The 186,389-nt window shown below is 70.4% G+C and carries 149 protein-coding genes, 4 tRNA genes and 7 pseudogenes (1 of these 160 cut by a window edge); 76 read left to right on the plus strand and 84 right to left on the minus strand.

Annotated features, from left to right (window positions below; genetic code table 11):
• The 9 genes and pseudogenes from IPN03_02075 to IPN03_02115 all read left to right on the plus strand — a co-directional run.
• Nucleotides 1-503: the 3' portion of a hypothetical protein gene (locus tag IPN03_02075; GenBank protein ID MBK9372543.1), read on the plus strand. 127 nt of this gene lie to the left of the window's left edge; the window shows 503 of its 630 coding nt (coding positions 128-630); its start codon lies off the left edge, out of view; its stop codon occupies nt 501-503.
• A gap of 64 nt (nt 504-567) precedes the next feature.
• Nucleotides 568-1,886, plus strand: a pseudogene (gene nosD, locus IPN03_02080) (nitrous oxide reductase family maturation protein NosD).
• A 13-nt stretch (nt 1,887-1,899) separates the two neighbouring features.
• Nucleotides 1,900-2,793, plus strand: a complete 894-nt coding sequence (locus tag IPN03_02085) for an ABC transporter ATP-binding protein (protein MBK9372544.1) — start codon at nt 1,900-1,902, stop codon at nt 2,791-2,793.
• Nucleotides 2,790-3,242, plus strand: coding sequence for a nitrous oxide reductase accessory protein NosL (locus IPN03_02090; protein MBK9372545.1), 453 nt, complete (start codon nt 2,790-2,792; stop codon nt 3,240-3,242). Before IPN03_02085 ends, IPN03_02090 begins: the two co-directional genes overlap by 4 nt.
• A complete protein-coding gene (locus IPN03_02095) occupies nt 3,239-4,075 on the plus strand; it encodes an ABC transporter permease subunit (GenBank protein MBK9372546.1) in 837 nt (278 codons plus the stop codon). The genes IPN03_02090 and IPN03_02095 overlap by 4 nt, the downstream gene beginning before the upstream one ends.
• Before the next feature lies 1 nt (nt 4,076).
• Nucleotides 4,077-5,264, plus strand: a complete 1,188-nt coding sequence (locus IPN03_02100) for an SUMF1/EgtB/PvdO family nonheme iron enzyme (protein ID MBK9372547.1) — start codon at nt 4,077-4,079, stop codon at nt 5,262-5,264.
• 173 nt (nt 5,265-5,437) lie between these two features.
• The gene (locus IPN03_02105) at nt 5,438-5,917 is read left to right on the plus strand and encodes a fasciclin domain-containing protein (GenBank protein MBK9372548.1); all 480 of its coding nucleotides are present in this window, start codon (nt 5,438-5,440) and stop codon (nt 5,915-5,917) included.
• Between the two features lie 92 nt (nt 5,918-6,009).
• Nucleotides 6,010-6,261: a hypothetical protein gene (locus IPN03_02110; GenBank protein ID MBK9372549.1), complete on the plus strand. Its 252-nt coding sequence runs from the start codon at nt 6,010-6,012 to the stop codon at nt 6,259-6,261.
• A gap of 86 nt (nt 6,262-6,347) precedes the next feature.
• Nucleotides 6,348-7,745 carry a transglutaminase domain-containing protein gene (locus tag IPN03_02115; GenBank protein MBK9372550.1) on the plus strand — a complete coding sequence of 466 codons (1,398 nt, stop codon included), beginning with the start codon at nt 6,348-6,350 and terminating at the stop codon, nt 7,743-7,745.
• Nucleotides 7,746-7,787: 42 nt separating this feature from the next.
• Here the strand turns inward: IPN03_02115 and IPN03_02120 are convergent, their stop codons facing one another.
• On the minus strand, nt 7,788-8,459 hold the full coding sequence (locus IPN03_02120; GenBank protein ID MBK9372551.1) for a Crp/Fnr family transcriptional regulator: 672 nt from the start codon (nt 8,457-8,459) through the stop codon (nt 7,788-7,790).
• A gap of 81 nt (nt 8,460-8,540) precedes the next feature.
• Here IPN03_02120 and IPN03_02125 point away from each other — a divergent pair, with 81 nt between their 5' ends.
• From IPN03_02125 to IPN03_02160, 8 genes and pseudogenes are all read left to right on the plus strand, one after another.
• On the plus strand, nt 8,541-10,271 hold the full coding sequence (locus IPN03_02125; GenBank protein ID MBK9372552.1) for an ABC transporter ATP-binding protein: 1,731 nt from the start codon (nt 8,541-8,543) through the stop codon (nt 10,269-10,271).
• Between the two features lie 2 nt (nt 10,272-10,273).
• Nucleotides 10,274-12,131: pseudogene (locus tag IPN03_02130) on the plus strand (ABC transporter ATP-binding protein).
• 76 nt (nt 12,132-12,207) lie between these two features.
• Nucleotides 12,208-13,497 (plus strand): hypothetical protein, encoded by a 1,290-nt coding sequence (locus tag IPN03_02135; GenBank protein ID MBK9372553.1) that lies wholly within the window; start codon nt 12,208-12,210, stop codon nt 13,495-13,497.
• 49 nt (nt 13,498-13,546) lie between these two features.
• Nucleotides 13,547-14,026 carry a YaiI/YqxD family protein gene (locus IPN03_02140; GenBank protein MBK9372554.1) on the plus strand — a complete coding sequence of 160 codons (480 nt, stop codon included), beginning with the start codon at nt 13,547-13,549 and terminating at the stop codon, nt 14,024-14,026.
• A 93-nt stretch (nt 14,027-14,119) separates the two neighbouring features.
• Complete coding sequence (locus IPN03_02145) at nt 14,120-15,541, plus strand: TolC family protein (protein ID MBK9372555.1); 1,422 nt, start codon at nt 14,120-14,122, stop codon at nt 15,539-15,541.
• The gene (locus IPN03_02150) at nt 15,538-16,521 is read left to right on the plus strand and encodes an efflux RND transporter periplasmic adaptor subunit (GenBank protein ID MBK9372556.1); all 984 of its coding nucleotides are present in this window, start codon (nt 15,538-15,540) and stop codon (nt 16,519-16,521) included. Before IPN03_02145 ends, IPN03_02150 begins: the two co-directional genes overlap by 4 nt.
• Entirely contained in the window at nt 16,512-17,693 is a 1,182-nt protein-coding gene (locus IPN03_02155) for an ABC transporter permease (GenBank protein ID MBK9372557.1), read from the plus strand. The genes IPN03_02150 and IPN03_02155 overlap by 10 nt, the downstream gene beginning before the upstream one ends.
• Nucleotides 17,690-18,832, plus strand: a complete 1,143-nt coding sequence (locus IPN03_02160; GenBank protein MBK9372558.1) for an ABC transporter permease — start codon at nt 17,690-17,692, stop codon at nt 18,830-18,832. The genes IPN03_02155 and IPN03_02160 overlap by 4 nt, the downstream gene beginning before the upstream one ends.
• A 16-nt stretch (nt 18,833-18,848) precedes the next feature.
• Here IPN03_02160 and IPN03_02165 read toward each other — a convergent pair whose 3' ends face one another.
• The 3 genes from IPN03_02165 to IPN03_02175 form a co-directional block, all read right to left on the minus strand.
• The gene (locus tag IPN03_02165) at nt 18,849-19,802 is read right to left on the minus strand and encodes a hypothetical protein (protein MBK9372559.1); all 954 of its coding nucleotides are present in this window, start codon (nt 19,800-19,802) and stop codon (nt 18,849-18,851) included.
• Nucleotides 19,802-20,641 carry a hypothetical protein gene (locus tag IPN03_02170; GenBank protein MBK9372560.1) on the minus strand — a complete coding sequence of 280 codons (840 nt, stop codon included), beginning with the start codon at nt 20,639-20,641 and terminating at the stop codon, nt 19,802-19,804. Before IPN03_02170 ends, IPN03_02165 begins: the two co-directional genes overlap by 1 nt.
• Nucleotides 20,642-20,717: 76 nt before the next feature.
• Nucleotides 20,718-21,905, minus strand: a complete 1,188-nt coding sequence (locus tag IPN03_02175; GenBank protein MBK9372561.1) for a hypothetical protein — start codon at nt 21,903-21,905, stop codon at nt 20,718-20,720.
• 142 nt (nt 21,906-22,047) lie between these two features.
• On the opposite strand from IPN03_02175, the gene IPN03_02180 reads away from it, so the two are divergent.
• The 3 genes and pseudogenes from IPN03_02180 to IPN03_02190 all read left to right on the plus strand — a co-directional run bounded on the left by IPN03_02180 (nt 22,048) and on the right by IPN03_02190 (nt 25,504).
• Nucleotides 22,048-23,586, plus strand: coding sequence for a sigma 54-interacting transcriptional regulator (locus IPN03_02180; protein MBK9372562.1), 1,539 nt, complete (start codon nt 22,048-22,050; stop codon nt 23,584-23,586).
• A gap of 241 nt (nt 23,587-23,827) precedes the next feature.
• Nucleotides 23,828-25,121 (plus strand): annotated as a pseudogene (locus IPN03_02185) (ammonium transporter).
• Nucleotides 25,118-25,504: a P-II family nitrogen regulator gene (locus IPN03_02190; protein ID MBK9372563.1), complete on the plus strand. Its 387-nt coding sequence runs from the start codon at nt 25,118-25,120 to the stop codon at nt 25,502-25,504. The pseudogene IPN03_02185 and the gene IPN03_02190 overlap by 4 nt, the downstream one beginning before the upstream one ends.
• Before the next feature lie 49 nt (nt 25,505-25,553).
• Here IPN03_02190 and IPN03_02195 read toward each other — a convergent pair whose 3' ends face one another.
• Nucleotides 25,554-26,147 (minus strand): isochorismatase family protein, encoded by a 594-nt coding sequence (locus tag IPN03_02195; protein MBK9372564.1) that lies wholly within the window; start codon nt 26,145-26,147, stop codon nt 25,554-25,556.
• A gap of 66 nt (nt 26,148-26,213) precedes the next feature.
• On the minus strand, nt 26,214-27,356 hold the full coding sequence (locus IPN03_02200) for a hypothetical protein (GenBank protein ID MBK9372565.1): 1,143 nt from the start codon (nt 27,354-27,356) through the stop codon (nt 26,214-26,216).
• Nucleotides 27,357-27,479: 123 nt separating this feature from the next.
• Between IPN03_02200 and IPN03_02205 the strand changes: the two genes are divergently transcribed.
• From IPN03_02205 to IPN03_02255, 11 genes are all read left to right on the plus strand, one after another.
• Nucleotides 27,480-28,961, plus strand: a complete 1,482-nt coding sequence (locus tag IPN03_02205; GenBank protein ID MBK9372566.1) for a hypothetical protein — start codon at nt 27,480-27,482, stop codon at nt 28,959-28,961.
• The gene (locus IPN03_02210) at nt 28,958-30,907 is read left to right on the plus strand and encodes a response regulator (protein MBK9372567.1); all 1,950 of its coding nucleotides are present in this window, start codon (nt 28,958-28,960) and stop codon (nt 30,905-30,907) included. The genes IPN03_02205 and IPN03_02210 overlap by 4 nt, the downstream gene beginning before the upstream one ends.
• A gap of 74 nt (nt 30,908-30,981) precedes the next feature.
• Entirely contained in the window at nt 30,982-31,365 is a 384-nt protein-coding gene (locus IPN03_02215) for a response regulator (GenBank protein MBK9372568.1), read from the plus strand.
• Nucleotides 31,362-32,687 carry an EAL domain-containing protein gene (locus IPN03_02220; GenBank protein ID MBK9372569.1) on the plus strand — a complete coding sequence of 442 codons (1,326 nt, stop codon included), beginning with the start codon at nt 31,362-31,364 and terminating at the stop codon, nt 32,685-32,687. Before IPN03_02215 ends, IPN03_02220 begins: the two co-directional genes overlap by 4 nt.
• Before the next feature lie 332 nt (nt 32,688-33,019).
• Entirely contained in the window at nt 33,020-34,363 is a 1,344-nt protein-coding gene (locus IPN03_02225; GenBank protein MBK9372570.1) for a sigma 54-interacting transcriptional regulator, read from the plus strand.
• Between the two features lie 173 nt (nt 34,364-34,536).
• Nucleotides 34,537-34,788 (plus strand): hypothetical protein, encoded by a 252-nt coding sequence (locus tag IPN03_02230; protein MBK9372571.1) that lies wholly within the window; start codon nt 34,537-34,539, stop codon nt 34,786-34,788.
• On the plus strand, nt 34,785-36,392 hold the full coding sequence (locus tag IPN03_02235; GenBank protein MBK9372572.1) for a TolC family protein: 1,608 nt from the start codon (nt 34,785-34,787) through the stop codon (nt 36,390-36,392). The genes IPN03_02230 and IPN03_02235 overlap by 4 nt, the downstream gene beginning before the upstream one ends.
• Nucleotides 36,389-37,429, plus strand: coding sequence for an efflux RND transporter periplasmic adaptor subunit (locus IPN03_02240; GenBank protein MBK9372573.1), 1,041 nt, complete (start codon nt 36,389-36,391; stop codon nt 37,427-37,429). The genes IPN03_02235 and IPN03_02240 overlap by 4 nt, the downstream gene beginning before the upstream one ends.
• A complete protein-coding gene (locus IPN03_02245) occupies nt 37,429-38,334 on the plus strand; it encodes an ABC transporter ATP-binding protein (GenBank protein MBK9372574.1) in 906 nt (301 codons plus the stop codon). Before IPN03_02240 ends, IPN03_02245 begins: the two co-directional genes overlap by 1 nt.
• The gene (locus tag IPN03_02250; protein MBK9372575.1) at nt 38,331-39,305 is read left to right on the plus strand and encodes an ABC transporter ATP-binding protein; all 975 of its coding nucleotides are present in this window, start codon (nt 38,331-38,333) and stop codon (nt 39,303-39,305) included. The genes IPN03_02245 and IPN03_02250 overlap by 4 nt, the downstream gene beginning before the upstream one ends.
• Nucleotides 39,302-40,417 (plus strand): ABC transporter permease, encoded by a 1,116-nt coding sequence (locus IPN03_02255; protein MBK9372576.1) that lies wholly within the window; start codon nt 39,302-39,304, stop codon nt 40,415-40,417. Before IPN03_02250 ends, IPN03_02255 begins: the two co-directional genes overlap by 4 nt.
• A gap of 111 nt (nt 40,418-40,528) precedes the next feature.
• Here the strand turns inward: IPN03_02255 and IPN03_02260 are convergent, their stop codons facing one another.
• The 7 genes from IPN03_02260 to IPN03_02290 all read right to left on the minus strand — a co-directional run bounded on the left by IPN03_02260 (nt 40,529) and on the right by IPN03_02290 (nt 45,928).
• Nucleotides 40,529-41,779 (minus strand): cysteine desulfurase-like protein, encoded by a 1,251-nt coding sequence (locus tag IPN03_02260; GenBank protein MBK9372577.1) that lies wholly within the window; start codon nt 41,777-41,779, stop codon nt 40,529-40,531.
• A gap of 23 nt (nt 41,780-41,802) precedes the next feature.
• Complete coding sequence (locus tag IPN03_02265) at nt 41,803-43,050, minus strand: replication-associated recombination protein A (GenBank protein MBK9372578.1); 1,248 nt, start codon at nt 43,048-43,050, stop codon at nt 41,803-41,805.
• A 104-nt stretch (nt 43,051-43,154) separates the two neighbouring features.
• Nucleotides 43,155-43,559 carry a tetratricopeptide repeat protein gene (locus IPN03_02270; protein ID MBK9372579.1) on the minus strand — a complete coding sequence of 135 codons (405 nt, stop codon included), beginning with the start codon at nt 43,557-43,559 and terminating at the stop codon, nt 43,155-43,157.
• Between the two features lie 314 nt (nt 43,560-43,873).
• Nucleotides 43,874-44,632 (minus strand): hypothetical protein, encoded by a 759-nt coding sequence (locus IPN03_02275; GenBank protein MBK9372580.1) that lies wholly within the window; start codon nt 44,630-44,632, stop codon nt 43,874-43,876.
• Nucleotides 44,633-44,681: 49 nt separating this feature from the next.
• Complete coding sequence (locus tag IPN03_02280) at nt 44,682-45,203, minus strand: CarD family transcriptional regulator (protein ID MBK9372581.1); 522 nt, start codon at nt 45,201-45,203, stop codon at nt 44,682-44,684.
• A gap of 147 nt (nt 45,204-45,350) precedes the next feature.
• Nucleotides 45,351-45,436, minus strand: a tRNA-Leu gene (locus IPN03_02285).
• Nucleotides 45,437-45,463: 27 nt separating this feature from the next.
• Nucleotides 45,464-45,928: a VanZ family protein gene (locus tag IPN03_02290; protein MBK9372582.1), complete on the minus strand. Its 465-nt coding sequence runs from the start codon at nt 45,926-45,928 to the stop codon at nt 45,464-45,466.
• A gap of 358 nt (nt 45,929-46,286) precedes the next feature.
• On the opposite strand from IPN03_02290, the gene IPN03_02295 reads away from it, so the two are divergent.
• Nucleotides 46,287-46,949 (plus strand): outer membrane beta-barrel protein, encoded by a 663-nt coding sequence (locus IPN03_02295; protein MBK9372583.1) that lies wholly within the window; start codon nt 46,287-46,289, stop codon nt 46,947-46,949.
• 24 nt (nt 46,950-46,973) lie between these two features.
• On the opposite strand, the gene IPN03_02300 is transcribed toward IPN03_02295, so the two are convergent.
• Both IPN03_02300 and IPN03_02305 read right to left on the minus strand, forming a co-directional pair.
• A complete protein-coding gene (locus IPN03_02300; GenBank protein MBK9372584.1) occupies nt 46,974-48,926 on the minus strand; it encodes an NAD(P)H-hydrate epimerase in 1,953 nt (650 codons plus the stop codon).
• Nucleotides 48,927-48,969: 43 nt separating this feature from the next.
• The gene (locus IPN03_02305; protein MBK9372585.1) at nt 48,970-50,736 is read right to left on the minus strand and encodes a VWA domain-containing protein; all 1,767 of its coding nucleotides are present in this window, start codon (nt 50,734-50,736) and stop codon (nt 48,970-48,972) included.
• A 522-nt stretch (nt 50,737-51,258) separates the two neighbouring features.
• Between IPN03_02305 and IPN03_02310 the strand changes: the two genes are divergently transcribed.
• From IPN03_02310 to IPN03_02330, 5 genes are read left to right on the plus strand one after another with little or no spacing between them, the layout of a single operon-like run.
• Nucleotides 51,259-52,170 (plus strand): tetratricopeptide repeat protein, encoded by a 912-nt coding sequence (locus IPN03_02310; GenBank protein MBK9372586.1) that lies wholly within the window; start codon nt 51,259-51,261, stop codon nt 52,168-52,170.
• A gap of 26 nt (nt 52,171-52,196) precedes the next feature.
• Complete coding sequence (locus tag IPN03_02315) at nt 52,197-52,931, plus strand: energy transducer TonB (protein MBK9372587.1); 735 nt, start codon at nt 52,197-52,199, stop codon at nt 52,929-52,931.
• Between the two features lie 57 nt (nt 52,932-52,988).
• Complete coding sequence (locus tag IPN03_02320; protein MBK9372588.1) at nt 52,989-53,669, plus strand: MotA/TolQ/ExbB proton channel family protein; 681 nt, start codon at nt 52,989-52,991, stop codon at nt 53,667-53,669.
• A gap of 60 nt (nt 53,670-53,729) precedes the next feature.
• Nucleotides 53,730-54,149 (plus strand): ExbD/TolR family protein, encoded by a 420-nt coding sequence (locus IPN03_02325; protein MBK9372589.1) that lies wholly within the window; start codon nt 53,730-53,732, stop codon nt 54,147-54,149.
• Nucleotides 54,150-54,166: 17 nt separating this feature from the next.
• Nucleotides 54,167-54,604 carry a biopolymer transporter ExbD gene (locus IPN03_02330; GenBank protein ID MBK9372590.1) on the plus strand — a complete coding sequence of 146 codons (438 nt, stop codon included), beginning with the start codon at nt 54,167-54,169 and terminating at the stop codon, nt 54,602-54,604.
• Nucleotides 54,605-54,853: 249 nt separating this feature from the next.
• On the opposite strand, the gene IPN03_02335 is transcribed toward IPN03_02330, so the two are convergent.
• The 14 genes from IPN03_02335 to IPN03_02400 form a co-directional block, all read right to left on the minus strand.
• The gene (locus tag IPN03_02335; GenBank protein MBK9372591.1) at nt 54,854-57,073 is read right to left on the minus strand and encodes a sodium-translocating pyrophosphatase; all 2,220 of its coding nucleotides are present in this window, start codon (nt 57,071-57,073) and stop codon (nt 54,854-54,856) included.
• 160 nt (nt 57,074-57,233) lie between these two features.
• Nucleotides 57,234-58,358 carry a radical SAM family heme chaperone HemW gene (hemW, locus tag IPN03_02340; protein ID MBK9372592.1) on the minus strand — a complete coding sequence of 375 codons (1,125 nt, stop codon included), beginning with the start codon at nt 58,356-58,358 and terminating at the stop codon, nt 57,234-57,236.
• Nucleotides 58,355-58,993, minus strand: a complete 639-nt coding sequence (locus IPN03_02345; GenBank protein MBK9372593.1) for a riboflavin synthase — start codon at nt 58,991-58,993, stop codon at nt 58,355-58,357. Before IPN03_02345 ends, hemW begins: the two co-directional genes overlap by 4 nt.
• A gap of 9 nt (nt 58,994-59,002) precedes the next feature.
• On the minus strand, nt 59,003-60,124 hold the full coding sequence (gene ribD, locus IPN03_02350; protein ID MBK9372594.1) for a bifunctional diaminohydroxyphosphoribosylaminopyrimidine deaminase/5-amino-6-(5-phosphoribosylamino)uracil reductase RibD: 1,122 nt from the start codon (nt 60,122-60,124) through the stop codon (nt 59,003-59,005).
• Nucleotides 60,117-61,025 (minus strand): signal recognition particle-docking protein FtsY, encoded by a 909-nt coding sequence (gene ftsY, locus IPN03_02355; protein MBK9372595.1) that lies wholly within the window; start codon nt 61,023-61,025, stop codon nt 60,117-60,119. The genes ribD and ftsY overlap by 8 nt, the downstream gene beginning before the upstream one ends.
• Before the next feature lie 41 nt (nt 61,026-61,066).
• Complete coding sequence (locus tag IPN03_02360) at nt 61,067-61,417, minus strand: hypothetical protein (protein ID MBK9372596.1); 351 nt, start codon at nt 61,415-61,417, stop codon at nt 61,067-61,069.
• Nucleotides 61,414-62,208, minus strand: coding sequence for a tetratricopeptide repeat protein (locus IPN03_02365; GenBank protein ID MBK9372597.1), 795 nt, complete (start codon nt 62,206-62,208; stop codon nt 61,414-61,416). Before IPN03_02365 ends, IPN03_02360 begins: the two co-directional genes overlap by 4 nt.
• Nucleotides 62,205-63,953 carry an HD domain-containing protein gene (locus tag IPN03_02370; GenBank protein ID MBK9372598.1) on the minus strand — a complete coding sequence of 583 codons (1,749 nt, stop codon included), beginning with the start codon at nt 63,951-63,953 and terminating at the stop codon, nt 62,205-62,207. The genes IPN03_02365 and IPN03_02370 overlap by 4 nt, the downstream gene beginning before the upstream one ends.
• A 9-nt stretch (nt 63,954-63,962) precedes the next feature.
• Nucleotides 63,963-65,078, minus strand: coding sequence for a 3-dehydroquinate synthase (locus IPN03_02375; protein ID MBK9372599.1), 1,116 nt, complete (start codon nt 65,076-65,078; stop codon nt 63,963-63,965).
• Nucleotides 65,056-66,837 carry an aspartate--tRNA ligase gene (aspS, locus tag IPN03_02380; GenBank protein MBK9372600.1) on the minus strand — a complete coding sequence of 594 codons (1,782 nt, stop codon included), beginning with the start codon at nt 66,835-66,837 and terminating at the stop codon, nt 65,056-65,058. The genes IPN03_02375 and aspS overlap by 23 nt, the downstream gene beginning before the upstream one ends.
• Nucleotides 66,834-68,093: a histidine--tRNA ligase gene (locus IPN03_02385; protein MBK9372601.1), complete on the minus strand. Its 1,260-nt coding sequence runs from the start codon at nt 68,091-68,093 to the stop codon at nt 66,834-66,836. The genes aspS and IPN03_02385 overlap by 4 nt, the downstream gene beginning before the upstream one ends.
• Before the next feature lie 16 nt (nt 68,094-68,109).
• Complete coding sequence (locus IPN03_02390; GenBank protein ID MBK9372602.1) at nt 68,110-68,664, minus strand: gamma carbonic anhydrase family protein; 555 nt, start codon at nt 68,662-68,664, stop codon at nt 68,110-68,112.
• Between the two features lie 306 nt (nt 68,665-68,970).
• Nucleotides 68,971-70,743: a DNA repair protein RecN gene (gene recN / locus IPN03_02395; protein ID MBK9372603.1), complete on the minus strand. Its 1,773-nt coding sequence runs from the start codon at nt 70,741-70,743 to the stop codon at nt 68,971-68,973.
• Nucleotides 70,744-70,747: 4 nt separating this feature from the next.
• A complete protein-coding gene (locus IPN03_02400) occupies nt 70,748-72,265 on the minus strand; it encodes a leucyl aminopeptidase (GenBank protein MBK9372604.1) in 1,518 nt (505 codons plus the stop codon).
• A gap of 61 nt (nt 72,266-72,326) precedes the next feature.
• On the opposite strand from IPN03_02400, the gene IPN03_02405 reads away from it, so the two are divergent.
• Nucleotides 72,327-73,232, plus strand: a complete 906-nt coding sequence (locus IPN03_02405) for a phosphoribosylaminoimidazolesuccinocarboxamide synthase (protein MBK9372605.1) — start codon at nt 72,327-72,329, stop codon at nt 73,230-73,232.
• On the opposite strand, the gene radA is transcribed toward IPN03_02405, so the two are convergent.
• The 6 genes from radA to IPN03_02435 form a co-directional block, all read right to left on the minus strand.
• Nucleotides 73,201-74,604: a DNA repair protein RadA gene (gene radA, locus IPN03_02410; GenBank protein MBK9372606.1), complete on the minus strand. Its 1,404-nt coding sequence runs from the start codon at nt 74,602-74,604 to the stop codon at nt 73,201-73,203. The genes IPN03_02405 and radA overlap by 32 nt on opposite strands.
• The gene (locus tag IPN03_02415) at nt 74,604-76,043 is read right to left on the minus strand and encodes an MCE family protein (protein MBK9372607.1); all 1,440 of its coding nucleotides are present in this window, start codon (nt 76,041-76,043) and stop codon (nt 74,604-74,606) included. The genes radA and IPN03_02415 overlap by 1 nt, the downstream gene beginning before the upstream one ends.
• Entirely contained in the window at nt 76,040-76,804 is a 765-nt protein-coding gene (locus tag IPN03_02420; protein MBK9372608.1) for an ATP-binding cassette domain-containing protein, read from the minus strand. Before IPN03_02420 ends, IPN03_02415 begins: the two co-directional genes overlap by 4 nt.
• A 41-nt stretch (nt 76,805-76,845) precedes the next feature.
• Nucleotides 76,846-77,613 (minus strand): ABC transporter permease, encoded by a 768-nt coding sequence (locus tag IPN03_02425; protein MBK9372609.1) that lies wholly within the window; start codon nt 77,611-77,613, stop codon nt 76,846-76,848.
• Nucleotides 77,614-77,700: 87 nt separating this feature from the next.
• A complete protein-coding gene (gene dnaB / locus IPN03_02430) occupies nt 77,701-79,059 on the minus strand; it encodes a replicative DNA helicase (protein MBK9372610.1) in 1,359 nt (452 codons plus the stop codon).
• Between the two features lie 37 nt (nt 79,060-79,096).
• A complete protein-coding gene (locus IPN03_02435; protein MBK9372611.1) occupies nt 79,097-79,966 on the minus strand; it encodes a PHP domain-containing protein in 870 nt (289 codons plus the stop codon).
• Between the two features lie 78 nt (nt 79,967-80,044).
• Between IPN03_02435 and IPN03_02440 the strand changes: the two genes are divergently transcribed.
• Nucleotides 80,045-81,712, plus strand: coding sequence for an alkaline phosphatase family protein (locus IPN03_02440; protein MBK9372612.1), 1,668 nt, complete (start codon nt 80,045-80,047; stop codon nt 81,710-81,712).
• On the opposite strand, the gene pyk is transcribed toward IPN03_02440, so the two are convergent.
• Nucleotides 81,699-83,141 (minus strand): pyruvate kinase, encoded by a 1,443-nt coding sequence (gene pyk / locus IPN03_02445; GenBank protein ID MBK9372613.1) that lies wholly within the window; start codon nt 83,139-83,141, stop codon nt 81,699-81,701. The genes IPN03_02440 and pyk overlap by 14 nt on opposite strands.
• 32 nt (nt 83,142-83,173) lie before the next feature.
• Here pyk and folE point away from each other — a divergent pair, with 32 nt between their 5' ends.
• Nucleotides 83,174-83,806: a GTP cyclohydrolase I FolE gene (folE, locus tag IPN03_02450; GenBank protein MBK9372614.1), complete on the plus strand. Its 633-nt coding sequence runs from the start codon at nt 83,174-83,176 to the stop codon at nt 83,804-83,806.
• Nucleotides 83,807-83,815: 9 nt separating this feature from the next.
• Here folE and IPN03_02455 read toward each other — a convergent pair whose 3' ends face one another.
• From IPN03_02455 to IPN03_02465, 3 genes and pseudogenes are all read right to left on the minus strand, one after another.
• Nucleotides 83,816-84,586 carry a hypothetical protein gene (locus IPN03_02455; GenBank protein ID MBK9372615.1) on the minus strand — a complete coding sequence of 257 codons (771 nt, stop codon included), beginning with the start codon at nt 84,584-84,586 and terminating at the stop codon, nt 83,816-83,818.
• A complete protein-coding gene (locus IPN03_02460; GenBank protein MBK9372616.1) occupies nt 84,583-85,314 on the minus strand; it encodes an ABC transporter substrate-binding protein in 732 nt (243 codons plus the stop codon). Before IPN03_02460 ends, IPN03_02455 begins: the two co-directional genes overlap by 4 nt.
• Nucleotides 85,314-86,737, minus strand: a pseudogene (locus IPN03_02465) (fumarate hydratase). Before IPN03_02465 ends, IPN03_02460 begins: the two are co-directional and overlap by 1 nt.
• A gap of 531 nt (nt 86,738-87,268) precedes the next feature.
• Here IPN03_02465 and IPN03_02470 point away from each other — a divergent pair.
• From IPN03_02470 to IPN03_02480, 3 genes are all read left to right on the plus strand, one after another.
• Nucleotides 87,269-89,122: a 2-oxoacid:acceptor oxidoreductase subunit alpha gene (locus tag IPN03_02470; protein ID MBK9372617.1), complete on the plus strand. Its 1,854-nt coding sequence runs from the start codon at nt 87,269-87,271 to the stop codon at nt 89,120-89,122.
• Complete coding sequence (locus tag IPN03_02475; protein ID MBK9372618.1) at nt 89,119-90,159, plus strand: 2-oxoacid:ferredoxin oxidoreductase subunit beta; 1,041 nt, start codon at nt 89,119-89,121, stop codon at nt 90,157-90,159. Before IPN03_02470 ends, IPN03_02475 begins: the two co-directional genes overlap by 4 nt.
• A 72-nt stretch (nt 90,160-90,231) precedes the next feature.
• A complete protein-coding gene (locus IPN03_02480; protein ID MBK9372619.1) occupies nt 90,232-90,900 on the plus strand; it encodes a hypothetical protein in 669 nt (222 codons plus the stop codon).
• A 60-nt stretch (nt 90,901-90,960) separates the two neighbouring features.
• On the opposite strand, the gene IPN03_02485 is transcribed toward IPN03_02480, so the two are convergent.
• A complete protein-coding gene (locus IPN03_02485; protein MBK9372620.1) occupies nt 90,961-94,674 on the minus strand; it encodes a multifunctional oxoglutarate decarboxylase/oxoglutarate dehydrogenase thiamine pyrophosphate-binding subunit/dihydrolipoyllysine-residue succinyltransferase subunit in 3,714 nt (1,237 codons plus the stop codon).
• A 158-nt stretch (nt 94,675-94,832) separates the two neighbouring features.
• Between IPN03_02485 and IPN03_02490 the strand changes: the two genes are divergently transcribed.
• From IPN03_02490 to IPN03_02500, 3 genes are all read left to right on the plus strand, one after another.
• Nucleotides 94,833-95,693 carry a hypothetical protein gene (locus IPN03_02490; protein MBK9372621.1) on the plus strand — a complete coding sequence of 287 codons (861 nt, stop codon included), beginning with the start codon at nt 94,833-94,835 and terminating at the stop codon, nt 95,691-95,693.
• A 31-nt stretch (nt 95,694-95,724) separates the two neighbouring features.
• Complete coding sequence (locus IPN03_02495; GenBank protein MBK9372622.1) at nt 95,725-96,519, plus strand: SDR family oxidoreductase; 795 nt, start codon at nt 95,725-95,727, stop codon at nt 96,517-96,519.
• Between the two features lie 95 nt (nt 96,520-96,614).
• Nucleotides 96,615-97,034 (plus strand): hypothetical protein, encoded by a 420-nt coding sequence (locus IPN03_02500; protein ID MBK9372623.1) that lies wholly within the window; start codon nt 96,615-96,617, stop codon nt 97,032-97,034.
• A gap of 66 nt (nt 97,035-97,100) precedes the next feature.
• On the opposite strand, the gene IPN03_02505 is transcribed toward IPN03_02500, so the two are convergent.
• From IPN03_02505 to IPN03_02530, 6 genes are all read right to left on the minus strand, one after another.
• Entirely contained in the window at nt 97,101-97,775 is a 675-nt protein-coding gene (locus tag IPN03_02505) for an NADH-quinone oxidoreductase subunit I (GenBank protein MBK9372624.1), read from the minus strand.
• A gap of 14 nt (nt 97,776-97,789) precedes the next feature.
• Nucleotides 97,790-99,124, minus strand: a complete 1,335-nt coding sequence (locus tag IPN03_02510; GenBank protein ID MBK9372625.1) for an NADH-quinone oxidoreductase subunit D — start codon at nt 99,122-99,124, stop codon at nt 97,790-97,792.
• Nucleotides 99,125-99,525: 401 nt separating this feature from the next.
• A complete protein-coding gene (gene nuoB, locus IPN03_02515; GenBank protein ID MBK9372626.1) occupies nt 99,526-100,227 on the minus strand; it encodes an NADH-quinone oxidoreductase subunit NuoB in 702 nt (233 codons plus the stop codon).
• A gap of 52 nt (nt 100,228-100,279) precedes the next feature.
• Nucleotides 100,280-100,501, minus strand: coding sequence for a (2Fe-2S)-binding protein (locus IPN03_02520; protein MBK9372627.1), 222 nt, complete (start codon nt 100,499-100,501; stop codon nt 100,280-100,282).
• Between the two features lie 4 nt (nt 100,502-100,505).
• A complete protein-coding gene (locus tag IPN03_02525) occupies nt 100,506-101,018 on the minus strand; it encodes a peptide deformylase (protein MBK9372628.1) in 513 nt (170 codons plus the stop codon).
• Between the two features lie 155 nt (nt 101,019-101,173).
• A tRNA-Phe gene (locus tag IPN03_02530) sits at nt 101,174-101,249 on the minus strand.
• 125 nt (nt 101,250-101,374) lie between these two features.
• Between IPN03_02530 and IPN03_02535 the strand changes: the two genes are divergently transcribed.
• Nucleotides 101,375-102,256, plus strand: coding sequence for a hypothetical protein (locus tag IPN03_02535; protein ID MBK9372629.1), 882 nt, complete (start codon nt 101,375-101,377; stop codon nt 102,254-102,256).
• 460 nt (nt 102,257-102,716) lie between these two features.
• Nucleotides 102,717-104,066 (plus strand): thioredoxin family protein, encoded by a 1,350-nt coding sequence (locus tag IPN03_02540; protein ID MBK9372630.1) that lies wholly within the window; start codon nt 102,717-102,719, stop codon nt 104,064-104,066.
• A gap of 43 nt (nt 104,067-104,109) precedes the next feature.
• Here the strand turns inward: IPN03_02540 and rnc are convergent, their stop codons facing one another.
• Nucleotides 104,110-104,829, minus strand: a complete 720-nt coding sequence (gene rnc / locus IPN03_02545) for a ribonuclease III (protein ID MBK9372631.1) — start codon at nt 104,827-104,829, stop codon at nt 104,110-104,112.
• On the opposite strand from rnc, the gene glpK reads away from it, so the two are divergent.
• The gene (glpK, locus tag IPN03_02550) at nt 104,740-106,497 is read left to right on the plus strand and encodes a glycerol kinase GlpK (protein ID MBK9372632.1); all 1,758 of its coding nucleotides are present in this window, start codon (nt 104,740-104,742) and stop codon (nt 106,495-106,497) included. The genes rnc and glpK overlap by 90 nt on opposite strands.
• Before the next feature lie 139 nt (nt 106,498-106,636).
• Here glpK and IPN03_02555 read toward each other — a convergent pair whose 3' ends face one another.
• The 9 genes from IPN03_02555 to hrcA all read right to left on the minus strand — a co-directional run bounded on the left by IPN03_02555 (nt 106,637) and on the right by hrcA (nt 114,353).
• Complete coding sequence (locus IPN03_02555; GenBank protein MBK9372633.1) at nt 106,637-106,819, minus strand: hypothetical protein; 183 nt, start codon at nt 106,817-106,819, stop codon at nt 106,637-106,639.
• Nucleotides 106,820-106,955: 136 nt separating this feature from the next.
• A tRNA-Leu gene (locus tag IPN03_02560) sits at nt 106,956-107,040 on the minus strand.
• A gap of 23 nt (nt 107,041-107,063) precedes the next feature.
• A complete protein-coding gene (locus tag IPN03_02565) occupies nt 107,064-108,002 on the minus strand; it encodes a branched-chain amino acid transaminase (GenBank protein ID MBK9372634.1) in 939 nt (312 codons plus the stop codon).
• Between the two features lie 49 nt (nt 108,003-108,051).
• On the minus strand, nt 108,052-108,762 hold the full coding sequence (locus IPN03_02570; protein MBK9372635.1) for a 16S rRNA (uracil(1498)-N(3))-methyltransferase: 711 nt from the start codon (nt 108,760-108,762) through the stop codon (nt 108,052-108,054).
• On the minus strand, nt 108,759-109,568 hold the full coding sequence (locus tag IPN03_02575; protein ID MBK9372636.1) for a 50S ribosomal protein L11 methyltransferase: 810 nt from the start codon (nt 109,566-109,568) through the stop codon (nt 108,759-108,761). Before IPN03_02575 ends, IPN03_02570 begins: the two co-directional genes overlap by 4 nt.
• A 7-nt stretch (nt 109,569-109,575) precedes the next feature.
• Nucleotides 109,576-110,691: a molecular chaperone DnaJ gene (dnaJ, locus tag IPN03_02580; GenBank protein ID MBK9372637.1), complete on the minus strand. Its 1,116-nt coding sequence runs from the start codon at nt 110,689-110,691 to the stop codon at nt 109,576-109,578.
• A 16-nt stretch (nt 110,692-110,707) separates the two neighbouring features.
• Nucleotides 110,708-112,537 (minus strand): molecular chaperone DnaK, encoded by a 1,830-nt coding sequence (gene dnaK, locus IPN03_02585; GenBank protein MBK9372638.1) that lies wholly within the window; start codon nt 112,535-112,537, stop codon nt 110,708-110,710.
• Nucleotides 112,538-112,557: 20 nt separating this feature from the next.
• The gene (gene grpE, locus IPN03_02590) at nt 112,558-113,274 is read right to left on the minus strand and encodes a nucleotide exchange factor GrpE (GenBank protein ID MBK9372639.1); all 717 of its coding nucleotides are present in this window, start codon (nt 113,272-113,274) and stop codon (nt 112,558-112,560) included.
• A complete protein-coding gene (gene hrcA, locus IPN03_02595; protein ID MBK9372640.1) occupies nt 113,274-114,353 on the minus strand; it encodes a heat-inducible transcription repressor HrcA in 1,080 nt (359 codons plus the stop codon). Before hrcA ends, grpE begins: the two co-directional genes overlap by 1 nt.
• Nucleotides 114,354-114,498: 145 nt before the next feature.
• Here hrcA and IPN03_02600 point away from each other — a divergent pair, with 145 nt between their 5' ends.
• The 7 genes from IPN03_02600 (at nt 114,499) to guaB (ending at nt 125,623) form a co-directional block, all read left to right on the plus strand.
• Nucleotides 114,499-115,266 carry a DUF2520 domain-containing protein gene (locus IPN03_02600; GenBank protein MBK9372641.1) on the plus strand — a complete coding sequence of 256 codons (768 nt, stop codon included), beginning with the start codon at nt 114,499-114,501 and terminating at the stop codon, nt 115,264-115,266.
• A 49-nt stretch (nt 115,267-115,315) separates the two neighbouring features.
• Complete coding sequence (locus tag IPN03_02605; GenBank protein MBK9372642.1) at nt 115,316-116,683, plus strand: hypothetical protein; 1,368 nt, start codon at nt 115,316-115,318, stop codon at nt 116,681-116,683.
• Between the two features lie 8 nt (nt 116,684-116,691).
• Nucleotides 116,692-118,578: a LysM peptidoglycan-binding domain-containing protein gene (locus tag IPN03_02610; protein ID MBK9372643.1), complete on the plus strand. Its 1,887-nt coding sequence runs from the start codon at nt 116,692-116,694 to the stop codon at nt 118,576-118,578.
• Between the two features lie 10 nt (nt 118,579-118,588).
• Nucleotides 118,589-120,115, plus strand: coding sequence for a YifB family Mg chelatase-like AAA ATPase (locus tag IPN03_02615; protein MBK9372644.1), 1,527 nt, complete (start codon nt 118,589-118,591; stop codon nt 120,113-120,115).
• Nucleotides 120,116-120,252: 137 nt separating this feature from the next.
• The gene (locus IPN03_02620) at nt 120,253-121,131 is read left to right on the plus strand and encodes a peptidoglycan DD-metalloendopeptidase family protein (protein ID MBK9372645.1); all 879 of its coding nucleotides are present in this window, start codon (nt 120,253-120,255) and stop codon (nt 121,129-121,131) included.
• Nucleotides 121,132-121,220: 89 nt separating this feature from the next.
• A complete protein-coding gene (gene secA / locus IPN03_02625; protein ID MBK9372646.1) occupies nt 121,221-124,070 on the plus strand; it encodes a preprotein translocase subunit SecA in 2,850 nt (949 codons plus the stop codon).
• A gap of 77 nt (nt 124,071-124,147) precedes the next feature.
• A complete protein-coding gene (gene guaB, locus IPN03_02630) occupies nt 124,148-125,623 on the plus strand; it encodes an IMP dehydrogenase (protein MBK9372647.1) in 1,476 nt (491 codons plus the stop codon).
• Between the two features lie 41 nt (nt 125,624-125,664).
• Here the strand turns inward: guaB and IPN03_02635 are convergent, their stop codons facing one another.
• The 8 genes and pseudogenes from IPN03_02635 to IPN03_02670 form a co-directional block, all read right to left on the minus strand.
• A complete protein-coding gene (locus IPN03_02635; GenBank protein ID MBK9372648.1) occupies nt 125,665-126,897 on the minus strand; it encodes a TlpA family protein disulfide reductase in 1,233 nt (410 codons plus the stop codon).
• A gap of 139 nt (nt 126,898-127,036) precedes the next feature.
• Nucleotides 127,037-128,338, minus strand: coding sequence for an NADP-dependent isocitrate dehydrogenase (gene icd, locus IPN03_02640; GenBank protein ID MBK9372649.1), 1,302 nt, complete (start codon nt 128,336-128,338; stop codon nt 127,037-127,039).
• A gap of 78 nt (nt 128,339-128,416) precedes the next feature.
• Nucleotides 128,417-130,147, minus strand: coding sequence for a bifunctional isocitrate dehydrogenase kinase/phosphatase (gene aceK, locus IPN03_02645; GenBank protein MBK9372650.1), 1,731 nt, complete (start codon nt 130,145-130,147; stop codon nt 128,417-128,419).
• A gap of 43 nt (nt 130,148-130,190) precedes the next feature.
• Nucleotides 130,191-130,685: a DoxX family membrane protein gene (locus IPN03_02650; GenBank protein ID MBK9372651.1), complete on the minus strand. Its 495-nt coding sequence runs from the start codon at nt 130,683-130,685 to the stop codon at nt 130,191-130,193.
• Nucleotides 130,686-130,734: 49 nt separating this feature from the next.
• Nucleotides 130,735-132,295 (minus strand): annotated as a pseudogene (locus tag IPN03_02655) (FGGY-family carbohydrate kinase).
• A complete protein-coding gene (locus IPN03_02660) occupies nt 132,292-133,890 on the minus strand; it encodes a glycerol-3-phosphate dehydrogenase/oxidase (GenBank protein ID MBK9372652.1) in 1,599 nt (532 codons plus the stop codon). Before IPN03_02660 ends, IPN03_02655 begins: the two are co-directional and overlap by 4 nt.
• The gene (locus tag IPN03_02665; GenBank protein MBK9372653.1) at nt 133,887-135,479 is read right to left on the minus strand and encodes an FAD-binding oxidoreductase; all 1,593 of its coding nucleotides are present in this window, start codon (nt 135,477-135,479) and stop codon (nt 133,887-133,889) included. The genes IPN03_02660 and IPN03_02665 overlap by 4 nt, the downstream gene beginning before the upstream one ends.
• The gene (locus IPN03_02670; protein ID MBK9372654.1) at nt 135,476-136,225 is read right to left on the minus strand and encodes a GntR family transcriptional regulator; all 750 of its coding nucleotides are present in this window, start codon (nt 136,223-136,225) and stop codon (nt 135,476-135,478) included. Before IPN03_02670 ends, IPN03_02665 begins: the two co-directional genes overlap by 4 nt.
• Before the next feature lie 153 nt (nt 136,226-136,378).
• On the opposite strand from IPN03_02670, the gene IPN03_02675 reads away from it, so the two are divergent.
• Entirely contained in the window at nt 136,379-136,870 is a 492-nt protein-coding gene (locus IPN03_02675) for an RsbRD N-terminal domain-containing protein (protein ID MBK9372655.1), read from the plus strand.
• 11 nt (nt 136,871-136,881) lie between these two features.
• On the opposite strand, the pseudogene IPN03_02680 reads toward IPN03_02675, so the two are convergent.
• Nucleotides 136,882-137,614, minus strand: a pseudogene (locus IPN03_02680) (arylesterase).
• Nucleotides 137,615-137,706: 92 nt separating this feature from the next.
• Here IPN03_02680 and IPN03_02685 point away from each other — a divergent pair.
• Genes IPN03_02685 through IPN03_02695 form a run of 3 tightly spaced genes read left to right on the plus strand, consistent with a single transcriptional unit; the run spans nt 137,707 to nt 140,935 of the window.
• A complete protein-coding gene (locus IPN03_02685) occupies nt 137,707-138,390 on the plus strand; it encodes an ABC transporter ATP-binding protein (protein MBK9372656.1) in 684 nt (227 codons plus the stop codon).
• Nucleotides 138,387-139,094 carry an ABC transporter permease gene (locus IPN03_02690; protein MBK9372657.1) on the plus strand — a complete coding sequence of 236 codons (708 nt, stop codon included), beginning with the start codon at nt 138,387-138,389 and terminating at the stop codon, nt 139,092-139,094. Before IPN03_02685 ends, IPN03_02690 begins: the two co-directional genes overlap by 4 nt.
• A gap of 32 nt (nt 139,095-139,126) precedes the next feature.
• Nucleotides 139,127-140,935, plus strand: coding sequence for an FtsX-like permease family protein (locus IPN03_02695; protein MBK9372658.1), 1,809 nt, complete (start codon nt 139,127-139,129; stop codon nt 140,933-140,935).
• A 6-nt stretch (nt 140,936-140,941) separates the two neighbouring features.
• On the opposite strand, the gene IPN03_02700 is transcribed toward IPN03_02695, so the two are convergent.
• The 8 genes from IPN03_02700 to hoxE form a co-directional block, all read right to left on the minus strand.
• Nucleotides 140,942-142,282, minus strand: coding sequence for a hypothetical protein (locus IPN03_02700; GenBank protein ID MBK9372659.1), 1,341 nt, complete (start codon nt 142,280-142,282; stop codon nt 140,942-140,944).
• Between the two features lie 3 nt (nt 142,283-142,285).
• The gene (locus IPN03_02705) at nt 142,286-144,340 is read right to left on the minus strand and encodes an oligopeptide transporter, OPT family (protein MBK9372660.1); all 2,055 of its coding nucleotides are present in this window, start codon (nt 144,338-144,340) and stop codon (nt 142,286-142,288) included.
• Nucleotides 144,341-144,444: 104 nt separating this feature from the next.
• Entirely contained in the window at nt 144,445-145,371 is a 927-nt protein-coding gene (locus tag IPN03_02710) for a hypothetical protein (GenBank protein ID MBK9372661.1), read from the minus strand.
• A gap of 150 nt (nt 145,372-145,521) precedes the next feature.
• Nucleotides 145,522-146,943: a Ni/Fe hydrogenase subunit alpha gene (locus tag IPN03_02715; GenBank protein MBK9372662.1), complete on the minus strand. Its 1,422-nt coding sequence runs from the start codon at nt 146,941-146,943 to the stop codon at nt 145,522-145,524.
• A gap of 8 nt (nt 146,944-146,951) precedes the next feature.
• Complete coding sequence (locus IPN03_02720; GenBank protein MBK9372663.1) at nt 146,952-147,428, minus strand: NADP oxidoreductase; 477 nt, start codon at nt 147,426-147,428, stop codon at nt 146,952-146,954.
• Nucleotides 147,429-147,474: 46 nt separating this feature from the next.
• Nucleotides 147,475-148,230, minus strand: coding sequence for a bidirectional hydrogenase complex protein HoxU (gene hoxU / locus IPN03_02725; GenBank protein MBK9372664.1), 756 nt, complete (start codon nt 148,228-148,230; stop codon nt 147,475-147,477).
• Nucleotides 148,227-149,870 carry an NAD(P)H-dependent oxidoreductase subunit E gene (locus IPN03_02730; protein ID MBK9372665.1) on the minus strand — a complete coding sequence of 548 codons (1,644 nt, stop codon included), beginning with the start codon at nt 149,868-149,870 and terminating at the stop codon, nt 148,227-148,229. The genes hoxU and IPN03_02730 overlap by 4 nt, the downstream gene beginning before the upstream one ends.
• The gene (gene hoxE / locus IPN03_02735; protein MBK9372666.1) at nt 149,860-150,369 is read right to left on the minus strand and encodes a bidirectional hydrogenase complex protein HoxE; all 510 of its coding nucleotides are present in this window, start codon (nt 150,367-150,369) and stop codon (nt 149,860-149,862) included. Before hoxE ends, IPN03_02730 begins: the two co-directional genes overlap by 11 nt.
• A 298-nt stretch (nt 150,370-150,667) precedes the next feature.
• Here hoxE and IPN03_02740 point away from each other — a divergent pair, with 298 nt between their 5' ends.
• From IPN03_02740 to IPN03_02755, 4 genes are all read left to right on the plus strand, one after another.
• Nucleotides 150,668-151,921, plus strand: coding sequence for an MgtC/SapB family protein (locus IPN03_02740; GenBank protein ID MBK9372667.1), 1,254 nt, complete (start codon nt 150,668-150,670; stop codon nt 151,919-151,921).
• 37 nt (nt 151,922-151,958) lie between these two features.
• Nucleotides 151,959-153,107 (plus strand): N(4)-(beta-N-acetylglucosaminyl)-L-asparaginase, encoded by a 1,149-nt coding sequence (locus IPN03_02745; GenBank protein MBK9372668.1) that lies wholly within the window; start codon nt 151,959-151,961, stop codon nt 153,105-153,107.
• A 67-nt stretch (nt 153,108-153,174) separates the two neighbouring features.
• Nucleotides 153,175-156,030 carry an insulinase family protein gene (locus IPN03_02750; protein MBK9372669.1) on the plus strand — a complete coding sequence of 952 codons (2,856 nt, stop codon included), beginning with the start codon at nt 153,175-153,177 and terminating at the stop codon, nt 156,028-156,030.
• Nucleotides 156,031-156,041: 11 nt separating this feature from the next.
• Nucleotides 156,042-156,671, plus strand: coding sequence for a DUF4282 domain-containing protein (locus tag IPN03_02755; protein ID MBK9372670.1), 630 nt, complete (start codon nt 156,042-156,044; stop codon nt 156,669-156,671).
• 88 nt (nt 156,672-156,759) lie between these two features.
• On the opposite strand, the gene IPN03_02760 is transcribed toward IPN03_02755, so the two are convergent.
• Nucleotides 156,760-157,884 carry an RDD family protein gene (locus tag IPN03_02760; GenBank protein MBK9372671.1) on the minus strand — a complete coding sequence of 375 codons (1,125 nt, stop codon included), beginning with the start codon at nt 157,882-157,884 and terminating at the stop codon, nt 156,760-156,762.
• A gap of 101 nt (nt 157,885-157,985) precedes the next feature.
• Here IPN03_02760 and IPN03_02765 point away from each other — a divergent pair, with 101 nt between their 5' ends.
• The 6 genes from IPN03_02765 to IPN03_02790 all read left to right on the plus strand — a co-directional run bounded on the left by IPN03_02765 (nt 157,986) and on the right by IPN03_02790 (nt 167,503).
• Nucleotides 157,986-161,315, plus strand: coding sequence for a PD40 domain-containing protein (locus IPN03_02765; GenBank protein MBK9372672.1), 3,330 nt, complete (start codon nt 157,986-157,988; stop codon nt 161,313-161,315).
• Nucleotides 161,316-161,649: 334 nt separating this feature from the next.
• Nucleotides 161,650-162,426: a 4Fe-4S dicluster domain-containing protein gene (locus IPN03_02770; GenBank protein ID MBK9372673.1), complete on the plus strand. Its 777-nt coding sequence runs from the start codon at nt 161,650-161,652 to the stop codon at nt 162,424-162,426.
• An 11-nt stretch (nt 162,427-162,437) separates the two neighbouring features.
• On the plus strand, nt 162,438-164,024 hold the full coding sequence (hybB, locus tag IPN03_02775) for a Ni/Fe-hydrogenase cytochrome b subunit (protein ID MBK9372674.1): 1,587 nt from the start codon (nt 162,438-162,440) through the stop codon (nt 164,022-164,024).
• 25 nt (nt 164,025-164,049) lie between these two features.
• On the plus strand, nt 164,050-165,657 hold the full coding sequence (locus IPN03_02780) for a HAMP domain-containing protein (protein ID MBK9372675.1): 1,608 nt from the start codon (nt 164,050-164,052) through the stop codon (nt 165,655-165,657).
• The gene (locus IPN03_02785; GenBank protein MBK9372676.1) at nt 165,657-166,991 is read left to right on the plus strand and encodes a sigma-54-dependent Fis family transcriptional regulator; all 1,335 of its coding nucleotides are present in this window, start codon (nt 165,657-165,659) and stop codon (nt 166,989-166,991) included. The genes IPN03_02780 and IPN03_02785 overlap by 1 nt, the downstream gene beginning before the upstream one ends.
• Nucleotides 166,988-167,503: a peptidase M54 gene (locus tag IPN03_02790; protein MBK9372677.1), complete on the plus strand. Its 516-nt coding sequence runs from the start codon at nt 166,988-166,990 to the stop codon at nt 167,501-167,503. The genes IPN03_02785 and IPN03_02790 overlap by 4 nt, the downstream gene beginning before the upstream one ends.
• Here IPN03_02790 and IPN03_02795 read toward each other — a convergent pair.
• From IPN03_02795 to IPN03_02820, 6 genes are all read right to left on the minus strand, one after another.
• A complete protein-coding gene (locus IPN03_02795; protein MBK9372678.1) occupies nt 167,448-168,464 on the minus strand; it encodes an SDR family NAD(P)-dependent oxidoreductase in 1,017 nt (338 codons plus the stop codon). The two genes, IPN03_02790 and IPN03_02795, sit on opposite strands and share 56 nt — an antisense overlap.
• Nucleotides 168,461-169,444, minus strand: coding sequence for a zinc-dependent alcohol dehydrogenase family protein (locus IPN03_02800; protein ID MBK9372679.1), 984 nt, complete (start codon nt 169,442-169,444; stop codon nt 168,461-168,463). The genes IPN03_02795 and IPN03_02800 overlap by 4 nt, the downstream gene beginning before the upstream one ends.
• Before the next feature lie 144 nt (nt 169,445-169,588).
• Nucleotides 169,589-169,663, minus strand: a tRNA-Gly gene (locus IPN03_02805).
• Between the two features lie 40 nt (nt 169,664-169,703).
• Nucleotides 169,704-171,821 carry a serine/threonine protein kinase gene (locus tag IPN03_02810; protein ID MBK9372680.1) on the minus strand — a complete coding sequence of 706 codons (2,118 nt, stop codon included), beginning with the start codon at nt 171,819-171,821 and terminating at the stop codon, nt 169,704-169,706.
• A 79-nt stretch (nt 171,822-171,900) separates the two neighbouring features.
• Nucleotides 171,901-175,248: a hypothetical protein gene (locus tag IPN03_02815; GenBank protein ID MBK9372681.1), complete on the minus strand. Its 3,348-nt coding sequence runs from the start codon at nt 175,246-175,248 to the stop codon at nt 171,901-171,903.
• On the minus strand, nt 175,238-175,621 hold the full coding sequence (locus IPN03_02820; GenBank protein MBK9372682.1) for a YraN family protein: 384 nt from the start codon (nt 175,619-175,621) through the stop codon (nt 175,238-175,240). The genes IPN03_02815 and IPN03_02820 overlap by 11 nt, the downstream gene beginning before the upstream one ends.
• Nucleotides 175,622-175,701: 80 nt before the next feature.
• Between IPN03_02820 and IPN03_02825 the strand changes: the two genes are divergently transcribed.
• Complete coding sequence (locus tag IPN03_02825; GenBank protein MBK9372683.1) at nt 175,702-175,998, plus strand: hypothetical protein; 297 nt, start codon at nt 175,702-175,704, stop codon at nt 175,996-175,998.
• A 47-nt stretch (nt 175,999-176,045) separates the two neighbouring features.
• Here IPN03_02825 and IPN03_02830 read toward each other — a convergent pair whose 3' ends face one another.
• Both IPN03_02830 and IPN03_02835 read right to left on the minus strand, forming a co-directional pair.
• The gene (locus tag IPN03_02830) at nt 176,046-176,477 is read right to left on the minus strand and encodes a hypothetical protein (GenBank protein MBK9372684.1); all 432 of its coding nucleotides are present in this window, start codon (nt 176,475-176,477) and stop codon (nt 176,046-176,048) included.
• A gap of 22 nt (nt 176,478-176,499) precedes the next feature.
• Nucleotides 176,500-178,569: a (Fe-S)-binding protein gene (locus IPN03_02835; protein MBK9372685.1), complete on the minus strand. Its 2,070-nt coding sequence runs from the start codon at nt 178,567-178,569 to the stop codon at nt 176,500-176,502.
• A 136-nt stretch (nt 178,570-178,705) separates the two neighbouring features.
• Here IPN03_02835 and IPN03_02840 point away from each other — a divergent pair, with 136 nt between their 5' ends.
• The gene (locus IPN03_02840; protein ID MBK9372686.1) at nt 178,706-180,529 is read left to right on the plus strand and encodes a hypothetical protein; all 1,824 of its coding nucleotides are present in this window, start codon (nt 178,706-178,708) and stop codon (nt 180,527-180,529) included.
• 148 nt (nt 180,530-180,677) lie between these two features.
• Here the strand turns inward: IPN03_02840 and IPN03_02845 are convergent, their stop codons facing one another.
• Together IPN03_02845 and IPN03_02850 are read right to left on the minus strand one after the other, a co-directional pair.
• Nucleotides 180,678-181,652 (minus strand): electron transfer flavoprotein subunit alpha/FixB family protein, encoded by a 975-nt coding sequence (locus tag IPN03_02845; protein MBK9372687.1) that lies wholly within the window; start codon nt 181,650-181,652, stop codon nt 180,678-180,680.
• A gap of 27 nt (nt 181,653-181,679) precedes the next feature.
• On the minus strand, nt 181,680-182,468 hold the full coding sequence (locus IPN03_02850; GenBank protein ID MBK9372688.1) for an electron transfer flavoprotein subunit beta/FixA family protein: 789 nt from the start codon (nt 182,466-182,468) through the stop codon (nt 181,680-181,682).
• Nucleotides 182,469-182,641: 173 nt separating this feature from the next.
• Between IPN03_02850 and IPN03_02855 the strand changes: the two genes are divergently transcribed.
• From IPN03_02855 to IPN03_02870, 4 genes and pseudogenes are all read left to right on the plus strand, one after another.
• The gene (locus tag IPN03_02855; GenBank protein MBK9372689.1) at nt 182,642-183,472 is read left to right on the plus strand and encodes a hypothetical protein; all 831 of its coding nucleotides are present in this window, start codon (nt 182,642-182,644) and stop codon (nt 183,470-183,472) included.
• Between the two features lie 7 nt (nt 183,473-183,479).
• Nucleotides 183,480-183,965 (plus strand): annotated as a pseudogene (locus IPN03_02860) (hypothetical protein).
• 817 nt (nt 183,966-184,782) lie between these two features.
• Nucleotides 184,783-185,007 carry a hypothetical protein gene (locus tag IPN03_02865; GenBank protein MBK9372690.1) on the plus strand — a complete coding sequence of 75 codons (225 nt, stop codon included), beginning with the start codon at nt 184,783-184,785 and terminating at the stop codon, nt 185,005-185,007.
• 166 nt (nt 185,008-185,173) lie between these two features.
• Nucleotides 185,174-186,115 (plus strand): integron integrase, encoded by a 942-nt coding sequence (locus IPN03_02870; GenBank protein MBK9372691.1) that lies wholly within the window; start codon nt 185,174-185,176, stop codon nt 186,113-186,115.
• The last annotated feature ends 274 nt before the right edge of the window (nt 186,116-186,389 follow it).

A 186,389-nucleotide genomic window follows, 5' to 3' on the forward strand; every position in this document is an offset into this window, starting at 1 on the left:
CGATGTTCGCGCCGCAGTACCAGGACGGCCTCCGCCTCGACATCTACAGCTACAAGTTCGAGGCCGGAAACGACGGGCAGGACATCAAGGAGATCAACGTCCTGAACCACTACATCGGGATGAGGGACCTCGAGCCCGAGGACTTCACCGAGTTCAAGTGGATCCCCTTCGTCGTGGGGATCATGGGCCTCCTCTTCCTCCGCGCCGCGGTCTTCGGGCACATGGCCCACGTCCTCGACGTCCTCATGCTCTACATCTGGTTCGGGCTCTTCTCGCTCTGGTCCTTCGGCTACAAGATGTACCGCTACGGGCACGACCTGGACCCGAAGGCGGCCATGAACGTCGAGCCTTTCATGCCCCCGCTCTTCGGCGGCAAGCAGCTCGCGAACTTCGAGGTCTTCTCCTATCCCCAGGGGGGCTCCTACGCCCTCGGCCTCGCGGCTGTCTTTCTCGCCCTGGCGTTCTTCCTCGGATGGCGTGCGACGCGGAAGACCGCGGCCTGACGTGCGACGACCGGCGGCTGCCGCGCTCCTCCTCGCGCTCGCTGCTCCGGTGTGGGCCGACGAGATGGCCCCCGTCCTCCCCGGCGCCCTCGAGGGGCGTCCCGCCCCGCGCGACACGTCGCCGATTCAGCGGCTCATCGACGCCGCGGCGCCGGGGTCCACGGTCGAGGTGCCGCCCGGGCGATACGAGGGAGACCTCGTCCTCGACCGCCCCGTCCGTCTCGTCGGGCGCGGACGCCCTCTCCTCCTCGGCTCCCGCTCCGGGAGCGTCGTCCGCGTGAGGGCGCCGAACGTCACGGTCGAAGGCTTCGACATCGACGGGCGGGAAGGAGGGGACCTCGGGAAGGACTCCGCCGGCGTCCACACGTCGGCACCGGACACCGTCGTCCGCTCCTGCCGGATCCGGGGATCGCTCTTCGGCGTCTACGTCCGCGAGGCGAACGACGTCGCCGTCGAGGACTGCGAGATCCGGGGCATCCCCGGGAAGGACCCGGGCGAGAAGGGCTCCGGCATCCACATCTGGAACACGGTCGGCTTCCGGTTCTCGAGGAACGTCATCGTCGACGTCCGCGACGGCTTCTACATCCAGTCCTCCAGCCGCGGGCTCGTCGACGGGAACCGCGCGTCGGACCTCCGTTACGGGATCCACTACATGTTCTCGGACGACAACGTCTTCGAGGACAACGTCTTCGAGAACGGGGCCGCCGGGAGCGCCCTCATGTACTCGAAGCGGATCACGTTCCGGCGGAACCAGTTCCTGAGAAACCGGGGCTTCGCGTCCGTCGGGCTCCTCTTCAAGACGTGCGACGACGTCGTCGCCGAGGGGAACCTGCTCGCCGACAACGCCCGCGGCGTCTTCTTCGAGGACTCCTACCGCAACGTCTTCCGCGGGAACGTCGTGGCGTCGTCCGACACGGCGATCTTCCTCTTCGCGGGCTGCGGACAGAACCGGATCACGGGCAACTCCTTCGTCGGGAACCTCACCCCCTGACCCTCGTCGGCCGGCAGACGGACACCGTCTTCGACGGGAACTACTGGTCCGAGAACCGCGAGCCCGACCTCGACGGCGACGGCCGCACGGACCGCCCCTACCGCCTCGGAAACGTCTTCGACCACTTCCGGGGCAACCTCCTCGCCGCGGACCTCTTCGCCCAGAGCTTCGCGGCGGGGGCGATCGGCGTCGCGGAAGAGACCTTCCCGGTCCTCAGGCAGCAGATGTCGATGGACAACGCCCCCCTCGCCCGCCCGCCGCACCTCCCGGACGTCCCCAGGGCGAAGCCCCCGGCGCGCACCGCACACCTCCCGGCCGTTGCGGCCTCTTCCGTCACGTTCCTCCTCGGCACGGCGCTCCTCGTACTGGGGCGCCGGCTGCCGGCGGCATGAGAGAGTCCCCCGAATGATCCGCTTCGAAGGTTTCGGCAAGAGCTACGGCCGGCAGGTCGCCGTGCACGACGTCTCGCTCGAGGTCGCCTCCGGCGAGGTCGTCGCCCTCCTCGGCCCGAACGGCTCGGGAAAGACGACCTGCCTCAAGGCCGTCGCCGGCCTCATCCACGCCACCTCGGGGCGCGTCCTGATCGACGGCCGCCCCGCTTCGGAGCCTCCCGCGCGCCGGAGCCTTTCGTTCCTTCCCCAGAAGGTCGCCTTCCCGGACGCCCTGACAGGGCGCGAGGTCGTCGAGTTCTACCGCCGCCTCCGCGGCGTTCCCCCGCCCCGCACGGCCGAGGTCCTCCGGTTTGCGTGCCTGAACGGAGCCGCCGCGCGCGCCGTCTCGACCTACTCGGGCGGGATGGTCCAGCGCCTCGGCCTCGCCGTCGCCGCGCTCCCCGACACGCCGCTTCTCCTCCTCGACGAGCCGACGGCCGCCCTCGACCCCGAGGGCCTCTCCGCCTTCTACGCCCTCGTCGAGGGCCGCCGCCGCGAGGGAAGGACGATCCTCTTCACGTCGCACCACCTCGGCGACGTGGAACGTCTCGCCGACCGCTTCGCCGTCCTCGTCGAAGGGCGACTCGCCGCGCTCCTGTCGGCCGCCGAGCTGGCGGGAAGACTCGCCGACCGGGGCGTCCTCCGCCTGCGCCTCGACCGCGCTCCCGAGGGCGTCCTCGAGGCGATCCGGCCCGCCTGCCCCGGCGCCTCCACCTCGAGCGGGGAGCTCCTCCTTCCCGGGCCCGCGTCCGCCCGCCCGGCCTATCTCGAGGCCGTCCGCGCCGCGGGCGCGACGGTCCTCGCCCTCTCGTCCGACGAGGGGCGCCTCGACGCCCTCTACACCGAGCTCGTGGGAGGTCCGCGATGAGATCCGCGCTCCGGTTCGCCGCCATCCTGCCGTTCGTCCTCCTCGCCGCCTGCGGGGGCGGCGCCGACGGCCCCGCCCCGGTCGACACGAAGAACGACGCCTGCGCCTGGTGCCGCATGTCGGTCTCCGACCTCCGCTTCGCCGCCCAGCTGACGGCTCCGGGCCACGAACCGAAGCTCTTCGACGATGCCGGCTGCCTGCGCGACTGGCTGAAGGAACCGCGGGAGGCGGCCCCCTGGACCGCCTGGGTGAGCGACCACCGGACGAAGGAGTGGGTCAAGGCGAAGGACGCCGTCCTCGTGCGCGACCCGGCCGTCCAGACGCCGATGAACTCCGGTCTCGTCGCCTGGGCGAACGCCGCCTCGCGCGACCAGGACCCGGCCGGAAAAGCCGGGACTGAGGTTCCCGCCACCGAGGTCATCGGTCCCTTCCCGGCGGGGACGAAGTGACCGACTCCCCCTTCGTCCTCTGCGCCCGTCAGGAGCTCCTCCTCGCGATCCGCTCCCGCTGGACCCAGATCTTCGCCGTCGTCTTCGCGGGTCTGTCGCTCTCCGTGGCCGTCGCCGGCTACGCCCTCTCCGGTGGGCACGGCGTGCAGGACTTCTCGCGGACCTCGGCTTCGCTCGTCCAGCTCGTCCTCCTCCTCGTGCCGCTCTCTTCGCTCCTCATCGGGGTCCTCTCCCTGGCGCCGGAAAGGGGTGCGGCCGAGCTCCTCTTTTCGCAGCCCGTCTCGCGGACGTCGATTCTCCTCGGCCAGTCGACCGGACTCTGGGCCGCGCTGACGGCGGCGCAGGCCATCGGGTTCGGCGCCGCCGGGACCGTCGTCTTCTCGCACCGCGGCAGCGACGGCCTGGCCGGGTTCGCCCTCCTTTTCGCCGGCTCCTCGCTCCTGACGGCCGTCTTCCTCGGGATCGCCGCGCTCCTCTCGGCAGCGGCCATCGGCCGCCGCCGCACGCGCGCCCTCGCGCTCGCCCTCGTCGTCTGGTTCGTCGCGGTCGTCCTCCTCGACGTCGCGGCCCTCGGCGTCGCCTCGGTCCTCAAGTCGGGGACCGCCTCCCGCGTCCTCATCGTCAGCGTCCTCGTGAACCCCGTCGGGGCCCTTCGGACCGGCGCGCTCCTCGCCCTGCAGGGGACGACGGCCTTCGGCGCAGCGTCCCTCGCCTTCCTCCGGTTCACGAAAGGGACGACGGGAGCCTTCCTTCTGTTGTCGGGGTCGCTCATCCTCTGGACCGTGATCCCGTTCGCCCTCGCTGCGAGGCGGCTCTCGAGAACGGACGTCTGACGTGAGGGCGGGGGTCTGGGCCGCGGCATCGGTCGCCGGAATCCTGGCCCTCGGCGCTGCGGGAATCGCGATCGCCCGGACTGTCCTGCGGTCGCGCGCGGAAAGCGCCCGGATCGCACGAGGCGAGACTCGTCTCGAGATCCTCAACCGGACCGGGGCGTCCCTCTCCCTGCATCGGGCCGGGAAGACACTGGACGAGGCCCTCCCGATACCCCTCGGACCCGAGGCTCCGTGGCTCCCCGGAGGGAACTACTTCGTCGAGGCGCGAGCCGGCGTCCGAAGCTGGATGTACCCGGTCTCGCTGGCGGGGCTCGGATCAGGTCGCGGCATCAGCGGAGGATTCACCGTCACCGTCCGTTCGCCCGGATCGACCAACCCGCCTCTCCCGCCGGGCGGCTCGACCGGGTTCGCATTCATCCCCGCCGGCGACTTCCAGCTCGGAGAGCGCCGGAACCCGGCAGAAGCCCACTTCGCCTGGACGACCTCGTTCCACTTCGGGAGATTCGAGGTGACGAACGGGGAGTTCCGCCGCTTTCTGGACACCCCGGACGGCTATGGCGACAGGCGGAACTGGACGGATGCCGGCTGGGCCGCGCGATACCCGTCGACCCGCTCCACGGCGAGCCTGACGCCCGCGGACGCCGACTACCTTCGTTTCGGCAGGGACGATCTCCCCGTCGTCCTGGTGTCGTGGTTCGAGGCCAACGCCTACGGACGCTGGCTGACCCGAACGCTCGGCAGGCGGAGGTGGCTCTACCGGATGCCGACCGAAGCCGAGTGGGAAAAGGCGGCGCGAGGGCCGGACGGGTTCGACTACGGCCTCGGGACGGAGCTGAGCGAGCCCCAGATGCACCTCTACAACTGGAAGAAGAACCCCGGGGCGGAGGTCACTCTCGTCGGCGCCGGGGAGACCCCGGCCCGATACCGGGCGAACCGCTACGGCGTCTTTCACGCTTCCGGAAACGCCGGGGAGTGGACGCAGGGCGTCTCGCGTCGCTACTCGCGGAGGTCTCCCTACCGCGACGACGACCGGAATCGCGACGACGCTCCCGGCATGCGCGCCACGCGCGGAGGCTCGTGGTACAGCGCCACGACCTCACGGCTGGCTCTCGCCTACCGGGAGGAGTTCCAGCCGGAGCTCACCAGCAACGACCTCGGATTCCGGCTCGCGGCGTTCGCGCTGCCCTGAGCGCGAACGGACGCGCTCGCTTCCGCGGGCCGGGCTGGGGCGCCAGGCCACCGCGCCCAGCCGGCTCCGGAATCTGCGTCCCGTATGACGTCCGTCATGCCGGCCGGAGCCACGGAACCTCAATCTCCCTTCACGCTGCACCGGGGCCCCGAGCCCGGTCCGAGGAGGAGTCCATGAGGAAGCCCGTCGTCTTCCTGGCGGTCGCCGTATTTGCCGCCGTCACCGCTGCGCCAGCTCGTGCGCAGAACAAGGACATCGTCGACACCGCGGTCGCTGCAGGAAGCTTCAAGGTCCTCGTGAAGCTCGTGCAGGACGCCGGCCTCGTCGCCGTCCTGAAGAGCCCTGGCCCGTTCACGGTCTTCGCGCCGACGGACGAGGCGTTCGGCAAGGTGCCGAAGGAGACGCTGGACGCCCTCGCGAAGGACAAGAAGGCTCTCGCCGCCGTCCTCCAGTACCACGTCCTGACGTCGGCCTGGTCGGCCGACGACTTCAAGCTCGTGAAGTCGACGGGGACCGCCATGGGCAAGCGCGTCGCCTTCAAGGTGGAGGGCGGGGCGACGTACGTGAACGACGCGAAGATCGTCACCTCGGGTGTCGCCGCTTCGAACGGCGTCATCCACGTCGTCGACAAGGTCCTGATCCCACCGAAGTGAGACCGGGGAAGGCCCTTGATCAAGTCCGGGTCCCCGGCGCGAAGAGGCCTGTCAGAATCCGCACACGCTCACGGAAAGGGAAAGGGACACCGATGAAGAACCTGCTCGCCGCGTTCGCCGTCCTCCTCCTCCTCTCGTCCGCCACCGCATTCGCGGACCATCCGAAGGCCACTGAGCCCGCCAAGGTCGCCTGCTGCTCGCCCAAGTGCGAGCTGAAGGACGGCAAGTGCGCCACGCACGAGGCGAAGAAGTGCGCCAAGGACTGCGCCGCCACCTGCTGCAAGCCGCCGGCGACGCCCGAGCACCCCAAGGGCGAGCACCCGAAGAGCGAACACCCGAAGTAAGGCCCACCGCGGATAACGATCGTGACGTGCCGGGCCGGGGCCTCGCGGGCTCCGGCCCGGTTTTCGTCCCTCTCGTGGAGGCGCGCATGAACCGTTCCGTGTGTCTGTCGCTGGGATTTCTCGTCGCTCTCTCCGGCTGCGCCCCGGCAGCCCGCGAAACGCCCGTCGCCGAAGCGACGCCGCGACCGGCGGCCACGACGACCCCGCCGTCTCCGGCGGCGAACGTCGTGACGGCCGAGATCCAGGCGGGAATCGAGAAGCACGTCGAGGCGGAGGTCGCGCGCGGGGACGGGTACTTCTCCCTGCCCTTCGAGAAGAAGACCCTTCGCCTCAAGCTCGTCCGCGTTCACACCGAGTACCTCTCCAGCCTCGGGCCGACGCGGCAGTTCGCGTGCGTCGACCTGGCCGACGTGAGCGGAGACGTCTACGACGTCGACTTCTTCCTGGACGGCGGGGCGGGCGACATGAAGGTGTCCGAGACGACCGTCCACAAGCTGAACGGCCAGCCCTACTACGCCTGGGAGCAGAAGGAAGACAAGACGTGGCACCGCGTCGAGGTCACGGGCGCGGCGGACGAGCACCTCGGGGTCCTGAAGGGCACCGACGCGTTCGAGTTCGTCTACAAGGCCACGCTTCCACAGATCCCGGCCCAGGCCCGAATGTGGCTGCCGATGCCCACGTCGGATGCCTATCAGACGGTCGAGGTCGTGTCGGTTCGAGCGCCCGGCCAGAGCCGTACGCTGAAGGATCGCGCACACGGAAACGAGGTCCTCTTCCTCGAGCTCGGACCGGGCGATTCCGGCAAGACGGTGGAGATGCGGTTCTCGGTGAAACGCAGGGAGAAGAGCGCCTACGCCGACGGCCGCCCTCGCCCGGGCGAGTTCCTCGAGCCCGAGCGTCTCGTTCCGACGAGCGAGAACTTCTCGAAGATCGCAGCGGAGACTCTCGCCGGCAAGAAGGGCGAGCTCGTCCGGGCGCGCGCCCTCTACGACCACGTCATCGACCGGATGCGCTACATGAAGTACGGCGAAGGCTGGGGCCAGGGAGACGCCGTCCGCGCCTGCAGCGCGGCCTCCGGCAACTGCACCGACTTCCACTCCTATTTCATCGCCCTCGCCCGCGCCGCCGGGATCCCGGCCCGCTTCGCCATCGGCGCCTCCATCCCGTCCGAGCGCAACGAGGGCGGAATCGACGGCTACCACTGCTGGGCGGAGTTCTGGGCCGAGGGGAAATGGTGGCCGGTGGACATCAGCGAGGCCGACAAGTACACGGCCCTCTCGACCTACTACTTCGGCCACCACCCGGCGAACCGCATCGAGCTGAGCCGTGGCCGTGACCTCGTCGTCGACCCCGCGCCCGCGTCGGGGCCGATCAACTTCCTCGCCTATCCCGTCCTCGAGGTCGCGGGCCAGCCGAAGAAGGCGAAAGTGGAGTTCAGCTTCGAGAGAGCCCACCCCCGTCCGTCGGGGGCCCGCAGCTCCTGATCCTCCCGCCGGCACCGGTCCTCGCCCACCGACGTCCCGGCTTCACCCGAGGTGGGCGCGCAGGCGCTCGACGTCGGGGATGACGAACCCGTCACCCTCGGTCAGGACGAGCCCCTCCTTGCCCCAGCGGCTCATGATCCGGATCGCCGTCTCGACCGTCGTCCCGGCGAGGTCGGCGATCTCCTGCCGGGTGAGCGCGAGAGAGATCGATGCTCCCTGCGCCTCCGCCTTTCCGGAGGAGACGACGAGGTCGAGAAGCGCCTGGGCCACCCGCGTCTCGACCGAGCCGGTCATCTCGGAGACCCTCTGCCCCAGCTGCACCTGCCGGTCCATCATCAGCTTCAGGAGCTGGCGGAGGATCTCCGGGTGCCTGTCGGTCAGGGAGAAGAACTCCCGCTCGGGGACGTGGACGATCGTCGACGGCTCGACGGCGATGGCGGTCCCCGGGTACGGCCGGCCCTCCCAGGCCGCGACGATGCCGACGGGGCTTCCCGCTCCGACGATCCGAAGGATGACGTTTCGCGCCGGCGTCGCTTTGACGATCTTCACGGTCCCGAGGGCCACGAACGACATCTCCTTGGCCCGGGTCCCCTCGACGAAGACCGTGTCGCCTCTCTCGCAAACCTGGAGGCGGCACACCTCGGCCAGCGCCCTCGCTTCGGCCGGGTTGAGGCAGCGGAACAGGACGATCCGTTCGAGAAGGGCGTGGGTCACGGCTCGCGGAGCGTGAGGATATCAGCCGGTCCTCCCCCCGACCCGCGCCCGGGCGGGACGGGCGGGTAACATCCCGGACGTTTGAAGGACTTCTCCCGCTTCCTCGCCTACTTCTCGCGCCGTCCGAAAGAGTACGTCCTCGGGTTCGGGACGATGGCCCTCTCGGCCGCGCTCTTCCTGGCGATGCCGCGACTCGTGAGGCACATTCTCGAATCGCTCGAGAAGGACCCCTCGCCCCGGCTCATCGCCCTCTCCTGCGCCGTGATCCTGGGCCTCGCCGCGGCGGACTCGATCCTCTTCTTCTTCACCCGGCGGATCCTGATCGGCGCCTCGCGCGACGTGGAGTTCGAGATGCGCGAGGACCTCTTCGCGCACCTCCTGAGGCTCCCTCCCCGCTGGCACCGCAAGAGCCGCGTGGGCGACGTCATGAGCCGCGCCGTCAACGACCTCTCGGCCGTGAGGATGATGATCGGGCCGGGGATCATGCAGGCCGCGAACACGCTCGTCGTCGGGACGATCGCCGTGACGCTCATGGCGTTCGCGTCTCCGACACTCACCCTCGTGGCCCTCGCGATCCTCCCGTTCGTCGCCGTCGCGACGCAGGTCATGGGAAAGGTCACCCACCGGCGCTTCACGGCGATCCAGGAGTTCTTCAGCGAGATCTCGGCGAGCGCGCAGGAGAACATCAGCGGGGTGCGGCTCGTCCGCGCCTTCGCGCGCGAGGCGACCGAGGAGCGGCGCTTCGACGCGAAGAACCGCGAGTTCCGGAAGCGCAACCTGGGCCTCGCACGCCTGAACGCGCTCTACTTCCCGATGCTCCAGGCGCTCGTCGGCGCCGGCTTCGCCGCCGTCCTCTGGGTCGGCGGCCGGAAGATCCTCGCGGGCGAGCTGACCGTTCCCCGGTACGTCGAGTTCAACCTCTACCTCATGGAGCTCGTCTGGCCCGCGATCGCGCTCGGCTGGGTCGTGAACCTCTGGCAGCGCGGGTCGGCCTCCTGGAACCGGATGGCCGAGCTCTGGGCCGCCGAGCCGCTCGCCGCCGAGAGCGCCGACGGGCCGCTCCCCGGCGGGACGCTCGAGGTGAAGGGCCTGACCTTCTCCTACGACGACGGCCCGCCCGTCCTCCGGAACGTCTCCCTCACGGTGGAGCCGGGGACGACGGTCGCCCTCGTCGGGCGGACCGGCTCGGGCAAGTCGACGCTCCTGAACCTCCTGCTGCGGCTGGAGGAGCCCCCGTTCGGCGCGATCCGGCTCGGGGGGCGCGACCTGCGCGAGACGCCCCTGCCGCTCCTGCGGCGCGCCCTCGTCGCCGTGCCGCAGGAGACGTTCCTCTTCTCCGACACGCTCGCGAACAACATCGCGATCGGCCGGCCCGGGGCGTCGCGCGCCGAGATCGAGCGCGCGGCCCTCGAAGCCGGCCTCGGCCCCGACCTCGCGACCTTCCCGAAGGGGCTCGAGACGCTCGTCGGCGAGCGCGGCATCACCCTCTCGGGCGGGCAGAAGCAGCGGACCGCCCTCGCCCGGGCGCTCCTCGCGGACGCTGGGTTCCTCGTCCTGGACGACGCGTTCTCCTCCGTCGACACCGAGACCGAAGAGAAGATCCTCGAGGCCGTGAAGGCCCGGTCGGGCACGCGGACCGTCTTCCTCGTCTCGCACCGCCTCTCCACGATCCAGCACGCCGACGTCGTCATCGTTCTCGAGAAGGGGCGCGTCGCCGAGACGGGGACGCACGAGGAGCTCCTCCGGGCCGGGGGCCTCTACGCGGAGCTGGCCGAGCGCCAGCGCCTCTCGGACGAAGTGGAGGCGGCGTAGCCGTGGCCGAGCACGTTGCCGAGGACGAGGCCCAGGGACGCGGTTTCGACAGGGGCCTCCTCCGCCGTCTCTTCTCGCTCGCACTCCCCTACAAGGGCTACGCGGGCGGCGCCCTCGTCGTCCTCTTCCTCGAATCGGTCGCGCAGCTCGCGGGTCCCCTCCTGACGGGCGCCGCCATCGACCTCGTCTTCTCCGAGAAGGCGGGCCCTCCGGAAGGCGGGGCGGCCTTCGTCGGCCGGTTTCTCGAGACGCTCGGCCTCGAATCCCGCGGCGCGGCGGCCCTCGACGCGATCGCCGGCCTCTACCTCCTCTCCGTCCTCGCGACGTTCGGCTTCATGTTCCTGATGGTCGAGTGGACCTCCCGGATGGGCCAGGGGGTGATGTTCGACCTGAGGACGCGGATCTTCGGGAACCTGCAGCGGGCCGACGTCGCCCTCTACGACCGAACACCCGTCGGGCGGCTGATGACGCGCCTGACGACCGACGTCGACGCCCTGAACGAGCTGTTCACGTCGGGGTTCGTCTCCCTCCTCGGGGACCTCGCCGTCCTCGGCGGCATCGTGGCGATCCTCTATGCCCTCGACCCGACGCTCGCGACGATCACGCTCGGCGTCCTGATCCCGATGGCCCTCGTGACGAACTGGTTCCGGAAGGGGGCGCGGGACACCTACCGCCGGGTGCGCGTGAGGATCGCCCGCGTGAACTCCTTCCTGCAGGAGCACCTCTCGGGGATCGCCGTCGTCCAGCTCTTCCGGCGCGAGGAGGCGGCCCGGGGTTCATTCCGCACGGTGAACGACGACCATCGCGTCGCGAACCTCGATTCGATCTTCTATTACTCGGTCTTCTACCCCGCGCTGGACTTCCTCTCTGCAGTGGGGATGGCGGCCATCCTCTGGTGGGGCGGCGGCGAGGTCATCCAGGGGACGATGACGATCGGCGCCGTCGTCACCTTCCTGCAGTACTCCAAGAGGTTCTACCGGCCGCTCATGGACCTCTCGGAGAAGTACAACATCCTCCAGGCGGCGATGGCTTCCTCCGAGAGGATCTTTCAGCTTCTCGACGAGGCCCCGAAGATCGCGGCACCGCCCTCCCCCGGCTCCGGTCCCGCGGCCCCTCCGGGGCGAGATCGAGTTCGATCACGTACGGTTCGGTTACAAGCCCGACGAGGAGGTCCTGAAGGGGGTCTCGTTCCGCGCCGAGCCGGGCGAGACGATCGCCCTCGTCGGTGCGACGGGCTCGGGGAAGTCGACGATCGTCAGCCTCCTCCTGCGCTTCTACGACGTCACGAACGGCGCGGTCCGCGTGGACGGCGGCGACGTGAGGAGCTTCGACCCGTCGGCCTTCCGGGACGGCTTCGGCATCGTCCTGCAGGACACGTTCCTCTTCACCGGGACGATCGCCGAGAACGTGGCGTTCTTCGACCCTGCGATGCCGCGCGAGACGGTCGAGCGCGCGTGCCTCGACGTCGGCCTCGGTCCGCTGCTCGAGCGCCTCCCCGACGGTCTCGACACGAAGCTGACGGAACGCGGCGGCGGGCTCTCCGTGGGCGAGAAGCAGCTCGTCTCGTTCGCCCGTGCCCTCGCCCGCGACCCGCGCATCCTCATCCTCGACGAGGCGACCTCGAGCGTCGACCCCGAGACCGAGGCCGTCATCGAGAAGGCCGTAGACCGGCTCCTCTCGGGACGCACCTCCGTCGTCGTCGCCCACCGCCTCTCGACGATCGTGCGCGCCGACCGGATCCTCGTCCTGGCGCACGGCGAGGTCCGCGAGTCGGGGACGCACGCCGAGCTCCTCGTGAAGGGCGGCCTCTACGCCCGCCTCTACGCCCTTCAGCTCAAGGACAGGGAAGCGGCGGCGTAAGCCACCGATCGCATCGTCTCAGCGCGAGGACACCGGTCCGTGCACGATTCCTGCATACCGCTCGACGGAGAAGTGAATGATCGCCTTCGTAACCCTCTTTCTCGGCATCGCTCTGGGCGTGCACCCCGTCGAGCTTTCGGCCGGGGCGGAGGTCGCCCGGATCGAGCTCTACATCGATGGAGCGAGAGCGGTCGAGCTCGGGCCCCCCTGGACGGCGACGATCGACCTCGGCGGCGAGATCGCACCTCACGAGCTCGTGGCCGTAGCCTTCGACGGAGCCGGCCGGCGGCTCGGCGAGGCGCGACAGTGGCTCAACCGGGCGACGTCGGCCGCGGAGGCGGCCTTCGTTCTCGAGCGCGACCGCGCCGGCCAGGCGACGACGGCCCGCCTCGTCTGGCGCTGCCTCGAGAGCCCCGATCCGACGGCGATCTCCGTTTCGTTCGACGGCCAGCCCCTCGAGGTCGTGACTCCCGAGCGGTTCCCGCTTCCTGCCCATGCGCCGGGGGCCGCGCACGTCCTCCTCGCAGACCTGACCTTTCCCGGCGGAATCACCGCGACGGCCGTCGCGAGCTTCGGCGGGACGAAAAAGGACGACGCCCTTCAGGAGCTCACCGCCGTCCCCGTTCGCATCTCTCAGGGGGCCCGGCCACCGAAGGTCGAGCAGATGGACGGCTGGTTCGAAGCCGGTGGGCAGATCCTGCGCGTCGCAGGCGTCGAGGAGGGCCCGGCCGAGGTCGTCTTCGTCCTTGCGGGTTCGGTCCGCGAAGAGCTCCGGCGTCTCGCCTCCGAGGACTTCTTTCCGTTCCCGTGGCCGCGGCCAAAGCCCCTGGAGCTCGCCACGCGGAGTCGCTTCCACTTCATGTCCACGGTGCCGCAGGAGATCCGCAGGTCGGGGAACTCCACGCGCCTCTATCCCTCGTCCGACGAGTACACGCCCGCGAAAGAGTCGTTCCTGCGACTTGGCAAGGAGGTCTTCCTGGGCGAAGCCGAGGCCCCCCCCAGGATCGCCGAGGCGGTCGCCGCGTCCGGCCTCGCCGCCACCCGGCGCGAACGCCGCCGGGCCGTCGTCCTCCTCCTCGGTCCCGACGCCCGCGACGAGAGCGCCTTCGACGCCGCCCGCGCCCGGAGGTACCTCGCGAGGATCCGGGTCCCCTTCCACGTGTGGCGCGTCTCGGCGGAGCGCAGCGCCGCGCACGACGCCTGGCCCGGCGCTCTCGACGCCTCGACCATCGAAGGCCTGGGCAGGGCCTTCGGGGTTCTCCGGGCGGACCTGGCGTCGCAGCGCGTCGTCTGGGTGGAGGGCCGTCTCCTCCCGTCGACCGTCGGCGTGACCCCAGGGGCACGGGGCATCGTGGCCGTGCGGTGAGGCCGTCGATCCTGGCCTCTCGGGAAGGCGGCAGCGTAGGCTCTGCCGGGTGACGACAGCCGCCCCCTCGATCCGGATCTACGTGGACGCCGACGCCTGCCCCGTGAAGGACGAGGTCTTTCGGGTCGCGAAGCGCTACGGCCTCGGGGTCTTCGTCGTCTCGAACGGGAGGATCCGCGTACCCGACGACCCGTCGGTCGAGATGGTCGTCGTGAGCGGGCACTTCGACGCGGCGGACGCCTGGATCGCCGAGCGGGTCACCGAGGCCGACGTCGCCGTGACGTCGGACATTCCGCTGGCCTCGCTCTGCCTCGCGAAGGGTGCCCGGGTGCTGGATCCGAAGGGAAAGGTCTTCACGCCGGAGTCGATCGGCGACGCCCTGGCGAACCGCGAGCTGATGGCCTACCTCCGCGACACCGGGGACATCACCGGCGGCCCGGCCCCGTTCGAGGCCCGGGATCGGTCCCGCTTCCTGCAGAAGCTGGACGAGATCGTCCAGTCCCTGCTCAAGGCGACCCGCCAGAGGTGAAGGAGCCGCCCCCGCGGCGTATGATCGCCAGTCGGGCGGGGTGCGGCGGTGTGCCTCGCGGCGCCCGGGCACCTCGCGCAAGGAGAACCACCTTTGACGAGGCGCTCCCGGCTCCCCCGCTTCACCTCATCGCTCGCCTGCACCGCGGCCTGTGTGGCGCTGTCCTTCGTCCTCGCGGCTGCGGCGGAGGCGGCCGACATCTCGCTCCCCGAGGCACGTTCGCGGATGCGCACGAGCCACGAGGCTCTCAAGGCCGCCGGGTACGAGGTCCGCGAGCGCGCGGCGGAGGTGGGCGCCGCGAACGCGCTCCTCTGGCCGAAGCTCGAGGCAAACGCACGCATCACCCGGATGGACGGGCCGATCGTCATCGACCTCGAGCCCGTCCGGCAGGTGATCCTCGCCCTACACCCCGCCGTCCCGGGTGCTGCGGTCCCGCCCTTCCTCCTCGACGTTCAGGACGAGCTGTTCGGGCGGGCCGACGTGAGGCTCACGTGGCCCCTCTTCACGGGCGGAAAGATCGACGCGGCCCGATCGGCCGCGGACGCGCGAAAGGCCGACGCCGAGGCCTCGCTCAGGACAGTGGACGAGAGCCTCTCGACAGAGCTCGTCCGGCGCTACTTCGGCACTCGTCTCGCGCGGAAGGCTCGGGACGTGCGGGCCGGGGTCCTCTCGGCCCTGGACGAGCACGTCCGGGACGCGCGGCGGCTCGAGGAGGAGGGATTCCTCTCGCGCGCCGAGCGGCTGCACGCCGACGTCGCGAGAAGCGACGCCGATCGCGAGCTCAAGGGGGCCGAGCACGACCTCGCCCTCGCCCGGGAGGCCCTCGCGAACATCCTGACCCTGCCCGGCGAGGAAGGCCCCGCCCTCGACGCCACGACCCCTCTCTTCGTCGTGAAGGACCTTCCCCCGCTCGAGGAGCTGAAGAGGGACGCCCTCGTCGCGAATCCCTCCCTCGCACGCCTCGCCGCCGCCGGCTCCCTTGCCGGTGCGGGGCTGGCGGCCGAGAGCGCCCGCTGGTACCCCGACATCGCCGCCTTCGGCTTCCGCGAGCTTCACGAGCGCGGCCTGACGCTCCTCGACCCGACCTGGGCGGCAGGCCTCACGGCCCGCTGGACCCTCTTCGACGGGTTCGGCCGGGAGAAGAGCATCGTGGCCGCACGCGAGCGCAGTGCCCGCGTCGAGGCCCTCTCGAGCCGCGCCCGGCGCGACGTCGAGACGCTCGTGGAGAAGCGCTACCGCGAGTCGCGGAAGGCGCTCGAGCAGGTGGAGGCCTTCGGGGCGGCGCTCGAGCTCGGCCGCGAGAACGTGCGCGTGAGGACGCGCGCCTTCGAGGAGGGCGTGGCGACGTCCCTCGACGTCGTCGACGCCCGGCTCTCCCTGGCCCGCGTCGAGCTCGGGCGCCTCGCGGCGGCCCGCGACTTCGACGTCGCCCTCGCCGAGCTGCTGGAAGCGGCCGGACAGTCCGAACGGTACGAGGCGCTCCGCGCGAGCGCCTCGGGAGACGTGGAGAAATGAACCAGAGAACGAAGGGCATCCTGGCGCTCGCGGCGGGCGTCGCCGTCCTCGGCCTCCTCGGCCTCGCGGCGCTGCTGCTGGCCCGTCCCGCCCCGGAGACTCTCCAGGGGGAGGCGGACGCGACGAAGGTCGACGTGGCCGCCAAGGTCGCCGGCCGCATCGCGACGATCGAGGTCAAGGAGGGCGACTGGGTGAAGAAGGGCGACCCCGTCGCCACGATCGAGAGCCCCGAGATCCGGGCCCGCCTCGACCAGGCCGAGGCGGCGAAGGCGGGCGCCGAGGCGCAGAGCCGGAAGGCCGACAGCGGCGCCCGCGAGGAGGAGATTCGGGCGGCAAGGAGCCAGTGGGACCGGGCGCGGCACGCCGCGGACCTCGCCGAGGTGACGTTCGGACGGCTCGAGCGGCTCGCGCGCGACGGCGTCGTCCCGAACCAGCGGCGCGACGAGGCGGAGGCGCAGTGGAAGACGTCGCGCGACGCGGCCGACGCCGCGAAGGCGATGTACGACATGGCGCTCGCCGGCGCCCGCCGCGAGGACCGCGACACGGCGACCTCCCTCGTCTCCCGCGCGGCGGGCGCCGTCGACGAGGTGAAGGCCTTCCTCGACGAGACGAAGGTCGCCGCCCCGGCCGCGGGTGAGGTCTATCGACGCAACGTCGAGCCCGGCGAGATCGTCCCGGCCGGCTTCCCCATCGTGACGCTCGTCGACCTCTCCGACGTCTGGGTGACGTTCCAGGTCCGCGAGGACCGCCTCGAGAGGCTGAAGATGGGCGCCACCGTGCCGGCCCGCTTCCCGGCGCTCGGGGCCGGAGAGATCCCGCTGACGGTCTTCTTCGTCGCCCCGCAGGGCGACTTCGCAACGTGGCGGTCGACGAGCGCCCAGGGGGGCTTCGACCTGAAGACGTTCGAGGTGCGGGCGAGGCCCTCGCGGACGGTGACCGGCCTGCGTCCCGGGATGAGCGCCGTCCTCACGTGGCGCTAGGCGGCGCGCCGGGCGTCCTTCGCGCGGGCCGGAGAGAGGCGGAGCGGCTCGTCTCGAGCCGGTACGCCCTCGTCCTTCTCGTCCTCCTTCCGCTGGCCGGATTCGCCCTCGTGGCGGCGATCTTCTGGAACCGCCTCCCCGAAGGCCTGCCGGTCGCCGTCGTCGACGCCGACCGCTCCCTCCTCTCGCGCCGGCTCGTCCGGATGATCGACGCGACGAAGTCGATGCGCGTGACGGGCCCGTTCGCCAGCCCGTCCGAGGCGTTCGACGAGGTCCTCGCGGCGCGGGCCTACGCCGTAGTGACGATCCCCGCCCACCTCGAGCGCGACGTGAAGCGCGGCGCCGCGCCGAAGGTCGTCCTCGCCTACGACGCCCTGCGGCTGATACCGGGCAGCATCGTGAAGAGGGACGTGCGGGCCGTCGTCGGCACCCTTTCGGCCGGCGTCGAGATCCAGGCCAGGAAAGCCCTCGGCGAGACGCCCGACGTCGCCGCCGCCCGCTTCGAGCCGGTCCGGTCGATGCGCGGCGCCCTCTTCAACCCCGGCCTCGACTACCTCGCCTTCCTCGTCCCGGCCCTCGGGCCCACGCTTCTCTCGATCTTCGTCCTCGTCGGCGCCGTCCACGCCCTCGGCGCCGAGCTGCGCGACGGCACGGCGGGCGAGTGGCTCGCGGCGGGCGGGAGCGCGACGCGCGCCGTGGCGGGGACTCTCCTTCCGCAGACGCTCCACTTCACGGCCCTCGGGCTCGTGGCGACGGCGTTGCAGTTCCGGCTCCTCGGCATCCCCCTGCGCGGCAGCCCGCTCCTCGTGGCCTTCGCGACGCTCCTTCTCGTCCTCGCCTACCAGGCGGTGGGTCTCCTCATCGTCGCGCTCTCGGCCAACCTCCGGCTCGCCTCGAGCGCGGCGGCCTTCTACGGCGGACCCGCCTTCGCCTTCACCGGCGTCACCTTCCCCACGTTCGGGATGCCCCTCGCCGCGAAGGCCTGGGGAGCGCTCCTCCCGCTGACGCACTACCTCGAGCTCCTCCTCGGCCAGGCGATGCGCGGCGCGCCTCCGTCCGCGTCCCTGGCGCCCCTCGCCGCCCTCGCGGCATTCGTCTTCCTCGTCCCGCCCCTCGCGCTCTGGCGGATGGGCCGGGTGATGCGCGACCCGTCGTACTGGGGGCGGACGTGAGGACCGTCTTGCGGGCGTTCCGCGACGAGGTCCGCGGGGCCCTCCACGACCCGGGCGCGCTCCTCGTCCTCGTCGGCGCCATCTCTCTCTACGCCTTCTTCTATCCGACACCCTACCGGCGCGAGGTCCTGAAGGAGGTCCCCGTCGCCGTCGTCGACCTCGACCGGACGCCGCTCTCCCGCAAGCTCGTGCGGATGGCCGACGCGCACGAGCTCGTCCGGGTCACGGCGCGCCCCGCGAGCCTCGCCGAGGCCGAGGGGCTCGTCCTGCGGGGCGCGGCCGGAGGCATCCTCGCGATCCCTTCGGGATTCGAGCGGGACGTGAAGCGGGGTGCGCCCGCCACGGTCGGGGTCTTCGCCGACGCGACGTACTTCCTCGTCTACCGCCAGGCGCTGACGGGCCTCGCCGAGACGACCGCTACGCTCTCGGCCGGCATCGAGGTGAAACGCCTCCAGGCGCTGGGGATGCCGGAGGCGAAGGCCCTGGCGTTTCGCGACCCTCTCCCGCTCGTCTCCCGCCCGCTCTTCAACCCGGCCGAGGGGTACGCCAGCTACGTCGTTCCCGGAGTCCTGATCCTGATCCTCCAGCAGACGCTCCTCATCGGCATCGGCCTGAGGGGCGCGGCCGACCTCGACGCGCTCGGCGAGGGCCCGCTCCTCGCCCGCGCCGCCGCGTCGGTCACCGGCAGGTCCCTGGCGTTCTGCCTTCTCTACGCGGTCCACGCCCTCTTCTACTTCGGCATCGTCGCGCGCGTCTTCGGCTTCCCGGTCCGGGGCGGAGGCCTCGCCGCGGCGGCGCTCGTCGTGCCGTTCCTCCTGTCGACGAGCTTCCTCGGGCTGGCGCTCTCGGTCCTCTTCCGGAGGCGCGAGGCGGCGATCCAGACTCTCCTCTTCACGTCGCTCCCCGCGGTCTTCCTCGCGAGCTACGCCTGGCCGCCGGAGGCGCTCCCCGCGTGGCTCCGATTCGCCTCGCAGGCGATCCCCTCGACGTGCGCGATCCCGGCGCTGCTGCGCGTGAACCAGATGGGCGCCTCCCTCGCACACGTCAGGCACGAGCTGGCGGTCCTCTGGGGGCTCGCGGTCGTCTTCTTCGTCGCCGCCGTGCTCGCTCAGGCCGCCCGGATGCGGCGGACGGCCTGAGTCCCGCGCGGACGCGTCAGAACTTGGCCGCCACGAACCCGTAATAGTTGTCGAGGAAGTCGTCGAGCGTGAGGACCCCGGCCTGCGGGACGGGCCGGCGCCCTTCGCCCCAGGTGTAGATGGCCAGGGCGATGGTCTTCTTCGTCTCGCCGCCGAGGAACGTCAGCCCGAAGCTCGCCGCCTGGGTCTGGACCACCCAGTGGTCCGCCGTCGCCGAACCGGAGGACTCGGTCGACTTGCTCAGCATGTTCGAGTGAATGAACAGGCAGACGCGGAAGCCCCTCTGGAAGTAGGCATTCGCCCGGCGGATGTTCTCTTCCTCCTGGTCGACGATGACGCGCGCGTCGTTGACGACCTCGGCGTAGCCCACTTTCTGGAACCAGTCCTCGAGCTCTCCCGGTAGCGTGATTCCGGCAAACTCGTTGCCGGCGTCCTGATAGTCGAAGAAGTAGTTCTCGGAGTCCCGGAGGCTCGCAAGGCCGATCCAGTCCGAGGCCTCGACCTTGTCGCCGGGGTCGTACTCCTTGAGGTCGCTCCCCGGAACGACCTCGATGTTCTTGATGTGGCCGACGCCCTTCTCGTACAGCGACATCACGTACTCGACGTAGGCGATCGGATCCCGGCTCGCGAGATCGAACAGCAGGGTCGCGGGGCCACAGAGGCTCGAGACCTTCTGGTGGATCGCGCTCGGGTCGTAGATGCGGACCAGAAGACCCATGGCGACCGCCTGCCGCGCGATTCTCGTGAACGCTCCTCCGCCCGGCCTCGCCGCGAACTGCCGGACCAGCTCTTCCGCGCGTTCCTGGTCGGTCGGCGGCTCCTTGTTCACGAGCGTGACCCCGGCCGCCCGATTCCATCCGTCGCTTCCGAGCGGACCGGGGAATGCGAAGCTCCGGCCCTTGATCCCCGGAGGGATCCTCCCGTCGTGGTGATCCGACCCCAGCGATCCGAACTTCTGTGATCCAGCCATCAGTTCCTCGGCATCAGGTTCTCGTCGCCAATGAAGCAGGTGATCCGGTCGGGGATGGACGGGCCCAGCTCGGCCTCGTACCAGAGCTGCCCGTCTCTCTGTTCGAGCCGGCCCGCGGGTACGGGCGCGGTCGTGTCGCTCGTGAGGCACGTCACCGATCGCGGGTTCCCGAGCGTCCGCTCCCACCAGCCGGGGGCGGGGCGTTCGATGGCCACGGCGAGCTTCACCCGAAACCCGGGGCTCCTCGTCCACTCCCGCAGGGGCCACAGCTCGTAGCGGAACCGCTGCACCATCCGCCCCTTCTTCTTTGCGTAGCCGTGGCCGACCTCCTCCGCTCCCAGCGGCTGGGAGTACCGGACGGTCACCGTGTTCCGTCCCGCGCGAAGGGCGCTTGGGAAATCGGCCCGGAAGAGTCCCGGGGCCCCCCGCTCGGCAGCTTCCAGCGACCGGAGCTCCTCGGGCCGCAGCGGCGTGGCCGGCATCACCTGCACGGTCTCCCGGTCGGCGTTCGTCGTCGCCGTCACCGAGCCTTCGGTGGGCAGGATGAACTCCAGCCGGACGATGGCGGGGCCGGCCGCCGTCACCTCGTATCGAGCGGACACCTGGCACGAGTCCGATCCGCAGACGAAGCTGAGCGCCTCGGATTCGACGATCAGGGGAACCGACGGAGCGGCCAGCGCGGCGGAGGGTGAAACCGGAATCACGACCGGAGCACGCAGGTTCGCGAGCGCGGGCGGCGCGACCCCGAGCGCGACCGCGAGCCCGGCCAACGCTGCCAATCCCCCGGACAGGACCCTGTGTCCTGCCGGGCACGTCATCCTCTCGATGACCTCGGCCACGACAGTCAGAATACCGTCTCCCACCTTTGGGCTCAACACGTCGTCGCCCGGGCGGGGGCCGCGCATCAGCCGAGGCTCAGGGACCGAGCCGTTCCCGCAGCAACGCGAGCGCCTCGCCCCGCTTCGCCAGGCGGCCTTTCCCCTGGAAGAGCTTCCCCGAACCTCCGCCGCGGCCCTCGAGTGAAGCGGCGACGGCCTGCCCCAGCACGCTGACGTCCGCGCCGCAGGTGCCCCCCGCCGCGAGAACGAACGCTTCGGCCCCCTCCCCCGCGGCCGTCAGGAAGACGACGCCGGGAACGGAGAGCTCGGAGAAGCGCCTGCCGATCCGGAGAAGGAAGACCATGCCGCGCCCTTCGAAGTGGCCTTCTGCGACGGGGATTCCCGTTGCCGCGAAGGACTCGGCCCGGGCGTCGGCGAGCTCCTCGTCCGCCGCACGGAGAGCCTTCTGCGCATCGGAGAGCTGGGTGAGCTTCGCCTCGAGAGTCTCCGCGAGCCTGTCGTCGGAAGCTCCCAGCAGGACCCTCAGCCTCGCGTTCCGGTCTTCGTGGGCACCGAGCCGGCCGCGGACCCGCCCGCCGGCGACGAAGAAGAGCCGCGTCCCACCCCGGAGCTTCTCGGTGCCGAGGAGCTTCAGCGCCTCGATCTCGCTCGTCGCGCGCAGGTGCGTCCCGCCACAGGTGTTGAGGTCGAGACCCTCGATCTCGACGAGACGCACGTCGCCCCGGTGTCCCTCCGGCAGGCCGCGGGTCCGCACCGGAAGGGACGCCATCTCTTCGGGAAGGACCCGGCGATGCGTGACCGGGCGGACCGCCCGGATCTCGGTCGCGACGGCTTCTTCGAGGCGGAGCCTCTCGGCCGGCGAGACCGAGGGGACCGCCAGCTCGATGTCGCACGTCTCGGGCCCGAGGTGAAACGCCGTCGTCTCCCAGCCGAACCGGTCCGCCGCGACGGCCGTGAGGAGGTGCTGCCCCGTGTGCTGTTGCATGTGGTCGAAGCGGCGCCCCCAGTCGAGCCGCGCGACCGTCGGCCCTTCGGGCGGCGGCGCGGCGAGGACGTGCCGGATCTCGCCGTCGACGGATCTCACGTCGAGGACGTCCACGTCTCCGAGCCGGCCCCGGTCGGACGGCTGGCCGCCCCCCTCCGGGTAGAAGACCGTGTCGTCGAGGACGGCCCAGGGCCGGCCGTCCTCGACCCCGGTCCCGACGACGCGAACGGACAGCTCGGTGAGGTAGGGCTCTCGCTCGAAGGCTCGGGGCGCGCTCATGGGTCCGAGGTTACCCGGTCCGCATCCCCGGCGACGGCTTTCCAGCCGGCAGGCGGACCCGTGTCGGCCCGATCGTCCCCAGCCTCCTCCATTTCTGTCGTCCCGTCTCCAAAGCCATACATTATTGTCGTATCTTCAGGCCATGCCCGCAGCGCCCCCGTCGAGCCTTCACGCCCTCCGCGAGATCGCGCGAGCGCTCTCGCGGACACTCGACCGGACCTCGTCCATCGCCCGGGTCGTCGAGCTGCTCGAGGACGAGCTCGGCACGCTGGCCGCGACCGTGACGCTCGTCGACCCGGATTCGCGAGACCTGCGGATCGAGGCCGCGTCCGGCCTCGCGCGCGACGCCGCGCGGCGCGCGCGCTTTCGTCCCGGCGAGGGGATCACCGGCCGCGTCTTCGAGAGCGGGAGGCCGGTGGTACTCCCCGACGCGGCGAAGGAGCCGCTCTTCCTCGACCGCTCGGGTCTCCTCTCCGCGGCCCGCAGGCGCCGCCGCGAGGTGACGTTCGTCTGCGTCCCGATTCCGGGGGAGAGGAAGCGCGCGGGAGTCCTGGGCGCGGCGTTCCCGCGCGACGCCCGTCGCGACTGGGAAGAGGTCGCGGCGGTCCTCGAGGTGGCCGCCGCGATGCTCGGCCAGACGCTGCGCGCCCACGGGCGGGTGGAGGCCGAGCGCCAGAAGCTCCTGACCGAGAACCGCCAGCTGAAGGAGGAGCTGCGCGAGCGCTACGAGCTGCGCAATCTCGTCGGCAACAGCGCACCCATGCGGCGGGTCTACGAGCTCGTCGCCCAGGCCGCCCCGTCCAGCGCGACGGTTCTCCTCCGGGGGGAATCCGGCACGGGGAAGGAGCTCGTCGCCCACGCGATCCACTACGGCTCGCCGCGGGCGTCCCGCCCGTTCGTGAGGGTCAGCTGCGCGGCGCTCCCGGAGAGCCTCGTCGAGTCCGAGCTGTTCGGCCACGAGGCGGGCGCCTTCACCGGCGCGCGCGGTCGCCGTCCCGGGCGGTTCGAGCTCGCCCACGGCGGATCGCTCTTCCTCGACGAGGTGGGAGAGATCTCGCCCGCCGTGCAGGTGAAGCTCCTCCGCGTCCTGCAGGAGCGGGAGTTCGAGAGGGTCGGCGGGACGGAGCCCGTCCGCGTCGACGTCCGGCTCATCGCGGCGACGAACAAGGACCTCGAGGCGGCGATGCGCGCCGGGACGTTTCGCGAGGACCTGTACTACCGGCTCGACGTCTTCTCGATCTTCGTCCCACCCCTGCGCGAGCGGCGCACCGACATCCCGCTCCTGGCCGACCACTTCGTCGAGAAGCTGGCTCGCGAGCACCGAAAGGACGTGCGGAGGATCGCCACGACCGCGATCGACGTCCTCATGAGCTACCACTGGCCGGGAAACGTCCGGGAGCTCGCGAACTGCATCGAGCGCGCCGTCCTCGTCTGCGAGGGGGGCGTCCTGCACGCCCACCACCTCCCTCCGACGCTCCAGACGGCCGAGGTCTCCGGGACCCTTCCGCAGACGTCCCTCGAAGCGGCCCTCGGCACGTTCGAGAAGGACCTTCTCCTCGACGCGGTCAAGATCGCCCGAGGGAACCGCGCCCGTGCGGCCAGGCTTCTCCAGACAACCGAGCGGATCCTGTCGTACCGCTTGAAGCGCCACGCGATCGACCCCGATCGCTTCCGGCCGTGACGATCCGACAGTTTCGTCGGATTTATAGCAGGCCGTGACAGGTTTGTAGGACGAGCGCGAAGCGCGGGAGGCTCCGGGGGGCGCAACCCGGAGCGGCTGACGGAAAGTTTCCGCGACTTTCGGCCTCGCCCGACGGTCTTGCACGCCGTTTGCGAACGGTTCGTCACGCCCTTCCGGGCGCATCGAATGGAGGCCCCATGACCCGACGTCCTGGAACCGGTCCTGCCGGCGGAGATCGCCGATGAACGGCGCCGACACCGCCTGGATGCTCCTGTCGACGGCTCTCGTCCTCCTGATGACGCCGGCGCTCGCCTTCTTCTACGGCGGGCTCGTGCGGTCGAAGAACGCCCTGAACACCATGATGATGAGCGTCGCGTCGCTCGGCTTCGTCGGTGTGGCGTGGGCGCTCTTCGGCTACTCGCTCTCGTTCGCTCCCGGGTCGCCGGCTCTCGGCGGCCTCGGATGGGCGCTTCTTTCCGGCGTCGGCCTCGATCCGGGACCCGCCGCCGCGACGATTCCGCACCTCCTGTTCCTGGCCTACCAGGGGACGTTCGCCATCGTCACGGCGGCGCTCATCTCGGGCGCGATCGTGGAACGGATGAGGTTCGGGCCGTATCTCGCGTTCATCACGCTCTGGTCGCTCCTACGCGCCGGTCGCGCACTGGGTCTGGGGCGGCGGCATCCTGGCGACCCTCGGCGCCCTCGACTTCGCCGGCGGCACGGTCGTCCACGTCAACGCGGGCGCCGCTGCGCTCGTCGCGGCGATCGTCCTCGGCCCGCGGAAGGACTACGCCCGCCAGGCGATGCTCCCCCACAACGTTCCCTTCACGATCCTCGGGGCCGGGCTGCTCTGGTTCGGCTGGTTCGGATTCAACGGCGGCAGCGCGCTCGCGGCGAACGAGGCGGCGGCGCTGGCCTTCGTCAACAGCTTCCTCGCTCCCTGCGCCACCCTCGTCGTCTGGACGCTCCTCGACCTCGCCCGGAACAGGAAGGCGACGGCGGTCGGCGCGGCGACCGGCATCGTCGTCGGGCTCGTCGCCATCACCCCGGCGGCCGGCCTCGTCTCCCCCGTCTCCGCCCTCGCGCTCGGCGCGATCGCGGCCTTCCCGTCGTACTTCGCGATCGTCTGGCGCGCCCGGACCCGCCTCGACGACTCCCTCGACGTCGTCGCGGCGCACGGCCTGGGAGGGTTCGTCGGAGCGCTGCTGACCGGTGTCCTCGCCCAGGCCTCGTGGGGCTCCCCTGCCGACGGCCTCCTCTTCGGAAACCCGCGCCAGCTCCTCGTCCAGCTCGTGGCCTCGCTCGCCGCCATGGCGTGGAGCGGTGGCGTCACCTTCGTCCTCCTGAAGACCATCGGCGCCCTGAGCCCGCTTCGGGCGAACGCGGGCGAGGAAGGGCTCGGCCTCGACGTCAGCCAGCACGGCGAGGAGGCCTACACCTCGGGCGAGGGCGCCCTGCTCCTGCTGCGAGACTCCGTGCCCGTGCCGCTCCGAGACCTGTCTGCGCCGGTACTCCCTTCGGAGGTGAATCCGTGAAGCTCGTCGTGGCCGTCGTCCGGCCCGAGAAAGTGAACGACGTCCTGGAGGCCCTCTTTCGGGCCGACGTCCAGGGACTGACGATCTCGCGCGTGAAGGGGCACGGCGGAGAGACCGAGCGCGTGGAGACTTACCGCGGCACGACCGTGAAGATGGAGCTCTCGGAGAAGGTGCGGCTCGAGATCGGCGTGTCGAACCACTTCGTCGAGACGACGGTCTCGGCCATCGCCACGGCGGCCCGTACCGGCGAGGTGGGAGACGGGAAGATCTTCGTCCTGCCGGTCGAGCGGATCGTGAGGATCCGCACGGGCGAGGTCGACCAGGCGGCGGTCACGCCGGTCGGGGTCGAACCGCATCCGGAGCGGGCGACGGTCGCCGGCTGAATCGCGGGAGAGCCCCGGGGGGCGGGCAGGAGCGCACCCCCCGGGCACGTCATCCGGCTGGCTGGCCGTCCTTCAGGAGGCCCGAGAGCTCCTTGAATCGCGGGTGGTTCTTGTCCCGCGCCCATTCGAAGCCGACCGACTCGTGGTTCGTGATCGACGCGCCCGCCGCCGCCATCCGCTCGAGCGCGTGACGACGGTACTCCTCGCCGCGACCGCTGACCGCGTCCCACGCGACGTGCACCTGGTTGCCCCAGTGAATCAGCTCGAGGACCGTCTGCATCACGCAGACGTGCGCCTCGATTCCGGCGACGACGATCTGTCGCGGTCCCGAGCGCAGCCGCGGGCGCAGCTCGTCGAGGGCCCGCAGGAACGCCGGCTCACCGCAGCATCCAAAGGAGGTCTTGGCGAGCGAGCGCTTCGGCGTGGTGAGAGCCTCGAACCCCGCCATCACGTCCGGGTGGGTCGGGCCCAGCCCTTTCGGGTACTGCTCCGTCAGGATCACCGGCACACCGAACATCTCCGACAGCTTCATCAGCCGAAGCGTCGACGCGACGACCAGGCGGGGTCGATGGATCACGTCCATCAGCTTCCCCTGCAGGTCGATCACGACGAGGGCGCTTCGTCCCGCGTCCAGCAGCTCCATCTCCCACCTCCACGGCGCCAGGGCGCCGGCTCATGATGCCAGCGCCGTGCGAAGGCGGCGCCGTCGTCACCAACGGAACATCGCGACGGCCGCGGCCTCTTCCGGCATCCGCGCCGGATCGAGGACGACGACCTCCCCCCCGCGGGACAGGACGATCTCGGCGAGGTCGTCCAGGACGTCGTCGTCCTGCGGCCCCGTCTGCCCGGCGTGCAGCGTCACCTCGCCGGTCGTCCGGTCCACCCGGCCGAAGAGCGGACGCCGGTCGGAGACCAGGAGGCGACGGACCCGTCCGAGAACGGCGGCCTCGGCGATATGCGTGAGGATGTCCGACGCGAGCCCCCGGTCGTGCTGCTCCCGAAACTCCCCGACGAGGGCCTCGTCCCGCGCATCCAGCGCCTTCCGGGCCTCGGGGAGCGTTCGCGCGTACAGCTCGTCCGTCCCGGCGTCGTCGACGGCACCCTCCACGAACTCGGCATTGAGCCCGGATGGCCCGCAGGCCTCGCGGAAGGCGGGCAGGAGAGGGCCGGCCCCCGCCACGACGACCGGCGCGCGATCGTCGAGCACCCGGCCCAGTGCCGCGCCGACGGCGCGGAAGAAACGCAGCAGCTCCTCCCGGCGGCTTCCGTCGCTCTCGGCGGGCGCCTTTCCGGGGCCCGATCCTGCGGACCGGGACCCGCCCCGGGACGACCCGCCCCGTCCGCCCGCCGCGCCGACCGGAACGTTCTCGACGCGCTCCGGCAGGCCGGGGACGTGCCGCGGGACGAGACCGCGCTCCGAGCTCTCGAAGAGGGCGACCTTTCGGGAGGACAGAGAGAGGACGAAGTAGCGATGGCGATCCTGGAGACACTTGAGAATCGGCTTCACGTGGAAGCTGTCGGCGACGACGGCTCTCTCGGGGGGAGCGGGCCAGAGCCGGTAGACCTCGAAGAGGCCTTCGGCGCGGAACACCGCGAGACCGTCGGGACCGGGCCCGAAAACGTCGGCCGCCCCTGCGATCCCGGTGAGCGGCGCGAGAAGCTCCTTCACGAGGCGGACGTCGTAGCGCTCGCCGAGCAGCGCCTCGACCTGTCGGACCAGCGCGCGGAACCGGACCGGGGCCATCGCGAGATCGGGACCGTGCCGGGGAAGGGGGAGGAACAGCGAGATGCACGGTTCGGTACGGGGCGAGAGAAGGTTCTGGAGGTCTTCAGAGGTCGGCTTCTTCGGCATGGGCGAGTCCCTCCGGTGCCCTCGCTAGAACGATAAGGGGGGGGCACCGCATTCCCGCCACTCTCCCGCCGCTCGACGCCTCTCACGGGGTAGCATCGAGGGGTGTGGAGGCGTCGCCCGGCAATGATCGGGCTCGTTGTCGTGGTGCTGCTGGCGGCAGGGGCATGCCGGGAACGGGACCGTGGCCGCGAGCTCCACGTCATCTGGCCGACCGACGTCGAGACGCTCGACCCGAACCAGAAGTTCGAGTTCGTGACCGACACCTTCGCGATGAACGTCTTCGACCCGCTCGTTCGGTACGACCGGCAGATGGCGTTCACCGGCGGCCTCGCGACGTCCTGGGAGATCCAGGACGGCTCCGTCTGGAGATTCCGCCTTCGCGAAGGCGTGAGGTTCCACGACGGATCGACGTTGACCGCGGACGATGTCGCGTACTCGATCGACCGCCTCAAGGCCCTGCCCGACCGGGACATCCACCGGTACGTCTCGGCGATCACCGAGGTCCGCGTCGTGGATCCGCTGACGATCGACGTGCGCTCCGAGCGCCCGGCCGGTCTCCTCTCGGTCCTCTCCTTCGTCTACGTCCTGCCGAAGCGGACCGTCGAACGCCTCGGAACCGAGGAGTTCTTCCGCGCCCCATCCGGGACAGGCCCCTACCGGGTTGCAGGGTGGAAGAAGGGTGACTTCCTGAGACTGGAGGCCCACCCCGACTACTGGGGCGATCGCCCCTCGGTGCGGGCCGCTCTCTTCCGGGTCGTCACGGAAGACGATGCCATGTGGACCGAGGCGCGCCGCCTCTCCCCGGCGATCGTCTTCTCCCCCACGCGCACGACATGGGCCGCGCACCGCGACGACGCCTGGTTCCGTCTCGTCGAACGCCCGGGGCTCGGCGTTCACTTCCTGGCGCTGCGCGTTTCCGGGGGCCCCGCCAATCCCCTCTCCGACGTCCGGGTCCGGCGGGCCCTGCGGGCCGCCATCGACACCCGCAAGGTCGCCTCTGCGCTCCCCGGCGAAGGGGCCTTCCCCGCCAGCCAGCTCGTTCCGCCCGCCATCATCGGGTTCAATCCCGACCTCTCCGTTCCCGCTTTCGTTCCCGGAGCTGCCCGGAGCATGCTCGAAGAGGCTGGATTCCGGCAGTCCGAGCCGCTGCGGTTCCTCACCCTGAAGGGAGGCGGGCCGCTCGGCCGGGAGATCATCTCGGCACTGGGCGCCGCGGGAGTCGAGGTGCGCGAGGAGCAGGTCAGCATCGAGGAGTTCGAGCGCCGCTCCACCGCCTGCGACGCCGACCTCTTCTTCTCGGGGTGGATCTGCGCCACCGGGGACGCGGGGGAGCTCTTCGAGGGGAACTTCTACTCGAAGGGGTCCAGGGGAAATGCGTGCGGTTACGGTTCCGGCGAGCTGGACGCGGCGGTGGAGATGATCGGAAGGACCCTCGACCCCGCCGCCCGGCGCGACTTGCTGCAGCAGGCGATGAAGCGGCTCGTCGACGACCTCCCCTGGATCCCGCTCATCGTCACCTACGACCGCCACGCCCTGACCCCGGGCGTCGTCTGGGAGACCCGGGCCGACGGCCAGCTCGATCTGCGCGACGTGAGGCTGAAGTGACGGCCGGCCGCACGTCCCTGCGCCGCCGTTTCGCCCTCATCTTCTCCGCGCTGATGGGCGCTCTCCTCCTCATCGTCTCGGGAACGCTCATCTTCGTGCGGGTGAGGGATCAGAAGGCCCTCCTCGAAAGGTACGCCCTCGGCTTCGCGAAGACGACGAACAACCAGCTCTGCAGCGCGTGGGGGCTCTACTACCGGGCGTACAAGTTCCGCGACATCGTCCGCGACACGATGCAGCTGAACGAGGACCTGCACCGCCTCTTCATCCTGTCGGTGTCGGGCGACGTCCTCTTCGACTCGATGGAGAGCCCCGACCTGATGCTCCTGCCGAAGCTCCCCAGGCGCCGCCTCGCGGACCCGGACCTCGTCTCGGTGGCGAGCCTCCAGGACGCCTGGTCCGAGCGGCGGGAGCTCGCCGGGGTCGGGCCCGTCCTGCTCGTGAGCACGCCCTACTTCGAGGAGTGGGGCCGGCACCCCTACTCGGTCCTCTACATCTTCAAGTACGACAAGGTCTGGGAACGGGTCGCCTCGGACCTCCAGTCGACTCTCTTTCTCGTCCTCCTCGCACTCGCGACGGTCGCCGGCTTCGCGTCCTGGATGGCGGGGCGGGTCGCCCGGCCGCTCCTCGGGCTGACCGAGAGCGTCCGCTCGTTCTCCGAAGGGAAGCTGAAGTCCCTTCCGCACGTTCGGACGGGCGACGAGATCGAGTCCCTCGCCGAGGCGTTCAACAGGATGTCCGAGCGGATCCAGCAGCAGGTCGAGCGGCTCGAGACGGCCAACCGCGAGCTCGCCACGCTCGACCGCATGAAGACCGACCTCCTCGCGAACGTCTCCCACGAGCTGAGGACCCCGCTGGCCGCGATCCGGGGCTACGTCGAGTTCATCCAGGAGGGGCAGCTCGGTCCGACGACCGACGCCCAGAGGAAGGGGCTCGAGGTCTGCCTCCGAAACTCCGAGCGGCTCACGAAGACCATCAACATGCTCCTGGACTTCTCGAGGATGGAGCTCGGCCGGGTTCCGATTCGCCCGGCCCCGTTCCAGATCGGGCGACTCCTCGCCCAGATCGTCGCGGGCATCGAGGCCGATGCCCGCAAGCGCCGCATCCGGCTGAAGACGGTCGTCGAGCGGGACCTGAAGCCCGTCGACGGCGACCGCGACCGGCTCACGCAGGTGCTCGAGAACCTGATCACGAATGCCCTGAAGTTCACGCCCGACGGCGGCGAGGTCGAGGTCGGGGCCCGTCCCTCGCCGGACGAACGTCACGTCGAGGTCTGGGTCGCCGACACCGGCATCGGCATCCCGCCCGAGGAGCGCAGCCGGGTCTTCGACAAGTTCTACCAGACCGACGGCTCGGCGACGCGGCGGTTCGGCGGCATCGGCCTCGGGCTCGCCATCGTCAAGTCGATCCTCGACGCCCACGGAGCGGAGATCGTCGTCGACGGTCGCGTCGGCTCGGGCTCCGTCTTCCGCTTCTCCCTCCCGGTCGCAGCGGCCCAGACGGAGTCGGGCGTCTTCCACGGCCTCGTCACACCCGACGGCTCGACGACCGAGATCCTCGCGATCGACGACGACTCCGACTTCCTCGCGATCCTCGGGGAGACCCTGGGAAAGCACGGTTTCGCCGTGAGGACCGCGTCGACCGCCGCGGAGGGACTCGCCGCCGCCCGGGAGAGGCCTCCCCTCCTGATCGTCCTCGACATCCGCCTCCCCGACCGCGACGGTCTCGACCTCCTGCAGGAGCTTCGCGAGGACGACGCGACCCGCAGGACCCCGATCCTCGTCGCGTCGGTCGTCGACGAGCGGCTCGAGGGCCTGCGCCTCGGAGCCGTCGAGTACCTCGTCAAGCCCATCGACCGGGGCCGCCTCGTCGAAGCGGCGGTTCGCGCGCTGCACGCCCGGGGCGGTCGCCTCCCGTCCGGCGAGATCGCAGCCGCTCCAGAAGCCTGAAGCCCCTCTGCGACGTCCTTTTGCTCTAAGATCGCTTCGTCATCCGGGTCTGGGTAGGGCGCGAGGAGGGACAGATGTCCCAGAGGCAACGGACAATCCTGATCGTCGACGACGAGGAGGACGTCCTCGACCTGCTCCAGCTCGTCTTCGAGACGAGCGGATTCGAGGTGAGACGCGCCTCGACCGGGAAGTCCGCGGTCTCGAGCGCCTACGAGCAGCCGCCCGACGTCGTCCTCCTCGACGTGATGATGCCCGAGATGGACGGCTGGCAGGTCCTTCGAACCCTCAAGGGAGACGAGCGGACCCGGCACATCCCGGTCGTGATGCTCTCCGCCCGCGCCGAGCGGCGCGACAAGATGATCGGGCTGCAGGAAGGTGCGGAGGGCTACATCGCCAAGCCGTTCTCCCCCGCCGAGGTCGTCCGCGAAGTCCAGAGCTTTCTCGAGCGGGGCCCGTGAGCGTCCGGGGCCCGGCCTCGGGCGAGCTGTTCGACTCTGCGTCGATGCGGGCGGAGTGGCTCCAGAACCGGGCTCGGCTGCACGACCTCGCCACGGGCCTTCCCACGCTCCCCGCGGTCGTCGACGAGGTCCGCCGCCAGCTCGAAGACCACGGCTCCATCGCCCTTCTCGCGTTCGCCCTCGCGACCGAGAGGCAGGTCGAGGAGATCTGGGGCTGGCAGTTCTACGACGACCTGATCCGCGACTTCGTCGCCGGCCTGCGCCGTGAAGCGGAGCGTGGCATCCTCCCGGCAGGCATCTTCTGCGTCCCGGCCGTCCGGAGCGACGAGGTCCTCTGTTTCGTACCGACGCAGATCCGAAACGGCTCGAACGTCCTGCCGAACGAGTGGCTCTCCGGTCTCGCGGCGCAGATGGACGGCTTCGTCGCGGCCTTCCTCGCCGAACGCCTCACGTCGATCGACAAGTACTCTTCCCACGTCGGACAGGCGCTGATCCTCTTCGACCCGAAGGTGCGCGTCGAGCGGGCCGTCTATCGCGGCCTGACCGAGGCCCGCGGCGAGGTCTACCGACGGACGGCGAACGCGGAGGAGCGCGGGACCGAGATCCTCAGGGGGATCCTCGCCGAGCGCCGGATCGTGTCGCTCTTCCAGCCGATCCACGACCTCGTCGAGGAACGCGTGACGGGCATCGAGGCGCTCTCGCGCGGCCCGGCCGGGAGCGGCCTCGAGGACGCGGAAAGGCTCTTCTCCCTCGCCGAGAAGGCGGGTCTCGTCATCCCCCTCGAGCGCCTCTGCCGCCGGCGTTCGCTGGAAGAGGCGGCCCGGGCGCAATGGGGTCAGCTCATCTTCCTCAACATGTCACCCGCGGCAGCCCAGGACGCCGACTTCCTCGGCGGGCTTCTCGTGAGGGAGGTCCTCGACCTCTACCTCGACCCCCGGCAGGTCGTCATCGAGGTGACCGAGCGGACCTACGCGGAGAACCAGGTCCTCTTTTCGAGCGTCCTCGGCGAGCTCCGGAAGGAAGGATTCCGCATCGCGGTCGACGACCTCGGCTCCGGGTATTCGAACCTCTCCGCCCTCGCCGACATCCGGCCGGAGTTCCTGAAGTTCGACCACCTCTTCACGAAGGACATCCACCGCAACAGGATCAAGCAGGACCTCCTCGGCGCCATCCTTTCGTTCGCGATGAAGATGGAGACCCAGGTCATCGCCGAGGGCATCGAGTCGCTGGACGAGCTCGAGGCCCTGCGCCGCCTCGGCGTCCCGCTGGGCCAGGGGTTCTACCTCGGCCGTCCCGGCCCCATCGAGTCCATCGCCGCCTGACGTTCGTGACCGGAGCACCAGGCATGCCTTCCTCCGCCGGCGAGGACGAAACCGCCGACCTGCGCACCGAAGTGCAGGAGCTGAGGAAGCTGAAGGCCCTCGACGGCCTGCTCGCGACACTGTCGGACGTCCTCGACGTCCGGGAGGTCTTCGACCGGGTCTCCGAGATCGCCCGGCCCGTCCTTCCCCACGATGCCCTCATCCTCGGCCGGGTCACGCCGGACCGGCAAGGCATCCGCATCTGGGCCCACACCGCCGCTGCGGTGGGAATCCCGATTCCGACCGTCGTTCCCCTTCCCGATCCCGAGCTCCTGAGCCGCGACTGGGACTTCATGCTCCTCGACGACATCACCGCGAGCGAGACGCTGCGCCGCCTGAACCACCCTCTCCTGAGGTTCGGCTTCCGATCCGTCCTGCGCGTCCCGCTGAAGGAGGATGGCCTGATCGTCGGAGGGCTGAACGTCGTCTCCTTCCAGCCCGGCGCTTACTCGGAGAAGGACGTCCTCATCGCCCGACGGATCGCCGACTTCGTCCATCTCGCCCTGTCGCACCACCGTCTCGCCGAAGAGGCCCGGAATGCCGCCGAGGCGCAGGAGCGTGCGCGACAGCTCGAGAGCCGCGTCGAGGGGCTCGCCGCGGAGCTCACGGCACGAGGGCGCCCGGCGCGCATCGTCGGCGTGTCCGTGCCGTGGAAAGAGGTCCTGACGCAGGCGACGAAGGTCGCCGCCACCGAGACGACCGTCCTGCTCGGGGGCGAATCCGGAACCGGCAAGGAGGTGCTCGCCCGATACCTCCACGCCTCGTCGCGCCGCGCCCGGGGCCCGTTCGTCGCGCTGAACTGCGCCGCCCTGCCCGACGCGCTGCTGGAGTCCGAGCTCTTCGGCTACGAGAAGGGGGCGTTCACCGGGGCCCAGTCGTCCAAGCCGGGACGCATCGACCTCGCACAGGGAGGCGTCCTCTTCCTCGACGAGATCGGCGAGACGAGCCCGTCCGTCCAGGCCAAGCTCCTGCGCGTCCTCCAGGAACGCGAGTTCCAGAGGCTGGGTGGGACGAAGACCCTGAAGGCCGACATCCGCGTCGTCGCCGCCACGAACCGCGACCTGCGTTCGGCGATGGCGCGCGGCACGTTCCGCGAGGATCTGTACTACAGGCTCGCCGTCTTCGAGATCCGGATCCCGGCGCTCCGCGAACGCCCGGAAGACATCCTCCCTCTCGCCGGCGTCTTCCTCGAGGAGATCGGCGCCGAGCTGGGGCGTCCCGCAGCCGGGATCTCGCGCGACGCGAAGGAAGCGCTGCTTCGGTACCCATGGCCCGGAAACATCCGCGAGCTCCGAAACGTCCTCGAGCGGGCGTCGATCCTCTGCGACGGCGGTCTCGTGACTCACGAGCACCTCGCGACGCCGACCGGGACGGTCGCGACGAGCACGCCGGCGGACGGGGCGATCGACTCTCCTCGCCGCAAGGCGAGCACTTCATGGGCGCCTTCTCCTCCGAACCCCGAGCGGTCTCGGCCGGGGGACCTGGCCACCTCACTTGCAGACGTGGAACGCACCGCAATCGAGAGAGCACTCGAGGAGGCCCGGTTCAACAAGAGCCGGGCGGCCAGGGCACTCGGAATCACCAGGGGTGAGCTCTACGGAAAACTCCGACGTCTCGGAATAGACACGACAACCTGACTCCCCGGGAACAATCTGCTCATTTCCGAGCAGACTAACCGCGCTTCCCTCGATCGCCCGGTCGGTGGAAAATCCTTCTATCTATATGTACAGCAACTGATTAAGCACTGTCTCTGGCGGGGTATGGCGTCCGGCAGCCGAATTGCTTTGTCACCGTCCGGAAGGATGCCCCAATGTCTCAGAAGACCGTGGAACGGATCCTTGGAAAGCTCGCCACCGACGAAGAGGTCCGGCAGCACTTCAGGAAAGCACCGGAAGCGACGCTCGCCGACCTGGCCGGAGAGAACTTCCCCCTCACGCCGGTTGAGAGCGAGGCCCTTCGCGCCCTCGACGCCGACCTGCTCGACCGTTTCGCCGACGGCCTGGATCCCCGAATCCAACGCGTCCGGATTCCCTCCGGCGCCACTGAAGGGGGCCCCTCGTGACGGCCCGCACCCCTGCCCTTCTGATCGTCCTTCTCCTCTTGCCCTCCCTCGTTCTCGCCGCGGCTCCGCCGGTCGACGTCCCGCTCACCCTCGCCGAGGCGCGCGCCCGCGCCCTCGAGAAGAACGTCGACCTCCGCGTCGAGCGCGAGAACGCGGCGATCAGCGCCTCGGGCGAGTTGCGGTCCGAAGGGGCGTATGACCCGACCCTGCGCGCCGACGCCCGCTGGCGCGACCGGACCGACCCGGTCAATTCCATCCTGTCGGGGGCCCCGGCGGGAGAGCTCGCGCCGAACACCTCCGGCTACGTCGCCAACCTCGGGATCTCGCAGCTCCTCCCGACCGGCGGCACCGTCGCCCTGACGACCTCGGCCTCGCGCGACGAGACGACGAACGTCTTCTCGATCCTCTCCCCCTCCTGGTCGACCTCCATCGGGCTCGAGCTCCGCCAGCCGCTCCTGCGCAACCTCTCCGTCGACCCCGCCCGGCAGAGCCTGCGGGTCGCGCGCGTCGACAGGACCCGCTCGGCCGCCTCGCTCGCGCGGGTGACCGCGGAGATCGTCGCCGCCGTCGAGCGCGCCTACTGGTCGCTCCTCGCCGCGAGGCGCGACGTCGATGCGCGCGCGTCGGCCGTCGACCTCGCCGAACGGCAGAAGACCGACGTCGAGGCGCGGGTCGAAGCGGGGACGCTCTCGGAGGCGGACCTCTCCTCGCCCGTCGCAGAGCTGGAGCGACGCCGGGGCGACCTCTTCGCCTCGCGCGAGGCGGCCTCCCGCGCCGAGAACGCCCTGAAATCGCTCCTCCTCGCCGACCCTTCCGACCCGCTCTGGTCGTCGCGCCTCGTTCCCTCCGACGAGCCGGCCCCCCTCGCGCCAGCGGCTCCCGACGTCGAATCCGCTCTCGGTTCGGCGACTTCGCTTCGCCCCGAGCTCGCGGAGGCCGCCGCCCGCCTCGCCCGTCTCGAGATCGAGGACGAGGCGGCCCGCGACCGGACGCGTCCGCAGCTCGACCTCGTCGCCGCCTACGCACGCCGCGGGCTCGCCGGGGAGCAGAACCCCGGGCTCAACCCGCCCTTCCCCGTCGGAGCCGACTCCGTTCCGGACGCCGTGGACGGCGGCCTCGGCCGCTCGTACGGGACGATCCGCGAGGGCCGCTTCCCCGACGCGTCCGTCGGACTGGCACTCACCGTGCCGCTCGGCAACCGCTCGGCCCGCGCCGACGCCGCAGTCGCCCGCTCCAGCCGGACCCAGGCCGAGCTCGCGCTCCTGAGAACACGGCAGGCTGTCGAGGTCGAGGTGAGGAACGCCGCGGTCGCCCTCGAGACGGCAGGCCAGCGGCTCGTCGCGGCGCGTGCCGGAAGGGCCGCTGCCGAAACGCAGCTGCAGGCCGAGGAGGAGCGCTTCGCCGCCGGCCTCACGACGAGCTACTTCGTCCTGACCCGGCAGAACGACCTGACGCAGGCCCACCTCGCCGAGACCGCCGCGCTCGCCGACTTTCGAAAGGCCCGTATCGAGTGGTCCCGCGCCACCGGCACGCTCCTGGCGGAGCGCCGGATTGAAACCGAGAAGGAAACACCGGCGGCCGCGCCGCAGGAAGGAACCCGATGAACCGCCCGTCCCACCGCCTCGCCGCGGCCCTCGTCGTCGCCCTGCCGCTCCTCTTCGCCGGCTGCCGGAGGGCCGACGACGGCACGATCCGGCTCAACGGCCGCATCGAGGCCCCCACGGTCGATCTCGCGCCGAAGGTCGCGGGGCGCGTCGTCGAGGTGAAGGTTCGCGAGGGAGACCGCGTGAGCCAGGGAGATCTCCTCGTCCTGCTCGACCTCGGCGAGACCTCTTTCTCCGTCGAGAGAGACCGCGACGCCCTCGGCTCGGCCGAGGCGCGCCTCGAGGATCTGAAGGCGGGCAGCCGCAGCCAGGAAGTCGCATCCGCCGAGGCGGACCTCGCCGACAAGCGGGCCGTTCTCGACCTGGCCCGCAGGGAGGTCTCGCGCCAGGAGGCCCTGATGGCGAAGAAGGTCGGCATCCCCCGCGACCTCGACCGCGCCAGGACCGAGCTCGCACGCGCACAGGCCATGCAGAAATCAAGCGAGCAGCGGCTCGCGCTCGCCCGGGAGGGTTCCCGCCGCTTCCAGACGGAGCAGGCCCGCTCCGACGTGAAGCGCGCGCAGACGGTCGTGAAGCAGTCCGAGACCGTGGCGCGCGAGGCCGAGATCCGCGCCCCGGCCGACGGCGTCGTCCTCCACCGGATGGCCGAGCCGGGTCTCCTCCTCGGGGCCGGACAGCCCGCCCTGACGATGGCGTTCGCCGGCAGGCTCTACGTCCGCGCGTTCATCCCCGAGACGAAGCTCGGCCGCGTGAAGCAGGGAATGCCCGCCCAGGTCTCCGTCGACGCGTTCCCCGGAAGGCTCTTCCCCGCTCACGTCACTGAGATTTCTCCCGACGCCGAGTTCACGCCGAAGCCGGTCGAGACGCGCGAGGAGCGCGTGAACCTCGTCTACGCCGCGAAGATCGACCTCGACGCGGGCTGGGCCGAGCCCCTCGTCCCCGGGCAGCCCGCGGAGGTGACGATCACGGGAACCGCAAGCGACGCCGTACCGGAGTCGACGAAACCGCGCGCCGTCCCATCGGCGTCGCTGCGCTGATGGCTGCCGTGATCGAAGCCCGCGGCCTCGTGAAGAGCTTCGGGGCGCACCCCGCGCTCCGCGGCGTCGACCTCGACGTCGCGAGGGGGGAGCTCTTCGCCCTCATCGGCCCCGACGGTGCCGGCAAGACGACGTTCTTCCGCCTCGTCGCCGGACTGATCACCCCGACGAAGGGGACGGTCCGCCGCGACCCGGCGGCGACGTTCGGCCTCGTCCCGCAGCGGTTCTCCCTCTACGAGGACCTCACCGTCGACGAGAACCTCGACCTGAGGGCCCGGCTCTACTCGGTGCCCACCCCCGAGGCCCGCCTCCGCTCCGCCCAGCTCCTCGAGCGCGTCGGCATGAGCCCGTACGGACGCCGCCTCGCGGGGGCGCTCTCCGGCGGAATGAAGCAGAAGCTCGCGCTCGTCTCCGCCCTCCTCACCCGGCCCGATCTCCTCCTCCTCGACGAGCCGACGACCGGGGTCGACCCGGTGTCGCGCCGGGAGTTCTGGCAGGTCCTCAACGAGCTGCACCACGGCGGGCTCACGATCCTCGTCTCCACGCCGTACATGGACGAGGCCGAGTACGCGACCCGCCTCGCGTTCCTCGACGACGGGCGCCTCCTCGCCCCCGGAACGCGCGACGAGATCCTCGCCAGATACCCCAGGCCGCTCCTCGAGATCCTCTCCTCCGACCGGGTCGCCGTGAGGACGCGCCTCTCGACGGTCCCGTCCGCCGACGACATCTCTCTCTTCGGAACCCGGCTCCACGTGCGCGGCGCAGAGGGCTCCGGGCCCGACCTCATCGACGCCGTCCGCTCGGCCCTGGCCGGACTCGTTCCGCCCGACAGCGTGAGGCCGGTCGATCCCACCCTCGAGGACGCCTTCGTCCTCGCGGCCGAACGCGACGAGCTGGTCGCGTGAAGACGGCGCCGGCTCTCCGCCCCGCTCTCCCCCCGGACGTCTTCCTCCGGGCCGAAGGGCTCGTGAGGAAGTTCGGGTCGTTCGTCGCCGTCGACGGCGTCAGCTTCGACATCCCCCGCGGGAAGGTCTTCGGCTTCCTCGGCCCGAACGGTTCGGGCAAGTCGACCACCATCCGGATGCTCACCGGCCTCCTCGCTCCCACCGATGGGACCGCGACGGCGTTCGGCGGCCTCGACGTACGCCGGGACACCGAGAAGTGGAAGAGCCGCCTCGGCTACATGAGCCAGAAGTTCTCCCTTTACCTCGACCTCTCCGTGCGGGAGAACCTGGAGTTCTTCGGGACGGTCTACGGCCTCGGGAACTCGCAGCTGGGGGACCGGGTCGACAGCCTCGCGGCGCGCCTGCGCTTCACGAAGGTCCTCCCCGAGATCACCGACTCGCTCTCGACGGGAATGCGCCAGCGCGTCGCTCTCGCCGCGGCCCTCCTCCACGAGCCGGAGCTCCTCTTCCTGGACGAGCCGACGGGCGGCGTCGACCCGAAGGGCCGGCGCCTCTTCTGGGACCTGATCTACGAGCTCGCCGCCGAGCGCGGCATGACCGTCCTCGTGACGACCCACTACATGGACGAGGCCGAGCAGTGCGACACGCTCGCCTTCATCCTCGAAGGGAACCTGATCGCCTCGGGTGCGCCCCACGACCTCAAGGCGTCGCTGGACGACCGCCTCCTCGAGGTCCCGGCCGGCGCCGACCCGTTCGGCGCCCTCGCGCGGCTCCGGCGCGAGGACGCTCTCGAGGACGCCTACCTCATGGGGGTGCGCCTGCGCGCCGTCGGCCGGCCCGGGCGGACGGCCGAGGCCCGGACGCTCCTCGCTCCGTTCGGCACCCCGCGCGAAGCCGAGCCCTCGCTCGAGGACGTCTTCGTGTCGCTCGCCCGGAGCCGCGCCGAGAAGAAAGAGAAGGTGGCCGCGTGAAGAGGCTCCTCGCCCTGGCCCGCAAAGAGTTCCTCCAGCTGCGCCGGGACACGATCTCCGTCCGGATGATGGTGATGGTCCCGATCATGCAGACGATGATCTTCGGCTACGCCATCAACTACGACGTCAAGCACCTGAAGACGGTCGTCTACGACGAGTGCCTCTCCTTCGACAGCCGCGAGCTCGTGGCGAAGATGACCGCGAGCGAGTACTTCGAGGTCGTCGGCAACGTCCGCTCGCTCGCCGAGGTCCGGCAAACGCTCGACGCGGGCCACGCCTCGGTCGCCCTCGTCATCGACCGCGACTACGGCGAGGCCCGTCACCGCGGCACCCCGGCCCGCGCGCTCCTCATCGTCAACGCGTCCGACACGACGACCGCCTCGCAGGCGATGTCGATCGCGGGCGGCATCTCGAACCAGCTCTCCGTCCGGACTCTCGCGAAGCGGGCCGGCTGGAAGGAGAAGGCCCTTCCCGTCGATCTCCGCGTCCGCCCCTGGTACAACCCCGACATGAGGACGGCGACGTTCATCATCCCGGGCCTCATCGCGATCATCCTCACGTTCACGCTCATCCAGTACACGGCGATGGCGATCGTGAGGGAGCGCGAGCGGGGAACGCTGGAGCAGCTCCAGGTCACGCCCGTCACCCGTTTCGAGATCATCCTCGGGAAGATCTTCCCGTTCGTCCTCATCGGGATCTTCCAGCTGACGCTGATCGTCGTCCTGATGAGGTTCCTCTTCCGCGTCCCGATCGCCGGGAGCGTCGTCCAGCTCTACCTCGCCGGCCTCATCTTCATCGCCGCCGTCCTGGGGCTCGGGATGCTCCTCTCGACGATCGCGAAGACGCAGATGCAGGCGATGCAGCTCTCCTTCCTCTTCCTCCTCCCCTTCGTCTTCCTCTCCGGCTACGTCTTTCCCATCGACGGCATGCCGCGCTTCTTCCAGGTGATCACCTACGCGATTCCCGCGCGCTACTTCATCGCGATCATCCGCGGCATCGTCCTGCGCGGCGCGAGCCTCGCGCAGCTCTGGGAGCCGCTCGCCGCCCTGACGGGCTTCACCGTCGTCATCGTCGGGCTCGCCGTGATGCGCTTCAAGAAGACGAACGACTGAAACGCCGGGTGTCGCAGGGACGGGGGGTCTGGTCTACGTTCTACACTCTGCGCCGCAGCGCAGAGTGTAGAACGTAGACCAGACCCCTTCTGTCTTAAGACCCCTTTTGTCTCACGCGATCGCGCGGAGGGCCTCTCCGAGACGATGGATTTCTTCGGGCGTGTTGTAGTGGACGGCACCGACGCGGACCATTCCGCCCTTCCCCTCGAGGCCGAGGCGCTCCGTGACACCGACGGCGTAGTAGTTGCCGTCCCAGACGCGGAAGCCGCGCCGCCCGAGCTCCTCTGCGATCGCCCGAGGGTGGTGACCCTCGAGCGTGAACGAGAACGTCGGCACGCGCTCGTCGAAGCGGAGCGGGTCGGTGAGGCCGCGGATCGTGAGGCCCGGGACGGCCGCGAGCGCCTCGCCCAGGGCCCGTGACAGCGTCGATTCCCAGGTGTGGATCGCCGTCATCGCGGACTTGAGCTTGAGGCGCCGGCCCTGGTAGCGGCCCGCGAGGGACGGGATCGCATCGTCGCCGAATGTCTCTCCCAGCCACGCGAGGTACTCGAGCGCGCCGAGGGTCCCGGCGATCGCCTCGAAGCTCTGCGTCCCGGTCTCCCAGCGATCGGGAGAAGCGGCGCCCGCGGGGCGCACCTTGTAGGCGAACGTCCGCTCGAGGAGCGCGTGCCGCCCCCAGAGGATGCCGAGGTGCGGACCGAAGAACTTGTAGGCCGAACAGGCGAGGAAGTCGACACCAACAGCCGCTACGTCGATCGGGCCGTGCGGGGCGAAGTGGACGGCGTCGACGTAGAGGAGCGCTCCCGCCGCGTGCGCCGCCTCGGCCGCGCCCGCGACGTCGTTCACCGTTCCGACGGAGTTCGATGCCCATCCCACGGCCACGAGCCTGGTCTTCTCGCAGACGAGGGACCTGAGGTGCTCGACGTTCCACGTGCAGTCGGCCGGGTCGAAGTCGAGCCAGCGCACAGTGACGCCGCGGTCCGCCGCAGCGAGAAGCCAGGGCGAGACGTTCGCGTCGTGGTCGAGGCGCGTCAGGACGATCTCGTCCCCCGGCTTCCAGTCGCGCGAGAGGCTCCGCGCCATCTGGAACGTCAGTGTCGTCATGTTCGGACCAAACGCGATCTCCTCCGGCCGCGCCGCACCGAGGAAGTCGGCCACCGCCGATCTGGCCTCTGCGACGACCTCGTCGGAGGCGCGGCTCGTCGGGAAGGCCCCGCCGTGGTTCGCGTTCGTCTCGTGGAGGTATCGGACGATCCGGTCGGTCACCGCGCGCGGGACCTGCGTGCCGCCCGGGTTGTCGAGGATCACGTCGCCGGAGGCGAGGGCGGGAAAACGGGAGCGGATCGCTTCGAGATCGAGCATCCCGAAAGGTTAACGCGGACCGGTCAGGAGCGCCTCTTCTCCTTCGCGATCCTCTGGCGCAGTCCGCGGAGCTCCTCGAGGCGCTTTTTCATGTCCGCCTCCCGCCCTGCCCCCTTCGGCTCGTAGTACCGGCGGCCCGCGACGGCGTCGGGGAGGCACGTCAGGCCCGCCGTCCCCTCCGCCGTGTCGTGCGCGTAGACATAGCCCGTCCCGTACCCTTCGGCTTTCATCAGCGTGGTCGGGGCGTTCAGGATCGCCTTCGGCGGCGGCTCGTTCGGCCGGTCGGCCACGTCCTTCGCCGCGGCACCGTAGGCCGTGTAGAGGGCGTTCGACTTCGGCGCGAGCGCGAGGTAGACCGCCGCCTCGGCCAGGGCGAGGGCCCCCTCGGGCATCCCGAGGAAGTGGACCGCGTCGCGCGCCGCCATCGCGAGACGCAGGGCGTTTGGGTCGGCGAGCCCGACGTCCTCGGTCGAGGCCCGCACGAGCCGGCGGGCCACGAAGAGAGGGTCCTCCCCTGCTTCGAGCATGCGCGCGAGCCAGTAGACCGACGCGTCGGCGTCGGAATCGCGGATCGACTTGTGGAGCGCAGAAATGAGGTTGTAGTGCTCTTCCCCCGACTTGTCGAAGAGGAGCGACTTGCGCGAGTAGATCTCCCCGAGGAGCGGCGCCGTCAGGACGGCACCGTCCCCCGCATGGTCCGCGGCGGTCTCGAGGGCGTTCAGGGCTCGCCTGGCGTCGCCGTCGGAGAAGCCGACGAGCCAGTCGACGGCCCCCTCCCCGAGCGTCACCCGCCCGCCCAGGCCGCGATCGGGCTCCTCGGCGGCCCGGCGGAGGATCTCCGCGAGGTCGTCCCTCGAGAGAGGCGGAAGGACGACGACGCGCATCCGCGAAAGGAGGGCTCCGTTCAGCTCGAACGAAGGGTTCTCGGTCGTCGCGCCGACGAGCGTCGCCGCGCCCGACTCGACGTACGGCAGGAAGACGTCCTGCTGGGCCCGGTTGAAGCGGTGGATCTCGTCGACGAAGAGGAGCGTCCGCTCCCCGCGTGTGGCGAGGCGCTTCGACTCCTCGAGGACCTCGCGGATCTCCTTGACCCCTGCGATCACGGCGGAGAAGGCGAGAAACCGGGACTTCGTCCGGGCGGCGATGATCCGGGCGAGCGTCGTCTTGCCGGTCCCGGGCGGCCCCCAGAGGACGAGGGACGGAACGCGATCGGCGGCGATGGCCCGCCCGAGCAGCGAGGCGGGGCCGGCGACCGAGTCCGGCAGGCGCATCTCGGAGAGGTCGCGCGGCCGGACCCGTTCGGCCAGCGGCGCCACCGAGGGCGCTGCCGGCCGGTCTGGCAGGAACTCCTCGAAAAGGTCGCCGCTGGGCGACTTCACTTCTCTGGGTGGGCGGCGCCGATCTGCTGCTCGAGACCCGCGAGCGCCGGGAGCCCGGGATGCTCCCTCTTGAGGCGCGCGAGGGCCGCGTCCGCCTCGGCGTGCGCGTGCTTGTCCAGGGCCAGGACGACGACCTCGTTGTAGAGCGACTGCCAGTGCTTCGGGTCGATGGCGCGTGCCTTCCGGAAGAGATCCAGCGCCCTGTCGACATCCCCCACGTTCCGGCAGGCCGTGCCGAGGTCGGTCATGACGTTCGGGTCGTCCGAACGGATCTTCAGGGCCTTCTCGTAGGCGTCGATCGCCTGGGCATACTCGCGGGCATCGTAGGCCGCGTTTCCGAGGTGGACGAGGGCGTCGTAATCGCCCGGCTTCGCGGCGACGACGGCCAGGGCATCCTGCACGCGCTGCCGAACCTCCGGGTTTATCGCGGGCGCCGCCGGCATCGCCGCCGAGCTGCCGTCCAGGGGCGGAGCCCCGGGAACACCGGCGTGCGGGTCGGCCCCCATCGCGGGAAGGGGCGTCGCTGCCGTGTGCCGGCCCTCGAGGGAGACCCAGGCGCCGGCGAAGCCGACGAGGGCCCCGAGGGCGGCGAAGAGGATCCGGTCGCCCCAGCGGGGCGCCGTGGATACCGTCGCCGCGGCCTCGCGCTTCTGGCGACCCTCTCCCCGAGAAGCGGCACGGGCCTCGGGAGGAGGGGGAAGGTGATCGTCGTGGCTCAGGGGGAACCTCCGTCGTCTTCTTCGTCGGGAAGCAGCGTGGCCGACCAGGTCCCGGCCACCGGGCCGATCGCCGGCGCTATGGCCGTCGCTTCCCACGTTCCTGTAATCCGCTTCGCCAGGGGCTGGACGCGCCCGTAGAACGTCGCGTCGAATCCGCGCTCGGAGTCGACCCTCTGGATCGACACTTTGTCCCCGATGAACGTCCCGCGGAGCGAGCCGCGGAAGTCCCCGTCGAGGACGTAGTCCCCTGAGAGCAGGGTTCCGTCGAGGACGAGCCGGTAGATTCCCCGCCGTCCGCCAGGGTCGATGACGGTCTGCCAGCGTCCCGTCACGGGGTCGGCCGGCCGGCGGGACACGGAGCGTCTCCGGGCGATCTCTTCCTGGAGCATGCCGACGCGCTGGGCCCGGTCGAGCAGGCGCGACACGGCCGTTCGGCGGTTCTCCTGGGCGGCGCGCGCACGCGCCTCGGCCTCCACCACCCGCTCCTCGTCGTCCCGCAGCTCTCCGACCTCGGTCTCCCCTCCGCGAAGGGCGTCGAGCAGCCGCTGCCGGGCCGACGCGGCCGCCGCGTCGCTGCGCGAGGCCGCGGCCGTGAGCCGGTCCACTTCCATCAGGTCGAAGACCCGGGCCTTGCGCTCGAGGTCCAGCGCCACGAGGAGGCTCTCCAGAGACGGGTCCGGCCTCGCCGCGTGTGCCGCGACGGGAAGGCTCAGGAAGAGGGCCAGAATGAAGCCGGCCGACGCTCGCTGCGACATCGTAACGACTATACGGGAGCGGCCGGGCCCCTGTCGCTTTCCCTGGAGATCAGCGCGGCGAAGGGCCGAGACTGCGGCGCCGGGCGACCGACCGGTCGAGGGCGCGCTCGACATCGAGGTCGACCTCCGTCTCGGCAGCCCCGCTGACCTGGGCGATCTCGGAGACGATGAGATACCGGGCCCGCTCGTACATCTTCTTCTCGCGGAACGAGAGCGTCTTCTGCTTCTGGACCCAGTTGAGGTTCTTGAGGACGTCCGCGATGTCCGAAAGTGCGCCAGAGCGCATCTTGTCGAGGTTCTGCTTGAAGCGGCCCTTCCAGTCGCCGTTGGACTGGAAGCTGCCGTCCTCGAGGACCTTGAAGACGACGCTGACGTCCTGCCTCCGGGTCAGGGGCCTGAGGCCCACCCGGTCGGAATTCCCGACCGGCACCACGACCCTCGAGTTGTTGGCCAGCAGCCGGACCTGATAGCAGGGATGAGCCCGGCCGTCGAAGAGCGAGTCTTCGACGGTCTCAACGACTCCCACACCGTGGTTCGGGTAGACGAGCTTATCGCCGATGTTGAAAACCACCGGATCCGCCTCCTGCGCTATCGGACCTGCTAGGTTACGCGGCCCAGGGGCGGGGGTCAATGGGAGTTCGTAAGCGGGGAGAGGGCGGACCGGAAGGATCCGCGCGAACGTCCCGGAGCGAGGTACCAGGTGGATCGGGCTTTTCGATGGTGCCGGAGGCGGGAGTCGAACCCGCACGACCTTGCGATCGGGGGATTTTGAGTCCCCTGCGTCTGCCATTCCGCCACTCCGGCTCGGGCGGGGAGTCTAGCAGCGTCGGGTCAGGCCCAGTCGAGGCGGACCGAGGCGTGGAGGTGCGCCAGGAGCGCTCCGAGCCCGGCTCCGAGAGCGTTCCAGAAGACGTCGTTCACGTCGGCCGCACGGGTCGGGAGAAAGAACTGGACCGTCTCGATGCCCACGCTGAAGACCAGACCGAAAAAGACGACCTCTGCGTGATTCCTCCATCGCTCCCGTCCCCGCCCGTCGACGAACTTCCAGGCGAGGAAGCCCCAGACGGCAAACATCACGAGGTTGCCGACGAGCCCGAGGAGGCCGAGGACGAACCGGTTCGAGAAGACCCCGGCCTTTCCCGCGCTCGCCCGGAGACGGGCGAGATCGTCGAAGGGGACGAGGTTCGTCACGACCCCGGGCCGTCCCTCGACGAGGAGGGTCCCCGCCAGGACGAGCGCCGTGTAGGCGAGAAGGAGAAACCCCTGAACGCCCTTCCCGACGACGAGACGCTTCACGGCCTTTCCGCCTTTCCGCATTCGGGCCACGGGCGCATCTCCCTCGCCACCGAACGTCGCACCTGGCGGCACGTCGCGTCGACGCTTCCGGTGGCCGGACCGAGGCGACCGCCTGCGGCGGCGACGACGGCAGCGTCAGCCGGAAACCGGGAGGCTCGACCGAGGTTCACTGCCACGAGCTTACCGGATCGACGGCGCGCCGATCGGCGGGAGGTCGAATCCACAGAGAACGTGACCTGCAACACCGTCCCGGAACTCTTCGGGTCACGGTACGTAGGTTGCTTGGGTACAGAATGGACGTCCCGCGCCGGGCCCGGAGGCCAAAAAGGAGGACGCGGGACACCTGGAGGATGAAGAAATGAGATTGACCCCCCGTTTCGCCCTGCTCGGCCTCACGGCAGCGCTGGCACTCGCCACGCCGGCTTTCGCCCAGGATCGTACCGGCAGCGTCGAGATCACGCCCGTCATCGGGGCCACGTTCGGGGGAACGTTCGAGTCCGGAACGCTCGCCTTCTACAACGGCGAGGCGGAGACGTCCACCGAGGTCGCCTACGGACTGCGGCTCGGCTTCAACGTCGCGAACAATTTCACCATCGAGGCCAGCTACCTGCAGTCGGACCCCGAGCTGACGATCGAAGGGAGCGGGGCCATCGGAAGCCCGTCCAGAGAGATCGGGAAGATGGAAATGCGGCTCTACGAGCTCAACTTCCTCGTCCCGTGGGGCACCGGCAAGGTCCGTCCCTACTTCACGATCGGCGGCGGCGTGCATACGTTCCGGCCGGTCATCGACGGCTACTCCGCCTCCACAGACTCCCGGGCCACGGGTACTCTCGGCTTCGGCCTGAAGGCGTTCGCCACCCCGAACATCGGATTCCGGTTCGAAGGGAAGCTGCGGACGACCTACATCAACAGCGGAGACGACTACTGGGAGTGCGACGAGTGGTGCGACGGCTACTACTACGGCGACAGCCAGTGGTACGTGAGCGGCGAGGCGACCGCGGGAGTCGTGTTCGCCTTCTGACCCCCCCGGTCTCCGAAACGGCCTTCAGCGAGCCCGGCGGACGAGGATCCGCCGGGTTTCGTCGTTCTCCAGGGAAATCTCGATCTCGACGGCATCCCGTTCCTTCTCCAGCCCCTCCGGCCACTCCACGACGACGACAGCGCCCCTCTCGCGGGCTTCGGCGAGGCCGAGGTCGTCGGTCGCGACGCCCCGGGAGGACGTCCCGAGGAGCCTGTAGAGGTCGGCGTGGACGAGGATCGGAGGCTCCCCCGCCATCCCGTACTCGTGAACCAGCGCGAAGGTAGGCGAGGCGACCTCGCTCGCGTCGGCCCCCATCCCCTCGGCCAGCCCTCGAACCAGCTCGGTCTTCCCTGCGCCGAGGGGTCCCGAGAGGAGGACGAGGTCTCCGGGCGACAGGAGCGGCGCGAGGCGGCGTCCGACTTCCCGTGTCTCACCGGCCGAGTGAGAGAAGGCCTCCATCGATGGGTCGGTCACGACCGGGTCGACTCGCCGACGACCCTGATGGCTTCGCGTAGGGCCTCGACGACGTCGGAAGCGACGAGAGCCTCCTCCCCTTCTCGTTCGCGGGCCAGGTCGCCGGCGAGCCCGTGGAGGAAGGCGCCCGCCCGGGCCGCGTCCAGGGCCGAAAGGCCGCGCGCCAGGAGCGCCCCGACGACGCCCGTCAGGACGTCGCCGCTGCCACCCGAGGCCATCCCGGGGTTCCCGGAGAGGATCCTGACGGCGGACCCCCCCCGGATCGGCGACGACCGATCGAAAGCCCTTGAGGACGACCGCAGCCCCCGACCGCTCCGCGAGCCTCCTGGCGGCGCCTTCGGCGTCGGCGACGATGGCGGCCGTCGAGACCCCCAGGAGGCGTGCCGCCTCTCCGGGGTGAGGGGTCACGACGCTGGGACCGCTCCGGCCTCTCAGGACCTCGGGCCGTCCCTCGAGGAGGTTCAGCGCGTCGGCATCGAAGACGGCCGGGAGAACGCAGGCGAGCGCCTCGTCGAGAAGCACGCGGGAGGTGGCCGACCTCCCGAGCCCCGGCCCGACGGCGAGAGCCGTCAGTCCGGAGGGAGCGAGGACGGCCGACGTCGTCGCCTCTGCCACCAGGGTGTGGATCGCCGCACGGCTCGCCTCTTCCGCGACGACGACGACCTTCCCGGCGCCGCAGCGGAACGCCGCGCGCGCTGCCAGGGCCGCGGCCCCCGCCATCCCCCAGGCACCGCCGACGACGCCGAGGGTCCCGAACGTCCCCTTGTGCGCGGCCGCCGGCCGCCGCGGGAAGGCTGGGGCGACGTCGCGAGCGGTGACCGCCTCCGGGGCACCGGGGGCTCCTTCCCAGGGGAGCAGGCCGATGTCGGCCACGACGACCCGTCCGCAGGAGCCGGCGGCCGGAGCCAGGAAGTGGGCGAGCTTCGGGAACCCGAACGTGACCGTCAGGTCGGCGCGAACGTGCGGGACGTCCGAGCGGCCCGATCCGGAATCGAGACCAGACGGCACGTCGACCGCAACGACGAACGCCCGGCGGGAGGAGGCGAGCCGGACAGCGAGTGCGTGAAGGGACGCCTCCTCGAGCGGCCGTGACAGGCCCGTGCCGAACAGGGCGTCGACGACGAGCGTGGCCCCACCGAGCGCCTCGAGTCCCGAAGGATCGTCGACCTCGACGACGACCGCCCCCTCGTCCTCCACCCGATGCAGCATCGTGGCGGCGTCGCCCGACACCCTCCCCCGGTTCCCGACGAGGAGAAGCGTGACGTCTCCGACGGCGGGGCTCCGTCGCAGCAGCCGGGCGGCGCCGGAGCCATCCCCTCCGTTGTTCCCCGTTCCGCAGAGGACGACGACCCTTTCGCCCCGGAGCGGCGCGACCTCGATCGCACGGACGCACTCGCGCGCGACGGCCTCCGAGGCGCGTTCCATGAGGACGATGCCGGGCGTCCCCGCCGCGATCGTCCTTGCATCCGCCTCGCGGGCCGCGGCCGCCCCGAGCACCTTCACGCGGCCCCCGGCGACTCGAGGAGGGCGGGGCTTCGCGGGGGGGTCACTTTCCCTTCGGCCCCGCCTCCGGCGGCAGGACGGACACGAAGACGGACTGCTGGACGTAGCTGACGGTGTTCGTCGGTTCGTCACGGACGGCCAGGGACAGCCTCTGGCCGCCCGGGATCATCAGGAGGCGAACGTCGTAGACGAAGTCCCGTCGGGAGAGGTTTCCGAGCTCCTTCGCGTCGACCTCGACCGGGACGACCTGGTTCGCGAGCTCGGACTGCTTGCCTTCCGAGTCGACGACGATGAAGTAGAGGATCACGCGGCCCCGTGCCGTCGGGCCCTCCGGAAGGAGGGTGATCCGGCTGAACGGCACGCGGATCCGGATCGGGACGAGATAGTTCCGCTCGTCGGCCGGGGCGGGCTGGCCGACCTCGACGCCGACGGCGAGAGGGTTGTCGTCGCGCGCGAAGTAGAGGGCCGAGGTGACCCCCTCGGTGATGCGCGTCTCGATCCCCTTCTCGACGTAGCTCCGCCGGGAGCGCGCCACCAGCCCCTTCTTCTTCATCTTCACCTGCACCTTGCGCGGGCGTTCGCCGCCCGACTTCAGGCTCCGGTACCCGACGGAGTAGTAGGAGGAGTAGTCGCCCTGCATGTCCTTCAGCGGGCCCATGACGTCGTTCCGGTTCAGGATCGCCTTGCCGCCCGTTTCCTCGGCCATCAGCTGGATCATCGACTGCAGGTTCGTCCTCTCGATGAAAGGGTCGATCTTGGCCTCGGTCGTGCGGTTCTCGGCGCTGATGCCGGAGTCGATCGAGAGACCGGATGCGTCGACCATGTACATCGAGACCCCGGCCGCGTTGGCGGCCCGGATGATTCCGAGGTACGCAGACGTCTTGTCGAACTCGAACTGCGAAAGCCCGCCGGTCTGGGTCCGGAACTTGTCCTGGACGTACTTCCACAGCTCGGCTCCGGGGGACTGCGGCAGCCCCTCGGACAGGTGCAGGAGGATCTTCCGCCCCTCGACCCCGGCGAGCTGGTCGATCGTCTTCTTCAGGGCGTCCACGGTGAAGTCGATGTCGTTCTTGTAGGCGAGCGCGTACTGCCGCGCCTCCGTGAACGCCTCGGTCTCGGAGGTGGAGTCGTCGATCCGCCGGAGGATGTCCCTGCGCTCGCTGAGGCGGGTCTGGCCGAGGGTCGAGAGGTCCTCCTGCTGCTTGAGGACGTCGGAGATCTCCCGGCCGTCGTTCGTGAACTTGCGGCGCACCTTCAGCGTGCGGTCCCAGGTGACGACCATCGCCTCGACGTTGCCCGACACGTTTTCGCGGACCCACGTCTGGACGCCCCTGAGGACCCGGTTCCGGTTGAACGGCTGCAGGCTGAGGTTGTCGATGAAGATGACGATCCGGGTCCTCGGCACGGGAAGCGGCGCGACCGCAGGATCGGCGGGCTCCGGAGCGGGTTGCGGGACGACGGCCGGAGCGGCCGCCGGCGGCGTTGCGGCTGTCGGCGCCTCTCCTGGAACCGGCTCGTCGCCGAAGTAGACGACCCGGCCCCCGTCGACCGCGTAGAAGTTCGTCAGCGGCTGGAGCTGCCCGTCCTCGAAGACGTCGAAGTCCCCCTTCGTCAGACCCCGGATCCTGTTTCCCTTCGAATCGGTCACGACGACGTCGATGTTCGTGACCGTGACGTCGACGTTCCGGACGAGGGGACCGGGCCTCGGCGTGGGAGCCGGACCCTGCGGCGCAGCCGACAGGACGAGGGCGGGAAGGACCGCGAGAAGCGCGGTCGCGACGGCGGGAGGAGACGGCCTGGAGAACACCATGTCGACATTCTACGGATCCCGGAATGCCCGGCCGAAGGGACCCGTTCCGAGAGGACTGCTCCAGTCCCCGATCCGCCCGTTTTCAGAGGAGTTTTCCGCTTGCACTTCCTCCCGCGCTCCCTGAGAATGACCGCCTCGAATAACGGCCGCCCCGGGCCCGGTGGGCGCGCGGACGTTCCGAGAGGTCGAGGGAAGATCCGGAGGTCGGGGCTGAACAAGCCGCAGCTGGAAACGGACGCGGAGACAGAGAACGGCGAGGCGCGCGCGGACGCGGTAATCGCCGAAATTTTCTTCTCCGTCGTCGAAAGTGCTCGTCGGGTTCGGCTCTCCTGCGGGAGGAACCTGCGGTGACGGGTCAGCTCGCTCCTCCCTTCGACACCTTTTCGGGACGCCAACCGAACGCACACCGAGGAAAGCGGGCGACGGGGAGCAGCGAAAGATATGTCTGACCGGGAACGGGACGGTGGTCTCCCGGGTCTCATGACCTCGGGCACCGTGGGTGCGCGAAAGGAGAGAGGGCCGATGACCGGAACCAGGACGGGGAGAGACTCCCGGACGAGCCTCCGGAGCCGGCTTCGCCGCGTGATGGCAGTCGGCGGGCTCATCCTGCTGGGAACGACGGCGACCGGGTGCCAGAAAGTCGTCGATCAGTTCAAGGCGAAGCAGGTCATCCGGAAGGGGAACGCCTACTTCAAGCAGCAGCTGTACGAGGACGCCCTGAAGCTGTACCAGGAGGCGATGGCGCTCGATCCGGAAGAGATCCGGATCAAGAAGTTCGTCGCGATGGCCAACATGGCCGTCTACAACCCGGGATCCGAGCACCCCAAGGACATCCAGGCCCTCGAGACGGCGATCAAGTACTTCAAGGAATACCTTGCCGCCAAGCCCGAGGACGAGAACGCCGCCAAGTTCCTCGTGACGACGTACATGAACTCCCGCCGGTACGACGACGCCATCCAGTACTTCAAGGACTGGATCAAGGTGCACCCCGAGGACCGGCAGGCCGTTCAGACCATCGCCATGCTCTACGCCAAGAAGGGTGACTTCGACCAGTCGATGGAGTGGCAGGACAACCTCGCCAAGGTCGATCCGACGAATGCCGAGGTCTTCTACACGATCGGCGTCACCTGCTGGGACAAGTCGTACAACACCCCGATGGACCAGATGGACGGCGAGGCCCGCAAGGCGCTGATCGACCGCGGGATGGTGGCCCTCGAGAAGGCCAACTCCCTGCGGGAAGACTACTTCGAATCGATGCTCTACGTGAACCTCCTCTACCGGGAGTACGCCAAGCTCGAGAACGACCCGACGAAGAAGGAGGAGCTCCTCGCCAAAGCCACCGAGTGGCAGAAGAAGGCCCTCGCCGCTCGCGACCGTGTCAAGCAGAAAGAACGCGAGGAAGCGGCAAGGAAGAACCCGCTCGAGGCGATCTGACGGGCCCGAGCGAGAGGACCGCTAACATGTTCGAAACTTCCCTCATCGAATCCAAGAAGCAGGCGGCGACCGGCAATCGCTGGCTTTCGGTCCCGATGTCGATCTTCCTGCACTTCGTCATTGGCGGGTCCATCCTGGCCGCGTCGATGTGGTTCATCGAGGAGATCCCGGAGCCGCCGATTCCGATCTCCTTCTACTCCGAGGCCGCTCCCCCGCCGCCTCCCCCGCCGCCTCCCCCGAAGGCCGCTCCCAAAGCCGCGCCCAAGGTCGAGCCGGTGAAACAATCGTCGAACATGGCCCCGATGATCGTCCCCGACGTCCTGCCGGTCGCTCCGACGGAGCCCGACAACTCGAGCGGCGCCGAGGGCGGCGTCGAGGGCGGTGTCGAGGGCGGTGTCGAGGGCGGTGTCATGGGCGGCGTCCTCGGTGGCGTCAAGGGTGGCGTCCTCGGCGGCGCAGCCCAGGTCGAAGAGCCTCTTCGGGTCGGCGGCGACGTCAAGGAGCCCGTCGAGATCTCCCGCGTGCAGCCGGTCTACCCCGAAGCCGCCCGGAAGGCCCGTCTTCAGGGCATCGTCATCCTCGAGGCGATCATCACGAAGGACGGGAACGTCGAGTCCGTCCGCGTTCTTCGGGGAATCAACCCGCTGCTCGACAACGCCGCGATGCGCGCGGTCCAGCAGTGGAAGTACAAGCCCGCGACCTTCAACAACCGGCCGGTTCCGGTCTACCTGACCGTGACCGTGACCTTCAGACTACAGTAACCAATCGCGAACGCGATCCCTAGCGACGCTGTAATTCAACAAGGAGGATCTCGCACCATGGAAATGGATTTTGCACACATCTGGGCCCAGATGTCCATCGCCGTCAAGGCCATCATGATGATTCTCGTGTTCATGTCGGTCTACTCGCTCGGAGTTTCACTCGAGCGCTGGTGGGCCTTCAGGGTCGCGAAGAAGCAGTCGGTGAAGTTCGCCATCGAGATCGGCCCTCTCCTCAAGCAGGAGAAGCTGAAAGAGGCGATCGACCTCGCCAAGAAGTACAAGGGCAGCCACATTGCCAAGGTGGTCTCGCCCGGTCTCCTCGAGTTCGCCTACGAAGCGCACGGCGGCAGCGTTGCCGGCCACGACGTCGTTGCGGCGGCCGAGCGCGCCATCGCCCGGGCTGCGATGATGACCGGTGCGGACATGCGGCGCGGCCTGGGCGGGCTCGCCACGATCGCCACGACCTCCGTGTTCGTCGGCCTTCTCGCCACGGTCATCGGGATCATCCGAGCCTTCCAGGGTATGGCGACCTCCGGCACGGGCGGCCTCGGCGCGGTGTCCGCGGGTATCGCCGAAGCTCTCATCGGAACGGCGCTCGGCCTCTTCGTCGCCATCCCGGCCGTCTGGCTCTACAACTACTTCCTCAACAAGATCGAGCGTTTCAACATCGAGATGTCCAACTCCTCCTCGGAGCTCGTCGACTACTTCATCAAGAGGATGGGCTCCCGGGCGGCCTGAGGAAGGTTGGCCGGGCTCGCTCCCGGCGGCCTTCCTCGGAACTGAACGGAGGACACAACGATGGCAATGCAAAACTTCGGAAACCGGCACGAGACGAAGAGTGAGATCAACGTCACTCCGCTCGTCGACGTCATGCTGGTCCTCCTGATCATCTTCATGGTCATCACGCCCATGCTGCAGAAGGGGAAACCCGTGCTGCTGCCGATGACCGAGCGCCCCGACAAGAAGCCCGAGACGGACAAAGAGCTCCTCATCAGCGTTCAGGCCGACAAGATGATCTTCATCGACGCCAAGTGGTACCCCGAGCCGGAATTCGCTGCGAAGATGCGGGAATACGGTGAGCGCTCGGCCAGCAAGGACGTGCTCATCAAGGCCGACAAGCAGCTCACCTACGGGGACGTCAAGAAAGTCATGAAGATGATCAAGGACGGGGGCTTCGAGAAGATCGCCCTGATCACCGAGCGGAAGACGGAAGAGTAGGAGGGTACGCCATGGGAATGGATGTCGGACCAAGCCAGGGCGGCCCGAAATCGGAGATCAACGTCACGCCCCTGGTCGACGTCATGCTGGTCCTGCTGATCATCTTCATGATCCTGCAGCCGATGCTCCAGATGGGATACGAAGTCAACGTGCCGCCCAACGCGCCGGCGGGTCTCCCGCCGCCGCCGTCCGGCGACCAGATCATCGTCTCGCTGACGACGAGCAACGAGATCTACCTCAACAAGGAGCGGGTCGACCGCTCCAACCTGCCGATCCGGCTCCAGGAAGTTCTCCGCAACCGCGGCAACAGGCCGGTCTTCTTCTCCTGTGAGGACGCCGTGAAGTACGACAAGGCCATGGAGATCATGGACGTCGTCCGGAACAACGGTGCCAAGAACATCGGAATCGTCATGGACTGGGTCAACCCCCTGGAAGCGGCCGCGCCGACTTCCTGAGACGGACCGGCTTCCCGCGCGGGCGGATCGGCCGTCCCGAGCCTATGTACCGTGCGTCCCCGGCCTCCCGCCGGGGACGTTTCCTTTAGGCGACGCCGTGCGAACGGCGACGGGCGGCCACGGCCTCCCCGCCACTCACCGCCCTCCCCTGCCGCTCCCCGGGAATCGAGCCTGGACGGGAAAAGGGCCCCGGTGGTGCGCACCGGGGCCCTCGGGGATCGCCTGGCGGCGCCGCAGGGGCGCGCCCGCTCAGATGAGGGTCGCGATGACGAGCGCGATCACCGACATCAGCTTGAGCAGGATGTTCAGGGACGGGCCGGACGTGTCCTTGAACGGGTCGCCTACGGTGTCGCCGACGACGGCCGCCTTGTGCGGGTCGGAGCCCTTGTAGTACTTCCGCCCGTCGACCTCGACGCCTTCCTCGAACATCTTCTTGGCGTTGTCCCAGGCGCCGCCCGAGTTCGACTGGAAGATCGCGAGGAGGACGCCGGTCGCCGTCACTCCCGCGAGAAGGCCCCCGAGCATCTCGGCTCCTGACCCCAGGCCGAGAAGCCTGGGGCCGAACCCGATGGCGACGGGCACGATGACCGCGAGGAGGCCGGGAGCGACCATCTCCCGGATCGCCGCAGTCGTCGAGATCTCGACGCACTTGCCGTACTCGGCCTTGCCGAGCGCATCCTCGAAGATCTTCTGGTCCTCGACGGGCCAGTCCTTGAAGTCCTTCCCGGAGTGGGCGTCCATCGCGAAGATCGCCGCCTTGAGCGCCGGGATCTCCGAGAACTGGCGGCGGACCTCCTGGATCATCGCCATCGCAGCCCGGCCGACGGCCGCCATCGCCATCGACGAGAACAGGAACGGCATCATGGCCCCGATGAAGAGGCCCGCCATGACCTCCGCCTTGGAGACGTCGATCGTCTTCAGGTGGGCGGCCGTCATGAACGCGCCGAAGAGGGCGAGCGCCGTCAGCGCCGCGGAGGCGATCGCGAAGCCCTTCCCGATGGCGGCGGTGGTGTTGCCGACGGCGTCGAGCTTGTCGGTCCGGCGGCGCACGTCCTTCGGCAGCTCGGCCATCTCCGCGATGCCGCCCGCGTTGTCGGAGATCGGACCGTAGGCGTCGACGGCGAGCTGGATGCCCGTGTTCGAGAGCATGCCGACGGCGGCGATCGCGATGCCGTAGAGCCCGCCGAAGTGGAACGCGCCGATGATCGAGGCAGCCAGGATCAGGATCGGCCAGGCCGTCGAGCGCATGCCGACGCCGAGCCCCGCGATGATGTTCGTGGCGGCACCGGTCACCGACTGCCGGACGATGGACATCACCGGCGCGGTGCCCGTCCCGGTGTAGTGCTCGGTGAGCATACCGATCGCGAGGCCGGCGAAGAGGCCGATGACCGTCGAGAAGAAGATCCCGAGTGAGGTGACGGTCCTCTCGGTCCCGTAGAGAAGGTCCTGGTAGACGAAGCTCGAGGGGAGCATTCCCCGGATGATGAAGAACGAGAGGACGACCATCACGATCGACGATCCGAACTCGCCGGTATTGAGCGCCCGCTGGGGCGACCCGCCCTCCTTGACCCGGACGAAGAAGGTCCCGCCGATCGAGGTCAGCACCCCGACGCCCGCCAGCGCGAGCGGGAGCAGGACCGCCGAGAGGCCGTCGAACCCGTCGGCCGTGAAGGCTTCCCCCGAGGGGAGCCGCGCGGCCATGAACGCGGCTCCCAGGACCATCGAGCCGACGATGGAGCCGACGTACGACTCGAAGAGGTCGGCGCCCATGCCGGCGACGTCGCCGACGTTGTCACCGACGTTGTCGGCGATCGTGGCGGGATTCAGCGGGTGATCCTCCGGGATACCGGCCTCGACCTTGCCGACGAGGTCGGCACCGACGTCGGCCGCCTTCGTGTAGATGCCCCCGCCGACCCGGGCGAAGAGGGCGATCGAGCTGGCGCCGAAGGAGAAGCCGGTGATGACCGTGATCGTCCGGTTCACGTCTCCGTCGAAGAACCTCGAAAAGAGCAGGAAGCAGGTCCCGAGGCCGAGGACGCCGAGACCGACGACGCCCATCCCCATCACCGAGCCGCCCGCGAAGGCGATCTCGAGCGCCGGGCCGAGCCCTCGCCGGGCCGCCTGGGTCGTCCGGACGTTCGCCTTCGTCGCGACTTTCATCCCGATGAGCCCCGCGAGGGCCGAGCAGAGGGCCCCCGCGATGAACGCGACCGCGACGAGGGGGTGCGACTCCTTCTGCAGGGCGCCGGAGATCCCGAGGAGGATCGCCACGACGACGACGAAGACCGCGAGGACCCGATACTCGGCTCGCAGGAACGCCATGGCGCCCTGCTGGATGGCCGCGGCGATCTTCACCATCCGCTCGTTGCCGGGGTCCTGCCGCGAAACCCAGGACGACTTCAGCCACGTGTACAGGAGACCGGCGAGTCCGAGCACCGGGATGATGTAGAGCAGCGTCTCTGCGTTCATGCGCCTCCGCTCCGAAATGGGGTCTTCGGGAGCCGGAAGGCTCCGAGCCGGCGGATGGTCTCACGCTCGGACCGCGGGGCCAAGGTACCCCCGGCCGGCACTCCCGGCCCGCCGACGCCGAATCCGACGGCCCGTCCACCCCTCGTCGGGGCATCACCCGTCAGAGCAGGAGCGAGAAGACCTCGTTCGAGAGGAGGACTCCGGTGCGGGTCAGGCGGACCCGGCCCGGCTCCCGCACGAGAAGGCCCGCCTCGAAGGCGTCGTCGATGCGGGCCCGATCGGAGGCCGGGAGGGTCGCGACGGCCGCGTCCCACTCCGGCTCGTCGACGCCAGTGGCCCTCCGGAGGCCGAGGAGGACCCCTTCCCGGCGGGCTGCGTCGGCAGGAAGCTCCTCTTCCGACACGAAGGCGGTGCCGTTCTCCTCTACGGCCCGAAGATAGGCAGGGATCGATCCGCTGTTCGTCCGCCGGGCCCTTCCGTCGAAGGAGGCGGCGGAGGCCCCCAGGGCGATGACGGGCTCGCGATTCCAGTACTTCAGGTTGTGGCGGCTTTCGTCGCCCTCCCTCGCCCAGTTGGACGTCTCGTAACGCGCCAGCCCCGCGGCCGCGCAGACGTCGTCGACCTCCTCCCACCGGGCGGCCATCTCGTCGTCGCCGGCGAAGAGCGCGGGCATCGCCTCTCTCATCGCGACGAGGCGGGGAGCCTTTTCGATCTCGAGGAGGTAGACCGAGACGTGACCGACTCCCGCCTCGAGGATCGTCCCGAGGCTCTGGCGGAGGCTTTCCTTCGACTGCCCGGGGATACCGATCATCAGGTCGGCCGAGACCCTCAGGCCTCGCGAGACGGCCCGGCGTAGGGCCCCGAGCGCCCCGGCGGCGTCGTGGCGCCGCTCCAGCGGCGCGAGCTCGCCGTCGCTGAGCGACTGGATACCGATCGAGAGCCGGTTCACACCGAGGTCGACGAGGGCCGAGAGGCGCCGGTCGTCGAGGTCGTCGGGGTTCGCCTCGGCCGATATCTCGGCGTCCGCTGCGACCCCGAGCACTTCCCGCAGCGTGGAGAGGACCCGGGCCAGGCTCGAGGGCTCGACGAACGACGGCGTCCCTCCTCCGAAGTAGACCGTGTCCAGCGGCCCCTCGACCTCCCCTGCACGCGCTCGCGCCTCGCGGGTGATCGCGTCGAAGTACGCGCTCTCCGTCTCCCTGCCTGTGACGGCGACGAACGAGCAGTACGTGCAGCGGTGCGCGCAGTAGGGAACGTGGACGTACGCGCCGGGTCGGCCCGTCACGAGCCGAGGAGCGCGCGAAGCCGGTCGTCGCGGGACGGGGCGCCTGCGGCTCCGAGGAGGCGCTCCACGTACTTCGCCAGGATGTCGACCTCGACGTTTACGAGGTCTCCCGGCCGGCGCCCGGAGAGGGTCGTGGCGCGGAACGTCTCGGGGATGACGGCCACGCGAACCTCCTCGGCGTCGAGCGCGGCGACCGTGAGGGAGATTCCGTCGAGGGCGATCGACCCCTTCTCCACGACGTACCGCGACCACGCCTCGCCGATCCGGATGCCGAGGGTCCAGAAGCCGCCGGTTCTCTCGAGGCGGGTCACGGGGGCCGTGGCGTCGACGTGCCCCTGGACCACGTGCCCGCCCATCCGGGCTCCCACGGCCAGCGCACGCTCGAGGTTCACCGGATCGCCCGGCCGAAGGGCCCCGAGCGTCGAGCGTTCGAGGCTCTCGGCGGAGACGTCGAACCGCAGGACACCCTCGCCTCCGCCGGGGACCAGCGTGAGGCAGACGCCGGAGACGCAGAGGCTCTCACCGCGAGCGACGTCGCCCCAGGCGTCCGGAGCGTCCAGGTCCAGGAGCGCGCCTCCGGCTTGCCGCCTGAGGGTCCGCACCGCGGTGCACGACTCGACGAGCCCCGTGAACACGTCGCGATCCTACGCCTCACCCGGCCACGAGAGCCGGCCTGTGACGCGGAAACCGTCCCCGAGAGGTGCCAGCTCGAGGCCCGCGAGGCGAGGCGCCTCGGCCAGGGTTGCGTAGCCGGAGCCGGAAAAGGCGGTTGGCGCGCCTCGCCCGCCGAGGAGGAGCGGGGCGTGGTAGGCCGTCACCCTGTCCGCGAGACGGGCCTCGACGAAGCCCCACGCCGTCTCGCCGCCCCCTTCCACGAGGAGTGACCGGACCTCGTGCGCGGCCAGCACGGCCAGGAGCGCAGCAAGGTCGACCCGGCCGGCTCCGCCGGACGGGAGCGACAGGACCCGAACGCCGCGCTCCCGGAACGGGTCGAGCCGCGGGCCGTCCGCATCCACGGCGGTCGCGAGCCACGCCTCGCCCGGGGCCTCCGGCGAGAAGACCCGTGCCTGTGCACCGACCCGCAGGCGCCCGTCCACGACGACGCGGCGATGCGGGACGATGGAGCGGTTCAAGCCGTCACGGCGTGTCAGGAGAGGGTCGTCCGCCAGGACGGTCCCGGCTCCGACGAGGATCGCGTCGCACTCCTCCCGAAGGCGCATCCCGTCTGCCCGGGCCTCGTCTCCGGTGATCCAGCGGCTCTCCCCCGTCGCGGTTGCGATCCTCCCGTCGAGGGACGCGGCCCACTTCAGGTGGACGAACGGACGCCCGGTCCGGACCGAAACGAGGAAAGGCTCGTTCAGCCTCTCGGCCCGCGCGGCGAAGAAGCCGGCTTCCGAGTCGACCCCGGCGGAACGGAGCCATTCGCGGCCCTTCCCCGCCGTCCGCGGGTCGGGGTCGAGCGTGGAGAAGACGACCCGCGCGACTCCGGCATCCACGAGTGCGCCCGCGCAGGGCGGGGTTCTCCCCTCGTGCGCGCACGGCTCCAGGTTCAGGACGACGGTGGCACCACGGGCCCGGCTTCCGGCCTGGGCGAGGGCGACGACCTCGGCATGAGGGCCTCCTGCCCGGTCGTGCCAGCCCTCTCCGACGATCTCGCCCCCCGACGACACGACCACGGCTCCGACGCGCGGGTTCGGCGAGGTGGAATACCGTCCCCTCTCGGCGAGCTCGAAGACCCGCTCGAAGGCTGCGGCCAGTTCAGTCATCGATGAGCGCCGAGGCGAAGCCGGCCGGGTCGAAGTCGAGGAGGTCGTCGACGGTCTCGCCCACGCCGACGTACCGCACCGGGATCGCCAGCTCGCGGACGATCGCGAGGATGACACCACCTTTGGCCGTCCCGTCCATCTTCGTCAGCACGAGACCCGTGACACCCGCGGCTCTCAGGAACTCGCGCGCCTGCGCGAGCCCGTTCATTCCGGTCACCGCGTCGAGGACCAGGAGGACCTCGTGAGGCGCCCCTTCGATCTCCCGCGCGGCGATCCGCCGGATCTTCGAGAGCTCTTCCATGAGGTTGTGCTTGGTGTGGAGGCGCCCCGCCGTGTCGATGAGGAGAAGGTCCGCCCCCCGGGCCTTCGCGATGGCACACGCGTCGAAGACGACGGCGGCCGGGTCGGCGCCCGGCCGGTGCTTGACGAGAGGGATGCCGATACGCTCCGCCCAGACCTCGAGCTGGTCGATCGCGGCGGCGCGGAACGTGTCGGCGGCGGCGAGGACGGGCTTTCCGCCGGACGCGGACGCGCGTGCGGCGAGCTTGGCGGCGGTCGTCGTCTTTCCCGTCCCGTTCACGCCGACCATCAGGACGACGCGGGGCTGGCCCGGTCCCGGCGCTCCGACGGGAGGACCCGGCACCGAGAGCCGCTTCTCGATCTCGGCCTTGAGGACCCGTCGGACGACGTCGGACTCCCCCGCGTCCCTCCGGCCCGCCTCGACCCGCACCGCCTCCACCAGCTCGGCAGCCGTCGCCGGTCCGACGTCGGCCGCGAGAAGCGCTTCCTCGAGCGCGTCGAGGGCCTTCGGGTCGGGCGAGAATCGGGCCTTGATCGCGTCGCCGACGCGCGCGACCAGCTCCGTGTGGGTCATGAAGAGCCCGCGCTTCAGGCGGGCCATCAGCGACGGCTTCGGTACCTCGGCCACGGCGTCCGTCCCTCTCAGCCGATCTCGGCGACGAGCTTCTCGCGCGCGGCGGCGAGCAGGGGCCTCGCGACCGACGGGATCCCGCCCCGACCGAACAGGGCGAGGATGAAGTAGCCGTCCTTGATGGAGGTGGCGAGGACGCGCCCGGCTTCGAAATCGAAATCGACCTCGGTCACGTCGCCGAGACCGCCGGCGGCCGCGGCTCGCCCGAGTTCCGTCGTCCACACCGAGTGGTAGGCGCCGAAGATCTCCAGGAGCTCCTGGTCGCCGAGGCTCGCGATCTCCTGCCCCTGCGGGTCGAGGAACGCGACGGCCCGCGCCTCGGGCGCGTCGAGGACCGGGCGGAGGACGTCGTCGAAGCTCATCGATCCCTTCCTGTTTGGCCCGGCTCCCCGCCGAGGAAGCGCCGCGCCTTCTTCGCCTCGTCGCTCTCCGGCGCGGACTGCACCGTCCGCTCCATGTAGCGGACGGCGAGGTCGCGCCGGTCGGTCGTCAGGAGGCAGAGTGCCGCGTTGTAGTTCGAGATGGCGTCCTTCGGGTCGTCCCGCAGGAAGAGGAGGAAGTCCTCGAGGGCACCCCGGAAATCCTCCAGCTTCATGCGGGCGAGGCCCCGCTCCCGGACCGCCTTCGCGTAGCCGGGGTCGTCCGCCAGGACCGTCGTCAGCTCGCGCTCCGCGTCCGCCCAGCGAAGCTGCTTTCCCCGGAGGAGCGCGAGATTGAAGCGGGCGTTGACGTGCTCGGCGGACGGCGGACGCGCGAGGACGGCCTCGAAGTCCGCCTCGGCGTCCGCGAGGTTGCCCGCCTCCATCGCCGCGACACCGCGATTGTTGAGAGGCTCGATGAGGTTCGGGTCCAGCCCGATCGCCTCGGTGAAGAGCTTCGTCGAATTGCGGTAGTCCTTCTTGTAGAGCAGCGCGAGGCCGAGCGCGTTGGCGACCTCCGCATTTCTCGGGTACGCCGCCCGGGCCTGGTTGAGCATGTGGATCGCTTCGTCGACGCGACCCTCCCGCAGCATGGCGAGCCCGTTGCGGAAGTCGACGAGGTCGGCGGTGAGCGCGCTCGGCTCGCGGGCGGCCTGGTCCCTTTCCAGCGCGGTCTTGCAGCCGGAGGACAGGAGGACCGCGGCGAGCGCCGCGGCGAGCGGCCACTGCCTCACGCGACCGCCTGCCGGGCCGCTTCGCCCACGACCTCGAGCTCGTGGCTGGCGAACGCCTGCTCGAGCGCGTCGGTGACCCGGGTGTCGTAGCGGGTCCCGGCGAACGTCTTGATGCGCGAGACGACGTAGTCGCTCTTCATCGCCTTCTGGTAAGGGCGCGACGTCGTCATGGCGTCGAACGTGTCGGCCACGGAGATGATTCTTGCGAGCATCGGGATCTCCTCGGCCGCGAGCCCTTCCGGGTACCCGGTCCCGTCCCATTTCTCGTGGTGGTACTTCATTCCCGGGATGATCCACTTCAGCTGCGGGATCTGCCCCATGATCAGGGCCCCCTTCACGGGGTGGAGCTTCATGACCTCGAACTCGTCGTCGGTCAGCGCCGTCGGCTTGCGCAAGATCCGGTCGTCGATGCCGATCTTGCCGACGTCGTGCAGGAGCGCGGCGATCCGCACTTTCCGCACCTCGTCCGCCGGAAGACCGAGGTTCCGGGCGATGGAGACGGAGTACCGTGCCACGCGCTCCGAGTGGCCGCGCGTATAGGGGTCCTTCGCGTCCACGGCAGCGGCGAGGGCGCGGATGGAATTCAGGAAGAGCTCCTGGTTCTCGCGGGCCGCGAGCTTCAGCTTCTCGACCGATTTCTCCAGCTCGCCCCCCATGTGGTTGAAGCCCTCCGCCAGCTCGGCCAGCTCGAAGGTTCCGGGGACCTCGACCCGCTGCGTCAGGTCCCCTTCCGACATCTTGCGGACCGAATCGGCCAGTGCGCGCACGGGCCGCGAAAGCGCGTTGGCCGCCAGGAACGCCGCGATGACGGCGAGGGCGACGGCCAGGGCCGCCACGAGCCACGAGGTCCGCGTCATCTGCGTCGCCGCGGCGAAGGCGCGTGCGACGTCCTTCTCGACGAGGACGCCCCAGTCGGGCAGGTTCGGCGCGGGCCCGACGGGCGATACCGTGCCCAGGACGCGCCGGGCCGAAGGCCCCTCGCCGCGTGAGTACGTTCGCGTGAGGCGGACCGGGTGCTGGACGAACTCCGAGACGAGCTCGACCTTCAGGAGAGGCTCGCTGCCGCCGATGGCCCCGACGTCGCTCGCCAGGACGAGGTTCCCTCTCCGGTCGACGATGTAGGCGACGAGGTCGCGCTTCTTCTCGAGCTCGAGGAGCGCACGGATCGGGGCGAGGGAGACGAACGCCTCGACGACCCCGACGACGCCCCCCTCCGGGGCGGACACGGGCACGGCGATGACGATTCCCGGATCGAGGAGCGAGGGAACGCGGAGGGCCTCGCCGACGTAGGTCGAGCCGCGCATCGCGGCCGCGAAGGCCCTGTTCAGCTCCTCTTCCAGCGCGCCGTCGATCTGCGCGGGCTGGATGACTCCGCCGAGGCGGTCGGCGTCGAGAGCGCGAAGAACGAGGAAGCTCGGCTCGGCATCCCGGTAGCGCGCGATGAGCGCCGTTCGGCCGACGAACGCGAAGGGGTCCTGGTCGGGCGCCACGGCGCGGGCCAGCTCGAGGCCGTCCCCGATCTTCGTGACCTGGACGAGCATCCGCCTCAGGAAGCCTTCGATCCCGTCCGAGAGCGTCACGGCGCTCCGGGTCAGGTACTGCTTCTCGGCCGTCTCGAGCGCTTCGCGGTTGATCGACACGAGCCGCATCGCAGAGAAGGCGAGGGGCACGATCGACACGACGACGAGAACCGCGATCAGGGCCGTCACGATCCGGAGCCGCGGCCTTCTGGGAATGGGGATCACCCCCGGATTCTAGCTGCCGGCATCGTCCGGCAGGCTCGCGACGATCTCCACCGCCGTCACCCGTTCGAGGCGAGGGCGCCCCGGCCCCGCGAGAAGGACGTCCCTCAGCCCCGCGCGGTCCCGCTTCTTGTCGGCACCGAGGAGTGCCGGCCAGCCCCTGCGGACCGCTGCCGGCAGCGGAGGAGGCCTCAGGATGCCCGCCACGAGCCTCTCGATCCGGGTCGCCGTCCGTCCCGGAAGGAGCCCGCGCGTCGCGGAGAGGCGCAGCGCGGCCAGGAGACCCCACGCGACGGCCTCGCCGTGCCGCAGGCGGTATTCCGACGCGCCCTCGAGGGCGTGCGCCACTGTGTGCCCCAGGTTCAGCACGTGCCTCAGGCCGAGCCCCTCGTCGGGGTCGCGCGAAACGACGTCCGCCTTCACCCGGAGCGATCGCTCGACCGCCTCGGCCAGGGCGGACTCGTCCCGCGCCGCGAGCCCTTCCAGGAGCTCGGGCAGACGTCTCCAGAAGGAGGCCGAGAGGAGCGCGGTCTTCACGACCTCCGCCAGCCCCGACCGGTGGTCCCGATCGGACAGGGTCGAGAGGAGGCGGGGATCGACGCAGACGAGGCGAGGGTGGTGGAAAGCCCCCGCGAGGTTCTTCCCTGCCGGGAGGTTCACCGCCGTCTTCCCCCCGAGCGCGCTGTCGGCGGCGGCAAGGAGCGTCGTCGGCACCTGGACGACCGGAACCCCCCGGAGAGCGAGCGACGCCGCGAGACCCGCCACGTCGCCGACGGTCCCGCCGCCGAAGGCGATGACGCCTCCGTCCCGCGACAGTCCCCGCGCGGCCATCTCCGAGAGGAGTCTCCCGAGCGAGGTCCACGTCTTGGCGGCCTCGCCGTCCGCAACGAGAATGGGCTCCGGGTCGAGAGACGTCGCTCCCCCGAGCGCCTCCCCGAGGAGCCGACCCTGCGCCCCGAGCACCGGCGCCGACGAAACGACGAGCCAGCGCCCGGGGGCGATCCGCCCGAGCGCCACGGGAAGGCGCGCGAGAGCTCCCGACCCCACGGAGACCTCGCAGGGCACGCCGGCGGCGGCGAAGCGGAACGTCCGGATTCCGCGCGCGTCAGGACGGCTTCGGGACGACATCCGTGGCGCGCCGGATTCCCAGCTCGACGAGCTGCGCGTCCGAGACCGGGCCGGGCGAATCCGTCATGAGGCAGCTCCCCGAAGCGGTCTTCGGGAACGCGATCACGTCGCGGATCGACGAGGAGCGCGTCAGGATCATCAGCATCCGGTCGAGGCCGAGAGCGAGACCGCCGTGGGGCGGCGCCCCGAAGCGGAACGCGTCGAGCAGGAAGCCGAACTTCGCCCTGGCCTCTTCCCCACCGATGCCGAGCGTCGTGAAGACCTTCGACTGGACCTCGGGCTGGTGGATCCGGATCGACCCCCCGCCCAGCTCCATACCGTTCAGGACGACGTCGTAGGCGCGGGCGTGGACCTTTCCGGGATCGGAATCCAGGAGCGGCACGTCCTCGGGCCGGGGCGACGTGAACGGGTGGTGCATCGCGTACCAGCGGGCGTCCTCCGCGTGCCACTCGAGGAGCGGGAAGTCCGTCACCCAGAGGAACTCGTAGCGCCCCTCGGGAATCAGCTTCTCCTCGCGCGCGAGCTTCACGCGGAGGCTCCCGAGGACGTCGTTGACCGTCGACGCCTTCCCGGCCACGACGAGGAGGAGGTCGCCGTCGCCGGCCCCGAGCGCCCCGCGCGCGGCCGCGACCGTCGCGTCGTCGAGGAGCTTCTTGGCGTTCGAGTTCCAGCCTCCCGGGAGGTCCGCCTGGAGCTTGATCCAGACGAGGCCCGACGCGCCGAGCTGCTTCGCCGCGACCTCGAGGTCGTCGAGGCGCTTCCTGGCGAAGGCGGCACCGCCGGGGATGGCGATTCCCTTGACCCTCTCCGCCGCACGGAGAATGTCCGAAGGAGAGGAGGAGAAGTCGAGCGTCTTCAGCTCGAGCCCGTACCGGGTGTCGGGCCGGTCGATGCCGAATCGCTCCATCGCCTCCGCGTGCGTCATTCGCGGGAAGCGCTCCGGGCAGGGAATCCCGTAGGCCGGGAAGACCGCCGCGAAGATCTTCTCGATCAGGGCGTAGATCGTCTCCTCGTCGGGGAAGGAGAGCTCCAGGTCGACCTGGGTGAACTCGGGCTGCCGGTCGGCGCGCAGGTCCTCGTCGCGGAAGCACCGGGCCATCTGGTAGTAGCGTTCGACGCCCGCGACCATCAGGAGCTGCTTGAAGAGCTGCGGCGACTGGGGAAGGGCGTAGAACTCGCCCGGGTGGACGCGCGACGGCACGAGGAAGTCGCGGGCCCCCTCGGGCGTCGACTTCGTGAGGATCGGCGTCTCCACCTCGAGGAAACCCTCCTCGTGGAGGACCTGGCGTATACGGAACGTGACGTCGCTGCGCTTCACGAGGTTCGCCGTCATCTCGGGCCGGCGAAGGTCGAGGTACCGGTACTTGAGCCGGATGTCCTCCGAGGCCTTCACGCCGTCCTCGATCGGGAACGGCGGCGTCTCGGACCGGTTGAGGACCTCGAGCGCGGTGGCGCGCAGCTCGATCTCTCCCGTCGCCATCTCGGCGTTCTTCGCCGCGCCCTCGCGCAGGACGACCTGGCCCGTCACGGCGAGGACGAACTCGCCGCGCAGCTCCTTGGCGCGCGCCAGGAGGTCCGGCGCCGGAAGGAACTCCGCGTCGAAGACGACCTGGACGAGACCCGACCGGTCCCGAAGGTCGATGAAGACGAGCTCCCCGTGGTCGCGGCGGCGGTGGACCCAGCCCTTGACGAGGACGGTCTGTCCGGCGTGCTCGCTCCGGAGCGAGCCGGCGGGGACGCGGGATGCGGAAGCGGTCACGGGGTCTCTCCCTTCAGGACGCGCGGAAGGTCCGCGAACGGAACCTCCGTCTGCGACCTCTCGACGAGGTTCTTGACGACGGCGACGCCCGACTCGCGTTCCCGGCCTCCGACGAGGACCGCCGTGCGGCACCCCTTGCTCGAAGCGGCCTTGAGCCCGGCGCCGGGGCCCTTGCCGGCCGGGTCGAGGTCGACCGCCACCCCGGCACGCCGCAGCGCGCCCGCGATTGCGAGCGCGGCGGCCCGGTCGATCGGGTCGATCGCGACGAGGGCCACCGGGGCGAAACCCTCGATCGCCGCCCGGCGGAACGCCTCGGGGAGGACGTCGACGAGACGGTCCTCGCCGATGGCAAAGCCGATGCCGGGCGTCTTCGGCCCGCCGAGGTCGGAGACGAGGCGGTCGTACCGGCCCCCTCCGAGGAGCGCGTTCTGCGCTCCGAGGCCCTGGGCGGTCACCTCGAAGACGGTGCGCGTGTAGTAGTCGAGGCCGCGGACGAGCCGGGGCTCGACGCGATACGGGATGCGCTCGGCGTCGAGGAGCGCGAGGAGCTCCTCGTGGTGCGCGCGCGAGGCGGCATCGAGGTGGTCGAGGACGAGGGGCGCCCCGGAGAGGACCTCGGCGAGCGACCTGTCCTTCGTATCGAGGACCCGGAGCGGGTTGTCGCGAAGCCGCCGGCGGTCGTCCTCGCCCATCTTCTCCTCGTGATCGAGGAGGTAGGCGCGCAGCGCCTCCACGTAGGCCGGTCGTGACTCCTCGCTCCCCACGCTGTTGAGCGACACGGAGAGCCCGGTGAAGCCGAGCCTGCCGAGCAGGTCGAAGAGCATGACGAGGAGCTCGGCGTCCGTCGCCGGGTCCGCCGCGCCGAGAACCTCGGCGCCGATCTGCCGGAACTCGCGGTAGCGCCCCTTCTGCGGCCGCTCGTAGCGGTACTGCGGCCCGACGTAGTAGAGCTTCTTCGCTCCACCGGCCTGCGGCATCCCGTGCTCGACGTACGCGCGCGCCACGCTCGCGGTGTTCTCGGGCCGCAGCGAGACCTCGCGGCCGCCCCGGTCGGTGAAGGAGTACATCTCCTTGTGGACGATGTCCGAGGCCTCCCCGACGCTCCTCACGAAGAGCTCCGTCGGTTCGAGGACGGGCGTGCGGATCTCGTCGTAGCCGTACAGCGAGAATACGGCCCGCGTCGTCTCCTCGAGGCGGTTCCAGACACGCGTTTCGGGCGGGAGCAGGTCCCGCATCCCCTTGACGCTCGTGATCATCGGGGGTGACCGTCCGTCAGAGGACCGGCACCGCGACGGGCAGAGCCCGTCCGCGCCGCGCGTCCTCTCGGAGGTACTCCTCCTTGTATTCGAGGTAGTTCTTCCAGTAGACGTCGAGATCCGCGACCTCGGCCGCCGTCAGGTCCCGCCTGTAGCGCGCGGGGCTGCCCGCCCAGAGCGTCCGGGGCGCGACGGTCGTGCCACCGAGAACGACGGAGCCCGCCGCGACCAGGGCCCTCTCGCCGATCTCGGCCCCGTCGAGGACCGTCGCGTTCATCCCCACGAGAGCGCCGCGACGAATCGTGCACGCGTGGACGACACAGTTGTGGCCCAGCGTCACCTCCTCCTCGAGGAGGAGCGGCCCGACGCCGTTCGTGACGTGGAGCGTCGCGTTGTCCTGGACGTTCGTGCGGGCGCCGATCCGGATCGAGCAACAGTCGCCGCGAACGACCGATCCGTACCAGATCGAGACGTCGTCCGCAAGGACGACGTCGCCGATCACGGCGGCGGTCTCGGCGAGGAAGACCCTCTCGCCGATGACGGGAACCGCTCCTCGGTACGGCCGGATGATCATCGATTCCTCACGGGCCGGAGACGATACCAGATGGGGGGACGGTGCACCGAAACCTGTGCACGGCGGCCGGAAGGCCGGAGGGGTACGGAGTTAGGGTCCCCCCGAGGGAGGAACGCACAGGGTTTTCCTCAGCTTCACTGGAATCCTTCACGATGTCTTCATCTCGATGAACAGTTGGTGCACACGCTGCGCTGCCGCAGCGAGTCCTTCCGACCGAACGACTTCGCGGCCGCTCTTCACGGTGTTCCGGCACGCCGTGCGCCGGGATCCCCCGGGAAACGGCCGACTTGCGACGCAGCTGCGTCAGGTGCGCGAGCGCGTCGTCCCGGCGGCCGCGGCGAGAAGCTGCTTCGCCTGACGTCGGGCGGCGTCCGTGAGGGAGGCACCCGCGAGGAGCGACGCGATCGCCTCGACACGCCCCTTCTCGTCGAGCTCCGTCACCACCGTCCTCGTGCGCCCGCCGGAGACTTCCTTGCGTACCGCCAGGTGGCGATCTCCCGCCGCCGCGACCTGCGCGAGGTGCGTCACGACGAGGATCTGCTCGCGCGCGGCGAGGGCTCTCAGCTTCAGCCCGACGGCCTCGGCCGTCGCGCCGGACACTCCCGCGTCGACCTCGTCGAAGACGAAGGTCCGCACGGGCCCTCCGCGCCGGCTGCCCCGCCGGCCGTCGCGCGAGGCCTCCGCCTCTGCCAGCGCGGCCGCGACGGCGAGCTGGACGCGGGAGAGCTCGCCACCCGACGCGATCTTCGCGAGAGAGCGATGCGGCTCCCCAGGGTTCGGAGCGAACGAGAGCGTGACGACGTCGACCCCGTGCGGGCCGAAGCCGACGCGCTCATCTCCCGCCAGCAACAGGCTGTCGGGCGCGGCCTTCCGCGAGACGTCGACGCGGAACGCCGACGAGAGGAACGCAAGGTCGGCGAGCTGCTTCTCGACGGCCTTGCCGAGCCGAGGTGCCGCCGCCGTCCGGGCGGCGGACAGCTCGAGGGCCGCCGTCCTGTAGGCGGCGAACGCCCCGTCGGCCGCCTTCTCGGCCTTTCGGAGCGCTCCCTCCAGGTCGGCCAGCTCGTCCCGCTCCCGCCCGACGGCCTCGCGGTACGCGAGGACCTCTTCGAGCGTCGCGCCGTACTTCCGCTTCAGCTTCGCGAGGACGTCGAGCCGCTCGACGACGGCCGAAAGCCGCGCCGGGTCGGCCTCGAGCTTCTCGAGGTCGCGCGAGGTCGACGCCGCGACCTCCGAAACCCGATCGATCAGCTCGTCGACGACCGCGAGGCGTCCCGAGACGTCCGGGTCGACTTCGGTGAGCGCCGCGAAGGTCCGCCTCAGGGCGGTCAGGGCCGGCAGGACGCCCCCCTCGTCAGATTCGAGGGCCGCTACGGCGTCCGTCAGGAGCCTCCCGCGCTTCTCGACGCTCGAGAGTCCCGCCTTCTCGCCCTGCAGGAGATCCTCTTCGCCGGCCACCGGCGCGGCGCGGTCGATCTCCGCGATCCGGAACTCGAGGACCTCGAGCCGGGCCGGGCCGTCCTTGCCGAGCGCGGCGATCCGCTCACGGTCCGCGTCCTTCTCCCTCCACACTGCATGAAGCCGTTCGACCTCCGCCGACCGCTCCGAGAGAGCGGCGAACCGGTCGAGGAGCTCGCGCGGCGACGCGGGATCGAGGAGCTCCCTCGCCTCGGCCTGCCCGTACAGGACGAGGAGGCGCGGGGCCAGGTCGGCGAGCGTGCGCAGCGCCGCGGGCGAGCCGTCGATGAAGAGGCGCCCCTTCCCGCCCGAGGAGACCTCGCGCCTCACGACGACCTCGGCCGGGCCGCGGGCGCCCGGCTCGCGCAGGCCGGCGGCGGCGAGACAGGCCGCGACGGCCGGGTCGTCCGTCTCGAACGAGCCCTCGACGACGAGGCGCTCCGCCCCGCCGCGGACGAGCGTCGCGTCGGACCTCTCTCCCGAGAGGAGCGAGAGGGCGTCGACGACGAGCGACTTCCCCGCACCGGTCTCGCCCGTGAGGACGGTCAGGCCGGTGTCGAGCGCGACGTCGACGTCCTCGAGGACGGCGAGGTCCCGGACGCGGAGGGTGCAGAGCACGGCCTTACCGGGAGGCGCGGTCCTTCAGCCAGCGGAGCGTCATCGCGAGGCCGATGGCCGTCGCCCCCGTCGCGTAGCCGGCGTGCTCGCGCTCGAAGTAGGCCGTCGGGGCGATGTCCACGTGGGCCCACGGAGTCTTCGGGTCGACGAACTCCTTCAGGAAGATCGCGCCGTTGATGGAGCCGCCGTAGCGCCCGCCCGTGTTCTTGAAGTCGGCCCAGTCGGACCGGATGTTCTCCCTGTAGTCGTCCCAGAGCGGAAGGCGCCAGAGCCGCTCGTCCGTCCGCTCACCCGCGGAGATCAGCGCGTCGGCGAGGTCCTCGTGGTCGGTGAAGAGGACGGACGCCTCCAGGCCCAGGGCGACGACGGCCGCGCCCGTGAGGGTGGCGTAGTCGACGATGACGGCGGGCGAGAATTCCTTTGCGTAGTCGAGCGCGTCGGCGAGGACGACGCGCCCCTCGGCGTCGGTGTTGTCGATCTCGGCCGTCTTGCCGTTGCGGAACGTCACCACGTCGCCCGGCTTGTAGGCGGAGCCCGACGGCATGTTCTCGGTGAGCGGTGCAAGCGCCACGACGTTCAGGGGCAGGTCGAGGTCCGCGGCCGCGAGGACGGCGCCGCACACGGTGGCCGCGCCCATCATGTCCCACTTCATGTCGCCCATCTTGTCGGAGGGCTTGATCGAGATGCCGCCCGAGTCGAACGTGACGCCCTTCCCGACGAGGACCACGGGCTTCTCGCCCTTCCTGCCGCCCCGGTGCTCGAGAATGACGAACCGGGGCTCCTCGGCGGCGCCGCGGTTGACGGCGAGAAGGCCCCCCATCCGCTCTTCCTCGATCTGCTTCTTCCCCAGGACGGTGGCCTTCACGCCCCGCTTCTTCGCAGCCGCCTTCACGGCGTCGGCGAACATCCGAGGGACCATGTCGTTCGACGGGGTGTTCCCGAGGTCGCGCACGAACGCCGCCATCCCGGCGACCTTCGAGGCCTCGACGCCCGCGTTGCGGAGCTCCTTCGGCGGCGCACCGGCGAAGACCCCGCGCCCGGCCTGGAGGGCCATCTCCTCGAGCTTTCCAGGACCGTTTCCGGCGCTCTTGTAGCGAGGGAACGCGTACCCGGCCACGAGGAGGTTGCGCGCCACGAAGTCGCGCGCCTCGTCCGCGTTCATCCTCAGGAGCGTGAAGGGAAAGTCGACGAGGGCGGACGTCTCACCGTTCTTCTCGAGCGCGCGCACGGCCGCTCGAAGGAACCCGCGAGCCTTCCGCGGGGCCATCTCCTCTCCCGTGCCGGTGCCGAGGACGTAGAGGCGTTTCGCAGGGCCGTCCGCGTCGAGAGGGACCGTCCAGGCCGAGCCGTCGTTGCCGGCGTCGGGAGGCGCGCTGGCGCGCGCCGCCTCCCGGAGATCCTCGGGGACGGTGTCGAAGAGGGCGGGCCCCTTCCTCTCGGGCCGGGCGACGAAGGCGACGACGGCGTCGCGACGGGCGCCCTTCTTCTTCCTCTCGGCGGGGGAAACGATCTCGAGCTTCAAGCGTGACTCCTCCGTGGCGTGCAGTCCGGGGAGTCTAGCCGAGCCCGAATAGAATCCAGGAATGCCTCCCGCCGCGCTCGACGCAACGTCCCTGCCCGGCCTTCCGCCCCCCCGCCGTGGAAAGGTCCGCGACGTCTACGACCTCGGAGACCGCCTCCTCGTCGTGGCCACCGACCGGATCTCCGCGTTCGACGTCGTCCTGTCTCCGGGCATACCCGGCAAGGGCGCGGTCCTCACTCAGCTCTCGACCTTCTGGTTCCGGAAGTTCGGCGGGCTCGTGAAGAACCACCTCGTCGAGACCGACGCCGCCGCCTTTCCCGCCGATCTCGCCTCCCACGCGGGGCTCCTCGCCGGGCGCTCCGTCCTCGTGGAGAAGTGCCGCGTCGTGCCGTTCGAGTGCGTCGCCCGAGGCTACCTCGCCGGCTCCGGCTGGAAGGACTACCGGAAGACCGGGGCCGTCTGCGGCGTTCCCCTTCCTTCCGGCCTCCTGGAAGCGTCGCGGCTCCCCGAGCCGATCTTCACTCCGGCCACGAAGGCCGAATCGGGGCACGACGAGAACGTCTCGTTCGAGACGATGGTCAGCGCGGTCGGGCGCGACCTCGCGTCGCGCCTGCGCGACCTGACCCTCGCGATCTACTCCGAGGCGGCCGTGTACGCCGCCTCGCGCGGCGTGATCGTCGCCGACACGAAGTTCGAGTTCGGCCTCGACGAGGACGGAGCGGTCGTCTGGATCGACGAAGCGCTCACGCCCGATTCTTCGCGCTTCTGGCCCGCTTCCTCGTGGTGCGAGGGCGGCTCGCCGCCGTCCTACGACAAGCAGTTCGTCAGGGACTGGCTCGAGTCGACCGGCTGGGACAAGGCCCCCCCCGCGCCGGTCCTCCCCGCCGACGTCGTCGCCGGGACGCTCGGCCGCTACGTGGAGGCGTTCCGCGTCCTCACGGGCGTCGACCCGGACCTGCCGGGCTGACGGGCGACGCGGTCCGAACGAGAAGCTCTTCGACGCTCGAGACGGGAGTGACCGCGAGGTCCGGGAATTCCGCTGCCTCCGCGGCGTTTCCTGCCGGAACGAACGCCTCGGTGAACCCGAGGCTGACGGCCTCCTTGAGCCGGAGCGTCGCGTCCGTCACGGCACGGACCTCGCCGAGGAGGCCCACCTCGCCGAAGGCGACGGCCCCCTTCGGCAACGCCACCTCACGGACGCTGCCCGCCACGGCCGCCAGGACGGCGAGGTCCGCCGCGGGCTCCTCGCTCTCGGCGCCCCCGGCGATGTTCAGGAAGACGTCGTGGCCCGAGAGCGCGAGGCCCCCGTGCCGCTCGAGCACCGCGAGCAGGAGCGCGAGGCGCGTCCCGTCGAAGCCGATGGCGGTGCGTCGCGGCGTGCCGTACTTGACCGGCACCGTCAGCGCCTGCACCTCCAGGAGGAGCGGACGCGTCCCCTCGACCGCCGCGAGGATCGCCGAGCCGGGGCGACCGCCGGTGCGTCCGCCGAGGTAGAGAGCCGAGGGGTTCGTCACCTCGACGAGACCGGTGCCGGTCATCTCGAAGACACCCAGCTCGTGGACCGGCCCGAAGCGGTTCTTCAGCGCCCGAAGCACGCGGTGCGCCTGGAATCGCTCTCCCTCGAACGACAGGACGGCGTCCACGAGGTGCTCGAGGGTCTTCGGCCCGGCGAGCGTCCCGTCCTTCGTCACGTGCCCGACGAGGATCACCGGCGTCCCGCCCGTCTTGGCCTGCACGGAAAGGCGCGCCGCCGCGTCGCGCACCTGGGACACCGAGCCCGGCGTCGAGGGAAGATCCGGAGAGGCCACGGTCTGGATCGAGTCGACGACGAGGGTCGTCCAGGGCCTCTCCGCGGCGGCTTCCAGGATCCTGTCCACCGAGGTCTCGGCGAGGAGGTGGAGACCGTCGACGACCGCACCGAGCCTGTCGGCCCGGAGCCTCACCTGCCGGGCCGACTCCTCCGCCGAGACGTAGAGGACCGGACCCGCCCGCAGTGCGAGCCGCGCCGCCACCTGGAGGAGCAGCGTCGACTTTCCGATCCCCGGTTCGCCGCCGAGGAGGACGACGGAGCCCGGGACGAGGCCTCCGCCGAGGACCCGATCGACGTCGGCGAGGCCGGTCAGGAGGCGGGGCGCGTCCGTTGCGTCCACGTCCCGCATCCTGAGGACGGGCGCCCTCCCGGCCGCGGTCGCGGCCCGCTCTCCCGGCCTCGCGGGGCGCTCCGGCTCGCCCTCGACGAAGGTGTTCCATCCGCCGCACTCCGGGCAACGGCCCAGCCAGCGCGGGCTCTGCGCGTCGCAGGCCGAACAGGTGAAGACGCGACCCGGCCGCCTGGCCATCAGAAGGCGCTGAGGGCGGCCGGCAGGAGCGTCTTGATGTCCTCGTCCTTCCAGCGGATCCCGGCACCGAAGAAGAACGAACGGCCCGCGGGGTTGATGATGTCGGTGACGCCGCCGCGAACGAAGACCGCGCCCCGTGTCTGCCACTGGCCGAAGAGCTTCACCTGGGCATTGCCTTCCGGCCGGCCGAAGTCCCACGCTTCGCCCGTGAGCAGGAGCTGGTTCTTCAGGAGGTGCTGGTCGATCGCGACGCCGCCGCGCGACTCGATGAGTCCGGCCCTCAGCGTCGTGTCCTTGAAGCGGTATCCGAGCTGGGCCGAGAAGCCGAATTTGTCCTCGGTCCGCGTGACCTTCGTCGTCACGACGGTCGGCGGACCGCCGTCGACGCTCGTCTCGTAGCGGTACGTCTCGTCGACCCGCCTCCCATCCTCGAGGCCGATCATCTCGATGCGGTAGAACTTGTTCTCGCGCGGCGTCACGTCGACGCGGAACGCGCCCTTCCACGCCTCGGTCCGGGTCGCGTACTCGCCGTAGAAGCCGAGGTCGAGCTCGATCCGGTTGATCCGCGTGAGCGTCGTGTTCAACGACTCGACGCCCGTCTTGATCGACGTGAGCGCCTCGTTCAGGTTGTCGTGCGCCGTCTCGTCGTTCAGGAGCTTGCCCATCGTCCCCTGCCCGCTGTCGAGCTTGCCGGTGATCGAGCTCAGGTTGTCGGCGGAGATCTTCAGCTTCCCCGACAGGTCCTCGATGTTCGCGACGGACCCCTTCACCCCCGACCTGTTCTCGTCGAGGATCCTGTCGAGGCGCGCGAGCGTCTCCCGGATCGACGAAGAGAACTCGCGCAGGTTCGCCATCGTCACGTCGACGTTCTGCCGGTTCGACTCCACGAGGTTCTTCAGCTGTTCGGCGAGCGCCCCGACGTTGTCGACGATCCGGTTGATCTTCGCCTCACCCGTCTCGCCTCCCATGGATCCGGCCAGAGCGCCCGTCAGCTCCTTGACGTCCTTGCCGATGTCGCTCGCCAGCTTCGTCAGCTCGTCGAACTCCACCGGGACGCGCCCGGGAATCCGGGCCCCCTCGGGGAGGCGCGGCTTCGCGGGGTCCCCCGCGAAGAGGTCGACGTACTTGTCTCCGAGCATTCCGAGGTTCTTCACCTGGCCCCACGCCCCGTCGCGCAGCTCGACGTCTCCGTCGAAGACGAGCCGTGCCACGGCCGTGCCGTCCGGCAGGAGGCGGATGCCATCGACCTTCCCGACCCTCACTCCCGCGATCCGCACCGCCGACTTGTCGTCGAGCCCGGCCACGTCGGTGAAGGTGACCTCCGCCGAGGCGGAGCGCTCCTTGCCGGGGAAAGGCAGGTCCTCGATCTTCAGGACGAGAACGGCCAGCGCCAGCAGGACGGCCAGCGCGAAAAGGCCGATCTTGGCGGTCGCGTTCATGCAGTTGCCTCCTCGGGGAACGAGGACTCGCCGTCCTCGCTCCCGTCGCCCCGGACGAACGCCCTGACGCGCGGGTCGTCCGACGCCTCGAACTCCCGCGGGGGGAGGTCGACCAGGATCTTTCCGCGATCGAGGAGCGCGACTCTCTCGGCGACCTCGAACGCGACCTTCAGGTCGTGGGTGATCGTCACCATCGTCGGGTTCATCCGGTCCCTCAGGTCGATCATCACGCGGGCGAGAACGTCCGTCGTGATGGGGTCGAGGCCGGTCGTCGGCTCGTCGAACAGGAGCACTTCCGGCTGCAGCGCGATCGCCCGCGCGAAGCCGACGCGCCGTCGCATGCCCCCGGAGAGCTCGGACGGGCGCTTGCTCTCGATCCCGTGGAGCCTCACGAGCGCGAGGCACTCCGCCACGCGCGCCCGCACCTCGTCGGGACTCATCTTCGTGTGCCGTTTGAGGGGAAAGGCGATGTTCTCCCCGACGGTCATCGAGTCGAAGAGCGCCCCCTCCTGGAAGGACATCCCGAATCGGCGGCGGATCTCGTCGCGCCGGGAGCGCGAGGTGGCCCAGAAATCCTCGCCCTCGATCTCGACCGTCCCGGCGTCGGGAGCCAGGAGCCCGATCATGTGCTTGAGGAGGACGCTCTTGCCGGTGCCCGACTTGCCGAGGATGACGATCGAATCCCCCTTCGCGACCGACAGGTCGAGCCCGTCGAGGACGACCTTCGTCCCGAAGCTCTTCCCGACTCCCGAGAGGCGGATCTCGGGAGGGGCCTGTGAGACGGGGACCGCGTCCGGCGCGCTCAGAACAGCACCTTCGTCAGGAAGAAGTCGGACACGAGGATCGCGAGCGACCCGAGGACGACCGCCGCCGTCGTCGCCCGCCCGACGCCTTCCGCCCCGCCCTTCGTGTCGAATCCCTGCTGGCAGCCGATGAGGGTCAGGAGGAACCCGAAGACCGCCGCCTTGACCAGGCCCGACCAGAGGTCGTTCAGGTCGAGGAACTGGAAGGTGTTCTGGACGTAGACGACCGGGTTGGCGCCGAGCAGCCGCACCGCGACGAGGTAGCCGCCCGCGATTCCGAGAGCGTTCGCCAGGACGACGAGCATCGGGACGACGATGATGCCCGCGAGGATCCTCGGCACGAAGAGGTACTGGACCGGGTCGGTCGCGAGGGAGACGAGGGCGTCGATCTGCTCCGTCACCCGCATCGATCCGATCTCGGCGGCCATCGCGCTTCCCGATCTCCCGGTCACCATCAGGCCCGTGAGGACCGGCGCCAGCTCGCGGAGCATCGAGAGCGCCACGACGGAACCGACCCAGGCCTCGGCGTGGAACCGCTTGAACCCGACGTAGGTCTGGAGCGCGAGGACCGCCCCGGTGAAGACGGCCGTGAGGAGAACGACCGGGAGCCCTTCGAAACCGACCCGAACGACCTGCGTGGCGAGGCCCCGGCCGTCGAAGGGCCTGCGGAAGAGTCCCCGGACCGTCAGACCCAGCAGGGTGACACACCGGCCGTGGAACTCGAGGGCCTCGAGGGCGAACCGGCCGACGGTTTCAAGCACGCCCATCGGGCCTCGCGTCGGACGGCGCGTCTCGGAAATCGTGGATCAAAGGAGGATCTCCGCCGTCGATGATACGCGGCGCGACCCCCCGGTTCACATCCCCGCGCCTTCGGGCACCTGGGCGAGATCCGAGAAGCGGGTCGTCTCCCCCGACCAGCCCAGGGAGAACCGTCCCGTGGGGCCGTTCCTCTGCTTGGCGATGATGACCTCGCAGACGTTCTTGTCGGGCGTGTCCTTGTCGTAGTACTCGGGCCTCGAGAGGAAGATGACGAGGTCGGCGTCCTGCTCGATGGCGCCCGACTCGCGCAGGTCCGAGAGCTGCGGCTCCTTCTCCGACCCGCGCTGCTCCGTGCGGCGGGAGAGCTGGGCGAGTGCGATGACGGGGACGTCGACCTCCTTGGCGAGGGCCTTCAGCCCGCGCGAGTAGGCGCCGACCTCCTGAGTGCGGTTCTCGTACTTCTGGCGCGAGCCCATGATCTGGAGGTAGTCGACGAAGATCGCGTCGAGCCCCTTCTGCGACTGCTTCAGCTGGAGCGCGCGGGCGCGCATCTCGAGGAGAGAGTTCGACGGCTGGTCGTCGATGTAGAAGCGCGCGTCGCGCATCTGCTGCGTCGTGTAGAAGAGGAACTTCTTCTCTTCCTTCGACAGGCGTCCTTCCCTCAGGCGCTGCAGGTTCACGCGCGCCTCGGCGCACTGGATGCGGAACCCGAGCTGGGGCGCGCTCATCTCGAGGGAGAAGAAGGCGACGCAGTACCCGCTGTGGATCGTCAGGTACGAGGCGATGTTCAGCGCGAACGCCGTTTTCCCCATGCCCGGTCGCGCGGCGAGGATGATGAGGTCGGTCTTCTGGAAGCCCTGCGTCAGGGCGTTCAGCCGCGAGAAGCCCGTCGGCAGGCCCGTCAGCATCGAGCCGCGCGCCTGGATCTTCTGGATCTCTTCCTCGTTCTTCTCGGCGATCTCGGAGAGGCGGACGAAGCCGCCCCTCAGGCTCCCCTTGGCGATGTCGACGAGCTCCTGCTGGGCCGCCTCGAGGACGGCCTGCGCGTCGGGGGCGTCGACCGCGGCCCGCGCCGCGCGGCGCGACTGCAGGATCAGCTGCCGGCGGAGCGCCGCCTCGCGGACGAGCTTGGCGTAGCTCTCGACGCTCTCGACGTCCGGGACGTTGTCGAGGAGGCCCGAGAGATAGGCCGTGCCGCCGGCGCGCGCGAGCCGGCCGTGCCTCTCCAGCTCGGACTCGACCATGACGAGGTCGATCGATTCCTTCCGGTCGGAAAGGGCGAGGCACGCCTCGTAGACGAGCCGGTGCGGCTCGGAGGCGAAATCCTCGGGAACGACGTGCTCCATGACCCGCGTGAGGAGCGCGCCGTCGATCAGGAGAGCGCCGAGGAGGCTCCGTTCCACCTCCGGGCGGGAGGGCAGGGTCTCGAGCTCGGCGGGGACGACGGAAGCCATGGGCCGCCTGTTCTACACCATTCGCACGCCGGAGGGATCAGCGGGGAGAGAGATCGACCTGGGGCCGCCCGGCCTGCCGCCTGCGGGCCGCCGCCGCCCGTGCGACGCTCTCCCAGAGCGGCTCGGCGAGCCGCCGGGCGCCGAGGCTCTTCCCGGCGTCGGCGGGAGTGTGGAAATCGGACCCCGCCGTCTGGAGCAGGCCGAGCGCTTCGGCCTCCGAGGCGAACTCCTCCTCGCGCCCGTCGTTGTCCGGGTGGTAGACCTCGACGCCGTCGAGGCCGAGACCGGCCCCTCTCCGCAGGAGCCCGGCCGGGTCGCGATACCACACGGGGTGAGCGAGAACCGCGAGGCCCCCGGCGCGGTGCACCGTCTCGATTGCCTCTCCGAGGCCCCACTTCGCCTTCGGAACGAACGCCGGGGCACCGTCGCCCAGGAACCGGTCGAACGCCTCTCCGAAGCTCTTCACGACCCCCTTCGCGACGAGTGCGCGCGCCACGTGCGGCCGCCCGAAGGCCCCGGCGCCGACCTCGGCCCTCAGAGCCGGGAGGTCGAGGATCACCCCGAGCTGGGCGAGCCTCGCGACCATCGCCTCGCCGCGCCGGTCCCGCACCTCCCGGAACGAAGCGAGGCGCGCGACGAGGGCCGGCTCGTCCGGATCGAGGAAGAGCCCGAGGAGGTGAACGTCCTCTCCCCCGTCGTCGACGGAGAGCTCGGCGCCGCCCGCGGCCACGAGACCCGTGCCGCTGGCCGCACCCACGAACTCCGGGACACCGTGGACCGCGTCGTGGTCCGTCAGGACGGCGACGGAAAGGCCCGCCCCAACCGCGCGCTGGACGAGCCGGGAGGGCGACTCGACGCCGTCCGAGAAGGTCGAGTGGAAGTGGAGGTCCGCGCCGCCGAACGCCACCCCGGTATCCTACAGGCCGTGAGGAGGAGCCGGGAGCCGGGGGGCGGAAGATCGTTGCCTTTCTGGGCGGGGCCTGTCGTGGCCCTGGCCGCGGTGGCCACTCTCTGGGCCTGCACGGTCCACCACAAGGCGCGGACGGCCGCCATGGCGGCCGACACGACGCGGGGCCTCTCCGTCTGCGTCCTCTTCTTCGACGGCCTTTCGAAGGAGGCCCTCGACCGCGCCGCATCGTCCGGTGACGTCCCGACGCTGAAGGCCGAGATCCTCGATCGCGGGCTGTCGGTCGATACGGCCGTCTCCTCCATCCCGAGCGAGACCTACCCGAACCTCGCGGCTCTCCAGACGGGGCTTTTCCCGGGGCACCACGGGATCCCCGCGAACATCTGGCTCGACCGGCGGCTCCAGATTCGCGAGGCGCACACGAACATCTTCCGCGCCTACTCGTCCGCCGAGTTCCTGACGCCCGACTCCAGGACGATCTTCGAGATGCTCCCGGCCGACTCCGTCGCGGTGACGACTCCGATGGCGCGCGGCGTCTCCGTCCACTCCACCAACCTCGCCACCGTCGTCGCCTCCTACCTGAGGAACGACTGGGCCTTCCTCGACCGCAAGACGATCGACGACCTCGGCGACGCGTACCACGGCGCGCTCTCCGCCGGCGCGCTCCCTTCGATCACCTGGGGACACCTCCTCGGCCCCGACGAAGTTGCCCACTACGAAGGCCCCGACAGCGAAGCGTCCCGCGCGATCCTCCGGGCGATCGACCGGAGCTTCGCCCGCCTCGTGAGACGGCTGAAGCGATGGGGGGTCTACGACCGGGTCCTGTTCGTCCTCGTCGGAGACCACGGGCACGCGGGCTACACCCGATTCGTCGCCGCCGACGAGCTGGTCCACCGGGTCCTCTACCGCTACCCGACCGGCGCCGATTGCACCACCGAGGACTGCGTCCTCGTCACCCTGCCCGAGAAGCGCCCTGGCTCGTACGACGTCGGCGACGCGCAGGTCGTCGTCGGAGCCTACCGGGGCGCCATGATCTGGCTCCCGACGACGCGACCGACGGAAGAGGTGCCACGGGCCGTCCTCAGGGCGCAGAAGCGGAAGGCGAAGAAGCGCCGGGCGGACGGCGTCGCGCCGCCGGTCCCGCCTCGCTCGGACTTCGCCGCCGGGCTCGCGGACCTCCCCGAGATACGCCTCGTCCTCACGCGCGGGCCCGAAGCGGGCTGGGTGGACGTCTACGGCCCGAAGGGACGCGCCGAAACGCACCGCGAAGAGCGGGAGGACGGTGAGAACGTCTACACCTACCGGCTCCTCGAGGGCGAGGACCCCCTCGCGTTTCCCGCTTCGCTCCTGGGCCGGCCTCTCTCTGCCGCCGAGTGGCTCGCCGCGACGGCCGGCACCGAGTACCCGGACCTGCCGGTCCAGGCCGTCGCGTTCTTCGACTCGCCGAGGGCTCCGGACGTCCTCGTCTCGCCGATCGACGGCGTGGGTTTCCGCGCCGGGCGCCTCGGCGGACACGGAGCCCTCTCGCGCGTCGAGGCGGTCGTGCCGCTCGTCTTCGCCGGACCCGGCGTCAGGGCGGGGCGGCTCTTCGCGGCGCGCACGCTCGACCTGACGCCGACACTTCTCTCCTACCTCGGCGTCCCCTACGACGCCTCGGGAATGGACGGGCGCTCGCTCGAGATCCTCACCGAGCCCCTCGGGCCGCCCGCTCCGCTCCCGGCTCCCGAAAGCCTCACTTTCGAGTAGGTTTCAGCGTACGGATCCTGACGGTGTTCGTCGCTCCCTCCAGGGCCGCGGCGCCCGAGACCTCGACGACGGTCGCCTGGGCAAGGCCGTGCGCCCGCAGGACGGCGTCTCCGTTCGCGATCATCCCCTCCACCGACGAGGACGCCGGGATGCAGTACGAGACGACGTTCCTGAGGAGCGTGAGGCGGCGCCGCACCTCCTCGGAGTTCGTGATCGCCACGATCGGGATCCGGGAGTCCTCCTTCGAGAGCAGGCGCGCCGTCCGGCCCGACGCCGTGTAGACGACCATCGCCTGCGCCCCCGCGCGCCGCGCCGCGACGACCGCCATGTCGCAGACGACCGGGGTGTGATCCTCCCCGTCGGAGATCCGGTGAGGAGGCTCGCCGGGCATCGGCCGCTGCGCCTCGGCCACCCGCGCGATCTCGTCCATCGTGCAGACCGCCGCGACGGGATAGGCGCCGACGGCCGTCTCGCCCGAGAGCATCACGGCGTCCGCCCCGTCGTTCACCGCCCCGGCGACGTCCGACACCTCGGCCCGCGTCGGGACCGGGTGCTCGACCATCGACTCGAGCATCTGCGTGGCCACGATGACGGGAACCGACTTCTCGTGTCCCACCCTCAGGATCGCCCTCTGCGCCCCGGGAACCGCCGCAAGGCCGATCTCGACACCGAGGTCCCCGCGCGCCACCATCAGCACGTCGGAAGCGGCGGCGATCTCCCTGAGCGCGCGCACCGCCTCGATCCTCTCGATCTTCGAGACGATCCACGGACGGCGTTGCGGCGGCGCTTGGGCGATCAGGCGGCGGAGAGTCTTCACGTGCTCCACGGTCCGGACGAACGAGAGGCCGACGAACTGGATTCCCGCCTCGAGCCCCTCGCGCAGGTCGCGGCGGTCTTTCGCCGTGACGGCCGGGGCCGAGAGGACGGAGCTCGGGAGATTGACGCCGGCCCCCTTCCTGACCGTCCCGCCGGACAGGACCCGGGCCTTCAGCGCGCCGCTGCCGCGGCTTTCGACCCTGAGCCGGATCAGTCCGTCGGCGATCCGGATCTCGGCCCCCGGCTCGACCTCGGACAGAAGCGCCGGGTAGGTGACGGAGATCTGCTTTCCGGCACCGCGGCGCTGCCCCGGGACGATCTCGACGAGGTCCCCGTCCTTCCAGACGGTCGTGTCTCCCTCGATGGGACCCACCCGGATCTTCGGCCCTCCGAGGTCGAGAAGGATGCCGACGGGGCGTCCCACCACGATCTCGGCGGCGCGGACGAGGGCCACGCGCCGCGCTATGTCTCCGGGCGCACAGTGCGCGCCGTTGAGGCGCACGACATCAACGCCTGCTGCGAGGAGACGGACGAGCTCGCCCTCCCTCTCTGCCCGGGGTCCGATCGTCGCGACGATCTTCGTGGCGCGAGGCTCCCGCGTCGGCTTGGCCATCCGCATCCTCCTGTGAACCGTATGATCTCCCCATGACTTCGAAACCGGAATCCCTGCTCGCCGCGGACCTCGAGGTGCACGCCCCTCGCCCGCCGAGCGATCCCCGGATCGACAGCATCGCTCCCCACGTCCGGGAGATCATCCGGATCCTCGGCCTCTCCCCGGAGACGGATCCCAACCTCGTCGACACCGACCGCCGGGTGGCGAAGATGTACCTCGAGATCTTCTCGGGCCTCGACGAGGGAACCCGCCCGAAACTGACGACCTTCCCGAACGACGAGCACTACACGTCGATGGTCATGGAGAAGGAGATTCCCTTCTACTCCATGTGCGCCCACCACTTCGTGCCGTTCTACGGGCACGGGCACGTCGCCTACATCCCGAACGAGAGGATCGTCGGCCTCTCGAAGCTCCCCCGCCTCCTCGATTTCTTCGCCAGGAGGCCCCAGCTGCAGGAGCGGCTCACCGAGCAGGTCGCCAGGGTCCTCGAAGAGGAGCTGAAGCCGCTGGGAGTCATGGTCGTCATCGAGGCCCGCCATCTCTGCGTCGAGATGCGCGGCGTACGCAAGCCCGGCTCGGTGACGGTGACCTCGGCGATCCGCGGCGTCTTCAGGCAGAAGGCGGTGCGGGAGGAGTTCCTGGATCTGCTGAGGCGACCCGGATAGGCGCCGGGCTCACCTGAGCCAGCCCGGGAAGGCGCCCGCCTTGCGCGCCTCCTCCTGTAGCGCCTCCCATCGACCAGAGGCGCTGCGGTGCTGGGCCCGGGCCTTCTCCGCCACGTCGCGCGCTTCGATGACGCGGATGACGTAGCTGTTCCGCTCGGCCTCGCCCACGCCGAGATACGACCTTTCGGCCGCCGCCAGCTGCGCCTCGGCCGCTGCGAGGTCGCGCTCCGCATCGTCGAAGACCCCGCGCGCAGCCCCCGCTCGTTCCCTCCAGTAGTCCTCTCCGCGGCCGAGGTTGTCGGTCGGGGGCTTCTCTGCCGGAACCGGGGCGGCGGTCGGCGTCGTGCCCGGCGGAGGAGGTGGCTCAGGCGTTCCCATCCTCGCGTTCTCGAGAATCCGCCGGGCCTCATCCCCGCTCGTCTTCATCCGGACCCTGTCGCCGAGGGGAGGCGTCGCGAACGGGCCAGGCGTCGGCCGAACCTTCGGAGCGGCAGCGGCGGCCGCGGCCGCGGCCGCACCCGGCGCATTGGCCCGTCCGGTGGCCTCCGTGTCCACGCGCACGGCCGGGATGGAGACGAGGGTTCCGGAGCCTTTGAGGCGCCCGACGAACCGCCCGTCGCGGTTCTCGGGCGGCCCTTCGAACGTGACCCGGGTACCGTCCGCCTGGACGAGGACCCAGGAGCGGCCGGGCGGCGTCGTCGCGGTCCCGGCGGTCGTGGGCGGCGGGGACCCCGGGGCGGAGGCCACCAGACCCAGGACGAGAGCGAGCTCAGCAATCACGCGACCTCCGCCAGGAGGGCGCCGGCCGCAGCCAGGCCCCGAAGGGTGCGCACCCCGTGCCAGCAGAAATCCTCTCCCGGCACGCGCACGACGCGCGCGGACGGGAGGGCCCGCGCCCAGTGCGCTCGATCGGCGTCGCCGAACGGGAAGGGTTCGTCAGGCAGGACGACGAGCTCCGGCTCGAGCGCCGCGAGCTCCTCTTCGTCCGTCTTCGGCCACGGCGCGCCCGCGGCCGGGAAGGCGTTCACTCCACCGAACGTTTCCAGGAGGTCGGAGATGTACGTCCCGGCCGCAGCGGCCATCCAGGGCCCCTTCCAGATCAGGTAGGCGAACCTGACCGCCCGGCCCGCCCGGGCTGCCGAGAGTTTTTCCTCGACGGCCCGCGCCCACCCTTCCGCGACGTCACCGGTTTCCGTCAGCTCACCCAGTCGCCGAAGCAGCGGCGGGACGTCCGCGACGCGTGTCGGGTGGCTCACGTCGACCCGGTGCCGCTTCGAGAGCGCGGCGACGTCCGCGCCGCGGTTCTCCTCGGCGTTGCAGAGGACGAGGTCCGGCGCCAGCGCCGCGATCGCGTCGAAGTCGGGGTTCTTCGTACCACCGACACGCGGGATGCCCTCGAGCGCCTCGCGGGGGTGAACGCAGTACCGCGTGATCCCCGCGAGGCTCCCGCCGAGCCCGAGCGCGACGAGGCTCTCCGTGATCGACGGGCAGAGGGAGACGATCCGCATCAGGCGGCCGGCTTCTTCCTCCCGAGCAGCTCGTCCAGGACCTCCTTCGAGCCCTTCTTCACGTCCTCGTGGAGCGAATCGCCGTGAGCGTCCATCGTGACGATCAGCGGGAAGTCCTTCACCTCGTAGATCCACATCGCCTCGGGCACGCCGAGCTCTTCGAGGTGCTTCACGCCGAGGACCCGGACGACCCGCCGCGCGAGGACCTGCGCCGCGCCGCCGATGGCGTGAAGGTAGACCGCGCCGTGCTCCTTCAGCCCGGCGAGCGTCTTCAGGCCCATGCCGCCCTTGCCGACCACGCCGCCGAATCCGTACTTGCCGATGACGGCCGCCTGGTAGGGCTCCTCGCGGATCGACGTCGTCGGACCGGCGGCGAGAACGCTCCAGGAGCCGTCCTTCTCCTTCCGCATGACGGGACCGCAGTGATAGAGGATCGAGCCGCGCAGGTCGAGGTCGGGGTACTCCGGCCAGGTCTTGACCCAGAGCTTGTGGAGGGCGTCCCGGCCGGTGACCATGAGGCCGGAGACCTCCACCGCGTCGCCTCGCTTCAGCGACCGGACGACCTCGGGGGAGAGGGGCGTCGTCAGCTTCCTCGCCTCGCTCATTGCGCGTACACCGCCTTTCCGGAAGGAGCGATCTCGACGGACGCCCGCCGCGTCGCCCAGCACATGTAGCTGACGGAAACGAAGAAGGACGCGGGAAGGCGCGCGAGGTGCGTCATCTTCACGCCGAGAAGCGTCGTCCTGCCGCCGAACCCCATCGGTCCGACGCCGAGGAGGTTCCCCTTCTCGAGGAGCTCTTCCTCCGCAGCCGCCAGGGCGGGCTCCGGGCTCCTGTCGCCCAGCTTTCGGAAGAGCTGCCGCTTCGCCTCGGCCATTCCGCTCGCGCGGTCGCCGCCCATGCAGACGCCGAGAATCCCGGGCGAACAGCCCTTCCCCTGGGCCTGGAAGACGGCGTCGAGAACGGTCCGCTTCACGCCTTCGAGGTCCCTGTCGGCGCCCAGCTCCGAGTTCGGGAGAGAGTACTGCGACCCCACGTTCTCGCAGCCGCCTCCCTTCAGGATCAGGTCGGCCTTCAGACCCGCCCGCGCGTGCTCGTGGACGTGAACGATGGGCATCCCGCGGCCCGGCGCGTTCCCGGTGTTCCTTCCGCTGAGCGAATCGACCGAGTTGGGGCGGAGGTAGCCGCTCGCCGTCGCGACCTCGGTCGCCTTCGCGGCGGCCTTCTCGATCGCGCGGATCGAGACGCCCCGCGGCGCCGCGACCTCGAAGAGGGGCATCCCCGTGTCCTGGCAGACGGGCCGGGACGTCGCCGCCGCGAGGCGCGAGTTCTCGAGGAGAACCCCGAGCGTCTCGCGGGCCACCGAACCCTCGTCCTCGCGATCCCGGGCCGCCTCGATGGCGGCCAGCACGTCCGGAGGCATGGAGGTGGCGGCGCGGCGTATCAGCTCGGTGAAGGTCGCGACGAGGGACTTCTCGGCAAACGGATCGACCGGGACAGGCTTCGTCGAAAGGCTCGCGGCGAGCTTCCTGGCGGGCGCGGCCTTCTTCGCGGGGGCCGCCTTCTTCGCAGGTGCGGCCTTCCTCGCGACGGCGTGAGCCTGCCGGGCGACGGAACGTGCAACCCCGGGCTTCGCAGCGGCGGCCTTCGGGGCGGAACCCCGCTTCGCAGGCGCCGGACGAGCCGGTTTCCTGGGTTTCTTCTGCGCCATCTTCGCGTGACCTCCGGTCTTCAAGGATAACCCCGGGACGAGGACCGTTCGCGACTCCCGGGCGCCTCCCGACGAGCTGGCGGGAGGGTCGCCGAGCCGATCGGGAACCGCCGTCGCTCATCGCCTCCCCCGCGGCGGTTCGCACGGGAGGATCCGGAACGCGGGGTTTGCGGCTAACATCGTCGGTTTACCCGTTTCCGCCCGCGGCAGAGCCATGGGGCGCACGGGAGGAGGTGTACCCGGATGTCGACAGTCCCTTCACCCGCCGCGGGTTCGCCGGCCGCCGCCGTCGTCAACGACTTCTCCCTGCAGGTCGCCACGGCGAACGGCTCGGGGTCCCAGACGGCGAACAACGTCCTGCTTCGGTCGATCTTCCGGATGGGGGTCCCCGTCTCCGGGAAGAACCTCTTCCCCTCGAACATCCAGGGGCTCCCCACCTGGTTCACGATCCGGGCGAGCCGCCACGGCTACATCGGGCGGAGGCGCGAGCTGGACGTCCTCGTCCTCATGAACCCCGAGACCGCGGCGGAGGACGCCCTCGCGGCGGCGCCCGGCACGTCGGTCGTCTACGAGAAGAAGCTCGCCGTAGAGAAGCTGCGTGACGACCTTCGCCTCTTCCCCGTCCCGTTCTCCGAGCTGGCCGGAAAGCTCCCGCTCCCACCCGACCAGGCGAAGCTCCGACGGCTCCTCGTGAACATGATCTACGTCGGCGTCCTCTCCGACCTCATGGAGATCGACCCGGCGGAGATCGAGGCGTCGATCCGCCGGCAGCTCGGCGGGAAGGCGAAGGCCATCGACCTGAATCTCGCGGCGATGCGCCTCGGGATCGAGCACGCGGCGTCGGCCTTCCCCGAAAAGCTCCCCCACCGTGTCGCGCGAATGGACGCGACCGCGGGCAAGCTCATCATCGACGGCAACTCCGCCTCGGCGCTCGGCTGCCTCTTCGGTGGCGCGACCGTCTGCACCTGGTACCCCATCACCCCCTCCTCCTCCCTCTGCGAGACGTTCATCGACCTCTGCGCGGAGCACCGCGTGGACCCGGGAACGGGCCGCGCAACGGCGGCCATCGTCCAGGCCGAGGACGAGATCGCCTCCATCGGCATGGTTCTGGGCGCCGGGTGGGCCGGGGCGCGCGCCTTCACGGCGACATCCGGCCCCGGCATCTCCCTCATGTCCGAGCTCATCGGCTACGGCTATTACACCGAGATCCCTGCCGTCATCTTCGACGTGCAGCGCGTCGGACCGTCGACCGGCCTTCCGACGCGCACGATGCAGGGAGACGTCCTCATCTGCCACACGAACTCCCACGGCGACGGAAAGCACCCGGTCCTCTTTCCGTCCTCGCCCGAGGAGTGCTTCACGATGGCGCAGGAGGCCTTCGACCTCGCCGAGCGGCTCCAGACGCCGGTCTTCGTCCTGACCGACCTCGACCTCGGGATGAACAACTGGATGGCCGACCCCTTCCCGTACCCCGAAGCGCCGTTCGACCGCGGCAAGGTCCTGGACGCCGACGGCGTCGAGCGGCTGAAATCGACCTGGGGACGCTACCGGGACCTCGACGGCGACGGCATCCCCTGGCGGACGCTCCCGGGGACGGACCACCCGAAGGCGGCCTACTTCACGCGCGGGTCGGGACACAACGAAGCGGCGGGCTACACGGAGAAGGCACAGGACTACGTGAGGAACGTCGAACGCCTCGCGAGAAAGCTCGAGACCGCGCGCGGGCTGCTCCCGGGACCGGCGACCGAGGATCGTCCCGGCGCGGCGGCGGGCCTCCTGGCCTTCGGCACGTCGCACTACGGGACGACCGAGGGGCGCGACCTGCTCGAGCGCGAGCACGGCCTCCCGCTCGACTACCTCCGTCTCCGGGCCCTGCCGCTGGGCCCCGAGGCGCGCGCGTGGATCGACGGCCACGAGGTCGTCTACGTCGTCGAGCAGAACCGCGACGCCCAGCTCGCCGCGCTCCTGCGCGACGAGCTGCCCGGTCATGCCACCCGCTTCGTCTCCGTCCTCCAGTACGACGGGCTCCCGCTCGACGCCACGACGGTCGTCGACGGCGTTCTCTCCCACCGCGGACGCACCGGAGGTGCCCGATGAGCGCCACGCTCCCCGCCGCCCCGAAGACGAACCGGATCGGCCTCGCGAAGGCCGACTACGAAGGGGCGAAGTCGACCCTCTGCCTCGGCTGCGGCCACGACGTCATCACGAAGCAGATCGTCACCGCCTTCTTCGAGCTCGGCATCGAGCCGCGCCGGGTGGCGAAGTTCTCGGGCATCGGCTGCTCGTCCAAGACACCCGCGTACTTCCTGAACCGCGCGTGGGGGGTCAACGCCGTCCACGGCAGGATGCCCTCCGTCGCCACGGGAGCGCTCCTGGCGAACCCCGAGCTGCTCGGCATCGGCGTCTCGGGAGACGGCGACACCGCGTCGATCGGGATCGGGCAGTTCGTCCACCTCGTGCGGCGGAACATGCCGCTCGTCTACGTCGTCGAGAACAACGGCGTCTACGGCCTCACGAAGGGGCAGTTCTCGGCCACGGCCGACGTCGGATCCACGCTGAAAGGCGGCGGGGCCAACGACCTCGTGCCGATCGACATCTGCGGCCTCGCCATCGAGCTCGGCTGCGGCTTCGTCGCCCGCTCCTTCTCAGGCGACATGAAGCAGCTCCAGTCGATCCTGCAGGCCGCGATCACACACCGGGGAACCGCGGTCATCGACGTGATCTCCCCCTGCGTGACGTTCAACGACCACGAGGGATCGACGAAGAGCTACAAGTACGCCAGGGACCACGAAGAGCCGCTGCACGAGATCGGGTTCGTGCCGTACTTCGACGACACGGTCGCCGAGATCCCGCCCGGCGAGGTCAGGGACGTCCCCTTCCCCGACGGGAGCGTGGTCCGCTTCCACTCCGTCGGGCGCGACTACGACCCGACCGACAAGGACCAGGTCCTCGCGACCCTTCACCGGAGCCGGACGGCGAAGGAATTCCTGACCGGGATCCTCTACCTCGAGCCGGAGAAGCCGAGCTTCGCCAGGCTCCTCAACACCGTCGAGGAGCCCCTCACGACCCTGGGCGAGGAGCGCCTGCGCCCGTCCCGCGAGGTGCTCGCTGCGATCCTCGAGGCCTACCGGTGACGGCGCTGGGCGAAGTCCCGGCCCTTCCTGATCCGTGGAGCGGCCGTGCCCGAGTCGGATCATAATCATCGGATGATCCAAAGCCTCAGGACCCTGCGCCCCGGCATCGCCCTCCTCGCGCTCGGGCTCTTCGCCACGGGCTGCGCCACCACCGCCCCCGAGACGACCCTTCCGGGCCGGAACCTGGCCCTCATCGACGTGCAGTACCCCGAGAGCCGGATGTCGGGCGTCGCCATGGCAGCCGGGGAAGAGACCCCGACGGCCCGGATGGGCAAGTCGCTGATTCGGGAGCTCGGCCGCGACGGCAAGTTCCAGGTCGTCGACGCCCGGGGCGCCGGCGTCCGTCCTGCGGAGCTCGGAAAGGACGCGGCGAAGACGGCGGCGCTCGTCCGGTCGGCCCCCGCGGATGCGTACCTCGGCGTGCGCCTCCTCGACTGCGCCGCCCGCGCCATCACCGAGACCGAGCGGCGCGGCAGCGGCCCGACGGCTGTCGAGGTGACGGTCTACCTGTTCCGGGGCGAGTGCACGGCCGAGATGACGGCCTACGACCCGACCGGGAAGATCCTCAAGGTCCTCCAGAAGAGCGGCCGCTGGGACAGCCCGCGTCAGGAGCGCCCCGACTCGGGCGCCATGCAGTCGCAGGCCCTGACGAACGCCGTCGACAACACGGCCAATCGGATCGCCCGCGAGCTGAAGCCCGGACAGGCCGGCGCGCCCGCGGCGGCTCCCGAAGCGAAGTAGGACCCGGAGAACGAACGCCCCGGGTGGCGGCGCAGCGTGCGCCGCCACCCGGTCGCGATTTCAGACGCCTGCCGGGACCTCCGCCTCGACGCCGAGGGCGTCGGCGACGAGGCCCTCCTGCTCCATCGCGAAGATGTGGTGCGAGCCGGGTGCCGGACTCGCCGAGGAGCGCCGGCCGGCATAGCGAAGGGGCCGTCCAGGCCCGGCGCCCGGGACGGCGCCATCGAGGAACTGCTCGCGAACGAAGCGCCAGGCACCCATGTTCTTCGGCTCCTCCTGGGCAAAGACGAGCGTCGCGTCCTGCGGGTATCGCGCGAGGACCCGGCCGAGCGACTCGCCCGGGAACGGGTAGAGCTCCTCGAGCCTCACGATCGCGACGTCCGGGCGCGCCGCCTTCTCGCGGGCCGCGAGGAGCTCGTAGACGACCTTTCCGCTCGCGACGACGACCCGCCGCACGCCGTCAGCGCCGCCGGCGGCGAAGGCCCCGTCGTCGAGGACGGGCTGGAACGCCCCGCCTGCGATCTCGTCGAACGTCGAAACCGCCTTCGGGTGGCGCAGGAGGCTTTTCGGTGACATGACGATGAGCGGCCGCCGGACGTCGTCGCGCATCTGACGCATCAGGAGGTGGTAGTACTGCGCGGGCGTCGTCACGTTGGCGACGCTCATGTTGTCCTCGGCGCAGAGCGTCAGGAAGCGCTCGAGGCGCGCCGAGGAGTGCTCCGGCCCCTGCCCCTCCTGGCCGTGCGGCAGGAGGAGGACGAGATCGCAGGTCTGGCTCCATTTCTGCTCGGAGCCGGCGATGAACTGGTCGATGACGATCTGCGCCCCGTTCGCGAAGTCCCCGAACTGCGCCTCCCAGATGACGAGCGACGACGGGTCGGCGACGGCGTATCCGAACTCGAAGCCCATGACGCCGAACTCGGAGAGGAACGAGTCGATGACCTCGAACCGGGCCTGCGGCTCGGCGATCGCATTCAGGGGGATGAACTCGGCGCCGGTCTTCGGGTCGGCGAGGACGGAGTGGCGGTGGCTGAAGGTGCCCCGCCCCGAGTCCTGCCCGGAGAGGCGCACGGGCGTCCCCTCGAGAAGGAGCATCCCGAACGCGAGCATTTCGCCACCGGCCCAGTCGATCTCGGGGCGGCCGCTGGCGTAGTCGGCGCGCTTCTTCAGGAGCGGGCGCAGCTTCGGATGGACCTCGAACCCGGCAGGGAGGGTCGAGACGGCTTTCACGACCCGGGCGAGCTTCTCGCGGACGTCTCCTCCCGCTTCGTAACGGGGGGCTGCCGGGGCGAGGAGCGAGTCGGAGAAGGCGCCGCGCGTGCGCGTCGCCGCGGACGCGTCGTAGGCCTTCTCGAGCCTCTGCTTCGCGGCGACCCAGACGTTCTCGACCTCGGCCGCCGTCAGGAGACCGTCCCTCACGAGCGCGTCGCCATAGAGGCGCGCGACCGAGGAGTGATTCCGGATCTTGGCGTAGAGGAGCGGCTGCGTGTAGCTCGGCTCGTCCCCCTCGTTGTGGCCGTAGCGGCGGTAGCAGACCATGTCGACGACGACGTCGTGGCCGAACGCCTTCCGGTACTCGATCGCGAGGTCGACCGCCTGGACGACCGCCTCCGGGTCGTCGCCGTTCACGTGAAAGATGGGGGCCTGCACCGCCTTGGCGACGTCGGTACAGTACGGCGACGAGCGCGCGTCCTTCGGGTTCGTCGTGAAGCCGATCTGGTTGTTCACGATGACGTGGATCGTGCCGCCCGTCTGGTACCCCTCGAGCTTGCACATGTTGAGCGTCTCGGCGACGAGCCCCTGCCCCGCGAACGCGGCGTCGCCGTGGAGGAGGATCGGCAGAATCCGCTGGCGGGCCGCGTCGCCCGCGCGCTCCTGCTTGGCCCGGACCATCCCCTCGACGACCGGGTCGACCGCCTCGAGGTGGCTCGGATTCGGCGCCAGGCCCAGCTTCACCCTCTTCCCGTCGGGGGTCTCGTGGATGCCGACGGCGCCGAGGTGGTACTTCACGTCTCCCGAGCCCTGGATCGACTGCGGATCGAGGACGTCCTCGAACTCCGCGAAGATCCGGTCGACCTGTTTGCCGACGACCGTCGTCAGGATCGTCAGGCGCCCGCGGTGCGGCATCCCGACGACGGCCTCCTCGACGCCCATTTCGGCGGCCCGGTCGAGGAGCCGCGTCAGGAGCGGGATCGCCGCCTCGCCCCCCTCGAGGGAGAAGCGCTTGTGCCCGACGTACTTGGCGTGGAGGAACTTCTCGAAGCTCTCCGCCTCGACGAGCTTGGCGAGGAGCCGCTTGCGGTCGTCCGCCGAGAGCGCCGCGAGGTTCCGGGACGACTCCATCCGCTCCATGAGCCACGCCTTCTGGGCGGGGTCCTGGATGTTCATGAACTCGGCGCCGATCTTTCCGCAGTAGGTCTGCCGGAGGACCTCCAGGATCTCCCGGAGCGTCGCCTGGTCGCGCCCGGCGAGACCGTTGGTGATGAACTTCCGGTCGAGGTCCCAGATCGTGTAGCCGAACGTCGCCGGGTCGAGCTCGGCGTGGTAGGGAGGCGTGTCGAAGCCGAGCGGGTCGAGGTCGGCGAGGAGGTGCCCGCGCACCCGGTAGAAGTTGATGAGCGGGAGGATCCGCGCCTGCTTCTCGACCGCCTCGAGGCGCGAGGCGCCGCCGAGGAAGGGCGGGTTCCTGTCGGGCTCCCAGACGACGGGGCGGTGCGGCACGCGCAAGTCGCCGAAGATGCGCTCGTAGAAGCCGTTCCCGCCGAGGAGGAGCTCCTGGAGCGTCGCGAGGAACGCGCCCGACTCGGCTCCCTGGACGACCCGGTGGTCGTAGGTGGACGTCACCGCCATGACGCGGGAGATGCCGAGGCTCGAGACGACCTCGTCGGGCATCGCCTGGTACTCGGGCGGGTAGCCCATGGCGCCCGTGGCGACGATGCACCCCTGCCCCGGCATGAGGCGCGGGGAGGAGGACGTCGTGCCGAGCGTGCCGGGGTTCGTGAGCGAGATCGAGGTCCCGAGGAACGCTTCCGGCTCGATCGACCCGCGGCGGGCCTTGCCGATGAGGTTGTCGAACGTTGCGACGAACTCTGCGAAGTCGAGCTCCTCGGCCAGCTTGATGTTCGGAACGAGGAGGGTCCGGGTCCCGTCCTTCTTCGTCACGTCGACCGCGATGCCGAGGTTCACGTGGGGCTTCCGGACGCGCTGCGGCCTTCCCTCCGCCTCCGCGTAGGCGTCGTTCATCCCCGGGTGCTTCTCGATCGCCCTCACGATCGCCCAGGCGACGAGGTGGGTGAACGAGATCTTCGACTGGCGCACCGCCTCGCGGTGGTGGTTCAGGATCCGCCGGTTCTCCTCCATCGCCTTGACCGGGAGGACGCGCTGGGAGGTCGCCGTCGGAACGGAAAGGGAGGCGTCCATGTTGCGCGCGATCGTGGCGGAGCCGCCGACGAGGGGCTGGAGCTTCTCGCCGGGGCGCAGCTGCGGCGCCGGGAAGCGGGGCGCCGGAACCGGGGACGGGACCGGGGCCGGCGCCGCGACGAGAGGGGCGCCGACCGCCGGAGGAGCGAACTCGGGAGCGGCCTGCGCCATCTCCGAAGGGGCGGAGACCGGGGTGCCCCCGGCGCGGGCTCTCTTCTCGAACTGCTCGAACGTCCTCCGCCAGTCGTCTCCCACCGTGCCGGGGTTCAGCCGGTACTGCGCGTAGAGCTCGAGTGCGAATCCGGCGTTGTCGCCGAACGATTCGGTGAGGGCGTCGAGGACGGCGTCGTGCATTCGGATCTCCCTCTGTTCCGGCCGCTCCCGCCCGACGAGGCGGCGCGTCGGCACCCGCGCGCCCCAGGTGGGCCGGCGAGCCGATAATTTTAACCCGCCCGAGCCGTCCCGCCCCTGGCGGCCCCCGTCCGCGGCCCACCGGGAGACAATCCCCACCGATGAGCCTCTGGGATGCCGGCGTCGACCTGGGAGCCACGCTCGTGAAGGCCGTCGCCGTTCCGGCCGAACTGCCTCTCGGTTCGTTCGAGACGTTCGTCGCCCCGGCGGGGGACGAGCGCCTCCTGGACGCCTTTCTCCTCCGCCACTCGCTCCGCCACGTCGCCGCCACGGGTGGCGGCTCTTCGGCGCTGGCCGACAGGCTCGGCCAGACACGAAACGTCACCGTCGTCGACGAGTTCGCCTCCTGGGGAGCGGGAGAGCCGCTCCTCACCAGCCGCGCCGGTCTCGCCCTCGCCCATCCGCACCTCCTCGTGAGCCTCGGGACGGGGACGTCGATCCTCCGCATGGGCGGGGACGGCGCCGTCGCCCGCGTGGGCGGAACCGCGCTCGGCGGCGGGACGCTCCGGGGCCTCGGCCGGCTTCTTCTCGGGACGGACGACCACGACCGCCTCGTCGCCCTCGCCGCGACAGGCGACCGGCGACACGTCGACCTCCTCGTCGGCGACCTCTACAAGCCCGGGGGAATCGCCCTCGTCCCCGACCTGACGGCGGCGAACTTCGGCAAGGCCCACGAGCCGCGGGCCGACGACGTCGCCCACGCCCTCCTCGGTCTGGTCGGCGAGAACGTCGCCCTCCTCGCCGGGCAGATCGCCGTCGCCCTCGCCACCTCCGCCGACGACGCCCCCCCCCGCCGCAGGCCCGACGTCCTCTACGCGGGCTCCACGCTCCGCAACAACCCCCTCCTCGTCGAGATTCTCGGCAACGTCACGGCCCTCGTCGGAGCCCAGGCCTCTTTCCTCCCCCTCGGTGAGTTCACAGGCGCGCTCGGCTCACTGGCCCGCGTGCGCGCGGGAGGCTGACGCCCCGGGTCCGCGGTGCGAGACTCCGCGGATGGACGCGACGACTTCCTCCGTCTCCCCTCTCCTCGACCTCGAGGGCCGCGTCGCCCTCGTCACGGGCGCCTCCCGCGGCATCGGCGCCGCCACGGCGAGCCTTCTCGGACGCTGCAATGCCCGGGTGGCGATCCACTTCGGGAAGAGCCGCACGGAGGCCGAGGAGGTCGCAAACGGTATCGCCCGATCCGGCGGGCTGCAGGCGGCCGTGTTCCAGGCCGAGCTCGGCAGCGACGACGAACGCCGGCGCCTCCACCGCGAGGTCGTGGCCACTCTCGGTAGCCCGCTGCTCCTCGTCCACAACGCCGGGATCTACGTGAGGAATCCCTTCGAGGAGACCGACGACGCCGCCTTCCTCTCCCGCTGGAGGACGACGCAGAGCGTGAACCTCGAGTCGGCGGCGCACCTGACGCTCCTGGCGCTCCCGGCGATGCGCGCCGCCCGCTTCGGGCGGATCGTCATGGTCGCCTCCCGGGCGGCCTTCCGCGCCGAGACCGACGCGGCGAGCTACGCCGTCTCGAAAGCCGGGATGGTCAGCCTCGCGCGCTGCCTGGCCCGGAACGAGGGGTCGCACGGCATCACGGCGAACTCCATATGCCCGGGCTGGGTCGACACCGAGATGGCACGTCCCGACGTCGACGTGCGGAAGGCGGAGATCGAGGCGGAGATCCCGCTCGGGCGCATCGCGACCGCCGAGGACTGCGCCCGGGCGATCCTCTTCTACCTCTCCCCGCTGGCTCCTTACGCCAACGGCACCGCCCTGGGGCTCAATGGAGGTTCGTTTCTCCACTGACGTTCCGTGCGACGCGGGCGTCTCCTGCGGCACACGGCGCGCCCGGTCTCCGGAAATCCGTGCGGAATCCTCCGGCCGGGAGGACAATCGAGTCCGTGAGCCGTCTGCGCGGGCCCCTTGTCGTGGTGTTGTCCCTCGCAGGCGCAGCCGTGGCGCTCGGCCAGCCCCGGATCGAGCTTCCGGCAGGTCTCCCTCAGCAGTTCCGGCTCTACGCCGCCCCCCCCGCCCTCGAATCCTCGGCACCCCTCGCGGGGTTCGACACGACGAAGGGAGAGAGCCTCGTCCGGCTCCCCGGTGACTCCGACTCGGTGTTCACGCTGGGTGGCCCCGGTCCTTCGGGAGAGCCGCGCGTCCGCCTCGCCGTCGAGGTGAACGAGGCCGTCCTCCGGGTCCTGGCTCCAGACCCCAAGATCGAGTCGAACGACACCCGTCCCCGCTCGGGAGGCGACTGGAAGCCGATCGACGCCTCCGGGCGTCCCTACCAGCTGCGACTCGGCGCCCGCATCATCTGGTAGGCCGACGGAGACGGTAACGCCCCGGAGCTTCCGGGGCGTTCGTCCGTTCCGGTGAGCTCGCCCCGACTAAGTTGCAGGCTTTGCGGTCGCCGGCGCCTGGGGCTTCGGAGGCGGCGGCGGGACCCGGTTGATCGCGGCGTTGCGCGCCAGCGTCATCGGGAGGAGCGACAGGCCGGAGGGCTCGAACTGCCCCGCCTTCTTCGCCGGGCTCGCGCCGTAGTAAGGCCGGTAGCCGTACCCGGGGCCGCCCGCACCGGTGTCCGAAGGCTTCTCCGTCAGCTCGGGAATCCCGTAGACGGCGTCCTTCCGCGAGAAGTACGACATCTCGTAGTCCTTCGTCATCCAGATGGCGTCCTTCGGGCAGGCGTCGACGCAGAACCCGCACATGACGCAGCGCAGGAGGTCGATCTCGAAGACCGTCGGGTACTTCTCGTAGGCCAGGTTCGGGTGCTCCCCCGCCTCGATGTGGATGCAGTCGGCCGGGCAGGCCGTCGCGCACATGTAGCAGGCGACGCATTTCAGCGTGCCGTCCTCGCGCGCCTTGAGGATGTGGCGGCCCCGGTAGCGGTCGGAGTACGGACGCCGCTGCTCCGGGTACTCGATCGTCGGCCGCGTCTTCGGCGTGAAGACGTTCGCGACGAACTTCTTCAGCGTCAGTGCCATTCCCTGCAGCAGGGGCAGGTAGAGCCTCTCGCCGAGCGTCGGCTCGTGGGGCTGAATCGTGACGACTCTTCCGGGCATGTCGTCTCCCTCTCCTACCGGTCCAGCTCGCCGGCGATGATGTTGAGCGTCCCGAGCGTGGCCACCGAGTCGGAGACCATGCCGCCGATGATGATCTTCTCGAAGGCCGCGAAGAGCGGGAAGCAGGGGGGGCGCACCTTCACGCGGTAGGGGCGCCCGCTCCCGTCGGAGACGATCGAGTAGCCGAGCTCCCCGTTCGCCCCCTCCGTGTACGAGTAGATCTCTCCTGCCGGCACCTGGATCCCCTCGAAGACGTTCTTGAAGTGGAAGATGAGCCCTTCCATCTCGTTGTAGACCATCTCCTTCGGCGGGAGGACGACGCGGTAGTCGTCGGAGACGACCGGCCCTCCGGGGAGCTTGGCGACGACCTGCTCGATGATCCGGAGCGACTGCCTCATCTCCTCCATCCGGACGAGGTAGCGCGAGTAGTTGTCGCCTGCCGTCGTCACGGGGACGTCGAAGTCGACCTCGTCGTAACCGTCGTACGGCTTGTCCTTGCGGACGTCGTAGCCGACGCCCGATGCCCGGAGGCAGGGACCCGTGAAGCCCCATGCGATCGCCTGCTCCTTCGTCACGACGCCGGTCCCCGACATCCTCTTCTGGAAGATCCGGTTCTTCGTCAGGAGGGTCTCGACCTCCCGGATGTGCGTCGTGACGCTCTTGCCGAGCGTCCGGCACCACTCGACGAAGTTGTCGGGCACGTCGAGGGAGAGCCCCCCGATGCGCGCGTAGCTCGACGTGAGCCGCGCCCCGCAGCAGGCCTCGAGGAGGGAGTAGATCTCTTCTCTCGCCTGATAGGAGTACCAGAACGTCGTCAGGCCGCCGAGGTCGACGAGGTTCGCCCCGATGCAGACCATGTGGTCCATGATCCTCGAGAATTCCGACAGGACGACCCGGACCGCCCTCGCCCGGGCCGGGATCTCGATTCCGAGCATCTGCTCCACGGCCCGGGCATACCCGTTGCCGTTGATCATCGGCGAGCAGTAGTTCAGGCGGTCCGTGTAGGGGATCACCTGCGTGTACGTGTGCGTCTCCGACATCTTCTCGAAGCAGCGGTGCAGGTACCCGCACTCGCTTTCGGCCGCCACGATCCGCTCGCCGTCCACCCTGAGGACGATCCGGAGCGTGCCGTGCGTCGAAGGGTGCGACGGCCCGAAGTTGAGCGTCATCGTCTCGAAGACGTCCTCCGGGAGGTCGGACTTCGCGGCGAGGGCGGTCTGGAGAACGTCCTCGTCGGTGCAGAGCCAGCGCTGCCCGGCTTCGTAGTCCTTGCGAAGGGCATGGCCGACGAAGCCGTTGTGCGTCAGGAGGCGGGCGAGATTCGGGTGCCCGTCGAACCGTATCCCCATCAGGTCCCAGGCCTCGCGCTCGAACCAGTTCGACGCGGGCCAGACCTCGGTCAGAGTCGGGAGGCGAGGGTCGGCCGCCGGAAGCGCGACCCGCAGGCGCAGGTGCTCGTTGCGCTTCGTCGAGTAGAGGAGGGCGTTCAGCTGGAACCGCTCGTCGCCCCGGAGCTCAGGCGGACCATCGAGCTTGAGCCTGTCGACCGCGACGAGGTCGAGAAGCATGTCGTAGGCCGTGGACGGGTCGTCTCGCAGGAAGCGCGCCGCTTCGTGGAAGGCCCCGGGGGCCGCGACGACGGTCGGGACGTCGGCGGCAGGACGCCGCTCGACGGAAACCGCGCCGTCCGGGAACTTCCGTTCGAGGACCGGGGCGAAGGAGACGCCGCCCGTCGCCGAGAGGGTCGCGCTCACGCCTTGCTCCCCTTCTCGGCCTCAGCCTCGGCCTCGGCCGACTCGGCCATCTCGGGGAACTCCCGGCCGTGAGACCTGCCAGGCGCCATGACCGCATTCGACCAGGCGGGGAGCGACTCGACCTGCGGGTCGGTGCCGACGCGGATCGGGACGTAGGTCTTCGCCTCCCGGTGCCGGGCCAGCTCTCCCGACTGGATCCGCTTCTGCAGCTCGATCAGTCCGTGGATCAGGTTCTCCGGGGTCGGAGGACACCCCGCCACGTAGACGTCGACCGGGACGATCTCGTCGACGCCCTGAACGACGTGGTAGGCGCGGTAGAAGCCTCCCGTGCAGGCGCAGACGCCCATCGAGATGACCCACTTCGGCTCGGGCATCTGGTCGTAGATCTTCCGGAGGATCGGCGCCTGCTTGTCGGTGATCGTGCCCGCGATGATCATCAGGTCGGCCTGGCGCGGCGAGAACCTCACGACCTCGGCTCCGAACCGCGCGAGGTCGTAGTGGGACGAGACCGACGACATGAACTCGATGGCGCAGCAGGCCGTCCCGAACGGCATCGGCCAGAGCGAGTTCTTGTGGGCCCACTGGACGAGCGCGTCGAGCTTCGTCGTGAGGAAGTCGGTCCCCACGGTCGACGGGACTCCCGGCGCGAGCGGCGGCGCGATCCGCGCCGCCGGAAGAGGTACGTTCTTGTCGCTCATCTCACCCCCCGGTGCTCGTGAAACCGTTCACGAAGTCGATTGTAAAGGCGCCTCAGCGCTTTCCGTCGAGCATCTCGAGGATGACGGGGACGCAGCGCTCCCCGTGACAGGAGCCGGTCGTGCAACCGGTCTCCTGCGCCACTTCCTCTACGCTCCGGGCGCCCCTGGCGATGGCGTCGGCCACGCGGGGGTACTTGATCCCGTTGCAGATGCAGACGGGCTTGTACTTCAGCAGGATCCGGGCGTGCTTCTCGGAAACGGGGGCGTCGTCCATGGAGTCAGAAGTCGACCGTGTAGCGAATGGAGGCTCGGTCCTTCACCCGGTCGAGGTAGACCACCCCGTCGAGGTGGTCGTTCTCGTGCAGAACGACCCGGGCATGGAAGTCCTCAGCGACGAAGTCCACGGGTCTCCCCGTCTCGGAGAGCGCCCGGACGCGGACCTTCTTCGGCCTGGGGACCCGGGCAGCGAGAAACGGAACGGAAAGACAACCCTCCCAGTCCTCGACCTCTTTCGGGTCGAGCACCTCGAACGAGGGGTTGACGAGGATCGTCGGGGGCACCTCGAGGCCGGTCCCGCGCTTGCCGGCGGGCTCGACCATGTAGAGGAACGCGCGGACCCCAGCCGCGACCTGGGGAGCGGCGAGCCCCGTCCCCGAGTACTCGACCATCGTCTCGCGCAGGTCGTCGAAGAGCCCCCGGAAGCGCCCGCGCTTCAGGTCCTTCGGCTCGATCTGGGTCGCCGGGCGACGCAGGACGTCCGCACCGAGCTTCATCACCTTGAGAATCGCCAAGTCGCCCTCCCGAGAGGGGATTCTAGGAGCAGTCCGGGGTCCCGCCCCTCTCCGAACCCGGGGGGGGCCTGGGGACCGCGAACAGCGCCCCCGGAGACCGCGTACCCTGGAGAGCGTCACGACGGCCCGGGAGGCCGTCCGGGGAGGGAAAGAGATGGTGCCCAGGGGCGGAGTTGAACCGTCGACACCGCACTTTTCAGGCGCGTGCTCTACCAGCTGAGCTACCTGGGCACCCGGCACGCCGCGGCATGTACCTTGCGGACAGGCCCTCGACGCGACGCCCGGCGTTATACCGGCGGCCGCTAGAATAGTCAACGCGGCCGCCCCGCGCCGCGTCACAAACAAGAGACGAAATGATGCGCATTCCGAGATTCCTCCTGGCCCCCGTCCTGTTCCTCTCCCCCGTCCTCCTCGCGCAGGAGACCGGGACACCTCCTGCGGCCTCGCGCCTCCAGGACGAAAACCCCGTGTGGGCGGCGACTCTCGACGACGCCGTCGAGCGGGCGCGGGCGATGCGGGAAGGCCGCGTCTTCGTCGAGCTTCGAAGCGCCGATTGCCCGGAGTGCGTTCGGATGGAGAAGCTCATCTATCCCTCCGCGTCCTTCCGGTCGTTCATGCGGGACAAGGTCCCCGTGGTCCTCGACCGCGCATCGTCCGACGGGCAGCGCCTCGCCCAGCGTTTCGGCCTCCGGCGCGTGCCTGCGTGGCTCGTCCTCACACCGGATCTCCTTCTCGCCGGCAGGCACGAGGGCGGGTCGAGCCAGGCGCTCTGGATGGAGAAGTTCGTCGCTTCGGAACGGGCCTGGAACGAGTTCCGCAGGAAGCTGGACGTCGAGAAGAAGACCCCGAACGACCCGGCCGCCCTGTTCGCCGTCGGCGAGGAGGCCTACCGCCGCGCCGGCGACGCGATGGCCAGGGAGCGGTTCGAGCGCATCGCGGCCGACGAGAAGGCGCCTGCGGAGCTCCGCGAGCGGTCGCTCGCCTACCTCGCGGGCATCGCGCTCGAGGATCGGCGGTTCGACGACGCCGAGAAGGCGCTGAAGCAGATTCTCGCAACGACGAAGAACCCCACCCTCGCCGAGCAGGCCGACCTTCGCCTCGCGGACGTCGAGATCGGCCGGGGAGAACGGAAAAAAGCCAGGGCGCACCTGAAGGCCTTCCTCCAGAAGCACCCCCAGTCCCCGATGCGCAAGGACGTCGAGGCCCTCATCGAGGCGCTCGACGGCGCGAAGCCCTGAAGGAGCCCCCGATGACGCGTCCCCCTCTCCGTCGGCTCCTCGCCGCGGCCGGTCTTCTCGTCCTCCTCGCCTCGGGGTCCCTGGCGGCCCAGGATCCCGGGTCCTCCCCTGTCGTCATGCTTCGGCTCGCGGCCGGCTCGGACAGGCTCGTCGCGGGGCAGCCCTTCCGGCTCGCCATCGTGGCCACGATCGCGCCGGGATGGCACGTCAACTCCGACAAGCCGCTCGAGGACTACCTCATCCCGACGGAGGCGGCCGTGGTGCCGGTCGAGGGACTCTCGTTCGCCGCCCCCGCCTACCCCGCCCACAAGGAGCAGAAGCTCCCCTTCTCCGAGAAGCCGCTCGCCCTCTTCGACGGCGAGACCGTCATCGTCGTGGAGGGGACGGCGGGAGCCGACGCCCTCCCCGGGCCCAGGACTCTGCGGGCCACCCTCGACTACCAGCCCTGCAACGACGCCCAGTGCCTCGCCCCGGCCCAGGCGGAGGCGACGCTCGAGATCGAGGTCGCGCCGGCAGGAACGACCGTCACCGCGGCGAACGCCGCGCTCTTTCCGCTCGCCGGGGCCCGCACGGCCGACGGCGCCGCCCCCGCAGCCGAGGGAACCGAACCGTCCCCGCCGGCCGACTCCGGCCCCTTCGCCGGCCGCTCCCTCCCCGCCATCCTCGGCCTCGTCTTCCTCGCGGGCCTCGCCCTCAACCTGACCCCCTGCGTCTACCCCTCATACCGATCACCGTCGGGTTCTTCTCGCGCCAGAGCGAGGGGAAGACGAGCCGCACGTTCGGCCTCGCGCTCGCGTACGTCCTCGGGATGAGCGTCACCTACTCCGCGCTCGGCGTCTTCGCGGCCCTCTCCGGCTCCCTCTTCGGCTCCTGGCTGCAGAAGCCGGCCGTCCTCGTCGTCATCGCCCTCATCGTCCTCGCGCTCGCCCTTTCGATGTTCGGGCTCTACGAGCTCCAGGCCCCGCACTTCATCACCGACCGGACCGGCAGCAAGGCCGGGGTCGCCGGTGCGCTCACGATGGGCCTCTTCGTCGGCTTCGTCGCGGCGCCCTGCATCGGGCCGTTCGTCCTGTCGCTCCTGACCTACGTCGCCCAGCAGGGCTCGGCCGCGCTCGGCTTCGGCCTCTTCTTCACGCTCGCGATGGGCCTCGGCCTTCCCTACCTCGTCCTCGGCACCGTCTCCGGCAGCCTCAAGGCGATGCCGCGGTCGGGCGAGTGGATGATCGCCGTCCGCAAGGTCTTCGGATTCCTCCTCGTCGCCCTCGCGGCCTGGTTCCTCCGCCCGCTCCTCCCCGAGCGCGTCTTCGAGTTCGCCGTCGCGATCCCGCTGATCGCCGGAGGCGTCTGGTTCCTCTTCTTCGAGAGGACGGGCTCCTCCCTCGGCTGGTTCCGGTGGACGAAGCGCGTCGTCGGCATCGCGCTCCTGGCTGCGGCCGTGCCGTTCGTCCTCCCTGCGAAGAAGGGCGAGGCCCTCGCCTTCCAGCCCTACTCCGACGCCGCCCTCGCCGAGGCGGCCGCGGCGGGCAAGCCGGTCGTCATCGACTTCTACGCGGACTGGTGCCTGCCGTGCAAGGAGCTCGAGAAGTTCACCTTCACCGACGCGGGCGTGAGACAGGCGCTCGAAGGCTGGGTGCTGCTCAAAGCGGACCTGACGAAGAGCGCTTCTCCGGAGGTCTCCGCCCTCCGGACGAAGTGGAACATCCAGGGCGTGCCGACGATGGTCTTCCTCGGCCCGGACGGGAAGGAATCGAAGCCGCGGGTCGTCCAGTTCGAGAAGCCGGGCGCCTTCCTGTCGCGATTCCCGAAGTGAGGGTTCCCCGGGGAGCGACGCCCGGCGCTCCCCGGGGACGCATTCAGGCCTTCGTCGTGCGTCCCAGCTTGATGGCCAGCGCCGCCTTCGCGGCCCGCCGCTGCGCTTCCTTCTTCGTCGCGCCCGAGCCCTTCGCCGAGATGTCCTCGTCGTAGACGACCTCGAAGACGAACTCCTTCAGGTGGTCGGGTCCGCTCTCCGAGAGGAGCCGGTAGGACGGAAGCGGCTTGCCCTCCCCCTGCGCGAGCTCCTGCAGCGCCGTCTTGTAGTCGTGGAACGAGAGCTCTCCGGGGTCGAGCTCCGCGACGGCAGCGGCAAAGTGCCGTCGCGCGACGTCCCGTGCGGTGCCCAGTCCCGCGTCCAGCGTGATCGCCGCGAAGACCGCCTCGAACGCGTCGGCCAGGAGCGACTCCCGCACGCGCCCCCCCGACCGGCTCTCCCCGGCCGCCAGCAGCAGCGCCTCGCCGATCCCCAGCTCCCGCGCGAGCCGCGCGAAGCTCGGCTCCGACACGAGGTGCGAGCGCGCCTTCGACAGCTGCCCCTCGCGGAACCCCGGAAACGCCTCGAAGAGCATCTCGGCCACGAGGAAACCGAGGATGCTGTCGCCGAGGAACTCGAGCGTCTCGTTGTCCTTGACCGCCTCCGACCTCGGCGCCTCGTTCGCGTAGGAGGAATGGGTCAGCGCCCGGTCCAGGAGCGCACGGTCGCGAAAGTGGTACCCGAGGGCCTCCTCGAGAGAAGTCAGCTGCTCGTCGCGTGTCACGGGGGGATCGTAGCGAAGGACGAGCGCCGCGTCTCGGCCGGCCACCTGGTCCCGACCGAAAGCCAGCGAGCAGAATCCCGCCGAGACATCGACGGTCGAGCCCGGGGGCGAGGGGCTCCCGGATGCGATCATCCCTTGCGCCAACGGCTCCGTCCGCCAGGAGAGACCTTGACGAAGTACGTCCTCGCCCTCGACCAGGGGACCACCAGCTCCCGCGCGATCGTCTTCGACCGCCAGGGGTGCATCGTCGCCTCCGCGCAGAAGGAGCTGACCCAGATCTTCCCGCGGCCCGGCTGGGTCGAGCACGACCCCGCCGAGATCTGGTCGTCGCAGGCCGGCGTCGCGGCGGAGGCCGTCACGCGCGCCGGGCTCTCGGCGGGCGACCTCGCCGCGATCGGCATCACGAACCAGCGCGAGACGACGATCGTCTGGGAGCGCGGGAGCGGGCGGCCCGTTCACAACGCCATCGTCTGGCAGGACCGGCGCACCGCGGGGCTCTGCGACCGCCTCCGGCAGGCCGGCCACGAGCCCCTCTTCCGCCGGAAGACCGGGCTGGTCCTCGACTCGTACTTCTCCGGCACGAAGGTCCGCTGGATCCTCGACCACGTCGAGGGGGCCCGGGAGCGGGCCGAGCGCGGCGAGCTCTGCTTCGGCACCGTGGACAGCTGGCTCGCCTGGCAGCTGACGGGCGGCGCGCTCCACGTCACCGACGCGTCGAACGCCAGCCGGACCCTGATGTACGACATCCACACCGGCGATTGGGACGCCGAGCTGCTCGACGTGCTCGGCGTCCCGCGCGCGATGCTTCCCGAGGTGCGCCCGAGCAGCGAGGTCTACGGCCACACTGCGGCTCCGCTCCTCTCGCGGCCGATCCCGATCGCCGGGATCGCCGGCGACCAGCAGGCGGCCCTCTTCGGCCAGCGGTGCACCGAACGCGGCATGGTCAAGAACACCTACGGCACGGGGTGCTTCCTGCTGCTGCACACCGGAGAGGCGGCCGTCCCCTCGCGGCACAACCTGCTGACCACGGTGGCGTGGAGGATCGGCGAGAGGACCGAGTACGCGCTCGAGGGAAGCGTCTTCATCACGGGCGCCGTGGTCCAGTGGCTGCGCGACGGGCTGAAGCTGATCCGCTCCTCGGACGAGGTCGAGGCGCTCGCCGCCTCGGTCCCGGACAACGGCGGCGTCTACCTGGTGCCGGCCTTCGCCGGCCTGGGCGCCCCGCACTGGGACCCGTACGCGCGCGGGACGATCGTCGGACTCACGCGAGGCACCACCGCTGGCCACCTCGCCCGCGCGGCCCTCGAAGGGATCGCCTTCCAGGTGGCCGACGTCCTGGAGGCGATGCAGGCCGATTCCGGCATCGACCTCAGCGAGCTGCGGGTGGACGGAGGCGGCGCCGTCAACGACCTCCTGATGCAGTTCCAGGCGGACATCCTCGGCGTCCCCGTGGTCCGGCCGCGGGTCTTCGAGACGACCGCCCTCGGCGCGGCCTACCTCGCCGGGCTCGCCACGGGCTTCTGGGAGAGCGAAGCGGACATCCGCGAGCAGTGGCAGGAGGAGCGCCGCTTCGAACCCGCCATGCCCTCCGGGTCCGTCGCCCGCCTCCGCGCCGGCTGGCAGCGGGCGCTGGGGCGCTCCCGCGGGTGGGAGGAGCCGGAGGAGTAGCTTGCGGTGCGGCGCCCCGCGGACTTGCGGGTCACTGACCTACGGAACCTCGCGGCGCCCCGGGATCCACTACCCGCTGAAGGCCCTTCAATGCCGCATGTACGCCCTACAACGGATCCGCCCGGGCCGCGGTCGTGCCTCAGAGTCCCCTGTAGCGGCACGCGACCAGCAGGAGGCCGAAGCCCAGGATCCAGGACCACGTTGCGACCGTGGCTCCGGGCTGGATCACGGCGAAGCGGGCGGCGAGCGCGACGGCGAACAGGACCAGGCAGACGATCCAGGTGCCGAGCTTCGGTGCGTTCGCCCGGGCAGACAGCTTCATGTTCATTGTTCCTCACGCTCCGATCGGCTGGCTCGCAACATCCGGACCAGATGGCCGCGGGCCGTCGAGCCCGTCCCTGGCGTACCCGGAACGGCCCTCGCCCTCACCCTGGTGCGCGGGAAGCGATTCGGCGCATTGCCGGAGGAGGGATTCGAACCCTCACGGCCCTTACAGGCCTGGGGCTTTTAAGGCCCCTGCGTCTGCCGTTCCGCCACTCCGGCCCTCCGAGGAAAACCTCTGCGTCTCAGGCCGGAACGCCCTTTCCGACCGGCGTGAGCCAGCCGAACCGGTCTTCCACCTTCCCCTCGACGAGGTCGAAGAAGGCCTGCTGGATTTTCGCCGTGAGCGGGCCCCGGTGGCCCGCGCCGACGACGATCCGGTCGACGGAGCGGATCGGCGTGATCTCGGCCGCGGTGCCCGTGAAGAAGAGCTCGTCGGCCGCGTAGAGCATCTCCCTCGGCAGCGCCCGCTCCTCGACCGTGATCCCCATCTCGGCCGCAAGCCGGATGACCGAGTTTCGGGTGATGCCCGGGAGGGCCGACGAGGAGAACGGCGGCGTGTAGACGCGGTCCTTCCAGACGACGAAGAGGTTCTCGCCCGAGCCCTCCGAGACGCGCCCGGTGTCGTCGAGGGCGATCCCCTCCTCGTATCCGTTGACGATCGCCTCCATCTTGATGAGCTGGCTGTTGGCGTAGTTCGCCGTCGACTTGGCCATCGCCGGCATGGTGTTGGCGCCGAGGCGCGTCCACGACGAGCAGCAGACGTCGACGCCCTTCTCCATCGCCTCGGGGCCGAGGTACTTGCCCCACGGGTAGCAGCCGATCATCACGTCGACCGGGTTCGGGAACGGGTTCACGCCCAGCATGCCGAAGCCCCGGTAGGCGAGGGGCCGGATGTAGCACGCCTCGAACCCGTTGGCCCGGATCGTCTCGAGCGTGGCGGCCTTGAGCTGCTCGAGCGTCCAGGGGATCTCCATCCGGTACATCTTCCCGGACCAGAAGAGGCGGTCGAGGTGCTCCTCGAGACGGAAGACCTCGGGTCCCCGCGCCGTGCGGTAGCACCGGATCCCCTCGAAAACTCCCGAGCCGTAGTGGAGGGCGTGCGTGAAGACGTGGACCTTCGCGTCTGCGAAATCCACCAGCTTGCCGTTCATCCAGATCTTCTTGACGTCTTCGAAGGCCATCGACCCCTCCTCGGGCGGATGATATCCGCCGCACTCCGGCCGGCGAGGCTCAGGGTGCGTCGTCGTCGACCAGGCTCACGAGGGCGGCGACCACCGCCGTCTCGAGGCGCAGGATCCGGCCTCCGAGGCCGAACGGGATCGCCCCCGCCTCGTCGAGAAGGCGTTCCTCGTCGGCATCGAAGCCCCCCTCGGGTCCCACGGCTACGGCCACGTCGACGGCGGGAACCACGCCGGCGGCGAGCCGGGGTGCGCCCGGACGGGCGACGAAGATCGGCCCATCGCAGAGACCGAGGGCGGTGGCGAGAGACTGCGGGGCGAGGATCTGGGGAACGACGGTCCGGTCGCACTGCTTCACCGCTTCGGCCGCGATCCGGCGGAGCCGGTCGAGTTTTGCGGCGGCCGCGGCGACGTGAGGCCCCTGGGAGCGGGCGGCCACGACGAGCACGAACCGAGCGGCGCCGCATTCGGTTCCCTTCTCCACGGCCCACTCCACGCGGGCCAGCTCTCCCACGCCGAGGAGGACGGTCACGCGGCGAATCGGTTCGCCCCGCACCGGTACGAGCTCCCGCACGACGGCCTCCCGGCCGTCCGTCGACAGGCGTGCCTCGGCGCGAAGACCGGCTCCGTCCAGAAGGACGATCTCCCCGCCCGGTCGGACGCGGGAGACCTTGAGGTGGCGGGCCTCCGCGTCCGGGAGGACGATCCGCTCCCCTGCCTGCAGGCGGGCTCCGGGAACGAGGACCCGCGGCGCGGAGCTCACGGATGTACCGAGAGCGTTCCGAGCCACTCGCCTTCGGAGGCGAGCTCCCGCGGACGCAGTCCCGCACCCTCGAGAAGCCGGAGGAACTCCTCCTCCCGCGCCACGAGCTGACCGGAGGTCACGAAAACCCCACCCGGGGGAAGGAGCGACGCGAGCCCCGGGAGCAGCGGGCCGACCTCCTCGTGCAGCATGTTCGCGACGATCAGGTCGAAACGCGCGGCGGGCGAGAGGCTCTCGAGGAGCCCTCCCCAGAAGGCGCACCCGTCGATGGCGTTCCTGCGTGCGTTCACGCGCGAGGCAAGAGGCGCTTCGAGGTCGAGATCGAATCCGAAGGACCGGCCGGCGCCGGCGATCTTCGCCGCGAGAGCGAGCGTTCCCGCGCCGCAACCGACGTCGAGGACGGTTCCCCCCGCAGGGACCGACGACAGGAGAAGGCGAAGGGCCAGGCGGGTCGACTCGTGCGAGCCGGTTCCGAACGCCCGTTCCGCCGGGAGGAGAAGCCGCTGGCGACCGCCGGGGTCCGCCGAGGGCGGATCGTGGGGATCGAGGACGAGCCCGCCCGCCGCGACCGGCCGCTGGAGGGCTGCCGCGTCGGCGACCCAGTCCCTCTCGGGCTCGGCTTCTCGTCCGAGGATCGCGATGCCCGCAAGCTCCAGCCGCTGCTCGACTTCGCGGGCCTCCCCTTCCGAGACCCACACGGAGAGAGACCCCGCGCGGACGGTCCACGAGACGAAGAGGTCCGCGAGAGCTTCCTCGAGCGCCGGTTCGGCGGCGGGAGGAAGCGAGAATCGAAGGGCTCCGGGCATCGCCGCTTCAGGCGGAGAAGAGGTCCCGGAGCTTCTCGAGGAAGCCCTTCTCCTCGCGCGTCGGGGAGCCCGCCTCTTCCTTCATCACGTCGGCCAGCTTCTGAACGGCCTTCTTCTGCTCTGACGACAGCTTCTTCGGGACCCGGATGGTGACGACGACGTGCTGGTCGCCGCGCCCGCGCCCGTCGACGCGCGGGATCCCCTTTCCGCGAAGTGTGAAGGCCCGTCCCGCGGCCGTCCCGGCAGGGATCTCGACCTCTTCGTCGCCATGGAGCGTCGGGACGTTGCACGATCCGCCGAGGACGGCGACCGGGTAGGGAACGGCCCACGTCAGGACGACGTCGTACCCCTCGCGCCTGAACTGCTCGTGGGGATCGACCGACAGGACGACGTACAGGTCTCCGGCGTGTCCTCCGGCCCGGCCGTGGTTTCCCTCGCCCGAGAGACGCAGCCGTGCTCCGGTGTCGACGCCGGCAGGAATCGCAATCGTGAGCGTGCGCTCGCGGAGGGTCCGGCCCTCGCCCTGGCAGTCGTGGCAGGGGTCCTTGACCTTCTCGCCGGCCCCCTGGCACTCGGGACAGGGCCGTTCCATGGCGAAGAAGCCCTGTCGGAACTGGACGCGGCCCCGGCCCCGGCAGACACCGCAGGAGACGGTCCCGCTCCCGCCCTTTCCGCCCGTGCCGTGGCAGGCCTCGCAGCGTTCGTAGCGGCGCATCGGCAGGCTCTTCTCGACGCCGAAGGCCGCCTCCTCGAAGGTCAGAGTCAGGTCGGCGCGCAGGTCTTCTCCCGGTGTCCGGCGCCCGCGGCGTCCGCCGCCGGAGCCCATCCCGAAGAAGTCTCCGAGGATGTCGGCGAAGTCGACGAACGCATTCGGGTCGAATCCGCCGGACCCGCGCGTCCCTTCGTGCCCGTAGCGGTCGTAACGGGACCGCTTCTCGGGATCGGAGAGGATCGAGTACGCCTCTGCCGCCTCCCGAAACCGCTGCTCCGCCTCGGAGTTCCCGGGGTTGCGATCGGGGTGGTGATTGAGAGCCAGCTTTCGGTACGCCGACTTGATCTGGTCCGTCGTGGCGTCGCGGGCGACGCCGAGTACCTCGTAGAGGTCGCGGGATGTCGTGCTCACCTGGGGCCTTTCGAGGCTATTCCTTCTCGCTGCTGTCGCCGCCCTTGTAGAGCATCGCCGCGGTCAGGATCCGCGAGACCCCCTGCATGTCGAGGAGGGCGTTGTCGATCTCGGTCCGCTCCTCGGCGGTCAGGACCTCCCGGGCGTGCTGGAGGGTGCGGCCGACGCGGTCGCGCTCGTCCGTGTTGAGGAGCTTTCCGAACTCGCGGAAGACCCGCTCGTTGCCGGTGATCTGCCCTTCGAGCTTGTTCTTGAGCTGGCGGACCGCCTTGCGCTTCTGGTCGGCGTTCTTGTTCTCCTCGGCCTCCTGGATGATCTGGTCGATCTCGCCCTGCGAGAGGCCGCCGGCGGGGTTGATCTGGACCCCCTGGGCCCGGCCCGTGGCCATGTCGCGGGCGGAGACGTTCACGATTCCCGAGGAATCGATGGCGAACGTCACTTCGATCTGGGGGACCCCCCGGGCGGCCGGGGGAATGCCGACGAGGTCGAACTTCCCGAGAGACTTGTTCTCGCGGGCGATCTCGCGCTCGCCCTGCAGGACGTGGATCTCGACCGTCGACTGGTTGTCGCTGACGGTCGTGAAGACCATCGAGTTCTTGGTCGGGATCGTCGAGTTGCGCTCGATGACCTTGACGAAGATGCCACCGTGCGTCTCGACGCCGAGGGAAAGGGGCGTCACGTCGAGGAGGACGACGTCCTTGATCTCGCCCTGCAGGACCCCCGCCTGGATGGCCGCGCCGATGGCGACGACTTCGTCCGGGTTGATCGACCGGTTCGGCGGACGGCCGAAGATCGACTCGACGATCTGCTGCACTTTCGGCGTCCGCGTCTGACCGCCGACGAGGATGACGTTCTCGACCTGGTCGGGGGTCAGCCCGGCGGCCTCGAGCGCGTTGCGGCAGGGTCCCGCCGTCCGCTCCACGAGGTCGCCGACGAGCGCCTCGAACTGGTCGCGTGTCAGGACCCGGTTGATGTGCTTCGGCCCCCCCGCGTCGGACGCGATGAACGGAAGCCCGATCGTCGTCTCCTGCGTCGTCGAGAGCTCGCACTTGGCCTTCTCGGCCGCCTCCTTGAGGCGCTGCAGGGCGAGACGGTCCTGGCGGAGGTCGATGCCCGTCTGCACGAGGAAGTCGGCGAGAAGCCAGTCCATGATGGCCCGGTCGAAGTCTTCGCCGCCGAGGTAGGTGTCGCCCGAGGTGGAGAGGACCTCGAACATCCCCTGGTCGATCTTGAGGATCGAGATGTCGAACGTGCCGCCGCCCAGGTCGTAGACGGCGATCGTCTCGTTCTTCCGCCCGCGCTCGAGACCGTAGGCCAGCGACGCCGCCGTCGGCTCGTTGATGATCCGGAGGACCTCGAGGCCGGCGACCCGGCCCGCGTCGCGCGTCGCCTGCCGCTGCGAGTCGTCGAAGTAGGCCGGGACGGTGATGATCGCCTCCCGGATCTCCTCCCCCACCGCTTCCTCGCAGAACTCCTTGAGCTCACGCAGGACGAAGGCGGCGATCTCCTCGGAGGCGTAGTCGCGGTCCCTGACCCGGATCTTCACGTCGCCGTTCGGGGCGGGGACGATGGGGTAGGAAAGGTGCTCGCGGGCGTGCTGGATCTCGGCGTCGTCCCACTTGCGGCCGATGAGCCTCTTGACGGCGTAGATCGTCTGCGTCGGATTCGTGATGGCCTGCCGCTTGGCGATCTGGCCGACGAGCCGCTCCCCGTCCTCGGTGAAGGCGACGATCGAGGGGGTCGTCCGGGCGCCTTCCCGGTTCGGAATGACCTGCGGCGCCCCGAGCTCGATGACGGCCGCGCAGGAGTTGGTCGTCCCGAGATCGATGCCGATGACCTTTCCCACTCTCTACCTCCCCATCCTGCTCACGCCCGGGCCAGTTCTGAAGGGCCGGCCGCGAGCGCCGATACCTTGACCATGGAGGGGCGCAGCAGCCTCTCGTTCAGGACGTAGCCCTTCTGGAAGACCTCGATGACGGTCCCCGGCGGCACGTCGGACGCTTCGCCCCTCATCATCGCCTCGTGGAACTGCGGATCGAAGGGCGTGCCGAGGGCGGCGATCTCGGTCACCCCGTACTTGCGGAGGACCTCCGAGAGCTGGCGCGCGATCATCTCGACCCCCGCCCGGAAATCGTCCGAGCCGGACGCGGGAGCGTGTGTGAGGGCCCGATCGAGATTGTCGAGAACGCCGACGAGGTCGCGCATCGTCTCGGTCAACGCGTACTTGACGTAGTCGGCCTTGTCGCGCTCGGCCCGCCTCTTGAGGTTCTCGAAATCGGCCGCCTTTCTGAGGAGCGCCTCCCGCAGGCGCCCGGCCTCTTCCTCGGCCAGGAGTGCGCGCTCGCGCTCTTCCTCCAGGCGCCCCGAAGGGGCCGTGGAAGGCGCGGCTTCCTCCGCTCCGGGATCCGGTCCGCCCGGCACCGGCCGTATGCCGTGCGGGGACGTCCGATGCCGTTCCTCGACCGCGGCGACCGCGCGCTCGGCCGCCTCGAGGGCGTTCGCCACGTCCTCCGGGCCCCCGTCCTCGTCCAGATAGACGACTTCGTCTTCCGGCGGGACCGGGTGTCCGTCGTTCTCGGCCATCACACACCCTCCGACAGGCGCATCGTCACGTAGCGCCCGAGTTCCTCGACCAGCGGGACGACCCGAGGATATTCCATCCGCCGCGGACCGATGACTCCGAGAGCGCCGAGGACCCGGTCGCCGCTCTTGTAGGCCGTCACGACCACCGCCGTCTGGGTCTCTTCCGTGAAAGCGGAGTCCGAGCCGATGAGAACGGCCGGCTGGCTGCCGCCGGCAAGACAGTCCGTCAGGAGGTCCACGAGCCTGGCCTCCTCCTCCAGCGCACGGTACATCCGTCGAAGCGAATCGACGTCGCGCTGGAACTCGGGCTTCTCGAGGATGGTCCCGGCTCCTTCCACCACGAGCGTCTCTCCGCCGGTCTTCTCGTCCGCGAAGGCCTGGCCCGCAAGCTCGAGTGCCCGCGCGATCTCCGCGTCGAACCGCACTTTCTCCTCCTGGAGAGCCGAGACGAGCGAGGTCCGGATCTCGAGGAGTGTCCGGCCCGCGTACTCTGCGGTGAGACGGTTCGACGCCGACTGGAGCGCCTCGGGCGAGAAATCCTCGCGTGTTTCGATCAGGCGGCTCCCGACGAGCCCTTCACCGGACACCGTCACGACGACGACCTTCCGCTCGGCGACGCGCGTGAAGTGGACGGAACGCAGAACGACGTGAGCCGAGTCGGGCGCCGCCACGACGGCGACCTCGCCGGTCAGCTCCGAGAGGACCCGGCAGGTGGCGTGGAGGAACCGTTCCAGCTCGAAGGGCTCCGATCCGAGGCCGCTGGCGATCTTCGCCTTCTCCGCAAGACCGGGCGGCCGCGCCGTCATGAGCTCCTTGACGTACGTCCGATACCCGAGGTCCGTGGGGACCCGGCCTGCCGAGGCGTGCGGGTGCGTGAGGTACCCGAGATCCTCGAGCTCCGCCATCGCGTTACGCAGGGACGCCGAGGAAAGGGAGAAGCTGCCGCTCCTGGTCAGGAGCCGGGACGAGACGGGCGCCGCGCTCAGGATGTAGGCCCCGACCACGGAAGCGAGAACCTCCCGCGACCGCTGGTCGAGCTGGCTCCACGCGCCGTTCATGCCGTCGTCCGCCCCCTCCATGCGCTAACGTACGCTCCACGGGCCCCGGACGATCCCGCACCGTGACGGGTGACCCCGGCCTGCCCGCTGGCGACGCGAGATGATAGCAGTCAGACCCCTCCCGCCCCGCGCGGTCGTCGTCGGGAAAGGCCGCGTCGGGAGGGCTTTGGCTTCCGCCCTGGAAAGGGCCGGAGCCTCGCCCGCCGTCGTCTCGGGACGGGAAACTTCCGTCCGCCCGGCCGGGGTCGTCTCGGCGGCCCGAAATGCCGGGCCGGGCGTCGACCTGCTCCTCGCGGTCCGCGACGACGCCCTCGCAGGGGTGGTGGCCGCTCTGGCCGAGGTCGCTTCGCGACTCCCCGCCGACACCGTGGCGATCCACCACTCGGGCGCTCAGAGCGCCGACGCCCTCGCACCGCTCGCCCGGCTTGGCCTTGCGACCGGGTCCTGCCATCCTCTCCAGACCTTCGCGGGCTCCGCCGCCGACTCCGGGCGGTTTGAGGGGATCGCTTTCGCCATCGACGGCTCGGGTCCCGGTCTCGCCGCCGCCGAGCTCCTCGCCCTCGCCCTGGGAGGGCATCCCTTCACCATCTCGTCCGGGAAGCGCCCCCTCTACCACCTCGCGGCCGCGCTCGGCGCAAACGGCCTGACGGGCCTCGTCGCCGCTTCGAGGGATGCGCTCGTCGGCGCGGGGCTCACCCCCGGGGACGCGCTCGGAGCTCTCGGGCCGCTCCTCAGGTCTGCGCTCGAAGAGGCCCTCCGCCTGGGTCCCGAGGCCGCGCTCACCGGGCCCGTCGCTCGCGGCGACGAAGCGACTCTCGAAAGGCACCGCCGGGCACTTCTCGCCTGGGACGCCGGGCGAGTCGCCCTCCACGAGGCCCTCCTCCGGGAACAGCGGCGACTCGTGCATGGCGGCCCGGGCGGGACGGAATGCTAAAATCACCCGTTCACTGACGAGGAGGCCTGGCGGGCCCAACACATAAGAGATGGTTTTCTTCAACTACGCCACCATGCAGATGGCCGCCAAGATCGTTTACTACGGTCCAGGCCTGTGCGGGAAGACGACCAACCTCCACGTCATCTACGGCCGTACCGCTCCCACGGCCCGGGGCGAGATGGTCTCGCTCGAGACCGAGACCGACCGGACCCTCTTCTTCGACCTCCTCCCGATCGACGTCGGGGTCATCGGAGGCTTCAAGACCCGCCTGCAGCTCTACACCGTTCCGGGTCAGGTCTTCTACAACACCACCCGGAAGCTCGTCCTGAAGGGGGTCGACGGCATCGTCTTCGTGGCGGACTCCCAAAGGCCAATGCTGGAACCGAACAAGGAGAGCTTCCGCAACCTCAGGGAAAACCTCGCCGAGATCGGCGTCCGGCTCGAAGAGGTCCCGCTCGTCCTCCAGTACAACAAGCGCGACCTCTCCAACATCCTCACGGTCGAGGAGCTCGGCGCGACGCTGAATCCCGACGGGCTGTTCGAGTCCTTCGAGTCTTCCGCCGCGAACGGGACCGGCGTCTTCGAGACGCTGAAGGGAATCTCCAAGCTGACTCTCCGGGCCCTGCGTTCGCGGATGTCGGGAGACGTCCGCCGGCCGGCTGTCTTTGCAGCTCCGGCGACCCCGTCCGCGAGCCTTCCCGCGCCGGCTGCAGAGGAAGCGCGAAACCCTTCCGGGGCCTTCCCGGCAGAATCGACGGCGGAGACCCGCTCGGCACCTCCGTCGTCCGCCACCCTCGACCGGCTCGCCAGGTTCTCCGAGCTCGCGCGGCAGCAATCCGCCGAGGTGTCCTTCGCCGAGCCCGGCGCACCGACCTCCGAGTCCGGGACAGGAGGCCAGGCCCAGGCCCCGGCTCTCTCGATGCCGACCTCCACGCCGGAACCCGGGCCGGCTCACGTCCAGGCCGCCGATGAGCCGGCGTCCGACATCAGCTTCGGCGAGACGGCGAGCTCGGCACCCGCCCCCTCCGAGCCGGCCGTCAAGCACGTCAAGGTCCGTTCGAGCGTCGACATCCTCTCGGAGCTCGACAAGCTCCGCAAGATCTCGACCCAGAAAGCGTCCGCCGGTTCAGGGCCCGGCAGCCGGAGCGACGCGGGGCGTCCCCGCGCCTCGGGCGCGTCGATCGACGACCTCCTCGCTTCCAATCTGAATCACAAGAAGGACGTCACCCGGTCCTTCGACCTCACGATCCCGCGCCAGGTGCTGGGAAGGAGCCGACAGGTGACGATCGAGCTCAAGTTCTCCGACGGAACCGGCAGCCCCATGCCGACCGAAAGCAGTTTTTCCATCGACCTTTCGAGTTCGGCCGACCTGCAGAAGCTCCTGCTCTCCCTGCGGTTCAACGTTCAGGCGGAGTAGCGGACAACGTGACGGCAACAGCGATCGGACGAGCCCGCCACGGCCTCCACTCCCGCGGGTGGCTTCCCGCCTTCGGCCTTCTCGCATCCCTGCTCCCGATGGGCTGCTCGTCGTCGACGAACCCGTCCGTCTCTGCGCGCCCCGCCGCCGTCGCGGCCGAGAACGCCGTCGCGCCCTGTCCGCCCCCGGATCCGCGGCAGGAGGCGAGCGACCGCTTCCACCGCGGGAAGGCCCACGCCATTGCGGGGGACGCAGACTGCGCCCGGATCGAGTTCGAAGCGGCGCTCGACGGGTTCCGGACGGCGATGCGTCCCGAGAACCCGGGGGACCTCGCCTTCGCGGGTCAGCTCTGGGAGAGCGTGAGGCTCTACGAGTCGGTCTCCGGCGCAGAAGACGACGAGGCCGCTTCCGATCCCGGACAGCGGGACGGGCTGCTCGCCCAGGAGACCAGCACACCCACGGCCGACGAGCTCGCCACGGCGCGCCGGGAGATCGAGGAAGCGGGCTCCAGCCTCGCCTTCGACGTCCCGATCGTCGTCAACGACGCGGTTCTCAACGCCGTTGCCTACTACCAGTTCCGGACGCCGAAGGCGTTCGCCGCGGCGCTCCAGCGGAGCGGTCGGTACCTTCCCCTGATGCGTTCGATCCTGCGTGAGAACGGTCTCCCGGAGGACCTCGTCTACATCGCGATGATCGAGTCGGCCTTCAAGTCGCAGGCGCACTCGCGTGCCGCGGCAAAGGGGTACTGGCAGTTCATCGCCGGCACCGGTAAACGCTACGGCCTGAAGACGACGCGCGAGATCGAGGAGCGGAGCGATCCCGTGAAGTCGACGCGCGCCGCTGCTGCCTACTTCCGCGACCTCTACGAGATGTTCGGAGACTGGCACCTCGCCATGGCGGCCTACAACGCCGGCGAGGGACGCGTCCTGCGCGGCCTCCAGAGAACGGGGGCCAGGGACTACTGGGAGCTGCGCGACCGAAACGCCCTGCACCGCGAAACGCGCGACTACGTTCCCTACTTCATCGCAACGGCCCTGATCGCCAAGGACCCGGCCCGTTTCGGTTTCGAGGTCGTGCCGGACCCGCCGCTCGAATTCGACGTCGTGGAGGTTCCCCGTCCCGTCGAGATCGCACGGATCGCCCGGGAGATCGGCGTCAGCCCTGAGACGATCAAATCGCTCAACGGCGAGCTCCGCGGCCGGACCACGCCAAGGGGCACCTCGGCCTACCCTCTCAGGCTTCCCAGGGGGGCGGGGGCCGTTCTCGCCGCCCGCCTGACCAGCATTCCCGCCGCGCCCGAGTACAGGGAACGGCGCGTCGCGGTGCGCAGGGGTGAGACGCTCGCCCGCTTCGCGGCCCGCAACAAGGCGAGCGTGGCCGAGATCTGCGCGGCGAACGACCTCAGCGCGAAGGCGAAGCTCCGCAGGGGCAGCGTCCTCGTGGTGCCCGTCCGGGTCCCGGCGCGGACGCCGGCCGCGGCGCTCGCGGAAGCGGCAGAGGCCCCGGCCGCCATCGGCGAACCACAGAGGGGCGAGATCCGCGCGCTCCCGACTCCGTCGGCCGCCGTCGTCGACGCCGCCTCCCTCGGGCAGGATTTCGCCGTCGCTCCTCAGCCGATGCGAGCCCCTGCCCCGCTGCCCTCGCGGATCGAGATTCCCGCCAGCGGCTTCGAACCGGCCGGGCGGAGCGCTTCGTCGAGCCGAAAGCCCGCCGCGAAGGCCCCGGCCGCGGCACGCCGGGCGACGCACACGGTCAGGAAGGGCGACACCCTCTACCGGATCGCGAACCGTTACGGCGTCAGCGTGCAGGACCTGCGGCGGGAAAACCGGATCGGGCGAAAGAACACCCTCCGGGTCGGGCAGAGGCTCGCGGTCCCCCAGGCCGAAGGCCGCTGATCGAATCCGGATGACCGTCGCGAGGGCCTGGAGCGCTGCGCTCGTCGGGCTCGATGCGCTGCCCGTCGTCGTCGAAGCGGCGATCGGTCTGGGCCTTCCCGGCCTGACGATCGTCGGTCTGCCCGACGCTGCCGTCCGGGAGAGCCGCGAACGGATCCGTTCGGCACTTCGCCAGATCGGCCTCGCCCTCCCCGGGCGAAGTGTCGTCGTGAACCTCGCTCCAGCAGACCTGCCGAAGAGCGGGACCGGATTCGACCTGGCCGTGGCGATGGCGATCCTGGCGGCCACCGGCGACGTCCCTGCGGAGGGTCTCGAGGGGTTGACGCTCGTCGGGGAGCTCGCTCTCGACGGGGAGATAAGGCCGGTGCCGGGCGTGCTCTCCATCGCCGAGGCTTCCCGAGCGGACGGGAGACGGTGCCTCGTCGTCGCTCCTGAGAACGCTGCCGAGGCCTCCGCCGTCCCCGGTGTCGTCGTCCTGTCGGCTCCTCACCTCGGAGCGGTGGTCGCGCACGTGGCCGGCCGGGAGCTCCTGGCGCCGTACGAGCCCCCCCCGGCTCGACCGGAGACGGACGCGGACGAGCCCGACCTCGGGGAAGTCCGCGGGCAGGCGCTCGCTCGCAGGGCGCTCGAGATCGCTGCCGCCGGCGGACACAACATCCTCCTCTCCGGCCCGCCCGGCTCGGGGAAGACGATGCTCGCCAGGCGCCTCCCCGGCATCCTTCCACCTCTCTCGCCCGAGGAGGCCCTGGAGACGACCCGGATCTGGAGCGCCGCCGGACGGCTGCCCACCGGTTCGGGCCTCCTCCGCATCCGGCCATTCCGCTCACCCCACCACGGCGCGTCGGCTCCGGCCCTCTCGGGCGGCGGCTCCGACCCTCGCCCCGGCGAGCTCTCGCTGGCCCATCACGGGGTCCTCTTTCTCGACGAGCTGCCCGAGTTCCGGCGGGACGCTCTCGAGGCCCTCCGGGAGCCGCTCGAGGAGGGCGTCGTCCGCGTGACCCGCGCCTCCGGGAGCCGGACCTTCCCGGCACGGTTCGTCCTGGTGGCGGCGATGAACCCGTGCCCGTGCGGCTTTCGGGGAGACCCGCGAAAAGCGTGCACCTGTTCCGAGCACGACGTGGCCCGCTACCGGCGCAAGGTCTCCGGGCCCCTGCTGGACCGCATCGATCTCCACGTCGAGGTGCCCGCCCTTCCCTCCAGCGACCTCACGGCGGAGGCTTCGCCGGAACCCTCGAGCTCCGTCAGGGAAAGGGTCCAGAAGGCCAGAACGCGACAGGCGGCGCGGACAGGCGACGCGCGGCTCACGAACGCCGCGCTCTCTCCGGCCCGGCTTCGCGCGACGGCCGCGCTCGCCCCGGAAGCTTCGGCCCTGCTGGCCAGGGCGATGGACCGGCTCGCGCTGTCCGCCCGTGCCCACCAGCGGGTCGTCCGGGTCGCCCGGACCATTGCCGATCTCGAGGGCGCGCCGGGGACCGGACCGTCTCACGTCGCCGAGGCACTCCGGTACCGCTCGAACGCATCGCCCGTCAACCGCTAGAACGCCAGAAGTCATTATGAGTAAATGATTTACCATCATGGCATCTTTCGCTTGACGGGACGTTTCATGCCGTTAGACTTCCGTGCGGCTGGTCACACCCTCGGGGAACGCAGCCCCTGGAAAGCCCGGAGACACCGTTGACGCGAAAGCAGCACACGATCATCGTCGTACCGCACGCGCGCGCGAGATTCCGCCAGTTCCAGGTGACGTCCCGGCTTCTCTGGAGTGTCGCGACGGCCGTCTCGCTTTCGCTCGTGCTCGGCGTCGTCTTCGGGGTGCTCTGGATCCAGTCCGTCCGGAAGAACCGCGAGGTTTCCACTCTCGCGGCCGAAAACCAGGACCTTCGGGGACGGACGAAGACCCTCAACGCGAAGCTCGAATCGCTCGAGAAGCTCCTCGCGGACTTCGAGGAGCGCACCCGCCGGCTCTCCGTCGTGGCCGGGCTTTCCGGCGTTCACGATCCCGGAACGGGAGGCGTCGGCGGCCTCACGGCCCTCCCGGCCGACAACGCCAGCCACACCGAGGCGGTCCTGGAAGAGACCTCCCGCCGCGGCCTGCTCCTCTCGGGCCGGCTGGGACAGGTCGAGGAGAAGCTCTCCTTCCAGGCCGACCAGCTCGCCCTCACGCCGACCCTCGCCCCGGCCGTCGGCGTCCTGACGGCCGGTTTCGGGCTCCGTTCGGACCCTTTCACCGGAGCGCAGGAATTTCACACCGGTATCGACATCTCCTCGCCGACCGGCGGAAGAATCGTCTCCCCTGCGAGCGGGACCGTCGTCCGCGTGGGCTGGCAGAACGGCTTCGGCCGGGTCGTCGAGATCGCCCACGGGTTCGGTATCCGGACTCTCTACGCGCACCTCGAAGCGACGCGGGTCGCCGAAGGCCAGCGCGTCCGCCGCGGCGACCTCGTCGGCAGCGTGGGCTCCACGGGGCGTTCGACGGGTCCGCACCTTCACTACGAGGTCCAGGTCGGCGGCAGGCCGGTGAACCCCCTCGATTACGTCCTGAACGCCTTCTGAACCGGTCCGCGAGGCGGCAGGCGGCTTCGCCCCCGCCCCTCTGCTAGGATCTCTGGTTTGCGCCCCATTGGGGCGCCCATGGACGAAAGATGATCATCGACAAGGCACTCTCCAAGATCTTCGGGACGAAGCACGACCGCGACATGCGGGCCCTCACCCCCCTCGTCGAGGAGATCGGCCGGCTCGAACCCGAGCTGGTGGACCTCCCTCTCGACATGCTGAAGGCGCGGGTCGGAGAGATCCGGGAGCGGATCGAGTCGGAGCTGAAGACCCTCCCCACCGATCTCGAGGCGCGGCGGGCGCTGCTGCGCAAGGTCGTCGACCCCTTCCTCCCCCGCGTCTTCGCGCTCGTGAGGGAAACCGGCAAGCGCACCCTCGGGCAGCGCCACTACGACGCCCAGCTCCGAGGCGGGGCCGTCCTCCACCAGGGAAAGATCTCCGAGATGCGGACGGGAGAGGGCAAGACGCTCGTCGCGACCCTGCCCGTCACCCTCAACGCGCTCACCGGCCGGGGCGCCCACGTCGTCACGGTCAACGACTACCTCGCCCGGCGCGACGCCGAGTGGATGGGACAGATCTACACCGCCCTCGGCCTCTCCATCGGCTGCATCCAGCACGACATGGACGACGCGGCCCGCCGGGAGGCGTACCGCTGCGACATCACCTACGGCACCAACAACGAGTTCGGCTTCGACTACCTGCGCGACAACATGAAGTTCGAGCTCGCGCAGATGGTCCAGCGGGCGCACGCGTTCGCGCTCGTCGACGAGGTCGACTCCATCCTCATCGACGAGGCCCGGACGCCGCTCATCATCTCCGGTCCGTCGGAAGGCGACGTCGACATCTACTACCGGTGCGACCGGATCGTCCCGAAGCTCGTCCGCGGCGAAGAGGTCAAGGACAAGTACGGCAACAAGACGACGACGGGCGACTACCTCGTCGACGAGAAGGCCCACACGGCGGCCCTCACCGAGGAGGGCGTCTCCAAGTGCGAGCGGCTCCTCGGCGTCGAGAACCTCTACGACCCGACGAACATCGACGTCCTCCACGCCTGCCAGCAGGCCCTCCGGGCCCACACCCTCTACAAGCGCGACGTGAACTACGTCGTCAAGGACGGGCAGGTCATCATCGTCGACGAGTTCACGGGCCGGCTCATGCCGGGCCGGCGCTGGTCCGACGGCCTCCACCAGGCCGTCGAAGCCAGCGAGGGCGTGAAGATCGAGCGCGAGAACCAGACGCTCGCGACCGTCACCCTCCAGAACTACTTCCGGATGTACGACAAGCTGGCGGGCATGACCGGCACCGCCGACACCGAGGCGGCCGAGTTCGACAAGATCTACAAGCTCGACGTCGTCGTCATCCCGACGAACCGCGACATGGTCCGAAAGGACGAGCACGACGTCATTTTCCGGACCGAGCGGGAGAAGTTCGACGCCGTCGTCGAGGAGATCGTCGAGCTGTACGAGAAGAAGCAGCCGGCCCTCGTCGGGACGATCTCCATCGAGAAGTCCGAGTACCTCGGGCAGCTGCTGAAGAAGCGCGGCGTCCCCCACGTCGTCCTCAACGCCAAGTACCACGAGCAGGAGGCGACGATCGTCGCCCAGGCGGGCCAGCCGGGTCGCATGACGATCGCCACGAACATGGCGGGCCGCGGCACCGACATCCTCCTCGGCGGCAACCCCGAGTTCCTGGCCAAGCAGCGGAGCAAGGGGAAGACGCCCGAGGAGTACGCGAAGATCCTCGAGGAGGCGAAGGCCGAGTGCGCCGCGGCGCACGAGGAAGTCATCGCGGCCGGGGGCCTCCACATCATCGGCACCGAACGCCACGAGTCGCGCCGCATCGACAACCAGCTCCGCGGCCGCGCCGGCCGCCAGGGCGACCCGGGCTCCTCCCGCTTCTACCTCTCCCTCGAGGACGACCTCATGCGGATCTTCGGGTCCGACCGCCTCTCCGGCCTCATGAAGAGGCTCGGCATGGAGGAGGGGGTCCCGATCGAGCACCGCTGGGTGACGAACTCGATCGAGCGCGCCCAGAAGCAGGTCGAGGCCCGGAACTTCGACACCCGCAAGCACCTCCTCGAGTACGACGACGTCATGAACAAGCAGCGCGAGGAGATCTATCGCCTGCGCAAGGAAGTCCTCACGGGCTCGCTGTCCCACGACTACGTCGTGAACCTGGCCGAGGACGTCGCCGACGACTACGTGGACCGCCACTGCCCGGCGAACAAGGACCACTCGGAGTGGGACTGGAAGGCCCTGTCGTCGATCCTCCGCGAGTCCTTCGGCGTGTCGCCGGAGGAAGCGGGCATGTCGCCGGCCGAGGACAACAACGCCGCCCTCAAGGAAAAGCTGAAGGCCGCTCTCAGGAACACCTACGCGGAGAAGACCGCGGCGCTCGGGCCCGACTCGATGAAGGACTTCGAGAAGTTCTTCATGCTCCAGACCGTCGACGCCCTCTGGAAGGACCACCTCCTCGCCCTCGACCACCTCAAGGAGGGGATCGGCCTTCGCGGCTACGGCCAGCGAGACCCCCTCGTGGAGTACAAGAAGGAGTCGTTCCAGCTCTTCGAGGCGATGAAGGAAGCGATCGAGGAGCAGATCCTCCAGAACCTCTTCCGCTTCGAGGTGGTGCGGCAGGAGGACGCGGACGCCCGCTTTGCTCCCCCCGCCGCGCCGGCCGAGGTCGAGGAGGCCGCCCCGCCGTCCGGGGGCGTCTCGGCCCCGTCCCTCTCCATCCGGGCCTCGGCCGAGCTGGAAAGGCGGGCTCAGAAGCAGCGGCGCGAGCTGACGTTCCAGGGGACTTCCGACCCCACCTCCGGAGGCGATTTCCGGGTCGACACCGTCAAGACCGCCGGACCGAAGGTCGGCCGGAACGACCCCTGCCCCTGCGGCTCGACCAAGAAGTACAAGAAGTGCCACGGGGCCTCCTCGGCCGCCTGAAGCCCGAATTCGCTCTTTCTTGGTCCTGGAAGGGGGCCGCGCTCGATAGCGCGGCCCTTGTCGTGCTATGAATCGGTATGGCGTCTTCCGTCCCGGCCATCCCCCTCGCCCTCACCTTCGACGACGTTCTGCTCGTCCCGTCGCGCTCCGAGGTCCACCCCTCGATGGCCGACCTGAAGACCCAGCTCACCGCGGACATCACCCTGAACGTCCCGGTGATCTCCGCCGCGATGGACACCGTCACCGAGGCGCGGCTCGCGATCGCGATCGCGCAGAACGGCGGGCTCGGCATCGTCCACAAGAACCTCAGCGTCGGAAACCAGGCGGCCGAGGTCGACAAGGTGAAGCGGTCGGAAAGCGGCATGATCGTCGACCCGGTCACCTGTCTCCCCGACCAGAAGATCTCGGAGGCGCTCGCCGTGATGGCCAGCTTCCGGATTTCGGGAGTCCCGGTCGTCGATTCCGCCGGCAAGCTCGTCGGCATCCTGACGAACCGGGACCTGCGGTTCGAGACCCGGATGGACCTCCCGATCTCCACCCGGATGACGAAGGAGAACCTCGTCACCTGCTCCCCGGGAACGACGCTCGAGCAGGCCAAGCAGCTCCTGCACGAGCACCGGATCGAGAAGCTCCTCGTCGTCGACAAGGCGGGGGCCCTGAAGGGCCTCATCACCGTCAAGGACATCCAGAAGCAGATCAAGTACCCGAATGCCTGCAAGGATTCGCTCGGCCGGCTCCGGGTCGGGGCGGCGGTCGGCGCGGGCGCCGACCTCGTCGACCGTGCACGGGAGCTGATCGCCGCCAAGGTCGACATCCTCTGCCTCGACTCCTCGCACGGCCACAGCGAGGGCGTCCTGGCGGCGCTGAAGACCCTCAAGAAGACGTTCCCCTCGACGCCCGTCATCGCCGGCAATGTCGGGACCGCCGAGGCGACGCGCGACCTCATCCGCCTCGGTGCGGACGCGATCAAGATCGGCATCGGCCCCGGCTCCATCTGCACGACCCGGGTCGTCACCGGCGTCGGCGTTCCGCAGATCTACGCCATCCTCGAGTGCGTGAGGGGCAAGGGAAAGTCGAAGGTCCCGCTCATCGCCGACGGCGGGATCAAGTTCTCCGGCGACGTGACGAAGGCCCTCGCCTTCGGCGCCCAGGCCGTGATGATCGGGAGCCTCTTCGCCGGGACCGACGAGGCGCCGGGCGAGACGATCCTCTACCAGGGGCGCACCTTCAAGGCCTACCGCGGCATGGGCTCCCTCGGCGCGATGACGAAGGGCTCGGCCGACCGCTACTTCCAGGACGCCGGGGACGAGCCCCGCAAGATGGTCCCCGAGGGCATCGAGGGGATGGTGCCCCACAAGGGCTCCCTCTCCGTCCTCCTCGGGCAGATCGTCGGCGGGGTCCGCGCCGGCATGGGCCTATCGGGCGCCCGGACTTTGCCGGAACTGAGGAAGAGGGCGAAGTTCGTGAGGATCACGTCGGCCGGGCTCAAGGAGAGCCACGTCCACGACGTCATCATCACGAAGGAGTCCCCGAACTACCGGCAGGAAGTCTGACGCCGCGACGCGCCGGCCCGCAAGCCGGCGCGTCCCATCCTCTACCTCGCCAGGAGCCCCTTCACCGCCTCCTCGAGCTCCTTCTTCTGGGCCGCGAAACGCGCCCCGGTAGAAGGGCCGTCGAAACCGGAGTGCGCCTTGACGATCCGGTGGCTCCGGTCGAGGAAGAGGGTCGTCGGGTAGCCCTTCCAGCCCTCGAGGAGCGAGATCGGCGCCGAGGCCGATGCCGACTTCGTGGTCCCCGCGAAGAGGATCGGGTAAGTGACTCCGTGCCGCTCCCGGAACCGGGCGATCTGCCGGAAGCTCCGCTCGGGGTCCTCGGTGTACTCGTACGACAGCGAGACCACTGCGAGCCCCTTGCCGCGATACCTGCGATAGAGCTCCTCCAGGACCGGCGCCTCGTCGTGACAGTTCGGGCACCACGAGCCGGAGATCGAGATCACGACCGGCCTGTCCTTCAGCTCCGGGTCGTCGAGGGAGACGGCCTTCCCGGGGGCGACCGGGAACGAGAAGCTGACCCGGGCCTGGGGGTCCCTCGCCCGGACGATCGAACCGCCACCCGGAAGCCACGTCGCCGCCCCCGCCGCATCGAGGCGTCGCGCCTTCCACGGAGCGGGGACGCCGCTGCGGGCGCGGAAGGTCCCGGAAAGGGAGCCCCCCTCTCCGGCAGTCGCGTCGAGGCGGTAGATGAAAACGCCGTCGAAGACGGTCAGGACGAGGGTCTTGCCGTCCCACGTCCCGTGCATCGGTCCGTAGTCCCCTGTCGAGCCGAGGAGGGTCCCGGTGGCGCGCCCCCCCTCCTGGCGGAACGTCCCCAGCAGCCTGGACGCCTTCTCCCCCTCCCCCATCTCGACGCCCCAGTCGCCCGTGAGCGCGAGCGAGCTCCGGGGCGGCTTCGGCGCCGCCGGGGCGACGCGCGTGGCCCGGAACGGCGCCTCGACCGTTCCGGAGGGGATCGCGCGCGTGAAGGTCCCGGCGAGGCCGTCCTCTCGCCGCCGGGCGACGAGCTTTCCGTCGTAGTGGTCCAGAGCGAGAACGAGCGATTCTCCGTCCCACGTCACGCTCGTGAAGCGGCTCTCCGAGGCGCCATTGAGAAGGGCACCGGAGAGCTTCCCGCCTTTCTCCTCCACCTTCAGGCCGAAGGACACCTCGAGACCGGTGACCGGCTCGAGGGTGGCGTACCAGCGACCGGAGGGCGGGGCGGCCTGGGCGGCGAGGAGCTGCGGGAAGAGGGTGGCGGTCACGAACGCGGCTGAAAGGAGCGGGAAACGCATCGCGTGAGCGTAACCCGTAAGGCCCCTTCCGAACACCGGGCCCGAGCCAACGAGCCGTGGGCCCGGACCCGACGTGCGAAAGGGGGCGCCGGAGCGCCCCCTTTGGTTTCCAGGTAGAGAACGAGCGAACGAGGGACCGTCAGTCCATGTAGGCGATGATCTGGTCTCCGAACTCGCTGCACTTCACCTCGGTGGCCCCTTCGGTGAGCCGGGCGAAGTCGTAGGTCACCTTCTTGGCGCCGATCGCGCCGTCCATCCCCTTGATGACGAGGTCGGCTGCCTCGGTCCATCCCATGTACCGGAACATCATCTCGCCCGAAAGGACGACCGAGCCGGGGTTGACCTTGTCGAGGTCGGCGTACTTCGGCGCCGTGCCGTGCGTCGCCTCGAAGACGGCGTGGCCGGTGTCGTAGTTCACGTTCCCGCCCGGGGCGATGCCGATGCCCCCGACCTGGGCCGCGAGGGCGTCGGAGAGGTAGTCGCCGTTCAGGTTCAGCGTCGCGATGACGTCGGTCTCCTGGGGACGGGTCAGGACCTGCTGGAGCGTGATGTCGGCGATGGCGTCCTTGATCAGGATCTTCCCAGAGGCGAGCGCGGCCTTCTGCTCGGCGTCGGCCGCCGGTCCGCCCGAGGCCTTCTTCGTCCGTTCCCACTGGTCCCACGTGTAGGTCTCTGCGGCGAACTCGCGCTCGGCGAGCTCGTAGCCCCAGTTCCGGAAGGCCCCCTCCGTGAACTTCATGATGTTGCCCTTGTGGACGATGGTGACGCTCTTCCTCTTGTTCGCGATCGCGTAGCGGATCGCGGCGCGGACGAGCCGCTCGGTCCCTTCCTTCGAGACGGGCTTGAAGCCGATGGCCGCCGTCTGGGGGAACCGGATCTTCTTGTACATCGCCGGCCAGTTCGTCTTCAGGAACTCGAGGACCTTCTTCGCGTCCTCGCTCCCGGACTCGAACTCGATGCCGGTGTAGATGTCCTCGGTGTTCTCCCGGAAGATCACCATGTCGACGTTCTCCGGCCGCTTCACCGGCGAGGGGACGCCCTTGAACCAGCGGACCGGCCGGAGGCAGACGTAGAGGTCGAGGAGCTGGCGGAGGGCCACGTTCAGCGAACGGATACCGCCGCCGATCGGCGTCGTGAGAGGCCCCTTGATGCCGACGAGGTAGTCCTTGAACGCCTGGACCGTCTCGTCGGGAAGCCACGTTCCGAGGGCGTCGTACGACTTCTGGCCCGCGAGGACCTCCATCCAGGCGATCTTCCGCTTTCCGCCGTAGGCCTTCGCCACGGCGGCGTCCAGGACCCGAACGGAGGCGCGCCAGATGTCTGGACCCGTACCGTCGCCTTCGATGAAGGGGATGATGGGGTTGTCGGGAACGACGAGCTTTCCGTCGACGATGCGGATCGTCTGTCCGTTCGGCGGGGCGGGCATCTTGGTATCGGCCATCTCGAAACCTCCGGAGCCGCGGATTCTAAAGGCGCCGGGGCGGCCCGACAATCCGGCGCGCGGAGCGCCCCTGGCGGATCAGCCCGCCGCGGGGCAACGGAGCCGGCGCCCGGGCGGATAGGGAAAGACGTCGAGGACTTCTCCGGCGGCGTGCCGCCGCTTCATGTCGTTCCAGAACTCCGGCCTCACGAGGTCCGCGTGCGCCGCGGCGAACAGGACCCGGAGCGGCTTCGGGAACCCCATGAACGTCAGGAACTCCTCAGGGAAGACGTCTCGCGGGCCGACGTAGAAGCTCGGGCCGTCTCCCCCGCCGCCGTCCGCGTCGTCCGGCAGCTCCCGGAAGTCGCAGTCGGTCACGGCGCAGAGCTCGTCGTAGTCGTAGAAGACGACCCGGCCGTGCCGCGTCACGCCGAAGTTCTTCACGAGGAGGTCTCCGGGAAAGATGTTCGTGGCGGCGAGGTCGCGCAGGGCGCGGCCGAAGTCGAGAACCGCCTCCCTCACCTTCTCCTCGGAGGCCTCGCGGATGAAGAGGTTCAGGGGCGCGACGCGCCGCTCGGTATAGAGGTGGCGGATGACGACGGCTTCGCCCTGGAGGGCCACGGTCTCCGAGCACTCCGCCAGGAGCTCCTCCAGGATGTCCGGCGCGAACCGGTCCCTCGCGAATTCGAGGAACTCGTACTCCTGGATGTCGACGAGCCGGCCGGCCCGGTCGTGCTCGAAGACGAACTGGTATCGCTCCTTGACCTGGGCCCGGGTCACCGTCTTCGTCGGCCCGAAGCGGTCGCGGATCACCTTGAAGACGACGTCGTAGCCGGGCATGGTGAAGACGACCATCACCATTCCCTTCTCTCCCCGGGCCGTCTCGAACCGGTCGCCGGACCGCCCGAGGTGGCGGAGGAGGTCGCGGTAGAGCTCGGTCTTGCCGTGCTTGTTGTACCCGAGCGTCACGTAGAGCTCGGCGACCGGCTTCCTCGGGAGGATCGACTTCATGAACCGGACGACTCCCGCCGGCGCCTCGACGTCGACGTGAAAGTACGACCGGGTGAAGCTGAAGACGACCGACACGTCGTCCTCGTCGAGGAGGACCGCGTCGACCACGACCCGGCCGTCCGGGTTGACGAGGGCGAGGACGAGCGGAAGGAATCGCTCGCCGCGGACGACCCTTCCGACGACGTAGGCTCCCTTGTTGCGGAAGAAGACCGGCTCGAGGAGCTCGACGAAGTCGAACGCCGTGTCGCCCCACGCCGCGGTGAGGGCCTCGTCCACCGCGCGGCCCACCCTCTCGGCGTCTCCCTCGTAGTCGGCCCACGGGATTCCGAAGGCGTAGTCGTCGAGGACCTGGTGGACGACGGAACAGGTCGACAGGGCGCCGGGATAGGTCCGCACGGGCACGGCTCCGGGGGGCGGAAGGCCCGTGTCGCTCCCGAAGTGGACGAACTCCCGCTGGGCGTCGACGCCGACGGTCGTGAAGACCTTCCGCGTGACCGAGTTGAAGAACGTCTCGGCCAGCTCGAGGTCCCCGTGCCCGCCCATCAACCAGGAGTACTCCCGCTTCATCGCCGCCCACAGGTCCGGCGACCGGCGCGCCTCGCCGAAGACGTCCTCGAGCGCCGTCACGACACGGCGGACGACGTTCGTGTAGAGCGCCAGCCTCTCCACCATGTCCTGCTGGACGCCGTGCCAGTCGGCGGACTCGAAATGGAGCGCAGAGCGGCGCGTGAGCCGACGAAAGCCCGAGCGGTACTGCTCGAAACCCCACTTGACGAGGATCGCGCCCTTGCGGGCGATGAGGCCGTCGGCTTCGTTCATGTCGCGCGAGAGGATACGGCAGGGCGGGAGGCGCTCCGGGCGTTCAGCGCCCGTTCGCCTCCGGCTCGGCGACGACCCGGCCGCCCCTCACCGTGGCCCCGACGACGATCCCCGCCGCGATCAGCACGACGTTCTTGATGATGTACTGCCCTTCCAGCGTGGGAGCGTACGGAATCCGCGTGAAGACCTCCTCGGGAAAGAGGAAGACGGGTGTCAGCGTCCCGGCCATCTGGACGAAGAGGAGGAGGAGGACCTCCCGAAGACGGATCCCCACCAGGAGGCCGAGCCCGATCACGCACTCCCAGGCGGCGAGAACGGGGAGCGAGACCTCGGGCGGGACGAGCCCGAGGGTGAGGACCGAGATCGTTCTCGTCGCCAGGCCCTGCGCCGGGCTGAGGTCCGGAAAGAACTTCAGGACGCCGAACCAGAAGAAGACGATCCCGAGGCTGACCCTCAGGAGGGGGAGGCCCCACCGGGCCATGGCCGTCGTGATCCGGACGTCGAGAGCTTCGAGCGCGCGAGGAACGTGGGTGACCATCAGGTTCGCTCCCGGGAGGCTCTGCGTGGCGCGGGGCGCCGGGCCTCCCTTACCGAGGAGGGTACCCGGTGATGTCGCGGATGTCCTCGTAGAGAGGCCGCAGCCGCTCGTACATCTTCCTGTAGACGCGGCGGTAGAGGCGGTCGTAGAGGTCCGAGGTCGCCGGGTCGGGGACGAAGACGCGGCCCAGGCGCGTCATCGACGCGACGGCGGCCTCGAACGACGGGTGGAGCCCCAGCCCGACGGCCGCGTCGATCGCGGCCCCGAGGCCCGACGCTTCCGTGACGTGCGGCCGGGCCGCGGGAAGGCCGAAGACGTCCGCGGTGATCTGCATCGCCGCGTCGCTCTGCGCTCCCCCGCCGGCCACGCGCAGCTCGGTGATCGCCACGCCGCTGCGCTTCTCCGACCTTTCCTTGCCCTCGCGCAGGGCGTAGGCGAGCCCCTCGAGGATGGCGCGGTAGAGATGAGAGCGCGTGTGGACGTCGCCGAAGCCGATGACGGCCCCCTTCGCCTCCGGCCCGGGGCGCTTCACGCCCGGCGACCAGTAGGGCTGCAGGACGAGCCCCATGGAACCGGGAGGGACCTTCGACACGAGCTCGTCGAAGAGCACCTCGGCGGCAAGCCCCTCTTCGCGGGCCCGCGCCTCCTCGGCCTGCCCGAACTGTTCCTTGAACCAGGTCACCATCCAGAAGCCCCGGTAGATCTGGATCTCCAGGCTGTAGGCGCCCGGCATCGCCGACGGGTAGGGCGGCAACAGCGGAAGCGGTTCGACGTAGCGACGGTGCGTCGTGTTGATCGTCGCCGTCGTGCCGTAGCTGAGGCAGGCGACGTGCGGCTCGAGACACCCCGCCCCGAGGACCTCGCACGCCTTGTCGGCCGCGGCGGCGATCACCGGGAGGCCCTTCGGAAGGCCGGTCGCCTCGGCGGCCGCGGCCGTCAGCTCGCCGAGCCGCCCACCGGGGGGGACGAGCTCCGGCAGCTGCTCGCGGCGAACGGGGAGCGCATCCCACTTCCAGTCGAGGCGTCCCGCCCAGCGAAGGCGCCGGTAGTCGAACGGGACGTAGCCGACCTGGCCCCCGGAAGAATCGACGAACCGGCCCGTGAGGCGATGGGCGAGGAAGCCCGAGAGGAAGAGGTACCGCTCGGCCCTCGCCCAGGTCTGAGGTTCGTGCCGGGCGAGCCAGTGGGCCTCCGCTTCGGCCTGGAAGTAGGCGACGGTCTCGGCCATTCCCGAGACCCGGAAGAGCATCCCCCAGAGGCCCCTGACGGGCGGGACGCTCTCCGTCCTGCGCTGGTCGAGCCAGACGATCGCCGGACGGAGCGGGCGCCCCTTTCGCGTCCGTGCAGACCATCGTCGCCCGCTGCGTCGTGACGGCGAGGCCGGCGATGGCCTCGCGCCTCACGCCCGGCTGGGCGAGGAGCGCGCGCGTCGCCTCGCAGACCGATCGCCAGTAGAGCTCCGGGTCCTGTTCGGCGAATCCCGGCGGCCCCGGCAGGTATGGCTCGATCGCGACACGGCTGCGAGCGACGAGGTTGCCGGAGAGGTCGAACAGGAGCGCCCGGACGCTCTGCGTCCCGTGGTCGATCGCGAGGAGCTGCTCGCCGCTCACGCGCAGAGCGCGGGCACCGGGTCCTGCCCGGGCGCCGCCGGCGCGGCGTGGTGCGCACGCCACCTCGCGAGGTATTCCTGCTCTTCCATCGACCAGCGCCCATCATCCCACGCGAGCCCTTCGGCACAGACCTCGCGCAGGCGCGGGAGGAGCGAGGCGCCGCCGTCGGGCAGGAGAATGCCGGCTCTCACCCGCCTGAGGAGGAGATCGTCGAGCCGGACGACCTTCTCGAAGTGGGCGGCCCGCCGAAGCTCCGCCCAGAGGTAGGGCGTGCCCGGGATCGCCTCGAGCTCTCCGGGCCGGGCCTCGGAGATGACGGACGCCGCCGCGCGCCCGTGACGCCCGGCGATGCGGCGCGCCACCCCGGCCTCGAGCCCGCTCACGGGTGGCTGGCCGGTCCCGCCCTCGCGGAAGACCCGCGCATCGGAGCCGAGCCGCGACAGGGCCGGGAGCCGTCTCCTGAGGAGTCTCAGGGCGTCGAGCGCGATGAGCCGGAACGTCGTCAGCTTTCCGCCCGTCACCGTCACGAGCCCCGATTCCTCCCAGAGGACGTGGTCGCGACTCTCGTCGGACGGTCTCGCCTTGCCCGATCCGATCACCGGCCTCACCCCGGCAAAGCTCGAGATCGCGTCCGTCGCCGAGAGAGCGCGCGAGGGAAAGGCCGCCCGCGCCCCCTCGAGCAGGTAGGCGGCTTCCGCCGGAGAGATCGAGGGCTCCTCGTCGAGCGAAAGAGGGTGGTCGAGGTCGGTCGTTCCGAGGAGCGTGAGACCTTCCCACGGATAGGCGAAGAGAGGCCGCCCGTCGAGCGGGTGCCGGAAGGTCACTGCCTGGGCAGCCGGAAAGCGCCAGGCCGGGAAGAGGAGGTGGCTTCCGCGCAGGGGGCGAATCAGCGGCTGGCCTCCCACCTCGCCGCGCAGGCGGTCGGCCCACGCGCCGGTGGCGTTCACGACGGCCGATGCCCTCACATCCCGCTCCCCGCCCGTGACGAGGTCCCTCAGGACCGCCCCGACGACCTTCCCGTTGTCCCGCAGAAGCCCCTCGCAGCGGACGTAGTTCAGCGTCCGCGCGCCCTCGGCCTCCGCTTCGAAGAGAACCCGGAGGACGAGCCGGGCGTCGTCCGTGGTGGCGTCGGCGTACGCGAAGCCCCCCTCGAGACCAGGTGACCCGGCGTGCGGGGCGCGGAGAAGGAACTCCTCGCGCGTCAGGCGCGCGTGCCGTCCCCGGCCGGCGATGAGGTCGTAGACGGCGAGGCCCGTCCCGACGAGGGCGCGGCCCGGATGGTCGCCCGCGTGAAGGGCGAAGAGGAAGCCGATCGGCTCGACGAGACCGGGCGCTTCCGAAAGGAGCCGGTCGCGCTCGCGAACCGCTTCCCAGGTCAACTTCACGTTCCCTTCCGCGAGGTAACGCAGGCCACCGTGGACGAGCTTGGAGGAGCGGCTCGACGTCCCGGAGGCGAAGTCCCCCTGTTCGACGAGGAGGACCGAGAGCCCCGCCCGCGCCGCCTCGAGGGCGATTCCAGCTCCGGTGATCCCGCCGCCCACGACGAGGAGGTCGTACGTTGGAAGCAGGCTCGCCCAGTCGGCCCCGCGTGTCATGGCACGAGCTTCCCGGGGTTGAGAAGACCGTCGGGGTCGAACGTGCCGAAGACGCCGCGCAACGCCCGGATGCCGAGCTCCCCCTTCTCGGCCGCGAGCCACGGCGCATGGTCCGTGCCGACACCGTGCTGGTGGCTGATCGTCCCTCCCCCCGCGACGATGGCGGCCGACGCCGCCGTCTTGAGGGTCCTCCAGCGGGCGAGGTTCACGTCGGGATCGGCGGCGAGGCGGAAGAGGTAGGTGGTGTAGAGGCTCGATCCGTCGAGATAGACGTGCGACAGGTGGGTGAAGGCGTGGACCTTCTCGGCCTCGCCGGCGAGCCCTGCCCGAAGGGCCGTCTCGACCGAGGCCAGGAGGGCGGGAACGCGGCTCCAGGGGGCCGCCGTCTCGAGCGTGTCGACGGCCCAGCCCGCCTCCCACAGGGCGTTTCTGAGGTACGGGGCGCGGAACCGGTTCCGGTGCCACTCCCGCCCGAAGGCCTTTCCCGCGGCTACGCCGCCACGCATCGCGAGCGCCCCGAGCGCCTGCCTCCGCGTCTGCCGCACGAGGTTCTCGCTTCCGGAGATCCCGACGAGGAGGAGGCACTTCTCCGCCCGCGCGCCCCGCAAGGAGAGGTACGTCTCGAGGGCACGGATGAGCCGGTCGTGCCCGGCGAGGAGGAGCGTGGTCCGGGTCTCCTCGGGAGTCGAGAGGCGGAGCATCGAGAGGGGAAGGCGCAGCGCGGCCATCTCGCGGACCGCGGCGATCGCCGACGGGAAGTCGGGGAGGAAGACGCCGTGGACCTCCTCGATCGCCGGAATCGGAGAGACGCGGACCGTCCCCTCGGTGATCACGCCCAGCCGCCCCTCGCTCCCGAGGACCAGCTCGCGCAGGTCGGGGCCGGCCGCCGACGCCGGAAACGGCGGCAGGTCGAGCCGTCCCTCGGGCGACTCGACGCGACCGCCGGCGAAGAGGCGCTCGATCCGGCCGTAGCCGAGGGACTGCTGACCGCTCGAGCGGGTCGCGATCCACCCCCCGAGCGTCGAGAGCTCGAACGACTGCGGAAAGTGTCCCAGCGTCCACCCTCGCGCCAGGAGCGTCGCCTCGAGGTCGGGCCCCTTCACGCCCGCGCCGAACGTCGCGAGCCGGCTCGTCTCGTCGAACGAGAGAAGGCGCGAGAGGCGCGAGAGGTCCACCGTGACGACCGGCGCCTCGGAAGGCTGAGGGTTCACGTGGCCCGCCACGCTCGTCCCTCCGCCCCAGGGAATGAGCCGGGCGCCCCGCTCGCGCGCCCACGCCAGGAGCGCCGCCACGTCGCTTCCGCTCTCGGGGAAGACGACCGCATCGGGGGCGAGGCCGATCCGGCCCGAGCGCAGAGCGATCCAGTCGGGAAGGCTCTGCCCGCGCGCGTGGAGAAGACGTTCCCACGGGTCGAGCGTGACGCCGCTTCCCGGCGCGAGGCGCGACGCGGGCACGGCGGTGAGCGCCTGGGCCGGCGTCGCGTCGCGCGGGGGCGTCGCGGGTCCGACCCACGCGGAAAGGGTCTCCACGGCCCGCGCGGGGAGCGCGGCGGAGACGGTGTCGTCTCCCCATCCGTTCCAGCGCCTCACCGCCGTTCTCCAGCGGCGAGACGACGCTCGAGCGGACGCCAGAGCCCGACGCTTCGCGTCATCACGTCGCGCGTCACCCGCTCGGCGGCCGCCGCGTCGCCCGCGATGGCCGCGGCGCGGAGCGCGGCGTAGAACGCGCGCGAAGCGGCTCGCGCCGCCGGCCGCTCGAAATAGAGCGCGGCCATCCGGGCAAAGAGGCCACGGAACCCGTTCAGGATGAGCGCGTAGACGGGATTGCCCGAGGAGACGGCGAGGAGGTGGTGGAGCTCCCAGTCGAACGCGGTCCACTCCGCGGCGCCGGAACCGAGCGCCTCCGACCCGGCCAGGAACGCGGCGACCCGGGCCGGAGCGTGCCGGACCGCCTCGCGCGCGTAGGCCGGCGCGAGGACCTCGCGCACCTCGAGAAGCTGCTTCACGAAGCCCTTCGGGATCTCTCCGTGCTCGGCGAGCCCGGCGAGGACGTTGAGCCCTCCCTCGGTCCAGACGTCGTTCACCCGGGTCGGGAGCCCGTGCCTCACCGAAACGAACCCGTCCCGGTCGAGCTTCTTCAGGACCTCCCGAAGCGTCGGGCGCGTGACGCCGAGCGTCGCGGCCAGCGCCCGCTCGGGCGGAAGCCCCTCTCCGGGCAACCAGCGGCCCGCGAGGAGGGCGGAGAGGAGCTCCCTCTCGGCGTGGGCGCCGGGGCGCAGGGCCGCGGGGGCGAAGGGGGCGAGCGCGCGGGCCGACGGCTTCCGGCCACGGGACACGGGAGTCGATGCACTGGTATGAGGTCTTACCACATGGAAATTCTGCCGCGGACGGATCGGCGCGTCAAGGGCCCGCTGCGGATACCGTCCGCCCCGCATGTCGCCCGATTTCGTATCATGTCCGGTGGGGGCTCGCCCCCGTGAAGGAACCGCATGACCTCCCCTTCTCTCCTCCTCGACCTCCTCCAGCGCGACGAGCCCGCGATCCTCTCAGAGTCCTACGAAGGGATGACCCGCTGCCGGCTCACCAGCTACGAGGCGGCGGGAGCCGACGAGACGCGGCGCCGGTTCGCGCGCCTCTTCGCCCTCCTCGTCGACGCCGTCCGCGAAAGGGACCTCGAGCCCGTCCTCGCCTACGCCCGCGAGATCGCGCGGCAGCGCTTCGCCGAGGGGTTCGACCTCCAGGAGGTCCAGTCCGCCATCAACGTCCTCGAGGAAGCCGTCTGGCGCCGCGTGGTCAAGGAGATCCCGCCGGAAGGTCTCGCCGAGGCGCTCGGCCTCGTCAGCACCGTCCTCGGCGTCTGCAAGGACACCATGGCGTCGTCCTACGTCTCCCTCGCGACGAAGCGGCACGCGACGAGCCTCGACATGACGGCGCTCTTCCGCGGCACCCAGAACCGCTTCTACACCAGTAGCACGGACTGACGCCGCGCCTCTCAGGGCGACGGCGCTGCCAGCTCGGAGAGGATCGCCTCGAGCTGAGGCAGGACGTTGCGGGCGAGGATCTTCTGCCCTTCCGGATTCGGGTGGATGCCGTCCTCGAGGTTCAGCTCCCTTCTTCCCCGCCACGCCTTCGAGAAGGAACGGGACGAGCGTCAGCCCCTCCTCCTTTGCGAGGCGCGGGAAGAGGCGGCCGAACCCCTGCTGGTACTGCGGTCCGTAGCTGGTCGGTATCAGCATTCCGCAGAGGAGGACCCGCGCTCCGGCCTCGCGGGCCTTCCCGACGATTCCCCGCAGGTTCTTCTCGGTCTCCTCGAGCGGCAGGCCCCGGAGGCCGTCGTTGGCGCCCAGGGCGAGAACGACGACATCCGGTTTCTGGGAGAGGACCCACTCCGCCCGCCGGAGGCCGCCGGCAGTCGTGTCGCCCGAGACCCCCGCATTCACCGCGCGGATCGGCCGGCCCCGCTTCGCGAGCTCCGCCGCCACGACGGCCGGGAACGCCTGGTCGACCGGAAGGCCGAGCCCGGCCGTGAGGCTGTCACCGAGGAAGACGACGAGCGGCGCACCGGCGGGGACCGCCCCCGCGGTTCCCGCGTCCCCGGTTCCCGGTCCCCGGCGGAATCGGAGGCCGGACGGCTGACTCCGGCGGTGTCCGCCGGCGCCGCTCCGGGGTTCAGCGGAACGAGGTCCCGCGTGGGCGACGAGCCTTCGTCTCTCCCCTTCCCGCAACCGGCGAGGAGAAGAGCCCCGAAGGCCAGGGCGAGGCAAACCGCGCGCCGCACGGCGGCGGATGTTACGGGAATGCGAGACTCCGCCCTACCATGACGCCCCTCCTCGAGCTTCGCGGCATCACGAAAGAGCTTCCTTCCGGCACCCGGATGCTCCGGATTCTCGACGACGTCCACCTCGCCATCGGCGCCGGCGAGTTCGTCGCCATCCTCGGGCCTTCGGGGAGCGGCAAGTCGACGCTCCTCGGCCTCATGGCGGGCCTGGACCGGCCGACGCGGGGCGAGGTCCTCCTCGAGGGGGCCCCGATTCACGCGATGTCGGAGGACGCCCTGGCGCTCCTGCGCCGGCGCAAGGTCGGCTTCGTCTTCCAGTCGTACCAGCTCCTCTCGAACATGACGGCCCGCGAGAACGTCCTGCTGCCGCTCGAGCTGGCGGGCCACGCCGACGCCGGCACGCGGGCGACGGAGCTCCTCGCGGCCGTGGGCCTCGCCGAGCGCGGCCACCACTACCCCGCCCAGCTCTCCGGGGGCGAGCAGCAGCGCGTGGCGCTGGCCCGCGCCTTCGGCCCGCGCCCGCCGCTCCTCCTCGCCGACGAGCCGACGGGAAACCTCGACAGCGCGACGGGCTCCTCGATCCTCGACGTCCTCGTTCACCTCCGGGCCGAGAGCGGCACCACCCTCGTCCTCGTCACGCACGACCCCGCCGTCGCCGCCCTCGCCGGCCGCCGGATCCACCTCCGCGACGGGAGGATCGAGCGGGACGAGACGTCGTCGTGAAAGCCGCGCTCTTCTTCCGCCAGCTCGCGAGGGAGAGTCGCGGCTCCCGCGGGCGAATGATCTTCTTCGCCGCGTGCCTCGGAACGGGGGTCGCCGCCGTCGTGGCGGTCGCGGGGCTCTCGGGCGCTCTCGAGGAGACGATCCGGAGCCAGGCGCGCCCCCTCCTCGGCGCCGACCTCGCCGTCGAGTCGCTCCAGCCGTTCCCGCCGGCCGTCACGCAGGCGATCGACGCGATCCCCGGAACTCGAACCCGAACGGAAGACCTCGTCACCGTCGTCTTCGAGCCGGGGACGACGGCGGTGGCCGAGGGTCTCGCCCCCCGCAGCCTCCTCGTCGAGCTGAAGGCGGTCGAGCCCGCCTACCCGCTCGTCGGAGAGCTGCGCCTGGACCCGGACCGGCCTCTCGGCTCGCTCCTCGCCGCCGACACCATCGTCGCCCACCCCGACCTCCTGCGCCGGCTCGGCGTGGCGGTCGGCGAGGAGGTCTCGCTCGGCGGCGCCCGCTTCCGGATCGCGGGAACGGTCGTCTCCGAGGCCGACCGCCTCGCCGGTTCCTTCCGGATCGGACCGCGGGTCTTCATCTCGCGGGAGGGACTCGCGCGGACGACCCTCGCCGGGTTCGGAAGCCGGGTCACCCGCCGCGTCCTCCTGAACTTCCCGACGGGACCGACGTCGCCACCGCGAGACGGACCGCGGCCGCGCTGAAGACCCGCCTCGAGGGGGTTGCCGGCCTGCGCGTGGAGAGCTGGCTGGACGGCCAGCCCGAGCTGCGCGAAGCCATCCGCAGGACGTCCCGGTTCCTCGGCCTCGTCGCCCTCACGTCTCTCCTCGTCGGCGGTGTCGGCGTCGCGCAGACGGTGCGCGCGTGGATCGCGAGCCGCCTCGACGCCCTCGCGATCCTCCGCTGCCTCGGCGTCACCTCGAAAGAGGCCATCCTTCTCTACGCGACGCAGACGGCGGGCCTCGGCCTCCTCGGGAGCCTCCTCGGCGCCGTGGCAGGGATCGGCCTCGTCGCCGGCGTCGGGTATGCGTACTCCGACCTCCTGCCGCCGGGAGGGCTCGACCCGTGGCAGCCCGAGGCCCTCCTGCGCGGCCTCGGCCTCGGGCTGGGCGTCTCGCTGCTCTTCGGAGTACCCGCCCTCTTCGCGGTCCGCCGGGTCCCCCCGGCACGCGTCCTGCGCCGGGACGCCGAGCCGATCCCGGCCTCGCGACCGCTGCAGTTCCTCGGAGGGGCGCTCCTCCTCGCCGGCGTCGGAGCGACCGCGTGGGTCCAGTCGGGGCTGCCGCGCGTCGCCGTTCTCTTCACCGCCGGCCTCGCGGTTTCGGCCCTCGTCCTCGCCCTCGCCGCGCGCGGGCTGCTCTGGCTCGTGACCCACGTCCGGCGCGAGAGGCTCCCCTTCGCCCTCCGGCACGGCCTCGCGGCGCTCGTCAGGCCGGGAGCGGGAACGGTCAGCTCGATCCTGGCCCTCGGCCTCGGAACGCTCGTCGTCCTCCACATCGCCCTCGTCCAGCGCGACTTTTCGCGGCAGCTCGCCGCCGACCTGCCGGCGAACGCCCCGACCGCGTTCCTCCTCGACGTCCAGCCCGACCAGTGGCCCGGCATCGAGGCGCGTCTCTCCGCCGAACGGGCGACGCGGATCGTCTCGGTCCCGGTCGTCACGGCGCGCCTCACCGCCATCGACGGAGAAGACACAAGCCGCCTGGCCACCCGGGCGAAGGGAGACGCCCGCCGCCAGCGCTGGGCGCTCACGCGCGAGCAGAGGCTCACCTACATGACCGCTCTCCCCGAGGACAACCGCATCGTGGCGGGGGCCCTCTGGTCGGACCCGGGCGCGTCCGAGGTGAGCCTCGAAGAGGAGTTCGCGGAGAGGATCGGCGCCCGGCTCGGCTCGAATCTCGACTTCGACGTCCAGGGCGTCCCGCTCCGGCTGAAGGTGACGAGCCTCAGGACGGTCGACTGGCGGACGTTCGGCATCAACTTCTTTCTCGTCGTCGAGCCCGGCGTCCTCGAGAAAGCGCCTCAGCTGCGGCTCGCCGCGGCGCGCCTCCCGAAGGAGCAGGAGGGCCGGATCCAGGACCTCCTCGCGCGGGAGTTTCCGAACGTGATCCTCATCCGGACACGCGAGGTGCTCGAGCGGGTCGCCGCCCTCTCCGCGCGGATGGGAGAGGCCGTTCGCATCCTCGGCGCCTTCTCCGTCCTCGCCGGCCTCGTCATCCTCGCCGGCTCCGTCAGCGCCGGGTCGGCGCGGCGGGCCCGCGAGGTGGCGCTCCTCAAGGTCCTCGGCGTCACGAGGGCCGGCGCGGCCGCAGCACTGGGCGTCGAGTACGCGCTCGTGGGCCTCGTCGCGGGCCTCGTGGGGACACTCGGCGCCACGCTCCTGAGCGGCGCCGTCCTGAAGGCCGCCTTCGAGGTCTCCTTCCAGCCTTCCCCCGCGCTCCTCGCCGCGGCGCCGCTCGCCGTGTCCCTTCTCGCGGCCGCCGCGGGCCTGGCGGTCAGCGTTCGCGCCCTGCGCGTCCGGCCGCTCGAGGTGCTGCGCGGGGAGTAGGGCGCTTCAGCCCGCCACGGCCTCCTCGACCGTCGTCAGGTCGACCACCCCGCGACACCCGAAGAGAGCCGGCAGGACTTTCGAGGCGGGGTACGCCCGGCGCAGCGCCGCGACTTTCTCGGTCCCCGCGCGGTAGGCCGGCAGGTACATCCGGCCGAGGAGAGGGTGGCGGCCCCAGGCGCCCGAAAGCTTGTCGGCGCGCTCGTCGGAGACCAGATAGTCATTCCTGAGGACGCGTGCGACGTCCTCCTTCGGCCAGCCCTCGTTCCAGGTGAGCCACGACGACTGGTTCTTCGCGTCGTCCTGGAGAAGGGCGAGGAGGCACCCCGCCTCGAGGTCGCGGTCGGGCAGCTCCTCGGGCGAGAGGACGCCGTGGGCCATCAGGATGGCGTTGTTGGCGATCCCCTCGAAGAGCGCTGCCGGCCGCGTGTTCATCGTCAGGACCGAGGCCTCGAAGCCGAGGACGCCCCTCACGTAGAGGTCCTGCAGGTAGGCGAACGTCGTCACGTGGCCGGGAACGACCTCGTGGCTCACCAGCTGGGCGAACTCGGGCCGGGAGATCTGGAGCGACGCGTTCAGCTCGTAGGTCGCCTCGTACTCGGGCGACCCGTCGGGCCTGCGCGCACGCCCGAGGTAGTTCATCGAGCCGGAGAACCAGGCGTTCTCGATCATGAGGAACGCGACGTTCGCCCTCGGGACGCGCGCCAGTTCCGCGGGGAGTTGGGGCACGACGTTCTGCGCCGCGAGCGCGTCGAGATCGGCGACGAAGCGGGCGGAGAGCGCCGGGATCTCCGCCTTCGGGACGATCCGCGCCGCGCGCCACGCGTCGACCGCCGCCAGGAGCCCCGGCCCGTCCGACGACGGGAAGCCCGCCGACGCGAGGAGCTCGCGGACCCGCTCGCGCTTGTCCGCCGGTTCGGAAGGCGAGCCGGGCCGTCCGAGGATCGCCCGCATGCAGCGTTCGTAGGGAACAGGCTCCCCTTTCCCGGAAACCTCGAGCGCAAGGTCGAGCATCACCTCGAAACAGAAGCCGAGCCCCTCGAGGTAGCGGGCCCGCAGCCCCTCGCCCCGGCCCGCCTCGTCCCGCAGGTGCGCGATGGCCCCCCGGACGTCGACGGCGGCGAGGTAGGCGTCCATCGCGGCGACGGCCTCGGGCTTCGCCGACGTGCCGCCGGCGGCGCGCAGGCGCACGGCCTCGGCGCCGGTGTAGGCCGCAGGGAGCGGCTCGTCGGAGAACCAGGAGTCGGCGATGAAGCGGCCCAGGCCCGACGGGTTCATGACGTCGCCGCCCCAGAGCGTGTCGAGCCCCAGGACGGCGGTCGCGACGGCGTGGTCGAGGGCGTCCACGGCTCAGGCCTCTCCGTCGGTCCGGCGGGAATCCCAGTACATGTAGGCGGCCAGGAGAACGTACGCGCCGAGGGCGAGGAGCTCCGGCCCCTTCCCCTCCGAGAATCCGAAGTTCCAGCCGAGGAGCCCGGGGATCGCCGTCCCGATCGCGCCCGCGACCTTCTCGTCCGTCGCCAGGAACTTGAAGACCGTGGCGACGACGCCCATCACCGCTCCTCCCGCGATGAAGCCGGAGGCGATGAGGATGCCCCGCGAGTTGCGGGCGGAGGCGAGCTTCTCGTCCTTGCCCGCGCTCTTCGCCACGAGGTGCGCGATGAAGCCGCCGACGAGGAGGGGCGTGTTCAGCTCGAGCGGGATGTACATGCCGAGCGCGAAGGCGAGGGCCGGCACCCCGATCATCTGCATCGAGATCGCGATGAGCGCCCCCGTGCCGTAGAGGAGCCAGGGAACCGGCTCGGCCGACATGAGCGTCTTGATGACGGCGGCCATCGCGTTCGCCTGCGGCGCCGCGAGGACCTGCCCCGCCGGGTGGTCCGGCCCCGGGACGAAGCCGTAGACCTTGTTGAGGAGGAGGAGGACCGAGCCGACGGAGAGCGCCGCGACGATCGTCCCGAGGAACTTCGAGCGCTCCTGGACCGCGGGCGTCGCCCCGATCCAGTACCCCACCTTCAGGTCGGTGATGAGCCCGCCCGCCATCGAGAGCGCCGTGCAGACGACGCCGCCGATGAGGAGCGCCGCGAGCATCCCCGCCTTCCCCGAGAGCCCGGCCTTCACGAGGAAGAGGGACGTGAGGATGAGCGTCATGAGCGTCATCCCGGAGACGGGGTTCGTCCCGACCGTGGCGATCGCGCGCGCGGCGACCGACGTGAAGAGGAAGGAGATGACGATGACGACGAGAAGCGCGATGAGCGACTGCGACGTGATGCTCGGAGAGGGGTCCAGGACGCCGAAACGGAAGAAGGCCCACGCGACGAGCGCCACGGCGACGAGGCCGCCGACGATGACCTTCATCGGGAGATCGCGGTCGGTCCGCTCGGCCTCCCCCGAGGCCGACTTCGCTGCGCCGAAGAGCGCCTTGAAGGAGAACGCCTTCGCGATGACCCGCCAGCTCCTGAGGATTCCCAGGATGCCGGCCGCGGCGATGGCGCCGATGCCGATGTGCCTCACGTACCCGCGGAAGATCGCCTCGGCGCCCATACCGGAGATGAGGGCATCGCCGGTGACCGGCGGGATGGCGCTCGTGGCGCCCGCGCCGAAGTGCGACACGAGGGGAACGAGGAGGAACCAGGAGAGGAACGAGCCCGCGCAGATGACCGCGGAGTACTTGAGGCCGATGATGTAGCCGAGCCCCATCACCGAGGAGAGGACGTCGATCTTGAAGACGATCTTCGACCGCTCGGCGAGGCGGTCGAGAAGGCCGACGGAGCGCGTGGTGAAGACCTCCGCGAAGGCCTGCAGGTGGAGGATCAGGAAGTCGAAGATCCCGCCGATCAGGGCGGCCGCGACGAGGACCTTCGCCTGCTTCCCGCCCGCCTCGCCCGCGACGAGGACCTCGGTCGTCGCCGTGGCCTCGGGGAACGGGAACTCCCCGTGCATCTCCTTGACGAAATGCCGCCTCAGCGGGACGAGGAAGGCGATGCCGAGCACGCCGCCGAGGAGCGAGACGAGGAAGAGCTTGAAGAGGTCGACGGGCAGGTCGAGGATGAAGAGCGCCGGGAGGGTGAAGATGGCGCCCGCGACGACGAGGCCGGAGGCGGCGCCGACCGACTGGACGATGACGTTCTCCAGGAGGGTGGACCGGCGCTTGAAGGCGTAGCCGAAGCCGACCGCGAGGATCGCGATCGGGATCGCCGCCTCGAAGACCTGTCCGACCTTCAGGCCGAGGAAGGCCGCCGCCGCCGAGAAGACGGCCGCCATGACGATCCCGAGCGTCACCGAGCGCGGCGTGAACTCCTTCATCTGGGAGGCCGCGGGGACGATCGGCTCGTACGTCTCGCCCGGCTTCAGCGGGCGGTAGGCGTTCTCCGGAAGGGACTTCGACGAGGAGACTTCCATCATTCCTCCGTGGGATGCGCACTTTGGAGACGGTCAGCTTCGTTCACGGCCGGACGCCGAGTTTAGGGGGCGGGAAGGGCCGGAGGAAGCCTTTTCAGGGGAGGAATTCAGTCCGGTGCCAGGAGCGCCGCGATCGCCTCCTCGTACGGTACCGGGCGGCTCATCCCGCGGAATCGGTCCGGAACGGCGAAGACCGACTCGGCAGTGCGTCCGAAGGAGTTCCTCTCGAACGCCGCGACGACGTCCCTGCGGGCCCCGGGGTCGGCGACGAGCTTCTCGAATCGCTCCTCCAGCGACGTCAGGAACGGGAGGACCGGGATCGAGCCGGGCCGCTGGACCCGCATCTCGGCGAAGAGGCCGGCGATGGCCTCGAGCCGCGGGACGGACAGGAAGAAGTAGGAGCCGATCATGTCGATGACCTGCATCGGGGACCAGAAGGGCGCGTCGTCGGAGACCTTCTCGAAGTGGAAGACGGTCTGGAGGACGAGGTGCTCGACCAGGCGCGCCAGGGCCGGCACACGGCCGCACTCCCCGCCCTTGGATACGAGGAGGGCATGGGCGATCGCGGCGCTCCGGATCTCGACGGCGGGTGTTCCGTAGAGGGCGGACGAGTCGTAGAGCCGCGCGTGCTCGAGGCCGAGCCCGCCTCCGTCCAGGGAGATCCGGGTCGATGCGGCGATGTTCCCGAGGTCGTGGCACGCGAACGCGACGCCGAACGCGATGCGGAGAGCCTCGAGATCCGGTTCGGGCTGACCTGTCGACTCCGCCCACCGGCGGGCGTCCCGGGCGATGCCGAAGGGGTCCGAGCCGGCCTGGAGCGCCGTGAAGATCGACTCCACGCCGTCGCACACCGCCGCCACGTGGCGTTCGTTGTGGTACGACGGGTTCGGCGTGACGCCTGGCACGGCCGCTTCAGGGAGACGGGCCCAGACCTCGCGTTCGAACCGCTCGTGCCCGCCGACGGCCAGCAACCGGACCTCGCGGACGAGCTCCGGGGCACACGGGAGGAACGGCTCGATTCCGGGACGAGTCATCGGATTCTCGCGGGGATGTTAGCAGCGCCCGGCGCCGGGGGGCGGCGGGGGGGGGCCCGCCCCCCGGCGGGCGCCCCGAGGAAGGGGCGCGAGCGGGACCACCGTCCCGCCCGCGCCCGCTCGCGGACACCATTTGAGGACGTGGAACGGTCAGCGCGCCTTCCGATCCAGCAGGCGACCATCGGCGTCCCTGAGCTCGACCACGAGGGGCATCGCGCCCACGGCGTGGGTCGAGCAGGAGAGGCAGGGATCGAAGCTGCGGATCACGGCCTCGACACGGTTGAGCATCCCCTCCTGGATCTCCTGGCTGCCGATGTAGTGCCGCGCCGCCTGGAGGATCCCGCGGTTCATCGCGAGGTTGTTGAAGCCGGTCGCGATGATGAGGTTCGCCCACTCGATCAGGCCGTTCTCGTCGATGCGGTAGTGGTGGATGAGCGTCCCGCGCGGAGCCTCCGACACCCCGATTCCCTCGAAGTTGTTCGGTCGCGCGTGGGCGCGGACCTGCTTCGAGAGGATGTCGGGATGGTGCAGGAGCTGCTCGATGCGCTCGAGACCGAAGAGGATCTCGATGAGACGGGCGTAGTGGTAGTGGAAGGACGACAGCACCGCCCCTCGCTCGAGGGAGCGGAACTCGGCCCACTCCTCGTTCGCGCGCGGCGTGTCGATGCCGTCGATGACGTTCATGCGGGCGAGCGGCCCGACCCGGAGCATCCCGCCCGGGTAACCGGACGGCTTGAAGTACGGGCTCTTGAGGTAGGAGTCGGGCTCGACGGCCTCGCCGATGAGCTCGCGGTAGGTCGACGGATCGGCGTTGTCGACGACGACCTTGCCATTCGCGTCGACGATGCGCAGGACGCCGTCCGTCATCTCGAGCTTGTCTTCGGCCGTCGTCAGCCCCATGAAGAGGCTCGGGAAGTTCGCGAAGGTCCGGATCTCCTCCCGGAACCCCTCGAGCGACTGCTTCGTCCGCTCGAGCGTGCGGCCGATGATCTCGTAGCACTCCGGGAGCCAGGAGAGGACGAGGTCGCGCTTGTCGGCCGTCAGCGCCTGGTCGACGCCGCCGGGGACGAGCCACGAAGGGTGGATCCGCTTGTCGGCGAGCGTCTCGATGACCTGCTGGCCGAAGCGGCGGAGGCGGACCCCGTCGCGCGCGTCCCGGGGGTTCTTCTCGAGGACGCCGAAGATGTTCCGCTTCGCCGGGTCGGAGTCGAAGCCGAGGAGGAGGTCGGGCGAGGAGAGGTAGAAGAAGCTCAGCGCGTGCGACTGGATCATCTGCGCCAGGTTGAGGACCTGGCGCAGCATCGCGGCCGTCTCGGGGATCTTCACGGCGAGGATGGCGTCGCACGCCTTCGCGGAGGCGACGAGGTGGCTGACGGGGCAGATCCCGCAGATCCGGGCCATGAGCGCCGGCATCTCGTAGAACGGGCGCCCTTCGCAGAACTTCTCGAAGCCGCGGAACTGGGTGACGTGGAACCGGGCGTCGGAGACGTGACCGGCGTCGTCGAGCTTCAGCGTGATCTTCGAGTGGCCTTCGATGCGGGTGACGGGGTCGATCGTGATCGTCTTTCCCATGGCGTGTCCTAGCGTCCGAACCGCGTGCCGGACAGGTCGGGCGTCGTCCCGTCGAGGAGAGAGACGAGCGCGCCGAAGATGACGTCGGCCGGCGGGGGGCAGCCGGGGAGGAAGACGTCGACAGGGACGACCTCGTGTACGGGCCGCGTCCTGGGCAGGAGCTTCGGAATGACGTCGGACGGGACCTGCTGTTTCAGGTCGGCGTTCTCGAAGTAGGCCCTCTTCATCACGTCGTCCACCTTGAACGTGTTCCGCATGCCGGGCACGTTGCTCGTGACGGCGCAGTCGCCGAGGGCGATGAGGAGCTTCGTCCGGCTCCTCACCATCCGGATCTTGTGGAGGTCCTCCTCGCTGGAGACGCCCCCTTCGACGATCGTCACGTCGACGTCGGCCGGGAACTCCTTCAGGTCGACGAGCGGGCTGTAGACGACCTCGACGCGGGCGGCGATCTCGAGGATCCGCTCGTCCATGTCGAGGAAGGACATGTGGCACCCGGAGCAGCCGTCGAGCCACACCGTGGCGAGCCTGACCTTACTCACTCCGGTCCTCCCTCATCATCGTCAGGTACGGCAGGAAGCGGGACTGCTTCGCCATCTCGCGGATCGACTTTCCCTTCTCCGTGAGCGCGCCGGTCGGGCAGACGTGGACGCACTTGCCGCACCCCGTGCACGTCTCGGAGGAGCCCCAGGGCTGGTTGAGGTCGGTGATGACCCGGGTGTCGATGCCGCGGCCCCGCAGGTCCCAGGTGTGCGCTCCCTCCACCTCGCCGCAGACGCGGACGCAGCGCTGGCAGAGGACGCAGCGGTTGTGGTCGTTCACGAAGCGCTCGTGCGAGGCGTCGACCGGCAGCTTCGGGTGGAGATACGGCACCGTCAGGTGCGTCACGCCGAGGGTCTGCGCGAGGTTCTGCAGCTCGCAGTGCCCGTTCGACACGCAGACGGCGCAGACGTGGTTTCGCTCGGAGAAGAGGAGCTCGACGATCGTCTTGCGGTACTTCTGGAGGCGCTCGGAGTCGGTGACGACCTCCATCCCCTCGCCGACCATCGTCACGCAGGAGGCGAAGAGCCTGCTGGACCCCTTGACCTCCACCATGCAGAGGCGGCAGGCGCCGACGGGCGTCAGGCCGTCGAGGTTGCAGAGCGTCGGAATCTGGATCCCGTTCTGGCGGGCAGCGTCGAGGATCGACTCGTCCTCGCGGGCGGAGACGAGCCGGTCGTCGATGGTGAGGGTCTTGACCTTGCTCGACGGCGCGCCGGCCGCGGGCTTGGCGCTCGGGCGGCCGCTCACGCGGCACCTCCCGCCGGCGGGGCGTGGCCTGCCGCTGCGGCCTCCCCGGCCGCGATCTTCGACTCGTACTCGTCGCGGAAGTAGTGGAGGGTCGAGAGGACCGGGTTCGGGGCGCTCTGGCCGAGGCCGCAGAGGCTCGTCGACTTCACGACGTCGCAGAGGTGCTCGAGGAGCGCGAGCTCGCGCGCGGTCGCCTCGCCCGCCGAGATCTGCCGGAGGAGCTCGTGCATCTGCGCCGTGCCGACCCGGCAGGGAACGCACTTGCCGCACGACTCGTCCATGCAGAACTCCATGAAGAACTTCGCGACGTCGACCATCGACGACGTCTCGTCCATGACGATCATCCCGCCGGAGCCCATGATCGAGCCGAGCTTGGCGAGCGACTCGTAGTCGCACGGCATGTCGAGGCCCGACTCCGGGATGCAGCCGCCCGAGGGGCCTCCGGTCTGGACGGCCTTGAACGCCTTCCCGTCGGGGACGCCCCCGCCGATGTCGAAGATGATCTCGCGCAGCGGCATCCCCATCGGTACCTCGATGAGGCCGGTGTTGGTGATCGCGCCCGCGAGGGCGAAGACCTTCGTCCCGCGGCTCTTGGCCGTGCCGATCCTGGCGAACCACTCGGGGCCGTTGCGCAGGATCGTCGGGATGTTCGCGAGCGTCTCGACGTTGTTGATGAGCGTCGGGTAGCCCCAGAGCCCCGACTCCGCGGGATACGGGGGCCGGGGGCGCGGCGTGCCGCGCCCGCCCTCGACGGAGGAGATGAGCGCCGTCTCCTCGCCGCAGACGAACGCGCCGGCGCCCAGCCGGATGTCGACGTTGAAGCCGAACGTCGTCCCGCCGATGCTCGCGCCGAGGAGGCCCATCTTCTCGGCCTGCTTGATCGCGAGCTTGAGGCGCTTGATCGCGAGCGGGTACTCCGCCCGGACGTAGACGAAGCCCTGGGACGCGCCGACCGCGTAGCCGGCGAGCGCCATCCCCTCGAGGATCCGGTGCGGGTCGCTCTCCAGCACGGCGCGGTCCATGAACGCGCCCGGGTCGCCCTCGTCGCCGTTGCAGATGACGAACTTCCTCGTCCCCTGGGACTTGTTCACGGTGGCCCACTTGAGCCCCGTCGGGTAGCCCGCACCGCCGCGGCCCCTCAGGCCCGATCGCGTCACCTGCTGGACGACGCCGATCGGCGTCATCGCGGTCAGCGTGTCGATGAGCGCGAGGTACCCGTCGGCCGCGATGTACTCCTCGATCCGCTCCGGGTCTATCCGGCCGCAGTTCTCGAGGACGATCTTCTGCTGCCGGGCGAAGAACGGCGCCTCCAGGTCCCCCTGTATCCGCGCCACCGGCTCGCCGCCCAGGGCGTCGACGATGGCGGGAGCGTCCTCGGGGGTCACTCCCTGGTAGAGGACCTTCTCCTTCTCGACGGCGACGAGGGGACCGGCCGCGCAGAGGCCCATGCAGCCGACGCCGCGGACCTTGCAGCAGTCCTTCTTTCCCTTCGCCTCGACCGCCTTCTCGAGCTCCTCCTTGACCTTGTCGCTCTGAAGGGAGAGGCAGCTCGCCGCCACGCAGACGTTGATCTGGTGCCCGATGGCGTCCCGGGCGTCGCGCTCGGCCTGGGAGATCTGGGAGAGGTCTTCAATGCTGATCATGGCTCATCCACTCCTCGACCTTCGCCACGAGCTGCGCCGGCGTCAGCTTGGCGGCCACCGCCCCGTCCAGGACGGCGGCGGGGGCCAGGCCGCAGGAGCCGATGCAGCGCGCCGTGAGGACGGAGACCTGTCCGTCGGGCGACGTGGTCCCGGACTTCAGATCGAACTTCTTCTCCAGGACGTTCATGATCTGGTCGGCCCCCTTGATGTAGCAGGCCGTGCCGGTGCAGACGACGCAGGTGTGCCGACCTTGCGGCTTGAGCGTGAAGAAGTTGTAGAACGTCGCCACGCCGTAGACCTTCGAGAGGGGGAGGCGCAGCTCCGTCGCCACCATGCGGAGCACGTCCTCCTCGAGAAAGCCGTAGGACTCCTGGGCGCTGTGGAGCGCCTCGATGAGTGCGTGTGACTTGTGCCCGTGCCGCCGCATCGTCGCCTCGACGAGGCGCCAGCGGTTGTCCTTCGGCGCGGGGGCTGCCTTCGCAGGTTCCGGTGTCATGCTTCTCCTCCCCCCCGAAAAACGAAAAGTGCGGCCCCGCGCAGGGCCGCACTCAGCGTTCGAATCCGGGGGAAATCACGTCCGAAAGGCTAGCACGCGACTTCGTCTCACGCCTCGATGGGAAGCTGCATCGTCGCTTTGTGAACACCTGCTGTTGCGCTAAGCTGTACGTTTTTCGACCGGCCACGGCCGCGGTACGACCCCACGGGGATTCCTCGACCCGCAGCTTTGCCCCGCGGCCAGCGCCGCCGACCCGGCTTCGCGCGAGGCGTAAACTGATCTGCCAATCGAGGATCGTGTGACGGCCTCCCTCCCCTTCGAAGAGCTGCCCCGGCTTCTCGTCGCCGCCCTCGGCGGCCTGGCCGTCGGCGTCGAGAGGGAGTGGTCGGCGCGAGCCGCGGGCGGCATCAAGCGATTCGCGGGGGTCCGGACGTTCCTTCTCCTCGGGCTCGTTTCCGGCATCGCCGCCGAGCTCGCGGCGTCCGGGGTCGCGGCCGCGGGGCCGCTGCTCCTCGCCGCCGCCGCCCTCCTCGTCGTCTCCGCGTTCGCAATCCACGCCATCGCAGGCGACCTGGACGCGACGACGGAGGTGGCGGCGCTCGCCGTCCTCGGCTCCGGCTGGCTCTCGGGCTCGGGCCGCATCGTCCTCGGGAGCGCCATCGCCGCCCTCACGGCCCTGGTGCTGGCCGAGAAGACCTGGATGCACGCGGCGGTCGAGCGGCTCCGCTCCGAGGAGATCGCCGCAGGGGCCCGTTTCGCGGTCCTGGCCCTCGTCGTCCTTCCGATCCTCCCCGCCGGGCCTTTCGGCCCGGCGCCGGGAATCCGCCCGCAGGAGCTCTGGGCCCTGATCCTGATCTTCTCGGGCATAGGGTTCGTCGGGTACGTCGCGGTGCGCTGGGCCGGCCCGGAGAAGGGCTGGGGCCTCGCGGGCCTCCTCGGCGGGCTCGTCTCCTCGACGGGGGTCACGCTCACGTTCTCGCGCGAGAGCCGGAACGCGGGAGCCGCCGGCGCCCCTCTCGCCGTCGGCGTCGTCGCCGCCTGCTCGCTCGTCCCGTTCCGGGTCGCGATCCTCGCCGGCCTTCTGAGTCCCGAGATCGGGCGGGAGGTCCTCCCCCTCCTCTCCCTGCCGATGGTCGCGGGGCTGGCGGTGATCCTCCTCCTCCTGCGCCGCCCGGCCGAATCTGCGTCGGCGTCGGGACCCGGCAACCCCCTTCGCCTCGCCGCGGCCCTTCAGATGGTCGCGGCGTTCCAGGTCGTCCTCTACGCCGTCAACGCCGCCCGCAGCGCCTTCGGCTCGCAGGGGCTCCTCGTCTCCTCCGCCCTCGCGGGGCTCCTCGACGTCGACGCCCTCATCTACTCGATGTACAAGCTGGGCCAGGGCACGACCGGGCCGTTCCTCGCCGCGCGGGCGCTCGCCGTCGGTGTCCTCGCGAACACGCTCCTGAAGTTCGCGCTGGCGGTCGGGTTCGGCACCGGCACGTTCCGCCGCCTGGCCGGGGCCGGCCTCGTCGCGCTCGCCCTCGCGAGCCTGGCCGGTCTCGTTCTCTATTGACCCGGCAACGGGCCCTCGCGGCGCGCGGCGGGAGACAATGCGGGCGTTCGTCGGCCGGGCGCGACGAGCCGCACTTCCAGAAAGGGACGCGATGACCGACTCCCCTCTTTCCCGCCGCCAGCTCCTCGGGACGGCCGCGCTCGCCGGAGCGGCCGCGCTCCTGCCGCGAGACCTCGCCGCCCAGGCCGCGACAGCCGCTCCTGCACCCGCAGGAGCCGGATTCGCGATCGTCACTTCCGCCAACGGACTCGAAGCGGCGAAGGTGGCACGCCAGGCGCTGATCCAGGGGAAGGACCCTCTCGACGCAGCGATCGCCGGCGTCAACGTCGCCGAACTCGACCCGGACGACGTGACCGTGGGCTACGGCGGCATCCCGAACGAGGAGGGCGTCGTCGAGCTGGACGCCGCCGTCATGGACGGCCGGACGATGCGGGCCGGCGCCGTCGCGGCGTTGACCGGCGTGAAGACCCCGTCGAAGGTCGCGCGTCTCGTCATGGAGCGCACCGACCGCGTCTTCCTCGTCGGCACGGGAGCCCGCCGGTTCGCGACGGCGCACGGCTTCCCCGACGAAAGCCTTCTCACGGAGAAGACCCGGAAGATCTGGCTTCACTGGAAGAACCGCCTCTCCGACCTCGACGACTGGATCGAGGCGGCCCGCGACGCCGAGGACCCCGACGTGAAGCGCTTCCTCGAGAAGTACGGGGAGGGGATCTTCCGGCCTCAGGGGACGATTCACCTCTCGATCCGGTCCGAGAAGGGAGACCTGGCGGGCGTCACGACGACCTCGGGGCTCTTCTTCAAGATCCCGGGGCGCGTCGGCGACTCGCCCGTCGTCGGCGCCGGCCTGTATGCCGAGAACGGCGTCGGCTCCGCGGGCTCGACGGGCCGCGGCGAGGCGAACCTCCTCACCTGCGGCTCCCACACGGTCGTCGAGTACCTGCGCGACGGCCTCGCCCCCGAGGAAGCGTGCCTCAGGGCCCTGAAGCGCATCGCCGAGAAGACCCATCTCGTGCCGCGGCACCGCGACGCGAAAGGGCGGCCGACCTTCAACGTGAACTTCTACTGCGTCGACGCCGCCGGCCGGACGGCCGGCGCCGCGATCTGGAGTGATTCGAAGTACGTCACCGGCGACGCCGGAGGCGTCCGGGCGCTCGACAGCGCATACCTCTACAAGAAGGATTCCTGACCGGCCCCGTCCCGGGGGGCCCTCCGACCGACCACCGGCGCGCCGAGGCGTGCCGACGAGGAGACCGATGAACCGACTTTCCGCCCCGATCGTCCCCGCCCTGGCCTTCGCCCTCGCGGCGAGCGCCCTCGCGGCCACCCCCGTCCCGAAAGGTCCCGAGATGTCCACAGACCTCCTCCCCTTCCAGGCCACCGAGAAGACCCTCCCGAACGGTCTTCGGGTCATCGTCGTGCCGACGGGTTTCCCGAACCTCGTCTCCCTGCAGATCCCGGTGCAGACCGGGTCGCGCAACGAGGTCGAGCCGGGCAAGTCGGGCTTCGCCCACTTCTTCGAGCACATGATGTTCCGCGGGACGAAGGCCTACCCGCCCGCCGCGTACCAGGCGATCCTCACGAAGGCCGGCGCGCGGCAGAACGCCTACACGACGGACGACTACACGAACTACCACACGACCTTCGCGAAGGAGGACCTCGAGAAGGTCCTCGAGATCGAGGCGGACCGCTTCCAGAACCTCGACTACCCGGAGGCCGCGTTCAAGACCGAGTCCCGCGCCGTTCTCGGCGAGTACAACAAGAACAGCGCGAACCCGATGTCGAAGCTCTTCGAGGCGATGCGCGACACCGCCTTCACGAAGCACACCTACAAGCACACGACGATGGGCTTCCTCAGGGACATCGAGGACATGCCCAACCAGTTCGCCTACTCGAAGGCCTTCTTCGACCGCTGGTACCGCCCCGAGTACACGACCGTCATCGTCGCGGGCGACGTCGACCCGGCGAAGGTCCTCCCGCTCGTCGAGAAGTACTGGGGCAGCTGGAAGCGCGGCAGCTACAGCGTCGAGATCCCGGTCGAGCCCCCGCCGAGCGGCCCGAAGACGGTCCACGTCCCGTGGACGACGCCGACCCTCCCCTGGGTCGCCGTCGCCTTCCGCGGCCCCGCCTTCTCGACCACCGAGAAGGACTGGGCGGCCCTCGACGTCCTCCTCGACCTCGCCTTCGGCCCGACGTCCGACGCCTACAAGAAGCTCGTCGAGACCGAGCAGAAGGTCGACCAGCTCTTCCCCTACCTCCCGTCGAGCGCCGACCCGCAGCTCCTCGTGGCCGGGGCGCGCGTGAAGAAGCTCGAGGACGCGGTCGCCGTGAGGGACGAGATCCTCCGGACCTTCGCCACGCTCCGTGTCGAGCCGGTCCCGGCCCGCCGCCTCGCCGACGCCAAGTCGAACGCGCGCTACGGCATCGTGAGGGGCCTCGACAACACGGACGCGATCGGCGGAATCCTCGCCCGCTTCGTCCGCTTCCGCCGCGAGTACGGCACGCTCAACGAGATCTTCCGCGTCTACGCCACGCTCACCCCCGAGGACCTCCGCGCCGCCGCGGCGAAGTACTTCACCGACGCCGGGCTCGTCCTGACGACCCTCTCGCACGAAGCACCCCCTCCCGCCCTCGCCCAGCTCCCCGCCCTCGCGACGCTCGCGCCCGCGACCGCGGCTCCCGCGGGGCTGGCCGTCGTCGAACGCCCCTCGCCGCTTCCGCAGGTCTCCTTCAAGCTCCTCTTCGCCGCCGGTTCCGCCCACGACCCGAAGGGGAAGGAGGGGCTCGCCACCCTGACCGCCTCGATGGTCGCCGAGGCCGGCTCGAAGGACGCCGGCATCGACGAGATCCGGAAGGCCCTCTTCCCGATGGCCGCGGGCTTCTCGGCCGGTGTCGACAAGGAGATGACCGTCTTCACCGGGAGCGTCCACCGCGACAACGGCGGCGCTTTCCTCGACATCGTCCTCCCGCAGCTTCTGGCACCCGGCTTTCGCGAGGAGGACTTCCGCCGCCTGAAGGACGCCCAGAAGAACGCCCTGGCCCAGGATCTCATCGCCAACAACGAGGAGGAGCTCGGCAAGGAGCGCCTCCAGGCCGTCGTCTTCGCCGGCACGCCCTACGCCCACCCTTCGCTCGGCACGCTCGCCGGGATCGAGGCAATCACGCTCGACGACGTGAAGTCTTTCTGGAAGGCGGCCTACACCCGTGCCGCCCTGACCGTCGGCCTCGCGGGCGACGTCCCGGCCGACCTGAAGGCCCGCCTCCTCTCGCGGCTTGGCGGGCTCCCCGAGGGCCCGGCCCTCCCGGCCCCGGCCGGCGTCGCGGGGCGGGCGCCGCAGGACCTCGAGGTGGAGATCGTCCAGAAGGAGACCCGGGCCACGGCGATCTCCTTCGGGCTCCCGATCGCGGTCACCCGTTCGCACCCCGATTTCGCCGCCCTCTCCGTCGCGCGGGCCCATCTCGGCGAGCACCGCTCGTCCATGTCGCACCTCTACCAGCGCATCCGCGAGCTGCGCGGCATGAACTACGGCGACTACGCCTACATCGAGGCCTTCCCCGGCGGCATGTACCGCTTCTTCCCCGAACCGAACGTCGCGCGCCGTGCGCAGCTCTTCGAGGTCTGGATCCGCCCCGTCGTTCCCGCCAGCGGCCCGATGGCCCTGAAGATCGCACTCCACGAGCTGGACGGGCTGATCCGTGAGGGGATCTCCGAGGCCGACTTCCAGGCCACCCGCGACTACCTGATGAAAAACGTCTACCTCCTCACCTCGACCCAGGGGCAGGACCTCGGGACCGCCCTCGACTCGAGGTGGTACGGCACCGGCGACTACGTCCCCCACATGCGCGAGCGCCTCGCGAAGCTGACCCGCGCCGAGGTGAACAAGGCGATCCGCAGGCACCTCTCGGCCGAGAAGCTTTCGGTCGTCTTCATCACGAAGGACGCCGAGGGGCTGAAGAAGCAGCTCCTCTCCTCCGAACCCGCCACGATCGCGTACGATGCGCCCAAACCCCCGGAGGTCCTCGCGGAGGACAAGATCATCGGAGCGAGGAAGCTCGGCCTCACCACCGAACGCATCCGCGTCACACCCGTCGCCGACGTCTTCGCACGCTGAAAGGAGTGGAGATGCCCGAAGAGAAGTTCTTCGTCGCCGTGGACGGTCGCCAGCTCGACGGCGAGCAGGACATGGGCCAGGTGCGGCAGATCTGTTCGCAGTACGCCGGACGCCAGGTCATGGTCTGGAACGAGGCGCTCGGGTCGTGGACCGACCCGAAGACGCTCCCGTCGTTCCGCGTCGCCGACATCCCCGCCCCGGCTCCGGCCCCGGCTCCCGCACGGACTGCGGCCCCGGACCCGACCCCCGAGCCGGCCCCGGCTCCCCGGGTGATGCACCCCGCAGCGGAGAGGGCATCCGCCGCCGGTGCGGCCGCCCAGGGCATCATGACCGAGGACGCGGGCGCCCTGAAGGGGCTCCTCGACCTCAAGTTCGAGAGACTCATAGCCCCCAGGCTCGTCCGGCTCCTCTACGTCGTCATCCTGATCCTCTGCGGCCTCGCCGCTCTCGGCGGGATCCTCTCGGGCCTCAAGACGATGTTCGAGGGAATTCGCTTCGGGGTCTTCTTCGTCGTCGTCACCGGCTTCGTGATGATGGTCGTCGGGCCGCTCTTTGCCGCCCTCTACCTCGCGCTCATGCGCGTGCTCCTCGAGGGAGTCCTCGTCCTCTTCCAGATCCGGGAGAAGCTCCCCAAGAGCTGACCCGGCCTCGCATTCACCGCCCTGGAAGCACGAAGGCCGGGCCCACGGGCCCGGCCTTCTGCCGTTCGATGGAAGGGGACGGGAGGCGCTACTTGATCTTCAGGACCCGGGTCTTGGCGATCTTGTCGTGGAGGCCCATCTTGTCGGGGTTGAAGGCGATCATCAGGAACCCGATGTAGAGGATGAAACCGCTGACCATGTAGCCCACGAGGCGCATGAACGCGGTGCCCCACCCGAGCGGCTCCTCGCCGTCCTCACGGACGATCCGCAGGCCCAGCATCTTCTTGCCGGGGGTCGCCCCCTTGTTCGCCCAGAACCAGAGGATGTAGCCGAGTGACGCGGCCATGGTGAGCAGGAACGAGAGGAAGGGCAGGATCGCCGCGAGCGGCCCTGGCCCTCCCTCGCTCATCGCCGAGCGCATCGTGAGGAACATCGTGGGGGCCCAGATGATGCCCATCAGGACCGAGATGATGACGCTGTCGATCAGGTACGCGAGGAACCGGATCCAGAAGCCCGCGGGCTCTCCCTCGATCGGCGCTTCGTCGCCGAAGTAGGCGGGGGGCGCGGGAGCCGGCATCGGCGCGGGAGGCACGGCCGCCGGACGGGAGGACATCGGGGCCGGCGCGGGAGGCGGCATCGGCGCCGGGCGCGGCGCGGCCACCGGAGCCGGAGGCGGCGCGGGCCGGGAGGGAATGGGAGTCGGGCCCGGGATCGGCGTCGGAGGAGGCGCCGGCCGGCGCATCGGCACGGGCTCCGGGGCCGGGGTCGGTTCGTAGGCCGGGGCGACGGGCCGCGGCGGCGGCGGGGCGGAGGGCGGCACGTACGCGGGCGCCGGGGGCGCCGGGGCCGGAGCGGGCGCGGGCTTCATCGGGATTCCCATTCCCTGCACGTCCAGCAGCGCCGTCCCCTCCGGGTCGTAGACGCCCTGGATCTCGAAGACCGTCTTGCCGACGCGGATCTGGTCCCCCGGCTTCAGGCGCTGCTCGGTGACCCGCTGGCCGTTGACCCAGCTGCCGTTCGCGCTGTTGTTGTCGACGAGGATGTGCCCGTCCGGCTCCTCCACGATCCGGGCGTGGTGGCGCGAGACCGCGTGGTCCTCGAGGACGAGACTGTTTTCCTTGCCCCTTCCGATCAGGACCTCTTTTCCCGCGAGCGGGATGGTCTGGTCCTTGAGGGCAGGGTCCGGCGATTCCAGGACTTTCAGGAAAGCCATCGATTCCGCCTCGCTGAAGCTCTCGGGATTTTCGGGGATGATGGACCAGAACCCCGGAAAGCGAAAGGGACGGCCCGGGAGCGCTCGGGCAGAATCGGCCCATGAAGGCCCGCCTCCCCCGCCTCGCGCTCCTGGCCGCGTCCCTCGCGGCTCTCCTCCTGCCGGCCGGCCCGGCCCGTTCCTCGGTGCCCGACGGCCCGCCCGAGGCCCGACTCCTCCGCTTCCCCGACGTCCGGGGAGACGCCGTCGTCTTCGTTTACGCGGGGGACGTCTGGCGCGCACCCGTGTCCGGAGGCGCGGCGCACCGCCTCACCGCACATCCGGGCCTCGAGCTCTTCCCGAAGCTCTCCCACGACGGGAAGTGGATCGCCTTCTCCGCCGAGTACACGGGAACACGGCAGGTCTGGGTCATGCCGGCGTGGGGCGGTCCTCCGAAGCAGCTCACGTTCGCCACGGACGTCGGGCCGCTCCCCCCGCGCGGCGGTTGGGACAACTGGATCCTCGGCTGGACGAAGGACGGCGAGGTCCTCGTCCGGATGAACCGCGTTCCCTGGAACAACCGCATGGGGCGGTACTACCTCGTCGACCCGAAAGGGGGCCTCGAGACTCCTCTGGAGATTCCCGAGGGGGGCTCGGCCTCCTTCTCGCCCGACGGGACCAGGCTCGCCTACTGCCCCGTCGACCGGGAGTTCCGGACCTGGAAGCGAACGAAGGGGGGACGGGCGCAGGACGTCTGGACCTACGACTTCGCGGCGAAGAAATCCGAGCGGCTCACGACCTGGGAAGGGACCGACAACTTCCCGATGTGGTGGGGCGACGCCGTCTACTTCACCTCCGACCGCGAGAAGACCCTGAACCTCTGGCGTCACGACCTGAAGACGAGGGAGACGCGGAAACTGACGTCGTTCACGGAATTCGACGTCCTCTGGCCGAGCCTCGGCGACGGGAAGATCGTCTTCATGAACGGCGGGCTCCTCTTCACCCTCGACCTCGCGACGGAGAAAACCGCCCGCGTCCCGATCACCCTCGGCTCCGACCGCGCGGCCACGGTTCCTGCCTTCCGCGACGTGTCGCCGAACGTCGCCGGGACGGCCCTCTCGCCGAGCGGCGCGCGCGTCGTCCTCGACGCCCGCGGCGACCTCTACTCCGTCCCGGGCAAGGACGGCGCGACCCGCAATCTCACGGCGACGCCCTCCGTCCGGGAGAGGGACCCGGCCTGGTCGCGCGACGGGAAGTGGATCGCGTACCTCTCCGACGAGACCGGCGAGTACGAGATCTGGATCCGCCCGCAGGACGGGTCCGGCGCACCCCGCCGTCTCACGACCGACGGCGCGCCGTGGAAGTTCCGCCCCGTCTTCAGCCCGGACGGCACGAAGATCGCCTGGGGCGACCGGAGCCAGCGACTGCGCGTCGTCGACGTGGCGACCGCGAAGGTGACCGACGCGGACCGGAGCGGCTTCGAGGACATCGACGTCTACTCCTTCTCCCCCGACTCCCGCTGGCTCGTCTACGAGAAGAGCCACCCGACCCGCCTCCCGGGCCTCTGGGTCCACGCGCTCGAGTCGGGGAAGTCCTTCGCCCTCGGCGACGGCCTGACGGCCGACTTCTCGCCCGCCTTCTCTGCCGACGGCAAGTACCTGTTCTTCCTCTCCAACCGCGACTTCACGCCGGCGTTCAGCGCCTTCGAGTTCTCCTACGTCTACCCGAAGGCGACGCGCGTCTACGCGGCCGCCCTGGCCCCTTCCGTGCCGCACCTCTTCCCGCCGAAGAGCGACGAGGAGAAGGGGAAGGAGGAGGGTTCGGGCAAGGATGACCCGAAACCCGGCGCGCGGCAGGCGAAGGAGCACGGAAAGGACCGGGGAAAGCCCGAGAAAGCCGAGGCGAAGAAGACCGTGCCGACACGCGTCGAGATCGTCGCCGACGGCTTCGTCGCCCGGACGGTCGCCCTGCCGGGAGTGATACCCGACGAGATCCGCTCCCTCTCCGCATCCGCCGGCGCCGTCTTCTACCTTCGGGGCAAGGAGGGAGAAGAGGCTCTTTCCCGGTACGACCTGGAAGAGCGAAAAGAGGAGAAGGTCCTCGACTCCGTCGCCTCCTACACCCTCTCGGCCGACGGGAAGAAGCTCCTCTGGCACTCCGGCAAGGACCGTGGCATCTGCGAAGCCCGCGCAGGGCTCTCGTCCGGATCCGGAAAGCTCGACCTCTCCGGACTTCGCGTGAAGCTCGACCTCGGCACCGAATGGGCCCAGATCTGGACGGACGGGACCCGCATCGTCCGGGACTGGTTCTACGACCCCGGGCTCCACGGTGTCGACTGGCCGGTCCTCCTGGCCCGCTACGGAGCGCTCGTGCCGTACGTCGCGGACCGCGCCGACCTCGACTTCCTCCTCGGCGAGCTCGTCTCCGAGCTGGAGGCGGGCCACACGTACGTCTCTTCCGGAGACGACCCGAAGGTCGAGCGGGTGCCGGGAGGCTTCCTGGGTTGCGAGTTCGAGGCGGATCCGGCCGGGCGCTTCCGGATCTCGAGGGTCTTCCCGGGCGAGAACTGGGACGAGGCCTCCCGCTCGCCCCTCACCGAGCCGGGCGCGAACGTCGCCGAGGGGGAGTTCCTCCTCGCCATCGACGGGACCGACCTGACGACCGCGGACAACCCGTTTCGTCTCCTCGAAGGCAAGGCGAAGCGTGCCGTCACCCTCCTCGTGAGCCGGACGCCCACGCGCGAGGGCGCCCGGAGTGTCACCGTGAGGACCATTGCGAGCGAACAGGGGCTCCGCTACCTCGACTGGGTGAAGAGCCGGATGGCCCTCGTCGATCGCCTCTCCGGAGGCCGGGTCGGCTACATCCACCTTCCCGACACCGCTCTCGCCGGCAACCGGATGCTCCAGAAGCTCTTCTATTCACAGGCAGGCAAGCCGGCCCTCCTGATCGACGACCGCTACAACGGCGGCGGTTTCATTCCCGACCGCATGATCGAGATGCTCTCGAGGACGACGCTCGCCTTCTGGGCCCGCCGCGGCGTCGACGCCATGCGCACACCCGGGTTCGCGCACGACGGCCCGAAGGCAATGCTCATCAACGGCTATTCCGCCTCGGGCGGCGACGCCCTTCCGTACTTCTTCCGCAAGGAAGGACTCGGACTGCTCGTCGGAACGCGCACATGGGGCGGCCTGATCGGCCTCTCCGGCAACGCGAAGTTCGTGGACGGCGGCAGTGTCGACGTTCCGACCTTCCGCATCTACGACCACGATGGCAGGTGGGTCGTCGAGAACGAGGGCGTCGCTCCCGACGTCGAGGTCTTCGACACCGCCGAGAAGCGCCTGTCCGGCGGTGATCCGAGCCTCGAGAAGGGTGTGGAGATCCTCCTTGAGGCGCTGTCGAACCGGCCTGCCGAGCGGGTGAAGGCCCCCTCCCCTCCACGCGTCGCTCGCTGACTCGATCGAGACGACCCCCTGGGCGTGGAGAAACACCACGCACGGGGGGATTTCGTGTCGGGAAACGCCTCTCTACGTTGAAATTTTCAACGAACAGCAGTATTTCTCAACATTCCGGGCCCAACGCGCAAGTTGTTTCAACGCAGTTACTTGCAAAAAGCGACCCGACCCCGACCGCTTAAATTCGCAACACCCGCTCTCTATCAGAACTCTGGCCACTGGGTCTAAACTCATCCCCACGAGAGAGATAGGGAAACATCAACACTTTGGCCCCGGGCTTGCGAGATCCTCCACGGGCGGGCAGTACGTCCGCCCCCGGGGGGTACGGAGGCTCATGTTGAAGCCGCAGACCAAGGGACTGCTTCTCGACACGACTCGCTGCATCGGTTGTGGTGCCTGCGCGCTGGCGTGCAAGGAACGCAACAAGCTACCGAAAACATCCGACGACGTCCTGAAGGACGAGCTCTCCGACAAGACCTACTCCGTCGTGAAGCAGGTCGGTCCGCGCTACGTCCGGCGGATGTGCATGCACTGCGTCACGCCGTCGTGCGCGTCGGCCTGTCCGGTCGCCGCGCTCGAGAAGTCGGCTGCGGGGCCGGTCATCTACCACGAGTCGAAGTGCATGGGCTGCCGCTACTGCATGATCGCCTGCCCGTTCGGCATCCCGAAGTACGAGTGGGAGAAGAAGGCTCCCCTCGTCCGGAAGTGCGACCTCTGCGCCGACCGGCTCGAGAAGGGGCTGAAGACGGGCTGCGCCACGGCCTGCCCCACCGGCGCCACGTCCTTCGGCGACAGGGACGCCCTCATCGCCGAGGCGAAAGAGCGCTTCCGCGCGAACCCGGGCCGCTACAACGAACACATCTACGGCATCGAGGAGGTTGGCGGGACCTCGGTTCTGATCATCTCCGACGGCAAGGCCGAGGAGCTCGGCTACCCGGCCGGCCTCGACGGCACGGCGCCCGCGTTCCTGACCTGGCGCGTCCTGAACATCATCCCCGACATCGTCATGACCAGCGCCGTCCTCCTCGGCGGCATCTACTGGATCCGAAACCGCCGCGACGAGGTCGAGGCGGCCGAGGGTTCCCACCACGAGACGCCGAAGGAGCACTGAAGGTGAACGCCATGCCCAAGTTCGAGGTACCCCGGTTCACGTTCTGGCGAGGCGTCCTTCTCGTCATCCTCGCCCTCGGGACCTACTCCACCGTCGTCCGCGTCTTCCAGGGCCTCGCCGGCTCCACGAACCTCTCCGATTCCTTCCCCTGGGGAATCTGGATCGGCTTCGACATCCTCTGCGGCGTCGCCCTCGCCGCCGGCGGCTTCACGATCAGCGCGACGGTCTACATCTTCAATCTCGAGAAGTTCCGGCCGATCGTCCGCCCGGCCATCCTGACCGCGTTCCTCGGCTACGTCCTCGTCATCGTCGCGCTCCTGTACGACCTCGGGCGCCCCTGGAACGTCTGGCACCCGCTCGTCATGTGGAACCCGCACTCGGTCATGTTCGAGGTCGGCTGGTGCGTCACGCTCTACACGACGGTCCTCGCGCTCGAGTTCAGCCCGATCGTCCTCGAGCGCTTCAAGATGACGAAGACGCTGCACGTGATGCACTTCATCATGCCGCTTCTCGTCGTCCTCGGAGTCCTCCTCTCGACGCTGCACCAGTCCTCGCTCGGGTCCTTCTACCTGATCGTCCCGACGAAGCTCCACGCGCTCTGGTACTCGCCGCTCATCCCGCTCTACTTCTTCCTCACGGCGCTCACCCTCGGCTGCGCGATGACGATCGTCGAGTCCTTCCTCTCCCACCGCGCCTTCGGCAAGCAGCTCGAGATGGAGCTCCTCGTCCCTCTCGGGCGCGTGGCGCTCCTCATCCTCGCCCTCACGTCGGTGATCCGCTTCGCGGACTTCCGGCACCGCGGCATCCTCGGGCTCCCCTTCCAGGCGACCTACGAGTCGCGGCTCTGGCTCGCCGAGATGCTCATCGGCGTCCTGGCACCCGGCGTGCTGCTCGCCATCCCGAAGGTCCGCAAGCACACGACGGGCCTCTTCCTGGCGGCGCTCCTCATCGTCATGGGCGTCGTCATGAACCGCCTGAACGTCTCCATCACCGGCATGGAGCGCTCTTCCGGCCAGATCTACGTTCCCGCCTTCACCGAGATCGCCGTCACGCTCTCCGTCGTCGGCGTCGGGTTCCTCATCTTCGCCCTCGCCGTGAAGTTCCTCCCGGTCTTCCCGGAGCACGAGATGAAGGAGGCGCGCCCGATCGTCGTCCCCGCAGGCGGAAACGTCTCCGGCCAGCCGATCCGCTCGCTCCCCGTCCCGGCCCTCGTCGTCGTCGCCCTCGCCTTCTTCGGCGCCGTCGCGCTCGGGGCCGACGGCGTCCGCCGCCGCGAGGTCGACCCTGGACCGCCCGCTCCTTCCGCCACGAAGCCCGAGCTGGCGGCTGCGCTCGCGAGCTTCACGCCGCCGGCCGAGATCGTCTTCCCGCAGGCGCCCGACAGCCCGGGCCCCGCCTCTTTCCGTCACGCCTCGCACGTCGACGCCTCCGCGCCCGACTGCCTCTCCTGCCACGGGAACACCTACTCCTTCCTGGGCCGCAAGGAAGCCCCTCCCGCCGGGCAGATGCACGACACGAAGCACTGCGGCGGCTGCCACGACGGCACGTCGGCGTTCGCCATCGAAGCCGACTGCTCGCCCTGCCACAAGGCCGAGTAGCGGACGGGGACCGGAGAGGGCGGCGATGCAGCGACTCAGGGCCAACTCCCTCGCGGTGCGGCTGACGGGGACCCTCGTCGCCGCTCTCGCCGCCCTTCTCCTCTTCTCCTGGTTCGTCGCGCTCACGCTTCAGAAGCGGTTCGCCGAGACGACCGCCCGCTACAGCGCCCTCGCCCTGTCGGAGACCCTCACCGGCGGACTGCACGGGATGATGCTCGCCAACGACCGGGCCGCGCTCGACAGCTCGGTGCGGTCGATCGCAGAACGCTCGCCGAACATCCGCGTCCGGGTCTTCAACAAGGAAGGGATGATCGTCTACTCCTCCATCCCGACCGAAGCCGGGCAGCGGGTCGACACGACGTCCGAGGCCTGCTTCAAGTGCCATGCCGCGGGACAGCCCATCGCGAAGCTGCCGCCCGGAGACCGGACGCGCACGTTCATCCTCGACGGCATCCCGACCCTCGGCGTCATCCGCCCCATCGAGAACGAGCCGTCCTGCTCGACGGCCGCCTGCCACGCCCACCCGCCCGCCAAGCGCCTCCTCGGCGTCGTCGACGTCTCCATCCAGCTCGTCAAGCAGGACGAGGTCCGTCGCCAGACGACGGCGCTCATGGCCGCGACCGGCGTCGCGACGCTCCTCCTCGTCGCCGCCGTCGTCATCCTCGTCGTGAGGCGGAACGTCCACCGCCCCGTCCGGAGCCTCGCCGAGACGCTCGGCGCCCTGGGAGGCGGCGACTACTCGGCCCGGTACGAGGACGAGTCGATTGCGGAGTTCTCCTTCCTCGGCCACCACGTCAACCGGATGGCGGGCGACCTGCAGAAGGCGAACGCCGAGCTCGTCGACTGGGCCCAGACGCTCGAGCGCCGGGTCGAGGAGAAGACCGGCGAGCTGAAGACGGCGCAGGCCCAGATGATCCGGGTCGAGCGGATGGCCTCCCTCGGAAAGCTCGCCGCCGTCGTCGCCCACGAGATCAACAACCCCCTCGCGAGCGTCGTCACCTACTCGCGCCTCCTCCTGCGGCGTGTCGCCAAGGGCGGGGGCCCGAAGCCGGGCGACGACACCGAGAAGATCCTCGAGGCGATCGCCTCCGAGTCGGCCCGCTGCGGGGAGATCGTCTCGAACCTCCTCCTCTTCGCGCGCCGCACCGGTTCGCGCATGGAGCCGACCGACGTGAACAAGCTCGTCGACCGGTCCCTGTTCCTCCTCAAGCACAAGATGGACCTCGCCCAGGTCCACCCGCAGCTGCACCTCGACACCACGCTCCCCGGCGTCCTCTGCGACCCGTCGCACATCGAGCAGGCGATTCTCGCCCTCGCCATCAACGGCATCGAGGCGATGCCGGACGGCGGCACGCTCGCGATCCGCACCTCCCCACACGGTCCGTCCGGGGCGCGGATCGAGATCTCGGATACGGGTGTCGGCATGGACGACGAGGTCAAGCGACAGATCTTCGAGCCCTTCTTCACGACGAAGGGGGACGGCGACGGCAAGGGCCTCGGCCTCGGCCTCGCCGTCGTCTACGGCATCGTCCAGCGCCACGGCGGCGCGATCGACGTCGAGAGCGCCCCCGGAAGCGGGACCCGCTTCGTCCTCACCCTGCCGGGGACCTCCGCCCCGGGAGAGGAGTCCTGATGTCCGCGCCCGTCAAGCTGATGATCGTCGACGACGAGCCCCACCTGAGGAGCTCTCTCACCTTCTGGTTCCGCGAGGAGGGGTACGACGTCCTCTCGGCCAGCGGCGGCCGCGAGGCGCTCATGACCCTCGTGCGCGAGGCGCCGCAGATCCTCCTCGTCGACATCAAGATGCCGGGGATGGACGGCCTCGAGGTCCTGCGCAAGGTGCGCGAGACCTCACCCGAGACGACCGTCATCATCATGACCGCCTACGCCTCCGTCGAGACCGCCATCCAGGCCCTGAAGGACGGCGCCTACGACTACATCGTCAAGCCGTTCGACCCGGAGGCGATCTCCCGGCTCGTGAGGAAGGCGGCCGAGCGCTACACGCTGATCTCCGAGAACCGCGAGCTGAAGGCCCGCATCGAGGCTGCCGAGCCGGCCCTCGTCACGGCCGGAGGCGGGCCGATGGCCCGCGTCCTCGAGCTCGTCGACCAGGTCGCCCCCACCGACACGAGCGTCCTCGTGACGGGCGAAAGCGGCACCGGCAAGGAGCTCGTCGCGCGGCTCGTCCACAGCCGCAGCCCCCGGCGCTTCGGGCCGCTCAGCGTCGTGAACTGCGGAGCCCTCTCGGAGGGGGTCCTCGAGAGCGAGCTCTTCGGGCACGAGAAGGGGGCGTTCACGGGGGCCGCCTCGCGCCGGCGCGGCAAGGTCGAGATGGCCCACGAGGGGACGCTCTTCCTCGACGAGATCGGCGACGTGCCGCCGAAGGTCCAGGTCGACATGCTCCGCGTCCTCCAGGAGAAGCAGGTCACGCGCGTCGGCGGCAACCAGTCCGTCCCGGTCGACTTCCGCCTCGTCACGGCGACGCACCGGGACCTCGAGGACGAGGTCGCCTCGGGGCGTTTCCGGCAGGACTTCTTCTTCCGGATCCACGTCTTCGTCATCGAGCTCCCCGCGCTCCGCGATCGCCAGGCCGACATCCCCGTCCTCGCCCAGCACTTCCTCGGCCGCTTCGCCAGCGCGATGAACCGCAAGATCGGCGGCTTCTCGCCGGCAGCCCTCGCCGCGATGTCCGACTACCCCTGGCCCGGCAACGTCCGCGAGCTGCAGAACGCCATCGAGCGCGCCGTCGTCCTCTGCAAGGGGGACACCATAGAGGCCTCGCACTTCCCCTTCAGCGGGCCCGCGCCGGCGGCGGTGTCGCTGACGCTCGCCTCCGCCGAGGAAGCGCACATCCGTAAGATCCTCGCCACGATGGGATTCAACGTCGCGCAGGCCGCCCGGGCGCTCGAGATCGACCGCGTGACGCTCTACAACAAGATGCGGAAGTTCGGTATCGACCGACCGTGAAGGTCCGGCTCCTCCACACCGCCGACGTCTCGCCCGGCCACGTGAGGAGCGCCTTCAGCGGCCTGGCGCCGCCTCTCGTGCCGGGTGAGGCGCTGGTCTTCCGCGACTCGCTCGCCGCCTGCTACGACCGCTCGCGGGCGCAGTACGACGCCTTCAGCGTCCTCGAGACCGTCCCCACGCCCGAGCCGGGGTGGCTGAACCTCCTCCTCCTCGGCGGCGACCTCTTCGTTCCGGCCCTCACCTACGTCTTCGGCCTCTCGCACCTCGACGGCGGCCGGGGCATCCTCTCCCTCGCCCGCCTCAGGCCGCCGGAGGAGAACGCGCTGACCGAGGAGATCCTGCTGCACCGTCTTCGCGTGGAGGTCGCGCACGAGCTCGGCCACGCGGCCGGCCTCGTCCACTGCGTCGTGAACGACTGCGCGATGCACCGCTCGCTCTGGCCGGAGAGCGTCGACCTCAAGAACCCCGAGTTCTGCGCTTCCTGCCTCGCGCGCCTTCCCGGGGGGAGGTAGCCGGGTCGAGCCCTGCGGCCTCGACGAGGGCCGTCCAGAGCTTCCCACGCTCCTCCAGGCTCTCCCGGGTCCCCGGGACGGGCGTCGTCGCAGCCGGTGCCCGGTCGAACCAGAAGAGCCCGCTCCGGCCCGCGGCGGCCGCGCTCGCGGCGAGCCAGACGACCGTGTCGGCTCCCTCCTCGGGGCTGCGGAGGATTCCCTTCGTGACCGCGTGGAAGCGTGGAAGAGAGGTCCTCACGGCCGGCGTGTCGGCCCACCCGGGATGCATCGCCGAGAACGTCACGCCGCTGCCGGAGAGCCGTTCGGCGAGGAGCTCGTTCAGGACGACGAGCGCGCGCTTGGTCCGCGCGTACTGGACGACGCCGTCGAAGGGCTCCGGCCCGCCGCGGAAAAGCTCCGCCACGTCGAGGCGCTGCGCGTACATGCCGCCCGAGGAGACGTGGACGACGCGCCCTCCGGTCCGCTCGAGGGCCGGCCGGAGGAGACCCGTCAGGAGGAACGGCCCGACGAGGTTCGTCGCGAGCGTCAGCTCCAGGCCTTCCGGGGTCGAGGCGCGCCGGTCCGGCAGGACTCCGGCGTTGTGGACGAGGACGTCGACGGGCCCGCTTCCGAGGCTCTCCGCGACCCGGCGGACGTCGCCGAGGTCGGAGACGTCGAGGCGGACGACCTCGAGCGCGCGGTTCCCCGTCTCCCGCGAGATCTCCGCCAGTGCCTCGCGCCCGCGAGCCTCGTCCCGGCAAAGCATCACGACGCGCGCGCCGAGGCGCGCCAGGCCCCGTGCCGCCGCCCTCCCGAGGCCGGAGTTCGCCCCGGTCACGAGAGCCGCCTTCCCGGCGAGGTCGACCTCGAGGTCCCGCGGGTCGAACCGGCGGGCGTGACGCCGGTAGCCGTTCCGGTCGAAGGAGAGGACGACCGAAGCGTCGAGAACCGCGTCGAGGAGGCCGGCGAGGAAACCGCTCACGGCACGAGCACCGCAGCCCCTTCGAGCCGCCCCGCTCTCAGGTCCGCGAGCGCCTCGTTCGCGTCGGCGAGCGGATAGGGCCGGACCCGGCTTCTCACTCCGGCGCGCGCCGCGAGCGCCAGGAACTCCTCCCCGTCCCTGCGGGTCAGGTTCGCGACGGAGCGGACGACCCGCTCCCCCCAGAGAAGCGCGTAGGGAAACGCGGGGATGTCCGACATGTGGATGCCACCGCACACGACGACGCCCCCCTTCCGGACCGACCGGAGGGCGGCCGGGACGAGCGCGCCGACCGGCGCGAAGACGAGCGCGGCGTCGAGCGGCACGGGAGGAGGATCGTCCGAGGACCCCGCCCACGCGGCCCCGAGCGAGCGGGCGAACTCCTGCGAGGCGGTGTCGCCCGGCCGCGTGAAAGCGAAGACCGTGCGCCCCTCGAAACGTGCGACCTGCGCCACGAGATGCGCTGCCGCGCCGAAGCCCCATATTCCGACCGTGCGCGGGTCGCCCGCCATCCGCAGAGTCCGGTATCCGATGAGCCCGGCGCAGAGCAGCGGCGCCGCATCGACGTCGGAGAACGCGGCGGGGATCGGGAAGCAGAACCGCTCGTCGGCGACCGTCCTCTCCGCGAACCCGCCGTCGAGGTGGTACCCCGTGAAACGGGCCCCGTCGCAGAGGTTCTCGGCTCCGCTCTCGCAGAACCGGCAGCGGCCGCACGTCGACCCGAGCCACGGAACGCCGACCCTCTCGCCCGGAGCGAAGCGCGAAGCCCCCGCGCCGCACGCCTCCACGACGCCGACGATCTCGTGCCCGAGGACGAGCGGGAGCTTCGGCTTCGCGAGCTCGCCGTCGAGGACGTGGAGATCCGTCCGGCAGACGGCGCAGGCCGAGACGCGGAGGAGGAGCTGCCCGTGCCCTGGCGTGGGGTCGGGGACGACCGCCGCACGGAGCGGCCGGCCGGGCGCGTCGAGAAGCATCGCCTTCATCGCAGCCTCCCCTTCCGGTGGAACGGCCCCGCGCCCGCAGCGCTCTCTGGCCCAGGGCGGGGATCGGTCACGTCTCGGCGGTCTGTCGGGCCGGGGGCCCAAAGACGAAAAACGGGAGGGCCATGGCCCTCCCGGTTGATTTCATGGAGCGGGACACGAGGGTCGAACTCGCGACATCTACCTTGGCAAGGTAGCGCTCTACCACTGAGCTAGTCCCGCCCACGGGACCGGCGGAAAGTAGCGAAAAAGCGGCTTCCTGTCAAGGCGCACGGCGTCTCGGGAAGAGGCGCGGACGGGGTGCGGGCTCGTCGATCTTCACGCACGCTTCCCGGTGTCCCGCGCGGCACGCGGCACCATAGAGCTCGCGGGCCTCTTCGGTCCGCCCGAGTCCCTTCTCGAGGATCCGGCCACCTTCCCAGCCCGCGTACGCCGAGAGCGGGCTGTGGGGAATCGCGGCCCGGCGATACCAGAGGACCGCCGCCTCCAGGTCGCCGAGCGCGGCGCTCTCGTCGCCGATGAGAGAGGCCGCCGCCGCGCCGAGGGCCCCCGGGGGACTGCTGTTCACGACGGTCGTCGCGTCCGCGATCGCCGCGGCGCTCTGCCGCTCCATCCGTTGCAGGACGGCTCTCCCGAAGAGCGCGTAATGGTCAGCGGGATCGCGCGCCAGCGAGCTCGCGATCCGTCCCGCCGCTTCCCGCCGCGCATCCCCGTAGGCGAGTGCCAGCTCCCAGCCCTCGAGTCCGCCCCGTCCCCTTCTCCCGCTGGCCAGACCTGCGAGGAGCCGGACCGCCCACGGTCCCTTCTCGCCGGCCTTCTGCGCCGAGAGAAGCTGGCGAAGGGCCTCGTCGTCGTGGCCGTCGAGGTAGGAGAGCCCGCCGAGGGCATAGAGCTGGAGCCCTCGGGAACCCTGTCCTCCCGCACCGTTCTCGAGGCTCTCCCGCGCCGCCTGAAGGGCCGCCTCAAAGTCTTCCCTGCTCGGGCGCTCGCCCCTCCTCTGGACCGGGTCGAGCCGGGCGTGCGCCGCGCGGAGGGAACCGCCTCCGGCTCCGTCGCCGGAGTGCCCCGGCGGCGGGGGGCCTCCGGGGGGAGACGGGACGCCCGTCGATCCGAAGCCCGGACCCGGCCGCCCCCGGGTGTCCGCGTCAGCCGGCGCCGGAATCGCCGCGAGGGCTGGGGCCGTGCTCGAAGCGGCCACGGGGGGTGGCGTCGGTACCCGACGCCTCGCGACCTTCGCCTCTCCCGCCGGCGGTTGCGGTGGCGCGACGGTCGGGGCGGGTGCGGGAACCTGCGCCACTGCCGCCGTGTCCGGGCGGGACCTCGGAGTCAGGAACCAGACCCCCGCGAGGAGGGCAGCGGCCGCCGTCGCTCCGGCCACCGCGGTGAGCGTCCGCCGCGTGGGCTGCGGGGACGTGGAGATCGTGGCCTCGTTCGTCAGGTCGGGCTTCTGCACCACAGCGCCAGCGGCGCGCCGCTTCGGCGTCGCATGGGTGGCGGCTGGAAAGGTCCCGGCTGCGGCGTTCCACGGCATCGTCGCGCGCTCGAGGTCGAGGCCGGTCCCGGTCGGGACGAATGCGAACAGCTGCCGGGCGAAGGCGCGTCCGGTCGGCGGGCGGCGCTCCGGCTCCTTGGCGAGGGCCTGCTCGAAGATCGGGTCGAGGCCGGCCGGGAGACCGTGGACCGACGACGAGAGAAGCGGGGCCGGCGCCGTCACGTGCTGGTGCATCAGCGCGAGCGCGCTCTCGCCGTCGAACGGAGGTCTGCCGGACAGGAGCTCGTAGGCGAGAACGGCGAGGGCGTAGAGGTCGGAGGCGGGCGTCGCCGGCTTTCCCTGCGCCTGCTCGGGCGCCATGTAGATCGGCGTCCCGACGACCATTCCGGTCGCCGTGAGACCCGTCGGGCTCTCCACCATCTTCGCGATGCCGAAGTCGGCCAGGGCAAGGCGGTCGTCCCTGCGGATCAGGACGTTCGCGGGCTTGACGTCGCGGTGGAGGATTCCCGCCGCGTGCGCCGCGTCGAGGGCGTCGGCCAGCTGGTGAATCCAGGAGACGGCCTGAGCGAAGGGGATCGGAGAGCCCATCATCCGGTCGCGAAGCGTTCCGCCGTCGAGGTACGGCATCACGAGGTACGGCACGCCCTCCTCGTCGCCGTAGTCGTAGACCGGAAGGACGTTCGGGTGGTCGAGCGAAGCGACGAGCCGCGCCTCCCGGTGGAATCGCTCCCGGAAGTGCCCGTCCCGAAGGTGCGCGGAGTGGATCACCTTCACGGCGACCGTCCGCCCGAGGCGCTCGTCCGCCGCCCGCCACACCTCGGCCATCCCGCCCTGCCCGAGGAGCTCCTCGAGCCGGTAGCGGCCGAGGCGGCGTCCCTTCTGGGTCATGCGTCGACCTCGCGGGAGGCGCACGCCTCCCCCCGCGGGAACAGACGCCTTCCGGCCTTCCTCCGTTTACCCACGACCCTCAATACGGATCCGACGCGATCATCGTCTGGAAGCTGCCGTCCGACGTCACGGCGTCGTTCAGCACCCCGTAAGCCACGAACGTGTCGTCGCCCGCGGTCCTCCGGACGACGGCGGTGAACCGCTTCACCGAGGCCGGCGCCCCGGCGAGCGCGTGGACGCGGGACCACTGGACCCAGTCGCCGACGGCGAGCCGGACGGTGAGCGGGGAGCCCGCGGCGGCTCCCGTGTCGGCGTCGTAGAGCCGCGCCTCGAGCGTGATCGGCAGCTCCGAGCCTCCCCCCGTGTTCACGACGGCGAGGTTCGACCGGACGCCGTCGTCCTGGGCGAGCCCCGGTACGAGCGCCGCGGTCCGGGCCCCGCCTCCTGCCGCGACCGCCGTGTAGAAGAGCCCGAAGGCGCCTCCGGTCGCGGCGTCGGTGTTCGGCGTCGTCGTCCGGGCGAGGACGACCGTGGACGGCGCGTCGATCCCCGTGAGGTACCGGAACGTGACCGTCAGCGTTCCCGCCTGCGGCGCGGTCGTCCCGGCCGGAATCTGCATCCCCTTCGACCGCAGGTAGGCGAGGACGTCGGGGATCGTCACCTGCTGGCGGGCCGCCACGTCGACCGTCACGACCGGGACGCCACCGACCTCTCCGAAACCCGGAGCCGGCCTGTAGACGAGGTCCACCGGGGTCGCGATGGAGCCGTCGTTCACCAGCGTCACTTCCGTCGTGTAGTGCGAGCCCGCTTCTCCGTAGACGTCGAGAACGACGGGAACGATCACGGTCCGCGCCGCGGCGAGGCCGCCGGGACGGAAGGCCGGCAGGTAGCTCCCGTCCGACGTCTTCGCGTCGTTCACGACGCCGTACGCCGTGAAGGCGCCGACGCCCGCCGTCCGGCGGATCCGGGCGTACCCGAACGAGCCGTCGGGAAGGCCGGCGAGGCCGAGGATGCCGTTCCACTGCGTCCATTCGCCGGGAGCCAGCGTTCTCACGAGCGGCGCGCCCGCGGGAACCCCGTTCGCGGAATAGACCTGCACCGAGAGCTCGATCGGATCGTCGCCGCGCCCGGGAACGTGGACCGCCGCGAGGTTCGACCGCGCTTCTCCCGTGGCGGACCGGAGGCCGTAGACCGTCGCCTCCTCCTCCGGCGCGTCGAGGTCGGAGGGCGCGCCATAGAAGAGCCCGAAGGTGCCGCCGGAGGCGGACCTCGTGTAGGTCCGGGCGATGAGGTAGGTGTCGTCGACGTTCCGGGCCCCGTTCCCGAGCGTGACGCTCCCCGCGACGGGCGACTCCGGCGTCGCCGCCGGAATCGCCATCCCGAGGGATCTCAGGTAGGTGAGCGCGTCGGCCGCGCGGATCTCGCGCCCCGCGGGGATCGTGAGGCTCGCGGTCTTCGGCGCGAGCGAACCGTTCGTCCCCGCGAATCCCGGGGACGGCGTGTAGGTGATGGGGAACGAGGTGTCCGTTGCCGCTCGTGAGCCGACGACGAGCTCCGAGAGGAACCGCGCGCCGCCGGCCCCGACGACGTCGAGGACGACCGGCAGCGTGCGCACTCCGGGCCGCGTCGTAGCGACGTACGTCCCGTGCCCCGCCGTGCCGACGAGGAGGTTCTCCCCTCCCGCCCCGTCCCCGTTCGGGCCCATGTTGCGGACGACGGTGACCGAGGCCCCTGGCGGCAGGCCCGCGGTTTCCGGGCTCCACGCACCATCCCGCTTCAGGGCGAGGCCGCGCGCACCCGCGGCCGCCCAGAGCCGCCCGCCGGAGAGGTCGATCGAGTAGACCGGCGCCGCGTTCAAACCCGCCGAGTCCTTGCGGAAGAAGCTCCCTGCCGGACGCCGGTAGACGCCCCCGGTCGCGAGGCCGACGAACGCTTCCCCGGCATCGCCTCCGAGCGAGGCGACGAGGCCCGCGCCGGGCAGGCCCGCGGAGACCTCGGCCCACGGCCCCGAGCCCCTCGAGAAGAGGCCCTCGGCCATCGCCACCCAGAGCGCGCCGCCGAAGGAGCGGACGGCGTACACGGTGCCGCTTCCGGTGTAACCGCCGACCGGCTCCGAGGACCACGACGCGCCGGAGAACCGCCAGAGCCCCGTCGTAACGGTACCGCCGAAGATCGCGCCCGCGTGCGACGCGAGGGTCGACGGCAGGCTCACGGGGGAGAGGCCGGCCGAGAGCGCCGAAGCGGCGGACACCGTGACGATGTACGGGCCGCAGCTCGTGGCCACGAGCAGCTCGGGCTGGATTCCCGAGGTTCGCGCCACGGCGGTCGCCTCCCCGCAGCCGTCGGGGAGCCGGGCGAGCGCCGGCGGCTCGCTCGAAGGCCCTCCCTGCGGCAGGTTCACGAAGGTCGCGCCGCTGCCTGACGAGGTCGCGACGGCCTGGGTCGCGAAGCCCTCGGGAGCGACCGGCGGCACGATGTCGGTGACGACGGCCGCCGGATGCGGCCCAACGAGCGGGGTCCAGCCCGACCCCTGACGCCGGTAGAGGCCCCCGCCGGCCGTTCCGAGAACGAGGTCGGCGCCGAGGTCGAGGAAGGCCTGCGCGCCGCGTGGCAGGAGGCCGCTCCGGTCGGCGGACCACGCCGAGCCCGCGCGGACGAGCACGCCCGCGTCGGCCGTCGCGGCCCGCAGCGCGCCGCCCCACGTCGTCAGCGCCCTGACGTCGTGCCCCCCGAACGCCGCGTCCGCGATCCAGGAGCTTCCGTTCCAGACGTAGAGAGTGACGTTGGTCCCGGCCCAGAGCGTGCCGCCGAACGTCGCGAGAGCGCGGAAGCCCTCCGCCGGCCCGACGCCGCCCGCGAGGGAGACCCAGCCGGCGCCTGTCCATCGCGCGGCGATCCCCGTCGAGAGACCGACAACGAGCCCAGCGGGGTCGGGGAGCATCGTCGTCACGATCCCGGCTCCCGGAGAGGGGGCGGCGGTCCACGTCCCGCCCGTCCTGCGCCACGCGCCGAGGCCACCGGCCCAGAGGACGCCCGCCGCATCGACGGCCACCGTCGTCGGAAATGCAGCCGAGGACGGGAGCGTCTCGACCGTCCACGTTCCCGCGGCCGAGCGCCGCCAGAGCTCTTCCCCGGTCGCCGCCCAGGTCTCTCCGTTCAGGACCGCGACCGAGGAGACCGGCTTGCCGGCGAGGCCATCGAGCGCCCAGCCTTCCGTGAGGGAAGTCCCGCGAAAGACGCCGCTCGCCGTGCCCGCCCAGAAGACCCCGCCCGAGGCCACGAGGCACCGGACGTCGCCGCCCAGTGGATACCCGACGTCGGGCACGAGCCGCAGGCCCGCTTGCGCTCCGGCGGGAACGAGCATCGCCAGGAGCAGAACCGCGGGCCCCGCGATCCGTCTTCCGATTCCGGTTCCTTCACGTGGCATCGAATGCTCCTCGTATCCAGTCGATCGTTCCGGCGTCGCCCTCGATCGCCACCACGTCGAACCGCACCTCGCGCCGGGCGCCCGAAGGGTTCTCCGCGAGCCAGGCACGCGCCGCCGAGAGGAGCCTCCTCCTCTTCAGGGGAGTGACGGCCTCGGCCGGCGCCCCACGCGAGGCATCCCGCCGCCACTTCACCTCGACGAAGACGACCGTCCCGCCGTCCCCGGCCACCAGGTCGATCTCTCCCCCGCCCACCCGGACGTTGCGCGCGAAGACGGTCAGCCCACGCCCTTCCAGGAACAGGGCCGCCTCGTCCTCGCCGCCGCGCCCCTTCGGCGTCGTCGGAGCACGTGCAGAACCGGCCGGGCGCGGCACCACGCGCCGCCTGCGCGACAGGCCCAGCGCCGCGAGCCGTTCCTTCCATCCGGGTGACACCGGTCGAGGATAATCGACGGATGGACGACGTCTTCGTGATCCAGTGTCCTGACTGCGAGTCCACCCTGAAGGTCGACCGCGAGACCGGAGCCGTCCTCGCGCACGAGCCCGCCGTCGTGAAGAGGAAGCTCGGTTCGCTCGAGGAGGCCGCCGCGGAGAACACGCGCCGCACGGAGCGGGCCGCCGATCTCTTCGCCGCCTCCTTCGAGCGGGAGAAGCACAAGAGCGAGATTCTCGAGAAAACCTTCCGCGAGGCGCTCGAGAAGGCCCAGAAGGAGCCCGCAGGGCGTCCGCGCAGCCCGTTCGACGACGACTGATCCGGAACGTCCCGCCGGCCGGGAGATCGTCTGCTCCCGGTGGGTCTCTAGAGGTCCTTCTTGTTCATGTACCAGAGGAGCCCGCCGAAGACCCCGAAGAGCGCCAGCGCGAGGAAGATCCAGACGTCCCACATCGGCCACTTGTTGCCGTACTTGTTCTGGAGAGCCCAGTAGACGGCGCCGCCCCCGAAAATGAGGGCGGCCCACGCGAGCCCCTTCCAGAAGACCCGCAGCGCATCCTCGGACTGCTGCGTGTTCTGGAGCTTCTCGATCGCCGCCTGCCGTTTCCGGCGCTCGATCTCGCGGCGGTGGGCTTTCATCCCCTCGGTCACGAGCTCGGGGCGCGACACCGGGCGGGTCGTTTCCGGCACGGCCCGCCGGACCGGCGCCGTCGCGTGAGTGGGGTCCAGCTTCTTCGTCGGTCCCGTGACGTACGGGTTCGACGGCGGTCTCGCGTCCGGTTTCTTCGGCTCCGCCACCATTCCTCCTCGCGCCTTCCCGTCAGCCTGCCGCAGCCCCGGGGTGCGCGGGAAGCGCCGCCGCCGCCAGCTCCAGGACGTCGAACGGCTGCGTCTTCCCTTCCATCTCGGTCTGGGCGTTCCCCAGCATGACCATGCAGAACGGGCAGGAGACGCCGACGAGGTCGGTGCCCGCCTCCTCGATCTCGGCGTAGCGGGCCTGGTTGACCCTCGTCCCGATCTTCTCGTCGAGCCACATGCGCCCGCCGCCGGCGCCGCAGCAGAGGCCGTTGCGGCCGGAACGGGGCAGCTCGGTGAGGGTCAGGCCCGGGATCGCATCCAGGACGTTGCGCGGCGCGTCGTAGACGTCGTTGTGGCGCCCGAGGTAGCAGGCGTCGTGGAACGAGATCGTCTTCGGCAGGGCCTGCGTCAGCTTCACCCGCCCCTCGGCCAGGAGCCGGGCGACGAGCTCGGTCCCGTGCATCACCTCGAACGTCCCGCCGAAGTCGGGGTACTCGTTGCGCAGCGTGTTGAAGCAGTGCGGGCAGTTCGTGACGATCTTCTTCACGCCGTACCCGTTGAGCGTCTCGACGTTCTGCTGCGCGAGCGTCTGGAAGAGGTACTCGTTCCCGAGGCGCCGGGCCGAGTCGCCGTTGCACGTCTCCTCGGAGCCGAGGATCGCGAACCTCACGCCCCCCTCGTGGAGGAGCTTCGCCAGGGCGCGGGAGACCTTCTTCCCGCGGTCCTCGTACGAGCCGGCGCAGCCGACCCAGAAGAGGACCTCGACCCGCGCTCGCTCGGCCTCGTCCATCGCTCCCAGAACGGGGATCTCGAAGTCCAGCTCGGCCGTCCAGGCGTCGCGGTCGGCGGCCGGCAGGTTCCAGGGGTTACCCTGGCGCTCCATCCCGTTGAAGGCCGTCTGCGCCTCCTTCGGGAACTCGCTCCTCTCGAGGACGAGATGGCGCCGCATGTCGACGATCTTGTCGGTGTAGGTGATTCCGACCGGGCAGGCCGACTCGCAGTAGCGGCACGTCGTGCAGGCCCAGATCGTCTCTTCGTCGACCCACCCGCCGATGAGGGGCTTGCGCTCCTCGAGCCGTGCCTGAGCCGCCGCGTCGCCCCGGGCGGAGGCCACGTCGACGAGATCGCCCGCGACGGAGTAGAGCGCGCTGCGCACGTCCTTCATGAAGCCCTTCGGCGTGAGCGGCTTGCCGGTCAGGTGCGTCGGGCAGACCTCGCGGCAGCGCCCGCACTCCGTGCAGGTGAACATGTCGAGGCGCTGTTTCCAGGTGAAGTCCTCGACCCTCGCCACGCCGAACTTCTCGGCCTCCGCCGCCTTCTCGATGTCGACCATCGAGAGCTTCCCGGGCGCGTCGAGCTTCCTCAGGAAGATGTTCGGCAGGGCGGTGAGGACGTGGAAGTGCTTGGCGAACGGGAGGTAGTTCAGGAAGCCGAAGACCGCCACGAGGTGGAGCCACCAGCAGGAGAAGTAGATGGTCTCGAGCGTCCCCGGGGCCGTTCCCGAGATGAGCGTCGAGAGGGCCGCCGTCACGGGCTCCCAGGCCGAGGCGTGCCCGGGAGTCAGCGCGAACATCGCGGCGCCGGCGAGGAGGTCGGTCGCCATGAGGAAGCCGATCAGGCAGAGGATGAAGCCGGCGTCGAACGAGGGGTCGAGCCGCTCGCGGCGGAAAACGTACCGCCGCCCCAGGGCCAGGAGGACGCCGGCGAGGGTCGTCACGAGGACGACGTCCTTCAGCAGGAGGTAGGCCTGCCATGCGCCCGCGGGGAGAAAGGGCATCCCCGCCTTCGGGAAGAGCCCTTCGAGGACGAGCGACAGCGTCCTCACGGAGAGGACGACGAAGCCGCTGAAGATGAGCATGTGGTAGAGGCCGGCATAGCCGTCCCACCACATCTTCTTCTGGAAGATCCCGAGCTCCAGGAGACCCCGGAGCCGTTCGAGAGGCCTGTCCCACCGCACGTCCGGCGGGCCTCCGATCGTCAGGAGCTGCCAGCGCCGCGAGGCGGTGTAGGCGAACGCCGCGATCGAGCCGAGAAGGACCAGCGCGAACAGGAGGGTCCCGGGGACCCCGAAATAGGTGGCTTCGGTCGGCATCATCACCGGAAAGGATATCGCAGGGGGAGCGGTTCCGAGCCCGCGAAACCGCCCCGCCGGAGCGGCGCGGACGGGGTGTATCATCACGGCTAAGTTTCGAAGGCCCAACGAATCCGGTGGAATCGGAGCCAGGCTGATGAGAAAGACTGCGTCGTTCCTCGTTATCGCCGTACTGCTCGCCGTCGCCTCGGCCGCCCCGGCGGCGCCGCGGGCGGGTGCCGCGGCGCTCGCCGCGTCGCAGGGAATCGACCTGTGGGGCGGGCCTGGTGCGAAGGGATCGGGAGCCCAGGGCTCCCAGTTCGACACCATCGTCTACGTCACCAGCGCTGCCTCGGCCGCTGGCGCGGTCGACTTCTGGTCCGGAGGGAGCATCGTCGCGACCACCCCCTTCACGGTCCCGGCCAACGGCGTTTCCGCTCTCGCGGCTCCGGCGGCACTCGCCGGCAGGGGCGCGTTCGCCTACAACGTCCGCTCAGATGCCGCGGTGACGGCCTGGTCGGAGACGTTCAACGAGTCGTCCGCGGGACGGTACGGCGTCAGCCTCGCGGCAGCCCTCCCGTCCGAGCTGCTCGGGCCCGGGGACGAGGCGACGGGGGGCGGGGCCGACGTGTCGTCGTCCACGGAACCCGGTCGGGCCCGTACCAACGTCGGCGTCGTCTGCGCCAGCACGGCCACCCAGGCGTGCCGGCTCGAGGTCGCCGTCTTCTCCGAAGGGTCCCTCGCGGGCTCGGGCATCGTCGAGTCGATCCCGGGCGGTGCGGCCCAGTCCTCCCTCGAAGGCCTCGTGCCGGCCTCCGCCGGCAAGCCCGCCCTCGCGCTTCGGCTGCGACTCCTTTCGGGCGCCGGGCTTCCCTACGTCATCCGCAACGACAACAAGACCAGCGACGGCACGGCCATTCCGCTCGCGGTGAAGCGAGGCGCCTTCTCGACGGCCCCGGTCATCCTCTCGTTCACGGCGAGCCCTGCCAGCGGCTGCGCGCCGCTCGCGACGACCTTCTCGTGGCAGACGACCGGCGCCGCGAAGGTGAGCATCACCGGCGTCGGGAACGACCTCCCGGCGAACGGGTCCGTCGTGTCGACGGTGAACGCCAGCGGCGACTTCGTCCTCACCGCCACGTCCCTCACGGGCCAGTCGGCCGTGAAGCCGCTGCAGGTCACGATCACCCCCACGACCCCCGTCCCGACGCCCTCCCCGGCGACCGTGACGGCGGCGACGGGCGGCGTCGTGACCGGGCTGCTCCCCGTAGGGACAGGCCCCGTCACCGTGGAGTTCGTGAAGCACGAATCGTCGGGCTCGACGTTCACGATCCTGGGGACCTCCTGGGTCTATACGGCGGGGATCACCCCCGGAACCGACATCGTGCGCCTGACGGCCGCCGGATCCTGCGGCCCCGCGAGCGCCGACTTCACCGCGAACGTCGTTCCGCCCGGGGCTCCGCGCATCGTCCGCTTCGAGTCGATTCCCGAGCGCGGCTGCGGCGCCTCCACGAACATCCTCCTCACCTGGGAGACCGAGAACGCGCTCGGCGTGCACGTCAGCGGCTACGACGACTTCTTCGTCGCCAACGGGGGCGTCGAGGCGACCATCACGGGCACCACGATCTTCACCCTCACCGCCCGCGGCCTGGACGGCACGACCGACACGGCCGACCACACCGTTCCGGTCGACCCCCAGCTCTACGTCCCGGTCCTGAACCCCGGAGCGGCCAACGTCGCAGCGGGCACGGTGGTCTTCATCAACGTCGACCCGACCTCCGTCCCGTTGCTCTCCGGCGTCCGGTGGACGGTCCTGCAGAACCAGAGCGGCTTCTCCTTCGCGCCGGACCCGGTGGTGAGCGGCCGCTACCGATACAAAGCCGGCCCGTACAGCGGGCTCGACCAGATTCGCTTCCTCTGGGTCAACGGATGCGGAATCGGATACACCGACTTCTCGTCGACCGTCACGGGCAGGACGCCCTAGCCGCACGGTCCACACGACACGCAGACGACGGAAGGGCGGCCTCGCGGCCGCCCTTCTCGCCGGGCCGCTTGACGCGCGGCCCCCGGACCCCCACCGTCCGCCAGGCCTTTCTGGGGCGGGCGCGCCCCCGGACCCCCTACCTGTCTGCTCAGGCTTTTGCCTTCTTCAAACTCTCCGTCAGCGCCGGGACGATCTGGAACATGTCGCCGACGATGCCGTACGTCGCGACCTTGAAGATCGGCGCCTCGGCGTCCTTGTTGATCGCCACGATCACCTTCGAGGAGCCCATCCCCGCCATGTGCTGGATGGCCCCCGAGATGCCGCAGGCGACGTAGAGCGTCGGCGAGACGACCTTGCCGGTCTGCCCCACCTGGTGCGAGTGGTCGATCCACCCCGCGTCCACCGCGGCGCGGGAGGCGCCGAGCGCCGCGCCCAGCTCGTGGCAGAGCGCCTTCAGAATCGGCCAGTTCTCGGGGCCCTTGATGCCGCGGCCGCCGGAGACGATCTTGTCGGCCTCGGCCACGTCGATCTCGCCCGTCTCGGCCACTTCCATCTTCGTGACCTTCGCGCGGATCGTCACGGCGAAGTCGAGCGTGACGACCTCGCCCGCCCCCGCGGCACTCTTCGACGCCGGGAAGACGTTCGGGCGGGGCGTGGCGATCTGGAGCGCGGCGCCCGGGTCGGCCGTCACCGTCGCGCGGGCCTTGCCCGAGTAGACGAGGCGGGTCGCCACGAGGCGCCCCCCCTCGACCTCGAGGGACATCACGTCGGAGAGGAGCCCGACCTTGCGCCGCGCGGCGAGGCGCGGGGCGACGTCCTTGCCCATGGACGTGGCGGGGACGAGGACGACGGCGGGGGCGAACGCGGTCACCGCGGCGTCGAGGGCCGCCGTGTACCCCTCGCAGGAGTAGAGGGCGAGCTCGGGCTTGTCGGCGACGAAGACCTTCGCCGCGCCGTACGCGGCGAGCTCGGGGGCGAGAGAGGCGATGCCGGAGCCGGCCACGACGGCGCCGAGGGCGCCGCCCGTCTTCGCCGCGACCTCGCGGCCGAGGGTGAGGGCCTCGAAGGAGGCCTTGCGGATCTTGCCGTCGCGCTGCTCGATGAATACGAGGACGTTGCTCATCGTGTTCTTCCTTGTCTCGCCGTCGGCCTAGAGGACCTTCGCCTCGTCGCGGAGGAGGCGGACCAGCTCGTCGGCGGCCTTCGCCGGGTCGTCCGCCGGGATCAGCTTCACGGCCTGCCGCGCGGGCGGCAGCTCCAGCTTCGTCCAGCGGACGGCGGCCTTCTCGCCCGTCGTCGCGCCCGGGTCGACGCCGACGTCACCCGGCTTCTTCACGGCGATCGTCTTCTTCTTGGCCGCCATGATTCCCTTCAGCGAGGAGTAGCGCGGCTCGTTCAGCCCCTTCTGCGCCCCGACGACGCACGGCAGCGGCATCTCGACGACCTCGCGCGCCCCCTCGATCTCGCGGTAGGCGACGACGCCGCCGTCCTTCCACTCGAGCTTCGTCACGAGGTTCGCGTGCGGCAGGTCGAGCAGCTCGGCGAGCATCGGCACCAGCGTCTGCGCGTCGGTCCCGACTCCCTTGTTGCCGAGCCAGAGGACGTCGCACGGGAGCGCCCTGACCGCCCCGGCGAGCGCCTGCGCCACGCCGAGCGAGTCGGCCTCGCCGAGCCCGTCGGAGGCGATGCGGACGGCCTCGTCGGCCCCGCGCGCCAGGCACTCGCGCAGCCCCACGTCGGCCCGCGCCGGCCCGTACGTCACGACGGTGACCGTGCCGCCCTTGGCCTCGCGGGCCTTGATGGCCTCCTCGAGGGCGTACTCGTCGTAGGGCGAGACGATCCACTTGACGTCGGCTTCGTCGATGGACTTGCCGTCGGCGCCGATCCTGATCTTCGTCTCGGTGTCCGGAACGTATGCGATGCAGACGACGTGATTCATCCGTTCTTTCCTCTCGCGGTTCTTGGGCCTCGGGAAACGGGGTGGTGCACGGGGAAGAAAAGGTATCACGCCCCGCCGCACTGCGGCACGAAAAATGAGCCGCGGCTCATGGCCCCGGGCTCCCCTCGCGCCCCTTGACTTGCGTCCTACTTACGCCCACTCTTCTCTCATCCATGTCCGCCCTCACCGCCGCCCTCCCCGCCTCGGTCGCGAGCCGCCTCCTCCGCGCGGCCGACCTCCCGCGGCTCGGCGCGGCGCTCCGCCCCGGCGACCGCCTCGCCACGGGCGTCGCCCCCTTCGACGCCCTCCTCGGCGGCGGCCTGCCGCGCGGGGCGCTCGTAGAGCTCTCGGGCCGCGCCGGCGGCCGCTTCGCCCTCGTCCTCGCCGCCCTCGCCGCCGCCACCTCCCGCGGCGAGGCGGCCGCCCTCCTCGACCTCGGCGACCAGCTCGACCCTGCCTCCGCCGAAGAAGCCGGCTGCGACCTCGCACGCCTCCTCTGGGTCCGCCCCCTCCGCTTCCGGGACGCCCTCCTCGCCGCCGAGACCGTCGCCGCCGCCGGCTTCCGCCTCGTCGTCCTCGACGCCGGCCTCGCCCTCCCCTCCTCGCGCCTGCGCGACGCCGGCCCCTGGCTCCGCCTCGCCCGCGCCGCCGCCCCGCGCCGGGTCGCCTTCCTCCTCTCCACCCCCGTTCCCTTAGCCGGCCTCGCCGCCGAGGCGCTCGTCGGCGTCTCGGCCCGCGCCCTCTTCCGGCAGGCCGGCGCCACGCGCTTCCTCGCCGGCGCCGCCGCGAGCCTCTCTCTCCTCAAGGTCCGTGGCGGCCGCCCCGCCGAGGCGCCGCTTCTGGCGCTCTCCCCTCTTGCCGCGCCCCTGGCCCGACACCTCCTGCCCGCGCTCCTTCCGGCGGCACCAGCGCTTCCCACCCCGGCCCGCGCCGCGTCCACTCCCACGTCTTCCGTAGCAGCAACGTCCTTCGTCCCTCCCCGCCGCGCGGTCGCGTGCGCATGAGCCGCCCATGCCCCCGCCGCGCCTCCTCGCCCTCGCCGTTCCTCTCTTCCCCCTCGCCGCCCGCCTCCGCGCCGAGCCCCCTCTGCGCGACGAGGCCCTCGCCGTGACCGAGGGGAACGGCTCGGCCGCCCGCGTCGTCGCCGCCACGCGCCAGGCCCGCGCCGCCGGCGTGAAGCCCGGCATGACCCTCCCGCAGGCCCGCGCCCTCGTCCCGCGCCTCCTCGCCCGCGGCCGCGACCCGCACGCCGAGCACGCCGCGCAGGAGGCCCTCCTCGACGCCGCCGGCCGCTTCTCGCCCCGTGTCGAAGACGCCGGCGACGGCCTCGCCTTCCTCGACCTCTCCGGCCTCGCGCCGCGTACCGCCTCCTCCCCGGAGGCCCTCCTCTCCTTCGAGCGCGACCTCGCCCTCGACCTCCTGCGCGCCGCCGAGAAAGACGGCCTTCCCGCCCGTGCCGGCGTCGCGTCGAGCAAGCGCGCCGCCCGCATCGCCGCCTCTCTCCCGCGCAGTCCCGTCGTCGTCCCTCCCGGCGAGGAGGCCCGCTTCCTCGCCCCCCTCCCCGTCGAGCGCCTCGCCCCCGAGCTCTCCCTCTCCGTCGCCCTCTCGCGCTGGGGCGTCCGCACCGCGGGCGACCTCGCACGCCTCCCCGCCGCCGAGGTCGGCACCCGCCTCGGCGAGCCGGGCCGGCGCCTCCACGAGGCCGCCCGCGGCCTCGACCCCGAGCCCTTCGTCCCGCGCCTTCCCGCCCTCGCCTTCTCCGAGGGGGCCTCGCTCGACTGGCCCGTCGTCGCCCTCGAGCCCTTCCTCGCCTTCGCCGGCGCCGCCCTCGAGCGCCTCGTCCGCCGCCTCGCCGCCGAGGCCCTCGGCTGCGCGCGCCTCGAGCTCTCCCTCCACCTCGAGCCCGAGGGGTGCGACGTCCGTTCCATCGACCTCCCCGGCCCCACGCGCGACGCCAGGACGCTCCTCTCCCTCCTCCGCCAGAGCCTCGACGCCCGCCCGGCCGGCGCCCCCGTCACCGGCTTCGTCCTCTCCGCCCACCCCGACCGCCCGCGCCGCGGCCAGCTCACCCTCTTCGGCCCCCCCGAGGTCTCGCCCGACGAGCTCGCCGGCACCCTCGCCCACCTCCTCGCCCTCCTCGGCGAGGGGCGCGCGGGCTCCCCCCGCCCCGCCGACGGCCACGTCCCGGGCCGCTTCGCCCTCGTCCCCTACGCCCCGCCCCCCCCGCCGCTCCTCACCCCGCCCCTCCGCCCCGCGCGCGGCCTCCTCGCCGTCCGCGCGCTCCGCCCCGCCGTCGAGCTGGAGGTCCTCACCCATGCCGACACCCCCCGTCTCCCTCAACGCCCTCCCTGCTTCTCCGACGCCCGTCCGGGGATGCGTCCGTGTGGCCGCCGGCCCCTGGAGCCTCGAGGACGGCTGGTGGTCCGAGGCCCCTGCTGCCCGCGACTACTGGGACGTCGAGCTCGAGGGAGGCGGCCTCTACCGCGTCTACCGCGACCGCCCCACCGGGAAGTGGTACGCCGACGGCGTCTACGACTGAGGCTTCCCGGGGGCGCCCCCGGGGGGGGGCCCCCCCCCCCCCCCCCCCGGGGGGGGGGGGGGGGGGGCGGCGGGCCCGGCGCCCCCGCCCCCCCGCCCCCCAGCTTCGTGGTGAAGCCCCCCCTCCCGTCTCCCCTTCGCGCTCCGAGCCCCGGCTCCTCGACCGGATGGCCCACGCCCTCCGCGCGAAGCACTACTCCATCCGCACCGAGCGCGCCTACGTCGACTGGGCCCGCCGCTACATCCTCTTCCACGGCAAGCGGCACCCTTCCGAGCTCGGCTCCGACCACGTCAACCGCTTCCTCACCCACCTCGCCGTCCAGGGCAAGGTCGCCGCCAGCACCCAGAACCAGGCCCTCGCCGGCCTCCTCTTCCTCTACGGCGAGGTCCTCAAGATGCCGCTCCCCGACACCGGCGGCCTCGTGCGCGCCAAGAAGCCGCGCCGCATTCCGACCGTCCTCACGCGCGAGGAGGTCTACCAGGTCCTCTCCCGCCTCGACGGCCCGCAGAAGATCGCCGCCACCCTCCTCTACGGCGCCGGCCTCCGCCTCCTCGAGGTCCTCCGCCTCCGCGTCAAGGACGTCGACTTCGGCCTCGGCCAGCTCGTCGTCCGCGACGGCAAGGGCCAGAAAGACCGCGTCACCATGCTCCCCGACGCCGCCCGCGGCACGCTCGCCATCCACATTTCAGACGTCCGCCTCCTCCACGCGCGCGACCTCGCCGAGGGCTTCGGCCGCGTCTGGCTCCCCGACGCCCTCGCCCGCAAGGCCCCGGACGCCGCGACCTCCTGGGGCTGGCAGTGGGTCTTCCCCGCCGCCTCGCGCTCGCGCGACCCGCGCTCCGGCCGCGAGATGCGCCACCACCTCAACGAGACCGTCCTCCAGCGCGCCGTCCACAACGCCGTCGTCGCCGCCGGCATCGCCAAACCGGCCAGCTGCCATACGCTCCGACACTCCTTCGCGACGCACCTCCTCGAGGACGGCTACGACATCAGGACCATCCAGGAACTACTTGGACACAGCGACGTCTCGACGACGATGATCTACACTCACGTGCTTAATAAATCGGGGGGGCGCGGCGTTCGGAGTCCACTGGATCGCATGGTTTGAGGCCCCCCGGCGTGGAGGTTTCCCGGGCATCCCGGTGTCTCCCGTCGGGTCAATCAGCGACTTCGTCTCTACAGGAACTTTTTTTTTGCCCCGGGGTCAAGTTTCACACTGGCCAACCCCTCATTAGTAGTAGATGGCAACGCTCCGCAGTTCTGCCACCCAAGGGCACGGAGTGTCTTTGCCCCCAGAACCGCACTTCGCTATCGCATTCTTTTTCAATTACTTGCAAAACTCCCCGCCGTCTAACCCTTTCCCCCCCACTCCCCCAGCCGTC

It is taken from the genome of Holophagales bacterium (assembly GCA_016719485.1).
Lineage (GTDB): Bacteria > Acidobacteriota > Thermoanaerobaculia > UBA5066 > UBA5066 > UBA5066.

Coding starts and splice junctions, on each gene's coding strand:
- IPN03_02470 (MBK9372617.1), top strand. CDS start 87,269: ATGTCGACAGTCCCTTCACCCGCCGCGGGTTCGCCGGCCGCCGCCGTC.
- IPN03_02615 (MBK9372644.1), top strand. CDS start 118,589: ATGACCGTCGCGAGGGCCTGGAGCGCTGCGCTCGTCGGGCTCGATGCG.
- guaB (MBK9372647.1), top strand. CDS start 124,148: ATGGCGTCTTCCGTCCCGGCCATCCCCCTCGCCCTCACCTTCGACGAC.
- IPN03_02815 (MBK9372681.1), bottom strand. CDS start 175,248: ATGCCACGTGAAGGAACCGGAATCGGAAGACGGATCGCGGGGCCCGCG.
- IPN03_02710 (MBK9372661.1), bottom strand. CDS start 145,371: ATGACTCGTCCCGGAATCGAGCCGTTCCTCCCGTGTGCCCCGGAGCTC.
- nuoB (MBK9372626.1), bottom strand. CDS start 100,227: ATGAGCGACAAGAACGTACCTCTTCCGGCGGCGCGGATCGCGCCGCCG.
- IPN03_02605 (MBK9372642.1), top strand. CDS start 115,316: ATGGTTTTCTTCAACTACGCCACCATGCAGATGGCCGCCAAGATCGTT.
- IPN03_02810 (MBK9372680.1), bottom strand. CDS start 171,821: ATGACCCAGAAGGGACGCCGCCTCGGCCGCTACCGGCTCGAGGAGCTC.
- IPN03_02770 (MBK9372673.1), top strand. CDS start 161,650: ATGTTGAAGCCGCAGACCAAGGGACTGCTTCTCGACACGACTCGCTGC.
- hybB (MBK9372674.1), top strand. CDS start 162,438: ATGCCCAAGTTCGAGGTACCCCGGTTCACGTTCTGGCGAGGCGTCCTT.
- IPN03_02090 (MBK9372545.1), top strand. CDS start 2,790: ATGAGATCCGCGCTCCGGTTCGCCGCCATCCTGCCGTTCGTCCTCCTC.
- dnaB (MBK9372610.1), bottom strand. CDS start 79,059: ATGGCTTCCGTCGTCCCCGCCGAGCTCGAGACCCTGCCCTCCCGCCCG.
- IPN03_02765 (MBK9372672.1), top strand. CDS start 157,986: ATGAAGGCCCGCCTCCCCCGCCTCGCGCTCCTGGCCGCGTCCCTCGCG.
- grpE (MBK9372639.1), bottom strand. CDS start 113,274: ATGGCCGAGAACGACGGACACCCGGTCCCGCCGGAAGACGAAGTCGTC.
- IPN03_02660 (MBK9372652.1), bottom strand. CDS start 133,890: ATGACACGCGGGGCCGACTGGGCGAGCCTGCTTCCAACGTACGACCTC.
- IPN03_02845 (MBK9372687.1), bottom strand. CDS start 181,652: ATGAGCAACGTCCTCGTATTCATCGAGCAGCGCGACGGCAAGATCCGC.
- IPN03_02205 (MBK9372566.1), top strand. CDS start 27,480: ATGATCGGGCTCGTTGTCGTGGTGCTGCTGGCGGCAGGGGCATGCCGG.
- IPN03_02855 (MBK9372689.1), top strand. CDS start 182,642: ATGTCCGCCCTCACCGCCGCCCTCCCCGCCTCGGTCGCGAGCCGCCTC.
- IPN03_02135 (MBK9372553.1), top strand. CDS start 12,208: ATGATCGCCTTCGTAACCCTCTTTCTCGGCATCGCTCTGGGCGTGCAC.
- glpK (MBK9372632.1), top strand. CDS start 104,740: ATGGGTCAGCGCCCGGTCCAGGAGCGCACGGTCGCGAAAGTGGTACCC.
- IPN03_02110 (MBK9372549.1), top strand. CDS start 6,010: ATGAAGAACCTGCTCGCCGCGTTCGCCGTCCTCCTCCTCCTCTCGTCC.
- IPN03_02150 (MBK9372556.1), top strand. CDS start 15,538: ATGAACCAGAGAACGAAGGGCATCCTGGCGCTCGCGGCGGGCGTCGCC.
- IPN03_02840 (MBK9372686.1), top strand. CDS start 178,706: ATGAGAAAGACTGCGTCGTTCCTCGTTATCGCCGTACTGCTCGCCGTC.
- IPN03_02325 (MBK9372589.1), top strand. CDS start 53,730: ATGGCAATGCAAAACTTCGGAAACCGGCACGAGACGAAGAGTGAGATC.
- IPN03_02225 (MBK9372570.1), top strand. CDS start 33,020: ATGCTCCTCGACGACATCACCGCGAGCGAGACGCTGCGCCGCCTGAAC.
- IPN03_02575 (MBK9372636.1), bottom strand. CDS start 109,568: ATGCCCGGAGCCCTTCGATTCTCGCTTCCTCCCGCCGCCGAACCGGCG.
- IPN03_02480 (MBK9372619.1), top strand. CDS start 90,232: ATGATCCAAAGCCTCAGGACCCTGCGCCCCGGCATCGCCCTCCTCGCG.
- IPN03_02405 (MBK9372605.1), top strand. CDS start 72,327: ATGCCTCCCGCCGCGCTCGACGCAACGTCCCTGCCCGGCCTTCCGCCC.
- IPN03_02305 (MBK9372585.1), bottom strand. CDS start 50,736: ATGGTGTTCTCCAGGCCGTCTCCTCCCGCCGTCGCGACCGCGCTTCTC.
- IPN03_02195 (MBK9372564.1), bottom strand. CDS start 26,147: ATGGAGCTGCTGGACGCGGGACGAAGCGCCCTCGTCGTGATCGACCTG.
- IPN03_02360 (MBK9372596.1), bottom strand. CDS start 61,417: ATGAGCTTCGACGACGTCCTCCGCCCGGTCCTCGACGCGCCCGAGGCG.
- IPN03_02425 (MBK9372609.1), bottom strand. CDS start 77,613: ATGGGCGTGCTTGAAACCGTCGGCCGGTTCGCCCTCGAGGCCCTCGAG.
- IPN03_02320 (MBK9372588.1), top strand. CDS start 52,989: ATGGAAATGGATTTTGCACACATCTGGGCCCAGATGTCCATCGCCGTC.
- IPN03_02870 (MBK9372691.1), top strand. CDS start 185,174: ATGGCCCACGCCCTCCGCGCGAAGCACTACTCCATCCGCACCGAGCGC.
- IPN03_02745 (MBK9372668.1), top strand. CDS start 151,959: ATGCGGGCGTTCGTCGGCCGGGCGCGACGAGCCGCACTTCCAGAAAGG.
- IPN03_02510 (MBK9372625.1), bottom strand. CDS start 99,124: ATGGGGATACGGTTCGACGGGCACCCGAATCTCGCCCGCCTCCTGACG.
- IPN03_02310 (MBK9372586.1), top strand. CDS start 51,259: ATGACCGGAACCAGGACGGGGAGAGACTCCCGGACGAGCCTCCGGAGC.
- IPN03_02785 (MBK9372676.1), top strand. CDS start 165,657: ATGTCCGCGCCCGTCAAGCTGATGATCGTCGACGACGAGCCCCACCTG.
- IPN03_02230 (MBK9372571.1), top strand. CDS start 34,537: ATGTCTCAGAAGACCGTGGAACGGATCCTTGGAAAGCTCGCCACCGAC.
- IPN03_02245 (MBK9372574.1), top strand. CDS start 37,429: ATGGCTGCCGTGATCGAAGCCCGCGGCCTCGTGAAGAGCTTCGGGGCG.
- IPN03_02265 (MBK9372578.1), bottom strand. CDS start 43,050: ATGCGCCTGCCGGACTCGGTCGCCGGCCCCGCCTCGCTGCTCGGGCGG.
- IPN03_02780 (MBK9372675.1), top strand. CDS start 164,050: ATGCAGCGACTCAGGGCCAACTCCCTCGCGGTGCGGCTGACGGGGACC.
- aceK (MBK9372650.1), bottom strand. CDS start 130,147: ATGAACGAAGCCGACGGCCTCATCGCCCGCAAGGGCGCGATCCTCGTC.
- IPN03_02505 (MBK9372624.1), bottom strand. CDS start 97,775: ATGCCCGGAAGAGTCGTCACGATTCAGCCCCACGAGCCGACGCTCGGC.
- ribD (MBK9372594.1), bottom strand. CDS start 60,124: ATGACTGAACTGGCCGCAGCCTTCGAGCGGGTCTTCGAGCTCGCCGAG.
- IPN03_02800 (MBK9372679.1), bottom strand. CDS start 169,444: ATGAAGGCGATGCTTCTCGACGCGCCCGGCCGGCCGCTCCGTGCGGCG.
- IPN03_02520 (MBK9372627.1), bottom strand. CDS start 100,501: ATGGACGACGCCCCCGTTTCCGAGAAGCACGCCCGGATCCTGCTGAAG.
- IPN03_02715 (MBK9372662.1), bottom strand. CDS start 146,943: ATGGGAAAGACGATCACGATCGACCCCGTCACCCGCATCGAAGGCCAC.
- IPN03_02835 (MBK9372685.1), bottom strand. CDS start 178,569: ATGCCGACCGAAGCCACCTATTTCGGGGTCCCCGGGACCCTCCTGTTC.
- IPN03_02555 (MBK9372633.1), bottom strand. CDS start 106,819: ATGAAGCTGTCTGCCCGGGCGAACGCACCGAAGCTCGGCACCTGGATC.
- IPN03_02755 (MBK9372670.1), top strand. CDS start 156,042: ATGCCCGAAGAGAAGTTCTTCGTCGCCGTGGACGGTCGCCAGCTCGAC.
- IPN03_02865 (MBK9372690.1), top strand. CDS start 184,783: ATGCCGACACCCCCCGTCTCCCTCAACGCCCTCCCTGCTTCTCCGACG.
- IPN03_02215 (MBK9372568.1), top strand. CDS start 30,982: ATGTCCCAGAGGCAACGGACAATCCTGATCGTCGACGACGAGGAGGAC.
- hrcA (MBK9372640.1), bottom strand. CDS start 114,353: ATGGAGGGGGCGGACGACGGCATGAACGGCGCGTGGAGCCAGCTCGAC.
- IPN03_02490 (MBK9372621.1), top strand. CDS start 94,833: ATGAGCCTCTGGGATGCCGGCGTCGACCTGGGAGCCACGCTCGTGAAG.
- IPN03_02240 (MBK9372573.1), top strand. CDS start 36,389: ATGAACCGCCCGTCCCACCGCCTCGCCGCGGCCCTCGTCGTCGCCCTG.
- folE (MBK9372614.1), top strand. CDS start 83,174: ATGACTTCGAAACCGGAATCCCTGCTCGCCGCGGACCTCGAGGTGCAC.
- IPN03_02825 (MBK9372683.1), top strand. CDS start 175,702: ATGGACGACGTCTTCGTGATCCAGTGTCCTGACTGCGAGTCCACCCTG.
- IPN03_02260 (MBK9372577.1), bottom strand. CDS start 41,779: ATGCTCGATCTCGAAGCGATCCGCTCCCGTTTTCCCGCCCTCGCCTCC.
- IPN03_02105 (MBK9372548.1), top strand. CDS start 5,438: ATGAGGAAGCCCGTCGTCTTCCTGGCGGTCGCCGTATTTGCCGCCGTC.
- IPN03_02085 (MBK9372544.1), top strand. CDS start 1,900: ATGATCCGCTTCGAAGGTTTCGGCAAGAGCTACGGCCGGCAGGTCGCC.
- IPN03_02200 (MBK9372565.1), bottom strand. CDS start 27,356: ATGCCGAAGAAGCCGACCTCTGAAGACCTCCAGAACCTTCTCTCGCCC.
- ftsY (MBK9372595.1), bottom strand. CDS start 61,025: ATGGCCCGCCTGAAGCGCGGGCTCTTCATGACCCACACGGAGCTGGTC.
- IPN03_02475 (MBK9372618.1), top strand. CDS start 89,119: ATGAGCGCCACGCTCCCCGCCGCCCCGAAGACGAACCGGATCGGCCTC.
- IPN03_02485 (MBK9372620.1), bottom strand. CDS start 94,674: ATGCACGACGCCGTCCTCGACGCCCTCACCGAATCGTTCGGCGACAAC.
- IPN03_02535 (MBK9372629.1), top strand. CDS start 101,375: ATGCGCATTCCGAGATTCCTCCTGGCCCCCGTCCTGTTCCTCTCCCCC.
- IPN03_02675 (MBK9372655.1), top strand. CDS start 136,379: ATGACCTCCCCTTCTCTCCTCCTCGACCTCCTCCAGCGCGACGAGCCC.
- IPN03_02635 (MBK9372648.1), bottom strand. CDS start 126,897: ATGCGTTTCCCGCTCCTTTCAGCCGCGTTCGTGACCGCCACCCTCTTC.
- IPN03_02275 (MBK9372580.1), bottom strand. CDS start 44,632: ATGTCGCAGCGAGCGTCGGCCGGCTTCATTCTGGCCCTCTTCCTGAGC.
- IPN03_02115 (MBK9372550.1), top strand. CDS start 6,348: ATGAACCGTTCCGTGTGTCTGTCGCTGGGATTTCTCGTCGCTCTCTCC.
- IPN03_02375 (MBK9372599.1), bottom strand. CDS start 65,078: ATGTCGTCCCGAAGCCGTCCTGACGCGCGCGGAATCCGGACGTTCCGC.
- IPN03_02385 (MBK9372601.1), bottom strand. CDS start 68,093: ATGATCACGAGCGTCAAGGGGATGCGGGACCTGCTCCCGCCCGAAACG.
- IPN03_02315 (MBK9372587.1), top strand. CDS start 52,197: ATGTTCGAAACTTCCCTCATCGAATCCAAGAAGCAGGCGGCGACCGGC.
- radA (MBK9372606.1), bottom strand. CDS start 74,604: ATGGCCAGGCGGCCGGGTCGCGTCTTCACCTGTTCGGCCTGCGACGCG.
- pyk (MBK9372613.1), bottom strand. CDS start 83,141: ATGGCCAAGCCGACGCGGGAGCCTCGCGCCACGAAGATCGTCGCGACG.
- hoxE (MBK9372666.1), bottom strand. CDS start 150,369: ATGACACCGGAACCTGCGAAGGCAGCCCCCGCGCCGAAGGACAACCGC.
- IPN03_02720 (MBK9372663.1), bottom strand. CDS start 147,428: ATGTCCTTCCTCGACATGGACGAGCGGATCCTCGAGATCGCCGCCCGC.
- IPN03_02180 (MBK9372562.1), top strand. CDS start 22,048: ATGCCCGCAGCGCCCCCGTCGAGCCTTCACGCCCTCCGCGAGATCGCG.
- IPN03_02685 (MBK9372656.1), top strand. CDS start 137,707: ATGACGCCCCTCCTCGAGCTTCGCGGCATCACGAAAGAGCTTCCTTCC.
- secA (MBK9372646.1), top strand. CDS start 121,221: ATGATCATCGACAAGGCACTCTCCAAGATCTTCGGGACGAAGCACGAC.
- IPN03_02850 (MBK9372688.1), bottom strand. CDS start 182,468: ATGAATCACGTCGTCTGCATCGCATACGTTCCGGACACCGAGACGAAG.
- IPN03_02335 (MBK9372591.1), bottom strand. CDS start 57,073: ATGAACGCAGAGACGCTGCTCTACATCATCCCGGTGCTCGGACTCGCC.
- icd (MBK9372649.1), bottom strand. CDS start 128,338: ATGGCCGATACCAAGATGCCCGCCCCGCCGAACGGACAGACGATCCGC.
- IPN03_02565 (MBK9372634.1), bottom strand. CDS start 108,002: ATGGCCTTCGAAGACGTCAAGAAGATCTGGATGAACGGCAAGCTGGTG.
- IPN03_02330 (MBK9372590.1), top strand. CDS start 54,167: ATGGATGTCGGACCAAGCCAGGGCGGCCCGAAATCGGAGATCAACGTC.
- IPN03_02750 (MBK9372669.1), top strand. CDS start 153,175: ATGAACCGACTTTCCGCCCCGATCGTCCCCGCCCTGGCCTTCGCCCTC.
- IPN03_02295 (MBK9372583.1), top strand. CDS start 46,287: ATGAGATTGACCCCCCGTTTCGCCCTGCTCGGCCTCACGGCAGCGCTG.
- IPN03_02460 (MBK9372616.1), bottom strand. CDS start 85,314: ATGCGGATCGTCTCCCTCTGCCCGTCGATCACGGAGAGCCTCGTCGCG.
- IPN03_02165 (MBK9372559.1), bottom strand. CDS start 19,802: ATGGCTGGATCACAGAAGTTCGGATCGCTGGGGTCGGATCACCACGAC.
- IPN03_02415 (MBK9372607.1), bottom strand. CDS start 76,043: ATGAACGCGACCGCCAAGATCGGCCTTTTCGCGCTGGCCGTCCTGCTG.
- IPN03_02650 (MBK9372651.1), bottom strand. CDS start 130,685: ATGGTCACCCACGTTCCTCGCGCGCTCGAAGCTCTCGACGTCCGGATC.
- IPN03_02705 (MBK9372660.1), bottom strand. CDS start 144,340: ATGATGGAAGTCTCCTCGTCGAAGTCCCTTCCGGAGAACGCCTACCGC.
- IPN03_02760 (MBK9372671.1), bottom strand. CDS start 157,884: ATGGCTTTCCTGAAAGTCCTGGAATCGCCGGACCCTGCCCTCAAGGAC.
- IPN03_02175 (MBK9372561.1), bottom strand. CDS start 21,905: ATGAGCGCGCCCCGAGCCTTCGAGCGAGAGCCCTACCTCACCGAGCTG.
- IPN03_02495 (MBK9372622.1), top strand. CDS start 95,725: ATGGACGCGACGACTTCCTCCGTCTCCCCTCTCCTCGACCTCGAGGGC.